Origin of the sequence: Paenisporosarcina macmurdoensis (assembly GCF_042658845.1) — a bacterium.
GTDB lineage: Bacteria > Bacillota > Bacilli > Bacillales_A > Planococcaceae > Paenisporosarcina > Paenisporosarcina macmurdoensis.
The window spans coordinates 1-199,188 of record NZ_JBHSRI010000003.1; the positions used below are offsets into that span (position 1 = coordinate 1).

Genomic DNA, 199,188 nt, shown 5'->3' on the forward strand with positions numbered 1-199,188 from the left:
AACATCTTGCCATGAAGCAAAATGGTTTATTCGGTATTAGCCCCGGTTTCCCGGAGTTATCCCAATCTACAAGGTAGGTTGCCCACGTGTTACTCACCCGTCCGCCGCTAAAATCAGAAGAAGCAAACTTCTTCATCATTCCGCTCGACTTGCATGTATTAGGCACGCCGCCAGCGTTCGTCCTGAGCCAGGATCAAACTCTCCATAATAGGTGAGTCGATTAGCTCGACTTTGTTGCTGGCGTCAAAAATTTGACGTTTATAATGAACGGTTAAGTTCAAGTTTGTTTTCAATACCAACAGGTGTCGGCGTAAGAAAACGTTTGTGCTTCCGGCACCGAAGTGCGTTCCGCTTGTTAGTTGACGTTTTGCTGTTCAGTTTTCAAGGTTCATTTTGTGTCGCGTGTTTTGGCGACTTATCTAATTTAGCATCGTGAAGTGTGAGAGTCAAGCACTTTTTAAATCTATTTTTTAATCTATTTTTAAAAACTCACTTGCTTAGCGACGTTTACTATTATAACCAGTGTTCCATCCTTTCGTCAAGAAAAAAATAAGACACTTTATAAAGTGTCTTATTCGCTACGTACCTCTTGATCAATTGGTTCAACTTTATAATATCGATGGAAGATATTATTACTTTTCGTTTCCACTCGTTCAATATGAATATATCCTTTATCAACAAGGAATTCGATAAAGACTTCTAAGTCAACAGAGTAGTTACGAAGCTCTTCTTGTTCATGTAATTCCTGAATCGTCCAGTGCTCTTTTTTACTCATCACTTCTAATATATGACGCGAACCATCCTTCGTTCTAGAATGAATCATAAATTCACTAGCTAAAAACAGGAGTTCTAATCTTTTATCAATGGCTTCATCACTCGATAGAAGTTCTTCATACAGTTTATAGATAGCAGGCTCCATAATTTTGACTTGCGACCAAACGGTTACTTCTGGATGTAGCCCATTTTCAAAAACAGCTAAGCGTGCAAGATGATGTAATGAATCCACTATGTGATTGTAAGCATCCATATAGTTTTTTTGTTCAAAGAAAACTTTTCCTTCTAAATAACGACGAATAAGTTTTGCAAACTCTATCCCCATTTTTATTTTACGACCGTAAAACGGAAAATCTTTGAGTTCTGTTTTTAATTCATGAACAAACTCGTTTCGATCGAACATGACCCGTCCGTAAAAAATCCAATCTACGATTTTTCGATTTGTTCCGAGAAGCAACCATTTTCGTAATTGTTTCTCCGTGACAATGTGCATCGCAGCTTTTTTATCATTAAACGTATAATGCTTTGTAAAAACAGGTTGCTCAGCGTCTTTTGCTAAAATTAATAAGATGGTATCGAATGTATCTGTGATTTGACTAACTTTTTCTCTCTTCTCGATTAAGATTACACCGAGCGTGTTTGGTTGGCTCGCTCTTTCCTGATAAATAGGACGCAGAATTTGTTCCAACGATAGTTCCCCCTCAAAAAATAATCAAAATGGTATATGTACTTTTTTCGACAAAGATTGTTAGATTCCTTCAAACGATTTACACTACCAATTATGGTATAGTAAACATGATTAAGGAGGAACACAATATGAAACCTTATAAAAATAAAATAAATCGAATTCGTTCGTTTGCATTATCACTAATATTTATCGGATTTGTCATTATGTATATCGGAATCTTTTTCCGAGAACATGAAATCATTATGACATTGTTTATGTTCTTAGGGCTACTTGCAATTTTAGGTAGTACAGGAGTTTATGCATGGATTGGGATGTTATCAACTAAAGCCGTTCAAGTTGTTTGTCCAAACTGTGGTAAGTATACGAAAGTATTAGGCCGCGTTGATATGTGTATGTATTGCCGAGAACCGCTTACGCTTGATCCTTCTTTAGAAGGTCAAGAATTTGACGAAACGTTAAATCGAAAAAAATCATAATTGATAAGGCCAACATTCATATTTTGGATGTTGGCTATTTTTTTGTGCAAAATAAAAAAGAGCAAGTTACTGCTCTTTTTTATTATTGAACTTTTGTAGCTTGTAAAACACATGTCGGGCAAGTACCGTAAATTTCCATCCGATGAGAACTCACTTGGAAACCAGTTACGTGAGAAGCTAAATGTTCAACTTCATCTAGTCCTGGATAATGAAAATCAACTATTTTGCCGCATGAATCGCACATAATATGGTAATGGTCATTGGTCACAAAATCAAAACGGCTAGAAGAATCACCATATGTTAATTCTTTAACTAATCCCGATTCTCTAAATACTCTAAGATTATTATAGACTGTTGCGACACTCATATTTGGAAATTTAGCTTCAAGTGCTTTATATATATCGTCTGCAGTTGGATGGATCATAGATTGAATGAGAAATTCTAAAATCGCATGACGCTGTGGTGTAATTCGAACTCCAGTAGATTTCAAAGTCTCCAATGCGTCGCGTAAATGCATTTCAGTCATCGCCATGCACCTCACTTCATAAAGATTCTTATTTTGTAATCGTTATAATTAGTATAAGGAAGATGTGAGGTGAAAGTCAACAATAACCCTTTATATCAAGGGATTACTCAGCGTGTAATCCTATTTCTTTTTGTCCTAGACGGAAATTAATAAAGCGTGCAGCAACAAACAAGAAATCTGATAGACGATTTAAATAGGCTAACACTAGTGGAGAAACATCTTCACCAATACTTACAGCTGAACGTTCGCCACGACGCACAATAGTCCGAGCAACATGAAGAGCTGCCCCTGCTGGGTGACCACTCGGTAATATAAAGTTAGTTAATTGAGGTAACTGTGCATCCCATTGGTCAATCCATGTTTCCAACTTCGTGACTTCACTCTCTTCTAACTTCCACTTCACTTCTTTGCCTGCTGGTGTTGCTAATTCTGCCCCGACATGGAAAAGTGTCGTTTGTATTTGATGGAAAGCTTGTTGAACTTCTTCTTTTTCTTCAAAAAATTCATTTTGTACATAACTCATGGCGAGTCCAATCATCGAGTTTGCTTCGTCACACGTACCATAAGCTTCTACAAGTGCATCATTTTTAGCTACTCGAGAGCCATAAATTAGTGAAGTTGTTCCTTTGTCGCCCGTCTTTGTGTATATCTTCATGTTAATACCCCTTTTCTACATCTATTACATTTTGAAAATCTGTTCCTTCATTAAGCCATTCCTGAAGGTTTTCCATAAAAATTTCTATAGCTCGTGGAACATACTCAGAAGAGTGACTTGAAACATGGGGGGAAATGATTACCCCATCCATGTCCCAAAAAGGATGATCTTCTCCTAATGGTTCATTTTCAAAAACATCCAATACGGAGAACGAAATTTGACGTTCTGACATCGCTTTTATTAATTGTTCTTCTATTATTAAATCCCCACGCCCAAAATTCATGAAAATGGCATCTTTCTTCATCAGGACAAAATGATTATATGTAAGCAATCCACGTGTTTCTAGCGTACTTGGCAAAACTGAAATGACAATATCTGCTGTAGGTAGTGTTTCATCTAATTGTTCAAAATTAATCATACCATCCATGTGTGGCGCTTGATCCCCCGAACGATTGCAACCAATTGTTTTGACGCCAAACGCTTGCAATAAACGTCCAATTTCACTGCCAATTGCACCTGGCCCTAAGATTAGAGCTGTACTTCCAAAGAGTTCACTCGAACCAGAGCGTTTGCTCCATTCACTCTTACGTTGTTGAGAATAAATCCACGGAAGTGACCGCTTGATTGATAATAAATGTGCCATAACAGATTCTGACATGGGTGTTTTGTGAATGCCTTTTACATTTGTAATTAAAATGTTCCGCTCACCAATTTCACGTAATGGCATTTTTTCTAACCCTGCTGAAGCCACCATTAACCATTTCAAGGCTAGGGCTTGGTCTAGTGTTTCTTTAGTTATGTCTTCGCCATATGTCATGATAATCTCCGCTTTTTGTAGTTCAGTTTTATCTTTACTTGTTGAAAAAGTGAAATTCACTTGAGGAAATTCACTCCGCAATCTTTCCATTAATTCTTCTTTAACAGTGAAAGTAAATAAAACATTTGTCATTGGACAGTCCCTAGTTCACGTAATAATCCTAGAGCCTCTTCTACATGTCCTTTAACTTTTACTTTTCGCCACTCTTTTACCACGGTTCCAGTCGGATCAATTAAAAATGTGGAACGTTCGATTCCCATATATTCTTTCCCATACATTTTTTTGAGTAACCAAACGCCATATGCTTCTGAAACAGCATGGTCTTCATCTATTAATAATGAAAATGGCAGTCCATGTTTTTCAATGAACTTCGTATGCGCTTTTTCTCCGTCTGGACTGATGCCTAAAATGACCGCATTCAAATCACTGAAGGATTCATGTGCATCTCTAAAGTCACAAGCTTCCGTTGTACAACCCGGTGTTGCATCTTTCGGATAAAAATAAAGCAATACATATTGTTTTCCTGCGTAATTACGAAGTGAGACATCCTCACCTTTTTCATTTTTTAGTGTAAAATCAGGTGCTTGCAAACCTTCGAGTGTTGTCATGTATAATCCCTCCACTTTACTATTTGTTTAATCGTACCGAATAATGGACAGAGTTTCAATTTTCTTGGCGTTCTCATTCCTTTTTGTCTATTATTAAGAATGGTAGATAAGGAACGGAGGATTTTTTTATGAAGAGAACAAATTCCGAGGCATTACACGAAGAAGCATTAAAACATATCGTTGGTGGGGTAAATAGCCCATCACGTTCATACAAAGCTGTAGGCGGTGGTTCACCAACAGTCATGGAAAGAGCACAAGGCGCATATTTTTGGGATGTAGATGGTAACAAGTATATTGACTTCCTCGCCGCTTATGGTCCTATCATTACAGGGCACGCACATCCACATATCACAAAGGCTATAACGAAGGCTGCTGAAAACGGCTTGTTATATGGTACACCAACCCCCCACGAAGTAAAATTCGCCAAAATGTTAAAAGAAGCAATGCCAGGAATGGATAAAGTACGTTTTGTAAATTCAGGAACTGAAGCTGTCATGACGACGATTCGTGTGTCACGTGCTTTTACAGGTCGTAGTAAAATTATGAAATTCGCAGGATGTTATCATGGACACTCTGATTTAGTTCTCGTTGCTGCTGGATCCGGGCCGGCTACACTTGGTATTCCTGACTCTGCAGGTGTTCCTAAATCGATAGCCAATGAAGTAATTACAATTCCTTTTAACGACCCAAAGGCATTCCAAGAAGCAATGGATCAATGGGGAGAAGAAATTGCCTGTATTTTAGTGGAACCGATAGTAGGAAACTTTGGAATTGTTGAGCCAAAAGAAGGCTTCTTGCCTCTCGTTCATAATATTGCGAAGGAAAAAGGTGCTCTTATTGTCTACGACGAAGTCATTACAGCATTCCGTTTCCATTATGGTGGTGCTCAAGATATGCTTGGGTTAACTCCTGATTTAACAGCACTAGGAAAAATCATTGGTGGCGGTTTACCAATCGGTGCATATGGTGGACGTAAAGAGATAATGGAGCAAGTAGCTCCACTTGGACCTGCCTATCAAGCGGGAACTATGGCAGGCAACCCTGCGTCTATATTATCTGGAATTGCTTGTTTAGAAATATTAAAGCAACCGGGTATCTATGAAGAGTTGGACCGCTTAGGTGCAATTTTAGAAAAAGGGATCTTAGAAGCTGCTACTAAACATAACGTGACGATTACAATCAATCGTTTAATTGGCGCCTTAACCATTTACTTCACCGATGTGACAGTTGAAAATTACGATCAAGCTGAAGCAACAGATGGTGAGATTTTTGGTCGATTCTTTAAACTAATGTTAGAACAAGGCATCAATTTAGCTCCATCTAAGTATGAGGCTTGGTTCTTAACAACTGCCCATACCGAAGAAGATGTTATGCAATCGTTAGTCGCAGTAGACCACGCATTTTCACAACTTGCGTAAGTTCCGGTTGACCCACAAGCATTGCTACTGTAAGTTAGGTAAAAGCTTGGAAATAAGAAAGGAAATACTACATTTATGAAACTTGGTGCACGAATCGTTAAAACGGGTGTCGCAATCGTTTTTGCGCTGTTCTTGGCTGATTTATTGCATTTACCGTCTCCTATCTTTGCAGGAATCGCGGCTATATTTGCCCTTCAACCGTCTATTTATCGCTCATATTTATCCGTTATTGAACAAATCCAATCAAACTTAATAGGTGCTGGAATTGCCGTTCTTTTCGCCCTCATATTTGGTCATCATTATGTTGCAGTTGGCTTAGCTGCCGTTATTACAATCGCAATTATGTTGAAATTAAAGTTAGAGAAATCCGTTTCCTTGGCACTTGTAACTATCATTGCCATTATGGAAGTACAGAGTGATGATTTTATACTATTCGCCCTCATTCGTTTTACTACGATTGTGGTTGGTGTACTCGCGGCATTTGTTGTTAATCTAGTGTTCATGCCACCTAAATATGAAACGAAGTTATTTCATTCGATTCATCTGACAACTGATGATTTAATTCGCTGGACGAGATTAGCGAAGCATCAAGCGTCTGAACACACGGCAACCAAACAAGCACTTGAAAAATTGCGAGAACGTCTAATAAAAATCGATCAGTTTTACTTGTTCTATAAAGAAGATCGTAGCTACTTCCGTAACGAAAAACGTGCGAAAGCCCGTAAATTAGTAGTCTATCGCCAAATGATTTCTGTAGCTAATAAGAGCTGGGAAGTTTTAAAACGACTTCATTTATATGAAAATGAATTAGCCAATCTACCTGAGCATTTCCGTTTAATGATTCAGGAACGACTCGACTTTTTATTAACGTATCATGAACAACTTCATTTGAAATATACCGGGAAGCTAAAACCTGAGCATTCTATATGGATGGGAAATGAAGCTTTACTTAAACGTCATGAAGTAATGGAGATTTTCGCACGAGAAATCGCGCTATCTAAGGAAGAAGAAATATTTTCCTCCTATCATTTACTACATGTATTGTCCGCAGTATTAGATTATGAAGAACAGTTAGAGCATTTGGATACGCTTATCATTTCTCATCAAAGTTATCATGGTGAAGAAATCAAAGTCGAACTCGAAGACGGCTTCTAAACTAAAAGCAGTCATCTCTTTATTGGGATGACTGCTTTTTTGTGGATTAACATATTTTCTGGCGCGGAGAGGACATTTTCGAAACTACTGTCTTACTCAGGAGGAATGGTGTCCATCTGCAAGCGAATCGGCGGAAATTTATGTTGAATGGGCGGAAGGCTTCCTGTGAGTGACATACATATACTTGTTTACCTAAAAAGAAGCTATCCAGGAAAATGGATAGCTTCTTCTATTTAACTCTTCATTCGTGGATCTAATGCATCACGCATACCGTCACCCATTAAGTTAAACCCTAATACAGTTAACATAATAGCTAGGCCTGGGAAAAACATCGTCCATGGTGCATTGATGAAATTCACACGAGCATCTGCTAACATTTTGCCCCATTCTGGAGTTGGTGCTTGTGCGCCAAGACCTAGGAACCCTAGTGCAGCCGCTTCAATAATAGCAGTAGCAATAGCTAGTGTTCCTTGCACAATTACTGGAGCCATTGAGTTTGGCAAAATATGTGAGAACAAGATACGGATATCTTGCATACCGATTGCTTTTGCTGATGTAATATATTCTTCTTCTTTTATACTCAAAACCTTGGAACGTATTAAACGACCAAAGTTAGGCACGTTAATAATCGCAATGGCAATTAAAGCATTTTGTAGAGATGGTCCTAATACTGAAACAACTGCGATAGCTAGTAAAATACTTGGGAAAGCGAGCATAATATCAAAAACACGAGAGATGATTGTGTCTATCCATTTGCCATAATACCCTGCTACAATTCCTAAAATACTACCAACTACTACCGAACCGATTACAGAAAAGAATCCAACCCATAATGAAATTCGTGCTCCATGAATGATACGAGATAAAATATCTCTACCAAAGTCATCTGTGCCCAACCAAAATTGACCAGAGGGTTTCAGCAGTCGATTGCCTAACGCTTGCTCATTAATGCCTTGAGGTGCTATCAAAGGGCCAATCAAAGCCACGATGATAAAGAATAGGACAATCCCAGCGCCTACGACGGCAACTTTACTTTTCTTAAAGCTTCGCCACGCTTCATACCAAGGGCCAGCTACTTTATCTGATTGTGGTGCTACATTAGTTGATTTAGGCTCCATTTTGGCCATGTTGAGATTCCTCCTTCTTAATCATATTTAATTCGTGGATCAATTAAGCTGTATAGCACATCAATGACTAAGTTAATCATAACGAAAATAAATGCTACTACTAGAATGCCAGATTGAATGACAGGATAGTCACGGAAGTTAATTGCTTCATAAATATAACGACCGACTCCAGGCCATCCAAAGATTGTCTCCGTTAATATCGCGCCTCCAAGAAGCATCCCCATTTGAAGACCAATAATGGTTAACACAGGAATAATCGCATTTTTTAATGCATGTTTGTAAACAACCCAGAACATTTTTTGACCTTTCGCACGAGCAGTTCGAACGTAATCAGAACGCATTACTTCAAGCATGCTAGAACGTGTCATACGTGCGATAATCGCCATCGGAATAGTCGCAAGTGCGATACCAGGCAACACTAAGTGTTTTAAAACTGTGCCTAATTGATCAAACCTACCTTGCATAATGGTGTCTAGCACGTATATGTTGGTCATTGATTCTACAGGATTTCGAACTTCTTCACGACCCGTAGTTGGCAGGATACCTAGTTCAATACCGAAAATGTATTGAAGCATTAACCCTAACCAGAAGATCGGCATTGATACACCTACTAATGCTAAAATCATAGCCGTATAATCAAACCATGAATTTTGGAACCACGCAGAAATAATACCTGCATTCACTCCGACAATAACAGCTACTACGATAGCGAATAGAGACAATTCAAAAGTAGCTGCTAAGTATGTCCAAATTTCATCTGTAACAGGATTCATCGTACGCATAGATTCTCCAAGATCACCTGTTAAAAGGCCCTTTAAGTAATCAAAGTACTGAATATACCAAGGATTATCTAATCCCAGTTTTGCGCGAAGTGCAAGAATTGCTGATTCTGATGCTTGTTGCCCCAATATTACTTGGGCTGGATCACCCGGTATTGCTCGAATAATCATAAAAACAACGAATGTCATGCCTAATAGTACGGGGATTAATTGTAAGAGTCTTCGTCCGATATAGTGAAGCATTGTCTTCACCTCTCCATCTAATGCAGTATGTATTGCAATGAAAAGCGGAGCGGGACACCTTATGGTGACACCCACATAGCTAGTCACAAAAAATTGAAATAGATTTATCTTTGTGTAGTCATAAAAAAATGGGAAGAAATCACGAAGACTTCTCCCCATCAATCTGTCTTTTACTTGAAGTCTACTTTATTTAATCTATCAGATCCTGTTGGATGTGGTGTAAAGTTTACCAAATCTGCGTTACCCGCAAGAAGTGGTGTTGAGTGTGCAAGTGGTACCCAAGGTGCTTCTTCGAAAATGATTTCTTGCGCTTGAGCGTAAAGTTCATTTCGCTTGTCTTCATCAACTTCTGATTGTGCATTAATTAAGATATCGTGAACTTCGTCATTGCTGTAGTAAGCATAGTTATTGCTTCCGATATTGTCTTTATCAAGCAAAGTGTATAGGAAGTTATCGGCATCACCATTATCGCCAGTCCAACCTAACATGAAGGCATCTGCTTCACCATTTTTAGTTTTCTCTAAATATGTTGCCCATTCATAAGAAACGATTTTTGCTTTAATGCCAATGTCAGCTAGGTTTTTTTGAATAACTTCTGCCACTTTAGTGCCATCAGGCATATATGGTCTTGGAACAGGCATTGCCCATAGTTCCATTTCAAAGCCATCTTCTAGACCCGCTTCTTTAAGAAGTGCTTTTGCTTTTTCAGGATCATATTCATATCCTGCAATATCATCGTTATAACCACTGATTGATGGTGGCATTGGGTTTTTTGCAACTTCTGCTCCACCATTAAAGAATGCATCAATGATAGATTGTTTATCGATTGCATGATTCATTGCTTGACGTACTTTTACATCATCAAATGGAGGTCGAGTATTAGTTAAACCTAAGTACCCTACATTCATTGATGGACGTTCAAATAATTGTAATTTAGCATTATCTGTTACTGTTTTAGTATCTGTTGGGTTAATCCCGTCAGCTAAGTCAATTTCGTTTGTAGATAAAGCATTCAAACGAGCTGAGTTATCAGGAATTGCACGGAAAATAACTTTATCTAATTTTGGTAAGTCTTTATCCCAATAATCAGCGTTTTTATCAATAGTTATTGAATCATTTTTCTTCCATTCAGCAAATGTAAATGGACCTGTACCAACTGGATTATCTCCAAATTTGTCGCCAGATGCTTCAAATGCTGTTGGGCTTGCAATTGCGAACGGGCTCATTGCAATATTTTTCAAGAAAGGAGATTGTGGACGTTTCAATGTGAAAACGACTGTAGTATCCCCTTCTGCAGTTACAGATTCGATTACATGACCTTCGTCACCTTTAAAACCACCAAACATTGAAGCGTAGTAAGGGAATTGATCTTCAGTTCCATTTGCCCAACGCTCAAAGTTTTTCACTACTGCTTCTGCATTAAAATCTGTACCATCGTGGAATTTCACACCTTCACGAAGTGTAAATGTATAAGTAAGTCCGTCTTCAGAAGGCTCCCATTTAGTTGCAAGACCTTCGTTAATTGTTGTATCTTGTTCACCAAAGTTTAATAGTGTTTCAAAAATGTTTTGTGTTACTTTAAATGATTCTCCATCAGTTGCTCTTGCAGGGTCTAGAGATACAGAATCTCCACCACGACCAAATACTAAGATCTTAGGCTCTGAACTTTCTCCGTCATCCCCTTTATCACCATCTGATGAATCAGACGTACATGCTGCTAAAACCGTCGAGAGGATTAGCATTACTAACAAAGCAAGTGACCACAGTTTCTTTTTATTCAAATTGACCCCTCCAAATTTTCTATTTATCATTGTTGCGCGTGTTCACCATATAGGTGACAGGCAACAGAATGACCTGTTTCAAGTTCTTCTAGCTTTGGTACGATTTTTGTACACACATCCATTTTAAACGGACAGCGCGTGTGGAATGTACATCCGGACGGCGGATTTGATGGACTAGGAATATCTCCTTTAATAAGGATTTGCTCCCGCACAAAATTCGGATCCGGAACCGGTACAGCAGACAATAAAGCCTGTGTATAGGGGTGTAGAGGCTTATCATAAAGCTTCTCACTTACTGCGACCTCAACCATTTTGCCAAGGTACATAACCCCTACTCGGTCACTTATATGCCGCACAACACCTAAGTCATGCGCAATAAATATGTAAGTTAGGTTTAATTCTTTTTGCAAATCTTGCATTAAGTTCAAAACTTGCGCTTGGATCGATACGTCAAGTGCAGACACCGGTTCGTCTGCAATGATGAGTTTAGGATTCGTCATTAAAGCTCTGGCAATCCCAATACGTTGGCGTTGCCCTCCACTAAATTGGTGAGGATAGCGTTTTGCATGGTAACTACTTAACCCAACAATTTCAAGGAAATCGCGGACTTTCTTTTTGCGCTCTTTTGAATCACCAATTCCGTGAACGATTAAAGGTTCTTCTAAAATCTTCTCAATTGTATGTCTTGGATTGAGTGATGCGTATGGATCTTGAAAAACCATTTGAATTTCACGACGTGCTTTTCGCATATCGTCATTTGAAATACTCGTCAATTCTTTACCATCAAAAAACACTTTACCTTCAGTTGGTTCTAGCAATCTCATAAGCATGCGACCAGTAGTAGATTTCCCACATCCGGATTCTCCTACAATTCCTAAAGTTTCACCTTTATTAACATAGAAGGAAACATCATCAACAGCCTTTACATGTCCAGAAACTCGACTAAGTAAGCCTTTGCGAATAGGGAAATATTTTTTTAGTCCTTCAACTCTCAATAAGGGTTCTGTCATGAGTCAATACCTCCTGATCTTGGTACAAGAAGCATCTTGTCTTATGCACAGACGAAGTTTGATACAAGTCTGGATTCTCAGTTAAACACTTATCAAATGCAAATTCGCAACGTGCTGCAAATCGACATCCTGTGCTAATGGAACCTGGTTTTGGAACGTTACCAGGAATCGAATACAATCTTTGTTTTTTAAATCGCATATCTGGTACAGATTGCAACAATCCTTTTGTATACGGATGTTGAGGATCCTTAAATATGATAGGAACTGGTCCTTCTTCAACAATTTGACCAGCATACATAACAACGACTCGTTCACATGTTTCAGCAACTACACCGAGATCATGTGTAATCAGCAGCACAGCCGTATTTAAACGTTCATTTAAATCCTTCATTAATGCTAAAATTTGAGCTTGAATCGTTACATCTAGTGCTGTGGTTGGCTCGTCCGCAATTAATACTTTCGGATCACACACCAAAGCCATCGCAATCATGACACGTTGTCTCATACCACCCGATAATTGATGAGGATAATCTTTCATCAATTCTTCAGTACGTGGCAGACCTACTAAATCCAACATTTCAATCGCACGATTTTTAGCTTGTTTTTTCGACCAATCTTTTTTATGAATAAGAATCGCTTCCATTAACTGGTTGCCGATTGTGAATAAAGGATTTAAGGACGTCATTGGCTCTTGGAAAATCATCGCCACATCGTTCCCTCTTACTTTACGCATCTCTTTATCACTTAACTTCGTTAAATCTCTATCTCCAAAAAGAATTTCTCCACCTGTAATTTTCCCTGGAGGACTTGGTACTAGACCCATTATGGATAAGGATGTAACACTTTTCCCACAACCGGATTCACCTACGATACCAAGCACTTCTCCTTCGTGAACAGAAAAATCAATATTGTCTACTGCTGGAATTACACCGTCATCTGTAAAGAAGGACGTTTGAAGACCTTTTACTTGAAGAATGGCTTTACGTTCACTCATGATGTCCCTCCTTTTACGAAACTAAACATTATTTCAGAACATTCGATATGTTCCTTATTATACAAAGATTAATTATAATTGCAATAGTTTTTTTATAAGTAGTACTTATTTTATCCGATAAAAAAAGGGCCTCCATTTAAGGAGAACCCATATTAATCCATATCTAATTGTTGAACCTGAAATAAATTGTAATATATACCCTTCGATTCCATCAGTTCGCTATGCGTTCCTTGTTCTTTTAATTCACCATGATCGATAACGAAAATTTGATCCGCATGTGTAATTGTCGATAGACGATGTGCCACAATAATCGTTGTTCGGTTGTGTGCTAATCGTTCTAAAGAGTCTTGTATCAAGGATTCGCTTTCTAAATCTAGAGCAGACGTTGCTTCGTCTAGAACTAAAATAGGAGGGTTTTTCAAGAACACTCGGGCAATGGCTACTCGTTGTTTTTGTCCACCTGAAAGCTTGACTCCCCGCTCTCCTACTTTGGTGTCATAACCTTCAGGAAGCGAAATAATAAAGTCATGCGCATTGGCAGCTTTTGCCGCTTCAATTACTTCGTCATCCGTAGCATCTGGTCTTCCCATTAAGATGTTTTCTTTTACAGAATCACTAAAGAGTATATTATCTTGCAATACTATTCCGATGTTCTCACGTAAAGAATTGATTTTCACATCTCTAATGTCTAAATCATCAATTTTAACTGAGCCACTTGTTGCATCATAAAAACGAGGAATCAAACTTATAATAGTAGATTTCCCTCCACCACTCATCCCTACAAATGCAGCAGTCTGGCCTGGCTCGACGGTAAAATTCATATTATTCAAGACTAAATTGTTTTCTTCTTCGTATCTGAAAGAAACCCCGTCGAACTGAAGTTTACCTTTAACAGATGATAAGGCTTTCGCATTTGGTCCATCTTCGACATCATACTTCTCATCCATTAATTCAAACACTCGATCCATAGACGCATATGCTTGCGTTAATGTAGTAGAAGAATTCACTAATCTTCTTAATGGATTATAAAGTCGTTCGATGTATGCAATAAATGCAACCATTGTTCCGACAGTTAAGTTTCCATTTATGACTTGGTAACCTGCATAAGCAATTACTAATAGCGGTGCGACATCTGTAATTGTGTTTACAACTGCAAAGGCTTTAGCATTCCATTTTGTATGATCCACTGCCTTTTCTAAAAACTCACCATTAGCTTTATCAAAAATTTGTTGTTCATGTTTTTCTAAAGTGAAACTTTTAATGATACTCATCCCTTGAACACGTTCATGTAAATAACTTTGAACACCAGCAAGGGCTTGTGATCTCTCTCGCGTTAAATCTCTTAATCGTCCAAAGAAGAATTTCACACTAACTGCATAGAACGGGAATGCCAGTAGTGTTACTAATGTAAGAGGTATATCCATCGTTAGCATGATTGCTACAGCAATAATAATTGTTGCTAAATCTAGCCATAAATTCATTAAGCCGATCATCACGAAGTTCTTCGTTTGTTCCACGTCATTGATCACTCGTGAGATGACTTCGCCCACTCGTGTATTCGAGTAAAAACGTAAACTCAAGCGTTGCAGATGACCGTATAGTTCTTGACGGATATCGTATAATATTTTGTTACTGACTAATTGAGCATAGTATTGTCTGTAATATTCAATCGGCGGTCTCACAATGAAGAAAATGAGCGCTGTTCCACCTAACCAGTAAAATAACTGCGTTGTTTTTTCAGCATCCGTCAATGTATCAACGCTTATGATATCGTCTATGACGATTTTAATGAGTAACGGAATAAATAAAGGAATGGCAAATTTCACGATTCCGATGACAACTGTAAAAACAATTTGCCATGTATAGGGTTTAACAAACTTCATATATCTTTTCGTACTGCTCATACATTAACCTTCCTTTTCAAAAAATGAAAAACCTGTTGGATTTCAACAGGTATCATTTACTCGCTTATTTTAAGTTGCTTGTGAAATAGATAACGATTTGTCCACACCTCAATAAAGTCTGGTGCAAATGGTCCTTTACGCTGTTTAATCCAACTAATAAGTTTTTCCACATTGCGATGCAAAATTAAATCAATTGCTTCAGGATAATCCATTTGTTTTTTATGATCTTCAAATTCATCTTCGTCTAGAATCGTATAAGTCATATCTGGAAAGACTTTTACATCCAAATCATAATCAATGTATTTTAAAGATTGGTTATCGTAAATAAATGGTGAACTTATATTGCAGTAATAGTACACACCATCTTCACGCAACATACAAATGATATTGAACCAATGTTCCGCATGGAAATAACAAATCGATGGTTCGCGTGTTAACCAAGTGCGACCGTCAGACTCGGTAACGACTGTTCGTTCATTCGCGCCGATAACAATATTCCTTGTTCCTTTGAGAACCATTGTTTCTTGCCAGACGCGGTGGATTTTGCCGTTATGTTTGTAGCTGTGGATCTGAATCGTTTCTCCTTCTGCTGGTATTGACATGGATAAGCCCACCTTTTCGTCAAAGCACAAAATATTTATATATTGTATTGTGTACCCATTATAACAACCTCTATGTAAAAACTGTAGCAAAAAAATCAGCGAAGGCATAAAGCCCTCGCTGATTGGAAGTGAAAAACTCATTATTTTGTTGAATTGTTGTTGCGGTTTGAAGCTTTTTGTGCAGATTGTTGATTTTGTTTTTTTACTTCAGTTGGATTTGTTTGAGAAGCAAATTCTGCTCCAAACTCACTACGATTGTTCATACCGCCTTGTGGTTGTGTAGCTTTTTGTGCTGATTGTTGATTTTGATTTCTTACTTCAGTTGGATTTGTTTTAGGAGCAAATTCTGCCCCAAACTCAGTATTATAATTGTTAGTTCCTTGAGGAGTTGTAGCTTTTTGAGCAGATTGCGCATTTTTTTGCTTAACGTAATTTGCGTTTGTTGGTTGGTTGCTGTCATTTTTATTTGCCATGTGTATTTCACCTCCATGCTCATTAATGTGTGCAGAAAGTGAAATTTTATTCTTAAATTTTTTTACATGACGATTGAACGTCCACCATCAACAATAATTGTTTGACCACGAATCATATCTGAGCCGTCAGAAATCAAGAACATCGCCGTTTTCACCATATCGTCTATTTCAACCATGCGACCAGCTGGCGTGTTTTTTCTCGCGTCATCTAATAACTCTTCACGATTTGGAAAATGTTTTAACGCATCTGTATCAAGTGCTCCACCTGAGACAGTATTGACCGCAATGCCTTTAGCAGCGAGTTCAACAGCTAAATAACGTGTTATTGATTCAATTGCAGCTTTTGAAACCCCAACTGTTGTGTAGTTTTCCAAATAACGGATTGACCCTAATGAACTAACGCCCACAATTTTACCGCCGCGATCCATTAATTTAGCTGCTTCTTGCGCTCCAAATAACATCGCTTTGGCATTAATGTTCATCGTCCAATCCCAGTGAGATTCTTCAAGTTCCATCACTGGACGAAGAACGCCCGATGCAGCATTGCTTACAAAAACGTCTAAACGGCCAAATTCTTCGCGAATAGTTTCAAACATTGCTTTTAATTTTTCCATGTCTCCTACATTCGCACGAATAAGAAGTGCTTTTTGACCAAGTGCTTCTATTTCTTTTACGGTTTCAAGTGCCGCTGTTTTGCTACGTGCATAGTTAACAACAACATCATATCCATTTTTCGCAAGTTCAATCGCTATTGCTTTTCCTAGTCCTCGGCTACTACCTGTGACAAGAGCCACTTTGTTTGCTGTCATATTAATTTCCCCTTTCAATGTATGCCTTCCATATTTTTAACATCGGAACAGGCATTGGTACTTCTTTTATTTCTTCTATAGTTAACCATTTGCATGTGTCTAATTGGCTTTCTCCAACTGCATGTCCAACAAAACAGTTCATTTCCCATGTTAAATGAGAAAAGACATGTTTAAAAGTACCTAAATCAATTTCTTTTGAAAAATGTATAGCATAACGTTCTTGTAATAATAGAATGGTATCCATTTCTTTTAATGCGTGTTCAATCATAGGGAACTGATACATATTCGCTAAAAGACCTGTTTCGGGTCTTTTTTCCATTAGAAATTGTTTGTGCTCATTTTGGGCAACATAGATATCATAGTGTAACGCTTTTGTTTTTTTATTTTTTGTTTTAATAGGTAAATCATTTTGTTCCCCTGCGAAGAAAGCAGAACAATTTTCACGCACTGGGCATAATAAACATTTCGGAGAAGTCGGAGTACATATAACTGCACCTAACTCCATTAACCCTTGGTTGAATGAAGATGGGTCTTGCACATCGATGATTTCTGAGACAGCTTGTTCAAAAATTTTTCTAGTTTTTGGTTTTGCAATATCTTCTTTAATAAGAAGTACTCGTGACAAGACACGCATTACATTGCCATCCACTGCATGTTCAGGTCTGCCGTAAGCAATACTCAAAATTGCCCCAGCTGTATAAGGTCCTACACCTTTTAATGTTGATATTTCTTCTCTTGTCTGTGGTACAACACTGTTGTAGTTTTCAACTACTTCCCTTACACCTGCTTGTAAATTTCTAGCACGTGAGTAGTAACCTAGTCCTTCCCACTGCTTCAAGAGTTTTTCTTCATCAGCACTTGCTAACTCTTCCATGCTAGGAAAAGCATCAATAAAGCGATTATAATATGGAATAACTGTGTCTACCCTCGTTTGTTGCAGCATGATTTCAGATACCCAAATTTTATAGGGGTCTGAAGTCTCTCGCCAAGGTAGATTACGCTTTTCTTCAAGATACCATTCAATTAAAGACTTTCGAAATGTGATTTTATTGAATTCACTCATTTTTTCACCTAAATTCTGTTGATTACTCCCTATACATTTCGGGTATACCAAACTGAAGAGAGTAATCATACTATAAAGTCTAACCCGTTGTTATTTTAACAAAAATATCTTATGATGAACAAAATTATTCGGACAATCTCCGTTCGAAGGAGTTGAGACAGTTGGATACAGGTACTCATATAGTAATGGGAATTGCTTTAGGCGGACTTGCTATGATTGATCCAGTCGTTGCTAACCATTCAATGACAGCAACAGCAGTTATAGCCGGAACCATCATTGGTTCACAAGCCCCTGACGTTGATACAGTATTAAAATTACGAAATAACGCCGTATACATTCGCCACCATCGCGGCATTACCCATTCCATTCCGGCTGTATTATTATGGCCACTTGGGATTGCAGGGGTGCTCCATTTAATCATACCAGGTGCAGATTTACTGCATTTATGGTTATGGACGTTTTTAGCCGTATTCTTGCATGTATTCGTCGACATTTTCAATTCATACGGCACACAAGCTCTTAGACCGTTTTCTTCTAAGTGGGTAGCGCTTGGGGTAATAAACACATTTGACCCGATTATTTTTGGATTACACATTGTCGCCCTGCTATTTTGGGCATTCGGAGCTGATCCAGTCTTCACCATACTGTTAATGTATGGAATCATATTCGTCTATTATCTACTCAGATTTGCTGTCCAACACGCCGTTAGACATGCTGTTAGGAATACAATTCCGAGTGCTGAAGAAATCATCATTGCACCAACGATTAGATTTTTCCAGTGGCGGATTGCCGCAATTTCACCAACGCATCATTATGTAGGACGAGCATATGGTCGTTCAATCAATATTTATGATCGCTTTGAGCGCAAGGAAATTCCAGATTCACCACTTGTAAAAGCTGCTTTAAAAGATAAAAATTTGCAAGCATTTATTTCATTCTCACCGATTTATCGTTGGGAAATCACGGAACATGAACATGTTTACGAAGTGCGCTTAATCGATTTACGCTACCGTAGTAACGATTATTATCCATTTGTTGCTGTTGCTCATTTAAATGAAGAGTTGGAAATTCTTAATTCCTATACAGGTTGGATTTTCAGTGAAGACAAGCTTCATAAAAAATTAGACTTTATGCCAAATTAAAAGAGAACTGTCCTAAAAGTCATAAAATATGACTAAGGGCAGTTCCTTTTTTATTTTTAGTGAAAGCTGATTTCCATTTCAGACGGACGCTTTCCGCGGGCATGGCCTCAGCCTCCTCGACGAGCAAGCTCGTCTGCGGGGTCTTCAGCTCATGCTATTCCCGCTGGAAAGATATTGGACGAACTGTCAATTCGTCCAATATCTTTGCGACGAGTAAGCGCAGGAGCACATGTTTTTCTCGCCGTCTTCCACTGCAATCAACCTTAAGTTCATCATGTGCAAAACAGACAATAATAAATGGTTACATTTTCAAATGTAGGTACAGAAAAAAGAGAGCATTTTTGACTATCACAAATGGGATGCTAAACAACATCTATCTTACACATAAAAGCGGGTATTGGCTTCCTTACCACGGGCGAACAGGCAAGGCTTCTCACTCGTTCCTCAGCATGGGTGTCAATAAACCCCGTTTTACGCAGAGTCGCATATTCCCTAGCTTTTAGTACTCTTGATACTATCGAAAGAGCATTTGTGCCTTGTTTGCCGCAAAAAGCCTCTATATTACATTTATATTTACAGGGATTTTTGTTGATTGGAATGGAGGCGGCGACTCCAGCGGAATCAGCACGAACTGAAGACCCTGGACTGAGCATCGCGAAGGAAGCGGCTGAAGTCGTGCCCGCGGAAAGCGTCCGCCGCAATGGAAATCAACATTTTTTCTACACGGTCGTGTACTTTTTATTGCTTATGTTAAATAACAGTTTATTAATTGTAGTAAAGGCGGCGACTTCAGCGGATTCAGCACGAACTGAAGTCCCTGGACTGAGCATCACGAGGGAAGCGGCTGAAGTCGTGCCCGCGGAAAGCATCCACCGCAACAGAAATCAACATATTTCACACTCTAAAAAGGACTACAAATACACTGCTATTGAATTAAATCATCATCATCATTTTTTAGTAAATGAGCATATTTCGGATTATTTCCAGCAAACTCATGTATGCGATCGCCGTAGCTATTAATCCATTGACGAATTACCTTTTCTGCAACCTCGGCACCTTTATAATCATATCCCGCTTTTGCATATGATGATTCAAAGTCAGACCATAATAATTCAACCCATACGCGTGCTTTAGAAGCAGACAGTGCTTCATTTTTTGCAGCAAGTTCTTCTATTAATTGCTCAATTCGTTCTTCAATTTTTTCGGTCATATTATTTACCCTCCTTTAATGATTTCAACATGGAGATTGGTAATGCCTCAGCAAATTTCTCTCCACCCATACGATATCCCCAAGCAAAACGACCTTTTAAATAATCTACTTGGAAAAACACGCCTGGATCTCCTTCTATTCGATATACTTCACCAGGAACAAACTGTGCGGGATCGACTAAATAAGCTTGTGCCATAATCGCTTTCCGCTCCAACACGGCATATTCATTTACATAGCCAAGTTGACTAGCTTTTCTTGCTTTTTCAAGCAAATTAGCAATTTCTTGTCTCAACTCTGATTCAATCATTTGGCTGTACTTTTTTTCAATCGCCATCTTCTTCTAACTCCTTTTTCTCAATAAACATTTCGATTTGTTCAGATGGAAACCCTTTTAAATACAGGGCTTGTTTAACTCTATTCTTACGATCATAACCTGTGAATTTCACAGAAACTTTCCGCCAAATCTTGTCTCCTTGATCAGCGATCATTTCTTCCCACTCATCTTGCTCTGTTTCAAATTCAATTCCCTCAATTACTTTGCTTATAATCGCATACGAGTATCCTTTGCGCAATAAGGTATCCTGAATTTTTTGTTTTACTTGTCTTGGTGTTTTAGATGATTGTTGGTTGGCAATTTTCTCAGCCAATCCTTGTGCTACTTCAGTTTGATCATCTTCAGTATACGTTTTGAGCACTTCCTCTTGTAGCGATTTTTCGATCCCTTTATTCCTTAATTCCTGTTGAATGGCACGAGGTCCCTTTTTGCTTGTCTTCTTTTGAGTCTCAAGCAAAGCCTTTGAAAACGATTCGTCATTTAAAAACCCTAAATGGTATAATTTTTGAATAGCTTCCAAAACAACAGCTTCACCGTATTCTGCATCAAGCAATTTCTTTTTCACTTCATATTCGCTACGCATGCGAAAGCTTAAATAATCAAGGGCTTTATTAAATGCTTTTCGGACTTCATCGTCAAAAACAATTTCATCGCGCTCAAAGTCTTCCAGATCTTTGCCTTTTGATAATTGGTATTTCACTAACAGTGATTCATCTACTGCAAACGCATATTTTTCCTCTATATAAATGTTATAACGTTCGGGATTATTTTTTTGACGTGCTATTTTTGTGATTATTACCACTATCTCACCTCATATTCTCTACTTAATAAGTATACACATTATTGATGGCACATTCATTTGAGTACACTTACTAAAGAACGGGTACTATACAAATACAATCTACTATTAGAGGAGGAACAAACATGAAAGTTGCGATAACGGGTGGAAGCGGTTTTGTTGGACAGGAGATTACAAAACAATTAACCGATAATGGACACGAAGTATACATTTTGACACGTTCTCCTAAAGCGTCAAATGATTCCGTACATATGGTGAAATGGCTTGTAGACGGAGCTAAACCTGAGGATCAGCTGAATGGCGTTGATGCTTGGATTAATTTAGCCGGTGCGTCAATTAATGAAGGTCGATGGACTGAAGAACAAAAACAGAAAATTTATGATAGTCGAATGAAAGCAACAGATGAAGTTCTGCGTATTTTTGGGACCGTTTCAAAAAAACCAACTGTTCTTGTAAATGCAAGTGCCATTGGTATTTATCCCCCTTCTGAACAGGCGACGTATACAGAAGAATCTTTCTCTCGCGGTTCAGACTTCCTTGCAAAAACGGTTGAAGATTGGGAGAAAAAAGCCTCAGAAGCAGAAAAATTTGGAACTCGAGTAGCTTATGGGCGCTTTGGAATTATTCTTGGCAAGGATCAAGGCGCTCTTCCTCTAATGGCTATGCCATATAAAATGGGTGTTGGCGGAAAAGTCGGTTCAGGAAATCAATGGGTATCCTGGGTTCACGTATCAGACGTTGCCAAAGCCTTGCTTTATGCAATAGAGAATGATGATTTTAAAGGTCCCTTTAATGTTACGTCACCAGATCCAAAACAAATGACTGAGTTCGGTAAAATCTTAGGAGAAGTATTGCACCGTCCACATTGGTTACCTGTTCCCTCCTTTGCATTAAAGCTCGCACTCGGAGACAAAAGTCAATTAGTACTAGAAGGCCAACGTGTTATGCCTGATAAGTTATTAACACATGGCTTTAAATTTACTTATCCAGATTTACAAAAAGCACTCAAAAACATTTATGCATAAGATCTTCTAGAAAACGCAACCTATCGTAAAAAGAAAGGTTGCGTTTTTATGTGGATAAAACATACTTTAGGCATCGTAGTTTCATGTGTAATTTTAACCTTGGGTATTTTATTAAATCCATTTCAAGTGGAAGCTGAATCACTGAACTGGGGATTTAAGAAAGGCTCTGAAGAAAAACAAGCACAAGCTGGTAGCGCCTTTGATGTACTCTTAAAAAAATATGGTGCTTTTTATAAAGGTTCTCCGGATGAAAAAATCTTATACTTGACGTTCGATAATGGCTACGAAAATGGCTATACCGCTCCCATTTTAGATACCTTAAAAAAAGAAAAAGTGAAAGGCACTTTTTTTCTCACAGGTCATTACGTTGAAAGTGCTACGGATTTAGTTAATCGAATGATTAAGGAAGGTCATGAAATCGGAAATCATTCTTACGGACACCCGAACATGGCCAATTTATCAGAAGCTCGAATGAAAGAAGAGTGGGATAAATTTGATCAGTTATTAGCTGAAAAAACAGACGTTAGTAAAACGCGTTTTGTGCGTCCTCCTGAAGGTGTTTTTAGCGAAAATTTACTTGCCTATGGAAATGAACTTGGTTATCGTCATATGTTTTGGTCGGTAGCATTTGTTGATTGGCATGCAAACCGCCCTCTAGGAAAAGCCTACGCTTACAACCACTTGATGAATCAAATTCATCCCGGTGCCATCATATTGATGCACACGGTCTCCCCTGATAATGCAGCTGCTTTGCCTGACTTTATTCGAGATGCCAAAGCCAAAGGATATACATTCTCATCCTTAGACGCATTAGTTAATGAGACAAGTGAACTCCCGTTGTCTTTCCATTAAGACGTCTGTCCTATATACTATAGTCAACAGTAGTAAAGGACGTGGATACATTTTGTCACAACAATCAATGATAGAAGTAGGTCAAAAATTCCCATTAACAATTAAACGCCTAGGAATTAACGGAGAAGGCATTGGGTACTTTAAACGCAATGTGGTCTTCGTTAAAGGCGCATTACCAGGCGAAGAAGTAACTGCACAAGTACAAGTCGTTAAAAGTAATTTTGCTGAAGCAAGCATCCTACAGATTCGCAAAGCATCGCCTCACCGTCAAGTAGCACCTTGCGTTGTATATGAAGCATGTGGTGGATGTCAATTGCAACATATGACTTACCAACAGCAGTTAATCGAAAAACGCGATATGATTATGCAATCTCTTGAACGCTATGTAAAAGATATTGCACCAAACATTGATGTTCGCGCAACAATAGGCATGGAGAACCCATGGGAATATCGTAATAAAAGCCAATTCCAAGTACGTAAAGCTGGAGACAGAGTTCATGCTGGTCTTTATGCAGAAGGTACACATGAGTTGTTAAATATTAATGAATGTATCGTCCAACACCCGAACACAACACGTATTACGAATGCCGTGAAACGCATTCTTGAAAAGCTAAAAATCCCGATTTATGATGAAGAAACAAACAATGGTTTAGTAAAAACAATTGTTGTCCGAACTGGTATTCAAACTGGAGAAATCCAGCTTGTACTCGTCACAACTCTTGCCGAAATGCCGAAACGTCAGCAACTCATTGATAAACTAATTGCCATTGATCCAGCAGTAGTATCGATTGTTCAAAATGTTAATTCAAAGCAAACTTCTTTAATTTTCGGAGAGCGTACAATTGTGCTTCATGGCAAAAAAACGTTGCACGAAGAATTAGGTGAATTTTCTTTTGATTTATCAGCACGTGCCTTTTTCCAACTAAACCCTACACAAACTGTTCGTTTATATAACGAAATTAAGTCTGCTGCTGCATTAACTGGACAAGAAACAGTTGTCGATGCATATTGTGGTGTTGGTACAATTGGTCTTTGGTTAGCTAAGGACGCGAAGGAAATTCGCGGTATGGACATCGTTGGGGATAGTATTTTTGATGCTAAGAAAAATGCGGAAAATCACGGTTTTACACATACTACTTACGAAACAGGAACAGCTGAAGAATGGCTTGCAACATGGAGCCGTGAAGGTTTTGTGCCGGATGTATTAACAGTAGATCCTCCACGAACTGGTTTAGCAGATAGTTTGTTAAAAACAATATTAAATGTACGACCAAAACGCTTTGTCTACACATCATGTAATCCATCGACATTAGCAAAAGATTTGAGTCAGTTGCGTAAAGTATACGACATTCAATACATTCAACCAGTTGATATGTTCCCTCAAACTGCACAAATTGAAAGTGTCACACTTTTAGTGAGAAAAACGCTTTAAATATCGTCACGAATTCTCTGAGCATGTTCATTCGAGCATGCTTTTTCTTTTTGTTTCAAATAGAGGATTATTATTTTTAATTGTAGGGAATAACGACAATAAGTAATTATTATTTTAAAAAGGATATTTTGATAGATGGAGGAATTGTCATGAAGTGGAAGGGTCGAGGGCAAAGTACTAACGTAGAAGATCGTCGAGGTAAAGGAATTGGCGCTGGGGGTATTGGGATTGCTGGTGGTGGTATTGGGTTAGTCATCGTCATCATCATGACCTTATTAGGCGGTGGAAATACTGGCGATATACTGAACAATATTCAAGGTACCGATACCAATAATTCTGCTCCCTATGAAGAATCAAAAGATGAAAAAGAGCTGTCTCAATTCGTCTCCGTCGTTCTTGCGGATACAGAAGAAGTATGGACTGAGTTATTCAAAGAAAAAGGATCTGAATATCAAGAACCGACTATGGTGTTATACACAGATCAAGTTCAATCAGCTTGCGGAACAGCTGGTTCTGCAGTAGGTCCATTCTACTGTCCTGGCGATTATAAGCTTTACATTGACCTAAGCTTCTATGATGAGCTCAATAAAAAATTCGAAGCACCTGGTGACTTCGCAATGGCTTATGTAATTGCACACGAAGTAGGACATCATGTTCAGACATTACTTGGTACCAACAAAGAAGTAATGGCACTACGCAATCAAATGAGTGAGGAAGAATTCAATAAATACTTAGTCCGACTTGAACTACAGGCTGATTACTATGCTGGTGTCTTTGCTCATTATGCAGAGGGGCAAGGTTATCTAGAAGTAGGCGACGTTGAAGAAGCCATTACTGCTGCAAGTGCTGTTGGCGATGACAATATTCAGAAGAAAACGCAAGGCCATGTCGTTCCAGACAGCTTTACTCACGGTACTTCTGAACAACGTATGCGTTGGTTTAAAAAAGGCTATGAGTCCGGAACCATTGAAGGTGGAGATACCTTTAAAACTAAAGATTTATAATTTGGTTGCAACAATCCCTAAAAATAAAACAGCAAGCACAGTCGATTGTCACGTCGATTGTACTTGCTGTTTTTTTGGCTTTATTAAACTCAATAAACTTAACGACAACAAAAATAACGACACCAGCCACAAAAAGCTTAAGCCCTCAAAAAATTGTAAAAAGACTCCACCCATAAACGGTCCAGTTAAACTGCCAATACTAAAGAAAATTCCACATAATAAATTTCCTGTTGGCAATAATGCTTTTGGGGTCAAATCGGTCATATACGAAATACCAAGAGAGAACGTTGAACCCACAAACAAACCCGCTAAAAGAAATGCAAAAACAAGTGTCCAAAAATCATGTTCAAGAAGTGCTGCGATACTAAACGAAAAAGCTCCACCAAACAACGCAAACAGTACTACTTTTCTTCGTCCGATTCGATCACTTAAAGCACCCAAAGGTAACTGCGACAGGATCCCACCTGTTGAAAATGCCGCTAATACAATAGATACCATCGACAAATCGAAATCATTTCGAAGGGCATAGACTGGGAAAATGGCATGTAAACTAGACTCCAAAAAACCGTAACTAAACGGTGGAATAAATGCAACCCACGCAAATCCAATGGTTGCACCAAAACGTGCCCACGTCCCTCGCATCGTCGATGTTTCATGCATATGTCCAGGAAAATCATTATCAATAAAAAACACAAGTGACCATGCAGCTAGACATAAAATACCGGATACAATAAAGGGTAACCCTTCATAAATAGATACGAGCGGCAAAAACAACGGTCCAGCAGCAAATCCAATACCAAAAGATAATCCGTACAACGCAATATTTCGCCCTAATCGTTCATGTGGTGAAAAACTTGTAATCCAAGTTTGTGTCGAAAAATGAAGTGCGTGGTCACCTATTCCGATAAACAACCTTAAAATAAACCAGAATACAACGCTTTTCCATAATGGAAATAATAACAATGAAACAAAAACTAACAACCCTCCGACAATGATGATTGGTTTATAACCAAACCTTCGAAGAGGCTGCTCCATAAATGGCGATATGAGAAGCGTACCTATGTATAACCCAGTTGCATTCAATCCGTTCAAAGATGAAGAAAGTCCATCTTGTTCGAAAATAACAGAGATAAGTGGTAACAACATCCCTTGTGAAAAACCAGAGATGGACACGATTGCAACTAAAATCCAAAATCTTCTTTTCTCTAAGGCTGTAAATTGATTCATGGTGGCCCTCCTAAATACAAGTTGAAATCATGTTCATTTCAACAAAGTTTCGGTACAATTCTACCATAAAGGAGGGATTCAAGTTGAAATATGTAATGACTGAAAATGGTTTTGAAACAGCTTTAGATTTTGGAACCCTAACGATTTCTGGTGACGAAACAAAAGGATTTAGACCTTATCAACTATTGGTTTCGTCTTTAGTGGGTTGTAGTGGTGGTGTCCTTCGAAAAGTTTGCGAGAAAATGCGTATGCCAATTGAGGAAATGGAGATCAATGTATTAGAAGTGATACGAAATCCTGAAGAAGCGAGTAAACTCGAAAAAGTGCATATGCATTTTAAACTTAAGGGCACGAATCTCGATGCAGCTAAAATGGAACGTGCGATGATTGTGACGATGAAAAATTGTTCAATGGTTCGTTCTGTTGATCAATCTATGGAAGTCATTGAAACATTTGAACTTGTTTAGACAATGTCAAAGGCTCAGTCTATGATCTGCGAACAGATAATTGGCTGAGCCTTCTAAATATTACTTATATCCAATTGAGTATCCATATATCGATTCACGGCTGTTGTGCCGGTGAAATATTCGAACCCCCTCCTTCTAAATGGTTAAATGGTTTCGACTATTCACTACGGCCTCCCCTCTCTTGTTGAAGTAAGTTTACTTTATCACGTTAACTGACTTTTGTAAATATTCAAAATACAATTAATTATAAAATATTTCTAAAGTCCTACTTAAAGTTGAAATATGTCGAAAAATGGGCTACGATGGAAAGGTAAAGCGAGGTGTCTCAAATGGGCAAGTCTATATCGGACAATGACCAACAAGTTACATACTTAAAAGAACGTCTACACATTTTCTTAGAAGTATTAGATTCAATTGAACCAGAAACGACTAAACTTGAAGATATTGATCGTTTAATTGCAATGATGGATGATTTAGAACTTAAAATGGAACAATTTAAAAAATCTAAATAAGTGATTGAATTAGAGGGCGCCTCCATGGTGCTCTCTTTTTCTATGGTGGAAAGTTTCCGACCATTTTAATGTGGTTTTCGACCAACTTTAGACTGTTCCCGACCAACTAAATTTGTTTTCGACCAACTTTAGACGGTTTCCGACCAACTACGAACTGTTTCCGCCCATTCACCTCAAGGTGGAACTAACTCACAATAATTCCACTCAATTAAAATGCTTACTTGGCCTGTTCCAAATTAATTCGTCCACTTGTAAGTGACTGTCGTCCACTCGCAGACACTTGTTGTCCACTCGCATGTGATTATCGTCCATTCGTAGACACTTGTTGTCCACTCGCATGTGATTGTTGTCCACTCGCAGACCTTTTCCGTCCATTCAACTCAATTTCCGTCCATTCGCTTCCACATGTACATGATCCCGTTTGAGACGTACACAAGTCGTATCCTCTTCCCGCTTTGCACGATGATAACCATTTCTTTTTTTCACATCATGAAAAGAGTATAATGGTGAGTGGATAGATTAAAGTATTGTATGAAAAGGGGTTTAACTCACATGTATTTAGAAACATTAGAAAAAAGCATATATGATTTAATTACTGAAACATCTACGAATTTGCCGAAAGATGTACGTCGTGCAGTTAGCAAAGCCAAAGCGGCTGAGAACGCTGGAACTCGTTCAGCGATGAGTTTAGATACCATCACAACGAATATTCAAATGGCTGACGATAATGTCTCCCCTATTTGTCAGGATACAGGGATGCCAACATTTAAAATCAAAACACCAATTGGCGTTAACCAATTAGAAATTAAAGCGGCTATCAAACGTGCCATTGTGACAGCTACGAAAAACGCTAAATTGCGACCAAATGCTGTTGATTCGTTAACAGGCGAAAACAGTGGTGACAACTTAGGTGAAGGCGTTCCAGTTGTAAAGTTTGAACAATGGGAAAAGGATTACATAGAAATGAAGCTCATTCTTAAAGGCGGCGGTTGTGAAAACAAAAACATTCAATACAGCCTTCCTGCTGAACTTGAAGGAATTGGTCGTGCAGGCCGTGACTTAGATGGCATTCGTAAATGTATTCTTCACTCCGTCTATCAAGCACAAGGACAAGGTTGTTCAGCTGGATTTATTGGTGTAGGAATTGGTGGCGATCGTGCCTCTGGATATGATTTAGCAAAAGAACAATTATTCCGTTCAGTAGACGATGTGAATTCACATGCACAACTTGCTGAACTTGAAGAATATATTGTTGAAAAGGCAAACACACTTGGCATTGGCACAATGGGCTTTGGTGGAGAAGCTACTTTACTTGGTTGTAAGATTGGTGTCATGCACCGAATCCCAGCGAGCTTCTTTGTTTCAGTTGCTTATAACTGTTGGGCTTACCGTCGTTTAGCAATTAACATTAACCCGACAACCGGCGAAATCAACGAATGGCAATACCAAGAAGGTGAAAAAGTGGAATTCAAAGATGATGCAGACAAATCAGCTGAAGAAGCTTCTACACGAATCGTTGAACTTCGTGCGCCAATTAGTGAAGAAGAAATCCGCAAATTACAAGTTGGCGATGTCGTCAAAATTAGTGGAATGATGTACACAGGTCGCGACGCAATTCATAAATACTTGTCAGAACATGATGCACCACTTGATTTAAACGGACAAATCATTTATCACTGTGGTCCAGTTGTAGTAAAAGACGAAGATGGTACTTACCATATTAAAGCTGCTGGCCCTACTACGTCGATTCGTGAAGAGCCCTATCAAGGCGACATCATGAAAAAATTCGGTATTCGTGCGGTAATGGGTAAAGGCGGCATGGGACCAAAAACACTTGCTGCGCTTAATGAACACGGCGGTGTCTACTTAAACGCAATCGGTGGAGCAGCTCAGTACTATGCAGATTGTATTAAAGCCGTAGAAGGCGTTGACTTGATGCAATTTGGTATTCCTGAAGCAATGTGGCATTTACGTGTAGAAGACTTCACAGCGGTCGTTACAATGGATTCTCACGGCAACAGTTTACATGCAGACGTCGATAAATCTTCTCTTGAAAAATTAGCGAAATACAGTGATCGTGTTTATAAATAATTTAATCAATTGTATTCTATAAATCTCCTATGTTATAATGATTCTAAATTAATAACAATTATTGAAATGCTGGTATTCCCCTTGGGAGTGCCAGCTTTTCGTATATTAACAGGCTTATGATATTGAATATCATTATCAGGAGGAAAGAAAATGGAAGCAACTAAACAACAGGATTCTTTAACGATTTTCAATCGAATTAAGCCACATATGGAATTGGTGGCTGCCCTCTTCTCTGGTGTGTTAATTCTTTCTGCTTGGTTTATTGGCAGAGATGGAGAAAGTGCTCTATCCATTGCTTTATATTTAGCCGCCTTCCTAATAGGTGGCTTTGCGCAAGCCAAAGAAGGCATTTTAAATACCATTCATCGACGAGAGCTAAATGTTGAGTTACTCATGATTTTTGCTGCAGTAGGGTCATCCATAATTGGCTACTGGGCTGAAGGTGCCATCCTTATTTTCATTTTTTCTTTAAGTGGTGCACTTGAAACTTACACGATGAACAAAAGTAAAAAAGAATTATCCAGTTTGATGAATTTGCAACCGGAAGAAGCATGGCTACTTGATGCAAATGGACAATCAAACCGCGTCCTAGTTAATACTTTAGAAGTAGGCAGTCGTTTACTTGTCAAACCCGGGGAGCGTATACCAGTTGATGGCGTAATCATTACGGGGAGTACTTCTATTGATGAAGCGGCTATAAGTGGTGAATCTATTCCCGTTTCAAAACACGCAGGTGACGGCTTATTTGCGGGAACTGTGAATTTAAACGGCGTTTTAACAATTGAAATGACAAAATCAAGTAGTGAATCGTTAGTTCAAAAAATTATTGAACTTGTTCAATCAGCTCAAAGCGAAAAATCACCTACACAACAATTTATTGAACGGTTCGAAGGGAAATATGTAAAAATTGTTCTTATTTCTGTTGGATTAATGATGTTCCTCCCCCACTTTATATTTGATTGGGATTGGACTACTACATTCTATCGTGCAATGGTTTTACTAGTTGTGGCATCCCCTTGTGCACTAGTCGCTTCCATTATGCCCGCTACGCTTGCTGCCATTTCCAACGGCGCAAAGAATGGTTTGTTATTTAAAGGTGGAGTCCACTTAGAAAATATCGGTAATATGAAAGCGATCGCCCTTGATAAGACTGGGACACTTACAAAAGGAAAGCCACTCGTAACAGATTTCATCGTTCGGGCTGGGTTAGATGAACAGACTGTATTAGCGAGTTTAGCGAGTATTGAATCCCAATCCACACATCCACTGGCTCAAGCTATAACTTCATTTGGCATGACGAAGGGTGTCACTACCTTCCCTATTTCACAAATGGAAGATGTACCAGGCTGGGGAATTAAAGCGGATATTAATTCGACAGAATGGAAAGTTGGGAAACCTAGTTTTGTAGGATATGATGAGGCAATGTCATTTCACAATGAAGTAGCTCTTCGTTTAGAAAACGAAGGAAAAACAGTCATTTTCGCTGCTGATCAAGACGGAATTATTGCAGTCCTTGCACTTAAAGACACAGTTCGACTTGAATCTAAAGAAGCCATTTCTTTATTACGAAAAGCAGGTATTTATACAATTATGTTGACTGGCGATAATGAACGAACGGCTAAAGTAATTGCGGAAGAAGCAGGTGTAGATGACTATATTGCTGAATGTTTACCAGAAACAAAAGTCACACATATGAAAGAGCTTCTAGCGAAATATGGAAATGTTGGAATGGTCGGAGATGGTATTAATGATGCACCAGCTTTAGCCACTGCTACTCTTGGTATAGCTATGGGTCAAGGCACAGACGTAGCACTGGAGACTGCAGATGTGGTACTTATGAAAGATGATTTATCACGTATTACGTATGCGATTCAATTGTCTCGAAAGATGAATCGAGTGGTAAAACAAAATGTCATTTTCTCCATATCGGTCATTGTCCTTTTAATCTTTAGTAATTTCTTTCAAATTATTAATTTACCACTTGGCGTGATTGGGCACGAAGGCAGTACGATTCTCGTTATTTTAAATGGCTTACGGTTACTTAAAATCAAATAAAAAGCAGGAGCGTCTATATGACGGCTCCTGCTTTTTTCATCGCTAATTTTTCTTTTCGTTCTTGCATGACGGCATTAATTTGCCCGCCAACCATTAAAATAGTTCCTGAGAAATATAACCACATCATTAGCACAATAATTCCACCAATACTTCCATAAGTTGCAGAGTAATTAGCAAAACTACTAACATACATCGAAAACCCTAGTGAAACTAGAATCCATCCTAATGTAGCAAATATAGCTCCTGGAATGACACTCTTCAAGTATAATTTACGGTTTGGTGCTATCCAATATAGAAGCATGAAAACCACAAAAATCATAACTGGTGGTATTGTCCATCTAATACTATTCCAGACCGTCAAAAAGCCTTGTTCATATCCTAAATACGAGAATAAGAATATACCAATTTGTTCACCAAATACAGGCAATACTAAAGCAATGACGAATAATGTAATGAGCAATAGAGTGAAAATTACCGAAATGCCTCTTGCAATAAAGAAAGGTCTAGTTTCTTCGAGGCTGTAAGAACGATTGAGTGACTTGATCAGTGCGTTCATCCCGTTAGATGCTGACCAAATAGTAGCTAGAATCCCCACCGATAATAATCCACCATTTCGATCGTTCAATACTTCGGCCAATGTACCATCAATAAGTGTATATACTTCTTCAGGTGCATATGTACGTAAAATACTAAATAGCATATCCTGTTGTAAATTTAAATAAGGTAACAAAGTCACCATAAAAATCAACAGTGGAAACAGTGCTAATAAGAAAAAGAAAGCAAGTTGTGCACCCAATGCCGTCACATCGACATATTGAATACGTGCTAATAATTCTTGAAAGAATCCTTTTGACGATGTTACATCAAAAGGATAGTCAGGACCTTTGCTTTTCTTTTTTTTAAATTGCATCAATTTCAATTTACTTAAGAATCCAGATGAGGAACTGGGTTTTTGGCTGCCTCTAGGTTGAATAGGTTTTTCATCGTTAGCCATTTAATCAGTCCTTTTCTTAAGAGAATTTTTTCTCATCATACACATGCTCAGGAAGAACTGGCATCTCAAAATCATCTTCTTCATTTTTTACAATGGTTTTATATTCTTCTTTTGACTGAACAAATGCATCTTTCGTATCTGTAACAAGCGTTTTAACTTGTGGAGATAACGTTTTTATTTCTTCAACTTTTCCAGTAATATATTGTGCATCTTGCGTAAACTGATTATATACAGTTTGAAACTTATCTGCTGTTTCTTGTATTTTCAGTTTCAAGTCCTCACGATTTTTCGAATAATATTTAACATCATATGATACATTTTTCAATTTATACTTAACATCTTCACGCGTTGCACGATCTAATAAACTTAATCCTGCACCTGTAATTGCTCCAACAATCATACCTTTTACAAATTTACTTTCACTCATCAATAAAACCTCCTAAGATTAAAATTCAATGTGCTTTAATATACCCTTCTCTTCACATATTAAAACAAATCCTTACTTTGATTTGACAATTTTTCTGTACCATGAAATGATTAACTATAATTGTTCGAAAGGTAGGAATCGGAAATGAACTTAACTCAACCATCTCAAGAAAATGTTGAATACATGATTGATCAAATAAAGGAAAAACTTCGTATGGTCAATGTAGATGCTATGAAATCGGAGCATTTTGATGATTCCCAGTATGAAGAATTACTTGATTTGTACTCCATGGTAAAGAAACGTTCTACTTTTAGCCCAAGTGAAATGCAAGCCATCGCTTCGGAACTAGGATCATTACGTAAATAAATAGGTAAAATAAAGTCCTCTAGTTCATACTAGAGGACTTTTTATATTGCACTACGTACCAACTTCCTTCACGAATGACTGTTTGAATACCTAAGAATTCTAGATTTGCGCCTTCTCCCCATTGTTCCAATTGCTCTTTTTGAGGTAGCGGATGCAGATTTTCAAATGAATGAAAAAAGCTATTAAATGCCGCGACAAACGGTGGACTATCTTGGCCACCGGATATCGGTGTAACAACCGATAGTATTCCATCATCACTCAACCACTGACCCAGTTTTTCAAATAATTCTTGTCTTTTTTCGGGTGGGATGTAGTGAATAATGTTATTCATTAAAATTAAGTCGTATGCCTGTTGCGGTTCATAGTCCCACAAATCACTATGTTCGATAGATACATTTTCAAGCGAGTCTGTTAATTTCTCAGCTGTTTTCGCAACTGATTCACTAACCTCTATACCTTCGAACTGGGATTCAGGAAAGCGTTCAGCAAGACGTTTAATATATCCGCCTTCTCCACAACCAATGTCTAGCACTAGTTGCTTGTCATTTCCTTTTAATAATTTCGCGATTTTTGGTAAAGCTATGACTTCTAGCAATCGACTTGTTTGAGCCACTGTATCTGCATGTTTGTCTGAATCAAAATGATTGCGTGTCTTGTTTCGCATCATGTCAGGATACGCTAGTAAACTCGGTATATGTAATTCCATCATTTCTTTTAATATAACACCAGAAGACGATTGGTCTTTTGGTCGTGGTAGCTTCCACATGGCTCCTGTTTTATATCGCTCGCGGCTCATTGGTTTTAAATGACCGATCGATACTCCAACATTCGTCCATTGATTAAGCAGTACTTCATCTATTTGATATGCATCAGCCACGTCGGCTACTGTTACACCACGTTCAAACGCTTTAAATAAATCGAGTTCATATCCTACATATGCATGCCAGGAATATAAAAAAGGGACATTTCGTTTCATCCACATACGCGCTGTAAACATTTTCATCACATCAATCATTGCCTATCCCTCCCGTTTTATATTCTCTTATTTACATACACGTTAGATTTGAGTTGTAAACCTTTCGATGTGCTACAAAAGCCCTTTCCATTTCCAAGGGTAGTCGTCTTCTGAAGAAAACAACTTCATTTCCTTCTTTTCAATAGGCAAATCTTTCTTTCTCGTTGGCATCATCCCGCCTTGAATGAATCGATCTCGCACTGATTCTTTCCACATACCAAGTCCCGATACATTTAGCATTTGCTTGAAATGCAGGACGGGATCTTCCTCCATTCTTTCAAATGTTTTGCTGCGAATCCAACTGACCGGCTGGAATGGAAATGAATAAGCAAGTGCTGATAAATGACTTAAATGAATTAAGTAATCAGCACGGACTTTTCTAACGTTTTCGTACTGCTTTAAGTTTTCCACATTGAGGGCAGACAACTTGTACATATCTACCAATAATTCACCTAATATATCAGCGTCTTGAATCGCCATATTCATTCCTTCTCCCGCCATCGGATGTACGGCATGTGCAGCGTCTCCTATTATGGCTTTATTGCCTTTTACATACGTATCTGCATGATACATGATGGGAATCATTAATTGGATTTTGGACCAGTCCTCTAGCTTTTGTACATAGCCATCGATAGCCGGAGCTAAGTCTGTGTATAATTTATGAAAATGGTCTATAGGCTTTTCTTTTATTCTTTTATACTCCCCAGCAGGAATTAAATAGACCGAACGCACCTGGTTATCAGGTAATGGAAATAACCCTAGAAATCGATTGTAACTAGAGAAAATTTGCCCCCCCACAAAGTTTGATGGGCGTGGAAACGTAACAGTAATGAAGTGGTGGTTATATTTGATTGGTTCCACTTTTATGCCCATTGCTTGTCGAGTGACAGAAGCCCTTCCTTCTGCACCAATGAAAAATGTGGCTTCAACTTCAAACTGGTCTTTCCCTTTTTGAACGAGTGCTTTATCATGTTCGATTCCTTTACACGATGCACTATTTATATAATGAAAGTTTGGGTAGATTTCTGCTCTTTTGCGAATAATATTTTTCAACACTTCATGGTGAATCATATAGGCTGCATTGTATTTCCCAGGAATGACGGTGTAATCCATAAATGACTGGTCTTTTACATGTAACGTTTTTGACAGTTCAATCAAATCAAGAATCTCAATAATTTGGGCATTCGATGTAACTTCATCGTAAACTAATAGCCCATCAAAGATTTGCATACTTTTGGGTTGTAATAGCTCGCCTTTATAGACGGGTTGCTTTCCTGGTAACTTTTCAACCATAACAACATCGATACCAGCACGGACTAGTTTCAATGCAAGTGTTAATCCCCCAATTCCGCCTCCGGTGATGAATACATCAGTCTTCATACGAATCCCTCCTTCTTTATAAGTTCCTCTTAAAGTCATTTATAAAACGTTTGAATGTATAAAAGAAGAACACCGTTGTGAATTCCCAACGGTGTTCTTCTTTTATATCTAGTGTTGAATTTGAGGAAATTGCTGGATAATTGCTTTTGAAATGTCGTCTGCCATATGCAGAGCCTGCATTTCAACTTCGTCAAATTTATTAATTGCTGATTCATAATCTTTTTGAAGGATGAAAACTGCTTCTTCTTTAAATAAGTCTAAATGTTCATGCATCATTTCTGTCATGACTTGTTGTGAGATATATGGATTAATAGAACTTAAAAAAGCAGCAATTTCATCTGCATTGGCGTACCACCTTTTATCGATCGCCTCAAAACTTTGAGTATCTCCTTCTTTTGCAGCGGTTACAAGTTCAGCAGCAATTGTTAAATGATCTTTGATTAAAGCGCTGTATTGTTCCCCTACTTGCTCACCATAAAATGGTTTAAGTGAGTCCCCCATATCAGGAGCATTCCTTAAAAGTCGAACTAACACGGCATCTAAATCTGGTGAATCAGTTAAGATTCCATTAATAGCTGCTCTAGTCCAGTGGACATGCTGTTCCCAAAGTAAACGCATCGTATTTCTTAATTCATGCTCAGCGCGACTAACACAGGGCGTATAATAAACCCCTGTTGGATAAACGTAAATGCACATTAAATATCCTCCAATTCGTATCCATATATACTATTCTTTCTAAGTAATCGTGTTACCAAATTTATTTCATAAGAGTTTGTTCAGAACAGAAATTCCTTTTCCAACCATCGGATGAAACATGAATAACGCTCTATTTGTGGCAAAATTTCCGATTAACTTCTCTGCAAAAATATGTACACCACATTAAAATAATGCTCCTTATACTATTCATTAATAAAAAAATCCTTCGCAACACGAACTTTTCAATTGATTTACTCCTTGGAATATTGCTACTATAGAGGTAGCTTGTATAAAAAAGGAGATAAACTAATGACATCTTTTAATGAAAACTTAAATAAATATGCTGAGTTAGCTGTTAAGGTAGGCGTAAATATTCAAGAAGGACAAAGTTTATACATAACGGCATCAATTGATAATCCTGAGTTCGTTCGTTTATTAACAAAGACGGCGTATGAAGTTGGCGCAAAACAAGTATTTGTCGACTGGACAGATGATGTGATTACACGTACACGCTTTGAGTTAGCTCCAAGTGAATCTTTCACAGAATATCCAGCTTGGAAAATACAAGAGCGTGAACAACTAGCTGAGCAAGGTGCAGCATTTATGAGCGTTGTTTCTTCAAGCCCTGATTTATTAAAAGGTATTGAGTCATCTCGCATTGCGGCATTCCAAAAAGCTGCTGGAACTGCCTTATCAAAATATCGTCAATATGTTCAATCTGACAAAATTAGCTGGACTGTTATTGCGGCGCCATCTAAATCATGGGCAGCTAAAGTATTCCCCGAGCTAGAAGAAGATCAACAAGTATCTGCGTTATGGAATGCGATCTTTAAAGCTGTTCGTGCAGATGTTAAGTCACCGATTGAGGCTTGGTCGAACCACAATGAAACACTTCATGAAAAAGTAGATTACTTAAACAATAAGAACTACCTTAAATTGCATTACACTGCTCCAGGAACAGACCTTACAATTGAACTTCCAAAGGGTCACTTATGGTGTGGGGCTGGCAGTGTCAATGAAAAAGGCGAAACATTTATGGCCAACATGCCTACAGAAGAAGTATTTACAGTTCCTTTGAAAACTGGCGTTGATGGTGTGGTCTCTAGTACAAAACCATTAAGCTATGGCGGCAACATCATAGACAATTTCAAAATCACTTTTGAACAAGGACGTATTGTTAAAGTAGAAGCGGACGAAGGACAAGAAGTGTTACAACAACTAGTTGATACAGATGAAGGTTCGAAGTATTTAGGAGAGGTTGCATTAGTGCCTCATCAATCCCCTATTTCTGAATCAGGATTACTCTTCTATAACACTTTATTTGATGAAAATGCCTCAAATCATTTAGCAATCGGTAGTGCCTATGCATTCTGTCTTGAAGGCGGCAAAAAAATGTCTCAAGAAGAATTACAACAAAACGGCTTAAACCAAAGTATTACACATGTCGACTTCATGATTGGTTCAGAGCAAATGGACATCGATGGGATTTTAGAAGACGGATCGAAAGAACCAATCTTCCGAGCTGGAAACTGGGCGTTTTAAATACTAGACAATCTACGAATAGTACAAAAAGCAGTCGTCCTTGGACGATTGCTTTTTGTTATGACTTAACAATTTGTTTACATTTTAACGACAACCATATAACAACCGAATGACAGCATCCTACATATTCCTTATATTTCAACGGTTTTATGCACCTAATGTCTTATAATTCGTTGCAACAATTGATAACTGTCATTAAGTACCATATGGATTATGTGCTGAAATCCTCTATACTTATGTAGCAAACCGTTTTAAGGAGGAATCTGCATGTTTTCAGGTATTGAATTAGGGATTGATTTAGGAACAGCTAACATCCTTGTATATACAAAAAATAAAGGCATTATATTAAATGAACCATCGGTAGTAGCGGTGGATACAAAAACAAGACAAGTCATCGCATTTGGTGAAGAAGCTAAGAGTATGATTGGTAAAACTCCAGGCTCTATTACTGTTATTCGACCATTGAAAGATGGTGTCATTGCTGATTTTGATGTAACAACCGATATGTTACGCATGGTCATGAAAAAAGTTGGTAAAAAATTAGGAAGCTCCATTCGTAAACCTAACGTCATGGTATGTACACCATCTGGTGCAACATCAGTAGAGCGTCGTGCCATTCATGATGCGGTTAAGAATAGTGGAGCTAAAGAAGTTCATTTGATTGAAGAAACTGTAGCAGCAGCTATAGGTGCTGATCTTCCAGTCAGCGAACCGATTGCAAGTGTGATTGTCGATATAGGTGGCGGAACGACTGAAGTGGGTATTATCTCATTCGGTGGTGTTGTCTCTTCAAACACAGTAAAAGTTGCAGGAGATCGCATGGATGAAGACATTATTCATTTTGTTCGTAAACAATTTAATGTCTTAATTGGTGAACGTACAGCGGAAAGAATCAAAATAGAAGTGGGTTATGCCTTAATACCTCATACAGTAGAAACTATGGAAATACGTGGACGTGACGTTTTAACAGGTCTTCCTAAAACCATAACCATTAGCTCTGTTGAAGTACAAGAAACATTAAAAGAATCGTTATTATCAATATTAGAAGCGATTCGCTCAACACTTGAAAGCTGTCCTCCAGAACTATCAGGAGACATTGTTGATCAAGGTGTTGTTTTAACGGGTGGCGGTGCACTATTGAAAGGGATGCAAGAATGGTTATCTAACGAAATCTCTGTCCCTGTTCACATAGCTCCTCAACCTCTTGAGTCTGTAGCAATTGGTACTGGACGTTCACTTGTAATGATGGATAAAATACAAAAAATTGCCCGTTAATCACGAATGAAACGGACAACCTGTTGGGCGAGATGATTCTGTCATCTCGCTTATTTTTTTGAAAAGTTTTGGACGTTTTTGCTTAACGAAATTGGGCGACAATTCCTCATTAACAATACCTTGGTGGAAAATAGGTGTCAAAGAAGGCGAAACTGGCGGAATAAGCCAAGTCCAATCCCCTTTGACTTCCCTGTGTTGTTTTTCTTCTTTTTCACGAAATGTCTGAAATTGTTGAGCAGCTGTATAATGGTCAACCATTTGAACACCAGCTTGTTTAAACGACGTATACACCGCATACTGCAGTTCAACTAACGCTCGGTCTCTCCAAAACGTTGTCGTACTTGAAGTATCAAGCTTTAATTGATTCGCCACATCTCTTAATCGATTATAGCGATACGCATCCACAAAATTCCTCGCTGCAATCTCAGTCTCCATATACCACCCGTTAAAAGGTGCTGGATAGTACAAACCACCAATTTCAAGATAACGATCTGAAATGATTGGTACGGCATACCATTTTAAATTCAGAGATTTCCAGTCTAAATTAATTGGATGATCGATTTGTACTTCAAGAACTTCAGCCTTTTCAATTGCCACCATACTTGGAGGCTCTTCGTTCCATTGAAAAATAACCGGTAAAATATCGTAAGGAGTCCCTTCACCTTGCCAACCTAAACTTTGCGCAACTATTGTTAATTCTAGACAAGCCGGATCTCCTAGAATCTCACTAGACTGCTCCTGGTAACCTGCGTAGCGAATTAATTGATGACTCCACAATTGTACTGTTTGAGGCGAACTAATGGCTGGAAAAACAGTAATGGTCGACCGAATTTTCCCGTCATTCGTAGCATGCTGGATATGATGATGGATATGTCGTGCTACCTCTTCTTTTGACTTAACATCCCTCGCATCAAAGACGTCGAGTGTTTCCCAAAATAAACGGCCAATACATTTTGCACTATTACGCCAAGCAAGCTTTGCTCCATACGTGATTTCTTCAAGGGTGTGCGTATAGGTGCCCATCGACTCGATTTCGTCTTTAATGAAGCATTGACGTTCATGTATAGTTTCTTCAGACAGTCCACTTTCTTTTCCATATTGAGAAAGAAACGCATGTGCTTGATCTTGAAGTAATGAGTTATTCATATCATTTCATCCTTTGTGTTTCTACATAATTTGAGTTTAATCAACAATTCCTTCCCTCTCAATAGATAAGAGGTCTTGACGTAAATGTTTCTAATGGAATGTGACATAAAAGTGGCTAAACTACATAAAAATCATCTACAATAAGAATGTAATATACATAGGAGGAACTGACACATGACTTTATTAAACGAAATTCTTTCTTTTAATCAAAAATTTGTATCCGAGAAACAATACGAAGAATTTACTACAACAAAATTCCCAGACAAAAAAGTCGTAATTTTAACATGCATGGATGCACGGTTATTTGAACTATTACCAAAGGCTATGAATTTTAAAAATGGAGATGTAAAAATCGTTAAAAGTGCAGGCGCAATTATTAACCATCCTTTTGGAGGGATTATGCGCAGTTTACTTGTAGCTGTTTATGAATTACGTGCTGAAGAAATATATATTATCGGTCATTATGACTGCGGCATGAGTGCCATTAAACCGGATGAGATGCTACAAAAAATGATTGATCGCGGTATCTCTCAAGACACCATTAATATGTTGAACTATTCTGGTGTTGAGTTAGACGAGTGGTTACGAGGATTTGAAGATGTTCATGAAAGCGTAAGACATAGTGTAGACATGGTTAAAAATCACCCACTCATGGTGAAAGGTTTCCCAGTCCACGGTTTAGTCATTGACCCTGCTACAGGCAGATTAGATATGGTAAAAGATAAGTAAAAAAAGGGAGCTGCCTTAGTCATAAAATATGACTAAGGGCAGCTCTCTTTTTATGTTTTGCTGAGGTTATTGTGCAACTGATTTCTTTCGACGATGCATCCACTGTTGGTATTGGAAGCGAATGAAACAACCCACACAAAATCCTAGTATGGCTACGAGTGCAGCAATACCAACCATTATCGTTGCAATGTTAAACAAAACAGTCCATTTCATGAAATAACTTATACAAGCAATAACTAAAAATCCTACAGCTAACCACTGGTTAAATTGTAGTTGCTCATAATCTTCTTGGACATATTGATTAGAAGGCTTAGTTAAAAATTTCTTTACAACAACTAAAATCGGATTGTACCCTGCTAATAAACCTAAAAGACATGAGATTAAAGGTAACAGCAAGATCCATGCTGTTTGAGTTATAAGTGAAAGGACTACTGACACAACAATCGTCCATTGATTAGCTAATACGAGAGGCTTCGGAATTGTTTTCATATTAATACCCACTATTCTTATAGGATTTATAATAATAGTATATGATGATTTTTTGAATTTGTAAATATATACGCCTATCTCTCGATATATTTCCCGGGAAATCGACAAAAAAGGTTGGCTTCTCAATTGAGAAGCCAACCTTTCATCGTTATTCGCCATTTCCGCCAAGCGGCCTTACCTTTTCAATAGTCATTTTCTAGAATTGCATAGATGAAGTGATCTTCCCACTCTCCATTAATGAAAAGTAGTTGTCGAAGTAAGCCCTCCTGTAGCAAATTCGCTTTTTCTAAAACACGAATCGACCCAATATTACGTGGAGATACATAGGCTTCTATTCGATGCAAACCAACAACTTCCATTCCATATTTAACAACAAGTTTGACCGCTTCTGTACCAATCCCTTTACCAATGTTCATTTCATCTATGGAATAGCCTATAAATGAACTAGAAAAAGGAAGTCTTTTAATACCATACATGGAAATGTGACCCACTAAGTAATTTGTTTTTATATCATATATACCAAAGCTAAATTCACGTTGATTTTTCATATGATGTAATGATTCCAATATTTTTTCTCGTTGAACAGCTGCTGTAAAATAAGAATCTTGGTGTCTCGGTTCAAAAACAGACCAGTAAAATCGATTTTTCGTCACAAGATGAGCCAATTCAGCAGCATCATGTTCACGTAAGGTTCGTAAAAAACAAGTTTGACCTTCAAGTAAAATCATAAAGTCACCCTTTAGATGAAGTTAATTCAAGAAACTCTTCCACATCTTTAATACATAGTGCAATTCCTTTTTCCCAGAAAGCGTGTTGTGTGATGTCTTCACCCAAATGTTTCATAGCTAAATCTTCAACAGACATGATAGCCGTATCTTGAAGTAATGCAATATACTTCTCTTCAAAGCTACTTCCTTCTTCAATTGCTTTTGCATAAATACTTAAGCTGAATAAATAACCAAACGTGTACGGGAAGTTATAAAATGGTACTCGTGAAATATAGAAATGAAGTTTAGATGCCCAAAAGTGAGGATGCACTTCACCTAGTCCATCGCCGAATGCTTCACGTTGTGCTTCCTCCATTAGTGTATTTAAACGGCTAGCTGCAACGATTCCTTTTTTACGTTCTTCATAGAAACGGGTTTCAAATAAGAAACGAGCATGGATATTCATAAAGAATGCTACACTGCGTTGAATTTTATCTTCTAGTAACGCTAATTTCTCATCAGCTGATGTCGCTTCTTTTACAGCGGCATCCGCAACAATCATTTCTGCAAAAGTTGAAGCTGTTTCAGCAACTCCCATTGCATATTGACGATTCATCCAGTGTACAGGTCGAAGTACATGCGAATGGAAAGCATGGCCAAGTTCATGAGCAAGTGTTGCAACATTAGACATTGTTCCACTATACGTCATGAATATTCGAGATTGCTCTGACAATGGCATGCCCGTACAGAATCCACCAGGACGTTTATTCGGACGATCTTCAGCTTCAATCCACTCATCTTCAAATGCTTTGCGCGAGAATTTCTCAAGTTCTGGACCGAATTTGCCAAACTGTTTCAAAATAAATTCCGCGCCTTCTTGATACGAAACTTTTTCTGTAGATTCAGTAACAGGTGCATCTAAATCGTACCAATGCATCGCGTCTGCACCAACTAACTCCGACTTACGCTTTAAATATTTTACAAAAGGTGCTTTATGAGCACTAATTGCTCCCCACATAGCGTCTAATGTTTCTTGCTTCATACGATTCATATCCAGTGGTTCTTTTAATACTGAATCCCAGCCGCGTTTTTTATACACCGCTAATCGGAAACCAGCCATATGATTTAGTGTTTTTGCAAAGAACTCTTCTTTGTCTGTCCAAGCTTGTTCAAGTGTTTCAAACGATTCTTTACGAACTGATGGATCTGAATGAGAACTTAAGTTACTCGCTTGCCCAACAGAAAACTCTTTTTCTTCTCCATCAACTGTGACACGAACTTTCACGTCACCAACTAATAAATCATATAGTTGACTCCATCCATGATAACCATCCACGCCAAGTGCCGTGATCATGTCTTCTTCTTTTTCTGACAGCAATTCTTTTGCTTCATCTCGCCATTCATTTAACACGAAAGCAAATTCTTTTAATCGATTATCTTGCATCAACGTAGCCCACACACTGTCTTCTGTTCTAGACAGTTGTTGTTGTACAACTAACATGGACGAAGAAAATCGAGCTCCTAATGAACCGATTTCACCTTGTAGTAAGGTTGCTTGTTTGTCTGTTGTATCTTGAGCTAAATAGCATCCAACGACAGCTCCAGCTTGTGATAAGTTTTCTGCTACTTGTTTCGTTTCTTCTATAATTAATACGATTTTATCTGCGTCTGATTCATTTTTTGGTACCTCAAAAGTTGATAATGTTTGTTCAAATAAATCTAATTTAACGTTTAAAGCATTTAAATGTTCGCGAAGCTCAGGAGATGAACTTCCCCCTTTAAAAAATACATCTAAATCCCATACTTCTGCATATGTTTTGGTAGTCAATCTCATTTCCCCCATGTCTTTCTAAATTTTCCGAAAATACTACATAATTATATCATGCTTCTTCGCCTTGCGAAACATCGGGTTGTGGATTAATAACAGGAATGCCTTTTTCTTTGCACACTTGCATAATATGTTCTAGAATGCTTTTTAAAACAATGACACGTGCATTTTTCTTATCATTTGCTTCAATTACTATCCAAGGTGCATGTTCAGTATGTGTCTTTTTGAACATGTCTTCTGCAGCACTAACATAGTTTGCCCATTTATCACGGTTTCTCCAATCATCATCGGTTAATTTCCATTGTTTGTAGGGGTCTTCTCGGCGCTCTTCAAAACGTTTCAATTGCTCTTCTTTTGTAATGTGTAACCAGCATTTCACCACAATGTATGATTCATCCGTCAATGATTTTTCAAAGTCATTAATTTCTTTGAAAGCACGCTTCCATTGTGGCTTTGTAGCAAATCCCTCGATCCGTTCTACTAATACTCGTCCATACCAAGAACGATCAAAGATACCAATTTGACCGTGCTGAGGAAGCTTTCGCCAAAAACGTTGTAAGTAATGGTGCCTTAATTCATGTGGGTGTGGGGCTGAAATTGGGTGAACGACAAGACCTCGCGGGTCCAATCTCTCTGTTACTCTTTTAATTGCTCCCCCTTTCCCTGCTGCATCCATGCCTTCGAAAACAAGCACTAATCCCACTTTTTGGTTGAATAAATGTTGCTGAACGTTTAACATGTCGTATTGGAGCTGTTTTAATTCTTTTTTGTATTTTTTGTTATCTTCGTATGGTTTTTCCATGCGTAATTCACTTAATTGAACATTCATCTTAAACCCTCCATTCGTTTATATGTTATTTTACAGAAATTTTTGGTAAATAGGTATTTGTTGTTACTGTGGCATGACGTTATACTAAAGTATGGGAGGTGAACGCTATGGGTCGTTTCGCACTTATGGTCATTGCTTTGACTAGTGTGATTGTTATTAATGCATTAGCTAATATTTTGCCTTTAAATAATCAAACTACAGGTGAAATTTCCAATCGTCTTCCAGTTTTATTTACACCAGCTGGATATGTATTCTCGATTTGGTCTGTCATATACGTATTGTTAATCGTTTGGCTAGTTGGCATGTGGAAAAAAAGTAAACAAGATGATGCTGCCTATTTAAAGCGCTCAACTCTGTTTATCATTAGTTGTATTTTGAATATAACATGGATTTACTTGTGGCATTATGAAGAATTTTTATTAACAGTCGTAGTTATGATTGGATTTCTTATTACACTTATCCTTTTATACAAAACATATTCAGTATCAGATAACCACATCACGAGTCGTCTGCCCATTTCCATCTATTTAGGATGGATCAGTGTCGCAACAATTGCTAATATTAGTTATGTTCTAACCTATTATGAATGGGATGGCTGGGGATTAAGTGATCCCTTATGGGCAGTCATAATGATGACAATCGGTGCAGCACTTGCACTACACATTCGTTACCATCATTTTGATATCGCCTATGTGCTCGTCTTTATTTGGGCTTTTGTTGGTATAGCCGTTCGCAATGGCTTTGATGAACTACTTGTCTCAACAGCTGCTCTTTTTTTAAGTGCCGTTATGCTTGCAGGCATTATATTTATGAAGAAATCAATGCGCAATTCTAGCTCATCACCAAAAAGCGTACAAGGTTAATCATTCACTACTATTTAATTAAGAAAAACCGTGCAAAGTGCGACAGGTACTTTTAAGAAGTGTAACCATAGTAGCCTGTTAATTTTCGCTACGGTGGACGCTTTTCGCGGGCATGGCTTCAGTCTCCTCGTCACTGCAAAAACATGTGCTCCTGCGGTTACTCGTCGCAAAGATATCGGACGAATCACAGTTCGTCCAATATCTTTCCAGCGGGATCAGCGGGTCAGGTGAGACCCCGCAGATCGCGAAGTGACCGAGGAGGCTCACCGACCGCCCCGCGGAAAGCGTCCGCCTGTTTCTGCATCGCTACGCTAGCTTCGAAACATGAAAGGGCGTTGAAACGGAAATCAACAATAGTAATGAATCATCTTTTTGACCAAAGGACCTGAAACACTGGGTTTATGGAATTAAAATTATATACTTTCTTATCTTCTAAGAAAAAGCGGAAAGCGCCTTCTAGCTCGACACTGGCGCTAGAAAGATGAAAAGTGAAATCGTCTTTCTGACCCCATTAAGGTGCCCCGCGAGCTGGCGCTTGGGGCTAGACATAGCTACGCCAAGTTAAAAGGTGTAGCTTGAAAAATCTTATACTTTCTAATATTTTTAAAAAACACCAACTGCGCAATCGCTCAGTTGGTGTTTTCGTGTTAATTGATTTTTGTAATTAAAATGGGTTCGCCTTTTGTGACGATGACTGTATGCTCAATTTGTGCGACCAGAGATTTGTCTGGCGTTAAAAATGTCCAGCCGTCTCCAGATTCCACGATATGTTCCGCTTTTTCAGAAATAAACGGCTCTACTGCTAAAACCATTCCTTCTTTCAAAATAGTTGGTTCCCAAGCATCATAATAATTCAGAATATGTTGGGGCGCTTCATGAAGAGATTTACCAATCCCATGACCTGTTAAGTTCATGATGACTGTATAGCCATTAAGTTTAGCTTCGCGTTCAACAGCTTTACCGATTTGGTTTAAGCGTGCACCTGCTTTTACTTTTAACATCGCTCGATCAAAAGAGCTTTCTGCGACTTCACAAAGTTTTTCTATTTTCTTATGGCCTTCACCAACAGCGAATGAAATGCCTGTATCTGCAAAATAGCCATTAAGAGATCCAGAAACATCAATGTTGACGAGGTCACCATCTTTTATTATGCGTGAACCTGGTATTCCGTGCGCAACTTCTTCGTTTACACTAATGCAAGTGAAACCAGGAAAATCATACTCCCCTTTAGGACCTGAGATTGCTCCTGTTTCTTCAAACATACGTCCGCCAAGTTCATCAATTTCTTTTGTTGTCACACCGGGTTTCGTTGCTGCACGCATTGCGTCGCGAATCTCAGCAACGATTCTGCCTATTGTTTTTAACGACTCAAAGTCTTCAGTTGTTTTTGCAATCATATTCTTAAAATCCTTCTTTCTCAAAATATATATCCCATACTATACCATAAGAAAAGATGCTTTCCCATATGCCAGGACCATTCTGAACATTCAGGAAATCAATCTACTAGGTTGATTTATTTTATATACATTTTAACTCTTGTCTTTTAAGAGTATTAGATGATTTTCAAACGCCAGAAGACGCTTTCCGACCATTCAAGTCAGTTTATGTCCACTTGTTATCAAATGTACATGATAGCCAGTGAGCAACGCGTTACACCGTTTTATTTGGTTCAAGTAATCGTGGGGCAGCTAAGAAAAGTAATGAGCACACGAAAGCACTCAATAGAAATACTGGGATCATGTAAGTTGCATTATAAATAGTCGAGTACATAAATACATTAGCATCTTCAGCATACATGCCAAAGAAGAAAATACCGGTTATAACATGAATAACATAACGCAAGAACGAACCAATAAATACAGCAGAAACAATCGTGACTATCAATTTTCCACGTTTATTCTGTTGTGCATATTTAAAGTATTGTGATCGCACCAATCCTGCGAATCCAACTACACCATAAGCAATTAAATAATCTAGAATGACTTGCATAACTACAAAATTAAATGACAACGGGGTCACTGATATTAATCCTGAAACAATTTGCAACAGGCCAACTAGCAACCCAGTTATAACGCCGGCTAATGCCCCTCTGCGGAACGCCATTAAAACAATTGGAATCATCACTAAACTGACAGATCCCCCTTGCGGCATTTTAAAAGCAACAAAATCCAATACAAACCCCAACGCAGCAAAAATCGCAATCTCTACTAGCAGTAAAACTTTTTGATTTCTCATCTTTCTTCCTCCTTTTGCGATGTACTGCAAATCGCATGTCAGGGTGAAAAAAACCACAAAAAAACGACCTCAAGGACAGAGCCTGACGTCGTTGGAGTCGGTTTCTATCCACATCCCTGCGCAAGCATTAACTTACAGGTTCTAAGGGTTAGAACTTTTCTCGTTCACTCTCAGCCATTACAGGCTCCCCTTGTGGTACTTAACATCTAATTTTCATATTACGGGTTAATTGTACAGAAAGTGGGGAAAAGAAGCAAGAGGGTTCAGTAGTACTGTGACTTCTAGAGTCTCTATCAGTATACTGAGTATATAAAATTCAATAAGGATGTGAAGGTACATGATCGAATTGTTGAAAAATTTAGTAGCAATTAAAAGTGATACTGAGGATGGTGCAAATGAGGCACTTCGCTTTTGTTCTACATGGTTGGATCGTCATGAAATCACACATGAAATTATAGAGAATGAAGGACGATTAATGATTCACGCAGAAATAGGACAAGGTCCAACTACCATCGTTTGGAATGGCCATGTAGATGTAGTTCCTGGAAAAATCGAGCAATTTAATCCAGTTATTGATGGCGATCGCCTTTATGGTCGTGGATCAGCGGATATGAAAGCTGGCGTTGCAGCAATGATGGAAGCTTTTCGTCGCATTTCTTCAGCTAAAGAACAATTAAAACAGCGGATTGTTTTGCATATTGTAACGGATGAAGAAACAGGTGGAAGAAAAACATCAGGTCATCTCGTTGAGATTGGACGCTCGGGTGATTTTGTCATATGTGGAGAGCCCACACGTTTAAAACTAAGTGTGCAATCTAAAGGAATTTTACATGCTACTGTAACACTTTTCGGAAAGGCAGCACATGGATCCCGTCCTTGGGAAGGTACGAATGCTATTGAAGCTTCTTATGTGTTCCATGAGAAGTTAAAAACATTGCCATTCACTAAAGCAAGCAATGAATATTATGAATATCCTTCAATCAATTTGGCTAAAATTCAAGCAGGTGACCGTTATAATGTTGTACCAGATCAATGTGAAGTCAATTACGATATCCGTTTTGTACCAGGTCAAAATTGGGAAGATATTATCGAAGAAATGACGGAGCTTGCCCAATCAATTAATCCTAAAAATATCGTGAAACCTGGAGGTAAAACACCAGCAATTACGACAACTGAAGATAATCCTTTTGTTCAATCACTTGCAGTTGTAACAGCTGAAGTAACACAAAAAGATGCCGTGTTATTTGGACAGCATGGAGCCGCAGATACTCGCTATTATGCGAAGACGGGTGCTGGTGCTATTGAATTCGGCCCAAGTGGTGACGATTGGCACGGTCCTGGCGAATACGTGTTACTATCCTCTGTGGAACAATATGCAGATATTCTAACAAAACATGCATTAAGATGAAACCATTTGCATGGTGCACCGTATTAGTAGGTACTATCGTTTAGAGGAGGAGTAATTTTGGATAATCGCCGTGTATTATCCGCTTTATGTTATTTCAGTGTTTTATTTGCTCCATTTTTATTACCACTAATTGTGTACTTTATTTCACCTGATACTTTAGTAAAGCACCATGCAAAACGGTCTTTTTTATCACATTTGATTCCCGTCGCTTTAGGCGTTATAGGGTTTATTGTTTTAATGGTTAGTTCAGTAACCATGTATAGTACTATGGATTATTCGATTGCACCAACTGCGACTTCCTCTTTTGATTTCATGTCTGCAGGCATTCCTATATTGTTTATGTTGTTATATGGGATTTTGTCGATTGCTGTATTGATTTGGAACATTGTTCAAGGAATTAAAGTAATACAAGAGGTTTAGTAATTCTTACTTTCGGGAAATACACCACTATACAATAGTGATAGGAGCGATATATATGAAAATAGGTAACTTAGTTAAAACAGCTATAAAATTTGCACCAATCATTATTCCAATCGTGAAAAAAGTAATGGATAAGAAGAAAAATACGACAACTACTACTACTACAAACACCACATATCAAAACAAATAAAAAGTTGGAACTCATTCATTTGAGTTCCAACTTTTTATATGAGTGGTTTTAGTTCAGAAAAAGCTAAAAATTCTTCTTCTAATAAAGAAGATGGTAATATAGCTGAATCATCACTAGCTTTTGTAGTACCTTGTTTTTGTTGTTGCAAAATTTGCTCAAACGTTAGCGGATTTGCAACCGGTATTTCACTTGGTATTACTTGCATTGTACCTTTTGCATAGACATTGAAAAAACTGTTTGCCATTGCTCGGTAACCTTCTACATTTGGATGTACATCTGCCGGATTTGGTATTTTTCCAGTCGCACTATCTCCAAAAGCAGCGTCAACTGATACAAATTGCACCCCTGCCTCTTTTGCCACTTTTGCTAAGATTTCATTAAGTCGATTTAATTGTTTCGCTGTACCGGCCTTCTGGGAATCTCGTGCATGTGGATATGCAAAATAATAACCCATCACATACACTTGTGCTTTCGGTGCTATTTTTTTCAACTCACTAAGAATTTTCACCATGTTTTTTCGAACGCTGTTTAATGAGTAATCGGCTGGAATTTGTTGAAAGGTTAATGAACCTGACTTCACATCTGCTCTAATCAAACGTAGCAGATCATTTGCTCCCGCAGAAATCGTTATGACATTTGCATTTTGAAGCAAAGGCTTCGCTTCTTTAGACTGTACTCGCTCCAGCACATCAGTAGTTGTAAACCCTGGAAATGCTAAGTCTTTTGAATAAAAAGCCAGTGGTTGATTACGGCCAATTTCTTGAGCAATTAAATCACTATATCCAGTGTCAATTTCACGTGTTGGAGTTTGACCAGCGGCAAGAGAATCGCCAAGAGCTACATACGAAATAGGCCCAAAAACTTGAGCACTTGTTTGAAGTGGCACGAGAAATAAACCCATGACGACAAAAAGAATAGTTAATTGTTTTTTTATCATAACATCACCTCTTAAAATGCCCAGTTACCATGACGGAAAATAGCTTCAAGCGTTCCATCATGACGTTCACCATCAATATCCATCTCTCCGCTACCAATCATAAAATCTTCATGAGTCATGGAAGTGTTTAACCCCAGTGCTTGAAGTTGTGATTCTTCTAAATCACGCGCGCCTTCAACACAAGTAGGATACGCTTCACCAATTGCTAAATGGTTTGATGCATTTTCATCAAACAATGTATTGTAGAACAAAATTCCAGAAGAAGAAATAGGTGATTCATGAGGAACTAAAGCCAACTCACCGAGATAAGCTGAACCTTCGTCATTTTGAATCAATTGTTGCAGTAAATCATTTCCTTTTTCTGCTTGTGCCTTAATTATTTTACCGTTTTCAAATGTTAAGGTAAAACCATCAATAATATTTCCTTGATAAACAAATGGTTTTGTATTGCGAACATGCCCATTTACACCTAATTTCAAAGGTGCTGTATACACTTCTTCAGTTGGCATATTGGCAATAAATGCAGTTCTATTAGGAGTTCTGCTAGCACCAGTCATCCATAAATGTTTTTCTGGTAATTCAATTGTTAACTCAGTACCAGGTGCTTTATAAATAAGTTTTTTAAATCTCTTGTCATTTAATGCAGTAGCCCGTTTTTCTAATTCCCGAATATGTGACTTCCACTGTTCGACAGCATTGCCTTCACCGATGCGCACCGTTTTAAAAATGGCATCCCATAAAGCAGATACTTGCTTGTCCTTTGGTAGGTCCGGAAACACTTTTTGTGCCCACATTTTAGAGGGAATGGCGACAATTGACCATGAAATTTTATCTGACATGACGGAAGCTCGGTATTTTTCTAAAGCCCGTCCTGCTACTTTTTGTTGATCAGATATACGTTTTGCAGGAACACCTGCTAATAAATCAGGATCTTCAGCATCTATCCATAATAGCGATCCCTGTTGATCAATTAATTCTTCTCTTTGTGTAACCATCCATGCAGGAAATTCATGCATTTCAGAATCTGGTGCAAGGTCATAAAAAGCACGATTGGTCGGTCCATCCGAAAAATTAACATGAACACGTTTCGCACCTGCTTCGTAAGCCTTTTTAACAACTAACCGCGTAAAATCAAGAGTGTCTGTAGTCGTGTTAATCAACACGTACTGTCCAGGTTGGACGTTTATCCCAACACGTACAGCCAAATCAGCATATTCTGCTAATTTTTCTTCAAACGTCATTTCTTTTTCCCCCTTTGTAGCAAGGTTTTAGATGAACCCTCAATTAGTTGGCCTTGGTCCCATACTTTTTGAACAGGTTTTGAAGGTAATTCTTTCGTCCATTTTTTATAATTTTTTTCATCTGTGTACGTTAATAATGATAAAACTTCGCCATCAGCACCGGCACGACCTGTTCGGCCTGAACGATGCAAATATGGTTCAATCAAGTGTGGCACATCGACATGAATAACATGCGTTAAGCCTTCGATATCTAACCCACGCGCTGCGATGTCAGTAGCTATTAAGATACTCACTTCACCTTTACGGAAAGATGCCAATGCTTGCTTACGTTCTTCTTTTTTCATATCAGAGTGTAAAGCTACAATTTTAGCATCACGGAATTTCAACTTCGATTCTTTCATCAACAACTGATCTAGGTTGTTTACAAATGCTAAGCCTCGCATTCCTTTTACATGTGCTAGACGTCGCAGTAAATCAGTTTTGTCGCGTTCTTCTACTTTTACAAAGGAATGGACTACTTTCCCTTGCGCAGGCAACTCTTCATGAGTTACGTGAATACGAATAGGATCTTTCATCATGCGACTTGCAACTAACTCGATTTCTTCTGTAATGGTTGCAGATACGACTACGATTTGTCGGTCATGATTAGAACCATCAATAATCGCTTTTGCTATATTGCGGTGTTCTCTTGCTAATAACTGATCGCCTTCATCCAAAACAATATGTCGTAAATCATGAAGTTTCAGTTTTCTAGCTTTTACTAATTCATGTAATCGACCAGGCGTACCAACCACAATTGTCGGTTTTTTCTTTAGTTTCTCTAATTGACGAGCCATATTAGCTCCCCCAATTAATTGAGCAACTGTAATATCGGTTCCTTCCGTCCACTCACGCAGAACTTCGACAATTTGCATGGATAGTTCTTGTGAAGGAGCCACGATAATTGCTTGTGTTTTTTGAATCGTACCGTCTACTTGATTTAGGATAGGTAAAACATACGCTAATGTTTTTCCCGATCCAGTAGGTGATTGTGCGACAACGTCTTTCCCATCAAGCATGTGCGGGATTAGTTGTGTTTGAACAGGCATTTCATAGCTGAATTTCCATTTATTTTGAAGTTCGGGTTTTAAGTTTTCGATAAATGACATTGTTATTCCACCTTTATATATACATGCTCTTAGTGTACCATAAAACGCTATATTAAGCCTTTTTCTGCAGGGAAATGTCGTTTTTTCAAAAGAAAAACCGGGCCGTTCCTTTTAAGAAGAATAACCATAGTAGCCTGTTGATTTCCGCTACGGTGGACGCTTTTCACGGGCATGGCTTCAATCTCCTAATATAGATGGCAATTACGATTATAGGTTGGTTTAACTTAGAATCATTTATTCGTGTCTTAGCAAAAAGCAATTGATAGATTTTCTTGTTGGTTACTACTCACTTCATGGATTGTAGTGGAAAGCGTCCGACTGAAACGGAAATCAACACTTTTAATGAATCAATTTTTTTATCGAAAACACCTGAAACATTGGATTTATGGAACTAAAATTATATACGTTCTAGAAAGAAAAACTCTGTCCCAAAAAAGGGACAGAGCGTGGTTAATCATTTAATTCATAGCCACAAGCAAGAATTGCACTTTCAGCTAATACCATTAATGAATCAATATAAGTATCATCAAGATTCAACTCTTTTTTAACGATTGATAGTTCAGTGCATCCTAAAATAATTCGGTCGCAACCAAGTCCTTCAAGCTTATTAATAATTTGTTGCCATTTTAAAAAGTCTACAGACCGCCCTGCTTTTACATCATCATAAATGATAGACATGACCATTTCTTGTGTTTCCTCATCTGGCACAATTGGTTGGACACCAGCGTTTTGGCAGGCTAGCTGATAAACAGAAGTAGTCAAAGTACCCGTTGTTGCTAAAATACCGACTTTTTTCGCACCTATTTGCGCAGCTCGTTTTGCTGTCTCATTAATCATATGCAATACCTGCATATCCGCTCCCTGTTGAATCTCAGGATAAAAAGAGTGAGCGGTATTACACGGAACAGCTAATACTTCAGCACCAATAGATTTTAACTTAGCTGCATCTGCAATCATGACAGGAACAGGGTTAGCTTTCGAGCGATCCAAAATATATGTGGTGCGGTCAGGAATGCTTGTATTATTGGTAATTACCATATTGACATGTTGTTGATCGGTAAGGGCTTTTGTCCGTTTAACGATCATTTCACCAAGCAACATCGTTGCAAGCGGGCCAACCCCACCGATGATGCCTAACACTTTCTTTTTCATAACTTATGACAAACCTTTATTATTGAAGTATTTTTTATATTTGCGGTAATAATTTAAATTATTTAACATTAATTTTGCCCAGCGCTTCGGATTAAAATCTTCTTTATAAAATAAGTGATTCGTCACTTTCCCTTCAGAAATTAACTCTTTCGCTTGTTGTTTAAGCTGTTCGTTTTGTGCATATTTGAATAACACACCTTTTGGAATGATCATCCAAAGGTGCTTGTCTTTTGCATACGTTAACGTTTGAGGAATATTAAGCATGTGATCATCTGCTACATACTTCATCAAGTTATGACCACTCGCTGTAACATAGTAACTACTACGTCCATTTCTCAAGTTAATCTCAAATAACTTGTATTCACCATCACGCAAATCCAACTTCATATCAAAATTGGCAAAGCCGGTGTAGCCAATATCTTCTAAGAAGGAACGAACTCGGTCAAGCAAAGCTTCATCAAACGTATTAATAATAGCCGCATAGCTACCAATACCTTCTGGGGAATGCTCTTCTAAAATCGGATTCCCTAATGACATAAGTTTAACTTTTCCATCTTTCCCTACATACGCATTTAACACTCGCATATAAGAATCGTCTCCTGGAATAAATTCTTGAATCGTAAGATTATCTTTGTAAGATGATTTATAAATGGCATCGATAATCGCATTTTTTTCTGCTTCATCATGTGCAACAAATACTTTTTTCTTTCCAGGGAATGAGCAATTCCAATATTCTACTGAATTTGATGCTTTTATGATGATTGGATACATAAAATCTATTGTAAAAGAATCTTTGTTTCCAAAAGTACAGAGTGATGTTTTAGGATAAGCAAAGCCATATTGCTCACAAATATCATAGAAATTCTCTTTTAATACGATACGATCCATTAATTTCTCATCAATGTAAGGTACTGCAAAATGCTTTGATAATTGTTCTTTATTTTTAATAATTAATTTTGCATAATCGTCTCCACAAGCTAGGAGTAATAACTTTTTATCTGCATGTTGACTCGCCACTTTTTTAAGTGCCGGAACGAACACATCTTGTTCGTTTAAATGAGGAATAACTTGAAAATCCAAAATTTTGCTATCTTGGGTTGCTGATAAATTCATACGCCCTAAAACAAGGGGCTTCAGTCCGTAAGCTTCGTGAAAAGCGCGTGCCATTCCGTATGCATTCATATCAGAACCAAGCAATATAGGTAAAAACGAATGATTTACTGTCATCGTGATATCAACTCTCTTTTCCAAAAACATAGTATTTTTATTGTAACGATAATATATTTCTACGTATATTTCATCTTTTGTCTATTAGGTATGTGTTTCACAAGGTTGCCTATGTCCATATAAACTTGTATGTATATGGACCAACTAACCGTGTGGTGATTATTATTTTGAGTTCAAGTGTCTCAATGTGAAATTATATCATTTTTAGAGCGAAAGTTTAAGCAGGACTTTCAATCTGTTTTGCAGCTATCTCAAAAGAAAAGCGCAATTCGCCTTGTAGCTCGACACTGGTGCTGGAAGAACCGATGCGAAATATTTCTTTCGCCTGAGGGTCTAAAGCTTATGTGCGAGCTGGCGCATGGAGCTAGACATAGCTCCTCTATAATCAAAAGTGTAGCTCGAAAAAAACTTGTACTGTATATCTTAAAAAAAGAGCCAGAATAACAGGATCGCTCCCGTCACTCTGACGCATTTTTACTCTGTTTGTTCCATATGTTCTTTGATTAATTCATATAGTGATAGTTCATATAATTGTTTTCCTTCGACTTTAAAAACACCTTGTTGAACTAAATCGTCAATTACGTTCATTTTCTTTCCGTCCATTTTTGTTTCTATAAGTGGGATCATGATGATTAACTCCTTAACATTTTTACTCAAACGATGTTTACCCAGCTTGTTTAATGTTAAAACTTTTTTTGAAGTTAATTGGCAAAAACTTATAAAGAACATAGCCAATACAGGCACCTAATGTGTTAAGCCACAAATCATCCACATCACTACTGCGCATTTGAGGCAGTTGCAAGATTTCAATAATTAAGGATAGAAGAAATCCAATTCCAACCGTTCGCCACGCTCGATCAAACTTTTTCCATAACAACGGAAGAAGAAAACCAATGGGTATAAACATCACAATATTACCAACGAAATTAATTAAAAAAGGTTGCCACAAATTTAAATACCTGATGGCATTATAGGTCTCGGTTAATACACGAAAGGGTTCAAGATTTATGGCTTGATGATCCCCGTTAATTAGCTGTATTCCCCCACCTTGAACACTCACTGTTGGTAAAATAGTTTGTGATAACAATCCTGTAAGGAACATAAAAAATAATGTAATACCTAGTTCACGAGAAATTCTCGTTTTCTTTTTAGAATTAATTATTTGAAAGATACGGATGACTATTATAACAGGTAAAATTAATACCATATAAAAACCCATATCTTGTATATATCTCAGAATAGAATCCATATAGCACCTTTTTCTTTCATGTAGTCCCCTTATTCTAATCTTTATCCAATAATATTCATAACTAATTTTTGAGCTTTGAACCCAACTTTCACGTATTCACGAGTGCAAAGTTGGATATTCTGTTACTAGGCGAGTGTTAATCATATGGAAATAGGTGTTACCTATTCTATAATAAAATTGCTAGCATGATAATTAATCTATTATAGTTGCTAACCACTGATGAAAAGAAGCGTCTTGTATTGTAAGCCAGAGCTTCAAGTACACAAGCTAATCTAGGAAGTGAGTGCATGAACGCCGGAGCGTACTCAAGTACGTGAGGATGTGAGTGAATGCAGTTGACGAAGAGATGAGCCGTGTATTGGAAGGCGAATACGAGGGTTTCAAGACACAAGCAGGTCGAGGAAGCAATTGAGCGAACACCGGAGCGTACTCAAGTACGTGAGGATGTGAGTGAATGCAGTTGACGAAGAGATGCGCCGTGTATTGGAAGCCGGAAGGAGTGGCAAAGAATGCGTTACCTATCCTCTATAGTAACACTACTTATTGTAGCCTATTTAACAAGTCCACTCTGGGAAAAGCCAGCCAGTGACTATGTTGACGTATCTTTTTTAGATGCGATTGACGCTCAAGTAAACAAAGGCTATGAATTATTAAAAGATCAACCTTTCATAGAAAACACAATAGATGATCTTTCAAATACATTAACAACGATTCCAGCAAAGCTGACCTTGAGGCCAACCGAAACCAGTTATGCACCTGTTACTCAAGTTGAAAAACCTACATTAGCTACACCTACTGATAGATTATTTTCGGTGCACAACATCCAAATTGGAGACAAAATGGATAGCGTCACTCAAGAACTTGGGAAAGCAAAAAGGATTACTACTAATGAATATGGCTCAGAGTGGCATACATTTCATACAGATTTTCAAAACTTTCTAATGGTTTCCTTTGATGACGCTTCTCGAGTAAATGCTTTATTTACAAATAACGATTTAATTGCTTCTTCATTTGACGTTAAGTTAAATAGCCAAAAATCAGTTGTTCAAGAAGCATTAGGAAAACCCGTAAAACAAATTCAAAAAGGCAATATCAATTACATTTTGAACGATGACGGTGAAATGGATACATTCTTAATTGAGAATGTATATGTGACTGTATTTTATGACGTTCATGAAAACGATACAGTAACTGCCATTCAAATCATATCGGACAGTTTGGAAAAACAAAAACCTGCTTTATATGGCGACACTAGTGAGGATTTACGAAGTGGTTTCGAGTTTCAGTTATTCGATTTAACGAATGCCGCTCGTGTGCACCATAAGGTTCCACCAGTGAGATGGGAATCCGCTATTCGTGACACCGCCTACAAACATAGTCTAGATATGGCGGATCAAAATTACTTTAGTCACACCAATTTAGATGGACAATCCCCATTTGATCGAATGACTATGGATAATATTAATTATTCAGTTGCCGGAGAAAATTTAGCTTACGGTCAGTCAAGTAGTATATTTGCACATGAAGGATTAATGAACTCTATTGGCCATCGTAAAAATTTGTTAAAACGAGACTTTACTTTACTCGGTGTTGGTGTCGCCTTTAACGAGGAAAACCAACCATACTATACCGAGAACTTTTACAAACCATAATGTTGAGTCCATCCAGTTGGTTGAGCATGAGAATTTCTTACCATACAGAGAAAAGGCAGTCCCCACAATAACTGGGAACTGCCTTTTTTCTATTAACTACCTACCGACCGTAGCATAATGCGAATCTTGATTTGAAAAAATCTTGTCATTTTTGTTTGACAGTTGAAAAGTAAATGTAAAAATTGAACCTACCCCGACTTTACTTTTCACGTGAACTGTACCTTTCATTGCCTTGACGATACTATTTGCCACCATTACCCCGAGACCCGTGCCTTTGTCTCCTTTCGTTGAATAGTATGGTTCGCCTAATCGTTCAATTTGTTCTTTCGTCATTCCAACACCTGTATCTTGGATCATAATGGTCACATGAGAAGCATTTGAATGCGTTGTTACGGATAAATCTCCACCATTCGGCATCGATTCAATCGCATTTTTAACAACATTAACAAAACATTGATGGAATTTTTGACGATCCCCTTCTATTAAACTAAGTGACGTATATTCGCTTTCAACTTTTACCGAGTTCTTATTCGCTGAAGGTTGGAGCAATTTCAGTATTTTGCCAAGCTCCTCTTGAACTTCAAAAACTTCTATTGAATCCATAGTAGGTTTGGAAAATGTTAAATAATCTTGTATAACTTTTTCAGCTGTTGCTAATTCTTCTTTCATTATGGAGAGGTACTGTTTCTGCTTTTTGACATCCAGTAAATCATCTTCTAAAAGTTGAAGAAACCCCATGGCAGATGTTAGTGGATTTCGAATCTCATGAGATATGGCTGCGCCCATTTGTTCAACGGCGTCCAATTTTTCTGCTTTAACTAATCGTTGTCGCAAAAGAACATTCTTTTCGATAACCTCCATGATATAAGAAATCATTGCAACTCCTAATGGCGGAACAAAAAGATAGGCAAACCATACATCTAGCGGATGATTTGGTGGTGCCATAATTTCGAGCCCGACTAATAAGAGGATACTTATCAGTAACGTGACACCAACCGAAAATAGTATTTTGAATTTAGCAGTACGTTTCATAAACCAAGGAGAAATGGCCCATATTAAATAGCTAAATAGTCCATAAAATCCGACTGCAATATAAAAACCAAAATCGATTCCATGAAACCCACGTATGACAATGATTAGTAGACCCAAAATCGGACTCAGCCCCATATAAAGGCCACCTATCATAAACGGAACAATCCGTAGATCCAACACTATTTCTTCATTTAATTCATATGAAAATACATAGCAAAGCACCAATGAACTGATAAAATATAATGTCGCCGTTCCTTTGTTTAATCGCTTAATACCAGATTTCTCTGCCCACATTAAAATAAAAAAGAGCAACACAATTAATAATGCTAGATTAAATAGGAAATGCATAGTTAGTAATTCCACTGTTTATCTTCTCCAATTCGTACTTATAGGTAAATATTAACTCTTGAATAAAGTTTATACAATCTTTCTTAAGAATTTTATTAATTGTTTTCTATATTCAGTCTATTCGTCATTACATTCGTACATTGGTATGTAAAAAAAACTACCTAAAGAGATTTACTTCTCTTTAGGCAGTTCATATATTAGCGCATAAATTGTCTTCAGTTAGATCTAGCAACCATCCCATGAATACTATCATCATGGCTTGCCACTGCAACTTGGTTTCTACCATTTGCTTTTGCAACATAAAGTGCTTCGTCAGCTTTTTGGAGTAACTGTTTAACATGAATATTCGGCGAAGTAGCAACTCCTGCTGATAATGTGATGGATATATTTAAATGATCTACGACAATTGGATGTGTTTCCGTTGTATAACGAATTCTTTCTATTACTCGCTGCACATCTTCTTTGGTGCATAAAGGAAGAATCACAACAAACTCTTCGCCACCATAACGTGAAATAATATCAACACTTCTAAGGTTATTTGAAATAATTTGACTCACTTTTTGCAACACAACATCTCCAACAATATGTCCATATTGATCATTCACTTTTTTGAAGTGATCAATGTCAATAAAAGCAATTGATAAAGGGGAATAATTCTTTTTCTTAGATGTATACATATCATAAAAATGCATGAAAGCACGTCTATTATATAGTTGAGTTAAGGGGTCTTTTCTCGATGAATTTAATAAATCAATTTTATACACATACTCATCACTTAAATCCTTAACCATCCACAAAAGAAAAATACTTAAAATAATATTAATAGGTAATGATGAAGGCACCATGATACTTAAATATTCGTCAATTGGCATCACACCAAGAAAGCCAATGGAAAAAGTATTGACGATATTCATGACAAATACAACCACAATCATTTTTGTGTACACCGGCCATGCCTTCGAAATCCAGTAGATCATCATTCCTACTACTGAAAGTATGATCAAAGTTATAAAACCAGCTATAGCTGCATCGCTAATGCCAAATGAAAAGCGAGTAAAGCCAATACCAATCCCAATCAATAATATATAAAGGGGGTTTCGAGTATACATGGTTGCAATGATAATAGGAATAAATCGCAAATCAAATATGACAGAATCATTCAGGTGAATCCCGAAGAACATCGAGCACCACCCACCTAAAATCGCAATCACAATAAGAGATAGCTCAATAAATTTTTTACCGGAATTCACTAAAATTTGTTTGTATAGAAACCCAGATAAATAAATAATTGTAATTAACACAGAAAAGTTAACTAAGTATTCCTTAATAAATAGCATGTCTCCCCCCCTTACTTTTTACTTTTAGAAAATCTAAAAAAATATCGTGTAAAGTTTAATAAGACTAATTTATCATAAAATAAAATCTTGTAAACAAATAATAAGTAAATTAATTCTAGCCAATACTCCTATACCCGATCAAATACATAGCAACACGAACTTATATATATTTTTTTGTACATGGTCAAGATTTTTTCTCAATAAATACTACTTTCAAATAATCTCCTTCTTTATATTCATCAATTGTTTTAAAGTCGTTTGGTAAATTAAACTCTTCAAGAATTGCATAACTTCCACCTGTTTGTTTAAATGCCTTCTCAATAAACCCTTTAAATTTCGTCATCCCAAACGTACTGCAGTTTGATGAAGCGACGATGACACCGTTTTTCTCAGTAATTGAAATAGCTTGCACTAACAAGTCAGGATAGTCTTTTCCTGCGCTAAATGTATGTTTTTTTGAACGTGCAAAACTTGGTGGATCTAAAATGACCAAATCAAATGTTAAATTTTTACGAACAGCGTATTTAAAGTAGTGAAAAACGTCTTCCACAATAATATCTTGTGCTTCAAAATCAATAGCATTTACACTAAATTGCTCAATTGTTTTACTTTTACTACGATTGGCTAAATCCACACTCGTCGTTTTGACAGCACCACCCAGTGCAGCTGCTACTGAAAAAGCACCCGTATAAGAAAACGTATTTAAAACATTTTTCCCATTTGAATACGAGTCACGGATCTTCTTACGTACATCTCGTTGATCTAAGAAAATACCTACCATAGCACCATCATTTAAATACACGGCAAAATTCATGTCGTTTTCTTTTACGAGTAAAGGCTCAGGTGCCTTCTCTCCTAAAATAAAATCATCATCTTCCATGTAAGTTCCTTGAGATGCAAATCGTTTCTTTTCATATAGACCTTTTACATTGACTATGTTTGTTAGTGCTGAAATTACCTCATTCTTAAACTGATAAATCCCTTCACTATACCAACTAATCACATAATAGCCCTCATAATAATCAAGCGTTAATCCTCCAACGCCATCCCCTTCTCCATTAAACACACGGAAAGCTGTTGTTTTTGAATCTTGATACAATGAAGAACGATGTTCAATAGCAAGCTTCAACTTCTTCTCAAAAAAGTGTATATCGAATGTTTCCTGTTGGTTTTGACTTAGTACCCATCCACGCCCTTTGTTTTGCTTGCCGTAGTACCCTTTGCCAAGAAAGTGATGGTTGTCATCGAATAACTCAATAATTGTGCCCTCAATGTTTACATCCTTTAAATTGATCACCGCTTCTTCCATAATTAGTGGATAGCCGGCTTTGATATTTTTCGCATAATTAGACTTCACTTTAAGTTGTATACTTTTTTTCATAAAATCACCCATTCATTTGTTTTTCTCTATTCTACCTCTGTTTTGACTGAAAATCATATGGATGCCAATTTTCATGCATATTTCATTTAGTGCTCCGTACTTTCTCCACTGTTAAAGCCATACAATGTAAGAATGTCTGTTTTTTATGAAAGGAGTTTATTGCCATGGCTATAAAGCCTCCACAACTGAAAGCTGGCGACACTATAGGAATTGTTGCGCTAGGTAGCCCGTTAAGTACTACCGTAATTAATCAAAGTATTACTACTTTAGAAAACATGGGATTCAGTGTGGTCGTTGGAGATCATGTATATGATTCTGTAGGATTTCTTGCGGGTACCCCTCAGCAACGCGCAGCCGATTTGATGAAAATGTTTGAAAATAAAGCAGTGTCTTGCATTTTACCAACTAGAGGCGGAGTTGGAGTGGCAGGGATTCTCCCATTCCTTGATTTCTCAGTGATCACTCAAAACCCCAAAATTGTTTCTGGCTACAGTGACATTACCGTCTTACTGAATGCGCTATATGAGTATTCAAATTTAATTACTTTCCAAAGCCTTTTATTACTAGATTTCAACCCTCAAACACCCGCTTACAATTTCAATCAATTTTTCGCTGCTACTTCTGCATTAACCGCACCTTTAGAAATTTATAATCCTCCTGAAATACCACTTGTGAACAAAGTAGCTGGAGATGTAACAGGTCCAGTTGTCGGCGGCAATCTAACTTCTTTTGTAGGGTCGCTAGGAACGCCATTTGAAATTAATACAGATGGCAAAATCTTATGTCTTGAAGAAACACATGAGCCAATAAACACCGTGTATCGCTATTTAAATCATTTGAAAATAGCTGGGAAATTTGACGATTGCATCGGAATATTGATGGGCGAATGCACCAATTGCGAGCCTGCCTATGGAGTCACTTATAATGAACTGATAGATGAATTTCTAGTTCCTTTAGGAAAACCGTTAATGAGTAATTTAGCCACAGCGCATGGCCGCTTTAAAGCTGCCATACCCATTGGAGCAAGCGTGAGGATGAATGTAACTGAACGTAAGTTAACAGTTACAGAATCATTGGTAAGTCCCTAAGTTAAACATTAAAAAACCGATTGCATACTGCCGCAATCGGTTTTTTGGATTTACGTGCTTATTTTTTCAATAAAGAAGCCCATTCAGTTTCAAGCCACTTTTCAAAATCTGCGCCTTTTTCGCCTTCATACGCATCATAAACATCAAGTCTCATTTTCTTGAACTTCTCTTTAAACTCTTCAAAGGTATGATCTGCAGGCAAACTTTTTTTAATGCGCAACAAGATCTTAGAAGTCCCTTTTATAATATCGAATTTCGTTTGCTTAGGTGCCGTTACATCTTCACCAAAAGCTTTTAGCTGTCTGTATGCTGCTTCTTGGATTTTAAACACAGGGTCTTTTGTCATTCTTGTCGTAAGAACATCAATTACTTTACTATGCTTGTGCTGACCCAATTCTTCAACTGCATCAAAACGTACTCTCCAACTTGACGTACGATTTGCAGCCTTTTTTAGTTCTTCGTAATTTTCTGGTAACTCATTTTGTACATTGTTAGTCAATTGATTCAATCTCCTTTTATATAAAAATCCATTTGTGGACAAGAAAACATTCATGCATGGAACAGAATAATCCTTTAACAAGTATTGTACCATTTTCTGACCATTCACATACCCTGTTTCATAAAATGAGATTATTCAAACCAATTGATGAGCTACTAATGCGGGATTCAAGCAGATTTTAATTGTTAATGATTTCTTTCAGCTCTGACCAATTAGTAATTCTTGGGATCGTCAAATGTTGATTATACGACTGATTCATAACATAGACTTTCAACGAATCATCCGAAAGTGTGTTTAAAACATCCGGCTTGTCATCAAAATAATAATCCAACTTTAACTCTTGAATGATTTGTACTTTGTCCTGATCTTTCATGCCACAGAAAAACCTGTCATCTTGAATAGGGAAACCTTGTTCGATCATCCACTGTTTAGTACGTTCTCCATGCTCACTAGGTCTAGCAGTTATATAGTAAATCTCATGACCTTGCTTATTCAGTTCGACCAATGTTTCAACTGCATTTGGATAAGTAGGACACGATGTATAATAAATCTCTTCGAGAGTGCTTTTCCACATGTTAGAGCCTTGCTCTGCTGTCAGACCAAATGCTTCATGAATTTCAACTTTCTCTATTTCATGAAAAACATCAATAGAGACGGATTGATTCAAGTTTTTATTGTAAATGTGAAAGGCATGTTCTCTTAAACTGATCAGTGTATCGTCAATATCAAAACCGAATTTCATAGTAGTATCCCTCAATTGCTTCATTAATTTTTGTAACGTGGATAGCCAACAAACTTAAAATCCTTGCCAATCTTGATGATATCCGTGTCTTCTAATTCAACAGCGTCAGCCATTTTATCGATTCCTGAGCCTTCTAGGAATGTTGGTGCGTATTGTCCACCGATTAACTTTGGTGCAATATAAATAATCGCTTTATCGATTAGTTTATTTTCTAAAAAAGCGGCATTAATTGTGCCTCCACCTTCAATCAACAACGAAGAAATGCCTTTTTCACCTAGAGTTTTTAGGACTTCTATTGGATTAACATGCTTTTGACCACTAGTAGGAAATACCGAGATCCCCATACTTTCTACTAGCGATTTCTTTTCTGTGTCAAAATTCTCGCTTGTGAAAATCCATGTATCAGCCGATTTATCAGTAATGACCTTACGATCTAGTGGTATTTTTAGTGTAGAATCCAAAATAATACGAATTGGGTTACGCCCGTTTGGAATTCTTGTTGTTAACTCTGGATTGTCAGCTATCACAGTGTTTACACCAGCCAAAATTGCCATATGCTCATTTCTTAGCTGATGAACATCATGTCTAGCTTCTTCAGATGTAATCCACTTACTATCAGAAGAATGCGTGGCAATTTTACCGTCTAAAGTAATTCCTGCTTTTAATGTAACGAAAGGAGTATTTTTTACAATATACTTGTTGAAAACTTCATTCATTTTTCGAGAAGCTTCTTCACAGATGCCTACAACAACTTCGATTCCTGCTTCTTCAAGAATTTTAACCCCTCTACCTGAAACAATTGGGTTGGGATCAAGCGTGGCAATGATCACTTTTTTTATCCCAGCTTCCACAATAGCAAGTGCACAGGGACCCGTTCTTCCGTGATGAGAGCAAGGTTCAAGTGTTACATAAATCGTGCCACCTTGTGCTTTATCACCAGCCATGCGAATCGCATGAATTTCTGCATGCGGTTCTCCAGCTTTTAAATGAGCGCCAACTCCCACAATTCGGTTGTCGTTGACAATTACAGATCCAACTAAAGGGTTAGGATCTGTTTGCCCTTTCATCGCTTGGGCATTTTTTAAAGCCAATTCCATATAAAATTCGTGGTTAGTCATTTGGACAAGTCCCCTCAGCCTCTACCTCTAGATGCCCCGAGCGCTTAATTTTCGTTTGCAAATATGCCTCGTTAAATTCCGAAACATCTCCCCACAAGGGTGTGCGTCCTGAAACTGGAAGCCCAGCGTCAATAAGTGCAGCTAGTTTTTTAGGATTGTTCGTCAACAATGTTACCGGCTTCGAACGTAATGCTTTTAAAACTTGAATAGCATCGTCATAGTTACGAGAATCATCAACAAATCCTAGACTTTCATTTGCTTCAACTGTGTCGTAGCCATTCTCTTGAAGAATATAAGCCATAGCTTTACTAAATAAACCGATGCCTCTTCCTTCATGGTTCGCTAAGTAAAATAATGCTCCTGCTCCATGATCTACAATCATTTGCATGGATTCTTTAAGTTGATAGCCACAATCACATCTTTTACTCCCGAAAATATCTCCGGTGTGACAGATTGAATGCATTCTTATTAGAGCGTCTTCTTCATGTTTGAAATCACCATAAACAAGGACACTTGATTGTTGAAATTCAGCTAAGTTTGAAGAAGAAAGCTTTTCGATGATTTGTTGGATATCTTCTTTTTCTTCTTTCGTTTGCAACCAACAATACCATTGAAATACAACAGTTTCCCCGTACAAATTAATGGGTAAATTTATTGGACCAACTAAATATATAGAGCCTTGACTTGAATGAATTAATTGAATTTTATCCTCTAATACTGCAAGAGCTTGTTTAGATACCGTTTGTACTTCACTCATTTTAATATCCCCTTTTTGGAATCCCAATAAAAAACTAAAATTTACAAAGTTTCTTTTTCTTAAGGTTACTTTATGTAAGTAATTATATTTTTGTAACTTGAAATTGTCAAGTAAGCAAACTGTCTAGATGGCAGAATACTCTGCTTAAAATCCAGTTTTTACTTACGTTCAGTTTATCAAACTTATGAAATTTCTTATTAATCGAATGGGTTTTGCAACACATTCACACGATTTCGCTGAAAATTATTTTCAGTCTGCTGCGGATTCTTTGCCTAGCGCTATGTTTTAGGGAATAAAGAGGATGATGTGGCAAAATAAACGACGTCAGATTTAGAACATACGGTTTTTCATACCTCCGGAAAATCTTAGTCTGACTTTTCGAGGTTGACGTCTGAAAAATTGGCGTTGACGTCTGAAAAAACTGCCTCCACGTCTGAAAAATAGTCGTTGACGTCTGAAAAACACTAATAGCACAAAAACACAGATTCATCTAGGTTTACAGGTCGCTTTGCCATATTTCAAAATGGTCTAGAGTACAAAGACGATGTGCTGGTGACTGTGTCACTTCAAACCATCCTCTTCGTTTAGATCACAGATGTGATTGCCTGAAATAGTAATAGGGGATGTGACGATGTCACATCCCCTCGTTGGTAAAGGCACAGCTTGATACTTTTAAAACCTTACAGGAAACCTGAGTGATTAATTGCCTCCGTCTTATTTCAGAAGCTCTGTTATATTCTAATTTATGTTTTTATTGCGCACATTAACTAGCTATCACTACCCAAAAAGCTTCATGTAAAAAGGAGTTGATCCATTTCTGGAACAACTCCTTTTTACGAACATATGAAGTTTAAGCTTTTAATTTATTAGCAGCGCGTTCTTCAGTTTCTGCAACCATAACTGCACAAGCTGCATCCCCTGTAATATTAACTGCTGTTCTAGCCATATCAAGTAAACGGTCAATACCGATAATTAAAGCGATACCTTCAACCGGTAAGTTAACAGAGCTTAATACCATAGCTAACATGATCAAGCCAACACCTGGTACTCCTGCTGTACCTATACTAGCAAGCACTGCAGTTAGGACGACGATTAATAGAGCTGTTAATGACAAATCAACGTCATATACTTGAGCGATGAATACCGTTGCCACACCTTGCATAATGGCTGTACCGTCCATATTAATGGTTGCTCCTAAGGGTTGTACAAAGCCAGAAATCGACTTCGGAACACCCAGGTTTTTTTGAGCAACACTCATCGAAACTGGTAACGTCGCATTACTACTAGATGTACTAAAAGCAACACCCATTGCAGGTGCAAAACCTTTAAAGAAATCAATTGGATTTCGTTTAGCTATAAGTAGGATTGTGGAACCGTACGTCACGATAGCATGAACTACCAGTGCTAGTAGCACAACAATCATATACAAACTCATAGCTTTAATGGCATCTAACCCTTGCTGACCAATTGCTGAAGCAAGTAGAGCGAATGTACCGTATGGTGCAAATTTCATAACAAGATTAACTAGATACATCATGATTTCATTACCTTGTTCAAGTAAATCTTTCACTTTGTCTACTTTTGAGCCAAGCATAGTTAAAGCAAATCCAATAAAAATGGCAAAGACAATTATTTGCAACATATTACCATCAGCAAACGATTGAATTGGATTAGTTGGTATAATGTTTAGCAATGTTTCTGAAATTGGAGGCGCTTTCTCACTACTGTATTCTAAGCCTTCAGTATTGAATGTACCTGCATTACCTGGTTCAAATAAGTAGGCTAATCCTAATCCAATTACAATAGCAACTGAAGTCGTAGCTAAAAAGAACGATATTGTTTTTAATCCGATGCGACCTAATTTTTTAGGGTCACCCAGTCCAGCAGTACCTAAAGCGATCGAGATGAAAACAATCGGCACAACGAGCATGGTAATTAAATTAATGAATATTTTACCAATAGGAGTAAAAACGTAGGTATCTAAAGGTGGAAATAAATCTGGTGCAAATATATTTAACATTATTCCCGTTACTGCACCTAAAACAAGTGCAATAATAATTTTCACTGATAAGTTCATGGACATATCCCTCTTTCTTGCGACAAACAAAAAACGGAAACTCACTATCTAGGATTCATAAGTTGCTGTTAATCTCATTGAAGTTCGTCTTTATAAAATAGATTTATAAGAATGTATTCACTCTATTCGATAATTATAAACCTGTAAAGAGAGCACATTTAACTAGTCCCTATGTCAAAATCCTAATATTATCCACAAAAAAGAGTCAGTTCACTGTGGGAACCGACCCTTTCCGATTAGGCATTTTCTTTTATTATCGAGGTGATTTCCACCGTTCAAATTCATTAATAGTAAGTGTAAAAGACCAGTGGGAATTTTCGGTATTCCGAATTCATGCAATTTGCCTTTCACCTTTTCTTTCATTGCATTCATAGTCAGATTAGGTGAAGCAAACTAGGGCTTTATCTAAAGCCAATCTTCTTCTGTTATATCGAAATTCTTTTCAGCCCATGCTAATGCTTCTTCGATAGATTCTAGCTTATGGTCGTCATGAACGTTCCATTCTTGATCACACATAAATACATAGTACTCATTCTCTTCTTCATACTGCGCTATAGCTAAAGCCGTTATTGGGACTTCAATTGTTACGCCTTTTTTTTCTTCAAAGAACATAATACTTAATTTTTGGTTAGCATCATTTTTCGTTTGTTTGATTATCTTGGCACCATCAAGTTCATTTACTTGGGTCATGATTCATTTCCTCTTTTCATTTTAAAGTGGCCTTTCATTTATCTTAACATTTTCATCTTGTTGACATCATTATTTGAGAATATATTTGTTGTGTTATACATTTTTTACTCATTCACACGGAATCTAAAGATTAAAAATCGCTCATTCTCATTACGTTCATATAAGCCTGAAACTTTCACTTCTTTGACGAATTCAAAGGTAGTTCTTGTTTCAAGAAATTGGATATATGCTGTAGTCGGATAGTATAGAATCAAATCGATTGTGCGCGGATGCTGATCAGCCGATTGTAGTATATTTTCAACAACCTTCATGAAAATTTGAACAGAGAATGGGTTAAAGAAATAAAATACATTATCTCTCGCTTTGATTTCATATTCTTGTGCCAGGCACTTTTCAAAGGTAATTGAATGAATCTTGTACTTCGCTTTTCGCATGTAATCATCCAAGTTTTCGAGTGCTTCTCGATGAAGCTTATTACTCATTTCAATTCCAATAACTGGTGTGTGACAGTGATAATTGATGTAAAAAGGCAAGCGACCTTTACCGCTTCCAAAGTCTACTACACGATCCGTATTTTTTAGTTCATAATCGAGAAAAAATTCATCTAATGCCTGGTAAGGTGTTGCTTCATACCGATTATAATGAACCGACTGATTAAGAACTTCTAGCGTACCGACGGTTTTTATATGCAGTAATCGATCAATATCTGTTTCATTCATAGAAATACCTCTTTGTTGTAAATTTCATGCCCTCATTTCCCCCATTCTTCGAGGTTATAAACAATGCATTTCTGCTTCTGCTACATCCCAAGAAACAGCATAACCCTTTCCTTTTGCACAAAAAATAGATGATGAGCTATAGTCTGGATCTGCATTTTTATTGTAAGAGATTCTGTCTATCACTTCAGCTTCGTTATGACATCTTTCGTAGCCACCAAACACTAGATTTATCACACCTTTTCCTTGTGTAAAGGATGCAAGCTCCGAAGCATAATTCATGAAAGTTGAAACTGGTACTTTACCTGTTAGAATCGCTTTATTTCCTTCTGTTTTCGGTGAATCAAAGCTGCCATATGCGCTTTGTATATCTGATAGCACTTTTCCCATTTGATCCAAATCTATTTTTATTTTGAAATGGTAAAATGGTTCCAACACATGATTTTGGGCTTTTTCTAATCCTTGCCTCAGCGCACGATGTGTTGCCTCTCGAAAGTCTCCACCCGATGTATGCTTGTTATCTGCTCGTCCTGTCAGTAATGTGATTTTCACATCTGTTAAGGGTGACCCCGTCAACAAGCCATTATGTGCTTTTTCAAGGAGATGATGTCGCACTAAGTTTTGATTGCCAATAGACAAATCATTCGCATGACACGCATTGTCAAAAGATATTCCACTATTTCTTGCTGCGGGTTCTATTTTCAAGTGCACTTCAGCATAATGTTTTAACGGTTCAAAATGTCCATAACCAATTATAGTTGTTGTTATTGTTTCTTTATATAGAATTCTCGGTTCTTCAAAACTAACCTCTAAATGAAACCTCTCTTTTACAATCTGTTGCAAAATTTCTAATTGAATCGTTCCCATCACATGAATATGAATTTCCTGCAAACGTTCTTCCCATGTGATATTTAAAGAAGGATCCTCTATATCCAACAGCTGAAAAAATCGTAAAGCCTCTTTTATATGAACGGCTGAGTCAAAGACTACCTTAGACTTTAATGTTGGCACCATTTCATAAACTGCTTGTTCATTTAAAGTTCCTACTCCATCACCCGTAGAAGCATTTGATAGGCCAACGACTGCGAATAACTCTCCTGCATTAACATGCTCCACCGTTTTGAATTTATTTCCGTTGTACACTCGGATTTGCGTGACTTTATCCGAATTTCTATGTTCATCATTACCGTATGACACTTCATCTCGAACGCTCAATGTGCCGCTTAATAATTTTATATACGTAATTCTCGTTCCTTTTTCATCATGACGGATTTTATAAACACGTCCAGAAAACTCTTCTTCATCAGAATAATGTGTCGTGGTTAATAGATGAAATTTATCCAAGAAATCGATGACACCGATATCTTGTAATGCCGATCCATTCGAACAGGTGAAAATCTTTCCTTCCTTAATCAATTCTTTCATAGTGTTTAGCCATAATTCTTTATCATAGCCAGTATCCATATAGTGCTCTAGGAGATTTTCATTACGTTCTGCTATAAATTCAATAAGGTCTTCTGTCATCTCTCCTTGATGAAAAGCTTCAGTCATATCAAAAACGTCCATTGAAAAGTCTTGACGAATTTCTTGGATGACGTTTTCTACACTGGCACCTACACGATCTGTCTTGTTAATAAAGAAAAACGTAGGGATATTATGTTTTCTAAGCAACTGCCATATCGTTGTCGTATGTCCCTCAACACCTTCGACGGCACTCAGAATGACAATAGCATAGTCCATTACTTGTACGGAGCGTTCCATTTCTGGAGAGAAATCCACATGACCTGGATTATCAATTAAATAATATGTTGAACCCTTATATGAAAAAGTTGCTTGGTCAGCGAATACAGTTATGCCTCTTTGCCTCTCAATTTCATGACTGTCGAGGAACGCATCTTTGTGATCCACTCTTCCTCTATTCTTGATACTCTTCGTATGGAAAAGAATTTGTTCTGCAAAAGTTGTTTTCCCCGCGTCTACATGCGCAAATACACCAATTGTTTTATTCATACAGTCACCCCACTTACCTCAATACTATCTTAGTTTTAATCAAATATAAAAGCGGATACCGTAAATATGGTATCCGCTCCTGGTTAATTATTTTTTTGCACATTCTTTATATCCGTTTGACTATAACTACCAGCATCCGGGTTGCCTGTTTTTTGTGCAAGAACTTTTTTCACTTCATTATAAGTTAGACCTGAGTTTTCATTATTTCTTTTAACGTCTGCAATATTTGTTCCGGACTCAGTAAATTCTTGGGTGTTTTGATTATTTTCCATTTAGGTTGCCTCTACTTTATTTTTCATTATCTTCTCTTAAAAAGGAGATTTTACTCATCAGTTCTTATATCCTGAAATTAACTTAAAATGATTATTTCTGAACATACTTCCCTTGTTTCGGTATAGCTATTTTGTCAAAGTCTCTAGAAAGCATGGATAAATTCCCAGATAACCATTCGCCCGAAACAGGATGTCCATGACCTGTAACAGCTAATGTAGGATTGAGCTTTTCTAATAACTTAACTGATTCCCATGATGAATCCCAGTCTGGAGTTAAGTATTTAGGAGGTCCATGAATTTCTAGTTCTTGGGTTAACACGCTATATAATGATTCCTGTTTCACTGTGACAAATGCATCTCCCGCAATTAAAGCACGATCATTTTTTCTGAATAACGAAATATGACCTTCCGTATGACCAGGTGTATGGATCCATTTCCAACCTTCCATATTAGGAACAGTCCCACTACTTGGGAGTGCCTTTACCTTGTTTCCTAAATCAATTGCTTCAGTTGGAAACATCGGAGACAATTTGGCGATTAGGCCCGCATCTACTGTTGTATCCGGTATTGGATAGTTTTTTTTACCAGTCAAATATGGCAGTTCCAATATATGTGCATAAACCGGAACATCCCACTCTTCGAGAAGTTCGAAGATCGAACCTATATGGTCAAAATGTGCATGCGTTAATATTATTGCCTTAGGCTTTGCGTCTTCACCAAATCGATTTTTCGCCTCATTTATGATCTTTTGTGCTGATTTAGGAGTACCTGCATCAATTAATACCCATCCATTTTTAGAAGAACCAACAAAACAAATATTAACAAATTGAATGGTAAAACAATAAATGTCAGAACCAATTTCAAGCCCATGACCACTTGATACAGTCGGCATGGGAATATACATTTCAGTTGAAGAACTTCTATCCATTTGCACACGTCCCTTTTCATTAAAAATTGCCTCAACTCAAATGAGAAGAGGCATTTTTTATTAATCTTTTCGGTCGTCTCTTCTCTTTAATCCCATAAGACCAGCAAGGCCTAATAACCCAATCCAGCCCCATTCCATATCATCATCTTCATCATCCGCAACATCGGCAGTTGCATTCTCGTTGTTGTTATTATTATCACCAGTGGTGTCTGCAGCATAGGCAGCATTTGCATTTCCGATAACTGTAAACGTGAAAGCCAAAGCAAAAATTAGGGCAAATACTTTTTTTAACATGTTTTTATTCCTCCTCATTTAGTCTGCCTTATTATGTTCAGTAAAATCAATATCATACGTTGTATGTCGAATACATAGTGCAGTGATATTCACACATAATATAAATTGTGTTTCGTCATTTAGGCGAAATTCTAAAAAACCTTGTGGAGGAGAGATAATTTGGGTATTTTAAGTGGAAATCCGAAAGACGAGCCTTTACATGACGGTGAAGTATTTGGAGTTTGGTCGTTCATTACTGCCAATAATGGACTATTAAGTGTTTATCAAGCTTTTATCAATCATGCGGGAGACAAAGACTTGAGAGAGATGCTTGAAGACGCCGTAAGAATGATGAAAGATGAAAATAAACAAGCTTCAGAATTACTAAAGGCAAATGGTGTTGCCCTTCCACCAGCTCTACCTGATCGTCCTGTGGCTTCTGCTGAGGATATTCCTGTAGGTGCAAGATTTATGGATCCTGAAATAAGTGCCATTTTAGCTGTCAATGGAGCTTCAGCATTAGTAGGTTGTAGTCAAATTATTGGTCAATCCATTCGAGAAGATATTGGCATGATGTTCGGTCAATTCCACGCGAGTAAAGCTCAGTTTGGAGCAAGATTACTTAAACTCAACAAAGAAAAGGGTTGGTTAATTCCACCTCCATTACATGTATCTCCTCCAATTAAAAAATAATTTATTCTCTGACAAAATGGAAAACCCTTGGCTACTTTAGTATCTAGCCAAGGGTTTTCCATTTACTTTTATGTTTTTTAGTTTTCAATATTTTCAACTTTAATATGTTTAATTACAATCAACAATAAGATTAATCCAATTCCACTTGCTGTAATAAAACTCAAATTCAAATAATCGTTCATCACGAGTGACATAATTGGAGGTCCTGCCGCAACTCCAATAAATCTTGCTGAGCTGTAAAAAGAAGAAATGGTACCTCTTTCTTCTTTCTTAGTGTTTTCTGTAATAATGGCATCAAGCACCGGTAGTAATATTCCAATGGATATCCCCACAAAACTAGTGACCACTAACAAAAGGATAAGCATATCACTAGTAATCCCAACAAATCCCGTACTGATTGACAGAATGATTATACTAACAATCATTATTTTTTTCATCGTTGCTAAATTACCCTTAATATTGCGACCGGATATAAAGGAAGCAATACAAAGTAGTAAAAGTGGAATAGCAAGAACAAACCCTTTTTTTATGCCTTTTATATCATGCGCTTTTTCAAGATTTTCTGATAAGAAAAATAATATACTAAATAGCACTAACATGACAAAAATCCCATTGAGGAATATGGTAAATAACCATGGACCTTCTTCTTTAAAAGTACTTTTCGTATTTCTCAAAAATTCTTTCATTTTTAATGGATCATCTTTTTCTTTCGGTACTTTAACAAAGAAAAAGATGAGAACAATTGACACTAAACTAAATATGGCTATCGAGAAGAATGGGAGAAACCATATAAAAGCTGCAAATACTGATCCTAAAATGGGACTTAATACTTTGCCAAATGTATTGGACGTTTCAATAATTCCCAAACAAGAACTTGTTTTTTCATCATCATCTTTATATAAGTCGCCGACTAATGGTAATATGATTGGCATGGCACCTGCCGCGCCTATTCCTTGTAGAATTCTACCAATAATTATCCAAGTATAAGGGTCACTCAACTTCCATGAAGCAAATCCCGCAATTAAACCACCAATTAAGGCGAGAATCAAGCTCGGTAAAATCACCATTTTTCTTCCAAAACGATCAGACAAATAACCTGCTACCGGTATAAGAAAAACAGCAGCAACCGAATAACTCGTTATAATCATACTGGATTGAAATGAAGTGATTCCAACCTTTCTTTCCAATATAGGTAACACCGGGATAAGCATAGAATTCCCGAGTGTCATGACAAGAGGAATTGAGGCCATACTTACAATACACCATCTACTAACAGTGTCTTTCGCCTGTTCATAATTCTCCATAGATTCACCTCGAGTGACAATAACTAAATGTATATTCTCCTTATGCATTCTTTTTATACATTCAATTATGTCCTGTGACAGTACTCTATGTATCTATTATAACAATGACTTATATGCTTGGACGCCAAAGAATATACCGAAGCCAATCATAGCAAGCGAAGATACAATGGAGATATTTCTCAATAGCTTAGTATTTAATAATTTTCGAGCTACACTCGATATAAAGGCCATCATAAGGTCAACTAAAGATATACCAAATAAAATGGCGACACTATAAACAATGATTTGGTGCCATGATAATGTTTCAGTTGTACCAGCAAGAATTGAGCCGTATATACCAAGCCAAAAAAGGATAGTTAGGGGATTTAACATAGCCATAACGAAGCCAGATAATAATGATTGTCTGAAACGGATCGTTTTACCTATTTTTGTATCTACTTTTATTTTTTTTAGCGTAAGTAAATTTTCTACACCCGTATATAAAAGAACAAAACAACCAAATGACCAAAGAATAGTTTTCAGAACAGGTGAGTCAATAAACTGACCAATTCCAAAGAAAACCATGAGCATATACATGATGTCAGTAACTAAAGCACCAATACCAAAAATCCAAGCATGAAAAAAACCATTTTTAATTCCTGTATTTAATAGAGTTGCTTTAACCGGGCCAATTGGTGCAGCTAGGGATACACCTAAAAAGAAATATGTAAATATTGAATTGATGAATAGCCCTCCAATAATATGATGTTCTTCATCATATTCATTACTAACAACTTGTACTACAACAAACATTAAAAATTATAATGCAAAAAGAAATACAATTAAGAATCGTGCTTATGTATTGACCTTTATCAAGAATTTAATTAATTTCTGAATTAGACAGAAAAAAAGACCTCCCTTTGAAGGTCAATTATCATTCGTCTCATTCTATGCTTCTGTACGCGGTTTAGCGGGATTGCACTGAGGTTTATCTACAATAGTTGTTTCCGACAATTTCTTTAAATAGTAGCACTCTTCTCTTGCCATATGATCAGCCATTAAGGGCGAAAGAGTTCCTAGTATTTCTTTCTTCAATTCCATCTCCTCTAACTCATTTAAAAAACTTTTAAATATAGCCATTTCTAACCCTACATCTCGATGAAACTTCGTTAGAGCGGGAAACTCCAAAATATTCGTACGTAAATACCCTGCAAGCTCAACTGCTTTCAAATAAAATCCTTCCCACTCTTTAGAAAACTTTTGTCCTTTATACTTTAACTGTTTTTCAACTTGGTCTAAATTGCTGTTGATGGCCCCTGCATGTCCAGCCGCATCCATTAACCATAAAAGATCATGATGAAGTGGATGAACAACTGGAGGTATTTCCCCTTTTGATAAATAATCAAAATTGCGAATAGCTTCTTCTACTTCATTGACCATATGGTTAATAAACGTTGGAGGTAAAGTAATTTTTATTTTTCCTACTAAATGTTCTTTTATCAGTATCAATTTAAATGAGCGAATCTTTTCACTTGCACCTTTCGCTTCCAATAACAGATCTAAGAGTGATGATTCATCTCCTAGTGCTTTTGAAGTCGCAAGCAACTGATCAAACTTCTCCTTAAACGAATTTGCAACTTCTATATATTTCTTCTCACTCGGGGCTAATGAATCATGAATAAACCTGCTATGATCACCTAGTATTTGTAGCCAAAAGTATAACTCAGCTAATGACTCGGATTGGAAGGTTTTCGACAATAAAACATCTCCTTTTACATTATAAATAACTCTATGCGTAGGAGATGTTAGGCATTCAAGTTGGCACAAATCATAACAAAGAAACCAGACTTTGAAGGCTGATTTCTTCGTTACTACATATCGATACCTTAAGATTTGATGCTATAAGTAACCATTTATTCGTGATTTATCTTCTTCGATAATTTCATTTCGCAAGCCTTCAATACTTTCTTTTCGGCGTTCATTTGCCTTTTTGATTAACTCTCGCTCCTTGCCATCAGCTAAGTTGAATGCTTCTTCTGCAGCTTCCATATTATCTATGGTATTTTCCAGTCTTTCCTCATTATTAGCTGAATCATTTGGTTGTGGTGTGATTCTAGACATTGTAATTCCTCCTTCAGTTTTAAAAAGTACGTTCAAGTGATAGCATTCCCAATTCCCTAAAAACTATTTGAAGATTTAATTTCTACCCATTAATCACCATATGAAAAGCGCAATTCTCCTTCTAGCTCGACAGCTAATCGCCTTTCTGACCCTATAAAGTTGCCCGCGAATTGGCACTTGAGCTAGACATAGCTGCTCTAAGTTCAAAGGTGCAGCTTGAAAAACCACTACTTTCCGGTCTATCTAAAAAAGAATCCAGCAACTAGAAAGCTGCTGAATCCTTTTATTACATTCATTTAATTTTTATGAGTAGCCATTTTTTCGATCTGTAGCTTCATCTATTATTTCTTTTCTCAAACCATCGACGCTTTCTTTACGACGTTCGTTTTTCTCCTTGAGTGCCGCAAGTTCTCTTCCATCGGTAAAAGCCATTGTTTCTTCTGCTGCTTCCATATTTGCTATTGTATTTTTCACTGTATCCTGAATCTTTTCAACGTTATCAGAACGATCATCTGGTTTAGGGTTATTTCGAGTCATTCAATTTCCTCCTTTGTTTTTTAAAAATCGTACAAGAAATAGCTTTCCCCATTTCAACAAAACTATTAATAACCGACAACAAAAAATCCAACACTGACATAGCTGTTGGACTTTTCCTTATATTGAACTTAACGAATTAGATAAGATTTTTCCCTTTATTATAAAACCCTTCCATATCGTCTTTTGGTACAAGGGCTCCACCTGTCGCCCATACGATATGTGTTGCGTGTGTTGTATCCAAATTATGTTGTTGTGCATAGGTAGACGCTAAAATTCTTGCTGGACCATCTAAACCTGATGTCGCAGAAGGCTCCAAAAAGATACCTTCATGATCCGCAAGTATGGCTAAATACTTAAATAGCTCATCATCTTCAAGTGTATAAATACCGCTGACTAATTTGTCACTAATGGACGACGCAAAACTTGAAGGTCTTCCGACTGCCAATCCATCACCTTCAGTTAGATTGTCTATGCCAAAATCTTGCACACATACTTTTTCCTTTTCACCTGTTAACAACCCAATTAACACTGCTGGTGAATGAGTTGGCTCTACGAAGAAACAATGTACATAGTCGCCGAAAACTTGCTTTAATCCGAATGCAATCCCACCAGGTGAACCCCCGACGCCACAAGGTAAATAAACAAATAAAGGATGTTCTGCATCAACAAGAACTTTTTCATTTTCTAGCTGTTTTTGCAGTCGAATAGCTGCCACGCTATATCCTAGAAATAAGTGCTTTGACTTTTCATCATCTACAAAATAGCCATTTGAACTATCAATGGTAAGTTTTCGGCCAGTATAAATGGCTTCGCCAAAATCACCTTTAAACTCATGCACTATAGCTCCTTTTGATCTCAATAAGTCTTTCTTCCATTTTTTAGCATCAGCTGACATATAAACGGACACTTGGAAACCTAGTTTTGCACCAATTATGCCGATGCTTAATCCTAAATTGCCTGTTGAGCCAACACCAATTGTAAACTGCTTGAAAAACTCTTTAAATTGATCACTTGAAAATACGATATAGTCATCAGCTTGGCTAACCAATCCTGCTTCAAGAGCCAATTGTTCTGCATAATGAAGGACCTCATACACACCACCACGCGCTTTAATTGATCCGGCAATCGGTAGTTCATTGTCGCATTTCAAAAATAGTTCACCTTGTATCTTGGCATCATACTTATCATTAAGTTCATTTTTTGTATTCGTTATTTTTCTTAAAGGCGATTCAATGATTCCTTTTGTTTTTTTCGTTTCTGGAAATTCATTGGCTAAAAATGGCGCAAACCGTTGCCATAACCGAGCTGCATCTTCCATATCTTCTTTATTAACTGCTAATGGCGGTAGTTGATTCATTTTTTTTAGCTGAGGGTTCAACCACACAACTGGTTCCAAATTAATAATAGGCTGTAAAAGCGGATATGTTTGTAGCCATTTATCTAATTCCTGTTGTTCAAATACCATGTTTTTCATCCCTTCTCTCTGTCAAAGGCTTATTGAATACTTATAGAAATTTTAACAAATGATCTTTATGACTATTCGCTAATTCAAGTAAATTAAAATTCCCATGCTTAATTAACTCCATTACTTCATTTGTTTCATCCCAAGCCATGTTATATAAACTCTCGTCAATAATTCCTTTTGATAGGGCTTCTTCTAGTTCATCAATATCCTTTTGAATGATTTTACCCGATGGTAAAACAATAATATCCAAATATAAATCGTCCAGCCAAGGCACATTATTTTTGATGCCATTCTTATAACAAATATCAATGTACCACTGAACAATTTCACCTCGATTATTGAACATGGTGGTTAGCGAATGATGTTTATTTGTAGGAAAATGTTGAAGCCAAATATATCCGTCATCCACAATACAAATTTTTTCTTCACCATATTTAGCAGATAATGGAGCAGCCACTTTATTCACTTTTATTAAGGTTACGTAGCCTTTAAATTCTTCTGTATCAAAAAATGACTGCGTATAATCTCTATCAATAATACGTTTCCATTGTGAGCGATCACCGTATTTCCTTTTCAATTACATACCCTCCAACTAAAACTACTTATCCTAATTATACCAATTATCATCTCGACTTATAACAGCGTTTAAAGCACGCATCAAATAAAGGAAGAACATCAGTTAATGAATAGATATTCCTTCATTTGAATCAAGGTTATTTCTGCCATTATTGACCAAGATGTGTTACGTTAACCATAAACATTATGATAGATGTACGAGTATATACATCTCATCAATTCTAATTACTATTGGAGGCAAAAATTATGCAACGTGTTGAACTTACAGAAGATCTATCCTTTTCAAGAATCATTCACGGATTATGGCGTTTAACTGAATGGAATATGTCCAATGAAGAAGTGCTTACGCTCATTGAAGATTGTTTAAAAGCTGGCATTACCACATTTGATCATGCAGACATTTATGGAAACTATACATGTGAGAAAAAATTTGGAGATGCCCTTGCATTAAAACCTGAGCTTCGAAAAGAAATGGAAATTGTCACGAAATGTGGAATTAAGCTTGTATCGAGCAATCGTCCCCAACACAGTATTAAATCATATGATACGAGTAAAGAGCATATTATCGCATCAGTCAATCAGTCACTTCAAAACCTTCAAACGGACTACATAGATGTTCTACTTATCCATCGACCAGATCCTTTTATGGATCCGGCAAAAGTAGCAGAAGCATTCACTCAGCTGAAAATTGAAGGGAAAGTTCGTCATTTTGGCGTCTCTAATTTTAAACGTTCACAGTTTAAAATGCTTCAATCTTACTTAGATTTCCCACTCATTACAAATCAAATCGAGCTATCTGCTTATCAACTTGAGAACTTTGAAGATGGCACTGTTGATCTTTGCCAAGAAGAAAGAATTGCTCCAATGGCTTGGTCGCCTCTTGCAGGTGGAAGTATCTTCTCTTCTAATGAAGAAAGAGCAAAGAATTTGCGGATTACACTAGAGAAAATTGCCGGTGAAATCGGTGCCACGGCGATAGATGAAGTTCTTTATGCATGGTTACTTAGCCATCCTGCAAATATCATGCCAATTGTTGGTTCGGGTAAAATGAATCGTATTGAGTCCGCAATCAGAGCACTAGATTTATCTTTATCGAGAGATCAGTGGTTTGAAATATTGCAAGTTGCGATGGAACGCGAAATAGCGTAATTCCATCCTTTATATCAAAAGCTAAAGCGAAAGGAATTAGCCATTTGAAACCTATTATCGGTATTTCTTCAAGTTTAAATGAACATATTCTTTCAGTCCCTATAGACTATATTCAAGCCATTACCCAATTTGGTGGTGTCCCTATTGTCATACCAAATATACAAGGGGATGCGATTGACTCCATTGTCCATTTACTTGATGGCTTGCTTTTAACTGGAGGTGGAGACATTGACCCCACCTTATTTAATGAAGAACCTCTTCAAAACCTTGGAACTATTACGCCTGAAAGAGATGATTTTGAAATAGCCATCATCCAAAAAATGATGAAGCTGAATAAACCGATTTTAGGTATATGCAGAGGTTTGCAAATTTTAAATATTGCTATTGGTGGCGATATGTACCAAGATATTTACTCCCAATCGCAAAATAAACTGTTACAACATACTCAACTTGCCCCACGGAACCATGCATCTCATTTTGTGCAGGTTTTAAAAGGTTCCATGCTAAGTGATATTGTCCAAGTAGAAAAATTTAAGGTGAATAGTTTTCATCATCAAGCAATTCGAAAAATCCCAAATGACTTTAAAGCATCTGCAATTGCCAGTGATGGTATCATAGAAGCTTTTGAAAGTAATATCCACACATTTGTAATCGGCTTGCAGTGGCATCCAGAAAATTTGTTATCCAAAAACGACGAAGCTTCAATAGCCATTTTCAAAGCATTTATTTTATCTTGTGAGAAGTGACGATAAATAACCTATAGAATCATTCTAAAAAGCGGTCATTTTTAAATGTCCGCTTTTTTGTTACTTATTTTTCTGGTGAATATGTTTACATCATTTTCTACTCATGAATACATGATGATTGGGAAAACTATAAAACGTATTGAAAAAAAGGAGGTATTTGGTTTGAGTCGATGTTTTCAATTAACTTTTATGATGAGCTCATTTTTCTTTCTTAGTTCCTCCCTTGTTTCAGCTGCCGACCTACAAACAAGAGAACAAATCTTGGAAGAACGGATGGAAACCTATACAAAGTATTCCAGCTTAACATTACCTTGGTATTACTTAGCAGCAGTAGACCAATTTGAAAGGAACATCCAACAAGTCCGCAATGATATTCCTAAAAGAGAAGGAACTGTCGCAATTCAGTTCACAGATGATTATTGGGTTGGTGTTCATAATCCGATAAAAAATGATACTCTCTCTGCATCCATCGCCTTTTTTGATGGAAACGGTATGGATGGAAATAATGACGGATTCGCTGATCAAAAAAACGATGATGATGTGATGCTTACAATGGCCCACTTCTTAAGTAAATACTCACATAGTGAAAAAGAGCTCAAACTTGCTTTAAAAACATATTATAAGCACGAACAATCTGTAAACCAAATCATGACCATTGCAAAAATTTACGAACATTTTGAGACATTAAAACTAGATCAAAACGCCTTTCCACTTCCAGTTACTCAAGATTATAGCTACCGAAGTACTTGGGGCGACAGAAGAGGATGGGGTGGTCGCAGAATACATGAAGGTACTGATTTATTTGCCTCTTATGGTGTCCCTGTAAGAGCAACCACATACGGATTAATCGAAACTAAGGGTTGGAATGAATATGGAGGGTGGCGAGTAGGGATTCGTGATGTTCTAAATACGTATCATTACTTTGCTCACTTATCTAGTTTTAGTAAAGAAATTAAAGAAGGCGATATTATTAAGCCAGGAACCATTATTGGATATGTGGGTAGTACCGGATACGGTAAGAAATGGACAAGTGGCCGTTTTCCTCCCCATCTTCACTATGGCATGTATAAGTATAACGGACGGACTGAATGGGCTTATGATCCTTATCCTTCACTCAAACGATGGGAACAACAAGAACGTAAGGGTCCCAATTAAATACCTAAAGAAATTGACTAAGGTCCAGATGCGATAATAGCTGCTGGACCTTTTTACTTTCACAATTCTTTCTCCAAGTTTAGAATTCTTTGTATAATTACCCATAATTGAGGCATAAAACATGCATCTTTACTTGATAAAGTGAAAAGTATAGCTATATAGATATATCCTAGATATCTATTTGCAGTATATAATATAGCTAACATACATAATCAATTTGCATTCGACTAATCATGTTTGAACATATATCTAGCTCTATGTTTATCGACAAATGACTTATGATGTAAGATTCCCCAATAACTAAATGAATTAGAAATACTGAAGTAAAACTACCTGAGTTACCCATAATTCAGAATGTAGTGCGGTAGAGGAGGAGAATATGTGAAACACATATTTGAAGGAACCATTAAGAAAAACAATAAAGTTGAACATTCATATAATGTCCAGACATTAACGCTAGATCATTTGTCAGATATTTTATTCGTACAAGAACAAATTATTCTTTCATTAAAAAATAAAGAGATATTACAGCCTCTCTCAAAACAAGAATTCCAATTTATTTTAAATGGCAACGGTTTAATGATCGGTGCATTCGTCGATGAAACACTAATTGGATTTCGAGCTTTGCTCATTCCCCAGATTGATGAGGAACATTTAGGACTAGATATTGGTTTGAAAGAAGAAGAATTACAACAGGTGATTTATCAAGAAATATCCAATGTGTTACCTGATTACCGTGGGAATCAATTGCAAAAAACGCTAGCGATTCTTATTATGCAAGAGTTATCGCAGCAACATCATGACTATCGTTACGTGTGTTGTACTGTTGCAACCTTTAATATTCCAAGTTTAAAGGATAAGTTTTCACAAGGGATGGAAATTTTAGCTCTGAAAGAAAAGTATGGTGGCCTTTTACGTTATATTTTTGTGAAAGATTTGCAAGAAGTCAATTCTCCAATTTGGAACCAAGTTACGTTCATTCAAATGGATGATATCGAAGCTCAACAAGAAAAACTTGCTGAAGGCTGGCGTGGATTTCAAATAGAAGACCGTGATGGAGTTCAGTGGATAAATTTTGGACATAGAAAATGAATATGAAAACAAAAACACCTTCAACATCAACACATTGTTTCACGTGTTGAATACCTGAAGGTGTTTTTCTGTCTTAAGTTATATTACCTTGTTAGCTCATGCACAACGTGCGGTTAGCCAAATGTATTATAAACAACAATAGTTTAACAAAGCCTTTTTTTAATGATCAAGTTTGGCTTACTAAAACTCACACTCACCTTGCCGCTTCTACGGTTTCCGGTAGATATTGCTTTGGCGTTCTAGTATCTTGTAACCAACATGCCACAGTATGCTGCGTCTCGATCACCGTATCTTGAGGTGTGAAGTGATGGCATACTTTCATCGTGTGTGGGCATCTTGCAGCAAATGCACACCCTTCACCAAGTGTTGATAACTCAGGAGGCGAACCTGGTATAGGTAGTAAAGGAATGGAACGATCTTCATTTAACTTAGGCATCGACTGTAATAGCCCTAGCGTATATGGATGTTGTGGATTATAGAAAATTTCATCAAGCGTTCCTTGTTCCACAATCTTTCCTGCATACATAACCGCTACACGATCTGCCATATTTGCAACTACCCCTAAATCGTGGGTGATTAATATAATGGCCGTATCCATTTTCTTTTGCAAGTTTTTCATTAAATCTAAAATTTGGGCTTGAATGGTTACATCAAGTGCTGTTGTTGGTTCATCTGCGATTAAAACCTTTGGATTACACGCAAGTGCCATGGCAATGACCACACGTTGTCGCATGCCTCCTGAAAAATGGTGTGGGTAATCTTCTAATCTAGCTTCAGCACTTGGGATTCCAACAAGTTTCAACATTTCCAGAGCCCGTGCACGTGCTTGCGCTTTGGATAAGTTTTGATGCTTTTGCAACCCTTCCATGATTTGCTTACCGACTTTCATCGTTGGGTTCAACGAAGTCATCGGATCTTGGAAGACCATCGAAATCTCAGATCCGCGTATTTCCGTCATGTCTTTAAGTGAAATGTTTAATAAACTTCTATCTTCATACAGAATATCGCCTTTTGTAATTTCGGTATTATTTTTTGGCAATAACCGCATAATCGATTTTGCAGTAACGGATTTCCCCGATCCTGATTCACCTACAATTGCCAATGTTTCACCTTTACTCAACTCAAAATTAACGCCTCGTACAGCAGTAATTTTTCCGGTTTGGGTCTTGAATGACACATATAAGTTATCAACCTTCAGTATATTTCTCTTCATCTTGGACCCTCCCCTATTTTCTCATTTTTGGATCAAGTGCATCTCGTAAACCGTCTCCCAGTAAATTAAAGCAAATCATAATTGTACTAATAATGATTGCTGGGTAAATCAACTTGTATGAAAAATAACGCATCGACTTATAGCCATCTTCGATTAACACCCCAAGTGAAGCAAGAGGTGCTTGTAAACCTAGTCCTATAAAGCTTAAAAAGGCTTCAAAGAAGATTGCTGTCGGAATTGTAAACATAACGGTAACGATGATTGGACCCATTACATTTGGCAATATATGCTTCCAAATTAGTCGTGGATTTGATGCTCCAAGCGTCCTTGAAGCCAACACAAACTCTAGACCTTTCAATTGTAGAACTTGTCCTCGAACAACCCGGGCCATCCCAACCCATCCCGTAATAATCATCGCTAAAATAATTGACTTAACGCCGGGTTCTAATATTAGGATAAAGAGGATAATGACAATTAAATTCGGGATCCCCACAAGTATTTCAATAATTCGTTGCATAATATTATCGACTCGTCCACCATAAAACGAGGAAATCCCGCCGTAAATGACCCCAATAATTAAATCGAGCACTGCAGCTACTAATGCGATGAAAAGAGAAATTTGTGTACCTTTCCAAACTCGCGTCCATAAATCTCGACCAAACTCATCTGTTCCAAACCAATAGTTTGTTTTAACTGCCTTCTCTGCATACTGATCAATTCCTCTAGCGTCTTTGCCGTCAAAACCTAACCATTCTAACCCTTGCATTTTAGGGGGCATATTGGAGTGTTCAATATTTTGACCTCGATATGTAAACTCGTTCAAACTCGGACCTACAATGGCCAAAATGATTAATAATACTAGCAACACTAATGAAATCATCGACCCTTTATTTTTGGCAAGCCGTTGAAATGCTTCTTTCCAGAAAGATACGGATGGAGTTCCAATTTCCTCACTCTTTTTTGGATCAAGTGGCGCCTTTACAAACATATCTGCTGTAATTTCTTCGGGGATATAGGCATTCTGTGTTTGAATATCTTTTGATACTATATCTTTATTGTTTAAGTTTTTCATGCTGATTCCCCCTCGTTATAGGTAATACGGGGATCTAAGAATCCGTAAATAATATCGACTAAGAAGACCACAAATATAAATAATGCACTGTAGAAAATCGTAATACCCATAATGACGCTATAGTCGAGAACTAGTATGGAAAGCGTAAACTGTTCTCCAAGACCTGGAACAGAAAAGATTTTTTCAATAACTAACGTCCCTGTCATAATCGATACTGCCAGAGGTCCTAACATAGTTACTACTGGAATAAGCGCATTTCGAATGACGTGTTTTACAATGACTTGGTTTTCAGTCATTCCTTTTGCTCTCGCCGTTATGACATAATCTTGCCCGAGTACTTCAAGCATCTCACTGCGAATAAATCTAGCAACAGTGGCTGTCACAGTTACGGATAAGGCAAAAGAAGGTAAAATCGTGCTAGAATACCCTTCCCACAGAGCTACGGGCAACCACTCTAGTTTCACCCCAACATAATATTGAAGCAATGCCGCAAATACGAAAGAAGGAATTGACATACCGATAACGGCTATCGCAACAGAACCATAGTCAAAAATCGAATTGTGTCGTAGGGCTGATATAATTCCAAGAATTAATCCAATGATTGCACCAAATACTAATGCCTGGAGTCCAATAAACGCAGACGGGCCAATGCGATCGCTTATCATACTTGAAACAGTTCTGCCTTCATGTTGGAAGGAGTACCCCAAGTCCCCTTGTACTAAATTCCCAAGGTAACGTATGTATTGAATTCCAACAGGTTGATCGAGTCCGTATTTTGCATTGAGAACCGTCATTTGTTGTTCTGTTAATTTTTCTGGATTTGTAAAGGGGGTACCTGGTAGAAATTGCATAAGGAAAAAAGTGATGGAGACGATGACAAAAAGAGTAACTAACATATATCCGATTCGCTTTATTAGGTATCGCTTCATACGAACACCCCTATTCTTTAAGATACGTAAAATTCAAAACGAGGGTGTGCCGAAACTCGGCTACACCCTCGTACTTTTAGCTGTATAACCACTACTTTATTCTTCGATTGAAGCCCACTTGTAACTAAACTCTGCGCCCGTTGGATGCACGAGAACTCCTTTGATTTTTTCTCTAATCAGGATGGACTCACCCTCTTGATAAAGTGGTGCAATTGCTGCATCTTCTTCTAATAACATTTTTTCAAGAGATAATAACATTTCATAACGCTTAGCAAGATCAGATTCTATTCTTGCTTGTGCTACTAATTTATCTAACTCTGGATTGTAGTAATCCATACGGTTAGCTGATCCATCTTTTAACCACATATCAAGATAAGTCATCGGGTCACTGTAATCTGGTCCCCATGAAGATAGTGATAAATCATATTCGATGGCTTTTTCAATTTCTAGACGTTGTGCGAAAGGAACTGCTTTGATTTCCAATTTCATTCCTGGAAGATTGTCTTCAAGTTGTGCTTGAATGTATTCAGCTACTTTCTTTTGATCATCTGAATCGGCAATGTTAATAGATACCGTTACATCTTTTTGACCCGTTTCTTTTAAGCCTTTTGTCCAAGCTTCTTGAGCTTCTTCAACTGTACCTGTATTGAAGTCACCATTTAGTTCACGGTAATCTTTATTATCTGGAGAGTTATAGAAACCTGCAGGAACAACTCCATTTAAAGGAGAAGAACCGTCTTTTAAAATAACATCCGTAAGGCCTTTTTTATCAATTGCCATATTAATTGCTCTACGAATATCTTTGTTCCCTAATACCGGATGGTTATGATTGAAACGTAGGAACACAAGTCCTGATTCTTGCATAGTTTGGAAGTTGGCATCATCTTTATATTGATCCACTAAGGCAGAACTTAATTCTACGCGATCTACTTTCTCAGTTTCATATAAGTTAGTCCCAGTTGAAGGGTCTTTTACAACATAGACGTTGATGTTATCCAACTGAACTTCTTTTGCATCCCAATAATCTTCGTTCTTTTCATATTTCCATCCTTGCTCATGTGTCCATTCAACAAGTTTGAAAGGTCCGTTGAATAAAACACCGTCAGCTTCAAGTGCATATTGATCGCCTTTTTCTTCAACGAATTTTTGATTTTGTGGCAAGAATGTAGGGAATGTTAACAACGTTTGGAATAATGGATTTGCTGCTTCTAATGTTACTTCCAACGTTTTTTCATCAATTGCTTTTATGCCAAGTTCATCAGCATCTTTTTCTGCATTTAAAATGGCTTCAGCATTTTTAATGCCAGCAGTTACGAACATGAAAGCGTAAGGGCTGTTATCTTTCATTACACGTTTCCATGCATATTCGAAATCTTGTGCAGTAACTGGCTCACCGTTACTCCATTTAGCATCTCGTAATGTGAATGTGTGTACAACTTTGTCTTCACTTTCTTCATGTTCAGTTGCTAATGCTTTTATTGGTAAGTTATTTTCATCTTGACGATATAATCCTTCATTAATATTATTTAGAACTGTAAACGCAATACCGTCATGTGCTTTTGTAGAATCTAGTGTAGGTATATCGGCTGGCTCCGTGACATTTAGCGTTTGATTTACTTTATTATCTTCGTCTACTTTTTCAGTTGAATTACTAAAGTTACATCCAGATAATAAAAGTGCTGTTGCCATACCCAGTGTTAATGCTGAATTTTTTATCTTTCTCCTCATATTCCTGCCCCCTATATTTCTCTCAATTTTTAACAATCATAATAGTTATTTTCATATAAAGCAATTTAAAATTCAAATTTTCTGAAAATTTTTACCCTATGGTAATGTATAAGAATATCAAGAAAGGAAAGTTTACCTATGAAATTTAGAAATATACTAATTACCACTTCTTTAGTAGTCTCTTTGTCCCTCCCTTTTTTGCTACATCAAAGCTGGAGTTTTAGTAAATGGATGGATTCTCTTTTTTTAGTCGGGCTTTTACTATTAATCATTTACGCAATCATGGTTCTCATTGAAGCTGAATTCTTCACCGCATTTATCAAAAGTTTCAAACATTTTTATGGGCGAATTAATAAAAAAGAACAACTTATAAGAGAAAGTGAAAAACGCTCAGATCACTCAGTTATGTATCGAAAAAGTTTTCCATCCAGGAAAAGTTTCTTCGAGATTGGCCTCCTGTTGTGCACAGTTAGTTTACTCGCTTCAAGTGCCATTTATTACTTCGGAAGATGACGCATAAAGTTTTCATTTGCAAAACCTTTCACGAGATCTTCCGAGTAATTGTTTTTTAATAGTTCGTTTAATAAGTTTTGCTGCATCGATGCATCTTCCAAATCAATAATCTTTGTTGTGATTCCGTCAAAATCAGAACCGAGTCCGATGTTTTTTTCCCCACCTAAGGCACAGAAATGATCAATATGTTCAATTAAATTACTCATTGTGACATTGTCCTTATCCTTCACAAACTGAGGACAGTAAACCATATGTACCATTGCATCTTTTTCAAACATCGCTTTCGCTTGGTCGTCAGTTAAGTTTCTGACGTGATTCATGATCGCCTTAGAGTTTGAATGACTAGCAATCGGATATGTTGCTATGTTCATTACATCCCAAAACGCTTTCTCACTTAAATGGGAAACGTCTGTTAACAACTTGTGTTTATTGTTAAATGCTACGATTCCTTCTCCAAACTCAGTTAAACCAGCACCACGCTTTTCCTTTGCTCCATCTGCTGCTAAATTCGCATTATTCCATGTTAACCCCACTGAACGTACACCTAATTGATATAAAATCGAGAGCTTTTTCAAATCATTGCCGATAGCATCGACTCCTTCAAGAGTTAGTAGTGCACCAATTTCCTCATCTTGTAAGTTTTCAATATCTGACCACTCTTTTATTAATTTCATCTCTGGATTATTTCCGAGAACATCCGTGTAGAAATAATGTATTTGATCAAGGGCTACTTGAAATTTTTGCTCAGCTCTCACATCTGGGAAAACAAAAAGCGCAAATGCTTGGACTTTAACCTTTCCTTTTATCAATCGTTCCTTATTCGTTTCCAGTTCTTTTGCATCTTTAAATTTGATCTTCCCTTGGGTTTGATAGAGTCTCAATAAAGCGTCACAGTGCAAATCAATAATTTTCAACATACCCATTCCTTTCTTACCTTTTGTATTTTCATAGTCTATGGACGTTTTTTCTACTACTAATTAATATTCCTTCTATATAAAGTGTCTTGACACCTCGACCCGGTATAATCCTCTGTTATTACAACTTTTTGATATACATACATTTCGATGCTTTTTCGTTATCCCCTTTTTTATACTATAATTTACTCAAAATTCGACTTTAACTTTTTTTACCAATTACTTTTTTAATATAATTAAAATTCTAATAATTCTGCAAAATACCTTTACTTTGACGAAGTAATATCCTTTAATAGAGATTAGTTACAAAATTCTAATAATATTTGGGGGTAGAAGAATGAGAAAGATTGCTAAAAAGTCATATCTATTAATCTCTGTTTTCATGCTAATTTTATTAGCTGCATGTAGTGGAGCAGATACTACGGGTGATGGAGATTCAAAAAATGCTGATGGAACTGTAACAGCAAAAATTGGGGTCATTTCGTATTTATCTGGACCTGGTGCAGCATATGGTGAAGCAATCACGAATGGTTTTAACTTAGCTTTAGATGAAATTAATGAAAAAGGTGACGTTAAAATTGAACTAGTTATTGAAGATTCAGCTGGTAAGCAAGAGCAAGCATTAACAGTTGCTCAGAAGTTAATGAGTGACGATGATATTGTTGCTTTATTAGGACCAACATTAAGTACAGAAATGAATGTTGTTGCTCCGGAAGCTGACTTAAACGGTATTCCAATTATGGGAACTTCTACGACAGCAGCTGGAATTCCTCAAATCGGAGAATATGTATTCCGAAATTCTTTACCTGAATCATTAGCAATCCCCGCTGCTTTGGAAAAAGCAGTTGCCGCAGAAGATGCTAAGACAGTTGCTATCCTTTATGGAAATGACGATTTATTCACAAAGTCTGGCTTCGACACAATGAAAGAAGAAGCTGAAAACATGGGACTTGATATTTTAACAATTGAAACTTTCCAAAAAGGTCAGTCGGACTATAATGCACAACTGACAAAAATTAAGGATCTTAATCCAGACTTAATTTTAGCTTCAGCTCTTTACAATGAAGGTGCGGTTATCATGGACCAAGCTAGAAAAATGGGAATTGACGTACCATTCGTAGGCGGTAATGGCTTTAACTCGCCTCAAGTTATTGAAATTGCTGGTGACGCTGCAGAAGGTCTAATTGTTGCAACACCTTGGTTTGGTGACAAAGACGAACCTAAAGTACAAGAATTTGTTAAGAAATACGAAGAAGAATACGGTGCTAAACCAGACCAATTCGCAGCACAAGCTTATGATGCACTTTATATCATGGCAGAAGGCTTAAAAAATGCTGGTGAAGCTGATCGCGATGCTCTTCGTGATGCACTTGCAGAAATTAAAGATTTAGATGGAGTACTTGGTAAATTCTCCTTTGATAAAGACGGAGATGTAGTGATGGAGCCAACGGTACTTGTAATTAAAGAAGGCAAGTTCCAATTATTCGAGTAAAACTAGTAGGTTCTGAGTCTTACTTTGGTGTCGAGAAGTCTAGTTAGATTAAATGGCAAAAGCACAATGCTTTTGCCATTTAACCTATACATTTCACTTTTATTTAAACTTCTTCGAGTTCCCTCTTTCACTAAGACTCTTATCACCACGCAAAGTTTAAAAATTTAAAAGGTAAAGGGTGATATATCTTGTTATTAGAGCAACTAATTAATGGAATAACACTAGGAAGCATTTATGCAATTGTTGCCCTTGGATTCACTCTTGTTTTCGGGGTACTTGGTATCATTAATATGGCGCACGGTGAAATCTTCATGATTGGTGCTTTTATCGGTGTATTGGTTACCAGTGTTTTGGGTTTGCCATTGTGGGTTGCGTTTATCGCAGCAATTGCCGTAACAGCTATTTTGGGATACATGCTTGAACGAATTGCGCTACGCCCTCTTCGTGGAAAGCAAGGCGTTTCCCATCTCGCGCCATTAATAAGCACCATTGGCGTATCTATTTTACTAGAAAATCTGTCCCATCATATATTTGGTGCAGGGAACCATCCTTTCCAAAATTCCTTTGCAGAAATCCAAATACAGATTGGGTCAATTACCATATACATTGTACAAATTTTAATATTCGTCATTTCGATTGCGCTGATGTTGATTCTTTCTTACTGGCTTTCAAAAACAAAAGCAGGTAAGGCCCTTCGCGCAACTGCTGAAAATTTAGAAACGGCCAGTCTCCTTGGTGTCAATACGAAAAGAACCATAACGACAACGGTTATTATTGCTTCTGCACTCGGTGGAATAGCGGGTATTTTAGTAGGAATGGCATTTAACTCTGTTAACCCGCAAATGGGATTATCCATGGGACTTAAGGGATTAGCCATTATCATTTTAGGTGGTATGGGGAATGTCAAAGGTGCGATGGCAGGAGGATTACTTCTTGGGTTAGCTGAAACTATGATTGTTGCTTACGGAGATTCCGGATACCGTGACGCTGTAGCCTTTATTACAATCATCGTTATTCTTCTAGTAAGACCACAGGGGCTCTTCGGTAAAAATACCTCTGAGGCAGGAAGGTGATGTCATGTTAGCAGAATTACTAAATCCATATCATTTACAAATTGCTTCCTTTATCATGATTAACATCATTTTAGGAATAAGCATTTACATAACTCTTTCTTCTGGTCAGTTATCATTGGGAAATGCAGGTTTTATGGGCATCGGGGCTTACACCTCCGCCTTGTTAACCATTCATTTTGAAGTACCGATTATCATTGGTGTGATTCTAGGTGCATTAGTTGCAGGTATATTTGGAATATTAATTGGTATTCCTGCTCTCAGATTATCTGGAGTTTACTTAGCCATTGCCACTCTAGGTTTCGGTGAAGTCATTCGCGTAATATTTGTTAACTGGGAATCTGTTACGCAAGGAGCTGTAGGGCTATCAGGCGTGCCACATCTCGGTAGAGAACTTTTTAAGACTGTAACAGCTATGGGATTTGAGCCAGAGATGCTTGGCTTAAGGAATAATCAAGTCGTCTATCTAATGGTCCTTACCCTTCTAGTTGTAATTAATATTTTTCTTGTATGGTTCTTTATTAGACAAAATAAATCACGTGTTGGACGTGCGTTCGCAGCGATTAAAATGGATGAGAAAGCTGCAGAATCCATGGGGATTAACATTACCTATTATAAAGTTTTGTCATTTACTCAAGGAGCGCTTTTAGCAGGCTTTGCAGGGGCTTTATATGCACATGTTATGGCGTATATCAGTCCAGCCGATTTCGCTTATCACCGCGCAATAGAAATTCTAATCTTCTCCGTGTTTGGTGGTAGTGAAGTAATTTGGGGTGCCATATTCGGAGCCGCATTTATGACGATTTTGCCAGAAGCATTACGCGTGATTAGTGAATATCGCTATATGATTTATGGTGTTATTCTTATTTTAATGATGGCATTCCGCCCTCAAGGTATTATCGATGTATCGTTCTTGAAATGGCTTAAAAAAATGATCAAGTTTAGAAGGGGGACCGACCATGGTACTGGAACTAAAAAACATAACTAAAAACTTTGGTGGAATCTCCGCTTTAACCGATGTATCTTTTAAAATTAATAAAGGTGAAATATTTGGTCTTATTGGTCCAAATGGAGCCGGAAAAACAACGATGTTTAATGTGATTACGAACATGTTTCTTCCGACTTCTGGGGAAATTAATTTTCTTGGTGAAACGATATCAGGAATAAAACCACATAAAATTACCGATAAAGGGATTTGTCGTACCTTCCAAAATATTCGACTCTTCTCTCAAATGACGGTTTTAGAAAATGTCTTAGTTGGAGGTCATTGCCGTAGTACCTCAGGCGTTTTAAGCAGTGTTTTTCGCACCAAATCTCAACGAACTGAAGAAGAAAACACACGAAAAGTAGCAACGGAGCTATTGGAATTAGTCGGTTTATCTAGCTATGAAGATGTTATTGCAGAAAATTTAGCTTACGGGCAACAAAGAAGACTTGAAATTGCAAGAGCTTTAGCTAGTAACCCAAGCCTTCTCTTACTAGATGAACCTGCCGCTGGAATGAATGAAACCGAAACTGACAACTTGTTTGAATTAATAAAAAAAGTGCAGCAACGAGGTGTAACCGTGTTATTAATCGAGCATGATATGCCCTTTGTAATGAAACTTTGCGACCGAATTACAGTATTAAATTTCGGGAAAAAACTTGCCGAAGGAACGCCTGAAGAAATTCAGAACAACCCAGATGTTATTGAAGCATACCTCGGTTCAGAGGAGGACGATCAAATTGCTTAAAGTAACGGGCATTGAAACTTTTTACGGAAAGATACAAGCGCTAAAAGGCGTGAGCCTTGAAGTAGAACAAGGAAAAGTTGTCACGCTTCTTGGTGCAAACGGAGCTGGCAAAACAACGACAATGAAAACGATTGCTGGTTTATTAAAACCTAAAACAGGCACTGTTGAGTTTTTAGGAGAAAATATCACAGGGATGAGACCTGATCAACTACTAAGAAAAGGAATTGCCCTTGTCCCTGAAGGTCGAGCAATTTTATCAACGATGACCGTTTTAGAAAACCTAGAAATGGGTGCCTACCATCGGAATGATCATGATATTAAAAAAGACATTGAACAAGTAATGGAACAGTTCCCGATTTTAAAAGAACGTAGTGAACAGCTAGGTGGAACCCTTTCAGGGGGGCAACAACAGATGTTAGCCATTGCTAGGGCCTTACTTTCAAAACCAAAACTATTATTGCTAGATGAGCCTTCAATGGGACTGGCACCTTTAATCGTCGCTGATGTTTTTAGAATGATTAGAGAAATTAAATCTTCAGGAACAACCGTCCTTCTGGTTGAACAAAATGCAAAACAAGCTTTAAAAGTGGCCGATTATGGCTACGTAATGGAAACAGGAAAGATCATAATAAATGGCGAGGCAAAAGACCTTCTAGAAGACCCACGAATTGTTGAAGCTTATCTTGGGAAAAAATCTAGTTAATAAGAAAAACCGGGCAAAGTGCGCCCGGTCCTTTTAGGAAGAGTAACCATAGTAACCTGTTGATTTCCGCTACGGTGGACGCTTTTCGCGGGCAGAAAACATCTGCTATTTCCGCAGAAGTCGCCACCTGCGCTTCAATCAACTAATATAGATGGCAACTACGATTATAGGTTGGTTTAACTTAGAATCATTTATTCGTGACTAATCAATAAGCAATTGATTGATTTTCTTGTTGCTTACTACTCACTTCATGGATTGTAGTGGAAGGCGGTGTGAAAACATCTGCTCCTGCGGTTACTCGTCGCAAAGATATTGGACGAATTACAGTTCGTCCAATATCTTTCCAGCGGGATCAGCGGGACAGGTGAGACCCCGCAGATCGCGAAGCGACCGAGGAGGCTCACCGCCCGCCCCGCGGAAAGCGTCCGCTTGAAACGGAAATCAACAATATTAATGAATCGCTGGCGCTTGAAGCTAGACATAGTTACTCTAAGTTATATTCAAGAGAAAAACTCCGGGAACAATCGGAGTTTTTCTTTCTATTCTCATTTAAATGAAAATTCGGTAAATGTCGTTGATAGAACGTATGTAGTCACCTATACTAAGTAAAAGCTTTTCGAAAGGAATAATCCAATGACAAATTCTATTTTAAAAATCGACTATCCACATTCCATTCAACTATTAGAACAAATGGCTTCTGAATCGATTGAAAAAGGACCTTTTACATATGTAAACAGTGGTTCTGGTGCAGAGAGCACGTTAAGAGCAAATGTCAGTGCCTTTGAAGACTGGCACATTGTTCCCCGTGTTCTGAATGACGTTAGCAAACGGGATGCGTCAACACAAATATTAGGAACAACCTTCCCTTCTTCTTTTGCCATTGCTCCTGTAGGTGTACAAAGCATATTTCATCCAGATGGGGAACTTGCTTCAGCAAGAGCAGCCGCACATCATGATGTACCATTTATAGCTAGTACATTATCGTCTTATTCTTTAGAAGAAGTTGCAGCAAATCTTGGCAATACTCCGCGTTGGTTTCAGCTGTATTGGTCTAAGGATGTAGAACTAGCATTAAGTATGGTCAAGCGAGCAGAGGAAGCTGGTTATTCGGCAATTGTTATTACGGTGGATACTGCCCTTTTAGGAAATCGAGAACGGGACTTAACTAATGGATATTCTCCTCTGAAACTAGGAAAAGGATCAGCAAATTATTTACATGACCCAGTTTTCCTAAGTCGATTAGGAAGTAATCCTTCTAGTGATGATCCAGATGTAATTGGAAAAATAGTAGACGTGATATTTAATCCCTCATTAACGTGGGATGATCTGCGAACAATTAAAAATCATACCAACCTTCCTGTTTTATTAAAAGGAGTTCTCCATGAAGAAGATGCCCGTAAAGCTTTACATTATGGAGTAGATGGCGTAATTGTTTCTAATCATGGGGGTAGACAGTTAGATGGCTGTATTTCTTCACTCGAAGCCTTACCCTCTATTGCAGAGGTGATTCAAGGAAAAGTTCCTATCTTACTAGATAGTGGGATTAGAAGAGGTTCTGATGTCATTAAAGCGAAAGCGTTAGGTGCAAACGCAGTGTTATTAGGCAGACCTTTTGTTTACGGATTAGCAGTCGGTGGTGAACAAGGAGTCCGACATGTGTTAAAAGACTTCATACATGATATTGACGTTTCATTAGCGTTAACAGGTTTCTCATCCATGATACAAGTCGATCAATCCATCATTCGCAAGAAGAACTAAACATTTTCGGGTGTTCTTCTCCATGCAGAATTAAAGAAATTTAGCGTTTAATTCCCCTTATATATTATAGGATAAATTACCTAATTTCCCAATTGAAATATAAGACTACTATCTGTCTATTCAGGAAATAAAGGAATATAATATAAGTAATATGAAGGGGGTGTAGACGTGGAACTCGAACGTAAATTGGTAGTTTGGAAGAATGAAGGTTTTATCGATCAATCAGCGGTTGAACAGATCTTAACTTTTGAAAAACAACAACCTAAACCCACTAAACTTCCATTGCTATTAATTATTGGACTCATTTTCTTTTCACTGGCAGTTTTTAGTTTCATTGCAGCAAATTGGCAGGTAATGCCAGCTTTGCTCAAGATAGGATTATTCGTATTATTTATGTGGATGTTCTATGGTTTCGGCTATTTTTCAGAACGTAAAAACGTAGGCCGTCCGATTATTTTCCGTCTCCTAGGACTCGCCATGTTTGGAGCCAGTATTCTGGTAACCGTTCAGTCCTTCCATTTTTCTGTATCAAATTCATTACTACCATGGGCCATATTCATTGCTGCTCTCGCTCACTATTTTTACTGGCGTCAGTTCCCATACGCGGTGATTGCTTTTATAGCTGGCGTATTCGTTTTAATGACTTCTATCCCATCTATGGGTTGGTTAGAATGGGGCTGTTACATTGCCGTTACTCTTGTTTGGTTCTATTTTAGTCATTCCAATAACTCCATGATATTCAGTTGGTTGTTGCTTTTTGGATCAGGATTAATGCTATGGACACTCGTAGATTACGAAAGTATTTTATGGCCAATTTGGACACTGTTTACGCTCGTTCTTCTACTTCTAGTTGTACCACAAAAAGAACGTTTATTAGGTCCTTTGTATTTAGTAATTGGAGGCATTCAATTAGTCGTTTACTTGGCAGTTCGAGGAGAAATGCAAGATTCATTTGTTGAACTTCATCTGACAGAGTCTATCGTATTATTGGTTGTTGCTGTAGCTATTTTAGTACTAACTTATCTACGTTTCCGGTCAATTAGTTGGATTGCTGTTCTAGGTGCGGTTGGTTTGTTGTTCTTCGATGATACAGCGATTGGGCTCGCAATATTAGCTGAAGTCGTAGCCCTAGCATATTTAGTCCTATCTAACCGACAAGAAAAACCACTCACTTTCGGTTTTATCTATTTCATCGCAGTTCAATTTGTTCTTTATTTCGTCTATGCATGGGAAAGACTCGACATGTCTCTCTTCTTCCTACTTGGTGCGATTCTACTTTTCGTCCTATCAGGAATCGCTTGGTATGTTAACCGTAAGAAAGCAGGTGTAGCGTCATGAAATCGTTCCTATTCCCTGTTTTACAAAGTTTGTTTGTTGCGCTGATTATCATGAGTTTTTACGCTACTTCTTGGTTCGGTGAACAATTTACCTTACGAGCAGAACCCTTCGATCCATTTGATCCGTTTTATGGAGAATATGTAATGTTGCAGTATCCTGACCTAAAGCCTACTGACTCCTTGCAAAATGGGGATGTCTATTTCACATTAAAAGAAGGAAATGATGGCTATGCTTTAATCGACCGTGTTGATTCTTCTCCCTTCTTTGGATCAATTCATGGAACGTATTACGATAACCGCATCACGGCTCCACAACTTGAGCAATATTATGTGGAACAAGGCACTGGACCAAGCCTTGAAAAAGCACGTGATTTAGTCGTTACAGTCGATGTTGCTCCTTGGGGTACCATTCGCCCGGTGAATTTAGACGTGCAACAAGATTAATAGAAAAAAGAGGCTGTCTAATACGTCCCTAAAGAAGCAGGTAGAGAAAACGATTCGGTTTTCTCCACCTGGTTTTTTTATTTCTCTCGATAGTAACTGATGATGCTTACTACTTGCGAGCTGGCGCTTGGAGCTAGACATAGCCCTCTAAGTCCAAAGGTGTAGGTTGAAAAAACTTATACTATCTTATATCTTGAAAAGAGGACTGCTCTAAAAAGTCAATATGACTTTGGGGTAGCCTCTTTTTTGTCCTCTGAATATACCATTCTTGTAATCGCTTACAAATACTGACTATACAATGTATCATTTAAATTTTCTCCATAAAAAAACAAATTGACGCAAAGAACTAGAAAGTTTATTATTACGCTATTAGCGTCTATTAAGCGACAATTAAAAATAGTCTAAATAAAAATCGGACTTAAGAATGATACCTTGTCAGTGAGCTAAGCAATAACATCAATGTTTTGGGGGAGTTCAAATTGAAAAAAGAAATTTCTTTTAAATGGGCAATTATTCCACTCGTCGTAATGATTGTAGTAATGGCCTTTACGATTGTAGTGCTCGAGCAAGGACCACATATTCCACTGATTATTGGTACGATTACAGCTGCACTTGTTGCATGGCGTAGTGGATATAAGTGGAAAGAAATCGAAGAAGCCATGTATAAAGGAATTCGACTTGCTTTACCAGCTGTCATAATCATTATTTTAGTTGGTTTAACTATTGGGGCATGGATTGGTGGAGGAATTGTTGCCACTATGGTTTATTATGGATTAAATATCATTACTCCTTCCTTATTTCTAGTTTCCATTACTTTGATTTGTGCAATTGTATCTTTAGCAATTGGTAGTTCATGGTCAACTATGGGTACTATCGGGGTCGCAGGAATGGGTATTGGATTAAGTATGGGTATCCCTGCTCCAATGATTGCCGGAGCAATTATCTCAGGCTCTTATTTTGGAGATAAAATGTCACCGCTTTCAGACACTACAAACCTAGCAGCAGGACTTACAAATACAGATTTATTTGTACATATTAAACATATGTTATTCACGACCATACCTGGACTTATCATCGCATTAGTCGTCTATTTTGTATTGGGAAGAAACTTTGGAAAAGGCGATATAGATTCTGCTAATATTGATCAAACAATTAGTGTATTAAAGGATAGCTTTGTAATCTCACCTTTTTTATTGATTGTTCCTTTACTCGTTATTATCCTAGTTGCCAAAAAAGTTCCCGCAATTCCAGCATTAGTTGTTGGCATCGTGCTTGGTTTCTTATCTCAAATTCTTATCCAAGGTGGCGCAACTGCTGATGCAGTAGCAGCTCTACAAAGTGGATTTGTTATTGATACAGGCAATGAAATGGTCGATAATCTATTTAACCGTGGTGGTTTGGATTCAATGATGTATACAGTATCAATGACCATTGTAGCGATGACATTCGGTGGGATACTTGAGTACACCGGAATGCTACAGGCCATCGTAAAACAAATATTAAAACTAGCAAAAACATCAAAAAGTTTAGTTGCATCAACAGTTGTATCGTGTTTTGCGACAAATGCAACGTGTTCAGAACAATACATTTCAATTGTTATACCAGCTCGAATGTATTCAAAAGCATATCGTGACCAAGGACTCCACTCTAAAAATCTGTCTAGAGCTTTAGAAGATGGTGGCACACTAACTTCTGTTTTTATACCTTGGAATACATGTGGTGTGTTTATCTTCGGTACACTAGGAGTTCATGCATTTGATTACGCCCCCTATGCCGTATTAAACTTTGTTGTTCCTGTACTTTCAATTATTTATGCCTTTACTGGATTTACGATTACAAAATTAACTGAAGCCGAAATATTAACTTTGAAAAAAGAAGAAGACATGACTTTAAATACTTAAAGATAAAAGGAAAGTTCTTATGAAACAGAACTTTCCTTCTTAATTATAAATTAATATATTTAGTTTATAGATTGCCCTGGGTCTTCCTTGTTGATAGGTCATTTCTTCACCCACAACAAGAACAAATCCTTGGTCTGCTAATTTCTTAAGAATTCGCTCAGTGGAACGTCTTGTCACTTGTAAGTAATTGGCTAGGTCCACAGCTGTAAAATGGCGTGCGTTTTTAGTTTTACCAAATTGAATGATTTTCGAAAGATTCGCTGGACTTAATGTTGTTTGTTTTGCCATTTTCAGAAACTCGGGTTGGTCAATTGCCAATCGTTGTTGTTTATATTCTTGCGGATAAGGGCCGTTTAATTCTTTGCCTTCAGTAAGGATATAAGCACAACTCGCTTCTCCCTCTTTTTTTGCAAAGCGCAAAGCAATTTCAGCATTTTGACCAGCCTCAAAAATCGTTTCTCCATAACCAAGACCAAGTTTCACATGTTTCTGGTCTTTATTAAAAAAGTCACGTAACATATTATTATTTATTAAATTTTCAATATTTCCCTGTGTGCTATAGAGAGCGTATAAATTTGGTTTCATTTGTTGAACCGTTGCATCAATATGATGCGCAATTGCAGCAATCTTTTCCTTTTTCAATTCATGTGTGCCATTTATATAGATATAGCCAACTGCTACTTTAGCGGACTGACGTTGAACTAATTGAGCTTTAGTTTTAGAATCATGCAATCCTCTAATTAACGTATCACTAGGATTAATCATACGCATTACTGGTACCCCAAGTTGTTGTAATTGATCATAGACTGCATGCACGCTAGTTATAGCTAAATCGATTATTCCTTGATTCCAAAGAGTTTGATGATAGGTAATAATTCGATTTAAGTCAAAGTGACTTTCTACCATGTCTTGATAGTCCATAACATGTACTACTTGATCTTCACAATCTATATCTGCTAGTACATTCGTTACAAACGTAGCATCCATTAAATCAATTGATATCCGTGTTAACAAAACTTTTTTATGATAACTAACAGCAAGTAAAGTTGATGTTACGGACATTTCATCTTGAGCTAAATAATGTGTAGGAATGGTCAACTGCTCTCTCCACTCTCTAGAAAAATAGTAAGGTAATGCTCCTGAGAAAAAAATAATATCACACGGATTGATTGTTTTGACAAGTTGAGTAGCGTCTTGGGGTTCTTGATATACATATTCATCTATTTGAATATCCGAAATTTGCGTTGAAAGCGACTGTATCCGTTTTAAAAAATCAGCTGAACCAATTACAGCTATTTTAATGACCATTCCTGTATCCCCCGACTATTTATTAACGTCTATTTAACGACAAATATATCAAACTTTCAGACTATTTGTAAATCGAAAGGATGTTTATCATATGAAAATTACAGCTATTCACTTATACGCCATTCATTTACCTCTTCACGAGCCTTTTGTTATTAGTTATCATACATATACCTTTATGCCTTCCATCATTGTGAAAATTGAAACTGATGAAGGTATTACTGGCTATGGTGAAGCAGTTGCAGACGAACACGTGACAGGCGAAACATGGGAAGGCACCTATCAAACTATAAAAAACACATTGGCTCCTGCCGTTTTGGGACACAATCCATTGGAAATCGAAAGACTCCATGAGCTAATGAAAAAGACCATTTATACGGCTCCTACTGCAAAAGCAGCTATTGATATCGCATGTTTTGACATAATCGGAAAAAAAATTCAGCAACCCGTCTATCAACTCCTAGGTGGTCGTTACCATGAGCAGTTCCCTATCACTCATGTGCTGAGTATTGCCGACCCTGAAGTAATGGCCAATGAAGCTGCTGCCCATGTAGCTAAGGGTTACCAATCCTTTAAAATGAAAGTTGGCACGAATGCCAAGCAAGATGTCAAGCGAATTCAAGCTGTTCGAGCACGAGTGGGCGAAGATATTGCCATTCGTGTTGATGTAAATCAAGGGTGGAAAAACAGTGCCACAACCCTCGTAGCATTAAACCAATTGCAAAATTGCAATTTAGATTGGATCGAACAGCCAGTCATGGCAGATGACATTGATGGTATGGTAGAAATAAAATCAAAATCTTTGATTCCTTTAATGATTGACGAAGGCTTAAAAGGAACTCGTGAAATGATCGAAATCATCCAAAAACGAGCTGCCGACAAAGTGAATATTAAATTGATGAAGTGCGGTGGCATATATCCTGCCCTAAAACTGGCTCATCAAGCCGAACTTGCTGGATTAGATTGTCAAATTGGCTCAATGGTCGAATCGTCTATTGGCTCAGCAGCCGGATATCATGTTGCTTTTTCAAAAAAGAATATAACGACGGTTGAACTAACAGGTCCATTAAAGTTCTCAAAGGATATTGGCAATTTAGCATTTGAAGTCCCCTATATTCGTTTATCTGACAATCCAGGATTAGGTGTAGAAATAAATGAAGAAACATTACGTGAATTAACCATTTATCAGGATATTGTCCGCTAGTTAGGAAAGTCCATTTAATAAGTCCAAAATCTAAAAAAACACCTATGATAAAAGCGCCTTTAGTTAAGGGCTATTATCATAGGTGTTTGTTATTTCTTGCACGATCTTTCTAAGCTATATTATATTGTCATAGTTTTTTCGCAATAGGATAAGACTATATAACCATTTCCCGAAAAAATGTTTCGACAAATTTTTCATTTTTTCGCCTCTGTGGATAAGTTTATTAACATTATACCTACCTGTCCACATACAATCGCTCATTGTATCCACAAGTTAATCACAATTAGTCCACAGGAAGCTGTGGATAACCGAACGGTTGTTCTCGAAGAAACAATCTGATAGATTTAGATTACAGCAAGAGTACCTACCAATATATTCCTAGTTGGTAGGGATTAGAACTGAAACTTCACGAAATCGGAGGTGAATTACGTATGAGTAAACTATCAACTCAATTGTTGATGGAGTCTTATGTTAAAGCAAAAGACTTGAAACTTTGTCCGGATTTTATATGTCTGTTAGAAAATGAAATTCGCCGACGTTCTCTTTCCGTTTAACAATAGATTTTACTTAGCGCAATTGCCCAGGAGCTTTTCATATATGATTTATCATCAAGAGATCCAGCAGCTAGTATAGCTACAGGATCTCTTTTTTTATGCCTCGTTATGATTCTCATATAATAATCTAAACCCATTTCATAAAATTTGGGATAAGAAGAGTTTTGTTCGTTCATGTTGTGGATTATCAAATAATTCACTTGGCGTTCCAATTTCTATGATTTCTCCAAAATCAAAGAGAACAATTCGATCGGCTACTTCACGTGCAAAGTTCATTTCGTGCGTAACAACTAGCATGGTTATGCCAGATCCAGCTAACGTTTTAATCACATCTAACACTTCTTTAATCATTTCAGGATCTAATGCTGAAGTTGGTTCATCGAATAACATGATTTTAGGTTGCATGGCTAGAGCTCTAGCAATGGCTACTCGCTGCTGTTGTCCTCCAGAAAGCTGCCCCGGATATTTATGAGCTTGTTCTGGAATTCCGACACGTTCTAACAGTTCTAAAGCGATTTTCTCTGCTTTGGCTTTGGGCCATTTACGAACCCAAATAGGGGCTAGTGTAATATTTTTCAGAATGGTCATATGAGGGAATAAATTGAATGATTGAAAGACCATTCCTGTTTCTTTACGGATGGCTTCGATATCAGAAATATCATTGGATAAAGGAATACCATCAACGGTGATTTCCCCTTTTTGAATTTCTTCTAATCCGTTAACGGTTCGAATGAATGTAGATTTCCCTGATCCAGAAGGACCTAATATAACCACGACTTCTCCCTGCTTCACCTGTAACGAAACATCTTTTAATACATGCAAATTGCCAAACCATTTATTCACATTATTACAAACGACTATATCTTTTCTTCGTTCCAGTGCGATATCAGCATTAAAGTTTTCAAACATAATATGGTCCTCCTTAAAATTAAACTACATCTTTTATCGCTTGCCGACACCAAGCGCTACCTCTAATCTTCGGCTCGCATAGGACATCATATTGCAAAAGATAAGAAAGACGAGAGCAACGAATATAAATACTTCCATTTGTGTTCCTAAAAATTCAGGATTGGATATAATGTTCTTCCCAATACCAAGAATATCGGTTAAGCCCACGACCGCAACAAGAGAAGTATCTTTAAATATTCCGATAAACAGTCCCACGATTGCAGGGATGACTGCTCGTAAAGCTTGAGGTAAGATAATAAACGTCATTTTGAATGCTGTATTTAGTCCAAGTGACTCTGCCGCTTCAAATTGACCACGAGGAATCGACTGCAATCCTCCACGTATGTTCTCTGCTAGATAAGCTGCTGTAAATAGAGTAAATCCAACCATAGCTCTGACGACATTATTAATATCTATTCCATTACCCATAAACAAAGGCAACATCAATTGAGCTACAAATAATATAGTGATCAATGGAACTCCACGAATCAATTCAATATAGCCAATACTAAACCAGCGAACAATAGGTAACTTACTCCTTCTACCAAGCGCAAGTAATACCCCTAGAGGGAAGGAAAAAACAATCGCTACTATAGCTATTATTAATGTTAATAAAAATCCACCCCACAAATTCGTGCCCACATGATTGAATACGCCAAATCCACTTAATAAAAAAATAATCACTGGAAACATCAGAAACCATACGAAGAGTGTGGGCTTCTTTAAATTAAGACGTTTCTTCCCTATTACATATGCAGTAATAATCACAACAATATTAACGAACAACCATAAGCGAGTTTCTATTAGGACAAAGGGTAAACAACCCAAGGTGGTGTATATTCCACACATCGCTATTGTTAAATGACCGACAGTCCCTTTCCATAATCCCCAGGACAGTCCCATGAGTAAAGAAACAAGAGTTAAACAAATCCACAGCCTCCACAATTCTGCTACTGGGTATTGACCGACTACTAGCAATCTGAAATTAGCTGAAATAACATGCCAATCAGCACTGAAGAAAACCCATACAATCGAACTTTTCAAAATCAAATAACTGATGGACCCAAATATAATCGTTAGGAGTGTGTTTTTCCAACTACTAAATAAGTTCTTCTTGAACCAACTAGATATATCTTTTATTGGTTTAGGTGGAACCATCTGGTGCGCTTGAGACTGCGTTGTTTTTAATTCATCATTATTCACTTTTCTCACCTCTCTACTAGTTGCGTATATTTGTTAAATATATTCATTAAGAGTGACGTGAATAAGCTCATTGATAAGTAGACGAGAATCACGATTGAAATGACTTCCACACTTTTTCCTGTTTGACTTAGGACTGTAATTCCCACACCTACTAGTTCCTGATAGGCAACCGCTGCTGCTAAGCTGGAATTCTTTATTAGATTTAAATATTGACTAGTTAAAGGAGGAATAATAATTCGAATAGCTTGAGGTAATATAACAAGTCTTAAAATAGTTGGACTTTTTAAGCCTAATGCTTTTGCAGCTTCAACTTGTCCTTTTGATACGGCCAAAATACCTCCTCGCACAATTTCGGCAATATATGAAGCCGTATACATAACGAGTGCTACTAAAAGCGCACCAAATCCTGGACCTATTGTGTAGCCACCCTCAAAACCTCTTCCCGCGATCACCGGAACACTAAGCTGCAGTGGTAACTGTGATGTGAAGAACCACGGGATGATTAACCAAGTAACGATTGAACCAAAAGCCCATAATGACGGATATTTTCGCTGACCTGTTTCCACTTGTTGTTTGATTCTAACCTTCCAAATGATGAATGACAGAAAAAGTCCAATTAGTAGAAAAATCAACCATATGACTGAAGAGGTCGTCAAATCAAACCAAGGGATAACAGTCCCTCTATTACTAAAATAAAATAAGCCAAGTGTATTTATGCTTTTTTCAATAGTAGGAAAGCTTAAAAATACAGCATAAAACCAAATGAAGATTTGAACTAAAAGAGGAGTATTACGGAAAATTTCAACATAAAAAGTAGCCACTGTTCTTGCTAACCAGTTACTCGATAACCGAGAAATACCTACTATGAACCCAAGAATCGTAGCCAGTATGATCCCAATAAATGCTACTTTGATGGTATTTAAAATACCTACAAGGAATGCTCTCCCATAAGTATCTGTTGACGAAAACTCAATTAACTTATCTCCAATATCGAATGAAGCCATTTTGCCTAAAAAGTCATAGCCAAAACTCATTCCCATTTGCCTTAAGCTGCCTAGTGCATTGAAAAAAAAGAAAGCAGCTAAAAGTACCACCAGTACAGCAAATAGAACTTGCAGGAGAATGGGAATGACTCGTTTATCTCTCCAAAAAGGTGGTGACGTCGTAGATGAAAGTTTTTTCACTTATAATTCACCTCACAGTAAGTTTTACAACATTTATTTACATTCCTGTTTAGTTCCCTTTTAAAAAATATGGGCCTGCCCCCTAGTTTGAAAAGGTATGCAGGCCCAAATCTATAATCTGACATTCAATACTAAAAATTTATATATTAGCGGAAAGGTGGAGAATACATTAAGCCACCATTTGTCCAAAGTTCATTTGGACCTCGTTCTAAATCAAACACTGTATCTGGACCAAGATGGCGATCATAAAGTTCACCGTAGTTTCCAACAGCTTTAATGATTTGAACAACAAAGTCCTTAGGTAATCCAAGTTGTTCCCCTAGATCTCCTTCAACACCTAAGAAACGGCGGATTTCAGGGTCTTCACTATCCATGAAAGTATCCAGATTGCCTTGCGTAATTCCATACTCTTCAGCTTGTATCAATGCATATACAGTCCATGACACAACACCAACCCATTTCGAATCACCATCTTTAACTGATGGAGCAAGTGGTTCTTTAGATAAAACATCCGATAAGATAAAATGCTCCTCTGGATTAGCTAATGTAGATCGACGAGAAACAAGTCCAGAGCGGTCTGTTGTAAACGCATCTACACTCCCTTGCTCATAAGCAGAAATAGCGGCATCTTGATTATCAAATACAACAGGCTCATAAGTGACTCCCAGTTTACGCATCTGGTCAGCTAAGTTAAGCTCAGTTGTCGTGCCGGATTCAACAGCAATTCGTGTTCCTTGTAAATCTTTTAAAGTCTTGATTCCACTATCTTCACGTACCATCATCCCTTGCCCGTCATAAAATGTTACCGGTGCGAAAGCAAGACCAACCGACGCGTCTCGTGATGTGGTATGCGTCGTATTTCTCGCTAATACATCAACCTCACCCGTTTGAACAGCAATAAATCGTTCTTCTGCTGATAAGGGTCTGAATTCAACAGCTTCGGGATCTCCAAATATAGCTGCTGCAATGGCTCTTGTAATGTCGATATCCATTCCTGTATAACTTCCGTCCGAAGCTACATAACCAAAACCAGGTATATCCGCGTTAACACCACCAACTAATTTCCCTCTTTTTTTGATAGCATCTAATTGGGATTTGGCTTTGGATTCCTCAGTCTTTTCCTCTGAACAACCAGCTAAGACCACTGAAAATACGAGCAGAATGCTTAATAATGCGAATAGACTTTTTCTCATGTTTAACCCCGACCCCCTATTTTTCATTTCTAAATATCGTACAAAGTATCATATCAACTTGCCACCTACACCTCCTTATTTGAAAATTCAGAGAATAGTACAAGTTAAAGCTATAATATGATTCATATTCTTTGAAAATACCAAATGATTCTTAGAATGTATTTCTACTCTCTAAATATCTCTATACAAAAGACACCTTTATTCAAACCATTGGCAGACTGGAGGGTCTTCATTTCTATTCAATAGTTGAGAATGTTCTTGTAAATCTTCATGTGTGTTGCTTAAACAAATATAGTGGTAAAGTATTCAATGAGCCGCAAGCTATTTATGATTGTGGAATAAGATTCGACTAAAACGAGGTGCACAGATGAATATATTTTTACAACATAACCCGACGAAACTATATTTTGGTCAAGGACAAATTAGTCAATTATCAACAGAAATCGGAACGAAGAAAGTGCTTGTTGTTTATGGTGGTGGAAGTATTAAGCAAAATGGGGTCTATGAAGACGTCATGGAAGAGCTTAAAAAAGCACAAGCTACGATATTTGAATTACCTGGCGTTGAACAAAATCCACGTTTAACAACAGTCCATAGAGGCGTTGATATTTGTAAATCACAAGAAATCGACATCCTTTTAGCAGTTGGTGGCGGAAGTGTCATTGATTGCACAAAAGCGATTGCTATCGGCGCAAAATACGATGGTGATGTGTGGGATCTAATTACGAGGAAAGTTCCAATTGAATCAGCCCTACCTATCGGGACCGTTCTTACCTTAGCTGCAACTGGTTCTGAGATGAATCCTATATCGGTAATTTCAAACTGGGAAACAAAAGATAAACTTGGATGGGGATCCCCTCTTGTTTTCCCTCGTTTTTCAATTTCAGATCCAACTTATACGTTCTCTGTTTCTCGTAAACAAACCGTGTATGGTATTGTCGATAGCATGTCTCATGCTCTTGAGCACTATTTCCATCGCACGAAAAATACACCGATGATAGATGGATTTATTGAATCACTCCTCCGAACAGCGATTGAGACAGGTCCGAAATTACTAAAAGATTTAACTTCATACGATCATCGCGAAACGATGATGTACATCAGTACTACAGCATTTAATGAAACATTGTCGAATGGAACAGATGGTGGCGACTGGGCAACTCATCGAATCGAGCATGCCATTTCAGCTGTTTATGATATTCCACACGGTGGAGGCTTGTCCATTTTGTTCCCCAATTGGTTAGAGCATGTGCTTGAAGATGATCCATCACGTGCGAAAATGCTAGCCATGAATGTCTTTGGCATTTCAAGTGAAGGAAAAAGTGACCTGGAAGTAGCGAGAGATGGTGCCAAAGCTCTTCGTTCATTCTGGGACTCTCTTGAAGCTCCAAATCGTTTAAGCCACTATGACATCGACGATACAGATATCGAATTGATAATCGATAAAACATTTATCAAACCAGGTGTTGGTGTTTATAAAGAACTTGACCGAGAAAGTGTTAAAGATATCTTAATTCGTTCTTTGTAAAGTAACTGTCCTAATGCTTACGTTGAAGTAAAATGATTCTCAGGTATCTTCGGACAAACCTTTGTTTCACTATGGTCTAGAGAAAAAAGAGGTGGGCTTGTGACTTCGTCACTTGCCCACCTCTTTTTCCAAATCATCCTGCGGCGGTCTGCGTCCTTCGCTCCCTTGTAAACCTGAACGCTCACAGTTTAGATCTTTAGGTTTACTAAAGAAACGTTGCACTTTTTTATGTAAATATTCGGCCGAAGATATTATTTCGGCCTCTTCCTGCTTTTGTTATTTTCAAACCCACTTAGTACCTTGTTTGTTCCAATAAGTTAACTTGGATTTGAGATGTGTTTGAGCGATAAATCTTCAGATTGAGCGATAAATTTTTCACAATCGAAAGTACACTCCATAAACGTCTCATTAACCAAGTTGACTAGATGCGAAACAAGCTTGATCGAATTTATTATATTGTCCTTTCGATTGAAAGCAAAAGCATTAACAATAAGGTTTTCAGGAAGCTTTGTCTACTGCACCCTGGTACCTAGAAAAAGCTTATTCTTTAGATCACAATAAAAATAAAAAGGAGTAATCTCATCAACTGAGATTACTCCTTTTTGCATGCCCATATTAGACAACATCAATATGGTGATCCTTAAATTCAATTTCTGGTTTTGCAGCATCAAGCATAAGAAAGATTGCAGTAAGAATATGCATAACCATTCCAACAAACGGAATCCATGCGATACAAGAAGTGACTATTCCTAATATACTACCTGTTGAAGATCCACCACTATTTTTCGTCAAGACTAAAGTAACAATATGCAATGCTAACATGACACCTAGAGGTATCCATAAAAAACTAACGACAATTATGCCGCCTAATATAGGAATCCCTAAGAGGGCTTCTAGACCACCACTCACCCATTTTAAAATCTTAGGTGTAGACATTTCAACCACATCCTTTCTGAAGAATTTCTATTTAATATATCATTCATTCCAGTTACTTTATACGTAAATATGTAAATAATAACAATTTTCCCGATAAAAAATACCCATTATTTTATTAAGAGAATTTTTTAGACGCCATATGAGTAGTCTTTTTTGTACTAAACTTTCAACATCCTCACATACATTCTTAATAACGAATGCATAGGGGGTGGATAAAATGAATACTAACTACGATCCTAACTTGGATGCCATATTAAATGAACGTTATTATTTGAAATCCATTGAGGCTAGAGGTGCTCGAATTAAATACATCCCATCGAATCTGGGACAGGAATTTTCGAATTATAAAAAATGTATTAAGGACACCCTTGCTACAAACGTCCTTACCATAAATGGAGAAGTATTTAACCAAGAATTTTTTATTGATGAATATAACTACTACTTTATTAATTGGTGTATTCCTACAGCTAAGAGATTGATACTAGAAAACCAGCTTATACCTGAAGATATCGATTTAACAGGCATTATTGATCAAGTTAGAAGGAATGAAATAGATCAAAATTATTTACCATTTGCATTAAAAAATGAGCAACCAATTATTATGGCTTATTATCCTCTATGTCCTCAAGCAAAAGTGGTAATTGACGGGAATCATCGTGTTTTGGCTAAGTTCGACGCTGGTGAAGAAACAATAAAAGCGTTCGATTTGTTTCCTCATATTCACCTTCAGGCAATGACATCCAATTTAGATCGGTTATTGTACAAAATACATCACAACCTTACATGGATAGGTGAATCGATTGCAGGCCATTTATCTGCAGAAGATTTACAGAGAAAATTGTTTACCATTAATTAGAACTTACATTAACCACCTTCAATTCCTCTACCTTCATCAACCAATTTACTTCATAAATAGCATAAAAAATCGTAAAGCGTCTTCTAGCTCGACACCTGTGCTGGAAGAATGGATGGTTAATCACCTTTCTTTTTCCTATAAAGGGTCCCGCGAGCTGGCGTTTGGAGCTAGACATAGCTACTCCAAGTTCGAAGGTGTAGCATGAAGAAACTAATTCATATTTTATCTAGAAAAAGCGACGGCCTTTTAACCTAAAAGGGCTTGTCGCTTTTTGGGCATTTTACTGAGAAAAATAGGCTATGTTATACTTTATAGTGGTAAAGCATTAAAGTACTCAGTTTTATAGAGCTTTTCAACTACTTATTGTGGGTATATTTCATCTAGAATGGTTCGTTTTTACCAGACTTTTCTCACTCTAGAAAGGGAGGTATAACATTGGAAAAATGGTTACGATTTCTCGAGGTAAATGCACCTCGTATTTTAGAATTAACGATTGATCATGCAGTACTGGTTACTTTAGCAATTATCGTTGCGCTTTTAATCGGTGTCCCGCTTGGGATTTATTTAACTACGAACGAATACTTAGCAGGGTCAGTTCTTCAAGTTGCTTCTATTACATTAACGATTCCGAGTATAGCGCTCTTTGGTGTAATGATTCCTATTTTCTCTCTCATTAATCAAGGCATTGGTTTTTTACCGGCTTTCGTAGCACTTGTACTATATTCTCAGCTACCGATTATACGCAATACGTATACGGCCATTAAAAACGTTAACCCAGAAATGCGTGATGCAGCGATTGGCATGGGAATGAAAACTCATCAACGCTTATTGCGGGTTGAGATTCCGAATGCTTTACCTGTCATTATGGCTGGTGTACGCACCGCAGTTGTTCTTAATATAGGAATTGGCGTCATTGCTGCCTATATTGGTGCTGGTGGACTTGGTGTGTTGATTACGCAAGGAATTAGCAGAGGTGACAACTACTTAATCATTAGTGGTTCCATAGCTGTTGCGTTGTTGGCAATTATTGCAGATGCGATTTTATTAATGATTCAAAAACGATTCACGACAAAAGGTTTAGTCGAATAACTGTAAAGAGGTGAGCAAATGATAGCATTTAATCATGTAACAAAATCATATAGTGAAGATAAAATTGCGGTTAAAGATGTTAACTTCACTGTTGAAGAAGGAAAAATCGTGGTTTTGCTTGGACCATCTGGTTGTGGGAAAACTACATTATTAAGAATGGTTAACCGATTAGAATCCATTTCGGATGGAGAAATCATTATTGGCAACGAAAATTCAATGGATTTAGATGCGATTGAATTAAGAAGAAAAATTGGATATGTCATCCAAAGTAATGGTCTCTTCCCGAATATGACAATTGAAGAGAACGTCATGCTTGTCCCAGATCTTCTGGGTTGGAGTAAAAAACAGAAGAAAGAACGATTTACTTATTTAATGAAACTTATCGGTCTTGACGCTGCAGATTACCGAAAACGCTTCCCACATGAACTGTCAGGTGGTCAACAACAACGTATCGGAGTAGTGCGCGCACTTGCGGCAGATCCTCCAGTTATGTTAATGGATGAACCCTTCGGAGCACTTGATCCAATCATTCGTGAAAGAATTCAAGATGAGTTCTTGCAAATTCAACGAGAAGTGAAAAAGACGATTCTTTTTGTTAGTCATGATATTGATGAAGCAATTAAAATGGCTGATAAAATCGTGCTTTTACGAGACGGGGAAATTATGCAATATGATACCCCTTCAGAAATGCTTGCTCATCCGAAAAACGAGTTTGTTTCTCAATTCTTTGGTAAAGATCGTGCCATAAAGAGCTTAAGCTTACACACCGTTCAAAATTTACAAGAAATTATTGGGCTTGCTCCAATCGATGAAACAATTCAGGATACAAAAACAATTAATGTCAATCAAGATTTGCGTAATACTTTGTCTATGCTGATGAATCAAGAAGCTGATCAAGTTGTCGTAACAAATGACCAAGGTGAAAATATTGGGTCGATTACGATTGATCTTGTACAAAAGTATCTGCATTTTGAAATAAAAGGGAAACTATCCGTATCCCAGGAAGGGTGATTCGGTGAATAGTAAAAAATTAATAGCCAATATATTTAAATTTTCTATTTTAGCATTGGTAATTGTCTTCTTTGTCTGGGCGATTAAGAATCAATATTTCAATTATATCTTTAGTGACTCAAGCACCTTTTTAGTGTTATTAAGACAACATATCTCACTCGTTGTTGTATCCTCCCTACTCGCTCTTATTATCGCGTTGCCAGCAGGAATTCTTATTACCAGACCAAGGTTTAGAAAAGCTGAATGGCTTGTTTCAAACATTGCGAACCTGGCTCAAACTATACCAAGTTTGGCTGTCCTTGCACTGATGATAAGTGTTTTAGGTATTGGGTTTAAGACAGCCGTTTTTGCGTTATTTATTTATTCGATTCTGCCAATCTTCAGAAATACGGTGGCTGGACTTGATTCGATTGATAAAAACCTAATCGATGCTGCAAAAGGTATGGGTATGAAACCGCATCAAATTTTATTTCGCATTGAACTTCCAAATTCAGCTTACTCGATTCTTGCAGGAATTCGAACGGCGGTCGTATTGAATATAGGTACAGCAGCTCTTGCTTATGTAATTGGCGGCGGTGGCTTAGGCGTTTGGATTTTTACTGGGATTCAATTATTTGATAATGGTTTCTTAATTTCTGGAGCTATTCCAGTAACCTTATTAGCGATATTCGCTGATTACTTACTTCGCAAGTTAGAAAATGTGATTGTACCAAAAGGCTCTAGACGTGTTGCGAAACTGGAATGATAGGAGGTATTAATTTTGTGAATAAATTACTCAAACTAATCCCCCTAATAATGATAACGGTTATACTTTCGGCCTGTTCTAATTTTGGAGTTGCTGGAAAAGAAGTTACCGTAGGGGGTAAAAATTTTACTGAGCAATATTTATTATCCGAAATGACTGGCTTCTTATTAAAAGAAGAAGGCTTTAAAGTAAATCAAATGAATAACCTAGGTAGTAGTGTCGTTCGTTCTGCGTTAGAAAATGGACAAGTAGACTTGATGTGGGAATATACCGGAACAGCACTCATCACGTACATGGGCCAAGAACCTGTAACCGACCCTGACAAAGCGTATGAAATTGTTAAAGACATTGATAGCAAGGAAGGCATTCATTGGATGAACATGTCCAAAGTCAATAACACGTATGCCTTGGCATTAAGAAGTGAAACTTCCAAAGAACTTGGCATAGTGTCTATAAGTGACTTAGCAGACTACATCAATAAAAACCCTGGCAAGTTAACAATTGCATCGGATGCGGAATTTGCTAATCGACCAGACGGTTTAAAAGGTGTAGAAAAAATGTATGGATTTGAAATGGGTTCTAGCCAAATTAAACAAATGGATATCGGCTTAACCCAAAGAGCTCTAAACAATGAGCAAGTCGAAGTTTCCGTTGCCTTTGAAACAGATGCAACCATTAAAAACTATGATTTAGTGACATTGGAAGATGACCAACAATTCTTTCCACCTTATCGAGCAGCTGTTGCCATTAGCCAGGAAATGCACGAAAAATATCCTGAAATTGAAGAAATCACAGCTCAACTATCTGACAAGCTCACTAGTGACATCATGAGAGATTTAAATTATCGCGTTGATATTAAAGGCGAGAGCGTCTCTGTTGTAGCCTATGAGTGGCTAGTCGAAAACGGCTTATTGGAAGAAGAATAAGAATTATAGATAAATAAGAAAAACCGGGCAAAACGCGCCCGGTCCTTTTAAGAAGAGTAACCATAGCAGCCTGTTGATTTTCGCTACGGTGGACGCTTTTCGCGGGGCACGGCTTCAGTCTCCTCGTCACTGCGTTCCTGCGGGGTCTTCAGCTCATGCTATTCCCGCAGAAGTCGCCACCTGCGCTTCAATCAACTAATATAGATGGCAACTACGATTATAGGGTGGTTCTATCTCTAGCTTAACTTAGAATCATTTATTCGTGTCTTAGCAATAAGCAAGTGATTTTCTTTTTGGTTACCTACTCACTTCATGGATTGTAGTGGAAGGCGGCGACTCCAGCGGGATCAGCGGGTCAGGTGAGACCCCGCAGATCGCGAAGCGACCGAGGAGGCTCACCGCCCGCCCCGCGGAAAGCGTCCGTCTGAAGCGAAAATCAACCTCTACTAATTATAAAAGGGAACTGCCTTTAGTCATATTTTATGACTTTTAGGACAGCCCCTTTTTTCTATGGTAATATATATTCCCTCTTTTTATAGAGAACGTCGTTGAATTTTTTTACCATCAAACGAAAATATAATGGGTCTATTTTCAACGTACGTTTCTACATGCACAGAGCGTCCCCACAATTGATAAATATATGGCAGCACATTTTCTAAGTAGCGAGGATCTAGTTCAGTTCCCTCATAGCCATGTTTTAAATAAAGTTCTCCGTTTCGTGAATAGTCTCCATTTTCAACGACGATGTATGGAAAACTTCCATTTACCCGCATAGAGATGAGTTGGTCTCTTACATGTTCATAATCCTTATCGGTAACTTGATAATTCCCGCCCTTTTTCTCAAACAAATACAGATCTTCTTGCTTAACTAATTCCTTCGTTAAATAATTTCGAATGAAAGAAATGTCTGATTCAATTTCTCTTACTTCAAACATTTTATCTCGACCGGAATTCAACTTAACCCCATGTTTCATCATTTCTTTAGTTGGATGATTGTATCGCTTTTCAATGTCTTCAAAAATTTTCAATCCTAAATAATAAGGATTAATGGTAGTTTTCGAAGGTTGAACAACGTTCGCATTTAATGTAGCAAACTCAATCGTTTCATCAGTTGTTAAATCCATCTCTCTTAATATCCGTTGATGCCAGAATGTTGCCCAACCTTCATTCATAATTTTCGTTTCTAGCTGTGGCCAAAAATAGAGCATTTCTTCTCGCATCATGGTTAAGATGTCACGCTGCCAGTCTTCTAGTTCTCGACTGTACTCTTCGATAAATAGTAAGAGGTCTTTTTCTGGCTTCGGTGGGAATTTTTTTCGCTTTTGGATTACGGTCTTCTTATCGATTGGTGGTTGACCCACATTCCATAAATCATCGTACGGTGTCTTCCGTACAACTTCTTCTTCATCTTCTTCATCTAAACTGTAGTCTGGTAATTTAGGTCTAATAATGGATGGATCAATATGTTCTTGAATCGCTAAAACAGCATCTAAAAAACTTTCAACTTCATCTTTTCCATGGAGCATTTCATAGCTGGCAATTCGCTCAGCAGTTGCCGTCATGCTTTCCACCATATCACGTCTCGTATTGGAAAAACGGACATTGTTCTTGAAGAAATCACAGTGCGCTAGCACATGCGCAATGATGAGCTTATTTTGCATAAGACTGTTGGTATCAAGCAAAAATGCATAACAAGGATTTGAATTGATAACAAGTTCGTAAATTTGGCTTAACCCAAAATCGTATTGCAGCTTCATCTTATGAAATTGCTTTCCAAAACTCCAATGTGTAAAACGGGTTGGCATTCCGTATGCACCAAACGTATAAATAATATCAGCAGGACAAATTTCGTAACGCATCGGATAATAATCAAGGCCAAATCCAGATGCAATTTCCGTAATTTCAGCAATAGCATGATGAATATTTTTTTCCATGAACTCAATCCCTCCGAGTGTTTTTTCGTTGACTAGTGCATCACAACACCCGGATTATACTGGGGCTTTGTCTGGTTGAAAGAAGCTTTTCAGTGCATCATAAACATGGCTTTTATCTTTTAAAACATAATGACGAAATTTAGGATTGGCAATATTTTTATAGGTAGACATTAAGGTTGAATATCGGCTATGTGTATTCACTTCGCCATAACCAAACATGCTCGATACTTCCATGAGTTCATTTACAAGCTTTATACATTTCTCATTATCGCTTGGCATATTTTCACCATCCGAAAAGTGAACAGGGTAAATATTATATCGTGCAGGACTGTATTTTTGTTTAATCAGTTCTAATGCTTTCAGATAGGCGGACGAACAAGTTGTTCCACCGCTCTCTCCTTTTGTGAAAAACGCTTCTTCTGTCACCACTTTTGCTTGTGTATGATGGGCAATAAATTCAATTTCGACTGTTTCGTATCGAGACCGTAAAAATTTAGTCATCCAGAAAAAGAAACTTCTAGCCATATATTTTTCAAAAGCACCCATAGAAGCACTGGTATCCATCATCGCTAAAACAACCGCTTTGGATTCAGGTTTTACTACATCATTCCACGTTTTGAAACGCAGATCTTCATTATGAATGGGTGAAATTTGAGCTTTACCTTTCATTGCATTTCGTTTAATTGCCGTTAATATCGTACTCTTTTTATCAATATTGCCCATAAGCCCTTTTTTCCGAATATCATTAAAATCAATTTTATCTGTTGTAATCTCTGCTTGCTCTTTTTGTTTTAAATTCGGTAATTCTAACTCTTTGAAAAGAACCTCTTCTAATTCTGCCATAGTGACTTCCGCTTCATAAAAATCGTCTCCAGCTTGGTCCCCTGCTTTCTTTCCTTTTCCAGCACCATTTTCCCCATCATCTGAACCCCGAGCGACTACATCGCCTACTTGACTATCGCCATTACCTTGACCAACATGTTTTGATTTATCGTAATTGTATCGAATTTTGTATTCGTCCAATGAACGAATTGGGATTTTTATTACATCTCGTCCATTCGACATAATAATACTTTCCTCACTAATTAAGTCAGGCAAATTATTCTTAATGGCTTCTTTTACTTTGTCTATATGACGTTGCTGATCTTGATGCCCTTTACGATGGAGAGACCAGTTTTCCTGTGAAATGACATAATGATTCTCTTGTTTGTCGTTCATTTCTATCCACACCCATCTATTATTAGAAAGTTTTTAATTTCCTTATACTATGCTATGGCAAACAAGTTATTGCCATCACCTAATAAATAAAAAAACAAGACTAATGACAATTAGTCTTGTCTCAAGAATTTATCGATTAAGCAGGCTACCCACGTAGCGTAATAATTCATTGGCTGAAATAGAATTATAGCCATGTTCATCAATCAGTCTTGCCACTACTTCGTTAACCTTTTTAAGATGTGATTCATCCGGCGTTTTGGATGAAGTGGTAATTTTGACAACATCTTTTAAATCCGCAAACAGTTTCTTTTGAATCGCTTCACGTAACCGTTCATGGGAATTGTATTCAAAACGTTTTCCTTTTCTCGCATAAGCAGACAGGCGAATGAGGATTTCTTCTCTAAATGCTTTTTTCGCATTTTCAGAAATACCAATTTGTTCTTCGATAGAACGCATTAATTTTTCGTCTGGATTCAGTTCTTCTCCAGTTAGTGGGTCTCTGAGTTTGTTTTTATTGCAGAACGCTTCTACATTATCAAGATAGTTATCCATTAATGTGATGGCAGACTCTTCATACGAATAAACGAAGGCTTTTTGAATTTCTTTTTTAGCAATTTCATCATATTCTTTTCTCGCAATGGCAATATAATTTAAATATTTGTCGCGATCTTCTTGAGAAATGGACGCGTGTTGATCAAGTCCATCCTTCAGTGCGCGTAAAACATCGAGTGCATTAATCGATGGAACATCTTTCCGAATCATGGCCGACGAAATCCGGTTGATGACATAACGCGGATCTATTCCGTTCATGCCTTCGTTCGGAAACTCTTTATTTAATTCCTCAACGTCAATTTGGTTAAACCCCTCTACGGCTTCACCATCGTACAGACGCATTTTCTTCACAATATCAATCCCTTGTTTTTTAGGGACTTCAAGTCTTGTTAAGATTGAAAAAATCGCAGCAGCTCTAAGTGCATGTGGGGCAATATGAACATGCGTCATGTCACTATCACGAATCATTTTTTCATAAATACGTTCTTCCTGACTCACTTTCAGATTATAAGGAATGGGCATAACGATAATTCTAGAGTGAAGTGCCTCATTCTTTTTATTGGAAATGAATGAACGATACTCTGTTTCATTGGTATGAGCTACAATCATCTCGTCTGCACTAATTAAAGCAAACCTGCCAGCTTTAAAATTCCCCTCTTGTGTCAACGATAATAAATGCCAAAGAAACTTCTCATCTAGTTTCAAAATTTCTTGAAATTCCATGATGCCACGGTTTGCTTTATTCAATTCACCATCAAAGCGATATGCTCGTGGATCTGATTCTGATCCAAACTCAGCTATCGTAGAAAAATCGATGCTTCCTGTTAAATCAGCGATATCCTGTGATTTCGGATCAGACGGCGTAAAAGTTCCAATCCCAACGCGTTTATCCTCAGAGAATAAAATACGTTCCACCAGCACATCTTCAATACATCCTTCATATTCCTTATCAAGCCTCATCGTATTCAATGGAGATAAACTACCCTCAATACGAATTCCAAATTCTTTAGTAAATTCATCCCGTAAATGCTGAGGAATTAAGTGTAGAGGATCTTCATGCATCGGACAGCCCTTTATAGCGTATACCGCTCCGTCATCTGTCTTAGAGTATCTTTCAAGTCCTCTTTTCAGCAATGTCACAATGGACGATTTACCTCCACTTACAGGTCCCATTAATAAGAGAATGCGTTTCCGAACATCCAATCTTTTGGCTGCAGGATGAAAATATTCTTCGACAAGTCTTTCGATTGATGTTTCGAGTCCAAATATTTCTTCCCCGAAGAAATGATACAATTTTTGCCCGTCTCTTTCTGTTAAACCAGAGCTATTGATCATATTATATACGCGAGAATGAGCCATCTGGGCAACAACTGGTCTTTCCTTCACAATGGCTAAGTAATCAGCAAACGTGCCTTCCCACTTAAGGTTGTTTTCTTCTTCACGGTAGCTCTTCACCTTACTTAAAATATCCAATCTATTCCCTCCAGTCAGGGTTTGGTTTCTTCATAGTATGAAAATAGACAACTTATGATACCGATACTTAGAGATATTACAGGTAGTTAAATATAAATTTTTCCATTAGATTTAGGTATTATGTACATACGTAAAAAAGGAAACTAGCAACGAGTTAGTTGCTGGCTTCCTTTTTTAATACTGATTTGAGTCAATTCATCATTCATAAAACCGAATGAAAACACAAACATTTTATAATACAGAATCTGTCGATTTTCGTTACGGGGTGGTACTACCCTTAAATTTAAATGAAATTCTTAATAAATTCAAAGTCATACCACTTCAAATATTCATTAAGATCAATACATATTTTTTATTTTTTTATTTGAATAACAATTTTTCCACGAGCATGATGTGTCTCGCTTAATGCATGTGCTTCTTTAAGACTTTTTTCATTAAAGTCAAATGATTTACCAATCACAACTTTAAGTTCTCCAGTTTCATACATATGAGCTAAGTGCTGCAATTGTTCACCTTTTGGTTCTAGCCAAACAAATCCAGCATCCACTTGGTGTCTTTGTGCCTCTTCTTCTGAAGGTGGTTGAGCAATCGAAACTAATTTGCCGTTTGGTTTTAACACCTTGTAACTATTTGATTGAATATCTCCACCCATTGAATCTAAAACAATATCAAAGTCAGTAAGAATTTCACTGAATTCTTCTTCTTTATAATTAATGACCATATCTGCACCCAATGACTTAAGAAATTCCATATTTTTCTCACTAGCCGTCGTTGCCACGTAAGCACCGAATGACTTGGCAATTTGTATAGCAAAGGTTCCAACGCCACCTGCTCCTGCATGAATCAAGACTTTATCATCTTTTTTAATTCCACTAAAATCCACTAAACACTGCCAAGCAGTTAGTCCGGCTAGTGGAATAGCTGCCGCGTCTTCAAAGCTCATGGCAGATGGCATATGAGCAAGTAAGTTTTCTTCTACCGCAACATATTCAGCATACGTTCCTTGTCTTGTCGTCGCCGGTCTACTGAATACTCTGTCGCCGACTTCAAAATTTGAAACGTTCTTTCCTTTTTCAGCAATAATTCCCGCAGCATCCCAACCAAGAATAATTGGAAACTCAAAAGGAAGCATCTCTTTTAAATAACCAGCACGTAATTTCCAATCGATTGGATTAATCGATGTTGCATGAATTTCAAGAAGGACTTGGTCATCTTGAATAATCGGTAGCGCGATTTCTCTTTCTTGTAGTACTTCTTTTTCACCGTATTGATCAATAACAATTGCTTTCATTTAAAAACCTCCATTTTTTGTATTTCGAATAAAGAGTAAGTCTAACAAACATAAAGAATCAAGTCATTTTATATGATTGGCAAAAAATTTCTTTGTATACCTGCACAAGTTTCACAGTGAAACCAAAAAAAAAATTAATTTTTTTTCATAATTTCTTGTACATTATTGCTTCATTTTGAAGCATGTTAAGAAGGTACGAAAAAGTTGAGAGGAGTTTTTTCATGGACAAAGATAAACTAAATGGTGCTTTTAAAAACTCAGGTTCTATGCAACAAACGTCACAAAAGCCACAGTCTAATCTAGGGAGAGAAGAGATCTCTCTAGAATTAGCTGAAATGGGTAATTTAAAACCTAAGCATGAACCCATGACTCCGAATCAGCGCAAAAAGAGTGAAACAGAAAAGACGTATTTATAAAATTGATAATACGTAAAAAACACTCTCAGTCATCTTTACAGATGATTGGGAGTGCTTTTTCGAATAACAATTGGTTTTAGAAAAAAATTAGCATATCTTATTTTCGATCAATTAAAGTTTGAAGCATACTTTTTAGTTCTCCAACTTCTGTTTTAAGTTGTTGGATCTCACTAGTATCTTCTTTAATTTCATTCGTTTCCGACTCAATTTCATCAGTAATCTTTTGCGCATTATTGACAATTTCTCCGACAATCAAGTTAATCATGATAAACGTTGCGATTACAATAAAGGATACAAAATAGAGCCATGACCATGGTACTACCTCAAAAATGGGACGAAAAATCCCACTCGCCCAAGATTCCAATGTGAACACTTGGAACAATGTAATGAATGACAAACCCAAATCGCCAAAGTATTCTGGCTCAACTTCCGCATAAAAGAATGTCCCGATTACAGCGTACACATAAAAAATAATTGACATCAGTACCATTACACTAGTAATGGTAGGTATCGCCATAAAGAGAGCAGTTACAATTCTGCGTAGTGAAGGAACTGTCGTTATCGTTCGTAAAACTCTTAGAACTCTAAAGATCCGAAGAACACTAATAAATGATGATCCGTATAAAATCAAACTTCCCACAACTATGATAAAATCGAAATTATTCCATCCATTTTTAAAAAAGCTCGTTCTGTATACCATAAGTTTTAATAATAATTCAACTGAAAATAAGCTTAAAATAATAATATCGAGAGTCACGAGCCATGACCCGTATTGATTTTCAATGCTTGGATATGTTTCTAGTCCCACTAATAATGCATTGACTAAAATTAACACTGTAATAAAGTGATTAAACTTGGCACCCTCAATAAGGCGTTTGATCTGCTCCATGATAAAATAGTCGACTCCTTATTGTTCATTAAAATTATTCATATCATTTAATATAGATTATTGATTGTTAGTGTATTCTACCATGAGATTGAACTTGCCTATTAAATTTTAACAACTTGAATTATTCTTTAAAGTAACATTGAATCAATGTCCTTCATAAATTTATTCTATATATGTCAAAAGGACACCCCAATAATCTGTGGATTATTGGGGTGTCCTTTTGACATATAGTTGTTTACATTTAGGCTAAAAACCTCTTCTGCTAATTTTTATACGACTAGTTGTTCATTCAAGTGAGTAATGATTTTCTGACGATTATTAACAACAAATTTGTACTCTTCTCCACTTTTCACTACAACCGATATTCCATTAGGTACGATAAAGAATGTATTTCGTTTGTCTACTTCCTTAATATCGCTAATATTGATCGTTAATGGATTGCTTTGTACATTGATTTTATGAGGAGTAAAGATAATTTCTGTATCAGTAATTTTCATTTTCCCACCTACTGATTCCAGTCCTCTAAATAAGTTTGCAGCAACATTAAACTGTTCTTGGTTGGTCTCATGTATAGTCATACGTGTTTCCTCCATTCATCTGTTTATTGTTAATTGTTAATTGTTAAATTATCTCATATTTTTCACTAAAAAGGAAACTTACAACTGATTCCCCATTTTCTCATCAAGCAGTTTAAATACTCTTTTCACTTTTTCTATTGGCAGAGCCGCATACTGATCGCCAATACTTACTTCGTAGGAACAGTCCACATCACTTGATTCTCTTAAATAACTAGTTAATCCAATAGATGTCTCCTCATATATTTCAATTAATATGGGTTCAATTTTCTCTCTAGATGCATGGAAATGAACGTGGAACATATTCGACACTGGCTGAAGTGGCTTAGTCGATACGCCTTCGCATGAGTTGAAAAGCTCAGCAAGTTCTTTCGCATTTTCGTAATACTGTCCCATTTTATGTGAGTGCTGATCAAAATAGTAATTCGCACTGATTATGTAAGGATACAGGCTGATTAAGTCACCACCGTGGCGTCTTTTCCAAACTTTCGATTGCTCGGTAAAATCACGATCACCTGCAAGAATTGCTCCTGCGATTCCACCAATTCCTTTGTAAACCGACACGTAAACGCTATCAAATAGGCTGCAAATTTCAGCTGCTGTTTTTTGGTAATAGGGTACAATTTCGAGTAGACGAGCACCATCTAAATGCAGCTTAATGCCCTTTTCACGACAATAACTTGAAATCTGTTCAAGTGTTTCGTATTCAGGTAATTGACCACCAATTTCACGTTGAGGCAATTCGAGCAGTAAGCAAGCAATTTCTTCTTCCATACTTATCACGTCTTGCAATTCAATAACGCGACTCTCATCGGCTAGCAACACTGGCTCAATGTGATGTAATTCCTTTAGCCCATCTTCTTCATGAATCTCTAAATGACATAATGGATGATACGCAACTTTTTTAATACCCTTTTTATCACACCAGATGCGTAACGCGATTTGTTGAGCCATTGTTCCACTTGGGAAAAATACGGCCGACTCTTTTCCTAAATACGCAGCCATTTTGTCTTGGAAATCTTCGATAACTTTCCCTCTACCGTATATATCACTTCCGAGTTCTCCATCTACTTCTTGAAATGCGTCTTTTAGTAATTGAATTTGTCTTTTCCCATGACCTGCCACCTGATACTTCGTTTGTATAAACGCTTCTAATAAAGGATCCTTTTTATTCATCTGAATTATGACCTCCATCTTTCAATTAGGTTACAACAATAGTATTCAAAAGACTAAATAAAATAACACAAAGAAAAAGAAAGCAACACTTCCTGCGACTACAAACAAATGCCATACTGCGTGATGATATTTAAAACCTCTCCACACATAGAATACTGATCCTAATGTATATAATAGTCCACTACATACCAATAAAATCAGCGCTTCTTTTGATAGATTTTCAATTAGTGGATTCCATGCAAATATAATAATCCAACCCATTACTACATATAGTACGGTCGATAGGACAATAAATCTTTTTACAAAAAAGGCTTTAAACACTGTGCCAGCTATAGCTAAAAACCATATGATTCCAAACAAAACCCAACCTAAAGCACCTTGAATGACTAACAACAAAATAGGCGTATAGCTCCCAGCAATATAAAAATAGATGGCTGAGTGATCTAAAAATTCAAAGAAATCTTTTGCTCTGCCATTTGGAAAACTATGTAGAAGTGTTGATGACATATACAAGAACGTCATGGTAACACCATAAATAATGAATATGACAATATCCCAACCATCGCCTTTCATAGAGGCGAAAACAATGAGAAGGACTAATGCTGCTATGCTTAATATGACGCCAAGTCCATGGGTGATGGAGTTGGCAAGTTCTTCTCCTCTTGAAAAATCTTTATCTATTTTTTTAATGGTTACTACCTCCATTACATTCATAATTGATGAATGTATATACTAGTTAAACGCTCATTATTCGGTTCTTTGTTATGAATTTCTATACGTATATTATTTTATCACAGTGGCCATCGTGCTATATCCTGAAACCCCCAGTACCGAAGTCCTTTTGTTGTTAAACATGAGTTATGGGTTTAAATACGAGTAGACTATTGTTTATGAACCCATTCAAAAAGCACCTCCCTCTATGGAAGGTGCTATTATCATATTTACATTTAACATCCGCTTAGTCCGTCACTTAAGGAGGTGTGTAGTAGTATGTCTTCACTTTACACAATGATGCATTTTATTCTATTTCCACATCATTCTCTTCAGCTAAGGTAGAAAGTTTCTTTTGATAATCTCTAATCATTTTCCTAGCATCCGTTAGTTTGCCATTAGCTTCGTTGATTTTCTCTGAATCTTGCTCTTCTAGTGCAGTAATTATTGTTAGAAAAGCGCTGTTTTGGAGGTTTGCCGCTTCAATATAAAGTTCATGTATTTCATTTAATTCATCGGTTTTTACTTCAATCTTCTCTAAATCATCGATAAAATCTCCATATTTCGGTATTACTTCATCAAATATTGTGTAATACATCGTTTCGTCATCAATATAGTTGGGTCCTGAAACACTTTCGTACAATTCGATTGCCTCAAGTTCTTGCTCAGCAAGTGCCGGCAAGCTGTCATTAATATACGTAATCAAATCATCCTGTACAGGGTTACTTCCACAACCCACTAACGTAGACATCAATAACAAAAACACGACTAATACCTTATATTTCATCAACATCCCCCTTCTACAATTTCATATTATTCTTCAGGTAATCAATGTGGAACTGTCGGCATGAGATTTCCCCTAATAATCAATGGACATGCTGAACATTTTTTAAAATTAACCACAAGAAAAACCGTGCAAAGTGCGCCCGGTCCTTTTAAGAAGAGTAACCTTAGTAGCCTGTTGATTTCCGCTACGGTGGACGCTTTTCGCGGGCATGGCTTCAGTCTCCTCGTCACTGCAAAAACATATGCTCCTGCGGTTACTCGTCGCAAAGATACTGGCTTTGGCTAGTATCTTTCCTGCGGGGTCTTCAGCTCATGCACCTGCGCTTCAATCAACTAATATAGATGGCAACTACGATTATAGGTTGGTTCTATCTCTAGCTTATCTTAGAATGATTTATTCGTGTCTTCGCAATAAGCAATTGATAGATTTTTTTGATGGTTACTACTCACTTCATGGATTGTAGTGGAAGGCGGCGGGAAAAGCATATGCTCCTGCGGTTACTCGTCGCAAAGATATTGGACGAATGACAGTTCGTCCAATATCTTTCCAGTGGGATCAGCGGGACAGGTGAGACCCCGCAGATCGCGAAGCGACCGAGGAGGCTCACCGCCCGCCCCGCGGAAAGCGTCCGCCTAAAACGGAAATCAACAATATTAATGAATCAATCTTTTTGTCCAAAACGCCTGAAATACTGGATTTATGGAACTAAAATTATATACTTTGTCTTTTAAAAAACGCCAAGTTGAACTACATCTTCCTGGCATTTTATAAAACCAACGTATATAAATAACAGATTGTATGCTACTGTCGTTATAAACAAAAAATTTAGATTTTTTATTTTGGAGGTAGACAAAGTGGAGAGAGAATTTATTAAAATCTGTAAACAATCATTCAATTCCGATCAAATAACGTCCAGCGAAAATGAATTATATCGCCATAGCCATGATGAATCACATCATCCCAGTGTAGAACCTGATCTTGTCTTTTTCCCTGAGAGTGCTGATGACGTTGTAAATATTGTGGGGATTTCTCGTCAATTTCAAATTCCCATAACTCCATTTGGTACTGGGTCTGGCCTTGAAGGTCAAGTGATTCCAGTAAAAAAGGGGATTTCTGTTAATTTCGAGCGAATGAATCAAGTGATTAAATTTTCACCAGAAGATATGCTTGTTACGGTTCAACCAGGTATTACTAGAATGGGATTGAATAGTATCATTAATAAGCATGGGCTATATTTCCCCATCGATCCGGGTGCGGACGCATCAATTGGCGGCATGGTTGCAACAAACGCTAGCGGTACTACTGCAGTTCGATATGGCTCTATGCGGGATCAGTTGCTTGATCTCGAAGTCGTATTAGCAAATGGAACTGTTATACATACAGGTACAAAGGCAAAAAAATCTTCTTCTGGCCTACATTTAACTGGCTTATTTGCTGGGTCTGAAGGCACGCTTGGGCTGATAACGGAAATCACACTTAAACTACATGGTATTCCGGAGCATACCATTGCGGCCACATGCACTTTTGACACTCCTCGGGCTTGCACTGAAGCTGCTCATGCGATTTTATTGAGTGGTATCCCTATTTTGCGCATGGAATTTGTTGATGCTTTAAGCATTAGTTTTGTGAATGCATATGGAAGTTACGGTTTACCAGAAAAACACTCTCTGTTCTTTGAATTTGCTGGAATGCAGAAAGCAGTAGAGGAAGAAAGTCTACTTGCCGAAGGTCTATTAAAGGATATGGGCTGTGAAAACTGGGCAATTGCATCCGACTCCGGAGAACGTGCACGGTTATGGAAAGCCCGCCATGAAATGTCTTACGCATTTCGTCATATCAAAGGAATGACGTCAACTGGAGGAGACGTTTGTGCACCTATTTCTAAACTTCCTCATCTAGTTGATTATGCAAGGGAACTTATAGCCGAAAGCGGCTTAACGGGCGGCATATTTGGGCATGTTGGTGACGGTAATTTCCATACCATCATTATGTATGATACTTCTAGTACAGATGAACTCGCTAAAGCTGAACAGATTAATGGGAGACTCGCTGAAAGAGCCATTGAACTAGGGGGTACATGTACTGGAGAACATGGAGTCGGAATAGGAAAAAGGAAATATCAATTTGCTGAACACGGTGCGGCACTTGAAGTTATGAAAAGCATGAAGCAATTGTTCGATCCAGAAAATTTACTAAACCCAGGTAAAATTTTTTTATAAGTAAAACCCTCTAAAACATTTAATAATTAATATATTTTTTATTGTTAAAAATCCAACATCATCTTACATGTTGGATTTTTTCCTTATGCTATTGTCAGTTTAATCTTTCGACATTTATTATTTTTCGAAACATTTTTACTTTTGTCGATTCTGAAGTATTCGGATAGTTGGGTCACCCGAACATTTCGTGTATTTAGCTCGTGATAAATTCTTCTGCTATTCCGAAAAGAAACATATTGGTCTCTCTCGTTTTGAATCAGCTCTTCATCGAAGAAGTACGTTGTTTTAAATTCTTTCATGACACTAATCCCCTCACGTTTTGTTTAATTGATTACTCCCCGAAAAGCCAGGAAATTTCGTCTTTTCAAAACCTTGGTATTATTCTTACGCATATTTCTTGTTTAAATGCCCAACATAAGTGGTATGTAGAGTAATAAGAAACAATTAATGGAGGGATTACTTTGACAGTAAAACTAACAGTAGAAAATGCAGTACAAGCGAAAACAGAAATTGAAAAATTAGAGGCACAAGGATTTACACATGATGATATTTATATATTTGCACACGACAAAGATCGCTCGAAACATATAACAGATGCTTTGGATACGGAAAATGTCGGTATGAAAGAGCAAGGCTTTCTCGTCAGCATGAAAAATATTACAAGTTCTCGTGGTGACGAATTGCGCACTAAAATGGCTTCGGTCGGTTTAACCGTTCAAGAAGCGGAACAGTATGAAAAAGAACTCGATAAAGGGAAACTTGTTCTTATCGCACACAAAAAATAATAAATGAAATCGAAAAGGACATCTCGCGGCAAAAGCCTGAGATGTCCTTTTTCGTTATGAATGCGATTTCGAATCACAATAGTACCCTCCTTTTGAAGAATTGAGTAAATATTTCATCACATATAAAAATGGAATCCCGTAGCTATCTAAGCTGCTGGTTTCCATTTCACATTTATACAAACGTCATTATGAATTATCTTTACAAAGATTGCTGTTTTTAAGCATAGGGGAACGATGCTATGGTTATTCATCACGGTCATCATCATAATCATCTCTCTGTGCAATCTTAAGAAGGGAAAGAAGTAAAATGTGCTCATTCCTTATGCAATTTCAGAAAATGATTTAAATCACCTTCACTACATCATAGTGAAAATTAGTCGAAATAAAACACCTCCCGTTATGGAAGGTGCTCTATGATTTGTAATCTATTTCATTAAATCTTTAATTCAATCTTCGCATCTGCTTTAAGCTTTTCAACGTGAGCAGCGAAAATTTCTTGTTGTTGTTCTTGTTCAAGAATTCCTTTGATTTCCACTTTTGCTTCTTCCAAAGGAGGTATTTCTTGTTTAGCTTCTTTTGCTTGAGCTACAGCTTGATCATAATATTCTTGAATTTGTTTATCTGTAACTTCTTTCGCAGGAGCTACTTTGTCTTGATATTTACCAAAGACAATAGAGTCAGCAATTTGTTCTTTCAAAGTCTCTATATCCATTTTTTGTGCTTCAAGAGCTTTAGCCATTCCTTCTTCTCCACCAAATTGTTCTTCATATGTTGCATACTCTTTATTCACTTCTTCTTCTGTAGCAGTCAATTTAGCTTCAGCTGCTTTTTGGCGAACCAATGTTTGATTAACTAGAGAATCAAGCGTTTGTGTTTTTATTTGTTCAGCCGCTTCTTTGCTTGTTGGATCTTGACCCATTTGTTGCATTTGACCTTGTATTGACATCAACGCTTGATTATATTGATCCCCTGTAAGTTCTTCTTCATTTACAACGGCAACAGTTTCACTCTTATCTACTTGTTGCTCATCTAGTTTAGCCTGCATTTTCTTAGCATCTGCTGCAGCTTCTTTTTCAGTTGGTGCTTTAGCACTTTCTTCTTTAGTATCTTTTGCTGCTGTTTCTTGTTTTGGTGCTTCCTCTTTTGCTGCTTTATCCTCATCACCACAAGCTGCCAAACTTAATGTTAATGCTCCTGCTGCTAATGGTAGTAATATTTTTTTGAATTTCATATCAATGTTAACCCCTTTCAAATCTTAACTTCTCTTTTTTAATTAAAGCCTAGTGTGCATCTTAACGAATATTGTCGAAAAGTGAAACCAATAGCCCTCCAAGTCATCAAATTGACATCTGTTTGTCATGTTGGGAAATTGAATTCATTACAGAAATTCGGTTTCGAACTAGCTTCCAATTAGATAACCTTCAGTTATGCCTAAATCCTTTTATCCACTGTTGAAATGGTTTAAATCAAAAAATCCAGCAAGTAGTAATTGCTGGATTTTGACGATTTTTATCAAGATATTATGAACTCAAGTACTATTTTAGCTGTTAATTTCTTTACCTTCATAAAGCTTAACTTCTATTCTAGCTGCTAAATATTGTGGGGCTTTACTCGCAAATGCAGTAAAGTGATCGCTCTTATTATGATTTTCTACAGCCACCATATCTTCCCAAACTTCAACCATCGTATAGACGCTTTCTTTTTCTGTATCTCTCATTAAGTCATATGCCACATTGCCGTTTTCAGCTCTAGAAGCTGCAATCAATGGGTAAATTACTTCTAAAAATTCAAGTTCTTTGTCTGCTTGCAAATGAAAACCAGCGTGAATAATAATCATCGTATGTTCCTCTTTTCATTAAATCTTGAATAAGTTACATTCTCTTTATTTCCATTGTGTGATGGACTCTACAGGAAGACGGACTGATTGGTAACCCATATCTTTGGCTTTACCAATTGAAATAAGCATCACAGGATAGTAACGCTCTTTATCCATGTCAAAAGCTTCTGCAATTTGATCCTTTTCATAGCCACCGATTGGATTCGTGTCATATCCATGTGCTCGTGCAGCTAGCATCAATTGCATGGAGACTAAACCAGCATCGATTAAATTCATATCCTTCATTTGTTCAGGCGTCAAAGTGCTGACTAACCCTTTAATAGCCGGTAACTGAATATCTCTTACTTCAGCAGGCATATACCCTGCATCCACTGCTAGTCCGTAAATTTCATCTGCAAAATCAAGACTATTCATATCAGCAAATACAGCAATCATTGCTGCAGATGTCGATACTTGAGTTTGGTTGAATTTTGCTAAAGGTGCTAATGTAGCTTTACCTTCTGGACTGTCAATGACAACAAAACGCCACGGTTGTAAATTTACAGACGAAGGAGCAAGCGTTGCTTTTGTTAGTATTTCAGTCATTTCTTGTCGACTGATTTTTACGGTTGGGTCATAATTTCGGATAGAGCGGCGTCCTGTTACGATTTCATTAAAGTCATTTACTAGTGTTTGATTCATTTGTTATTCTCCTCTATATCTAATGTCATTTGTTATTCTTAATCGTTTGGATCAATATTTTTAACATTGTCTTGAATTCGAGTAAGCATTTCCAAAAGCGATGAACGTTCCATTTCATTAAAGCCTGCTAAGACCTTAGAAATGAATCGCTGTTTCTCGTCTTGGTAAGCAACTATTCTTTCACGACCTTCAGCTGTAAGTCGAACAAACGTAAATCGATTATCCGCGGGATTCTTACGTCGTGTAATCATTCCCTTTTCTTCAAGCTGCTTTAAGTGTCTAGTTACAGCTGCATGATCTATGTTTACTTCTTTTTGTAAATCCGTTTGACTAATTTCATCCACTTTAAATAGCTTGTTCAAAAGATCTAAGCGTGACTGACTGATTCCCGTACAGCGCTCAAACTTCGGACTTGTTTGCTTACTTATCTCGTATAGTCGATACACAATTTTTCCTTCTTCAGAACATGAGTTGGACAAAAAATTCACCTTCTCTCAGGTAATTGATGGGTCAATCATTGACCCGTCAACTAATATATAACACTGGATACAATAAATCAACTAATTGAATCGTGGTCGGATTTAAATTAATATTTCATAGAGAAAGACTTTGCTATTTATATTAATATCCTAAAAGAACCAACAACTATAAAGGACGTTGTTGGTTCTTTTAAGGTATGCAATTGTAGAATATATCCAAATTGTAAGCGAGTACAATTCATTTAACGATGCACCGTTTGATAGCTTTTTCTATCAATGGGTGGTGACCACGTTTTCAAGAACTGAATGGTGCTTTTGCGTCCACTCTCCATCAGGGCAGCTTTCGTTTCCTGACTTAAATCAAACTGGGTTGTACTCGTATCATCCACTGGAATGAAAATAATATCTTTTTCATGTTTTCGAGAAATGTACTTTTCATCATGAGCATTTTGCATAGTTGAAAAGAGTGCTTCGAACAAATTCAATCCGTTGTTGATTAAATGTGCTGGCGAATCCTTATGCCCACGGCTAATCTTCATGCCTAGAACTGGTCGTTGTCTCTTCCCATTTGGTTCGTCAAACAACCACATTGGAAAGTTGCTCAATACCCCTCCATCTACTACAATTGTCTCCCCATAACCCACTTTCAATTTAACTGGTTCAAAGAAGAATGGAATTCCACAACTCATACGTAAAGCACGTGCAAGAGGAAAGGTGTTTGCAGATATCCCAAACTGGGCTAAATCATCAGGAAGAACTAACATCTTGCCGTTCGTTAAATCAGAAGCAATTAGCTTCAACTTGCCGTCTGGTAAGTCTCCAAACGTATAGACTCCTTTTGATGTCAGCTTTTCCATGAACCACTTCTCCAATGCATTGCCTTGATATAAACCCATTCGCCAATAAAGTAAAAACCATTTCAACACCGGTAATGGAAGGATGGTTTTACGCGGGTCAAGAAGCGTTTGAAAATCTTGGTCATTCAACATTTCTTCAATTTCTTTACCTGTATAACCAGCAGCTATGAAACAGGCAAGAATGGCACCTGCACTTGTTCCCGCTACACGATGAAAGCGAAAACCCTTCTCCTCTAACTCCTGATAAGCCCCAACCAATGCAAAATCTTTCAATCCACCACCTGAAAACACCCCATCAATTAACATGCATAACGCTCTCCCTTTTCTTAACGTTATTACACTGTAGGAGGTTAGAAAGAAAATTAGAACTCCCTACTTAACAAAAGGTCACTTAACTTATTCAAAAAATCAATTTGCTGTTGCAGTTGAGTAGTTCTTTTAGTCGCCATAAAACATTTTAGCGACTAGTTTCATAGTAAAATGGAGAGCTAGTTACGTTGATTAAAAATTACCAGTTCTTTTAAAATCTCAAAAACGGCCGAGGTACACTCGGCCGCTTTTGAGATTTCTATAAAGTTTTCACAACCCTCCTGACAAGTAGTTAAGGAGAGAACACAAATAAGGTAATCTTTTTGAAATAATTTAAACTTCCAACTTGGGTAATAATACTTCTACAGAAGTCCCAACATTCACTTGGCTTTTGATATGGATAGAACCTTTGTGTGATTCTATGATCCTAAAGCATACTGTCATTCCTAATCCAATCCCTTTTTCTTTTACGCTATAAAATGGCTCCCCAATATGTTTTAATCGGGATTCTTCAATTCCGCAACCATTATCCTCAAATTTAATGGCGAAATGATCCTCATTTTTATCATATATTGTAATAGTTACTTCACCTTCAGTAGAGATTGCTTCCAGAGCATTTTTAATAATATTCATAAACACTTGTTTTAGTTTACTATCATTACAATATGTATGGAATTGATCTTGTTCAATCACATTTAATTGAGTACTTTGTAAGGCTGCTTCTATCGATAACAATTGAACGACTTCGCTCACAATTGTATTAATGTTCTTCTTAGAAAAAATAACATCTGTTGGCTTTGCAATAACTAAAAGTTCATTGACAATCGTATTAATTCGATCAATTTCATCAACTAACACATCAATATGTTGATCAAGTTTAATTGTTTTCTCTTGACCCATTTGCATAAACCCTTTAATAGTAGTGAGTGGATTTCGTATTTCGTGAGCAATACCCGCAGCAAGTTCACCTAAAACAGACATTTTCTCTGATTGTCGTAACATACTCTCTGTTTCTTTTAACGCGGTAATATCTCTCCCGATAACGACCAAACCTTTTCTAGACCCATCATCATTAAAAATAGGCACTTTAAATGCATCAAAAGTTTTGCTTGATCCATCCCTTAGAGGAATTATCTCTTCACAACGACTTACCTTTCCTGCCTTCCACGCTTCTTCGTCTGTATCTATACAATAAATCAAAGCATCATGGTAAAATTCAGTGTATTGAGCCATCTCTCTGTCTGTTTTACCTTTGTAATCGACACCTTCAAGTTCGAATAACTGAGCGCCAAATTTATTTATTTGGAGCCACCTTCCCTCTCCATCTTTAAATGAAATAGCGTCGGGCATTGTATCGATTAATAAACTTAGCTTCTCTTTCTCTTCCTCGATTTGTTTTGAATTTCTTAAATTCCTTATTAAAAAAAATAAAAGAATAGCTGTGAAAAATACGAATAATAGACTTTTGGATATATGTAAGAAAAGGACTTTTTCAGCAGAAAACTTAGAAACACTTAATAAATAATCTGCTCCAATAAACCAAATTGGTCCTATTATTAAATATAAGAATGGTATTATCCGAAAGAAATTGGTGCGAATTTTCATTGTTCTACCCCTTAAAATGATTGTATGCTTGTTTGCAATTAGTTATATTGTCACATATTATCCAATATTGAGCAATACAATCAGTATAGTAGAAAAATACTTATAGCCCTATTGTAATATTCTTTGTAAATATAACCATAAAAATATCATTAGAGGCTACGCAGACGATCAGACATTCCATGCATATACAAAGAGCGGCAGAAGATAAAACTTCGGCCACTCCTTGATTCATCATTCAATTGTTACAAGATTATTTAGTAGTAGGACTGAGAATTTCTTCCCAGTTAATCGTGCCATCTTTAATTTGTTGACGCAGTTCTTTCGTCATCGAATCTTTTGGTGCGCCACCACCTGGCCAATCTCCAGCATGATCTCCCCATTCAGGTCGATCTTGAGAGAGAACGAAGGCAGCAAGATTACTTGCTTCCTGATCAGTCAAGGTTTTCTCCTGACCTTTAGGCATATTGTTTTGAATATATCCTGCCATTCTTGAGAAACGAGCTATACCAGCACCATCATTAAATGAACCTTCACCCCATAAAGCAGGACCCGTATTAGCTCCAGTACCTGCACCATCCTGGGCATGGCAAGCAATACACGATTGTTGGAACATCGTTTCTCCAGCAGCTACATCTGGAATTGGCACTTCTTTCATATCATTCTGCCCCAGCCATGGAAGCTCAGCTCCAACGGGGATTCCTTCTGAAATGTATTTAAAATAAGCCACCATTGCGTCCAAATCTTCGTCATCTTCAGCAAAAGGTTGACCATTCATACTTCTTACCATGCACCCATTAATGCGTTCTTCAAGCGACACGATTTCGTCATTACGTGAAATATAATTCGGGTATTTCGCAGCTACTCCCACTAAAGGAGAAGAGTCTTGTTCTAATCCGGCACCAGCATGACAGCTAGAACATGATAATTCGTTCACACGCTGTTGGCCATCTTCTGCAGAAGCAGCATCAGCTCGCAACTGGTTTGATGTATCGTCCACTAGCTCATGTCCTCTTAAAATTGCTTCACCTTGAGGTCCATCAGGAACATCTTCAAGTGAAGGTGGATTAAAAGTAGCTTCTGAGGCTAATTCACCAGAAACAGGTTGCTGCACATTAGTGGAGCTTTTATCTGCTCTCTCTTTTTCATCCCCGAGCTTATTACCTAAAGCACCAATAAAAATGAGTGATAAAATAAATAAAAACCCAATTGTCAAAGTTATACCTCTACTCATACTTTGCACATCCCTCTCATTACAATCCATTCACAATAACAATAGGATTGATTATTATATCCATTACGATCCCCTAATTATATACCCCTAACCCTATTTAATAAAGCTTCTATTTACCCTAAATCTCAAAGAATTTCAAATTATTTGAAGTTTTCCGTATAGCATTTTGCCTAAGTAGTTTCTTTCTATAATGATCAAACTTCGGTCTGCATAGATTTTGCATAATTATTGGGTATACTCTTGTCATTAGCTGAAGGAGTGACTTATTGATGAAAAATACTTATAGAAAAATACTACTGGTTCCAACTCTAGTGCTAGCGCTAACGGCTTGCTCAGATTCATCTTCTGAAAAAGATGAAATGGATGATATGAATCATGAAAACACGGATATGGAATCTGGTTCCGAAGAAAATATGGATATGAATCACAACGGATCAGGTGAAGTTCCAGAAGATTTGAAAGTTGAAGAAAATCCAACTTTTGAAGTCGGAAGCAAAGCGATTATTAAGAATGGTCACATGGAGGGTATGAAGGGTGCTGAAGCAACTATTGTGCTCGCTTTTGACACGATAGCCTACGCTGTTTCGTATACTCCGACAACAGGTGGAGAAAAAGTGAGCAATCACAAATGGGTTGTCCATGAAGAAATCGAAGATGCTGGTGATGAACCATTAGAAGCTGGAGCCGAAGTAATCCTTGAGGCAGATCACATGGAAGGAATGGATGGTGCAAAAGCTGAGATTGATTCGGCCGAACAAACGACTGTATATATGATTAATTTCACTCCAACTACTGGTGGAGAAGAAGTGACTAATCATAAATGGGTAACAGAAAGTGAACTATCCGCAAAATAAAGGAAATATCGGAGCTGTCCTAGATGTCATGAAATATGACGAAGGGCAGTTCCCTTTTTATTTAGTAGGTACAGTTGAATTTTCAGTTCCCTTATCTATAGGACACATGCAATAGAAAGGGTAAAACTACAAAAGCACGATCACTAGACAACTATGTCAGTGATCGTGCTTTTGTATTACCATTTACATAGAAACTTGGCGTGCACATTTAACTTGCGCTCCCTGTTCAAATGGTTCGTCGCCAGCTCCTTTTACTATACCTTAATAATCCATTTATGTTTTTCAATTCTTTCTCCATCCACCAGTAATCAGGGGATACGAAATAGTTATGTAAAGTATAAGGAGTATTTTCCAATACAAAAAAAGGAATTAACTTTTTTAAATTTACTTTACTACAAACTGACCGATCATACCGTTCTCTTTATGACCAGGAACTGTACAATAAAATTCATATACTCCAACTTCATTTATCGTAAATGAAATATTACTTGTTGTTTGAGGTTCTGCATGCAAATGTATCACGTTCTCCTTAACATCATGCTGATGTGTAGATGTACTCATCACATTAAATGACACGCCTTTAATTTCAATGTCATGCTCTATTTGATCCGAATTTTTTAATACCAATGTAATGGACTTATTTCTCTCCACAACCACTTCCTCTGGTGAGTAATTCATACCTGATGTTTCAATAACAATATCTTTTTGTGTTTCAAAATCATTATTTCTATCTTGTTCGTGGTCATGAATTAACGATTTTGATTCTGCCTTCTCCATACTCAATGAAATGCCGAAAAATATAACCAAACCACTCAACAACAAAGTTGAAACGGGTTTTAAGAACCAGCTCCTATTCTTAATAGTTGCCTTGTTCGGCGTGGTAAGAATAATCAATAGAAAAATCGTACTCATTAAGATGAGCAAAAAAATCTTGATGAACACATTTGCTTGTTCAACCGCAACCATCTCTCCTAACATCGCCCCCATCATACCGCCCATCAAACCAGACATTAACCCTTCGAGAGATGAGAGTAAGCCAAAGCAACTTCCGCAAAAGGAACCCGACAGTATACCGAAAGCCATTCCTAAAATCGTTGAAAGAAATAAATCTCCTTGGTATACAACACCGAACGTAACTCCAGCAGTTAATCCAACATTCATACCTAAGAACATTGAAACGATCATTCCCGACATATATGTGAAATGACTCTTCCTCTTTAGAGCTAATATTATGGAAATAATAGTGATACCACTTATTAAACAAAGAACATATAGATGAAAGTCACTCAATATCAGTTCCCCCTATGGGTAAATACTATGTACATGTAAATCAAAAGATGCATACATACTATGTACTTTTATACTTTGTTTAATTACCACTTTTTCAATAACCAAAAGAGGCTGTTGAATAAAGGGATTAAAAAGAATGACATCAAAGTAGGCTTTTTTTCATACAATATTTATGGGGTGAATAAATGCCAAGAGTAAAATACCGAAGTTCAGATGTTGATTTAATGGCAAGGATGATGAGAGCAGAAGCCGAGGGTGAAGGAAAGCAGGGAATGTTATATGTCGGAAATGTAATTGTTAACCGTGCTATAGCAGACTGTTTAGACTTTAAGGATGTAAGAAACATTAATGATGTCATTTTCCAGGTACAAGGAAATAATTATTCTTTTGAAGCTGTTCAAAAAGGTAATCTATTTTATCAGAGAGCGAGAGAAATTGAAAAGAGATTAGCCAAACAGAATTTGGATTCTTGGAGACAACACCCAGGGAAATATGCTCTTTGGTACTTTAATCCATATGGTCCTTGCCCTCCAACATGGTACAATCAGCCTTTTTCAGGTCAATATAAAAATCATTGTTATTATGAACCAATAGCTGGAACATGTGAAAGTGTTTATATCGGTTAGATTGTCTAGGTGCTATTACAAATTCTAGACTTTTCAAACTCCCATTTTGTCGTAGGTACTGGTAGCAAATCATATTCATTCAATGCAACTCCAATATGGTTGTCGAAACCTTAACCGCATCCTATTTTTCCAAACGTTTTTGGTGTATTAAAAAAGGGAACTCCTGGTTAGCAGGCGTTCCCTTTTTTATATCAATCATTTAGTAATGTGCTTTTAGTTATTAGTCTTACATTCCCAAAGAAACAGAACCAGGTAGGCTGAATGCAAACTTCACTTCTCATCTACTTCTATAGTATTTCATGGTACCCTTGTCCTTCAAAAGCAATGAATTATTTTACGAATACCGTATGTTTTACGATGTGTTCTAGTTCTTCATAATTACTGATTTCAAATGTTGGATTAATACTTGTAAGATTCTCTTTTTTAGTAGGATTAAACCAACAAGTATCGATTCCAAAATTATTGCCGCCTTGGATATCTGATGTTAGAGAGTCCCCAATCATTAATACATTTTGCTTCTCAGTATGACGCAGCTTTTCAAATACATATTCAAAAATTTCTGATTGTGGCTTTTGATATCCGATTTCCTCCGAAGTAACAATCACTTCAAATGTTTGATGCAGTGGCGAAAGAGCAATTCTTGCATGTTGAACATCTTTAAAGCCATTTGTTAACAGGACAAGTCTACAACTAGAAAGATTAATCAACATGTCCTGTACCCCATCAATCATATGTACTTCTCTACCTAAGTTTTCCATATATGTTTGTCCAAATTCTTCTGGACTAAGCAGCAGTTCATGTTGAAGGAACAAGCGCTTGAATCGTTCCACTTTTAGGTCTGAAAGCGAGATACGTCCTTGCTCCAAGTCAAGCCACAGTCCTTTACTTATCTCTTTATAACTAGCTCTGTAATCCGTTAAACCATTAGGGAAACTAAATGCACGAAATGAATGATCGAGCGCATGCTTTTCTGTTTCACCGAAATCAAATAAAGTGTCATCTAAATCAAATATTAATACATCATACTTCAAGTCTACTCACCCTTTTTGTGGTTCTTTTAAAACTTTGGTACAGCCAAATCGTTTAACAATCATCCGGGAGAGAATTGTAGATGGACACCCAATTTCCACCATCTTATTATCTCTCCACTTGAACTCTCATACTTGTTAATCGTCAATCTAATAATATTAGCAGTGATTTTACATACTTATTAACTAAAACTTCTTTATCTTCATCATTTAGCTTGTAATAAGGTAGCTCGTTAGGAACGACAATGTGGCTTAGAAAAATCCCTACTAATTGCCTTGCACAAAGTTCACTGTCACAATTTTGATTCTTTTGAGCAAAATGGTGGTCTAATGCCTTTTTCAGATGAGCATGAATGATGACAGGAAAATCAATGTCGGGACTCAAATTGCCTTTCAAACTTTCCGAGATCAGCATCTTTACTAAAGATGCATTTTTGGAAAGTGTCTTTAAGCGATTATCAATCGTTCCCTTAAGAAATTCTTCTGTATTTTCTTGATCAGCTAGTTGCATCACCTTAGAATTGAATTGTCTTTCAAGCACATTTTTAATAACCGTTTTAAATAAGTTTTGCTTAGTAGAAAACTTACGATATAAAGTAACTTCGGCAACATCCGCTTCTTTGGCAATTTCCTGAGTGGTTGCCTGAAGCCCTTTATTAATAAATATTTTTACAGCTGCTTGCAAAATTTGTTCAGTTTTATCTTTTATTGACTCCATCTCCCTAATTTACTACTATATCCTTTTCTCTTCTAGGTTTTGTTTTTACAAAACGATCTAAAATAATCAAGACAGCTGGCATCACGATAATCGTACTGAATAAAGCTAGTGAGATATTGATTAGGGTCATCATACCAAAATTACTCAAGATGACAAAATCTGATACAAGCAAAGCACTAAAGCCACCAATAGTTGTAATGGCAGATGCAAAAATGGATTTTCCCGTTTTTTGGTTTGCTATTCTGATGGCATCGATGCTTGAACTCCCATTTTCACGTTCTTCATAAAATCTTTCCATGATTAAAATGGTGAATTCTGTGCCAATCCCTATAATCAATGCACCTAACGTCGCCGTTAGAGGAGTATAGCTTATTTCAGCAAAATACATCACGGCTCCGGACCAACCAATGATTAAAGTAATCGGTAACAAAGGGATCAAAGCCTTAATCGGGTGTCGGTAAACGGCGAGTAAACCTAAAAATACAAGGGCCATTCCAAGCAAGGTCATTTTATATCGCCCGGTTGTCAAACCAGAAACCATTTCGACATCCAACACAGATTTCCCAGTTACCATTGTTTCCATATTAGCTGGCTGGTTGTCGTTAAGGTATTGATTCAAATCATCAATAAAGTTTTTCAACGGCTCAGCTTCCAGATGTTTGATGCCGACGGTGATTACCCCTTTTGTACCAGACTCGTTAATAAGGAGCTTCTGTTGTTGATCCGGAATATCTTCCATTAACTCTTTTAACCCTGAGCCTGTTGGAATTTCCCCGTCATTCAATTTTTTGAACACTTCTGTAATTGAATTTGACTTAACCACCACTTGTGAAAACTCTTTTCCAATATCGGTTGTTGTTGCATCTACCCAGTTAAGAGAACTTGGAGACAAGATATCATTCCCCTCATACACGATGGAAACTTGATCAGTTGTACCAACAATACCTCGTAATTTTTGAATATCTTTAAGTACTTGGGTATCCTGCGGCATAAATGTCTCAACATCAGTCTCTGCCTTAGCGTCTAAATCGACCCAGATACCAAAACCAGCTGTAATCGTGGCTATGACTATAATCCAGCATCTGAGAGCAACCACCTTTTTGGTAATACCATCTAGTAAATTTTCAAATCGTGAAGACTTACCTGTCTTTTTCGAGCGTTTAATAGAAGCTTCATATGAGAAAAAGGAATCCCTTGTAAAAAGGAGTGGTATCAATATAAAAACACCGACTATGAAACTAATAATCATTCCAATAGTTAACATTTTTCCAAAGTCTTGAATCATAGGGACGGGAGAAGTATATAGAGAAATAAAACCTAGTGAAGTTGCTATTAGAGCCGTCAAGACCGCTGGCACCATTTTCGTAACGGTACGGTATAAACTTTTATGTGCGTGACTAGTAAACTTTTTATTCTGCTTCATACTGATCCTCCCCTTCTTCCATTTCTTCGGTATATCGACTTTGAAATTGGATGGCATAGTCAATACCTAAACCGATCAGGATAGGAAATACTGCCATCGACACCATGGTAATCGGGATGCTAACCCAGCCCATAATTCCAATCGTTCCAACTATTGCTATCAGCACTATCCCTAAAGGTAAAACGCGCCATCTTGTTTTGAATGAAATCATTAAAACAATAATCATGACGATGAGAGCAAGCATCATCATTTTTTTCATACTATCCTTCATAGAAGATTCTATTTCCCCGTCCAGTACCGGCTTTCCAGATACAAACGTTTGTGTCGTTGTTAATGAATGCTGATCAAGATAGGAGTTAATCGATTCTACTACCTCACTTTTGTCGACATCACTTACTTCTCCTTTGAATTTAATCGACATCATCATGTATCTGTCATCCATAACCAGCTCATTGAACATATCTAGTAACTGGCCATCGTCATCGTAAATCATATAATCAAGGGTCTTTTGATTTTTAGGAAGTCCGGGAGATAGCGTATCAGAGTATTTTTGCATATTGTTCATGTTCAAACTGATAGATTCCAACTGATTTCCCATTTCCTTTAACCCTGTGCTCAGTTCCTTTAATTCAACTTGCTGTTGTTCTTGTGTTCCTTGCTCCGTATTTGTCGTCTGAAGTGCAGATGTTTTAGACTCATTTTGTTTCACTTGTTCAGATAGTTGAATGAGCTCTTGACTGTAATCCTTTAATTGAGTGATTTGTTGTTGTAATTGAGGTTGATCAGTCGTCATGTCGGATGTCGTTTTATTAATTGCTATCCCGAACTGTCTGATTTTCTCTCCATATAAGTTCTCTGTCCCATCTTGTGGCGACTGACTACTTGACTCGGTTTTACTGATGAGGTTGTCTCCGATTTCATGTAACTTTCCACTCATTTCATCAAGACCAGTGATTATTTCAGACAGTCCTTCTTGATACTTACCTGCCTGTTTCTCGGACATCTGATTTATGAGCATCACGGGGCTGATCATACTGTAGATATTTTCATTTAATGCAAGTTGTTGTTCTAAGCCTTCCATGTGCTCTAGATTGTTTATTGCAAGTAAGGACTTTTGATCATCACTTTCGTACATAACGATGATTGATTCACCGCCGAACTCTTTTTCTAAGGCCAGATTGTCTTGATAGACATCCGATTCACTGCTAACTAAAGTATCATTGCCAGTTGCCATTTCTACATTTTGTGCACCAACTGCTAAAACTACGATAAGCAAAACAGTAAATAAGATTGTTTTTACTGGTTTTTTCTTTAATAACGAGGCCAACCGCTTAAGAATGAACATAATTATTAACTCCTTTTCATGAATAATTTTATGTTAGTGAGTACTAACATACATATTACACTTATTTTAGTTTTATTCAACTGAATAGTTTGGAGAATAAAATCTTTTTATGTCGTAACCTTCACTTTTAATGCAATAAAAAAAGCCACCCTTTATAGGCAGCAGATTCTTCAACTTGAGCATCAGATAGGTAACAAGATGTGGTTAAGTTCGGTATTTAACTTTTTAGTGCTAAATTAATAGTTATGTACGAACTGGTACGATCAGTTGTAAAACAGCGTCATCATGAACAGAATTTATGATGAATGGTCGCATGGCTCCTATAAATTGAACTTTCACATCTTGCCCACCAACTGCTTTTAAAGCATCCATCATGTATTTCGCACTGAATGAAATATTCAACTCTTCGCCTTCGACTAATGTGCTTTGTATTTCTTCTTCTACTTGACCGATTTCAGCTGAGCTAGAAGATATTTCTATAACATTATCTTTTAATGATGTAAATCGAACGATATTATTGCGTTCTTCACGTGCTAATAAAGAAGCTCGGTCTATTGCTTGAAATAATGCTTTTCCGTCAATGGTGACCTTCGTAGTAAATTCATTCGGGATTAATCGAGATGTATCAGGATAGGTACCTTCAAGTAGACGCGAGTAGAAATATACAGCTGATGTTTTAAAAAGCACTTGTTGGTCCGTCATCACGATATGAACTGGTTCTGACGAATCTCCAATGATTTTGCTTAATTCATTTAAGCTCTTCCCAGGAATGACTACGCTGTATTCTCCTTCAGGCATTTGCTCCAATATCGTTTTTCGACGAGCAAGACGATGACTGTCAGTGGCAACACATACGAGTTCTCCATTTTTCACGCGCCAGTGAACACCCGTTAATATAGGACGACTTTCAGAAGTAGATATCGCAAACACGGTTTCACGCACAATTGATTTTAACAAATCAGCAGGTATGACAAATTGACGGTCATCCTGAATTTCTGGTACCAGTGGATATTCAGAAGCATCCAGTCCAATTAAATGGAATTCTGATTTTCCTGATCGTATATGCGTTTGAAAATGCTCGGTTACTTCTAATTCCACATCGTTCGTTGGTAATTTACGTATAATTTCATTGAACATACGTGCTTGTAAGACAATCGACCCTTCTTCAATAACCCGAATGACTTGTTCTCCATTTTCTTCGGTTTTAATAAATGTTTGAATGGTGATATCAGAATCACTACCTGTTAATCGAAGTCCTTCTTCTGTAACTTCTATTTTTATTCCCGTCAAAATCGGAATGGTTGTTTTGGAACTCACTGCTTTCATTACATCATTTAATCCCTCTATTAATCGGTGACGCATAATTTCAAACTTCATCTTTTTCCCTCACTTAAAAATTAGTATTTGAACTCCACTTGATATATGGAGTAAACCAAATTAAATCATTTTTTCGAATACTTATATAATTTCAACATTGATTAATATAACACGATGAAAATCGAATTGCACTAGCTTCTTTTTACAACAAAATACCCTCGAGGAGAGAAATCTACATTTCTAGAAAATAATTTTTATTGCCTTATGTCTCTATTAACGATCACAGAAACGACGAGTCGTATTTATTTTAATAATGGTATAATTACATATAATTGGAATATTAATAATGTTGGAGGTTTGACATGAAAGAAACACTTACGATACTTCATACGAATGATTTGCACGGTCACTATGATTTAGCTATTAGACAAGCAGCCTTAATTAAAAAAAGAAAAAGAGATCTACTGAGTCAAGGTGAACATGTAATTGTCTTAGATGGTGGTGACCATATGGATATGAGCATGAATGAATGCTTGGCCACTTCGGGTACTATTCATCTAGACATGCTTAATGCTACTGGGTATGATGCGATGTCTGTTGGAAACAACGAACTGTTGCGTTTACCTAAAGACAACATTAGGCAGCTAAGCCACGATTCAAAAGTTCCTTGGCTCCTCTTAAACCTGGAAGAGTCCGATGGTTCACAAATAGGTGGAACAAAAGAGACCCTTTTGCTTAAGGTTGGTGACAGGTTAAACGTCGGGCTTTTTGGAGCAACTGATCAATTTGAAGATATATATGAAAACAAACATGGGTTTCGAAATCGAGATACCCTTAATTCAATAAAACAAGCCGTCGAGAAATTAAGAAAAGATGGTGCTAACCTGATTATTTTCCTTTCGCATATGGGATATGGGGCTGATATAGAACTTTCTAAACAATTATCAGGGCTCGTTGATGTCATTGTTGGTGCCCATAGCCATACCGTGATAAGTCAGCCCGAGGTTGTGGAAAATGTAATCATCGTCCAAGCAGGATCATACGGAAAATACGTGGGCGAACTAAGAATTACTGTGGATATCGAGGAAATGAAAGTCGTTGAACATACAGGTCACTTAACAGAAATATCAATGGATGATAAGTGTGATACTGAACTAAGTGCAGTCGTTGAAAAAGGACGAGTAGAAACCGAGAAATATTTATCTGAAGTTGTCTATTATTCGGACAGGGCTATTACGCATGAGGAGTTAGTAGAGTTAATGGCTTGTAGCGTCAAAGATTTTTGGAAGTCTGATGTAGGAATTATGTACGGTGGAGCTGCAACAAATGGGTTGGAAAGTGGTGAAATCACAAAAGCTAGTGTATTAAACACTTGTAAAAGTATGCAGGCTGCTTCCTTAATTGAGCTAACTGGACAACAAATAGCTGGTCTTATTCATGAAACATTCGACAAAGAAATTACGAATCGAAAAGTATATGGCAGTGGATTTCGTCCTCAGGGGATAGCTATTGGGAAATTACAATTCTCTGGTGTGCGCTGGACAGAGCACGAGGGAAAAGTATCTGACATCCTAGTAAATGATGAAACGATTGATTTCACTAAGAAGTATACTGTAGCCACTGGCTCTTCACTTATATACGAAGAAGTGTGCGGGTACCCTAGTGTCAAAGGAAACACACTAATTGATTATTCGAAGGAATTTATGGTTAAAGATGTTTTTATGGATTACTTGAAACAACAATATACTAAGATGAAGAGCAAGATACTTTAATACTAACTAAACCAGAATAACCAATCCTCTTGAGTTCGAATACAAGAGGATTGGTTATTTTTATGATTAAAAGTATTATTTTTTATTGAACTGCAAACTTTTAGTGCAGTATCAGTTGCTAAAGTAATATAATCTTTGATTTCAGCCTAGAAGAACCTTGTTGATTAGGTATTTCAAGCTTTTCAAAGACTTGATTAGCCATTATCAAATGCATCATTCGTGACCCCATTTTGAATTCCCTTTGAAATAATGTTTATGAATGAGTCAATTTCATAATTCATGAAACCGGATGTAAACACGAAGATTCTAAAACAGAGATTCTGTTGATTTCCGTTACGGGCGGACGCTTTCCGCGGGTGGTCCGTGTGCCTCCTCGTTCGCTTTGCTCTCTGCGGGGTCACACCTGGACACACTTTTCCCGCTGGAGACGCCGCCCTTCACTCCAATCAAATGACCGAAATTATTAAACAACTCCAAGGAATAAACTTCAAATATTCGTGTATCATTAATCAAACGTCATTTATAAAATTGACTCGAATACTAACTTTATTTTGACTTTCATCCTAAACCAGAATGGCTTTCCATGTAGAGAAAAACCTTTGCTCTCCTCCAACTTTCTTACTTTTTACATGCAAACATTAAAAAAAGAGGGATTCTCATTCGACGTTTATATTCACTTTCACTAGTAAATTCTTCCACTCTTGGAGTACCTTCTCTAATATCTTCAATCATGAATCCCGCTTGTTTTAATAGTTGAAAATATTCTTCAATCGTACGATGATATTTAACAATCTTTTTATCAATCCAAGGTTCTACTCTTTCCCCACTATTAAAATAATCATCTACGATCCAATCTGCTTTTGAGGAAGAAGCAGCTGCACTTTTTATTGACGAAGTTAATACAGGATGCTGAACACTAAATATAAATTTTCCATTACTTCCTAGTGATTTATGTGTTTCTTGAAATATATCCCTTAATTCGGATAAATAATGAAGAGCTAATCGTGAAACAACTAAATCATAGCTTCCTGTTTGAAAATCCCACGTTTCCATTGGAGAAAGATGGACGTTTCCCACTGTTCCAGTTAAGCTTTTCGTAGCTTCTTTTGCCATATTTACTGAACCTTCTACTCCGTCGTACGAAGCGCATCCTTTTTGTAGAAGTTCAACACCAAATTTTGCATCTCCACACCCCAGATCTAAAACCTTTTTCCCTTTTACATCACCTATCATTTCAAGGAATATGGGCTTTTCAATCATATTGTTTGGACTTTCCTCACGATTTCTTCTGGTCATGTAATTCTTGAAAAATTGATCATCATTATAAGCTGATGCCCCTCTATACTCCATCAATTTCCCTCTCTTCTTGCTAAGTAATACACCAAATGTGGTACCTCATGCTTAATGAAACCAAAAACAGACTTCATTGTAAAATCCTTTTTCACTCGCTATATTTCAATCAAGAAATTTCCATATACCCAGAATAAGCGTGTTCAGAATTCTCCAGGCGACTCGATTGAATACCCTCTTGTTTCAAGCAAATCGACAATACTATTTTCACCAGCTAAGTGTAGAGCACCTACTACGACAAAATACGTTTCTCCGTCATCCGCATTGAGAAATCCTTCTATTTTATCGGCCATTAATAAGTCTCTTTCGTCCATGGCTAACTGCTCAGACCCTTCACTCAAATCACGCAGCTGAGCGATTACATCAATGTTGCCAGAACGCCAAACACGAATCAATTGCGTTAATTCTTCCTCATATATATCCATTGAGTCTAGTGTGATTTCGAGACTTTCGATTTGCTCCTCAACAGGAGCTGAACTAATTGACGCAATCTGACTTTCGACAGATTCCAGACTTATGATGGGTAATTTCTTTTCAGTTGCACGAGTAATAAAGTGTTTGTCTACCCCATTCTCACTAGTTAAATTAGACTTCCCTAAAGCGACTTCAGAGAGCATCATCGTAACAAACCAAGGTTGAAATTGATTAATCATTTCTTCATTCAAACCCAAATCTGATAAATAGCCAACCGTATCCTTGAAAACTTCATCTTCCACAACGGTTGAGAGGGTTGTGCCGTCTTGATACAGTCCTTGTTGCATCATAGTCTGCGAGGCTTCTGTTTCATTAATATCCTCTATATTGATTTCAACAGCTAGATGATCGGCTTCCTCAAACGCGACATCAATCTTCTGGTTTAAGGGATATATGGTTTGATCGCCTATATGAATGGATCCTAATAAGTACACAGTTTGATTATCTTTTTGAACTCGGTGAAAAATACCTTCCGACGGACCATCATATTCTTCAAATGACAGTCTTGAACGAACATGAACCTTTACTCCTTTTTTCTCAAGGTTTTCTATTACACTCCCTACGGTTTCATCCGAATCACCAGTGAAATAAATGTCCCCCAACTGAACTTCTGATAATTTTTCCAACGATAATAAAGGGGATAGATCATCAATATTATTACCTGTAACATCCAAGTAATTTAGAGAGGTTAATTTTTCAATTCCTTCAAGATTAGTGATTCCAGCTTCAGGTGCTTTTAATGATTGAATAGTTGCAAATTCTTTTTCCGATACCTTTGGATTTTCACTTTTAAGTTCTTTTCGTACAACGATTTCCAAAGAACTATCTTGAAAATATTCTTCAAGTTTTACCGTTTCTGATGTCAGTGAGCAGGCTGTAGTGGAAATTATGAAAATTCCTAATAAAAATATGTATTTTGTTGTTTTAAGCAATGGAAATCCCCCTTTCAATAATCAATTCTTTCATCAGTAGATATTTACGAATCGGACTAGAAAAAGTTCCACCATTTGGAATAAAAGATAACATATTTTTCAGTTTTCTGATAATGAATGGCAACCTCAATTAATCACTTCCTTATTGTCTTCTTAATTTTATTGGTATAATTTACAATAAAGGGGAGTATAAAATGAAAAAGTTCGTGATTGTTAATCATAACAAATTAGAGGTTTTACAAAGGGGTTCCTATGGTACGCCAATAGTTTTCCTTACTGGAATGGGTTGCTCATTCGAAGAATGGTTTGAGATTATAGAGACATTAAGTAAAACAAATCAGGTTATTATGTATCACAGACCTGGTCTTGGTGAAAGTGCTATAGATAATAGTAATCGAAATACACAGACTGCAGCTGAAGATCTTCACTCCTTGTTAGGTCTATTGAAAATATCAGAGCCTGTGATCGTAGTAGGTCACTCATATGGTGGTCTAATTGCACAGCATTTCACAAAGCTTCATCCAAGCAGTGTACGAGCATTAGTTTTAGTGGACTCTACTTCAGTGGATCTGAACATTTTGGACAAGTTGGATTTGCCTATATTAAATAAAGATTCTACAGATGATTTTTGGATTGAAAAATCTGCAACATACTCTCTTATGAGTCAGGAACAATTAAGTGAAATAATAAAACCTGTTCTAACAGAAAAACAAAAGCAATTGCCTGATTCAATTAAACAAAGACTAATCGAGTTTCATCAAAAACCTCTATTATATAAAGCAATGAAGTCTGAAATAGAGAATTGGAATAAAGATGCTGAGACCATTAAAAGACTAGGAGGAATTGAGGATATTTATTTAGTAGTGATTGGTAGGGATAAAGAATTTACGATTAGAAACGGCATTGAAGAAGGTTTGCCAGAACGTGAAATGAAATTATTGGAAGAAACTTGGCAAAATCTAATAAAAGAACAAATCCATCTTTCTCGAAATAGTGAACTAGTGTTTGCCAATCATTCAAGTCATTCGGTTCACATGGATCAACCTGATGTTGTGATTAATGGAATACTTAAAGCCATCGATCTGACTTCTTCATGAACTAGTAGGAAGATTTTATACATAAACGTAACCACTCATCCAAAAGGGGCAACATTGAAATGGATATGAAAAGATACTTTATTCATGATGGTGATATGAATGTATATATTACAGAATGGGGTTGTACGACAAATTCCGTGATTTTTTGTCTTCATGGATTAGGCAGCACGGGTCTTAGTTTTATTGAGATTGCTGAAGAATTAAAAGAAGAATATCGAATTGTTTCAATAGATGCCCCCGGACATGGCCAGACCCCACCCTTTTTAGATGCAGAAAAATATGAGTATCCACAACTAGCTGTATGGATTAATAAGATATTAGATATTCTTGAAATTGAAACGTTTTATTTCTTATCCCATTCATGGGGAAGTTTTGTAGCCCTCTACTATTTGATTCAATTCCCAGGGAGAACGCTTGGAACAATCCTTATAGATGGTGGATACCAGACTAAAAGGCGTGGGGAAAAGTCTATGGAGGAAGAAATAGCCTATTACGAAAAAGATTTCGAAGACTACGTTTTTAATAACTGGAGAGATTTCTTTCGCTCTGAAAAAGCAGCTTACTCTAGATGGTCTCCACTATTGGAATTGGCTGTAAAAGACCTTGGTATCGAGTTAAACAATAAAGTCATTTGGCATGCAAGAGGAACAACAGCACATCATATTATTCGAGCCATGCACAAACACGAAACTGAAGACATTTACGACCAATTGCCATCATATATTAAATTATTGAGGGCGACATTACCAAGTACAATGGATGATCAACGAACCATTACTTCAGAGATATTTAATCAGAAAGCCAGTGGCCAGATCCAGGTGGTTCCGAATACCACTCACATGTTACATTGGGATAAACCCGATGTTGTAATTAATGAGATAAGAAAGAACTGGATCAACTAAACATACTTCCAAATATTAAGCTCAAGTAAGAAGGGACTTTTGTGTACAAGTCCCCTTAAAACCTGTTCATTCAGCCTCTTTCAAAAAATGAATAATAAATAGTTAAATTGATAACAATATTACTATTAAGTTTAAGGAGTTACGAGATGTTATTATTTAAATATTTTAAGGACGAGGCTGGAGAGTATTTAGGGATTAGAGATGAATATGTATACTATGTGTTCATTCCTGCTTCTACCAAAAAAGAACAAATCATCACGTTATTTGGCTTTGCAATGGATAAAATCAAAGCACATTATCTAGAAAACAAAAAAGAAATACATCAAATGAAAATGTATTTGATGGCAGATCCTCTGATTGTAGAAAGAATCAATGCGGTTTCTACCTATCAAAAAGTATTTATGGTAAGTCATGAAGAATTTTTAGAGTCTTACCTTGGTTGAATAAAAAAAGGGACTTCCGCTTAGGAAGTCCCTTTTTTTATTTACATTAGTGACTATTTCAACATAATGGCTTTGCTTTTCATAAATAGTTAATCGTATTTCCGATGAGCCTGCCAGTTTATGCACTGTCGATATTTTCGTAAATTAAGTTAAACCAGAGTGCCATTTTTAGCCTATAGGGAAACAGGTTTGATTTGATCCCTAGTGATCAAAGTCAGCAATAAGGATGTATCGGTCTGGTGCACTTCCTATGAAATCAAATGGATAACAAGTGGTTACGGTTAATACTGAACTATCTGTTGGCGTAATAATGGTTTTATCGTCGCTATCAACAATTTTAATTTCTCTGATTACATAAGTGAATGTACCTGCTGTTGTTTCTACAATTAATTGATCTTTGATTTGTAGCTGACCCAATTCCCTAAATACAGTGTCCCGATGTCCTGATAAAACAGAATTGTCATTTTCCCCTGGAAGAACGCTGCCAGAAAAGTGACCAATACCTTTCTTTAATTCATCCTCATCAGTGCCATGAAAGATTGGTATCACTTGATTTATTGCTGGAATCGTTAGGTTTCCTATATTTTCACCATCCGTTGGTCTTATCGGATACAGGATTTCATCTGTTACTTCATCTGTTTTTACATCTTTAGTTTCAGGGGTGAGGGTAACCGTATCGAATTGTTCTTTTTTTAGTGTTATCGGGGCAGATGTTGGGACAGAATAACTATAAATTTGAAATGATGCCCAAATAATAAAACTAATCCCCAGGATCAATAATCCCGGGGAAAGCATATGAGCAATTTTAAACTTACTTATAAATGAACGTTTTCTATGCATAAAATTTTCTTCTTATCAAGACCGCTAAGCCTATCATAGAAAGAACAGTTCCAACAAGAAGGAGGTTATACCAAGGTGTAGATGTATCTGGAAGCTGTCCCCCTGAAACAGTTGGTACAGACACGGTAAACGAACCAAGATCGATTACTTCACCATTGTCATCCGCTATAAATTGTACACTTACTTTGTAAGTTCCAACAGGCACATTATCTGCAGTATAGGTAATATCTTCACTACCTTTTGCTTTGTAAGTTTTTCCACCAATATTGAAAATCCAAGTACCTGTTTCTTTAACGTCATTAGGTAACACGGCACGAATAATCATGCTTCCCTCAGAGTTAATTTTCACATTCACTGAAGGAGAATCATCTTTAGTCCCTGGAACAGTTGGTTGTTCTGGTGTTGGTTCCGGTTCTGTACCAGGCGTTGGTGTTGGTGTTGGCGTTGGTTCTATTGGTGTTGGTGTTGGTTCTGGTGTTGGTGTTGGTGTTGGTGTTGGCGTTGGCGTTGGTTCTGTTGGTGTTGGTGTTGGTGTTGGTGTTGGTTCTGGTTCTGGTTCTGGTACTGGTTCTGGTTCTGGTACTGGTACTGGTACTGGTTCTGTTGGTGTTGGTTCTGTTGGTGTAGCACATGCTTGTGGCACATTGATTCTAGTATTGGCTGCATTAGCTGTAACTGCGGTCTGTGCCAACATTCTGCCGTTAGTCAAAGAGCCCGCACCCAGTGTTATAGCTGATTTACTCATTAAAGTTCCCTCAAAAACGCTGTTTGCTCCAATGGTTGCTACATCGACTACCCAGTAAATGTTACATGCTTGTGCTCCACCTAATAATCGAATCTGTGTATTGGCAGCAGTAGTAAGTGCTCCACCAATTTGGAATATGTAAATCCCATTGCCGTTAAGTGTCATACTTGATCCGATTGACACAGCATTAGTAAATTTATATACTCCTGGTGTTAATGTTTGACCTCCAAGGTCTGATGCTGATGGAGTAAATTCAGCTAGTTGTGAATCAGCGTTGGACATAGCTGACTTGAAATCTGTAAAGGCTGAATTATAAGCTGCATTTGCAACATCTGTAGAACCGGTAACAGTAGCAGTTCCTGTAGCCCCTCCACTTCCTATACTACCCAATATTTGAGTTGATTCAGTTACAGTCGTAGTTGCACCTAAAATTCCATATGGACTTGCAGATCCAAGACCTGGCGCTACAGCTACTGCACTAACAGGCAATGTGAAAACGATAAACGAAAGAAACAGAATAAGGAAGAAAGATGTCGATTTATAATTATTCAATTTTATAAGTCACCTCTGTATTTTTATTAGATATCTCCATCTAATATACTATTTGAAGAAATTTCTGTCAATTCAAGATGGAGTTAAACATGCTAAAAACTAGGAGATTCACATAAAGTATGTTTGAAAAATCAACAAAGTAATAGCTTCAACTATTAGAAGCGGTAGGTTTTTTTCCATCAGTAATCTTCTCAAAACTCCTTGATTAGTTATAGAAAAGGGTCTCTTTCAGTAAAACATCCGGAATTGAATATTTTGTCAATTAAGCGGTAGTGAGTTTGGATTTCCTACAGTAAAACCCTAAGACTTTAATGGCTGGTTGGTAAATAGGAATAACCCATCTGAGCCTAAACTCAAGATGGGTTATTTTTTATGATTAAATGAAATACTTATTAGCAAAATGATTATTCAGACCATTTCAGAACAAATCAGACGCCTTGTTTTTTTGTTGCGTTTTTGGTTGAAGAATTGTTGCTCTTCCCTGCTAATGACTGTGTCATTGCTGTTGCTAATGGCTGCGTCATTGCTGTCGCTAATGGCTGCGTCATTCCTGCTGCTAATGGTTGCATCATTTGTTGTAAGTTCGTTGCTTTTATGTTTTTCGGGAAATTCTTAATTAATTGTTGAATATTCCCACTCTTCATTCCTTTTACAACACCAAAAATAGCAGCTCCGACAGCACTCCATGCAAAAAATCTCATTTAATCATCCTCCTACATTCATTTACTGAAAATTTCACAGCTTCGTTAGTATTCGGAGTCGGTAGTTTATTATGCGTATTATTACTTTGTAACTTCCCGTAAATAATGTACTCCATATTAAATGGATTTAAATGGCATGTAATAAAATAGACAAATTTGGAAAAGATAAATGATTGAAGGAAGAATAAAATTAAAGGGGCGGCTACAGCATGTCGATGGAATGGTTTAACAGAGTAACTAGTGAGCTTCAAGATCATCTGAATTCGATTTGTGAAGAATATGATCAAATCGGTCAGATGACGATTGATCAAAGTGCAAAACATCCACGAGTCGAATTTTTTGTCGAGACGGAAGGTAACGAAAGGGATTACTTCTGTACCCTCCTCTTTGACCCACATAATGAAGAGTTTTATGTAGAAACTTTTGATTATGAATTCGAACAACCTGCTAGAATTATTCTCGCAGATATTGAGGATGTCATTGACGCTGTTCATGACAGCTTCCATGATTTCATAAACGGTGACAGCGATATGTTTGTAGCTGTTGATGAGGTTGAAGATGATGATGATGAAATTGATAACGAAGCTGACTACCTTTTAGAAGCTGACGATGGCGAAGAATATTACGTCGGTGAGATTCTAGAAGACGATGATGAAACCATTTTTAAAGAGGTTGAGATTGAATGGGAAACACCTGAAGTTACTGCATTCCAAATCGAGGACGAAGTTGAAGTAACCTATCAATTTGGTGTTGTCAGTGCTACTGGAAACGGCGTTCTCCAACGAGTCAATCGATACTGGTCAGAAGACAACGAGTTCTATAAAGAAGAAAGTACTTTATCGTTTACAAAAGAAGAGGCGAGCACAATCATTGCTATGATCGCGAGTAATATGGACAAAATGTCTTCATACGAAGATCTGTAAAATCTCAGCTTTCCGATTAATATACAAAACAGGTATTAGGGTCACCTATCCTAATGCCTGTTTTAGCATTTCCATTTACTTTTCACTAAAGTGTTTGAATCAAATAAATAATTAACGGCCCCAACATAACAATAAAGATGGCAGGGAATATGAATAGCATCATCGGAAAAATCATTTTTACTGGTGCTTTCATCGCTTGCTCTCTTGCCAATTGTGTTCTTTGCTCTCTTATTCTCACTGTTAATGAACGGATAACTTTTGCCATTCCCACACCTAAGATATCTGCCTGAATTAACGATGTGATAATACTTTGAAACTGATGAACAGGTACACGACTTCGTAAATCAGCATAGGCTTCTCTTCTGGACTTTCCAAGTTTCATATCATCTAACGTTTGCAGGAACTCTTCGGAAAGAGGGCCTTTTGTTTGATTACAAACTTTTAATATTGAAGCATCAAGACCCATTCCCGCTTCGATAGAAAGATTGACCATATCAAAAAAATCGGGCATCATTTTTTGAATCGCAAGTCGCCTCTTTTTAATGATTACACTTAAAAAAAATGACGGATAGTATATGCCAAGTGCCGCTATACTACCAGCAAGCAACAAGCTCGAGAGAATATTGGTATCTAATTTAATCAATAGTATGATGAGAATAACGAAAGGAACAAACCCAAGTAGCAGTTGGAGAAAAAGAAAATCAGTTGACGATAGATTGAGTGGATATCCCGCTTCACGCAACCGTTGATCTAAATTCTTCTTTTTTGATGGTGAGGTTTTTTGATCAATCAGCTTTTTTGCTTTATCATTAATTTTTTTCACTAATATAAGATTGTCTTTGGTATTTCTTCGTTTTTTATCTAGTTTCACATTTACTCCTGCAACGCCAAAGTAAGAGGTTGTTCTTCTGGATATGGCTATTTGCTTACTAAAAACATGCGTTAAAACTGCTCCGAAAACAAACATAAAAAATAGTACAGTAAATAGGAAAGTTAATAAAGTAATCATTTTCTACACCTCAATTTGAACAATTTTACTGATAAAAAACCATCCAAGCATGATGCTGATTGACCCCATAATAACCATTGCCCAACCTAGTGGGTGGGTAAATAATAACTGAAAGTACTCTGGATTGACGAACTTTAAATATAGTGCAAGTGCTAGTGGTAAGATCGTAATTATCATGGCCGACATTTTCCCTTGAGCTGTCAATGTTTTCACTTCATCTTTAACTCTGGATCGGTCAAATATTGTTTCTTGCATGGTCTCTAATAAAACAGCTAAATTCCCACCAGTAGCACGTTGGATGATTAGTGTATTTAAGACAATTTCGAGTTCTTTATCTGGTAATCTCTCTAGCAAATTATGAAAAGCTTCTTCTACCGTTATGCCATAATTAATTTCTTGTAATGCTTTTAAGAATTCAGGTCCTAGTGGTTCTTCAACCTCTTTTGCCACCATATTCAAAGTTTGCATGAAACTAAAACCTGCTCTAAGTGAATTTGCCATCGTGCCTAACGCTTCTCCCAGTTGGTTCGAAGCCATTTGCAGGCGCTTTTTTCGTTTTTTCTTAACATATATAATGGGTAGATGGAATCCGATTATCCCACCCATGATAGTAAATATAACGTGTACTTCTAGAAAATACCCTATTAATAAACATATAATGAAAAGCATAACTCTGCCAATAAATAATTCTATAAGTGATCGTCTTACTCCAGATTGTGTGAGCAGTTGTTCGTGCTTAGAAAGATTGACTACACTTTCAATCCCTTTACTTATTATCTTTAATGAAGAGTTTTCCAGGTATTGAGGTGCTTCCTTATCTTTTTTCGATCGCCTATAGTCATTGATATCAATATACTTTGTTAATCTTTTTTCATATTTAGTTTTTTCAAATAGCTGTGATAGTGCAAATTTGAAGATGACTGTGGTGGTGAAAAATGTAAGTAATAACAGATAAATAATGTGATTTGTCATACCCACTCATCCTTAAACATCGTTTGGATGTTATGTCCTGCTATCGTAAATTTTTCGATACAGTTTGGACGAATTCCGGTAGTAGTAAACTGATGTTCACTTCTACCTGTAGTTGGATTTTTACGCTCATTGTAAACAAATATATCCTGAAGAACAATGGTATCTCCTTCTAAGCCTAACACTTCAGTAATTTTTGTTATTTTCCTTGAGCCATCTTTCATTCGTGCTTGTTGAACGATAAGATCTAAGGCAGCAGAAATTTGTTGGCGAATGGCCTTCACAGGCAAGTCCAATCCCGACATTAAGACCATGGTTTCAAGTCTTGCTAACAAATCCCTGGGGGAGTTTGCATGTCCTGTTCCTAGACTTCCATCATGACCTGTGTTCATCGCTTGAAGCATGTCCAGTGTTTCTCCACCACGTACCTCCCCAATAATAATGCGATCAGGTCGCATTCTGAGAGCATTTCGGACAAGGTCTCGTATGGTGATTTCACCTTGCCCTTCAATGTTTGATGAGCGAGATTCTAAAGCTACAACATGTTCTTGCGATAGTCTTAATTCAGCAGCGTCTTCTATTGTCAAAATTCGTTCATCATTAGGAATAAATGATGAGATGACGTTTAATGTACTTGTTTTACCTGAACCAGTTCCACCACTTATAAAAATATTAAGTTTGGATTTGACAGCTACTTTTAAAAACAGTGCCATGTTTTCACTTAAAGATCCCATTCGTAATAAATCGTTTATCGTAAATGGAACTTCTGAAAATTTCCGAATGGTCATCGTAGGTCCGTTAAGTGCTAGAGGAGGGATAATGGCATTGACACGAGAGCCGTCCGGAAGCCTGGCATCAACCATCGGAACACTTTCATCGATTCGTCGACCTAATGGTGCTACAATTTTTTCGATGACACGTAACACATGTAAATTATCTCGAAAGTGGATAGAAGTTTTTTCGATTTTTCCGTTTACTTCAATATAAATATCGTTCGGTCCATTGACCATTATTTCTGTCACAGAAGGATTATCAAGAAGCGGTGAAATAGGTCCATATCCTGTAATCTCATGTGAAATGTCATGTTTTAGTTGCTTCTTTTCCTCGAAGGTAAGATGGTTTCCTTCTTTCCCCAAAAAATCATTCGTTAGCTTTTCTATTAATGGTTCCATTTCCTGTTTTTGATTCATCGGTTTTTTCAGTTCATCAACAAGGAAGCTATGAAGTACCACTTCTAATTCATTTGAGTTTTTACTCGTAGTTAAAGGTTTTATCGTGATTTCTTGTTTGTTCTCTAAACTTATCTGTTCACCACTTAAACGTGATAATAGGGACATTAAATAAGTCCTCCTACAGGATCCAGTTGTTCGTCATCGTGAATTTCATTTGTTGGTTGGCTTTGAGGGCTATATAATGTTTCAGCCATTTGAAGAATCCTTTTTGACACTTGTGATTTTGGGTGCGAATAGCTTAAAGGCTTTCCTTCATTCACTGCTAATAGCATAGCTTTTTCCATTACAGGAAGGGCTGCAAAAATTCTTTTGCCGATTACCTTTTCTATGGTGCTTGTTGTGATGCCCAAGACTTTGGTTTGTCGATTTAAGACAATCTTAACTCGTTCCTCTAGACGTAAAGAAACTAGCGTATCTAGGAGCAGCTTGCTGTTTTTTAATGTGGGCAAATCGAGGTATGTCAGCAACAAAATATCGTCCGAGTTCTCTAAAGCGACGAGTCCAATTTCATTCATATAACTGGATGCATCAATAATCACCACGTCAAATAGTTGCTTAAGATTAGTAAGTGCCTTCCTTACATCATCGCCTGTTATTACTTCAGCAAATTCAGGTCGTTGTGGTGCCGCTAAAACCGAAATGCCATCTCTAAAATCCGTCAAATAGTTCTCGATTTGTTTACCTTCTTTATCCTCTTTTACCCAATCATATATTGTTAGCTCTGGCTTTAAATCCAAAAACATAGCTATATCACCGAATTGAAGATTTAAATCCATGACTGCAACTGTGATTGATTTCTTTCCATAGGACGCTGCTAGATTTACAGCGATTGTCGTTTTTCCAATCCCACCCTTTGTACTACAAACTGAGATTACTCTTCCATTTTTTTTAGGTTTCAATAACTGTTGAAATAATTTGTTACCACTGTTTTCTATTGCTAGATTAATATCTTCTTTTATTTTATTTAACGAAGTAGAAAGGAAAATAACATCATCAGCTCCTGCTCTTAATGCCCTCTTCATATCGAATTCTACTTCTACATTAAATACCAACAGTATCGTTACTAGAGGAAATTCCTTTGAGATTTTTGAACATAAGCTATATATTTCATACGACTCTGAATTTGGTAATAGCACAATACATTGTTTAACCGATTGTAATTGCTTATATAGTCTAGACTCGTTTGCCACCCAATTTACCATGTTTTCAGGATTTACTATGACATCTATTTTTGAAATCCAATCATAATTTTCAGACACGGAGAATATTTTCACCACTATTTAAACACCCCTTCGTGTAATTCATCTTCGTGAATATGAGTATGAGCGGGTTCAATCTTGTCATCACCATCTTGTCTAAGCATTAAATACAGTTCATATCTTGTAGAAAACCCTAAAATAAGTCCCTCTTTTGGTGTCACTTCAACAGTAACCATCTGATACCGTTTCGTTGTCTCTTCATCATCCGCAGAGTGGCCAATCGCTAAAATTTTAACGTTTTGCAATAGAAGTGTAGCGGAGTCATGCTGGGCTTCCTCTTTTTCTTCCGGTCCTTCCATGACTGCAATTACATCTACATATGAACCTGGGATTACGAATCCCGCTACCCCTTGAACGTCTGTGGTCGCTATAGTTATCGCACGTTTTCCTTCTGAAACTGGAATCATTTTAGGCACGATTTCTACTTCAGCTTTAGCTTCTTCTTTTTTCTCCTTGTGCTCTATTACTAACGGCTTTTCTTGTTGGATAGACGGCTTTTGACTTTCTGTAACCTTTAAGAACAGCAGCACAGAAGCGAAGATTCCAAACACCATAGCAATTATCCAAATTTTCTTCGTATTGATAAATTCACCTGCTCCATTTTTTAGTCTCTAATTTACAAGTTTTATTCCATAGATTCCGAAATGTTCACCAGGTCCGAATGTTCCTCCACTAACGAATTCAATAAATCGACCAATTACTGCTTTATCATTACCATTGGGCTCTACTTTTTCAACCCAAAATGCTGCGAATCCAATAATCTTCACACCTGATCTACCATGTGCATCGTCCCATGATTCAATTATAGGAACAGTGACGATTCGTCTACAGGTTTTATCAGCTGTTTGGTATGACGAACAGTTTAGATTTCCTTTATCCTTGATTATTCTATCTTGAAATCCTTCTCTTACTTTGCCCCAATTCAAGCCGGGTTCGGTTTCTACACTATTGCCTACTTCAACAGGGGTATTAGCGCCGTTACTAATTCCATCATGAAGGATATTTGCACCTCTCCCATCGATTGCTAGAAATCCAAAATTCCCTCTGATGTTTTCACCTGGTTTAGAATGCATCATATATTGTTCTCCAAAACCCGCACTTTCTAGGACTTTACGTTCAAAAGCGACAGGAATAACCCCTTCTCCCTTGAGTAGTGTTTGGACTGTTTCTGCTCGAGCCGAGGCACTAATATCTGTTTGATTAAAGCCCAATATTCTAGCAAATGTTAAATCTTTTGTAACGGACTTTTGTATTTCAATAAAATCGGTTCCAGCAGTTACTTCATTCTCGCTAACTATAAATCCATTCTTTTCTGCTAGTTTAATTGCTTCGTTCGTAGCATTAACTTTCGAAATCTTTAACTCTTGAGCACCACCTAGGACAGCAGCATCTAATGCCTTTTGAAGAAGGCTTTTTTCAAGATAGAGTCCACCTACATCCACAACCAAAGCTGTAAAACCAATTATCATGAACATACAAAAGGCAACCAATAGCATAGCCACTCCACTTTGTTCTTTAAGGAGTGATAAATAGTTTTTCCTCACTATTCCACCCTCATTACTGTTGTGTCTTCCAAATTGAAAGTTCCAATAATTTGTCCAATAAATGGAGTTAAAAAATCAACTGTATAGGTCAATTCAATTGTCACTTCACTTCCGCTCACTCTGTTTACTTTACCTCCGGGTGTTATGGAAATTCCTAACTTATTTTTATCAAGACCACTTGTATCATCTATTATTTTCAATTTGATTTCAGAGTCTTCTGAACCAACTGAAGCTTCCCGAGCAGCTTCACGTCCAGCATGGTCGAGCGTTAGATATACATGAAAAACCCTACCAAAATCCGCAATACCAAATAGAAGCATCAAAATAATAGGTATAATTAACGCGGTTTCAACAAGCGATTGCCCTTTTTGTGATTTCATTGGAATGTCTCCATTAAAAATGTAAGTAGTGCGCCTAATGCTATTGGGATTGCGTATGGAATCGAAAAAGAACCATGCACATCATCTTTAATCACCAAATATCCTTTAGCACTTTTTATAAAAGCTACTGAGAACAACATACGTTTTAGTGTGAAAACAAGCTCTCTTCTTTTAAGAAGAATTAATAGCGCAATGAGACCACCAATGATTCCTGCATAAATACTTGTATAAAAAATGAAAAATGTCCCATTCCATGCTCCTATTGCCGCAAGTAACTTTACATCTCCCGCTCCGATTCCACCCATTAAAAACGGGATAATTAACATACCTAACCCGGCTAAAAAACCTTGCCCACTATATAAAAAGCCTTCTACACCAGACGTAAAGAAATGATAGATAAAGGCAGCGATTATCGATGGAAGCGTCACAATATTTAAGATTTTACGATCACGGAGATCGGTGATAATAGAAATAACGAGAATAAGAATAATTACTAAATTTTGCATAAGGTTTTTCTCCCTTACTTTATTAAAAAAGCCCCACGGTTACGTAGGGCTACTTTAATAAAGTTATTTATATTGCATCTCTAATTTTTGCGAATATCGTTACTAATTTTGGTCCTATAGCTGCTAAAACCGCGATAACTCCAATTGCAATTAATCCCACTAACAACCCATACTCCGTTAACGCTTGTCCGTCTTCTTCCTTGAAAAGCTTCTTTAATTGATTCATCTTTAATTACCTCCAAGTGTTTGATTGTTCGGTTTAACGAACTTACATGAATATATTAAATTTGAACAACATCTAGTACTTAAGAATTAAATTTTTTCGTATAGTGGATTATATGAAATTGAGGAGTGATTACTTTGATATACAAAAGTAAAACAATAAACCTTACAGTGAGGATTAAACATGCAACTACTTTTTGGTCGAGATTTAGAGGTCTTCTATTTTACAAGAGTCCTATAGTTGATGAAGGGCTCTTAATCACGTCATGCAACTCGATTCATATGTTTTTTATGAGATTCCCAATTGATGTGGTCTTTCTTAATCAAAATAATATAGTAGTGAAAGTAGTCCTAAACTTGAAACCATGGCGAATTGTTTCACCTGTCCACTCGGCTTATTCCACACTTGAGCTACCTAGCGGCACAATTAGTAAATGGAATATTTGTGAGGGGGACACGATTGATATATAAGTTCTGACTATGGTTACTCTTTACTCACTATCTACACAAAAGGTTCAACAAATGTGTAGTATGGTTCTTTTCGAACCTATGGCACAAAATAGTGCCGTCTTGTTAAAGTAAAAGGTACTACGTATAATAATTTTCATCTAGAAAATACAACATAGAAATTGGAGAGATTAGAAATGACATATCCAAGAGCGTTTTCACACATAGGATTATCAGTCACAAATTTAGAAGAGGCCATAAAATTCTATAACGAAGTAATGGGATGGTATATCGTAATGGAACCATCAGAAGTAGTTGAAGAAAGTGATACAGCAATTGGTCAAATGTGCATAGATGTATTTGGAGAAGGTTGGAAAACATTTAATATTGCTCACATGGTAACGTCAGATGGAATAGGAATAGAATTATTTGAGTTTAGAAATAGTCAAAAGCCAGAAAATAACTTTGAATATTGGAAGAGTGGCGTATTCCACTTCAGTATTCAAGACCCTGATATTGAAGGAATGGTCAAGAAGATAGTTGCAGCTGGTGGAAAACAACGAATGCCTATCAGAGAATATTATCCTGGGGAAAAGCCATATAGAATGTGTTATGTAGAAGATCCGTTTGGCATAATATTTGAGGTATATAGCCACAGCTATGAAGTAACTTATTCAAAGGGAGCATACTAAAGTAAAATCATTCTCCATTTACTAAAAAAAGAAGATGTAAGCTAAGTGATTATGTTACTTAGTTCACATCTTTTTCTTAAAACTTGATGTCTTTTCACTTTTTCACTTCGTAATGAAGTTCCACGAATTGATTGAAACGCCTCGTTCCTTTTAAAGAAAGTTCCAGTTGATAATCATCCTCTTTAAACAAGGAAATACCTGTTCCAATTAAGGTAGGTGCAACTGTAAGTATAAATTCGTCTACTAATTTCTCCTTTATAAAACCGTGTAATAATTCTCCCCCACCGACAATCCAGATATTTTCCCCTTCTTCGTTCTTTAGCTTATTCATAAAACTAACTATATCTTCATTAACAAATTCCACATTTTTGTTTTCACCATTAACTGATCTTGAAAAGACGAAACATTCTTTATTACTATATGGGAACGCCTCTGGTTCATGGTTCAGAATCCAATCGTATGTTTTTCTCCCCATTAAAATGGTATCCACAGTCTCATAAAACTCTGAATAGCCATTATCACCTTCACCTTCAACCTTAAACAGCCAATCTAATGATTCATTTTTTGTCGCAATATACCCATCTAAACTCGTAGCAATGAACAATACTAATTTCCGTTGACTACTCATGAAATCCCCATCCTTATATGTTTTTCCCCATTGAAATAGCAGCCGTCTTGTAGCCAAGTTTTTTATAAAGAGAATAAGCATGTTGATTTTGACCAAAAACACTTAAACCAAGGGATGTTATTCCTGAACTTTTCACCATACCTTCTAATTCTAGAAGAACAGAACTGGCATATCCCATCTTTCTGAACTCTTCATTAATATAGATATGATAGATATAGGCTCTATCAATATCCGGCTGAATACTATACCAAATCATCCCTACTTTTTCTTTCTGTTCAGTACAGTGAATATTGTATAAAAATTGACCATCTGAATTTTGCTTATTTGGAAGTAAATCATTCATCAAGTCTTTAGACTCTTCCATTGCTTTGTCTAAGGGAAGAACAAAATTCACAGAAAGATCTTGAGCATAGTCTGGTATAAAAAATTCTAGATAATTATCAAATTCCTCTTCATTCATTTTTTCAAATTTCAGCTTCAACAAAAACACTCCTTTATCATTGCAATTTATATACGGCCGTAAAGTTTGAATCAATAATAAAGCAACATATAATTCCTCCTATTTAAAAGCCATACTAAAATCAATGAGGATACTTTTATTTAGTATGGCTATTCTTAAAATATCCGTTTTAAAAATGATTTTATCATATTGATGTTTAGATTCAGTTCATAAATTAGGACACATTAAGCAGATTCCAATATAAAGCAAAGTAACCTACCATAACAATTAGTGAAAATACTGTTCCCCATAGTGCATTTTCTCCTATGCTTTTTCTTCTTATCGCTGAAAACAGAAAAACTATTAGGTTAGGAGACGCTCCAATTGCTGAAAAAACTAATAAAAATTTAATTATTTCGATTTTAGGGGGACGACCCGTTGCTGAACCAAAACCCATGACAGCACCGAAATACATCATAAAATGAAAGCCAACTAAAAGTATATTTATTAGCAAATACTTCTTAAACGTTTTCAAAAGTCCCCCTCCTTTTTCATTTCACTATGTTAGTAATTAGAGGGAAATACTTTTTACTATGTAAATTCTAACTACATAGGCTGTCCTGATTGTTTCAAAAACAATCACGACATCCTGAGCAGCTCCCAAAATACTGTGAAATAACCTACCATAACAATCAATGAAAACACTAATGCCCATAGCGCATTTTCTACAATATTCTTCTTTTTAAATAAGGAATATAGAAAGATAAAAAGGTTAGGAGAAGCTCCAGTAACAGACATCATAAGAATTGCTTGAAAAACCACAATTTGAGGCGGATTAGAGCTCACACTTCCAAAACCCATGGCTGCTGTGAAGTACATCAAAATATGAAAGCCAATTAAAAGGATATTACTTAGCAAATACTTCTTAAACGTTTCCAAAAATCCACCTCCTTTTTCATTTCACTTTGTTCTAGTATTGATAGGATAGATTTCTAGTTAAATAATGTCTTTTTCTCTATTTAGTCTTTCCACTTCGTTTTCCAAATAATTTAGACGTCTATTGATTCTATAAATAATCGGCAAATAGGCAATTACCACAAAGATTAACCATCCCATGTTCTAAGCTCCCTTTTGATATCGATAAGTTAATTAAACTTGATCTCCCTTACTTATAAATAGGTCTAGTACTTTTGAGTATATTTCTGGTTGATCAGAATGAATTAAGTGGCCTGCAAAGGGAATGATTGATACGTGCACATTCTCTTTCATTAACGGGTACACGATAGCTCCTTTTGTTTCGTCTTTATTTACTTCACCAACCATATATAGCACAGGGCACGCAATGCCATCCAAATCTTTTGTCTCTTCAAATGGATACCATTCTTCATTTCTCCCCATATAGAGGAACTGCTTCCAATCAGATTTATGTACACGATCAAAGTATTTTACCGATTCTTCATGATGTAATAATTGAGTCTGACCTTCTACGTTTTCATTGTGTAATTCCAGCCAGTTATCTGGTTTCTCCGGTAAAACACCAGAAATGCATAAACTTTTTGCGTTTTGCGGGAACATTTTAGCAAAGTATAAGCCCACTAATGCACCCAAAGAACACCCAACAATATGTGCTGATTCCACTTCTAAATGATTGAGAGTTTCAAGTAAATCTTTTGCAGAGTCCTCAAAGAAATTCGAAATATCATCTTCAATTGATTTACCATGTCCTCTTAAATCCGGAAGAATAACTTTAAAATTATTTTTAAAATATTCTCTCTGATATGTAAAATCAAGTAAACCAGTTTGTAATCCCGTATGAAGGAATACAAGTGGTTCCCCATCCCCAAAAACTTCCGTATGTAATAACAAAGTCATCCCACTTTTCTAAGTTGTTTTTTTATTAACTGTTAAATTAATTTAAGAGCGCCATATTCTTTGTCATAGTGGTTACCCATCTGAACTCATTACCATTGCCAATAGCATAAATAATGTCCACCCAATGACTATTATGAAGGTAGTCTTAATCAGTATCATTCTTAACCATCTTCACTTAGGTAAGAATGATAAGAAATGTGCTACGAAACTGAGGATTATACTTTATCTCCGTATCTTCAATAATTATTACATTCGCTAAAAATGCTCATATCCCTTTAAATCCCAATTTCGTTTTATTCTTTCACACCTTTGTTACTCTAAAGATTTCCTGATATTAAACAAAAGAAAAGCAGCCGAATATGTACTTTCGGCTGCTTTTGAATTTAGTATTAAACTGAGATGGGCTAATTCTGATTAAATTCATCTTTCAGAACGCCCATTAAAATGGAGTCATAATATTGTCCATTATAAAAGAGTTCATCTCTGACTATTCCTTCTTGTTTAAATCCAAGCTTTTCATATGACTTCTTTCCTCTAGTATTGTAAGAAAAGACATTCAATCCTATCCTATGTAAATTTAATATTTCAAATCCGAATTTTAGTAGCAATGACATCGCTTCAGTACCATAACCTTTGCCCCAAAATTCACGATTGAATATAGAGACTCGAACTACAGAGTTTCGATTTTTGTGATCAATATCCAACATGGCTATATCTCCAATAGGTTGATCATTTTCCTGCAAAAAATTATTATGTCTACCCTGCTACTATCTTCTGATATGTTTTCAAACCATTTTTGAACTCCTAATCGACTAAATACAACTTGTGTTCCTGTTAGTCTCCTAACCTCCTTGTCCCAAAGAGCTTTAGCATAGAACAAATCTAAGTCTTCATTTTCTATTGGTCTAAGATAAACTCTTTTACCCTCTAAGAATTTAATTGCTTCGTATTTTTCTGGAACTTTCATGTTGATCACCTTTTTACCATTTATTTTCCACGATGTTTAGGAATAATTACATACTCCCTTAAAATAGTTCTTCAACTGCAACGTTCTGAAGTCACTTCATTTATTCTCCCGACAACTTATATACATCCTGTCTAGAATGAAATCCATCGGCAATAATCGTATCATCGATATTTAACTGATCCACTGCAATTGGCGATAGTAGAAACGATGGCACTTCTATTTTTCCGTTATTCACTTTTTGGTATTCTCCTACGGTTTCGCCTTTTGCTAGTGCGACCGCAAGCCGTGCTGCCTCGTCAGTTAGCGCTTTTATCGGTTTATAGACGGTCATTGATTGAGTACCTTCAACAATGCGTTGTGCGGCTGCTAGTTCTGCGTCTTGTCCAGCTACTGGAACTTTCCCTGCAAGCCCTTGTTCCATCAATGCCTGAATGACACCGCCAGCTGTTGCGTCATTAGCAGCGATGACTGCGTCAATTTGATTCCCATTCGCTTTTAATGCTGATTGCATGTTTGCCAATGCATTAGCAGGTAGCCAATCCTTCGTCCATTGGTCATATACAATCTTAATGTCACCTTTTTCGATTAACGGCTGAAGCACGTTGAATACGCCTTTCTTCAATAAATGCGCATTATTATCCGTAATAGCCCCTCCGATAAACACATAGTTGCCTTTTGGAACCAACTTGGTCATTGCTTTCGCCTGCATTTCCCCTACTTTCTCATTATCAAAAGAAACATATAAATCAATATCCGCGTTTTTCACTAAACGATCATACGCGATGACTTTAATTCCTGCCAAGTGAGCTTTATGAACGATTGTTGCAGTCGATTCAGCGTTGTGAGGAACAAGAATGAGAAGATCAACACCTTGGCTAATAAGGGTTTCTGCTTGAGAAATTTGTAACGCATCATCGCCGTTTGCTGCCATAATCACAACTTCCGCTCCTAACGCTTCAACTGACTCTTTGAACAGATCCCTATCTCTAAGCCAGCGTTCCTCCTGTAAAGTATCCATAGAAAAACCAATTTTGATTTTTTCATTAGTAGACGCTTCACTTTGCGGAGGACTAATCCGCTCCTCTTTCGTGGGTTTGGCTACTTCTTTTGCACAAGCCGAAGCGATGAACATGAATACCAATGCGAGCAGGAGGAGTCTCCCTTTGATCAATATCTGTCTCATCGGCTTCTCTCCTTTTGCGGTTATGTTTTTCCTTGTCAGTCCTTTTTGCCCAAAAGACTATTTCGGTATTCTTTCGGGGAAACACTACACATTTTTTTAAATACCTTACTGAAATAATTGGGTTCGTGATAACCGACTTCAAAGGTGATTTCTTTTAAGCTTTTCTCGGGATCACTTAGTAATTTCTTGGCTTTTTCAATCCTACATTCAGTTAAGAAATCGATGTAATTGATGCCCAGCTTTTCCTTGAACATTTTACTAATGTAAATCGGACTCAAATCTACTTTTCTTCCTAACGCGTCTAAAGAAATATCTTCATGTGAATGGTCGAAAATATATTGTTTGATTTGATGAATCTTATCCACTTCTACTTGATCATAGTGTTCTACATATGATTGCTGCATTTGCCCAAGTAAATGTTCGGTCTCTGCTCGAAGTTGTCGATAATCTTGCGCTTGGAAGGAATAGAAAGGTGCATCCGTTTCAATGCCCATCTCGCTCATGACGCGCGTTGTGATCCAAAGTAGTTCCAGTACACGTTGTTGTGTTTGCAGTAAGATGGCACCCTCGTTTTCGTAACGATGAGTTAAATCCATCACTCTTACCCTTACTTGCTCCCATTGCCCGAGGCGGATTTGTTCAAAAAACTGTTTTTCCAATTGTTTGGCTTCTTGACCGTCGCTTATGGGATTCAATGCTGGCACATCTGAATAAAAGCGATATTTAACGGGACGTGTTGTATCCATTGTTGCTATTAATGATTCCTGATAGGATTGTCTAATTTGGTCCAGCGAATCACAGACGTTGCCAATTCCAATAAACCATCCTTCTACTAAATTAGATTTCTTCGCTATAGAGAGAATTTCATTAGCAAGGAAAATCACTTGAGAACGGAACGACTTGTCAGGCTGGCGAAAGACAATAATGGGGAGTTGACGACCGTATAAAGCCCCTACCCAGCCGCTTCCCGTCTGCCTAACCTTATCTTTTATGGCAGAATAGTATTTTTCTGAACCTGAAGGTAACAAGATGACCATAACAAATTTTTCATTCGTCGACCGAATGTCCAACATCTCAACGAGCATGTCTATATGGACTTCATGCACATGATCAAATAATAATTGAGTGACAACGTCGGTTTCAACGAGTGTCAATGCATTTTGCATGGCTTCTTGTTGAAACTTACTCGTTGCTAGTGAATTCTGTTCGATTTCACTTTGCTTTAGCACTTTTCCAACCGTGGCGACGATTTCGCTGGCTTTACTAGGTTTCAGTAAATAGTCTTTTACACCAAGCTTAATCGCTTGTCGCGCGTAATCAAACATATCAAAAGCTGTCACCATCACGAATTTGATGTCTGGATGATCCGCACTTATTTGCTCTACTGCTTCAAGACCGTTCATCCCGGGCATCATAATATCCATTAAGATTAATTCCGGTTTAAACTCACCGGCCATTTCGACAGCGACCTTGCCGTTTTTCGCTTGTTTAATCTCGAGCTCTGGGTAAGCTTTGTGCAAGATTGCTTGCATTCCTTCCCGCTCGATTGGTTCGTCATCTACGATCAGGAGCTTTCTCATTGTTCTCGATTCTCCTTACTTTCGGTAATTTCAATACAACTTTCGTACCGCGACCTTCTTTGCTTTCAATATGGATTACGTCCTCATAGCCATAGAACAGACGTAGTCTCTTGACGACGTTACTAAATCCAATTCCAGTTGAGTGTCCTTCCGATTCGACGAGACGTTCCTCTAGAATTTGCTTGATTTTATCCTCCGACATGCCCACGCCATCGTCTTCGATTTCAATCGTCACCCGTTCGTCTCCATCAAACACTCGGAACCAAATGCTACCCCCATCTTCCTCCGGCTCGATAGCATGGATGACTGCATTTTCTACAATCGGTTGTAAGGTTAGACCAGGAATTTGCATTTGCAGACAAGACTCGTCTATGTCCATATGAAACTCTAAACGGTCCGTAAACCTGGCTTTTTGAATCTCCATATATTGCTGTAAAACGATGACTTCTTCGTAGAGTGTAACGGATCGGTCTAAACGTTTTAAATTGTAGCGTAGCAAACCGGCAACACTGACGAGTAAATCACTCGTTTCTTCAGCACCTTCTAGATATGCCTTCTTGGAAAGTGTGTTTAGCGTGTTAAACAAAAAGTGTGGATTAATCTGGCTTTGCAGACTGCGAAGCTGACTCTCTTTCAACAGAAGCTTATTCTGCTGCAACTCATGCTCAAGCTGAGCCTTTTGTTGAATTTCTGAAATTAAGTTATTTATATTGATACGCATATGATCGAATGTCTTTGCGAGAAAAGCAATTTCGTCATTAGACTCTACCTTGATTTGCATATCGAATCGGCCTTTAGACAGCTCATTGGCAGCCTTCGTCAATTGATGCACGGGTCTTGTAATGGTTAACGAGAACCAATACGTCAGCAAAAGAAGCGACACGATTATTAATAGAAGCAACCAAACACCCAGCTTTTTAAATTCGACGGATTGCTCAATGATCCCTCGATAGAGGACGTCATATGTCTTCAATTCGGTGTCGATCACAGTGAGCGTCATTTCGGAAATATACTTAGAGATGCGCGTCGCTTCAGAAAATTCTTTTGCGGATGCCTCTACTTCTGCTTCTGACTGAAACATCAGTGATCGATTGGTCGTTTCAATGAAACTGTCAATCAAATTAATATAGTTGGTCAATGCAAACTCATTCTCTTCGTTGACCAAATTGTAGACTTCGTATTTTGCATATCGAATTTTCTCTTGACTCACATTAATCTGTTCGAGATTAGCAAGTGACGGATTAAGTAAATAGTTGTTAAGATCCGTAATAACTTTTTGGCTTGAGCTTGTTACTTCATTCATGATTAAATAGCGTTGTAAAATATCATTATATTGATTTTGCGTTTTCTGATTGTAATAAGTGAAAGCCAGCCAAATCGATACCATGATAAATAACACAACCGTCGCGAGCATCCATATTTTCTTCTGAATAGTATTCATTACATATCTGTCGCCTTTACTATACGAATGTCAGTAAGATAACCATCCATGTTTAGAGGAACGGTTACATCTGTTAGATATTTCATGATTAAGTTCACACTGAGTTCACCCATCTTCTCTGGGGATTGTTCAATCATCCCGTCGAGTTTTCCTTGATTTAACAACGACAACGATTCTGGTCCATCATCAAAGGTATAAATATGATACGGTTCGACTTGAGAACGCCTGCCAATTTCTTGTATCATGGCCCCTGCATTATTCGCATTAACTGCGATAAATGCATCCACATCAGGCAGCTGGTTTAGTAAATCCTGTGTAGCGGCGATTACCTGCTCCTTCGTATCCGTTGTTTCTGCATATAAGGTTTCGACATTCGGGTAGCCTTTTAACACGTCTTGGATTCCTTGAAGACGTTGCCGTTGATGATACTCCTGTTCACTCTCACCTAAAATGATGACTTTTCCTGATTGTCCCATGTCAGATATCAACTGCTTGGCTATCATCTTCCCGGCTAAAATCTGATCTGAACCGACATAGGTTTTTCTAAGACTTTCCTCAACAGGCACGTCATTCGCTACTGTAATAATCGGGATTCCAGAAGATGCAGATTTGACTTTCGTCAAACTTTTAAACTCTTCCGTATCTAGTCCCTGTACGATAATTCCGTCCATTTTAGAATGAATCGCAATTTCAATTTTTTTCAAAAAATCATCTTGGTTATTGCCATAACTTCCCCATACTTCCAGGCTAACCCCTTCTTTTTGAGCTTGCTTAATCGCCCCTTCGCCGACCTTGTCCCAAAATGGTGTTTCAAGTTCTTGGGTAATGAGAACAAGTCGATATTGTTCCTCATTAGGGGCTGAAGTTTGAGGTGGTTGGAAATCGGAGTTAAAGACCTTTTCTGCTGATACAAACGTAAAATAACTAAGAATAGCGAATACGCAACAGAGTATAATAATGCCTATTTTTCGCAATAGAAGTGTCTCCTTTTTCCTACGTGAAACTCTTTTTATCTTACCATCTACGGGAGAATCTTCAATACTTTCTGACAACTTATGAGAGGTATCAAGACCTTTCAATGTACAAGAGATCCATAACGGAATAATCTTTGCCAATTTCTTACGAGTTTAGTAGGAGTAAAAAGGATGAATGTTAAGATGAGGAGGTTAGAAAATTGGGGATTCATGCATCTTGTTAATGAACGAAGAGACACCTGAATATAATAGATGTCCCTTCACTACTTATTAAAGCCTATCCTCTTTGTTTACGTGTCATCACATCAAAGATAACTGCTCCGGCAAGTACACCGCCGCGAATCATGTACTGATAAGAAATTCCTACACCTAGTAAATTCATTCCGCTAGATAAAGAGGCCATAACTATTGCACCGATAATGGCGCCAGTTACTTTACCAACTCCACCTGCAGAAGATACACCACCAACATAAGCAGCTGCGATAGCGTCAAGCTCGAATAATGTACCGGCAGTCGTGGTTGCTGATTGAAGACGTGCCGTGAAGAGAATACCGGAAAGTGCTGCTAACATTCCCATTGATCCAAAGACGATATACGTAATTTTTTTCACGTTAATCCCGCTAAGATGGGCTGCCTCTGGATTACTCCCAACGGCATAAATATGTCGACCAAGCACGGTTTTTGTTGTAAGGAAATGATAGACAACAACGACCAATAGCATAATAACCACAGTCCATGAAAATCCATTATAGCCTGCTAGAATCCACGTAATATAAGCAATAATGCCAGAAACCATTATCAATTTCAGTGTGAAAATGCCTTTTGAAACAACTTCAAACTGATACTTGATCTTACTTCGGCGTGTTGAGATTTCACTGTAGATGTACAATAAAATACCGACTAAACCAACTAGTAAAGAGAGTAAATGCAAGCCGTTTATTTGTAGAATTGATGGAATAAAGCCGTTACCTATCGCATTAAAGTTGTCGTCCTTTATGATGATCGTCCCTGTTTTTTCAGTCACTTGTAGAAGTGCTCCACGGAAGATAAGCATCCCAGCTAAAGACGCTACAAACGAGGGAATTCCAATAGAGGCAACTAAAACACCATTAAATAACCCAACAACAACTCCGAGTACAAGAATAATCGGTATGGTCAAATAAATCGGCAGGCCGACTTGTGTGAGGAGGATTGCAGCGATTGCACCAAGGAATCCAGCTGCAAAACCTACAGATAAATCGATGTGTCGAATGACGATTACCAGTGTCATCCCGACAGCTAGTACGGCAATATAACCTGCAGAATCTAATAGATTACTAATATTTCGGGAAGACATAAACAACCCGTCCGTCATGATGGAAAAGGTTAGCATAATGACAATCAAGGCAATGTACATACCATAGTCACGAATATTCACTTTAAATAGAGATTTCGCTTCATTCAAAAAGTTCATCGGTTTTACCTCCTATTGCGTAGCAAGTTGCATAATATTTTCTTGAGTGGCATCGGCAATCGCCATCTCGCCTTTTACTTTACCTTCTGCCATGACGTACACACGATCGCTCATTCCTAATACTTCGCCAAGCTCTGACGAAATCATGATAATACTCATCCCTTCGCTAATCAGCTTATTCATGATTGTATAAATTTCAAACTTCGCTCCTACGTCAATGCCACGCGTCGGCTCATCCAATATCAATATTCTAGGACCAGCAAACAACCATTTACCTAACGATACTTTCTGTTGATTGCCACCGCTTAAATTGCCGACAACTTGTTCCAACGAGCTAGCTTTAATGTTTAACGATTTTTTATAATCCGTTGCAACTTTAACTTCTTCATTCATATTAATAATTCCATTCGCTGAGATGCCATGCAGATTAGCTACAGACACATTGTTCTTAATATCCTGTATCAAAAACAGTCCGTCACCTTTTCGATCTTCGGTCACATAAGCGATTCCCGCCTTGATTGCGTCCCTTGGGTGTTTGATTGGTTTAGATGCACCATTGACGACTAAATCACCCTGCAATTTATAAGCTTTTGGATTACCAAAAATGCTCAATGCGAGTTCTGTTCTACCCGATCCCATTAAACCTGCTATACCAATAATTTCACCTTTTTTCACGTGAAGATTGACATCCTTCACGACTTTTCGGCCTAATTGGACGTCAAATGCTGACCAGTTCGTTAATTCAAGAACATGTTCACCAAACGTTTTGTTCGCACGCTTCGGATAAATATCATTGATTTCTCGACCCACCATGTTTTTAATAATGACACTTTCAGAAATCTCGCCTTTTGACGCATCGAGCGTGCAAATGGTTCGACCGTCCCGAAGCACAGTTGCTTTATCCGCAATCGAAATCACTTCTTTTAACTTATGGGAAATCATAATACAGCTAATTCCTTGATTCTTAAGTTCAGTCAACACCTCTAATAAGTTCTCGCTATCATCCTCATTAAGTGCAGCAGTCGGTTCATCCAGAATGAGTAGCTTTACTTCTTTACTCAAGGCTTTGGCAATTTCGACTAATTGCTGTTTCCCTACACTTAAGTCTTTAATGAGCGTTTCCGGCGTCACATTCAACTTAACTTTTTTCAGCATTTTCTTAGACTCTACGATGGTTTGGTTCCAGTCGATGAATGGACCCCGCTTCACTTCGTTACCAGCGAATATATTTTCGTAGACGGTAAGATCCGGGAACAATGCAAGCTCCTGATAAATAATGCCAATGCCTACCTTCACACTGTCACTGATTTTATTAAACTGCTGAATATTCCCCTCAAAAACGATATCACCTTGATATGTACCATAAGGATAGACGCCGCTAAGTACTTTCATTAGCGTTGACTTCCCAGCGCCGTTCTCCCCGATTAAACAATGAATTTCACCTTTTTTTACTTTGAAATTCACATTGTCGAGTGCTTTGACCCCTGTAAATTCTTTAGATATTCCATTCATTTCTAAAATATATTCACTCATTTGATCGCCTCCTTAACAAAACAACTAGTACAATGGCGAAATAGTGATAGACGTATCTATCACTATCTCCCGTTCTACTTATACATGATTGTTATTCCAGACCTGTAAATTCGCTTGCTTCGTAATATTTAGATTCAATAAGCTCTTTCTCAACGTTCTCTTTATCCACTACAATTACGTCTGTTTGTTTTGCTTTTACTTCTACTTCTCCGTTGTCATATGAACCAGTCGTTTCAGGTGTTTTGTCATCCAAAACTTCTACTGCCATACCCATTGCATCTTTAACAAGTGTACGAACATCTTTGAATACAGTCATCGATTGTTTGCTGTCTAAAATGTATTGAATTGACGCTTTTTCAGCATCTTGACCAGTTACAAGGAAATTTGAAACCGCACTATCTGAACCGAATACATCGGCGATTGAACGAGCTGTTCCATCATTTGGTGCAAGAATTGCCACATCACCTTTTAACTCATCACTTACGGCAGTTAAATGTGTTTGTGCTTTGTTTTTCGCGTCGTTTGCATCCCAGTTCGTTGTAATTTGACCAATGATTTTACTTTGTTGATCACGTGAAAGGTCAGCTGTATCTTTTAACGCTTCAGCTTCGCTAGAGTTAGCAATTTTGAATGTACCATCAGCGATTTTTGGTTGAAGCACTTTCCAAGCTCCTTCAAAGAATAAAAATGCATTGTTATCAGTAGCTGCTCCAGCGTATAAGTACAATGGAACGTCTGAACCTTGTGCATTGTCTATTAAGTATTGTGCTTGAGCTGCCCCAACTGCCAAGCTATCGAAAGTAACATAGTAATCTACTGCATCAGTATTTGTAATTAGACGATCGTAAGAAATAACTGTAATACCTTCTTTTTTAGCTGCTTCTACTGCAGCTGCAGCAGCGTCACCGTCTTGTGGACAAATGATTAATACATCGATTCCTTTACTAATCAATGTTTCTACGTTTTCTTTTTCTTTAGCAGATGAACCTTGGCTGAACAAAATCTCACTTGTGTAATCTGTTTCAGCGATTGCATCTTTAAATCTTTGCTCATCTTGAACCCATCTTGGTTCATCTTTCGTTGGAAGTACGATACCTACGTTTACTTCACTACTTCCTCCTCCGTCAGTACATCCTGCTGCGATAAATGTGAACATCATTAGAAAGATTGATAACAATACTGCCTTCGACTTTTTAGTCATTTCCATGCCCCTTTTCCCTTTGTTTTCTTTGATTACAACTAAATTATAGCTGTGGAAATTGTTTATGAAAGCGCTATCAATAGCACTCTTTTGGTATCACCTATACTTTTTTATCTTTTCTGAATTATGTGAGTGTTTTTCGGGAAATTCCTACGTCAATGGCGATTTTCCCTACGTGAACCCCTTTTTTTACAACTGTGCTACCGCTCAGTGTCAAAAATTGACCTGAATAGATGTTAATTGCCTATGTTCTTTTGGGTATACATCCATATAAACCAAAAAGAACTTCGGAGGGTCATACATATGTCGATTTATCATTATAATTTTGAAACCAACTGGAAGTTTGAAGCAGACATCGAACAGATTTGGGACCTTATTAATGAATTTAACTACGGAGAATGGTGGAAGGGGTTGGACTCAACAAGAGTGAAGAAAGAGTCAACCAAACTTGCGGTTGGGGATCGATTTACGTTGTTTTTCAATACCAAGTTACCTTATAAGCTAGCGTTCGAATCTGAAGTAGTAAAACTGGTAAGCCCCACCTACCTTGAAATTAAGGCATTTGGCGAGTTAGAAGGACAAGGCATTTGGACATTGTCTCAGGAAGGGTCAATCACTCACGTACAATATATTTGGAAAGTTAATACCAATAAACAATGGATGAATAAGTTGGCTCCTCTATTGCGGCCAGCTTTCGTATGGAACCACAATCAGGTGATGAATGAAGGTGCGAAAGGGATATCAGATTCATTGGGGGTTAAGTTGATTTCACTGTAAAAATGTATTCGACAGGTGTCTAGTTACAATTTCGTAGAATCAAAAAGAATGAAGGAGTATCGGAACCCCTTCATTCTTAATTTTATACAGTTTCCAATTAGCTAAAGATGCATCTTTAACCCTTCGTGTGATGCTTTAAAGCCTAAACTTTCATAAAAACGTAAGGCATCTTCTCGTTTTTTATCCGTGGTGAGCTGAACCACGTGACAACCTCGCTCTTTAGCACGTTGAATGCCAAAGCGAATTAGTTCGGTTCCCAGTCCTTTGCCACGTTCGGAGGAAGATGTTCTCACGCCTTCAATCGTAGCCCTCCATCCACCTTGATGTGTGATATAGGGTGTAAATGTAATTTGTTGAACTCCAATAACTTCATCTCCCCGACAAGCTACTATCAACTCATTGTTCGGGTCAGTTGAAATAGCCTGATATGCTTTGATGTAACTGTCAGGTAGTGGTCGCTCGTTACGCTCTCGCTTGCTACCTAAAACATCATCAGCCAGCATTTCCACTATTCTTTCCAAGTCATGTTTTGTTGCAATTCTAAACCTTATATTTGGATCCAATAATACCCCTCCTGTGTAACTAATAGTCTTCTATAAAACAAGTAGATATGTAGTAGTAGCTTAATTTCTCTAATTCATTGTTCCTAACACATCTGTACTTGGAGGTTCATAACCTAGGTGACGTGCCATGGCTACGATCTGACCCTTGTGATGGAATTCGTGAGTGATTGTATGCATAAGTAATTTACCAGGCGTAATTGATAGTAGTTCTTCATCTGCTCTCCAAGGTATTCTTTTTTGAATTGGCTCATCCATGTGATTCGAGAATACTTCAAATACCTCTTTTACATACAAATCCACTTGATCAAAACGAACTTTTATTTCATCCAAACCCATTTCAGCCAAATCTTCCTTTGTTGTAATTGGTTTCTTCGTTTTCAATAAAACATATGAGCCTAGCCAAGCATGATAGCAGTCTGATATATGTACTAGAGAATCTCTCATACTTTGAAACCCGAATCCATCCACTTGGCGACTAAAATCTTGTGGATCTAGTTCACGACAAAAATCAAAAATGAGTTCTCGAGTCTGTTTGACCCATTCATATTCAGTTTGATTCACTCCATACACCCCTTTAAGTACTTTTCCATACGCCCCAAAAATATTTCAATTAATTATAATGACGTGTTATTAGTAGATTCTACAAAGTATATTTATTGTCCTGTAATAAAACTCCGATTCATCATTACTTCTTTTTACTTTTATCCACTCTGTGATACTCAGAAATTTGGATGACTCGAACATTTCGTGTATCCAGTTCATGATAAATTCCTCTGCTGTCCGTAAACGAAATGTATTGGTCCCGTTCACTTTGAATCAACTCTTGTGCTTTTTCTTGGGCCTCCATATAGATAAACCTTCTGATGTAATGCTCTTCATCGAAGAAATATGTAACTTTGAATTCTTTCATATTAATGAACTCCTCACCAAATGGGCATTATTGAGATGACAAATTGAATGCATCTTTCACTTCGTCAATAAACCATTACTTCCCTGCAACACGATCGAATTAACCCATCAAAATAAATTTTCTGATTTCTCCCGTTGGATGGCCATTAATTTTATGTTAAAATATGTAAACAAGTATTGCTGCATAGTTATATAAAAACGGTCATTAAAATATACTATTTTAAAAAGTGGGGTTTTCATTTGAAGTATTTATCAGCATTCCTTGTCCTTTCATTATTACTACTCACTGGTTGTACGAAGGAATCAAAAGGCGATGCAATAATTAAAAAGGTAGAGCTGACAAAGTTTGAAGAAGGTCTTGTTAATCTAACGACTGACCATTCCTTTATCTTTGATTTGGAAATAAATAATGATGAAATCACGGAAATGATTGGGACAGTTGATTATTATGAAAATGGGAAACTTGTGCGTCAGGTTTGCAAAATGAGTTCAGGGATACAACAAGAAAATATTGATGATACGATAAGAGTTGCCTTCATTCAACAACCAGTAAATGAAAATGAGGATAAATGGTTAATATCGACCATGACAGACGATGGTCAAACATCTGGATCTTTTAAGAATAATATCGATGGAAAAGAAAGAATGAAATTCGGTTCAACCTCTGAAGGTGTAATTGAAGGTCCCTTGATTATTGGAGAAAGTAAAGTAATTGGGGCAATTTCATACTTTGTTAATGGAAGTTCTACTTTTAGTATAAAAACAAAAGAAGATATAAAAAGAGCCACTGATTATGAACAAGTGTATCTACTATCTGTTGAATTAAAATAAACTCTAGGAAACCAAACCTATAGATAGAAAAAATGAGCGGTGACTATGTCATCGCTCATTTCCCATTTCTGCTATTTGATTATTTAAATATCATTCAAAACTTCCAAAGTTTCTAAAACATGTTCAAGGAAATCTTCAATGTCATCCATATGCTTCTCATTAATTTTATGAGTAAATGCCACTTCAATGGTGTTTAAGTATCTTGAGGCTTCTTGTCCGTATAAGTAGCTCAGTGTTTGAGTTAGCTGGACGTCAGATTCCCAAATCTCTGTTAGGGCTTGCTCAATCTTTTTACACTGATCAGTTACATTTTGAACACGTTTGTTAAAGCGTAATACCAGGGTACAACCAGGATTCTTCCCAGGTGTCTCCAATATCTCCGCTGACAAATCTTCTATAGAAGCTTCTAATACAATTTCCGCTGTCACGTCTTGTTGATCGATGAGTGTAAATTGAATGGCAAAATCTCTGGCCATAACGGAGAGGTCCATTCGATCAACCCGGTTCGTAATATTAATTTTGGGGATTACATTGTGTAGGTCATACACATGATTTTCAAAAGATACTTTTAAATTCTCAAAAATGGTTGGATCATACATATAGATTCCTCCAATTTATATCCCTTGATTTTTTCCCCTACTTACAGGAAGTATATCATTGAAGGTTGATTGATATGCGTACCTATTCTTTTTTTAAGGTATCGATAAAATGTTTTAACACCCGTGCCGTTAATCCCCAGATTGTATACTGCTCATAGTCATAAAACCATTCCTCTATAGATCGTGGTCTCCATTGGTAATGATTGCCGTTCGCAATTTTATCGTAAGGGAAATCGGTTAGGGGCATGGGTTGCATGGGAACCAAATGTTTATATGGCTGATGATTTAATAGCCAGTCGACTGGCACTGTGAATACTTTCTCTACTTCTACTTTGTTTAGTTGATAATTCAGATGGTCATCGATAATACCGACAAATGGATAAACAACAAATGACGACGTTGGTATAAATGCGCTCATCTGACCCAAAATGCGGATGCTCGAGGGATCAACACCTAACTCTTCATGCGTTTCACGGATGGCTGCGTCTACTGGAGATGCATCTGTTGGATCAATTCTCCCGCCTGGAAAACTGATATCACCTGGCTGTTTCCTCATTGTAAGTGAACGAACTTCAAAAAGGACATGCCACTCTTCATTCACTTGAACAAGCGGAATCAAAACCGCCGAACGCATCGCCGTTTCCTCTCCAATAAAAAGAGGTTGATTTTGAGTTAACCCATTCTTGATTTTTTCCAAGTCCATAAGATAACCCCCCATCGTCTAGTTTCATATACTCCTATGGTAGCATGAAAAAAATTCGAATGATAAAAGAAGATGCTAATTCAAATTTAAGTTAGTCGCACAACTTAAATTCCCAAAAATTTTCACTACAACCCAGTCGAAGAAAACAGGACAATCCTCCATCCATCAGGATCTTCGATTGTAATTCCGGCATTATCCCAATAAGGATTTTCCGCTTCAACTTCTGGATACCCCATCTCCTCTAACCTGCTTGTTACCTTATTCATTACATCCCAACTCGGTAAATAAAAAACGAGCAAATTGTCTTTGGTTGGAGCGGGGCAAGGTGAACCTACTTCATGAGCCGTAAACTCTAGATGAAAATTCGTGTCAGGTAGCCCATACATCACACCATCATAGCCATTATGTTGCCAGAACTCACCGACTCTTTGCAGTCCCAATCCTGTTTCATAAAATTCAATAATCTTGTCTAATTGATCTGTCGGTCTTGCGATTCTCATCTGAACCACAGGCATTTCCCTGGACCATGACTTTTTCAATTTCACGGTAAAGGGTAAACTTGAATGCTTCAAAACTTGGTAAGTATCTCCCTCTACTTCAACCACAATTGGATGAATCGTAGCTGGTCTATCTGTCGGGTACCAGTTACGACCTTCTTTCACCAAAACAAAAGTTCCAAGCTCATCCCCATAAAAGCGAAACGTATCAGATTCAGCAGGATTCACATTGTTGATAGGTGTTAGAAACTCACTCATGTCTTCAACACTTGCAGAAGGAACTCCGATTTCACAAACATCAACCCACCCGTGAGTTTCTTTCTCCTCAGGAATCTCCCGCTCTAAAATCTCGACAATATTGCCGTCAGGATCATGAAAATATACTTGTTTCCCTTTCCAATACCGACTCAAGTTCCCTTCGGAATCAGCTAAAAAATTCATGTTCTCATCTTTCATTTTCCTCAACATATACTCATAGAAAGAAAGAGTAGTTCTTAAAGCAAAGTGATATAAGTGAGCTTCATCAGTGCTAGATTGTTGAAACGTAATATGCGTATTCCCAGCTCTAGCCGTAAAAAAGCTTTCCTTTGCTCTTAAGAGTGGCATCTCCAAAATTTCAGTATAAAACTGTTTCATTTCCTCAACATTTCCTGTCTCCAACACTATTCTTAGAATTTTCATGTTCAACACCTCAAGTCAATTTTACAAAACTCTATGACCAAACCCTATGTACTATCGGATGAATGAAATCTACTCCTTTAGGATGAATGAATAAGTAGTCTCTGTGTGGCAAAACATTTTAGAAGATGTTACCCGAAACATCTAACATCTCTCTTGGATTGAATATTTATCACCTTTCATTCTTTCAAAGTGGTTGCTATACTATATTCATCTATTTATTTCGAGTCTAGAAGGATTGAGGGTGTAATAATGACAACAGCAAAAACAGCTTCATCTTCACTGGTCTCCAATCCTGTCTATCCCATCATATTTGCGATAAGTGGAGTCCATCTACTAAATGATTCGCTTCAATCCGTCATACCAGCGATGTTTCCAGTCCTTGAAAAAGATCTTGGACTGACGTTTACACAATTAGGGCTCATCGCCTTCGCCTTGAATATGGTTGCTTCCGTGCTACAACCGGTTGTCGGTTATTTTAGTGATTTAAAACCAAGGCCCTATTCACTTCCATTTGGAATGACACTTTCATTTTTCGGAATGGCAGGCTTAGCGTTTGCCCCGGAGTACTGGATGATTCTTGTATCCGTCATTTTCATAGGACTTGGTTCTGCCATTTTCCATCCAGAAGGCTCTCGTGTGTCATTTATGGCAGCAGGACCAAAAAGAGGTCTGTCACAATCCATTTATCAAGTGGGTGGAAATACTGGACAAGCTTTAGCCCCACTAATCAGTGCATTTATCTTAGTTCCACTTGGTCAAAAAGGAGCAGCTCTATTTTTATTAGTCGCGGCGCTCGGTATTTATATATTAATGAAGATCTCAGCTTGGTATAAAGAACAGTTAGAACAAGAAAAATTATTAAATCGTAAAAGAGTGCTATTGTCTTCAATGGCCAATTTAACGAAAAAGCAAATAGGTATTGCACTTGGTCTTTTACTAATGATTATTTTCTCCAGGTCCATTTATGTAACGAATATAACCAGCTTTTATGTCTTTCATTTAATAGAAGCATATGGCTTAACGATTCAAAAAGGCCAGCTCATCATCTTCCTATTTCTAGCAGTTGGAGCTGTAGGGACATTTTTCGGAGGTCCGTTGGCAGATAAAATGGGGCGGAAAAATGTCATCGTACTATCGCTTTTAGTCCCTATCCCATTAGCCCTTCTCTTGCCGTATGTACCACTACCTGCAGTGATTGTTTTGCTAATACTCATTGGGTTCTTTATTATGTTAAGTTTTTCGGTTACGGTAGTTTATGCACAAGAACTCGTTCCGAGTAAAATTGGGACAATGGCAGGGCTAACAGTAGGCTTATCTTTTGGTATGGGGGCAATTGGTGCAGTCGCAATCGGTATATTAATGGACCACATTGGGATCTATCAGACGATGATCATCATTTCATTGTTACCAATCCTTGGTCTTGTAGGACTTGCACTCCCTCGTGATCAGAAAATGACTTCAGAGCCTATACAAAAGTAATGAATGAGCAAGCAATATAGAAGACACCACCAATCGACAGTTGATTGGTGGTGTCTTTTGGTTTAATAAATTGTTAAAGTAGCAGTTTCCTTTTACAAGAGAATCTCTCTAAATCTAACTATCTAAATCGGTTCCTCCTAACTTCTAGTTCCTCCCACAATTTCTTTTAATTCAATTCGACGACTTTCTTTATGGGACAAAGCCGCGGCTTCATTTATTAGTGTCAAATTAATCACATCTTCTTTCGTAATTGTGGATACAGTTCCATCTTTAATTATCGCTACCCACTGTTCCAATGGCATTGGTAAAGATGGCTTTAGTTCTACAGGATTTATCCATACTCCTTCTTCTAGCTGACTACTTTTCAAACGAATATGTTCATCTTCAATTAGCAGTGTTCCTTCTGTCCCATAAAGTTCTAACTGAAACGGACTTCCATTTGATAAAAAACTAGTCTCAATAACACCGAGTGCACCAGATTCATACTCTAGTAACACAACAGCGCTATCATCCACTCCTAGATTATTTGTTTGCTGCAACCGCGCGTGTAGGGCTTGTGCTTTTCCAGCTAAACGATTAGTCAAATAAATCGGGTGTGCCCCAAGATCAATTAATGAACCTCCACCACATTGTTCCTTATCAAAAAATCGTTCAGGCAACCATCCTTGTGTTTCCCCCTCATTTGTTGGCACGGCTCCATTATGAGCAACTCGACAACGAACCATTGTCAATTTACCAAGCCATCCTTTGTCCACTACATTTTGAGCATATAAATAATAATCCATTGTTAACCTAGGTAAAGAAACCATTAGATTAACCCCTTGTGCTTTGACTGTATCAAAAATTTCCTCACAGTCTTTGACGGAAAATGCCAACACCTTTTCAGTGAAAATATGTTTTTTATTTTTTGCTGCAGCAAGAATGATTTCTTTATGGAGATTCGTAGGTGTAGTGACAACAATAGCATCTATGGAAGGGTTTGCTAGAACTGATTGTAAGTCTTGTTCAAACGGTACACCCAGCTCCTCTGCCCATTTTCTACCACGCTCTATATCTTCGTCCCATACAAGTTGGACGGAAAGGTGTTCGTTTTCCCTTATCTCTATTTCATAATCATCAGCATGTACATGCCATCTACTTAATAATGCAACATTTATCATTATAGTTCCTCCTTAATATAATCAGGATTAGACTCGTTAAGAAGCCTTTAAGTAATCATTCATTGTTGGTACCTGTGCATTTTTGACGGTAAAGTGCCACCCATAAATCTGTGTGCATCAAAGTTTTTCCTGAGTTTATTGATTCAGGATGCGCAGATAAGCCTTCCATGGTCCAACATCTTCTGTATACCGTTTTGCCATCACTCTGGCAATTTGCGATATATGATCGAGGTCATGTGCAACCCATGTTGATAGTTGTTCTCTAAGTTTCACACTTCCAAATTCAGGATGTAAACCCATTTTTCCTAAATCTATAGGAGAATTAATTAAACTTCCTAACCTTTCTAGGCTATTCATACGGAGTTCTGTAAACTCATTAAGTAATTGTTCAATTGTTTTCTCAGTATTTTGGTGAAGTTGACTAAAGCGATCAAATACCGGGAAGGTTTCCGTTTCTCCCTTAGAAATAATTATTTCTATTCGTGGAATCCAATTATATTTTTCCCCTTCGATAAGGTGACCAATTACATCAAATGCATTCCAAGTTGCTTCTCCTTCGTCACAAACAGTCCATGAATTCGATAATCCAAAAAGCAAATTACTAAGTACTGTTGGTGTACGTTCGAGTATTTCAATTGCCTCATCAATTTGAAACTTCATAATGATAGCCTCCCTTTTTAGATAGTGCATTTCTTATTTTTCTAAGACTATAATGCGTTTAGCAATTTCTCCTGTTTTCTCTGGTCCATTTCCAGACTTCCAAACAGCTATCTTGTTACCTTTTACCAATTCGCCCTCAAACTTTGTTCCATTTGAAGACAGCCAGTGGACATCAAGGCTTTGACTGTCTTTCCAGTCTATGGCTTCTTTTTTTGTTATGTTTTCCACAATAGCAATTACTTGTTTTTCTTCATTAATCTCTACAATATAACCGATAATTAAAGGTTCTTCAGTGATGATTTCTGTTAATGGTAAAGGTGATATTGCAATCAAATCGCTTAAAGTTTGGGCATTTACTTTATCTAGTCTTCCATAGGCATTTTCATCGCTGACAGTAATGGTTGCATTTCCTCCTGTTTCAAACCAAATGGAGTATTCAAAAATTCTCTCTGGCATATTTTTATCCCAGTTGAAAAATAAATTTGCTTTTACATCTTCATCTCTAGACATCGTTACTTTTTTATCTTGTTCCCATTCAATTTGCACAAATATTTTTCTAAGCAAATCAACAGAATCTTTATCTCCAATAGTTGTTACATCTTCGAAACTTCCATCTGAATTTATCTGTTGTACATCCACCCTTGAAAGTTGTTTCATATCAGTCTCAATAGTCTCATCAAACCCAATAACCTGATCTTGGTTACATCCTATTAACAACAACATTGAGATTAAACAGACAGAAAGAAAGCCAATCTTTTTCTTCAGAACCAACCACCCCTAACTCACTAAGTTTTTTAAACAGTAAGCACTTTATCTATTGTATTTTACCTCATTTTCACAAAACACCCTTTAATTATTAGAATATTTCGCAACATTTTTTATTCCGTTGAAAAACTCAATGAAAAAAGCATCAAAATTGAGGTGCAATTAGTTATACATTTTAAGTTGTTTTATAGTAACACGGGAAAACTGAACTTAAAACAGAACCCGTTATCACTATGGGTGGCACCTTTTCCTCTGTTGGTACCTGTGCATTTTCGACGATAAAGTGCCACCCATAGAAAGATTCCACACCTTAGAAAATAGTAGAAGCGACCGAAAATTAATTTTCGGTCGCTTCTGTGTATTATTTTTAAGTTTTATCATACCCTCAATATTTCGCGGATATCTTCTTCTGTCATAGCCTTTAGTGGTTCTTCGCCTGAGTGGATTACTTCGTCAATTAGGTTTTGCTTTTTCATTTGAAGTTGGGTGATTTTCTCTTCAATGGTTCCTTTCGCCACCAAGCGGATGACCTGGACTTCATTTTCCTGCCCCATGCGATGTGCCCGGTCTGCAGCTTGTTGCTCGACCGCTGGATTCCACCAAAGGTCATATAGGATCACCGTATCGGCTCCTGTCAGATTCAATCCAGTACCCCCTGCTTTTAAGGAAATTAGAAATAAATCCCCTTCGCCTTCATTGAACCGGTTGCATAATTCTACACGTTCTCTAGGGGGTGTTTTACCGTCTAAATAAAAATAAGGTTGGCCATTTTCACTCAATCGCTGTGCGATAATGCCAAGCATTTTCGTAAATTGGGAAAACACTAATACCCGTCTTCCTGAGATTCGGCATTCCTCCACAATTTCCATTAATTGATCAAATTTAGCTGACCCACCTTCATATCCTTCAACGAATAAAGCAGGATGGCAGCATAGTTGGCGTAATCGCGTCAATCCAGCTAAAATTTTAATGCGATTTTTTTGAAAGCTGTCTTTGTTCAAATGCTTTAAAGCATCTTGTTTCAATTCCGCCAAATAAGCGGCATACAACTTTTTCTGCTCTGTTTGCAGTTCGGACATCTGAATGATTTCGACTTTATCAGGCAGTTCTTTCAAGACCTCTTTTTTCAACCTCCGTAAAATGAACGGACGTACTCGTTTAGCTATAGCTTCCCGTCTCATCTCGCTATAGAGTCTTCGATTCGGCAACAGTTCTGGAAAGACGACAGAGAAAATCGACCATAATTCATCCAACGAATTTTCGATTGGTGTCCCAGTAAGGGCGAAACGGTATTTTGCCTGAATCACTTTGACTGCTTTTGCCGTCTGGGTCACAGGGTTTTTAAATGCCTGTGCTTCGTCTAAAAATAACGTATGAAAGTGTTTGTCACGGTATAGTGCCCTATCCATTCGTAACACTGGGTAAGATGTAATGATGACATCTAATCCCGTACTTTCTTTTAATAAAAACGTTCTTCTTTCTTTATTTCCATCTATAATTCCTGCCTGTATCTCTGGAGCAAATTTTTTCAGTTCATTCATCCAGTTATAGAGCAAAGAAGATGGGGCTACAATCAATACGGGCAACTTTCGGGCACGAATATCCGGAAGAACCGACATGATGAATGCAATGCTTTGCACCGTTTTGCCAAGCCCCATATCGTCAGCCAAAATGCCTCCAAATTTATACTTGGCCAGCAACTTGAACCAGCTGAACCCGACTTTCTGGTAATCTCGGAGCACGCTCTCTAAACTCTCCGGCACTTCACTAACCAAGTTCTCAGGAGTATGTAAATTTTTCATTAGCTTAGCGAACGTTTTCCCTGGATCTACTAGCTGTCCGTCTTCAAGAGTCTCAACTAGCTGCATTCCTTGAATCAAAGGGACACGGATTTTTTCTTCATCGAAGTTTTCTGATGTTATCCCTAAGTCGCGCAGGAAATCGTTCAATGCCAAGAATTCCTTTGTCTCCAGAGACATTAACGTACCGCTCGGAATCCTGTAATACTTGCTCTTTTCTTCGAGAGACTTCAATAATTTCTTGATTTCTGATTCTGGAATCCCTTGGAGGTCAAAACGGAACTCCAACCAATCTGTTCTTTCCTTATTCTCTACTTTAATTTTCGGACCGGCATACGCTTTTTGCACTCGTAATTTCACTGCGGTCGTAGCATAAATTTGAAGCAATTTTTCTAAATCTGGAACGACGTGAAACAGAAAATGATATTCCGCTTCTTCGTCGTGCATGTAAAAACCACCATCTGTCTGATTAAACGAGCTGCCTTGCATTAATTTCATGATTTCTTGTTCTTTATTGCGCTGTCGTCGGACGCCGGGATAATGTCGGAACTCATCTTCCGTTTCTTCGCATGGGTTAATAACCAAATGTCCATAATGGAACTCCACACCAGCTACTAAGCGATGTTTGAGGCGATCTAAAAACAATTTTGCGCGAAATGGTGTTTCTACCAAGCGTTCAGTGATTGAATTGGCAATATGTACTATCCCTAATCGCTTTAATCCTGGAATGACCGTTTCCATAAAATGATCCATTTGAGTAGAAGAAATGATGAGCTTCTTTCCTGACCCTTCCATCAATTCTTTTAAATCGCCCAGACGGTTGATGTCTTCTGTGGACATTTGGATGAATGCTCCTCGAGAAAATGCCATTTCGTAAGCTTTTAACACGAGAATCTCATCTAGTCCGTCAACATCTAGTTGATAACCACCTGAACGAGCTTGGTCAAATCGAAAAGACAAAGGCAACTGTTTCTCTAAGTGAAGACCTTCAACCGTCGTTCCAGCATGAATCACCTTCACTAAAGGAACTTTCAGTAATAAAGGCAGTAGCTGCTCCCAATCGGAGGCGGATATGACCAATGTATCTTTTGCAAACTCCAAACCTTCTGCAATACGCTGACTCTTCATTAAAAATACAATGACTTCCTCTGTTTCTTTGTCAAAACTATAGATTTCAGGGCTATAGAAAAAATCTGGAGCGCATTCATACGAATTTCCTTGCTCGACTTTTTTCAAGAATTCTTTCACGTTTACGATTCTATCTAATCTTTCGGTCCCGGCTTTTATGGTTATCCCCAATACATAGCCTGCCTTCCCGAGAAACACAGGGCTACAGCTAAATTCCACAAGGAGAACCTGTCTCTTATCGAAATGCAGCCTTTTGCCTCTTGGTCTCGGTGCTTGCTGAGTGAATAAATCCAGCATTTTAGCCGTCATGGGATTTTCCCGTTGTTGGTTTTCATCGATTGCCAAAAGAACCCCCGCAATATGATGGCAGTAAGTCGTTACGAATCCGACCGGTGGACAACTGCAAGAAGCTAGAATTTTTCCATCTTGCGTTTGTCTCACGCTTATCTGGAACTTGTCCCTACCACCTTCTACAACAGCCTTTATGGATAAATCGTCCTCTTCATCGGGCTCGAGTAAGATTTTCCCTGCTTGGTTAATGACTTTGCCTTTTTTATAAGCGGCCATTCCGCATAGTCTTTTTATTTTTGACTCATTTAATGAAAAATTCATGGGGTGATCCTTCCTGAAGCACATGGTTGGTTGGAGAAATCAAGTTACTGTCTAAGTGTTTTCCCTATTATCTCGAACTGAGGTTGTCGTTACAAGCATCCTGCCACAGGTTGTTGAATTCCTCTGCTCACTTTCATGTTTATAAGTCTTTAAGGCACTGTTTTTAGTACACACTTAGAAAATGCTAAATAGACGCTATCTAAGTGTTAGAAGGGTATAATAAATTGGAAGAAGTAAACATTAAATGAGATGCCTTTTTATATAGAAAGTAAATAACAAATAATAATCATATGTGAAAGATAAAAGACATTAAAAGAAAAGGTGATTCGATGACAGAGGAAAAAGCAATGTTAGAAACAGGATGGAACTTTGACAACAGTTATGCTCGACTACCGCAAGTATTTTTCACAAGCTTCACTCCAGATGCAGTACGCTCGCCGGGTTTGATTATTTTAAATACCCCATTAGCGACGGAATTAGGGTTAAATGCTGATGCGTTACAAAGCAAATACGGAGTAGCTGAACTTGCAGGAAACAAAATTCCAGAAGGAGCAGCACCTCTTGCTCAAGCTTACGCAGGGCATCAATTCGGGAATTTCAACATGTTAGGAGACGGTCGAGCTCTTTTACTAGGAGAGCAAATCACTCCTGATGGTGAACGGTTTGATATTCAGTTCAAAGGTTCAGGTAGAACGCCTTATTCCCGCGGCGGCGATGGTCGAGCGGGACTTGGACAAATGCTACGTGAATATATCATTAGCGAAGCCATGCATGCACTCGATATTCCTACTACCCGCAGTCTGGCAGTGGTGACTACCGGTGAATCCGTACTCCGCGAAACTGAACTGCAAGGTGCAATTCTGACCCGAGTTGCTGCTAGTCACATCCGTGTCGGTACGTTCCAATACGCTGCAAACTTTGGCTCAATCGAGGAAGTGCGGGAACTGGCTGATTATACAATAAAACGCCATTATCCTGAAGTAGATGCTGATGACAATCGATATTTATCGTTCCTTCGAGAAGTGATTAAACGTCAAGCTTCGCTCATTGCTAAATGGCAATTGGTTGGCTTTATACACGGTGTGATGAACACCGACAATATGACCATTAGCGGAGAAACGATTGACTACGGTCCTTGCGCCTTCATGGATAACTACGATCCAGCAACGGTATTCAGCTCCATTGACCGACAAGGCCGTTATGCTTACGGAAATCAACCATATATTGGTGGATGGAATCTCGCGCGATTTGCAGAAACACTATTGCCGCTTCTTCATGATGATCAGAATGAGGCGATTAAAATAGCCACAGAAGCAATCGGAGAATTTAATAAGTTCTATCACGAGAATTGGTATGCGGGAATGAGAGAAAAACTTGGCATTTTCAACGCAGAAGAAGCGAATGAAAAACTTATTGAGGATCTCCTAAATATGATGCAAAAGCATAGTGCGGACTATACCAATACCTTCCGTTCACTGACTTTAGATAAGTTGGAAGACACGGCTCTGTTTAACAGCGAAGAATTTAAGATGTGGAATGAGCTGTGGCAAGCAAGACTAAGCAGACAGCAGGAATCTAAAGAAGACTCTCAGCAGTTAATGCGAAACAGCAATCCTGCAATAATCCCTCGCAACCATCGGGTAGAAGAAGCACTAGAAGCTGCAGTGGAACGTGGAGATTATAGCGTGATGGAGAAACTGCTTGAAGTTCTTTCAAAACCTTTTGCACATACACAAGAGCAGACGGATTTCTGCACAGTGCCGACAGAACCTAATGAGTCTTATCGAACTTATTGTGGTACTTGATTAATAATCAAAATAAATGTTAGAGAAAATGCCTGTCATCGAATGAAGTATGAAACTACTTCTTTTGATGACAGGCATTTTTTATTTATTACTTGATTCTTGAACCACTTCGAACAAGACAGAGAATCCTCGGACATTAATCAACAACACTTGAGACAGATTTCAGGGACAGTAGTGCCACCCATATCAGATACCAAAAAGAGATAAAAGGTAAGTCCAAATGCAGATGAGCCCGAGTAGTGCCAGACTATATTTGATAGTCATTCTAAGTAAGGTTGATTCTTGTCCAGTTTCTTTTACGGCTGCTGTTGCAATGGCAATCGATTGTGGAGAAATCAGTTTGGCCATTACCCCACCACTTGTGTTGGCAGCAAGAAGAAGAGCAGAACTTGTGCCAATTTGTTGACCTGTCACGACTTGGAGATTTCCAAATAAGGCATTGTTACTAACAACAGAGCCTGTGATAAATACGCCGATCCATCCAAGAACTGGGGATACCAATGGAAAGATATCGCCTGTTTTTGCGAGTGAAAGGCCGATTGAAGAAGAAAGTCCTGCATAGTTTGAAAGATTGGCAAATCCCATAATAAAACAGATGGTTAAAACAGGGATCCAAAGTTCTTTCAGTGTATCGCCTAAGCTTTCCATACCTTCTTTTAAGTTAATTCTATTACTAAACATACCTGTTAACATAACGGCTAAGAAAATCGCCGTACCTGTTGCAGAAATCAAGTCCAGTTTAAAGATGGCAATTAATGGTGTTTCGATTGCAGCAATTGGTGGGACTTTCACGACTTGACCGTCTAATCCAGGAATCGGTAACAATAGTGTTGTCTTATAGAGTAGACCACCTTCTAAAAATAAAGCTTTGAAAACTGGAAGGCTCCAGATCAAAATCATTCCTGTCAAAATGTAAAACGGAGACCAAGCAAGAATAATCTCTTTAAGAGAGTAGTTTTGCTGGACGCCTACCTCTTCGTCAGGATTTTCACGATAGATATTTTTTGGCTGCCATTTATTTAAGAAAAGCGCAAGAACAGCCATACTCACAAGAGCAGAAATTATATTGGCTAACTCTGGTCCTAAAAATATGATAGTGAGTGTTTGAAGAGCTGTATATGTTCCACTCACGACAAGTAAAGCTGGTAACGTTTCTTTTATACCTTTCCATTTGTCGAGAATAAAGACGAGTAAGAATGGAATGATGAAAGAGATAAAAGGCAGTGTCCAAGCCAGTGTACGAGATAAATCGATTGGCTCCATATTGCCCATTTGCGCCCCGACGATAACAGGAATTCCAATTGCACCAAATGCTCCAGATGCAGCATTTGCAATTAAACAAAGCATTGCCGCTTTCAATGGACGGAACCCAAGTTCTGTTAATAAGGCTGCACAAATGGCTATTGGAACACCAAAACCGGCTGCACCTTCTAAAAATGCACTGAAGCTAAAGCCAATCAGTAATACTTGAAGTCGTTGGTCTCGTGAGATATTTGCGATACTTCCACGAATCACGTCAAATTTCCCTGTTTTAACCGAGATTTTATAGAGCCAAACTGCCATTATCACGATATAGCCGATTGGCCACAAACCGTTGGCAATCCCGTGGAAGACTGCAGCAATGGCCTTTAAAAATGTCATTTGGAATAAAAATGTCGATACAATTATGCTAATGATTAGGGTGAAAAGGGCTGCGATAATGCCCTTCATTTTGAATAGAGTTAGACCCAAAAGAAAGAATATGACAGGAAGGGCTGCAACCAAGGCAGATAAGTATGTGTTATTTAATGGATTATAATCTTGGATCCAGATGATGCATCCTTCTTTCTAGTTGAAATTATAATTTCACTTCTTCAAAGCGAGGCGCCAAAATGGCTTTTAAGACATCTGCGCTGTGTTGGAATTTTTGTTGTTCTTCTTCATTGAGTTCTAATTCGACAATTTCTCGGATCCCACTACGATTTATGATTGCTGGAACACCCATGTATACATTTTTTTCACTATATTGACCATCCAGATGAGCAGATACTGTTAACACGCTATTTTCATTGTTTAAAATGGCTTTTGTAATTCGCGCAAGTCCCATGGCGATGCCATAGTAAGTAGCACCTTTACCTTCAATGATTTTGTAGGCTGCATCCCGTACATTAATGAAAATTTCATCTAAATCTTCTTTTTTATACTGTTCTTGACGTTCAATCATTTTCAAAATGGGAATGCCTCCCACGTCTGCGGAACTATAAACAGGTAGCTCACTGTCACCGTGTTCTCCGATGATATACGCATGAACATTTTTGGGTGCAATTTTAAAATAATCACCTATTAAGTATCGGAAACGGGCTGTATCAAGAATGGTACCAGATCCTATGACTCGTCCTTTCGGTAACCCACTATAATGCCACGTAGCGTAAGTTAAGATGTCAACGGGATTGGTTGCGACAAGAAAGATACCATTAAATCCACTAGCCATGACATTCTCGACAATTGTTTTAAAAATAATCAAATTCTTATCCACAAGGTCAAGGCGTGTTTCTCCTGGTTTTTGGTTCGCTCCTGCACAAATAACAACTATATCTACATCTGCACAATCTTTATACTCTCCAAAAAGGATATTGGTTGAATCTGGGGAGAATACTTTCCCATGATTCAAATCCATTACCTCACCGATTGCTTTTTCTTTATTTACATCAATCAAGATCAACTCATCTACAATTCCTTGATTCATAAGAGCAAAGGCGTAGCTTGATCCTACATATCCTGTTCCAATTACTGCGACACTGCTTATTTTTTCTTTTTTCATAAGTTGATCTTCCTTTCATATCAATACTGTTGTAAAAAGGAAATATTTTTTTGAACAGATTCACCATTAGACTTTCTTGTTTCTATTAATTATCTAAACTATTTAAATCGATTATCATACCTGTATTCAAAGTAATGAAAACAAATAAAGTAATTAACATTAAGACTATCATTTTACTCAGCTCTTCCCATGTCCTAAACCCTTCTGAACCTGGAGGTGCGTAAAATGAGGCCAAATATGAGCCGAATTTTTGTGTATTTATGAAATGCATCCTAATCCAATCCTTTTATAGTCTATAAATATTAAGTAAACAATTAACCACAATGTTCCTTTTTATATCCGCGTCTGAAACATGTTTTTGTTTGCTCACTTTTTTCACTTCTTTCATTAAATTAGGTTATATTTAGCGTAATGCATCCTCATGCGAAACACTGTAACTTTTATCACACGTGGAGTGTTATACACCGCCCGTATACTCCACTTAACGGTGGTTTATTCGGTTTCACCTAATTTATTCCACAAAAAAGGCTACCCTATTATGGGCAACCAAACAATTTCGTAAAAGGCTATCGATCCGTCTTCGCATTTTATTTCACTTTTTAAATGAGCTAAATTATTGTGGTACTTGATTAAAAAAATGCCTGTCATCGAGTAAAGTGTGAAACTACTTCATTCGATGACAGGCATTAATAATTACTCGAATTTCTACTTAACTGTCTCAATCTCTAACTTATCCAGTAACCTAATATACTCTATGTGGTCATCCCCACCAGAAAAGCCGCTTCCATTCAACGCATTAACAGTAGGAAGCACTTTGCCCGAACGATCATAGGCCATCCAGCCAAAATACATATAGTGTTCTATAAAGAAATTGCTGAATATATCTGGCTGTCTAGCTGTCTCCAACTCCGTATATGAAGCCAAAATGGATGACCAACTATCCGGCAATGGCATAGCACCGTATGATGTGTCCGAGAGTTTAACTAGTTCCTCGAGTTGAACACCTGGATCATAGTACTCAATGCCTTCAGTGATGTGGAATGTCCGATCTTTTATCAGATAGAACTTCAGCTTTTCAATAGGTATTTCAGGAGAAATGTTCCACACCAAGTGGGTAGTGGAGATATCTCCATCCTCAATACGCCATGAATGTGGATTACCACCTGTATTGGCTGATGCTAGCTCCCAGTCGCTTTTTTTCCATACCCAATAACTGACTCCATAATTGTTCTCTTCAGATTTAAAGGGGACAAATACATGTTTTTCATCAACCTCGATGGTGTCCTGAATTTCTTTTACATTTGCTTCCGGGAAGATGTGATTGATTTCCTTAATCAATTCCCCCTTATCTGGAAAGGAGTTCGGATTGTTAGAAGTAATCCAATAAATCAAACTGATGACCAGTAATATGGCCAAGACACTTATTATGACTAGTCGTTTTTTCTTTGACATCTTAATTTACCCCCTCAATCAGAGAGTCTTTAAAGCGAAAATACCGCTGTTCTTTTGGGGTGGATATCAAAAGTCCTTTTCCATCCTCTTCGATATAAACCACCGAGATCAATCCACTGCCCCATTTAGGGATAGCTCCGATAAGTTGGTACGGAAACTTTTCTTGTGTGTTTGTTGAATCGTATTCCAAATTCGCTCCGTAATACCAGTCTGTGCTCTGTATCGGTTCTTCACTGAAATCAAGGATAGTTGCCAAAGCATTTTCTTTATCCATCTGCTGTTGCTTTACCCCAGGGTGAATAGGAATAATGGAAGCGTCGTCAATGTTCGAAAGATAAGTCAACGGTTCATTTCCCGGATAAATGGCCTGAAAAATCGGAATCGCAAGCAGCGTGAAGATGAGAAAGATAAAGTTGGCTGCAAAACCAAACCAGGCAAAGGTACGGTAAATCTTCCATTCCTCGTTCTTTTTTCTAAAGTATGCATATAAACCCCATACACCCAACGGCAAAATCGGTATTCTCATCAACGTACCGAACATCTCAGTATTAAATGAGAACGAAAACAACCCGACTAGTATGACCACTAGCACTTTCCAAATTTCCAATTCATCTGATTGTCTGCTATACAGACGATAGGCAATCCATGCAATGATACACCACGCTATTATTGTCATACTCACTTCCACCACATTGTTGGTCTCCAAGAAAATCATTCCCCTTATTGCTAATGATTGCACATGATTCATATCTTTATAAACCTAGTTAGCACCTTCTTAATTTCGACAAAGAAATTCGAATCCCCTTCCAATATTTCTCTTTTTCAAGAATCGGTTCATTTATAATGTTGGTGTTTTATAAAAAGGAGAGAATCGGCTTCCTTTCGATTAACAATATGAGAAGACTTTTTGAAATATTAAAAGGAGCTATGCCGCACTAAGTGGCGAATCTACTGATTATGGTCCCTGCGCCTTCATTCCTAAGAAGGAGATTACAGTGTGATGGGCGACTGCTTGAAGTTCTTTCTGATCCCTTACTCGCATTCACAAGAACATACGGGTTTCTGCACAGTACCGGCAGAAATAGATCAGTCTTATCGAATTTATTGTGGGACATGATTTACCAAAAATCATTCTCACTTATATAAAAAATCAAAAAGCCTGTCATCGATGAAGTAGGAAATTAGTGAGCGTCAAATAGTGCACACATTCTAATAGAAGAAGATTCATGAGATACTCCTCCCAGATTTGATTTTCTGGGGGGATTTTATTTGAAAAGAAAAGAAAAAGAACAAGTTTGGTTAGAAAAGA

General features: G+C 37.4%; 196 protein-coding genes, 1 rRNA gene, 1 pseudogene and 1 riboswitch. Of the genes and pseudogenes, 61 read left to right on the forward strand and 137 right to left on the reverse strand.

Translation table 11 applies throughout. From position 1 onward, the window contains the following. A 16S ribosomal RNA gene (locus ACFPYN_RS03920) occupies positions 1 to 209 on the reverse strand; the annotation flags it as partial. A gap of 362 nt (positions 210 to 571) precedes the next feature. Further along, positions 572 to 1,462, reverse strand: a complete 891-nt coding sequence (locus tag ACFPYN_RS03925) for a nucleotidyltransferase-like protein (RefSeq protein WP_377732644.1) — start codon at positions 1,460 to 1,462, stop codon at positions 572 to 574. 128 nt (positions 1,463 to 1,590) lie between these two features. Here ACFPYN_RS03925 and ACFPYN_RS03930 point away from each other — a divergent pair, with 128 nt between their 5' ends. Continuing rightward, positions 1,591 to 1,938 (forward strand): YgzB family protein, encoded by a 348-nt coding sequence (locus ACFPYN_RS03930; protein WP_377732645.1) that lies wholly within the window; start codon positions 1,591 to 1,593, stop codon positions 1,936 to 1,938. Between the two features lie 82 nt (positions 1,939 to 2,020). On the opposite strand, the gene perR is transcribed toward ACFPYN_RS03930, so the two are convergent. The 4 genes from perR to bcp form a co-directional block, all read right to left on the reverse strand. Then, positions 2,021 to 2,464 (reverse strand): peroxide-responsive transcriptional repressor PerR, encoded by a 444-nt coding sequence (gene perR, locus ACFPYN_RS03935; RefSeq protein ID WP_377732646.1) that lies wholly within the window; start codon positions 2,462 to 2,464, stop codon positions 2,021 to 2,023. A gap of 103 nt (positions 2,465 to 2,567) precedes the next feature. Then, positions 2,568 to 3,119 (reverse strand): cob(I)yrinic acid a,c-diamide adenosyltransferase, encoded by a 552-nt coding sequence (locus ACFPYN_RS03940; RefSeq protein WP_377732647.1) that lies wholly within the window; start codon positions 3,117 to 3,119, stop codon positions 2,568 to 2,570. Position 3,120: 1 nt separating this feature from the next. After that, complete coding sequence (locus tag ACFPYN_RS03945) at positions 3,121 to 4,068, reverse strand: D-2-hydroxyacid dehydrogenase (RefSeq protein WP_377732648.1); 948 nt, start codon at positions 4,066 to 4,068, stop codon at positions 3,121 to 3,123. Continuing rightward, positions 4,065 to 4,544, reverse strand: coding sequence for a thioredoxin-dependent thiol peroxidase (bcp, locus tag ACFPYN_RS03950; RefSeq protein WP_377732649.1), 480 nt, complete (start codon positions 4,542 to 4,544; stop codon positions 4,065 to 4,067). Before bcp ends, ACFPYN_RS03945 begins: the two co-directional genes overlap by 4 nt. A gap of 128 nt (positions 4,545 to 4,672) precedes the next feature. Between bcp and ACFPYN_RS03955 the strand changes: the two genes are divergently transcribed. Both ACFPYN_RS03955 and ACFPYN_RS03960 read left to right on the forward strand, forming a co-directional pair. Next, entirely contained in the window at positions 4,673 to 5,962 is a 1,290-nt protein-coding gene (locus ACFPYN_RS03955; protein ID WP_377732650.1) for a glutamate-1-semialdehyde 2,1-aminomutase, read from the forward strand. A gap of 75 nt (positions 5,963 to 6,037) precedes the next feature. Then, positions 6,038 to 7,117, forward strand: coding sequence for an FUSC family protein (locus ACFPYN_RS03960; protein ID WP_377732651.1), 1,080 nt, complete (start codon positions 6,038 to 6,040; stop codon positions 7,115 to 7,117). Between the two features lie 233 nt (positions 7,118 to 7,350). On the opposite strand, the gene ACFPYN_RS03965 is transcribed toward ACFPYN_RS03960, so the two are convergent. The 10 genes from ACFPYN_RS03965 to mutY form a co-directional block, all read right to left on the reverse strand. Continuing rightward, complete coding sequence (locus tag ACFPYN_RS03965; protein WP_377732652.1) at positions 7,351 to 8,244, reverse strand: ABC transporter permease; 894 nt, start codon at positions 8,242 to 8,244, stop codon at positions 7,351 to 7,353. 17 nt (positions 8,245 to 8,261) lie between these two features. After that, complete coding sequence (locus tag ACFPYN_RS03970; RefSeq protein WP_377732653.1) at positions 8,262 to 9,266, reverse strand: ABC transporter permease; 1,005 nt, start codon at positions 9,264 to 9,266, stop codon at positions 8,262 to 8,264. Between the two features lie 170 nt (positions 9,267 to 9,436). Next, complete coding sequence (locus tag ACFPYN_RS03975) at positions 9,437 to 11,047, reverse strand: ABC transporter substrate-binding protein (protein ID WP_377732654.1); 1,611 nt, start codon at positions 11,045 to 11,047, stop codon at positions 9,437 to 9,439. Between the two features lie 26 nt (positions 11,048 to 11,073). Beyond that, a complete protein-coding gene (locus ACFPYN_RS03980; protein WP_377732655.1) occupies positions 11,074 to 12,057 on the reverse strand; it encodes an ABC transporter ATP-binding protein in 984 nt (327 codons plus the stop codon). Continuing rightward, the gene (locus ACFPYN_RS03985; RefSeq protein ID WP_377732656.1) at positions 12,032 to 13,051 is read right to left on the reverse strand and encodes an ABC transporter ATP-binding protein; all 1,020 of its coding nucleotides are present in this window, start codon (positions 13,049 to 13,051) and stop codon (positions 12,032 to 12,034) included. The genes ACFPYN_RS03980 and ACFPYN_RS03985 overlap by 26 nt, the downstream gene beginning before the upstream one ends. Positions 13,052 to 13,203: 152 nt before the next feature. After that, a complete protein-coding gene (locus ACFPYN_RS03990; protein WP_377732657.1) occupies positions 13,204 to 14,955 on the reverse strand; it encodes an ABC transporter ATP-binding protein in 1,752 nt (583 codons plus the stop codon). Positions 14,956 to 15,011: 56 nt separating this feature from the next. Continuing rightward, positions 15,012 to 15,557 (reverse strand): nucleoside tri-diphosphate phosphatase, encoded by a 546-nt coding sequence (gene ntdP / locus ACFPYN_RS03995; protein WP_377732658.1) that lies wholly within the window; start codon positions 15,555 to 15,557, stop codon positions 15,012 to 15,014. A 140-nt stretch (positions 15,558 to 15,697) separates the two neighbouring features. Then, positions 15,698 to 16,030 carry a gamma-type small acid-soluble spore protein gene (locus tag ACFPYN_RS04000; RefSeq protein WP_377732659.1) on the reverse strand — a complete coding sequence of 111 codons (333 nt, stop codon included), beginning with the start codon at positions 16,028 to 16,030 and terminating at the stop codon, positions 15,698 to 15,700. A 62-nt stretch (positions 16,031 to 16,092) separates the two neighbouring features. After that, positions 16,093 to 16,839, reverse strand: a complete 747-nt coding sequence (gene fabL / locus ACFPYN_RS04005) for an enoyl-[acyl-carrier-protein] reductase FabL (protein WP_377732660.1) — start codon at positions 16,837 to 16,839, stop codon at positions 16,093 to 16,095. 1 nt (position 16,840) lies between these two features. Beyond that, positions 16,841 to 17,902, reverse strand: coding sequence for an A/G-specific adenine glycosylase (gene mutY, locus ACFPYN_RS04010; RefSeq protein WP_377732661.1), 1,062 nt, complete (start codon positions 17,900 to 17,902; stop codon positions 16,841 to 16,843). Positions 17,903 to 18,063: 161 nt separating this feature from the next. On the opposite strand from mutY, the gene ACFPYN_RS04015 reads away from it, so the two are divergent. Further along, the gene (locus ACFPYN_RS04015) at positions 18,064 to 19,044 is read left to right on the forward strand and encodes a metal-dependent hydrolase (RefSeq protein ID WP_377732662.1); all 981 of its coding nucleotides are present in this window, start codon (positions 18,064 to 18,066) and stop codon (positions 19,042 to 19,044) included. 925 nt (positions 19,045 to 19,969) lie between these two features. Here the strand turns inward: ACFPYN_RS04015 and ACFPYN_RS04020 are convergent. From ACFPYN_RS04020 to recX, 3 genes are read right to left on the reverse strand one after another with little or no spacing between them, the layout of a single operon-like run. Then, positions 19,970 to 20,242: a YfhJ family protein gene (locus ACFPYN_RS04020; protein ID WP_377732889.1), complete on the reverse strand. Its 273-nt coding sequence runs from the start codon at positions 20,240 to 20,242 to the stop codon at positions 19,970 to 19,972. Positions 20,243 to 20,255: 13 nt separating this feature from the next. Further along, the gene (locus ACFPYN_RS04025) at positions 20,256 to 20,588 is read right to left on the reverse strand and encodes a YfhH family protein (protein WP_377732663.1); all 333 of its coding nucleotides are present in this window, start codon (positions 20,586 to 20,588) and stop codon (positions 20,256 to 20,258) included. Further along, positions 20,578 to 21,390 (reverse strand): recombination regulator RecX, encoded by an 813-nt coding sequence (gene recX, locus ACFPYN_RS04030; protein WP_377732664.1) that lies wholly within the window; start codon positions 21,388 to 21,390, stop codon positions 20,578 to 20,580. Before recX ends, ACFPYN_RS04025 begins: the two co-directional genes overlap by 11 nt. 122 nt (positions 21,391 to 21,512) lie before the next feature. Here recX and ACFPYN_RS04035 point away from each other — a divergent pair, with 122 nt between their 5' ends. From ACFPYN_RS04035 to ypfJ, 4 genes are all read left to right on the forward strand, one after another. Beyond that, on the forward strand, positions 21,513 to 22,412 hold the full coding sequence (locus ACFPYN_RS04035; RefSeq protein WP_377732665.1) for a TIGR01777 family oxidoreductase: 900 nt from the start codon (positions 21,513 to 21,515) through the stop codon (positions 22,410 to 22,412). 48 nt (positions 22,413 to 22,460) lie between these two features. Continuing rightward, positions 22,461 to 23,264 (forward strand): polysaccharide deacetylase family protein, encoded by an 804-nt coding sequence (locus ACFPYN_RS04040; RefSeq protein WP_377732666.1) that lies wholly within the window; start codon positions 22,461 to 22,463, stop codon positions 23,262 to 23,264. A gap of 52 nt (positions 23,265 to 23,316) precedes the next feature. Further along, on the forward strand, positions 23,317 to 24,696 hold the full coding sequence (rlmD, locus tag ACFPYN_RS04045) for a 23S rRNA (uracil(1939)-C(5))-methyltransferase RlmD (protein WP_377732667.1): 1,380 nt from the start codon (positions 23,317 to 23,319) through the stop codon (positions 24,694 to 24,696). A 149-nt stretch (positions 24,697 to 24,845) separates the two neighbouring features. Beyond that, a complete protein-coding gene (ypfJ, locus tag ACFPYN_RS04050) occupies positions 24,846 to 25,700 on the forward strand; it encodes a KPN_02809 family neutral zinc metallopeptidase (RefSeq protein WP_377732668.1) in 855 nt (284 codons plus the stop codon). Between the two features lie 48 nt (positions 25,701 to 25,748). Here the strand turns inward: ypfJ and ACFPYN_RS04055 are convergent, their stop codons facing one another. Then, positions 25,749 to 26,927, reverse strand: coding sequence for an MFS transporter (locus ACFPYN_RS04055; protein WP_377732669.1), 1,179 nt, complete (start codon positions 26,925 to 26,927; stop codon positions 25,749 to 25,751). 83 nt (positions 26,928 to 27,010) lie between these two features. Here ACFPYN_RS04055 and ACFPYN_RS04060 point away from each other — a divergent pair, with 83 nt between their 5' ends. Further along, positions 27,011 to 27,394: an OsmC family protein gene (locus ACFPYN_RS04060; RefSeq protein WP_377732670.1), complete on the forward strand. Its 384-nt coding sequence runs from the start codon at positions 27,011 to 27,013 to the stop codon at positions 27,392 to 27,394. A 329-nt stretch (positions 27,395 to 27,723) separates the two neighbouring features. Beyond that, on the forward strand, positions 27,724 to 27,906 hold the full coding sequence (locus ACFPYN_RS04065; protein WP_108587800.1) for an SE1561 family protein: 183 nt from the start codon (positions 27,724 to 27,726) through the stop codon (positions 27,904 to 27,906). Positions 27,907 to 28,207: 301 nt separating this feature from the next. Here ACFPYN_RS04065 and ACFPYN_RS04070 read toward each other — a convergent pair whose 3' ends face one another. Next, on the reverse strand, positions 28,208 to 28,342 hold the full coding sequence (locus tag ACFPYN_RS04070) for a hypothetical protein (protein ID WP_377732671.1): 135 nt from the start codon (positions 28,340 to 28,342) through the stop codon (positions 28,208 to 28,210). A 116-nt stretch (positions 28,343 to 28,458) separates the two neighbouring features. Here ACFPYN_RS04070 and ACFPYN_RS04075 point away from each other — a divergent pair, with 116 nt between their 5' ends. Then, complete coding sequence (locus ACFPYN_RS04075; RefSeq protein ID WP_377732672.1) at positions 28,459 to 29,997, forward strand: fumarate hydratase; 1,539 nt, start codon at positions 28,459 to 28,461, stop codon at positions 29,995 to 29,997. A 150-nt stretch (positions 29,998 to 30,147) separates the two neighbouring features. Further along, positions 30,148 to 32,052 (forward strand): heavy metal translocating P-type ATPase, encoded by a 1,905-nt coding sequence (locus tag ACFPYN_RS04080; protein WP_377732673.1) that lies wholly within the window; start codon positions 30,148 to 30,150, stop codon positions 32,050 to 32,052. Positions 32,053 to 32,065: 13 nt separating this feature from the next. Here the strand turns inward: ACFPYN_RS04080 and ACFPYN_RS04085 are convergent, their stop codons facing one another. Further along, positions 32,066 to 33,046 (reverse strand): YihY/virulence factor BrkB family protein, encoded by a 981-nt coding sequence (locus tag ACFPYN_RS04085; protein ID WP_377732674.1) that lies wholly within the window; start codon positions 33,044 to 33,046, stop codon positions 32,066 to 32,068. A gap of 16 nt (positions 33,047 to 33,062) precedes the next feature. After that, a complete protein-coding gene (locus ACFPYN_RS04090; RefSeq protein ID WP_377732675.1) occupies positions 33,063 to 33,473 on the reverse strand; it encodes a YtxH domain-containing protein in 411 nt (136 codons plus the stop codon). Positions 33,474 to 33,617: 144 nt separating this feature from the next. Between ACFPYN_RS04090 and ACFPYN_RS04095 the strand changes: the two genes are divergently transcribed. Then, a complete protein-coding gene (locus tag ACFPYN_RS04095; RefSeq protein WP_377732676.1) occupies positions 33,618 to 33,839 on the forward strand; it encodes a DUF1128 domain-containing protein in 222 nt (73 codons plus the stop codon). Positions 33,840 to 33,858: 19 nt separating this feature from the next. Here the strand turns inward: ACFPYN_RS04095 and ACFPYN_RS04100 are convergent, their stop codons facing one another. The 3 genes from ACFPYN_RS04100 to ACFPYN_RS04110 form a co-directional block, all read right to left on the reverse strand. Beyond that, on the reverse strand, positions 33,859 to 34,854 hold the full coding sequence (locus ACFPYN_RS04100) for a class I SAM-dependent methyltransferase (RefSeq protein WP_377732677.1): 996 nt from the start codon (positions 34,852 to 34,854) through the stop codon (positions 33,859 to 33,861). Between the two features lie 72 nt (positions 34,855 to 34,926). Further along, positions 34,927 to 36,234 (reverse strand): FAD-dependent oxidoreductase, encoded by a 1,308-nt coding sequence (locus ACFPYN_RS04105; RefSeq protein WP_377732678.1) that lies wholly within the window; start codon positions 36,232 to 36,234, stop codon positions 34,927 to 34,929. Between the two features lie 108 nt (positions 36,235 to 36,342). Next, positions 36,343 to 36,930 carry an acetylglutamate kinase gene (locus tag ACFPYN_RS04110; RefSeq protein ID WP_377732679.1) on the reverse strand — a complete coding sequence of 196 codons (588 nt, stop codon included), beginning with the start codon at positions 36,928 to 36,930 and terminating at the stop codon, positions 36,343 to 36,345. A 309-nt stretch (positions 36,931 to 37,239) separates the two neighbouring features. On the opposite strand from ACFPYN_RS04110, the gene ACFPYN_RS04115 reads away from it, so the two are divergent. Both ACFPYN_RS04115 and mreBH read left to right on the forward strand, forming a co-directional pair. Beyond that, positions 37,240 to 38,472 carry an aminopeptidase gene (locus tag ACFPYN_RS04115; RefSeq protein ID WP_377732680.1) on the forward strand — a complete coding sequence of 411 codons (1,233 nt, stop codon included), beginning with the start codon at positions 37,240 to 37,242 and terminating at the stop codon, positions 38,470 to 38,472. Positions 38,473 to 38,739: 267 nt separating this feature from the next. Further along, positions 38,740 to 39,747, forward strand: coding sequence for a rod-share determining protein MreBH (mreBH, locus tag ACFPYN_RS04120; protein ID WP_377732681.1), 1,008 nt, complete (start codon positions 38,740 to 38,742; stop codon positions 39,745 to 39,747). Here mreBH and ACFPYN_RS04125 read toward each other — a convergent pair whose 3' ends face one another. Continuing rightward, complete coding sequence (locus ACFPYN_RS04125; RefSeq protein WP_377732682.1) at positions 39,748 to 40,893, reverse strand: nitric oxide synthase oxygenase; 1,146 nt, start codon at positions 40,891 to 40,893, stop codon at positions 39,748 to 39,750. Positions 40,894 to 41,067: 174 nt separating this feature from the next. Between ACFPYN_RS04125 and ACFPYN_RS04130 the strand changes: the two genes are divergently transcribed. Then, positions 41,068 to 41,622: a beta-class carbonic anhydrase gene (locus tag ACFPYN_RS04130; RefSeq protein WP_377732683.1), complete on the forward strand. Its 555-nt coding sequence runs from the start codon at positions 41,068 to 41,070 to the stop codon at positions 41,620 to 41,622. A 66-nt stretch (positions 41,623 to 41,688) separates the two neighbouring features. Here ACFPYN_RS04130 and ACFPYN_RS04135 read toward each other — a convergent pair whose 3' ends face one another. The 4 genes from ACFPYN_RS04135 to ACFPYN_RS04150 all read right to left on the reverse strand — a co-directional run bounded on the left by ACFPYN_RS04135 (position 41,689) and on the right by ACFPYN_RS04150 (position 45,475). Beyond that, complete coding sequence (locus ACFPYN_RS04135) at positions 41,689 to 42,111, reverse strand: DUF4395 domain-containing protein (RefSeq protein ID WP_377732685.1); 423 nt, start codon at positions 42,109 to 42,111, stop codon at positions 41,689 to 41,691. Positions 42,112 to 42,293: 182 nt separating this feature from the next. Then, the gene (locus ACFPYN_RS04140; RefSeq protein WP_377732686.1) at positions 42,294 to 42,839 is read right to left on the reverse strand and encodes a GNAT family N-acetyltransferase; all 546 of its coding nucleotides are present in this window, start codon (positions 42,837 to 42,839) and stop codon (positions 42,294 to 42,296) included. Positions 42,840 to 42,843: 4 nt separating this feature from the next. Continuing rightward, on the reverse strand, positions 42,844 to 44,646 hold the full coding sequence (locus ACFPYN_RS04145; RefSeq protein ID WP_377732687.1) for a M3 family oligoendopeptidase: 1,803 nt from the start codon (positions 44,644 to 44,646) through the stop codon (positions 42,844 to 42,846). Positions 44,647 to 44,698: 52 nt separating this feature from the next. Continuing rightward, the gene (locus ACFPYN_RS04150) at positions 44,699 to 45,475 is read right to left on the reverse strand and encodes a polyphosphate kinase 2 family protein (RefSeq protein ID WP_377732688.1); all 777 of its coding nucleotides are present in this window, start codon (positions 45,473 to 45,475) and stop codon (positions 44,699 to 44,701) included. A gap of 107 nt (positions 45,476 to 45,582) precedes the next feature. On the opposite strand from ACFPYN_RS04150, the gene ACFPYN_RS04155 reads away from it, so the two are divergent. After that, positions 45,583 to 46,338 (forward strand): TspO/MBR family protein, encoded by a 756-nt coding sequence (locus tag ACFPYN_RS04155; protein ID WP_377732690.1) that lies wholly within the window; start codon positions 45,583 to 45,585, stop codon positions 46,336 to 46,338. A 647-nt stretch (positions 46,339 to 46,985) separates the two neighbouring features. Here the strand turns inward: ACFPYN_RS04155 and map are convergent. Both map and thiT read right to left on the reverse strand, forming a co-directional pair. Continuing rightward, entirely contained in the window at positions 46,986 to 47,735 is a 750-nt protein-coding gene (gene map / locus ACFPYN_RS04160) for a type I methionyl aminopeptidase (RefSeq protein ID WP_377732691.1), read from the reverse strand. Between the two features lie 253 nt (positions 47,736 to 47,988). After that, positions 47,989 to 48,573 carry an energy-coupled thiamine transporter ThiT gene (thiT, locus tag ACFPYN_RS04165; protein WP_377732692.1) on the reverse strand — a complete coding sequence of 195 codons (585 nt, stop codon included), beginning with the start codon at positions 48,571 to 48,573 and terminating at the stop codon, positions 47,989 to 47,991. Between the two features lie 96 nt (positions 48,574 to 48,669). Next, positions 48,670 to 48,774: riboswitch (TPP riboswitch) on the reverse strand. A 136-nt stretch (positions 48,775 to 48,910) separates the two neighbouring features. On the opposite strand from thiT, the gene ACFPYN_RS04170 reads away from it, so the two are divergent. Genes ACFPYN_RS04170 through ACFPYN_RS04180 form a run of 3 tightly spaced genes read left to right on the forward strand, consistent with a single transcriptional unit; the run spans position 48,911 to position 50,591 of the window. Further along, positions 48,911 to 49,981, forward strand: a complete 1,071-nt coding sequence (locus ACFPYN_RS04170; RefSeq protein ID WP_377732693.1) for a M20 family metallopeptidase — start codon at positions 48,911 to 48,913, stop codon at positions 49,979 to 49,981. A gap of 57 nt (positions 49,982 to 50,038) precedes the next feature. Continuing rightward, positions 50,039 to 50,401, forward strand: a complete 363-nt coding sequence (locus tag ACFPYN_RS04175; RefSeq protein ID WP_377732694.1) for a DUF4870 domain-containing protein — start codon at positions 50,039 to 50,041, stop codon at positions 50,399 to 50,401. Between the two features lie 55 nt (positions 50,402 to 50,456). Continuing rightward, positions 50,457 to 50,591 (forward strand): hypothetical protein, encoded by a 135-nt coding sequence (locus tag ACFPYN_RS04180; RefSeq protein ID WP_377732695.1) that lies wholly within the window; start codon positions 50,457 to 50,459, stop codon positions 50,589 to 50,591. Between the two features lie 34 nt (positions 50,592 to 50,625). Here the strand turns inward: ACFPYN_RS04180 and ACFPYN_RS04185 are convergent, their stop codons facing one another. The 7 genes from ACFPYN_RS04185 to ACFPYN_RS04215 all read right to left on the reverse strand — a co-directional run bounded on the left by ACFPYN_RS04185 (position 50,626) and on the right by ACFPYN_RS04215 (position 57,503). After that, the gene (locus ACFPYN_RS04185; RefSeq protein ID WP_377732696.1) at positions 50,626 to 51,528 is read right to left on the reverse strand and encodes an SGNH/GDSL hydrolase family protein; all 903 of its coding nucleotides are present in this window, start codon (positions 51,526 to 51,528) and stop codon (positions 50,626 to 50,628) included. 11 nt (positions 51,529 to 51,539) lie between these two features. Beyond that, positions 51,540 to 52,769 (reverse strand): aminopeptidase, encoded by a 1,230-nt coding sequence (locus ACFPYN_RS04190; RefSeq protein ID WP_377732697.1) that lies wholly within the window; start codon positions 52,767 to 52,769, stop codon positions 51,540 to 51,542. Further along, positions 52,766 to 53,917: a DEAD/DEAH box helicase gene (locus ACFPYN_RS04195; RefSeq protein WP_377732698.1), complete on the reverse strand. Its 1,152-nt coding sequence runs from the start codon at positions 53,915 to 53,917 to the stop codon at positions 52,766 to 52,768. Before ACFPYN_RS04195 ends, ACFPYN_RS04190 begins: the two co-directional genes overlap by 4 nt. 450 nt (positions 53,918 to 54,367) lie before the next feature. Continuing rightward, the gene (locus ACFPYN_RS04200; protein ID WP_377732699.1) at positions 54,368 to 55,069 is read right to left on the reverse strand and encodes an aspartate/glutamate racemase family protein; all 702 of its coding nucleotides are present in this window, start codon (positions 55,067 to 55,069) and stop codon (positions 54,368 to 54,370) included. A gap of 3 nt (positions 55,070 to 55,072) precedes the next feature. Next, complete coding sequence (locus ACFPYN_RS04205) at positions 55,073 to 56,296, reverse strand: carboxylate--amine ligase (protein WP_377732700.1); 1,224 nt, start codon at positions 56,294 to 56,296, stop codon at positions 55,073 to 55,075. Positions 56,297 to 56,770: 474 nt separating this feature from the next. Then, positions 56,771 to 56,923 carry a Fur-regulated basic protein FbpA gene (locus tag ACFPYN_RS04210; protein WP_377732701.1) on the reverse strand — a complete coding sequence of 51 codons (153 nt, stop codon included), beginning with the start codon at positions 56,921 to 56,923 and terminating at the stop codon, positions 56,771 to 56,773. A 37-nt stretch (positions 56,924 to 56,960) separates the two neighbouring features. Continuing rightward, on the reverse strand, positions 56,961 to 57,503 hold the full coding sequence (locus ACFPYN_RS04215; protein ID WP_377732702.1) for a VanZ family protein: 543 nt from the start codon (positions 57,501 to 57,503) through the stop codon (positions 56,961 to 56,963). A gap of 551 nt (positions 57,504 to 58,054) precedes the next feature. Here ACFPYN_RS04215 and ACFPYN_RS04220 point away from each other — a divergent pair. Beyond that, positions 58,055 to 59,197, forward strand: coding sequence for a CAP domain-containing protein (locus ACFPYN_RS04220; protein ID WP_377732703.1), 1,143 nt, complete (start codon positions 58,055 to 58,057; stop codon positions 59,195 to 59,197). A gap of 96 nt (positions 59,198 to 59,293) precedes the next feature. Here ACFPYN_RS04220 and ACFPYN_RS04225 read toward each other — a convergent pair whose 3' ends face one another. The 3 genes from ACFPYN_RS04225 to ACFPYN_RS04235 form a co-directional block, all read right to left on the reverse strand. Then, on the reverse strand, positions 59,294 to 60,592 hold the full coding sequence (locus ACFPYN_RS04225; protein ID WP_377732704.1) for an ATP-binding protein: 1,299 nt from the start codon (positions 60,590 to 60,592) through the stop codon (positions 59,294 to 59,296). A 200-nt stretch (positions 60,593 to 60,792) separates the two neighbouring features. Continuing rightward, a complete protein-coding gene (locus ACFPYN_RS04230) occupies positions 60,793 to 61,914 on the reverse strand; it encodes a diguanylate cyclase (RefSeq protein ID WP_377732706.1) in 1,122 nt (373 codons plus the stop codon). 184 nt (positions 61,915 to 62,098) lie between these two features. Next, positions 62,099 to 63,295: a class I SAM-dependent rRNA methyltransferase gene (locus ACFPYN_RS04235; protein ID WP_377732707.1), complete on the reverse strand. Its 1,197-nt coding sequence runs from the start codon at positions 63,293 to 63,295 to the stop codon at positions 62,099 to 62,101. Between the two features lie 164 nt (positions 63,296 to 63,459). On the opposite strand from ACFPYN_RS04235, the gene ACFPYN_RS04240 reads away from it, so the two are divergent. Continuing rightward, positions 63,460 to 64,383, forward strand: a complete 924-nt coding sequence (locus ACFPYN_RS04240) for a S66 peptidase family protein (protein ID WP_377732708.1) — start codon at positions 63,460 to 63,462, stop codon at positions 64,381 to 64,383. 58 nt (positions 64,384 to 64,441) lie between these two features. Here the strand turns inward: ACFPYN_RS04240 and ACFPYN_RS04245 are convergent, their stop codons facing one another. The 11 genes from ACFPYN_RS04245 to ACFPYN_RS04295 form a co-directional block, all read right to left on the reverse strand. Further along, positions 64,442 to 64,882 (reverse strand): HEAT repeat domain-containing protein, encoded by a 441-nt coding sequence (locus tag ACFPYN_RS04245; RefSeq protein ID WP_377732709.1) that lies wholly within the window; start codon positions 64,880 to 64,882, stop codon positions 64,442 to 64,444. A gap of 178 nt (positions 64,883 to 65,060) precedes the next feature. Further along, entirely contained in the window at positions 65,061 to 65,648 is a 588-nt protein-coding gene (locus tag ACFPYN_RS04250) for a 5' nucleotidase, NT5C type (RefSeq protein ID WP_377732710.1), read from the reverse strand. Further along, complete coding sequence (gene ribD / locus ACFPYN_RS04255; RefSeq protein WP_377732711.1) at positions 65,648 to 66,742, reverse strand: bifunctional diaminohydroxyphosphoribosylaminopyrimidine deaminase/5-amino-6-(5-phosphoribosylamino)uracil reductase RibD; 1,095 nt, start codon at positions 66,740 to 66,742, stop codon at positions 65,648 to 65,650. Before ribD ends, ACFPYN_RS04250 begins: the two co-directional genes overlap by 1 nt. Further along, positions 66,735 to 67,499 carry a GTP cyclohydrolase II gene (locus ACFPYN_RS04260; RefSeq protein WP_377732712.1) on the reverse strand — a complete coding sequence of 255 codons (765 nt, stop codon included), beginning with the start codon at positions 67,497 to 67,499 and terminating at the stop codon, positions 66,735 to 66,737. Before ACFPYN_RS04260 ends, ribD begins: the two co-directional genes overlap by 8 nt. Before the next feature lie 850 nt (positions 67,500 to 68,349). Further along, positions 68,350 to 69,576: a dicarboxylate/amino acid:cation symporter gene (locus ACFPYN_RS04265; protein ID WP_377732714.1), complete on the reverse strand. Its 1,227-nt coding sequence runs from the start codon at positions 69,574 to 69,576 to the stop codon at positions 68,350 to 68,352. A 405-nt stretch (positions 69,577 to 69,981) separates the two neighbouring features. Then, complete coding sequence (locus tag ACFPYN_RS04270) at positions 69,982 to 70,266, reverse strand: hypothetical protein (protein ID WP_377732716.1); 285 nt, start codon at positions 70,264 to 70,266, stop codon at positions 69,982 to 69,984. A 104-nt stretch (positions 70,267 to 70,370) separates the two neighbouring features. Next, complete coding sequence (locus ACFPYN_RS04275; protein ID WP_377732717.1) at positions 70,371 to 70,985, reverse strand: SAM-dependent methyltransferase; 615 nt, start codon at positions 70,983 to 70,985, stop codon at positions 70,371 to 70,373. 54 nt (positions 70,986 to 71,039) lie between these two features. Next, entirely contained in the window at positions 71,040 to 72,992 is a 1,953-nt protein-coding gene (locus ACFPYN_RS04280; protein ID WP_377732719.1) for a GTP-binding protein, read from the reverse strand. Between the two features lie 83 nt (positions 72,993 to 73,075). Further along, positions 73,076 to 73,264: a hypothetical protein gene (locus ACFPYN_RS04285; RefSeq protein ID WP_377732720.1), complete on the reverse strand. Its 189-nt coding sequence runs from the start codon at positions 73,262 to 73,264 to the stop codon at positions 73,076 to 73,078. A gap of 91 nt (positions 73,265 to 73,355) precedes the next feature. Further along, the gene (locus ACFPYN_RS04290) at positions 73,356 to 74,192 is read right to left on the reverse strand and encodes an MBL fold metallo-hydrolase (RefSeq protein WP_377732721.1); all 837 of its coding nucleotides are present in this window, start codon (positions 74,190 to 74,192) and stop codon (positions 73,356 to 73,358) included. A 60-nt stretch (positions 74,193 to 74,252) separates the two neighbouring features. Then, positions 74,253 to 74,486, reverse strand: a complete 234-nt coding sequence (locus ACFPYN_RS04295) for a WGxxGxxG family protein (RefSeq protein WP_377732722.1) — start codon at positions 74,484 to 74,486, stop codon at positions 74,253 to 74,255. Between the two features lie 159 nt (positions 74,487 to 74,645). On the opposite strand from ACFPYN_RS04295, the gene ACFPYN_RS04300 reads away from it, so the two are divergent. Then, entirely contained in the window at positions 74,646 to 75,158 is a 513-nt protein-coding gene (locus ACFPYN_RS04300; protein WP_377732723.1) for a DUF3231 family protein, read from the forward strand. A 77-nt stretch (positions 75,159 to 75,235) separates the two neighbouring features. Here ACFPYN_RS04300 and ACFPYN_RS04305 read toward each other — a convergent pair whose 3' ends face one another. The 7 genes from ACFPYN_RS04305 to ACFPYN_RS04335 all read right to left on the reverse strand — a co-directional run bounded on the left by ACFPYN_RS04305 (position 75,236) and on the right by ACFPYN_RS04335 (position 81,141). Beyond that, complete coding sequence (locus tag ACFPYN_RS04305; RefSeq protein WP_377732724.1) at positions 75,236 to 76,462, reverse strand: MFS transporter; 1,227 nt, start codon at positions 76,460 to 76,462, stop codon at positions 75,236 to 75,238. A gap of 96 nt (positions 76,463 to 76,558) precedes the next feature. Further along, positions 76,559 to 77,254, reverse strand: a complete 696-nt coding sequence (locus tag ACFPYN_RS04310; protein WP_377732725.1) for a LysE family translocator — start codon at positions 77,252 to 77,254, stop codon at positions 76,559 to 76,561. Between the two features lie 135 nt (positions 77,255 to 77,389). Continuing rightward, positions 77,390 to 78,199, reverse strand: a complete 810-nt coding sequence (locus ACFPYN_RS04315) for a DUF2935 domain-containing protein (RefSeq protein ID WP_377732727.1) — start codon at positions 78,197 to 78,199, stop codon at positions 77,390 to 77,392. A 141-nt stretch (positions 78,200 to 78,340) separates the two neighbouring features. Continuing rightward, entirely contained in the window at positions 78,341 to 78,562 is a 222-nt protein-coding gene (locus ACFPYN_RS04320) for a small, acid-soluble spore protein tlp (RefSeq protein ID WP_377732729.1), read from the reverse strand. A gap of 303 nt (positions 78,563 to 78,865) precedes the next feature. After that, entirely contained in the window at positions 78,866 to 79,099 is a 234-nt protein-coding gene (tlp, locus tag ACFPYN_RS04325) for a small acid-soluble spore protein Tlp (protein ID WP_377732730.1), read from the reverse strand. 136 nt (positions 79,100 to 79,235) lie between these two features. Beyond that, positions 79,236 to 80,564 (reverse strand): D-serine ammonia-lyase, encoded by a 1,329-nt coding sequence (locus ACFPYN_RS04330; RefSeq protein ID WP_377732732.1) that lies wholly within the window; start codon positions 80,562 to 80,564, stop codon positions 79,236 to 79,238. Between the two features lie 40 nt (positions 80,565 to 80,604). After that, on the reverse strand, positions 80,605 to 81,141 hold the full coding sequence (locus ACFPYN_RS04335; protein ID WP_377732734.1) for a DUF402 domain-containing protein: 537 nt from the start codon (positions 81,139 to 81,141) through the stop codon (positions 80,605 to 80,607). Between the two features lie 245 nt (positions 81,142 to 81,386). On the opposite strand from ACFPYN_RS04335, the gene ACFPYN_RS04340 reads away from it, so the two are divergent. From ACFPYN_RS04340 to ACFPYN_RS04355, 4 genes are all read left to right on the forward strand, one after another. Next, entirely contained in the window at positions 81,387 to 82,289 is a 903-nt protein-coding gene (locus ACFPYN_RS04340) for an aldo/keto reductase (RefSeq protein WP_377732736.1), read from the forward strand. Positions 82,290 to 82,333: 44 nt separating this feature from the next. Next, entirely contained in the window at positions 82,334 to 83,035 is a 702-nt protein-coding gene (locus ACFPYN_RS04345; RefSeq protein WP_377732738.1) for a gamma-glutamyl-gamma-aminobutyrate hydrolase family protein, read from the forward strand. Positions 83,036 to 83,197: 162 nt separating this feature from the next. Further along, the gene (locus ACFPYN_RS04350; protein WP_377732739.1) at positions 83,198 to 84,190 is read left to right on the forward strand and encodes a M23 family metallopeptidase; all 993 of its coding nucleotides are present in this window, start codon (positions 83,198 to 83,200) and stop codon (positions 84,188 to 84,190) included. Positions 84,191 to 84,571: 381 nt separating this feature from the next. Then, complete coding sequence (locus ACFPYN_RS04355; protein ID WP_377732741.1) at positions 84,572 to 85,282, forward strand: GNAT family N-acetyltransferase; 711 nt, start codon at positions 84,572 to 84,574, stop codon at positions 85,280 to 85,282. Between the two features lie 193 nt (positions 85,283 to 85,475). On the opposite strand, the gene ACFPYN_RS04360 is transcribed toward ACFPYN_RS04355, so the two are convergent. From ACFPYN_RS04360 to ACFPYN_RS04375, 4 genes are all read right to left on the reverse strand, one after another. Then, positions 85,476 to 86,495: an ABC transporter ATP-binding protein gene (locus ACFPYN_RS04360; protein ID WP_377732743.1), complete on the reverse strand. Its 1,020-nt coding sequence runs from the start codon at positions 86,493 to 86,495 to the stop codon at positions 85,476 to 85,478. 13 nt (positions 86,496 to 86,508) lie between these two features. Beyond that, complete coding sequence (gene opp3C, locus ACFPYN_RS04365; protein ID WP_377732745.1) at positions 86,509 to 87,567, reverse strand: oligopeptide ABC transporter permease; 1,059 nt, start codon at positions 87,565 to 87,567, stop codon at positions 86,509 to 86,511. Further along, positions 87,564 to 88,496, reverse strand: a complete 933-nt coding sequence (locus tag ACFPYN_RS04370) for an ABC transporter permease (protein WP_377732747.1) — start codon at positions 88,494 to 88,496, stop codon at positions 87,564 to 87,566. Before ACFPYN_RS04370 ends, opp3C begins: the two co-directional genes overlap by 4 nt. 96 nt (positions 88,497 to 88,592) lie before the next feature. Next, a complete protein-coding gene (locus ACFPYN_RS04375) occupies positions 88,593 to 90,224 on the reverse strand; it encodes a peptide ABC transporter substrate-binding protein (protein ID WP_377732748.1) in 1,632 nt (543 codons plus the stop codon). A gap of 231 nt (positions 90,225 to 90,455) precedes the next feature. Between ACFPYN_RS04375 and ACFPYN_RS04380 the strand changes: the two genes are divergently transcribed. Beyond that, positions 90,456 to 90,737 carry a DUF3899 domain-containing protein gene (locus tag ACFPYN_RS04380; RefSeq protein ID WP_377732890.1) on the forward strand — a complete coding sequence of 94 codons (282 nt, stop codon included), beginning with the start codon at positions 90,456 to 90,458 and terminating at the stop codon, positions 90,735 to 90,737. Here the strand turns inward: ACFPYN_RS04380 and ACFPYN_RS04385 are convergent. Beyond that, a complete protein-coding gene (locus tag ACFPYN_RS04385; protein WP_377732891.1) occupies positions 90,722 to 91,651 on the reverse strand; it encodes a dipeptidase in 930 nt (309 codons plus the stop codon). The genes ACFPYN_RS04380 and ACFPYN_RS04385 overlap by 16 nt on opposite strands. Positions 91,652 to 91,988: 337 nt before the next feature. Between ACFPYN_RS04385 and ACFPYN_RS04390 the strand changes: the two genes are divergently transcribed. From ACFPYN_RS04390 to nhaC, 9 genes are all read left to right on the forward strand, one after another. Then, positions 91,989 to 93,143 carry an ABC transporter substrate-binding protein gene (locus ACFPYN_RS04390; RefSeq protein ID WP_377732750.1) on the forward strand — a complete coding sequence of 385 codons (1,155 nt, stop codon included), beginning with the start codon at positions 91,989 to 91,991 and terminating at the stop codon, positions 93,141 to 93,143. A gap of 188 nt (positions 93,144 to 93,331) precedes the next feature. Then, positions 93,332 to 94,216 carry a branched-chain amino acid ABC transporter permease gene (locus ACFPYN_RS04395; RefSeq protein ID WP_377732752.1) on the forward strand — a complete coding sequence of 295 codons (885 nt, stop codon included), beginning with the start codon at positions 93,332 to 93,334 and terminating at the stop codon, positions 94,214 to 94,216. Positions 94,217 to 94,220: 4 nt separating this feature from the next. Continuing rightward, on the forward strand, positions 94,221 to 95,201 hold the full coding sequence (locus tag ACFPYN_RS04400) for a branched-chain amino acid ABC transporter permease (protein ID WP_377732754.1): 981 nt from the start codon (positions 94,221 to 94,223) through the stop codon (positions 95,199 to 95,201). After that, positions 95,173 to 95,946, forward strand: coding sequence for an ABC transporter ATP-binding protein (locus ACFPYN_RS04405; RefSeq protein ID WP_377732756.1), 774 nt, complete (start codon positions 95,173 to 95,175; stop codon positions 95,944 to 95,946). Before ACFPYN_RS04400 ends, ACFPYN_RS04405 begins: the two co-directional genes overlap by 29 nt. After that, positions 95,939 to 96,649 (forward strand): ABC transporter ATP-binding protein, encoded by a 711-nt coding sequence (locus tag ACFPYN_RS04410; protein WP_377732758.1) that lies wholly within the window; start codon positions 95,939 to 95,941, stop codon positions 96,647 to 96,649. Before ACFPYN_RS04405 ends, ACFPYN_RS04410 begins: the two co-directional genes overlap by 8 nt. A gap of 633 nt (positions 96,650 to 97,282) precedes the next feature. Further along, positions 97,283 to 98,407 (forward strand): alpha-hydroxy-acid oxidizing protein, encoded by a 1,125-nt coding sequence (locus ACFPYN_RS04415; protein ID WP_377732759.1) that lies wholly within the window; start codon positions 97,283 to 97,285, stop codon positions 98,405 to 98,407. A 168-nt stretch (positions 98,408 to 98,575) separates the two neighbouring features. Beyond that, positions 98,576 to 99,745 (forward strand): DUF2157 domain-containing protein, encoded by a 1,170-nt coding sequence (locus ACFPYN_RS04420; RefSeq protein ID WP_377732761.1) that lies wholly within the window; start codon positions 98,576 to 98,578, stop codon positions 99,743 to 99,745. Next, positions 99,742 to 100,188, forward strand: coding sequence for a GDYXXLXY domain-containing protein (locus ACFPYN_RS04425; protein ID WP_377732763.1), 447 nt, complete (start codon positions 99,742 to 99,744; stop codon positions 100,186 to 100,188). The genes ACFPYN_RS04420 and ACFPYN_RS04425 overlap by 4 nt, the downstream gene beginning before the upstream one ends. Before the next feature lie 479 nt (positions 100,189 to 100,667). Continuing rightward, positions 100,668 to 102,089 carry a Na+/H+ antiporter NhaC gene (gene nhaC / locus ACFPYN_RS04430; protein ID WP_377732765.1) on the forward strand — a complete coding sequence of 474 codons (1,422 nt, stop codon included), beginning with the start codon at positions 100,668 to 100,670 and terminating at the stop codon, positions 102,087 to 102,089. Between the two features lie 39 nt (positions 102,090 to 102,128). Here nhaC and ACFPYN_RS04435 read toward each other — a convergent pair whose 3' ends face one another. Further along, a complete protein-coding gene (locus ACFPYN_RS04435; RefSeq protein ID WP_377732767.1) occupies positions 102,129 to 103,397 on the reverse strand; it encodes a transcriptional regulator in 1,269 nt (422 codons plus the stop codon). Positions 103,398 to 103,488: 91 nt separating this feature from the next. Between ACFPYN_RS04435 and ACFPYN_RS04440 the strand changes: the two genes are divergently transcribed. Then, a complete protein-coding gene (locus tag ACFPYN_RS04440; RefSeq protein ID WP_377732769.1) occupies positions 103,489 to 104,598 on the forward strand; it encodes a mandelate racemase/muconate lactonizing enzyme family protein in 1,110 nt (369 codons plus the stop codon). A 431-nt stretch (positions 104,599 to 105,029) separates the two neighbouring features. Then, the gene (gene sda / locus ACFPYN_RS04445; protein WP_377732771.1) at positions 105,030 to 105,152 is read left to right on the forward strand and encodes a sporulation histidine kinase inhibitor Sda; all 123 of its coding nucleotides are present in this window, start codon (positions 105,030 to 105,032) and stop codon (positions 105,150 to 105,152) included. Between the two features lie 138 nt (positions 105,153 to 105,290). Here the strand turns inward: sda and ACFPYN_RS04450 are convergent, their stop codons facing one another. The 4 genes from ACFPYN_RS04450 to ACFPYN_RS04465 all read right to left on the reverse strand — a co-directional run bounded on the left by ACFPYN_RS04450 (position 105,291) and on the right by ACFPYN_RS04465 (position 109,680). Continuing rightward, a complete protein-coding gene (locus ACFPYN_RS04450; protein ID WP_377732773.1) occupies positions 105,291 to 106,061 on the reverse strand; it encodes an amino acid ABC transporter ATP-binding protein in 771 nt (256 codons plus the stop codon). A 33-nt stretch (positions 106,062 to 106,094) separates the two neighbouring features. Continuing rightward, entirely contained in the window at positions 106,095 to 107,303 is a 1,209-nt protein-coding gene (locus ACFPYN_RS04455) for an amino acid ABC transporter permease (protein ID WP_377732775.1), read from the reverse strand. 5 nt (positions 107,304 to 107,308) lie between these two features. After that, a complete protein-coding gene (locus ACFPYN_RS04460; protein ID WP_377732777.1) occupies positions 107,309 to 108,487 on the reverse strand; it encodes an amino acid ABC transporter permease in 1,179 nt (392 codons plus the stop codon). Between the two features lie 146 nt (positions 108,488 to 108,633). Continuing rightward, positions 108,634 to 109,680: an amino acid ABC transporter substrate-binding protein gene (locus ACFPYN_RS04465; protein ID WP_377732779.1), complete on the reverse strand. Its 1,047-nt coding sequence runs from the start codon at positions 109,678 to 109,680 to the stop codon at positions 108,634 to 108,636. Between the two features lie 367 nt (positions 109,681 to 110,047). On the opposite strand from ACFPYN_RS04465, the gene ACFPYN_RS04470 reads away from it, so the two are divergent. After that, the gene (locus ACFPYN_RS04470; RefSeq protein ID WP_377732781.1) at positions 110,048 to 111,208 is read left to right on the forward strand and encodes an iron-containing alcohol dehydrogenase; all 1,161 of its coding nucleotides are present in this window, start codon (positions 110,048 to 110,050) and stop codon (positions 111,206 to 111,208) included. A gap of 615 nt (positions 111,209 to 111,823) precedes the next feature. On the opposite strand, the gene ACFPYN_RS04475 is transcribed toward ACFPYN_RS04470, so the two are convergent. Then, positions 111,824 to 112,144 carry a hypothetical protein gene (locus ACFPYN_RS04475; RefSeq protein ID WP_377732783.1) on the reverse strand — a complete coding sequence of 107 codons (321 nt, stop codon included), beginning with the start codon at positions 112,142 to 112,144 and terminating at the stop codon, positions 111,824 to 111,826. Positions 112,145 to 112,361: 217 nt separating this feature from the next. Here ACFPYN_RS04475 and ACFPYN_RS04480 point away from each other — a divergent pair, with 217 nt between their 5' ends. The 5 genes from ACFPYN_RS04480 to ACFPYN_RS04500 all read left to right on the forward strand — a co-directional run bounded on the left by ACFPYN_RS04480 (position 112,362) and on the right by ACFPYN_RS04500 (position 116,771). Further along, on the forward strand, positions 112,362 to 113,000 hold the full coding sequence (locus ACFPYN_RS04480; protein WP_377732785.1) for a hypothetical protein: 639 nt from the start codon (positions 112,362 to 112,364) through the stop codon (positions 112,998 to 113,000). A gap of 435 nt (positions 113,001 to 113,435) precedes the next feature. Then, positions 113,436 to 114,089 carry an ABC transporter permease gene (locus ACFPYN_RS04485; protein ID WP_377732787.1) on the forward strand — a complete coding sequence of 218 codons (654 nt, stop codon included), beginning with the start codon at positions 113,436 to 113,438 and terminating at the stop codon, positions 114,087 to 114,089. 18 nt (positions 114,090 to 114,107) lie between these two features. Further along, a complete protein-coding gene (locus ACFPYN_RS04490; RefSeq protein WP_377732788.1) occupies positions 114,108 to 115,100 on the forward strand; it encodes an ABC transporter ATP-binding protein in 993 nt (330 codons plus the stop codon). A gap of 4 nt (positions 115,101 to 115,104) precedes the next feature. Further along, complete coding sequence (locus ACFPYN_RS04495) at positions 115,105 to 115,845, forward strand: ABC transporter permease (RefSeq protein WP_377732790.1); 741 nt, start codon at positions 115,105 to 115,107, stop codon at positions 115,843 to 115,845. A 17-nt stretch (positions 115,846 to 115,862) separates the two neighbouring features. Beyond that, the gene (locus tag ACFPYN_RS04500) at positions 115,863 to 116,771 is read left to right on the forward strand and encodes a glycine betaine ABC transporter substrate-binding protein (RefSeq protein ID WP_377732791.1); all 909 of its coding nucleotides are present in this window, start codon (positions 115,863 to 115,865) and stop codon (positions 116,769 to 116,771) included. A gap of 533 nt (positions 116,772 to 117,304) precedes the next feature. Here the strand turns inward: ACFPYN_RS04500 and ACFPYN_RS04505 are convergent. The 4 genes from ACFPYN_RS04505 to ACFPYN_RS04520 all read right to left on the reverse strand — a co-directional run bounded on the left by ACFPYN_RS04505 (position 117,305) and on the right by ACFPYN_RS04520 (position 123,239). Next, the gene (locus ACFPYN_RS04505) at positions 117,305 to 118,705 is read right to left on the reverse strand and encodes a SpoVR family protein (RefSeq protein ID WP_377732793.1); all 1,401 of its coding nucleotides are present in this window, start codon (positions 118,703 to 118,705) and stop codon (positions 117,305 to 117,307) included. 54 nt (positions 118,706 to 118,759) lie between these two features. After that, on the reverse strand, positions 118,760 to 119,923 hold the full coding sequence (gene yhbH, locus ACFPYN_RS04510; protein WP_377732795.1) for a sporulation protein YhbH: 1,164 nt from the start codon (positions 119,921 to 119,923) through the stop codon (positions 118,760 to 118,762). Between the two features lie 129 nt (positions 119,924 to 120,052). Continuing rightward, the gene (locus tag ACFPYN_RS04515; protein WP_377732797.1) at positions 120,053 to 121,948 is read right to left on the reverse strand and encodes a PrkA family serine protein kinase; all 1,896 of its coding nucleotides are present in this window, start codon (positions 121,946 to 121,948) and stop codon (positions 120,053 to 120,055) included. Between the two features lie 352 nt (positions 121,949 to 122,300). Next, a complete protein-coding gene (locus ACFPYN_RS04520) occupies positions 122,301 to 123,239 on the reverse strand; it encodes an NADP-dependent oxidoreductase (RefSeq protein ID WP_377732799.1) in 939 nt (312 codons plus the stop codon). A 221-nt stretch (positions 123,240 to 123,460) separates the two neighbouring features. Here ACFPYN_RS04520 and ACFPYN_RS04525 point away from each other — a divergent pair, with 221 nt between their 5' ends. Further along, a complete protein-coding gene (locus ACFPYN_RS04525) occupies positions 123,461 to 123,655 on the forward strand; it encodes a hypothetical protein (RefSeq protein ID WP_377732801.1) in 195 nt (64 codons plus the stop codon). A gap of 97 nt (positions 123,656 to 123,752) precedes the next feature. Here ACFPYN_RS04525 and ACFPYN_RS04530 read toward each other — a convergent pair whose 3' ends face one another. The 5 genes from ACFPYN_RS04530 to ACFPYN_RS04550 form a co-directional block, all read right to left on the reverse strand. Continuing rightward, positions 123,753 to 124,544 carry an ion transporter gene (locus tag ACFPYN_RS04530; RefSeq protein ID WP_377732803.1) on the reverse strand — a complete coding sequence of 264 codons (792 nt, stop codon included), beginning with the start codon at positions 124,542 to 124,544 and terminating at the stop codon, positions 123,753 to 123,755. 269 nt (positions 124,545 to 124,813) lie between these two features. Continuing rightward, a complete protein-coding gene (locus tag ACFPYN_RS04535; protein WP_377732805.1) occupies positions 124,814 to 125,122 on the reverse strand; it encodes a GRAM domain-containing protein in 309 nt (102 codons plus the stop codon). 78 nt (positions 125,123 to 125,200) lie between these two features. Beyond that, positions 125,201 to 126,295, reverse strand: a complete 1,095-nt coding sequence (locus ACFPYN_RS04540; RefSeq protein WP_377732807.1) for a threonine aldolase family protein — start codon at positions 126,293 to 126,295, stop codon at positions 125,201 to 125,203. A 45-nt stretch (positions 126,296 to 126,340) separates the two neighbouring features. Continuing rightward, a complete protein-coding gene (gene trhA / locus ACFPYN_RS04545; protein ID WP_377732809.1) occupies positions 126,341 to 127,009 on the reverse strand; it encodes a PAQR family membrane homeostasis protein TrhA in 669 nt (222 codons plus the stop codon). Positions 127,010 to 127,313: 304 nt separating this feature from the next. Continuing rightward, the gene (locus tag ACFPYN_RS04550; protein ID WP_377732811.1) at positions 127,314 to 127,793 is read right to left on the reverse strand and encodes a hypothetical protein; all 480 of its coding nucleotides are present in this window, start codon (positions 127,791 to 127,793) and stop codon (positions 127,314 to 127,316) included. Positions 127,794 to 128,647: 854 nt separating this feature from the next. Here ACFPYN_RS04550 and ACFPYN_RS04555 point away from each other — a divergent pair. Then, positions 128,648 to 130,012, forward strand: a complete 1,365-nt coding sequence (locus ACFPYN_RS04555; RefSeq protein ID WP_377732813.1) for an FAD-binding oxidoreductase — start codon at positions 128,648 to 128,650, stop codon at positions 130,010 to 130,012. 461 nt (positions 130,013 to 130,473) lie between these two features. Next, entirely contained in the window at positions 130,474 to 130,797 is a 324-nt protein-coding gene (locus ACFPYN_RS04560; RefSeq protein ID WP_377732815.1) for a general stress protein, read from the forward strand. A 433-nt stretch (positions 130,798 to 131,230) separates the two neighbouring features. On the opposite strand, the gene ACFPYN_RS04565 is transcribed toward ACFPYN_RS04560, so the two are convergent. The 7 genes from ACFPYN_RS04565 to ACFPYN_RS04595 all read right to left on the reverse strand — a co-directional run bounded on the left by ACFPYN_RS04565 (position 131,231) and on the right by ACFPYN_RS04595 (position 137,796). Continuing rightward, the gene (locus tag ACFPYN_RS04565; protein ID WP_377732817.1) at positions 131,231 to 132,028 is read right to left on the reverse strand and encodes a SurA N-terminal domain-containing protein; all 798 of its coding nucleotides are present in this window, start codon (positions 132,026 to 132,028) and stop codon (positions 131,231 to 131,233) included. A gap of 309 nt (positions 132,029 to 132,337) precedes the next feature. Further along, entirely contained in the window at positions 132,338 to 132,634 is a 297-nt protein-coding gene (locus ACFPYN_RS04570; protein ID WP_377732819.1) for a putative quinol monooxygenase, read from the reverse strand. Positions 132,635 to 132,679: 45 nt separating this feature from the next. Next, entirely contained in the window at positions 132,680 to 133,315 is a 636-nt protein-coding gene (locus ACFPYN_RS04575; RefSeq protein WP_377732821.1) for a nitroreductase family protein, read from the reverse strand. Between the two features lie 38 nt (positions 133,316 to 133,353). Beyond that, entirely contained in the window at positions 133,354 to 133,794 is a 441-nt protein-coding gene (locus ACFPYN_RS04580) for a MarR family winged helix-turn-helix transcriptional regulator (RefSeq protein WP_377732823.1), read from the reverse strand. 242 nt (positions 133,795 to 134,036) lie between these two features. Continuing rightward, positions 134,037 to 134,957 carry a patatin-like phospholipase family protein gene (locus ACFPYN_RS04585; RefSeq protein WP_377732825.1) on the reverse strand — a complete coding sequence of 307 codons (921 nt, stop codon included), beginning with the start codon at positions 134,955 to 134,957 and terminating at the stop codon, positions 134,037 to 134,039. A gap of 336 nt (positions 134,958 to 135,293) precedes the next feature. After that, positions 135,294 to 136,565, reverse strand: a complete 1,272-nt coding sequence (locus ACFPYN_RS04590) for an ATP-binding protein (protein WP_377732827.1) — start codon at positions 136,563 to 136,565, stop codon at positions 135,294 to 135,296. 250 nt (positions 136,566 to 136,815) lie between these two features. Next, positions 136,816 to 137,796, reverse strand: a complete 981-nt coding sequence (locus ACFPYN_RS04595; RefSeq protein WP_377732829.1) for a c-type cytochrome — start codon at positions 137,794 to 137,796, stop codon at positions 136,816 to 136,818. Between the two features lie 269 nt (positions 137,797 to 138,065). On the opposite strand from ACFPYN_RS04595, the gene ACFPYN_RS04600 reads away from it, so the two are divergent. After that, complete coding sequence (locus ACFPYN_RS04600; RefSeq protein ID WP_377732831.1) at positions 138,066 to 138,650, forward strand: YdhK family protein; 585 nt, start codon at positions 138,066 to 138,068, stop codon at positions 138,648 to 138,650. A gap of 384 nt (positions 138,651 to 139,034) precedes the next feature. Here the strand turns inward: ACFPYN_RS04600 and ACFPYN_RS04605 are convergent, their stop codons facing one another. After that, complete coding sequence (locus ACFPYN_RS04605) at positions 139,035 to 139,940, reverse strand: multicopper oxidase domain-containing protein (protein WP_377732833.1); 906 nt, start codon at positions 139,938 to 139,940, stop codon at positions 139,035 to 139,037. Between the two features lie 185 nt (positions 139,941 to 140,125). Here ACFPYN_RS04605 and ACFPYN_RS04610 point away from each other — a divergent pair, with 185 nt between their 5' ends. Next, positions 140,126 to 140,566, forward strand: coding sequence for a cell wall hydrolase (locus ACFPYN_RS04610; protein WP_377732835.1), 441 nt, complete (start codon positions 140,126 to 140,128; stop codon positions 140,564 to 140,566). Positions 140,567 to 140,895: 329 nt separating this feature from the next. Here ACFPYN_RS04610 and ACFPYN_RS04615 read toward each other — a convergent pair whose 3' ends face one another. The 5 genes from ACFPYN_RS04615 to dnaN form a co-directional block, all read right to left on the reverse strand. Further along, the gene (locus tag ACFPYN_RS04615; RefSeq protein WP_377732836.1) at positions 140,896 to 141,597 is read right to left on the reverse strand and encodes a YjjG family noncanonical pyrimidine nucleotidase; all 702 of its coding nucleotides are present in this window, start codon (positions 141,595 to 141,597) and stop codon (positions 140,896 to 140,898) included. Positions 141,598 to 141,739: 142 nt separating this feature from the next. Further along, positions 141,740 to 142,312, reverse strand: a complete 573-nt coding sequence (locus ACFPYN_RS04620) for a TetR/AcrR family transcriptional regulator (RefSeq protein WP_377732837.1) — start codon at positions 142,310 to 142,312, stop codon at positions 141,740 to 141,742. A gap of 4 nt (positions 142,313 to 142,316) precedes the next feature. Then, positions 142,317 to 143,735 carry an efflux RND transporter permease subunit gene (locus tag ACFPYN_RS04625; protein WP_377732838.1) on the reverse strand — a complete coding sequence of 473 codons (1,419 nt, stop codon included), beginning with the start codon at positions 143,733 to 143,735 and terminating at the stop codon, positions 142,317 to 142,319. Then, complete coding sequence (locus ACFPYN_RS04630) at positions 143,722 to 145,080, reverse strand: MMPL family transporter (protein ID WP_377732839.1); 1,359 nt, start codon at positions 145,078 to 145,080, stop codon at positions 143,722 to 143,724. Before ACFPYN_RS04630 ends, ACFPYN_RS04625 begins: the two co-directional genes overlap by 14 nt. A 243-nt stretch (positions 145,081 to 145,323) precedes the next feature. Further along, on the reverse strand, positions 145,324 to 146,457 hold the full coding sequence (dnaN, locus tag ACFPYN_RS04635; protein ID WP_377732840.1) for a DNA polymerase III subunit beta: 1,134 nt from the start codon (positions 146,455 to 146,457) through the stop codon (positions 145,324 to 145,326). A gap of 302 nt (positions 146,458 to 146,759) precedes the next feature. On the opposite strand from dnaN, the gene ACFPYN_RS04640 reads away from it, so the two are divergent. Then, positions 146,760 to 148,169, forward strand: a complete 1,410-nt coding sequence (locus ACFPYN_RS04640; RefSeq protein WP_377732841.1) for a bifunctional metallophosphatase/5'-nucleotidase — start codon at positions 146,760 to 146,762, stop codon at positions 148,167 to 148,169. 618 nt (positions 148,170 to 148,787) lie between these two features. On the opposite strand, the gene ACFPYN_RS04645 is transcribed toward ACFPYN_RS04640, so the two are convergent. After that, entirely contained in the window at positions 148,788 to 149,519 is a 732-nt protein-coding gene (locus tag ACFPYN_RS04645) for a class I SAM-dependent DNA methyltransferase (RefSeq protein WP_377732842.1), read from the reverse strand. A 143-nt stretch (positions 149,520 to 149,662) separates the two neighbouring features. Next, positions 149,663 to 150,925: a TraB/GumN family protein gene (locus tag ACFPYN_RS04650; protein WP_377732843.1), complete on the reverse strand. Its 1,263-nt coding sequence runs from the start codon at positions 150,923 to 150,925 to the stop codon at positions 149,663 to 149,665. Positions 150,926 to 151,119: 194 nt separating this feature from the next. Between ACFPYN_RS04650 and ACFPYN_RS04655 the strand changes: the two genes are divergently transcribed. From ACFPYN_RS04655 to ACFPYN_RS04665, 3 genes are all read left to right on the forward strand, one after another. Then, positions 151,120 to 152,022: an alpha/beta fold hydrolase gene (locus tag ACFPYN_RS04655; protein ID WP_377732844.1), complete on the forward strand. Its 903-nt coding sequence runs from the start codon at positions 151,120 to 151,122 to the stop codon at positions 152,020 to 152,022. Between the two features lie 65 nt (positions 152,023 to 152,087). Then, a complete protein-coding gene (locus tag ACFPYN_RS04660) occupies positions 152,088 to 152,924 on the forward strand; it encodes an alpha/beta fold hydrolase (protein ID WP_377732892.1) in 837 nt (278 codons plus the stop codon). A 146-nt stretch (positions 152,925 to 153,070) separates the two neighbouring features. Beyond that, complete coding sequence (locus ACFPYN_RS04665; protein ID WP_377732845.1) at positions 153,071 to 153,367, forward strand: hypothetical protein; 297 nt, start codon at positions 153,071 to 153,073, stop codon at positions 153,365 to 153,367. A gap of 201 nt (positions 153,368 to 153,568) precedes the next feature. On the opposite strand, the gene ACFPYN_RS04670 is transcribed toward ACFPYN_RS04665, so the two are convergent. From ACFPYN_RS04670 to ACFPYN_RS04680, 3 genes are all read right to left on the reverse strand, one after another. Continuing rightward, on the reverse strand, positions 153,569 to 154,207 hold the full coding sequence (locus ACFPYN_RS04670; protein WP_377732846.1) for a class D sortase: 639 nt from the start codon (positions 154,205 to 154,207) through the stop codon (positions 153,569 to 153,571). Beyond that, positions 154,200 to 155,504, reverse strand: coding sequence for an ice-binding family protein (locus tag ACFPYN_RS04675; RefSeq protein WP_377732847.1), 1,305 nt, complete (start codon positions 155,502 to 155,504; stop codon positions 154,200 to 154,202). The genes ACFPYN_RS04670 and ACFPYN_RS04675 overlap by 8 nt, the downstream gene beginning before the upstream one ends. Positions 155,505 to 155,932: 428 nt before the next feature. After that, entirely contained in the window at positions 155,933 to 156,205 is a 273-nt protein-coding gene (locus tag ACFPYN_RS04680; RefSeq protein ID WP_377732848.1) for a hypothetical protein, read from the reverse strand. Between the two features lie 209 nt (positions 156,206 to 156,414). Between ACFPYN_RS04680 and ACFPYN_RS04685 the strand changes: the two genes are divergently transcribed. Next, entirely contained in the window at positions 156,415 to 157,128 is a 714-nt protein-coding gene (locus ACFPYN_RS04685) for a hypothetical protein (RefSeq protein WP_377732849.1), read from the forward strand. Between the two features lie 85 nt (positions 157,129 to 157,213). Here ACFPYN_RS04685 and ACFPYN_RS04690 read toward each other — a convergent pair whose 3' ends face one another. From ACFPYN_RS04690 to ACFPYN_RS04730, 9 genes are all read right to left on the reverse strand, one after another. Next, on the reverse strand, positions 157,214 to 158,137 hold the full coding sequence (locus tag ACFPYN_RS04690; RefSeq protein WP_377732850.1) for a type II secretion system F family protein: 924 nt from the start codon (positions 158,135 to 158,137) through the stop codon (positions 157,214 to 157,216). A gap of 3 nt (positions 158,138 to 158,140) precedes the next feature. After that, positions 158,141 to 159,109, reverse strand: coding sequence for a type II secretion system F family protein (locus tag ACFPYN_RS04695; protein ID WP_377732851.1), 969 nt, complete (start codon positions 159,107 to 159,109; stop codon positions 158,141 to 158,143). Beyond that, the gene (locus tag ACFPYN_RS04700; protein ID WP_377732852.1) at positions 159,106 to 160,443 is read right to left on the reverse strand and encodes a CpaF family protein; all 1,338 of its coding nucleotides are present in this window, start codon (positions 160,441 to 160,443) and stop codon (positions 159,106 to 159,108) included. The genes ACFPYN_RS04695 and ACFPYN_RS04700 overlap by 4 nt, the downstream gene beginning before the upstream one ends. Then, on the reverse strand, positions 160,443 to 161,615 hold the full coding sequence (locus tag ACFPYN_RS04705; RefSeq protein WP_377732853.1) for an AAA family ATPase: 1,173 nt from the start codon (positions 161,613 to 161,615) through the stop codon (positions 160,443 to 160,445). Before ACFPYN_RS04705 ends, ACFPYN_RS04700 begins: the two co-directional genes overlap by 1 nt. Beyond that, complete coding sequence (cpaB, locus tag ACFPYN_RS04710; RefSeq protein ID WP_377732854.1) at positions 161,615 to 162,151, reverse strand: Flp pilus assembly protein CpaB; 537 nt, start codon at positions 162,149 to 162,151, stop codon at positions 161,615 to 161,617. The genes ACFPYN_RS04705 and cpaB overlap by 1 nt, the downstream gene beginning before the upstream one ends. 57 nt (positions 162,152 to 162,208) lie before the next feature. Continuing rightward, positions 162,209 to 163,141, reverse strand: coding sequence for a pilus assembly protein TadG-related protein (locus tag ACFPYN_RS04715; protein ID WP_377732855.1), 933 nt, complete (start codon positions 163,139 to 163,141; stop codon positions 162,209 to 162,211). After that, positions 163,141 to 163,521, reverse strand: a complete 381-nt coding sequence (locus tag ACFPYN_RS04720; protein WP_377732856.1) for a TadE/TadG family type IV pilus assembly protein — start codon at positions 163,519 to 163,521, stop codon at positions 163,141 to 163,143. The genes ACFPYN_RS04715 and ACFPYN_RS04720 overlap by 1 nt, the downstream gene beginning before the upstream one ends. Beyond that, positions 163,518 to 164,027 carry an A24 family peptidase gene (locus ACFPYN_RS04725; RefSeq protein ID WP_377732857.1) on the reverse strand — a complete coding sequence of 170 codons (510 nt, stop codon included), beginning with the start codon at positions 164,025 to 164,027 and terminating at the stop codon, positions 163,518 to 163,520. Before ACFPYN_RS04725 ends, ACFPYN_RS04720 begins: the two co-directional genes overlap by 4 nt. A gap of 67 nt (positions 164,028 to 164,094) precedes the next feature. Next, complete coding sequence (locus tag ACFPYN_RS04730) at positions 164,095 to 164,253, reverse strand: Flp family type IVb pilin (RefSeq protein ID WP_377732858.1); 159 nt, start codon at positions 164,251 to 164,253, stop codon at positions 164,095 to 164,097. Between the two features lie 167 nt (positions 164,254 to 164,420). On the opposite strand from ACFPYN_RS04730, the gene ACFPYN_RS04735 reads away from it, so the two are divergent. Both ACFPYN_RS04735 and ACFPYN_RS04740 read left to right on the forward strand, forming a co-directional pair. Further along, the gene (locus ACFPYN_RS04735; RefSeq protein ID WP_377732893.1) at positions 164,421 to 164,720 is read left to right on the forward strand and encodes a DUF192 domain-containing protein; all 300 of its coding nucleotides are present in this window, start codon (positions 164,421 to 164,423) and stop codon (positions 164,718 to 164,720) included. 173 nt (positions 164,721 to 164,893) lie between these two features. Next, entirely contained in the window at positions 164,894 to 165,388 is a 495-nt protein-coding gene (locus tag ACFPYN_RS04740) for a lactoylglutathione lyase family protein (protein ID WP_377732859.1), read from the forward strand. A gap of 94 nt (positions 165,389 to 165,482) precedes the next feature. Here the strand turns inward: ACFPYN_RS04740 and ACFPYN_RS04745 are convergent, their stop codons facing one another. From ACFPYN_RS04745 to ACFPYN_RS04810, 14 genes are all read right to left on the reverse strand, one after another. After that, positions 165,483 to 166,016, reverse strand: a complete 534-nt coding sequence (locus ACFPYN_RS04745) for a dihydrofolate reductase family protein (protein WP_377732860.1) — start codon at positions 166,014 to 166,016, stop codon at positions 165,483 to 165,485. A 13-nt stretch (positions 166,017 to 166,029) separates the two neighbouring features. Beyond that, the gene (locus ACFPYN_RS04750; RefSeq protein WP_377732861.1) at positions 166,030 to 166,497 is read right to left on the reverse strand and encodes a GNAT family N-acetyltransferase; all 468 of its coding nucleotides are present in this window, start codon (positions 166,495 to 166,497) and stop codon (positions 166,030 to 166,032) included. Positions 166,498 to 166,690: 193 nt separating this feature from the next. Continuing rightward, a complete protein-coding gene (locus ACFPYN_RS04755) occupies positions 166,691 to 166,990 on the reverse strand; it encodes a hypothetical protein (RefSeq protein WP_377732862.1) in 300 nt (99 codons plus the stop codon). Between the two features lie 104 nt (positions 166,991 to 167,094). Beyond that, positions 167,095 to 167,394 carry a hypothetical protein gene (locus ACFPYN_RS04760; protein ID WP_377732863.1) on the reverse strand — a complete coding sequence of 100 codons (300 nt, stop codon included), beginning with the start codon at positions 167,392 to 167,394 and terminating at the stop codon, positions 167,095 to 167,097. A 210-nt stretch (positions 167,395 to 167,604) separates the two neighbouring features. Continuing rightward, entirely contained in the window at positions 167,605 to 168,321 is a 717-nt protein-coding gene (locus ACFPYN_RS04765; RefSeq protein ID WP_377732864.1) for an alpha/beta fold hydrolase, read from the reverse strand. 410 nt (positions 168,322 to 168,731) lie between these two features. Then, entirely contained in the window at positions 168,732 to 169,034 is a 303-nt protein-coding gene (locus ACFPYN_RS04770) for a GNAT family N-acetyltransferase (RefSeq protein ID WP_377732865.1), read from the reverse strand. 2 nt (positions 169,035 to 169,036) lie between these two features. After that, a complete protein-coding gene (locus ACFPYN_RS04775) occupies positions 169,037 to 169,294 on the reverse strand; it encodes a hypothetical protein (protein ID WP_377732866.1) in 258 nt (85 codons plus the stop codon). A gap of 100 nt (positions 169,295 to 169,394) precedes the next feature. Then, positions 169,395 to 170,477: a D-xylose ABC transporter substrate-binding protein gene (gene xylF / locus ACFPYN_RS04780; protein WP_377732867.1), complete on the reverse strand. Its 1,083-nt coding sequence runs from the start codon at positions 170,475 to 170,477 to the stop codon at positions 169,395 to 169,397. 35 nt (positions 170,478 to 170,512) lie between these two features. Continuing rightward, positions 170,513 to 172,057: a response regulator gene (locus ACFPYN_RS04785; RefSeq protein WP_377732868.1), complete on the reverse strand. Its 1,545-nt coding sequence runs from the start codon at positions 172,055 to 172,057 to the stop codon at positions 170,513 to 170,515. Then, on the reverse strand, positions 172,032 to 173,498 hold the full coding sequence (locus ACFPYN_RS04790) for a sensor histidine kinase (protein ID WP_377732869.1): 1,467 nt from the start codon (positions 173,496 to 173,498) through the stop codon (positions 172,032 to 172,034). Before ACFPYN_RS04790 ends, ACFPYN_RS04785 begins: the two co-directional genes overlap by 26 nt. Continuing rightward, positions 173,498 to 174,472 carry a substrate-binding domain-containing protein gene (locus ACFPYN_RS04795; protein WP_377732870.1) on the reverse strand — a complete coding sequence of 325 codons (975 nt, stop codon included), beginning with the start codon at positions 174,470 to 174,472 and terminating at the stop codon, positions 173,498 to 173,500. Before ACFPYN_RS04795 ends, ACFPYN_RS04790 begins: the two co-directional genes overlap by 1 nt. 277 nt (positions 174,473 to 174,749) lie before the next feature. Next, positions 174,750 to 175,925, reverse strand: a complete 1,176-nt coding sequence (locus tag ACFPYN_RS04800) for a sugar ABC transporter permease (RefSeq protein ID WP_377732871.1) — start codon at positions 175,923 to 175,925, stop codon at positions 174,750 to 174,752. A gap of 12 nt (positions 175,926 to 175,937) precedes the next feature. Further along, entirely contained in the window at positions 175,938 to 177,458 is a 1,521-nt protein-coding gene (locus ACFPYN_RS04805; protein ID WP_377732872.1) for an ATP-binding cassette domain-containing protein, read from the reverse strand. Between the two features lie 91 nt (positions 177,459 to 177,549). Next, positions 177,550 to 178,659, reverse strand: coding sequence for a sugar ABC transporter substrate-binding protein (locus ACFPYN_RS04810; RefSeq protein ID WP_377732873.1), 1,110 nt, complete (start codon positions 178,657 to 178,659; stop codon positions 177,550 to 177,552). A 303-nt stretch (positions 178,660 to 178,962) separates the two neighbouring features. On the opposite strand from ACFPYN_RS04810, the gene ACFPYN_RS04815 reads away from it, so the two are divergent. Beyond that, on the forward strand, positions 178,963 to 179,436 hold the full coding sequence (locus tag ACFPYN_RS04815) for a hypothetical protein (RefSeq protein ID WP_377732874.1): 474 nt from the start codon (positions 178,963 to 178,965) through the stop codon (positions 179,434 to 179,436). Positions 179,437 to 179,537: 101 nt separating this feature from the next. Here ACFPYN_RS04815 and ACFPYN_RS04820 read toward each other — a convergent pair whose 3' ends face one another. The 3 genes from ACFPYN_RS04820 to ACFPYN_RS04830 all read right to left on the reverse strand — a co-directional run bounded on the left by ACFPYN_RS04820 (position 179,538) and on the right by ACFPYN_RS04830 (position 180,909). Continuing rightward, a complete protein-coding gene (locus ACFPYN_RS04820) occupies positions 179,538 to 179,939 on the reverse strand; it encodes a GNAT family N-acetyltransferase (RefSeq protein ID WP_377732894.1) in 402 nt (133 codons plus the stop codon). A gap of 129 nt (positions 179,940 to 180,068) precedes the next feature. Beyond that, positions 180,069 to 180,560, reverse strand: coding sequence for a DinB family protein (locus tag ACFPYN_RS04825; RefSeq protein ID WP_377732875.1), 492 nt, complete (start codon positions 180,558 to 180,560; stop codon positions 180,069 to 180,071). A gap of 124 nt (positions 180,561 to 180,684) precedes the next feature. Continuing rightward, positions 180,685 to 180,909, reverse strand: coding sequence for a hypothetical protein (locus ACFPYN_RS04830; protein WP_377732876.1), 225 nt, complete (start codon positions 180,907 to 180,909; stop codon positions 180,685 to 180,687). Positions 180,910 to 181,148: 239 nt separating this feature from the next. Here ACFPYN_RS04830 and ACFPYN_RS04835 point away from each other — a divergent pair, with 239 nt between their 5' ends. Beyond that, the gene (locus tag ACFPYN_RS04835) at positions 181,149 to 181,739 is read left to right on the forward strand and encodes a hypothetical protein (protein WP_377732877.1); all 591 of its coding nucleotides are present in this window, start codon (positions 181,149 to 181,151) and stop codon (positions 181,737 to 181,739) included. Between the two features lie 83 nt (positions 181,740 to 181,822). On the opposite strand, the gene ACFPYN_RS04840 is transcribed toward ACFPYN_RS04835, so the two are convergent. The 4 genes and pseudogenes from ACFPYN_RS04840 to ACFPYN_RS04855 all read right to left on the reverse strand — a co-directional run. Next, complete coding sequence (locus tag ACFPYN_RS04840) at positions 181,823 to 182,338, reverse strand: hypothetical protein (RefSeq protein ID WP_377732878.1); 516 nt, start codon at positions 182,336 to 182,338, stop codon at positions 181,823 to 181,825. An 82-nt stretch (positions 182,339 to 182,420) separates the two neighbouring features. Further along, positions 182,421 to 183,041 (reverse strand): NUDIX hydrolase, encoded by a 621-nt coding sequence (locus ACFPYN_RS04845; protein ID WP_377732879.1) that lies wholly within the window; start codon positions 183,039 to 183,041, stop codon positions 182,421 to 182,423. Between the two features lie 125 nt (positions 183,042 to 183,166). Further along, positions 183,167 to 183,556 (reverse strand): VOC family protein, encoded by a 390-nt coding sequence (locus ACFPYN_RS04850; protein ID WP_377732895.1) that lies wholly within the window; start codon positions 183,554 to 183,556, stop codon positions 183,167 to 183,169. Between the two features lie 339 nt (positions 183,557 to 183,895). Then, positions 183,896 to 184,219: pseudogene (locus ACFPYN_RS04855) on the reverse strand (VOC family protein); the annotation flags it as partial. Between the two features lie 249 nt (positions 184,220 to 184,468). Between ACFPYN_RS04855 and ACFPYN_RS04860 the strand changes: the two are divergent. Beyond that, the gene (locus ACFPYN_RS04860) at positions 184,469 to 185,698 is read left to right on the forward strand and encodes an MFS transporter (protein WP_377732880.1); all 1,230 of its coding nucleotides are present in this window, start codon (positions 184,469 to 184,471) and stop codon (positions 185,696 to 185,698) included. 137 nt (positions 185,699 to 185,835) lie between these two features. Here the strand turns inward: ACFPYN_RS04860 and ACFPYN_RS04865 are convergent, their stop codons facing one another. The 4 genes from ACFPYN_RS04865 to ACFPYN_RS04880 all read right to left on the reverse strand — a co-directional run bounded on the left by ACFPYN_RS04865 (position 185,836) and on the right by ACFPYN_RS04880 (position 191,822). Further along, positions 185,836 to 186,858 carry a Gfo/Idh/MocA family protein gene (locus ACFPYN_RS04865; protein ID WP_377732881.1) on the reverse strand — a complete coding sequence of 341 codons (1,023 nt, stop codon included), beginning with the start codon at positions 186,856 to 186,858 and terminating at the stop codon, positions 185,836 to 185,838. Positions 186,859 to 186,993: 135 nt separating this feature from the next. Further along, positions 186,994 to 187,518, reverse strand: coding sequence for a DinB family protein (locus ACFPYN_RS04870; protein ID WP_377732882.1), 525 nt, complete (start codon positions 187,516 to 187,518; stop codon positions 186,994 to 186,996). 33 nt (positions 187,519 to 187,551) lie between these two features. Beyond that, positions 187,552 to 188,289 carry a hypothetical protein gene (locus ACFPYN_RS04875; RefSeq protein ID WP_377732883.1) on the reverse strand — a complete coding sequence of 246 codons (738 nt, stop codon included), beginning with the start codon at positions 188,287 to 188,289 and terminating at the stop codon, positions 187,552 to 187,554. A 371-nt stretch (positions 188,290 to 188,660) separates the two neighbouring features. After that, positions 188,661 to 191,822, reverse strand: a complete 3,162-nt coding sequence (locus ACFPYN_RS04880) for a DEAD/DEAH box helicase (RefSeq protein ID WP_377732884.1) — start codon at positions 191,820 to 191,822, stop codon at positions 188,661 to 188,663. Between the two features lie 329 nt (positions 191,823 to 192,151). Between ACFPYN_RS04880 and ACFPYN_RS04885 the strand changes: the two genes are divergently transcribed. Next, a complete protein-coding gene (locus ACFPYN_RS04885; protein ID WP_377732885.1) occupies positions 192,152 to 193,627 on the forward strand; it encodes a protein adenylyltransferase SelO in 1,476 nt (491 codons plus the stop codon). A 186-nt stretch (positions 193,628 to 193,813) separates the two neighbouring features. Here the strand turns inward: ACFPYN_RS04885 and ACFPYN_RS04890 are convergent, their stop codons facing one another. The 4 genes from ACFPYN_RS04890 to ACFPYN_RS04905 form a co-directional block, all read right to left on the reverse strand. Further along, entirely contained in the window at positions 193,814 to 195,439 is a 1,626-nt protein-coding gene (locus ACFPYN_RS04890; RefSeq protein WP_377732896.1) for an L-lactate permease, read from the reverse strand. A 25-nt stretch (positions 195,440 to 195,464) separates the two neighbouring features. After that, positions 195,465 to 196,427 carry an L-lactate dehydrogenase gene (locus tag ACFPYN_RS04895; protein WP_377732886.1) on the reverse strand — a complete coding sequence of 321 codons (963 nt, stop codon included), beginning with the start codon at positions 196,425 to 196,427 and terminating at the stop codon, positions 195,465 to 195,467. A gap of 705 nt (positions 196,428 to 197,132) precedes the next feature. Beyond that, positions 197,133 to 197,879 (reverse strand): hypothetical protein, encoded by a 747-nt coding sequence (locus tag ACFPYN_RS04900; RefSeq protein WP_377732887.1) that lies wholly within the window; start codon positions 197,877 to 197,879, stop codon positions 197,133 to 197,135. Position 197,880: 1 nt separating this feature from the next. Continuing rightward, entirely contained in the window at positions 197,881 to 198,585 is a 705-nt protein-coding gene (locus ACFPYN_RS04905; RefSeq protein ID WP_377732888.1) for a hypothetical protein, read from the reverse strand. Between the last annotated feature and the right edge of the window lie 603 nt (positions 198,586 to 199,188).

Coding starts and splice junctions, on each gene's coding strand:
- ACFPYN_RS04625 (WP_377732838.1), bottom strand. CDS start 143,735: ATGAAGCAGAATAAAAAGTTTACTAGTCACGCACATAAAAGTTTATAC.
- ACFPYN_RS04270 (WP_377732716.1), bottom strand. CDS start 70,266: ATGACCCAAGTAAATGAACTTGATGGTGCCAAGATAATCAAACAAACG.
- ACFPYN_RS04290 (WP_377732721.1), bottom strand. CDS start 74,192: ATGGATAGAAGTTCTTCAACTGAAATGTATATTCCCATGCCGACTGTA.
- ACFPYN_RS04235 (WP_377732707.1), bottom strand. CDS start 63,295: ATGAAAAAAAGTATACAACTTAAAGTGAAGTCTAATTATGCGAAAAAT.
- ACFPYN_RS04740 (WP_377732859.1), top strand. CDS start 164,894: ATGACATATCCAAGAGCGTTTTCACACATAGGATTATCAGTCACAAAT.
- ACFPYN_RS04150 (WP_377732688.1), bottom strand. CDS start 45,475: ATGAATGTTCAATTAAGTGAATTACGCATGGAAAAACCATACGAAGAT.
- ACFPYN_RS04280 (WP_377732719.1), bottom strand. CDS start 72,992: ATGAATAAAACAATTGGTGTATTTGCGCATGTAGACGCGGGGAAAACA.
- ACFPYN_RS04880 (WP_377732884.1), bottom strand. CDS start 191,822: ATGAATTTTTCATTAAATGAGTCAAAAATAAAAAGACTATGCGGAATG.
- ACFPYN_RS04080 (WP_377732673.1), top strand. CDS start 30,148: ATGGAAGCAACTAAACAACAGGATTCTTTAACGATTTTCAATCGAATT.
- ACFPYN_RS04190 (WP_377732697.1), bottom strand. CDS start 52,769: ATGACGTTTGAAGAAAAATTAGCAGAATATGCTGATTTGGCTGTACGT.
- ACFPYN_RS04535 (WP_377732805.1), bottom strand. CDS start 125,122: ATGACTATACATGAGACCAACCAAGAACAGTTTAATGTTGCTGCAAAC.
- ACFPYN_RS04570 (WP_377732819.1), bottom strand. CDS start 132,634: ATGATTATTATTCACGCTGGTTTTCATTTGCAAGCAGACAAAGAACTT.
- ACFPYN_RS04000 (WP_377732659.1), bottom strand. CDS start 16,030: ATGGCAAATAAAAATGACAGCAACCAACCAACAAACGCAAATTACGTT.
- ACFPYN_RS04850 (WP_377732895.1), bottom strand. CDS start 183,556: ATGCCTGTGGTTCAGATGAGAATCGCAAGACCGACAGATCAATTAGAC.
- ACFPYN_RS04685 (WP_377732849.1), top strand. CDS start 156,415: ATGTCGATGGAATGGTTTAACAGAGTAACTAGTGAGCTTCAAGATCAT.
- ACFPYN_RS04520 (WP_377732799.1), bottom strand. CDS start 123,239: ATGAAAGCAATTGTTATTGATCAATACGGTGAAAAAGAAGTACTACAA.
- mutY (WP_377732661.1), bottom strand. CDS start 17,902: ATGAGTGAATTCAATAAAATCACATTTCGAAAGTCTTTAATTGAATGG.
- ACFPYN_RS04095 (WP_377732676.1), top strand. CDS start 33,618: ATGAACTTAACTCAACCATCTCAAGAAAATGTTGAATACATGATTGAT.
- ACFPYN_RS04655 (WP_377732844.1), top strand. CDS start 151,120: ATGAAAAAGTTCGTGATTGTTAATCATAACAAATTAGAGGTTTTACAA.
- ACFPYN_RS04375 (WP_377732748.1), bottom strand. CDS start 90,224: ATGAGGAGAAAGATAAAAAATTCAGCATTAACACTGGGTATGGCAACA.
- ACFPYN_RS04340 (WP_377732736.1), top strand. CDS start 81,387: ATGCAACGTGTTGAACTTACAGAAGATCTATCCTTTTCAAGAATCATT.
- ACFPYN_RS04810 (WP_377732873.1), bottom strand. CDS start 178,659: ATGACTAAAAAGTCGAAGGCAGTATTGTTATCAATCTTTCTAATGATG.
- ACFPYN_RS04845 (WP_377732879.1), bottom strand. CDS start 183,041: ATGGACTTGGAAAAAATCAAGAATGGGTTAACTCAAAATCAACCTCTT.
- ACFPYN_RS04260 (WP_377732712.1), bottom strand. CDS start 67,499: ATGAGTGAAGTACAAACGGTATCTAAACAAGCTCTTGCAGTATTAGAG.
- ACFPYN_RS04400 (WP_377732754.1), top strand. CDS start 94,221: ATGTTAGCAGAATTACTAAATCCATATCATTTACAAATTGCTTCCTTT.
- sda (WP_377732771.1), top strand. CDS start 105,030: ATGAGTAAACTATCAACTCAATTGTTGATGGAGTCTTATGTTAAAGCA.
- ACFPYN_RS04565 (WP_377732817.1), bottom strand. CDS start 132,028: ATGAAATTCAAAAAAATATTACTACCATTAGCAGCAGGAGCATTAACA.
- perR (WP_377732646.1), bottom strand. CDS start 2,464: ATGACTGAAATGCATTTACGCGACGCATTGGAGACTTTGAAATCTACT.
- ACFPYN_RS04820 (WP_377732894.1), bottom strand. CDS start 179,939: ATGCTGGCTGATGATGTTTTAGGTAGCAAGCGAGAGCGTAACGAGCGA.
- ACFPYN_RS03960 (WP_377732651.1), top strand. CDS start 6,038: ATGAAACTTGGTGCACGAATCGTTAAAACGGGTGTCGCAATCGTTTTT.
- ACFPYN_RS04220 (WP_377732703.1), top strand. CDS start 58,055: ATGCGTTACCTATCCTCTATAGTAACACTACTTATTGTAGCCTATTTA.
- ACFPYN_RS04730 (WP_377732858.1), bottom strand. CDS start 164,253: ATGAATCAATTAAAGAAGCTTTTCAAGGAAGAAGACGGACAAGCGTTA.
- ACFPYN_RS04670 (WP_377732846.1), bottom strand. CDS start 154,207: ATGCATAGAAAACGTTCATTTATAAGTAAGTTTAAAATTGCTCATATG.
- ACFPYN_RS04320 (WP_377732729.1), bottom strand. CDS start 78,562: ATGTCTAGAATCACACCACAACCAAATGATTCAGCTAATAATGAGGAA.
- ACFPYN_RS04630 (WP_377732839.1), bottom strand. CDS start 145,080: ATGTTCATTCTTAAGCGGTTGGCCTCGTTATTAAAGAAAAAACCAGTA.
- yhbH (WP_377732795.1), bottom strand. CDS start 119,923: ATGAACGACAAACAAGAGAATCATTATGTCATTTCACAGGAAAACTGG.
- ACFPYN_RS04440 (WP_377732769.1), top strand. CDS start 103,489: ATGAAAATTACAGCTATTCACTTATACGCCATTCATTTACCTCTTCAC.
- opp3C (WP_377732745.1), bottom strand. CDS start 87,567: ATGAAAAACTTAAACAATAAAGATATAGTATCAAAAGATATTCAAACA.
- ACFPYN_RS04505 (WP_377732793.1), bottom strand. CDS start 118,705: ATGGAAAAAAATATTCATCATGCTATTGCTGAAATTACGGAAATTGCA.
- ACFPYN_RS04815 (WP_377732874.1), top strand. CDS start 178,963: ATGTCGATTTATCATTATAATTTTGAAACCAACTGGAAGTTTGAAGCA.
- ACFPYN_RS04860 (WP_377732880.1), top strand. CDS start 184,469: ATGACAACAGCAAAAACAGCTTCATCTTCACTGGTCTCCAATCCTGTC.
- ACFPYN_RS04040 (WP_377732666.1), top strand. CDS start 22,461: ATGTGGATAAAACATACTTTAGGCATCGTAGTTTCATGTGTAATTTTA.
- ACFPYN_RS04250 (WP_377732710.1), bottom strand. CDS start 65,648: ATGAAGCAATTGAGGGATACTACTATGAAATTCGGTTTTGATATTGAC.
- ACFPYN_RS04800 (WP_377732871.1), bottom strand. CDS start 175,925: ATGAACTTTTTGAATGAAGCGAAATCTCTATTTAAAGTGAATATTCGT.
- ACFPYN_RS04295 (WP_377732722.1), bottom strand. CDS start 74,486: ATGTTAAAAAAAGTATTTGCCCTAATTTTTGCTTTGGCTTTCACGTTT.
- tlp (WP_377732730.1), bottom strand. CDS start 79,099: ATGACTCGAAATAACCCTAAACCAGATGATCGTTCTGATAACGTTGAA.
- ACFPYN_RS04390 (WP_377732750.1), top strand. CDS start 91,989: ATGAGAAAGATTGCTAAAAAGTCATATCTATTAATCTCTGTTTTCATG.
- ACFPYN_RS04530 (WP_377732803.1), bottom strand. CDS start 124,544: ATGGAGCAGATCAAACGCCTTATTGAGGGTGCCAAGTTTAATCACTTT.
- ACFPYN_RS04450 (WP_377732773.1), bottom strand. CDS start 106,061: ATGTTTGAAAACTTTAATGCTGATATCGCACTGGAACGAAGAAAAGAT.
- ACFPYN_RS04790 (WP_377732869.1), bottom strand. CDS start 173,498: ATGAATACTATTCAGAAGAAAATATGGATGCTCGCGACGGTTGTGTTA.
- ACFPYN_RS03930 (WP_377732645.1), top strand. CDS start 1,591: ATGAAACCTTATAAAAATAAAATAAATCGAATTCGTTCGTTTGCATTA.
- ACFPYN_RS04230 (WP_377732706.1), bottom strand. CDS start 61,914: ATGCTATTTATTAAGGAATACTTAGTTAACTTTTCTGTGTTAATTACA.
- ACFPYN_RS03980 (WP_377732655.1), bottom strand. CDS start 12,057: ATGACAGAACCCTTATTGAGAGTTGAAGGACTAAAAAAATATTTCCCT.
- ACFPYN_RS04360 (WP_377732743.1), bottom strand. CDS start 86,495: ATGAAGAGAAATATACTGAAGGTTGATAACTTATATGTGTCATTCAAG.
- ACFPYN_RS04645 (WP_377732842.1), bottom strand. CDS start 149,519: ATGGAGTATAGAGGGGCATCAGCTTATAATGATGATCAATTTTTCAAG.
- ACFPYN_RS03955 (WP_377732650.1), top strand. CDS start 4,673: ATGAAGAGAACAAATTCCGAGGCATTACACGAAGAAGCATTAAAACAT.
- ACFPYN_RS04480 (WP_377732785.1), top strand. CDS start 112,362: ATGAATACTAACTACGATCCTAACTTGGATGCCATATTAAATGAACGT.
- cpaB (WP_377732854.1), bottom strand. CDS start 162,151: ATGGTGTTTGGAATCTTCGCTTCTGTGCTGCTGTTCTTAAAGGTTACA.
- ACFPYN_RS03990 (WP_377732657.1), bottom strand. CDS start 14,955: ATGAGCAGTACGAAAAGATATATGAAGTTTGTTAAACCCTATACATGG.
- ACFPYN_RS04370 (WP_377732747.1), bottom strand. CDS start 88,496: ATGAAGCGATACCTAATAAAGCGAATCGGATATATGTTAGTTACTCTT.
- ACFPYN_RS04170 (WP_377732693.1), top strand. CDS start 48,911: ATGATCGAATTGTTGAAAAATTTAGTAGCAATTAAAAGTGATACTGAG.
- ACFPYN_RS04310 (WP_377732725.1), bottom strand. CDS start 77,254: ATGTTTGTTGTAGTACAAGTTGTTAGTAATGAATATGATGAAGAACAT.
- ACFPYN_RS04700 (WP_377732852.1), bottom strand. CDS start 160,443: ATGTCCCTATTATCACGTTTAAGTGGTGAACAGATAAGTTTAGAGAAC.
- ACFPYN_RS04900 (WP_377732887.1), bottom strand. CDS start 197,879: ATGTCAAAGAAAAAACGACTAGTCATAATAAGTGTCTTGGCCATATTA.
- ACFPYN_RS04690 (WP_377732850.1), bottom strand. CDS start 158,137: ATGATTACTTTATTAACTTTCCTATTTACTGTACTATTTTTTATGTTT.
- ACFPYN_RS04805 (WP_377732872.1), bottom strand. CDS start 177,458: ATGAGTGAATATATTTTAGAAATGAATGGAATATCTAAAGAATTTACA.
- ACFPYN_RS04075 (WP_377732672.1), top strand. CDS start 28,459: ATGTATTTAGAAACATTAGAAAAAAGCATATATGATTTAATTACTGAA.
- ACFPYN_RS04525 (WP_377732801.1), top strand. CDS start 123,461: ATGGACAAAGATAAACTAAATGGTGCTTTTAAAAACTCAGGTTCTATG.
- ACFPYN_RS03985 (WP_377732656.1), bottom strand. CDS start 13,051: ATGAGTGAACGTAAAGCCATTCTTCAAGTAAAAGGTCTTCAAACGTCC.
- ACFPYN_RS04185 (WP_377732696.1), bottom strand. CDS start 51,528: ATGATAAAAAAACAATTAACTATTCTTTTTGTCGTCATGGGTTTATTT.
- ACFPYN_RS04720 (WP_377732856.1), bottom strand. CDS start 163,521: ATGAAATCACAAAAAGGGCAATCGCTTGTTGAAACCGCGTTAATTATA.
- bcp (WP_377732649.1), bottom strand. CDS start 4,544: ATGACAACACTCGAAGGTTTGCAAGCACCTGATTTTACACTAAAAAAT.
- ACFPYN_RS04140 (WP_377732686.1), bottom strand. CDS start 42,839: ATGATTTTACTTGAAGGTCAAACTTGTTTTTTACGAACCTTACGTGAA.
- ACFPYN_RS04775 (WP_377732866.1), bottom strand. CDS start 169,294: ATGAAAGTTCCAGAAAAATACGAAGCAATTAAATTCTTAGAGGGTAAA.
- ACFPYN_RS04885 (WP_377732885.1), top strand. CDS start 192,152: ATGACAGAGGAAAAAGCAATGTTAGAAACAGGATGGAACTTTGACAAC.
- ACFPYN_RS04330 (WP_377732732.1), bottom strand. CDS start 80,564: ATGGTATTTGAACAACAGGAATTAGATAAATGGCTACAAACATATCCG.
- ACFPYN_RS04840 (WP_377732878.1), bottom strand. CDS start 182,338: ATGTATGATCCAACCATTTTTGAGAATTTAAAAGTATCTTTTGAAAAT.
- ACFPYN_RS04240 (WP_377732708.1), top strand. CDS start 63,460: ATGGCTATAAAGCCTCCACAACTGAAAGCTGGCGACACTATAGGAATT.
- ACFPYN_RS04405 (WP_377732756.1), top strand. CDS start 95,173: ATGGTACTGGAACTAAAAAACATAACTAAAAACTTTGGTGGAATCTCC.
- ACFPYN_RS03945 (WP_377732648.1), bottom strand. CDS start 4,068: ATGACAAATGTTTTATTTACTTTCACTGTTAAAGAAGAATTAATGGAA.
- ribD (WP_377732711.1), bottom strand. CDS start 66,742: ATGACTAACCACGAATTTTATATGGAATTGGCTTTAAAAAATGCCCAA.
- ypfJ (WP_377732668.1), top strand. CDS start 24,846: ATGAAGTGGAAGGGTCGAGGGCAAAGTACTAACGTAGAAGATCGTCGA.
- ACFPYN_RS04895 (WP_377732886.1), bottom strand. CDS start 196,427: ATGAAAAAAGAAAAAATAAGCAGTGTCGCAGTAATTGGAACAGGATAT.
- ACFPYN_RS04725 (WP_377732857.1), bottom strand. CDS start 164,027: ATGCAAAATTTAGTAATTATTCTTATTCTCGTTATTTCTATTATCACC.
- fabL (WP_377732660.1), bottom strand. CDS start 16,839: ATGACAGCAAACAAAGTGGCTCTTGTCACAGGTAGTAGCCGAGGACTA.
- ACFPYN_RS04275 (WP_377732717.1), bottom strand. CDS start 70,985: ATGAATGAAACAGATATTGATCGATTACTGCATATAAAAACCGTCGGT.
- mreBH (WP_377732681.1), top strand. CDS start 38,740: ATGTTTTCAGGTATTGAATTAGGGATTGATTTAGGAACAGCTAACATC.
- ACFPYN_RS04210 (WP_377732701.1), bottom strand. CDS start 56,923: ATGATCCCACTTATAGAAACAAAAATGGACGGAAAGAAAATGAACGTA.
- ACFPYN_RS04600 (WP_377732831.1), top strand. CDS start 138,066: ATGAAAAATACTTATAGAAAAATACTACTGGTTCCAACTCTAGTGCTA.
- ACFPYN_RS04830 (WP_377732876.1), bottom strand. CDS start 180,909: ATGAAAGAATTCAAAGTTACATATTTCTTCGATGAAGAGCATTACATC.
- ACFPYN_RS04865 (WP_377732881.1), bottom strand. CDS start 186,858: ATGATAAATGTTGCATTATTAAGTAGATGGCATGTACATGCTGATGAT.
- ACFPYN_RS04590 (WP_377732827.1), bottom strand. CDS start 136,565: ATGAAAATTCGCACCAATTTCTTTCGGATAATACCATTCTTATATTTA.
- ACFPYN_RS04035 (WP_377732665.1), top strand. CDS start 21,513: ATGAAAGTTGCGATAACGGGTGGAAGCGGTTTTGTTGGACAGGAGATT.
- ACFPYN_RS04665 (WP_377732845.1), top strand. CDS start 153,071: ATGTTATTATTTAAATATTTTAAGGACGAGGCTGGAGAGTATTTAGGG.
- ACFPYN_RS04585 (WP_377732825.1), bottom strand. CDS start 134,957: ATGTTAATTGATGGGGTGTTTTCAGGTGGTGGATTGAAAGATTTTGCA.
- ACFPYN_RS04305 (WP_377732724.1), bottom strand. CDS start 76,462: ATGGAGAATTATGAACAGGCGAAAGACACTGTTAGTAGATGGTGTATT.
- ACFPYN_RS04660 (WP_377732892.1), top strand. CDS start 152,088: ATGAAAAGATACTTTATTCATGATGGTGATATGAATGTATATATTACA.
- ACFPYN_RS04745 (WP_377732860.1), bottom strand. CDS start 166,016: ATGAGTAGTCAACGGAAATTAGTATTGTTCATTGCTACGAGTTTAGAT.
- ACFPYN_RS04415 (WP_377732759.1), top strand. CDS start 97,283: ATGACAAATTCTATTTTAAAAATCGACTATCCACATTCCATTCAACTA.
- ACFPYN_RS04610 (WP_377732835.1), top strand. CDS start 140,126: ATGCCAAGAGTAAAATACCGAAGTTCAGATGTTGATTTAATGGCAAGG.
- ACFPYN_RS04465 (WP_377732779.1), bottom strand. CDS start 109,680: ATGAGAAAAAGTCTATTCGCATTATTAAGCATTCTGCTCGTATTTTCA.
- ntdP (WP_377732658.1), bottom strand. CDS start 15,557: ATGTCAATACCAGCAGAAGGAGAAACGATTCAGATCCACAGCTACAAA.
- ACFPYN_RS04215 (WP_377732702.1), bottom strand. CDS start 57,503: ATGGTATTAATTTTACCTGTTATAATAGTCATCCGTATCTTTCAAATA.
- ACFPYN_RS03965 (WP_377732652.1), bottom strand. CDS start 8,244: ATGGCCAAAATGGAGCCTAAATCAACTAATGTAGCACCACAATCAGAT.
- ACFPYN_RS04065 (WP_108587800.1), top strand. CDS start 27,724: ATGGGCAAGTCTATATCGGACAATGACCAACAAGTTACATACTTAAAA.
- ACFPYN_RS04490 (WP_377732788.1), top strand. CDS start 114,108: ATGATAGCATTTAATCATGTAACAAAATCATATAGTGAAGATAAAATT.
- ACFPYN_RS04620 (WP_377732837.1), bottom strand. CDS start 142,312: ATGGAGTCAATAAAAGATAAAACTGAACAAATTTTGCAAGCAGCTGTA.
- ACFPYN_RS03940 (WP_377732647.1), bottom strand. CDS start 3,119: ATGAAGATATACACAAAGACGGGCGACAAAGGAACAACTTCACTAATT.
- dnaN (WP_377732840.1), bottom strand. CDS start 146,457: ATGAAGTTTGAAATTATGCGTCACCGATTAATAGAGGGATTAAATGAT.
- ACFPYN_RS04100 (WP_377732677.1), bottom strand. CDS start 34,854: ATGATTGATGTGATGAAAATGTTTACAGCGCGTATGTGGATGAAACGA.
- ACFPYN_RS04125 (WP_377732682.1), bottom strand. CDS start 40,893: ATGAATAACTCATTACTTCAAGATCAAGCACATGCGTTTCTTTCTCAA.
- ACFPYN_RS04115 (WP_377732680.1), top strand. CDS start 37,240: ATGACATCTTTTAATGAAAACTTAAATAAATATGCTGAGTTAGCTGTT.
- ACFPYN_RS04130 (WP_377732683.1), top strand. CDS start 41,068: ATGACTTTATTAAACGAAATTCTTTCTTTTAATCAAAAATTTGTATCC.
- ACFPYN_RS04770 (WP_377732865.1), bottom strand. CDS start 169,034: ATGTTGGATATTGATCACAAAAATCGAAACTCTGTAGTTCGAGTCTCT.
- ACFPYN_RS04695 (WP_377732851.1), bottom strand. CDS start 159,109: ATGACAAATCACATTATTTATCTGTTATTACTTACATTTTTCACCACC.
- ACFPYN_RS04575 (WP_377732821.1), bottom strand. CDS start 133,315: ATGAATCAAACACTAGTAAATGACTTTAATGAAATCGTAACAGGACGC.
- ACFPYN_RS04105 (WP_377732678.1), bottom strand. CDS start 36,234: ATGAAGACTGATGTATTCATCACCGGAGGCGGAATTGGGGGATTAACA.
- ACFPYN_RS04155 (WP_377732690.1), top strand. CDS start 45,583: ATGGGTCGTTTCGCACTTATGGTCATTGCTTTGACTAGTGTGATTGTT.
- ACFPYN_RS04195 (WP_377732698.1), bottom strand. CDS start 53,917: ATGTCATTTATCGAAAACTTAAAACCCGAACTTCAAAATAAATGGAAA.
- ACFPYN_RS04055 (WP_377732669.1), bottom strand. CDS start 26,927: ATGAATCAATTTACAGCCTTAGAGAAAAGAAGATTTTGGATTTTAGTT.
- ACFPYN_RS04090 (WP_377732675.1), bottom strand. CDS start 33,473: ATGAGTGAAAGTAAATTTGTAAAAGGTATGATTGTTGGAGCAATTACA.
- ACFPYN_RS04025 (WP_377732663.1), bottom strand. CDS start 20,588: ATGGCGATTGAAAAAAAGTACAGCCAAATGATTGAATCAGAGTTGAGA.
- ACFPYN_RS04475 (WP_377732783.1), bottom strand. CDS start 112,144: ATGTCTACACCTAAGATTTTAAAATGGGTGAGTGGTGGTCTAGAAGCC.
- ACFPYN_RS04550 (WP_377732811.1), bottom strand. CDS start 127,793: ATGAAATATAAGGTATTAGTCGTGTTTTTGTTATTGATGTCTACGTTA.
- ACFPYN_RS04785 (WP_377732868.1), bottom strand. CDS start 172,057: ATGAGAAAGCTCCTGATCGTAGATGACGAACCAATCGAGCGGGAAGGA.
- ACFPYN_RS04595 (WP_377732829.1), bottom strand. CDS start 137,796: ATGAGTAGAGGTATAACTTTGACAATTGGGTTTTTATTTATTTTATCA.
- ACFPYN_RS04265 (WP_377732714.1), bottom strand. CDS start 69,576: ATGAACTTATCAGTGAAAATTATTATTGCACTTGTTTTAGGTGCAGTA.
- xylF (WP_377732867.1), bottom strand. CDS start 170,477: ATGAGACAGATATTGATCAAAGGGAGACTCCTCCTGCTCGCATTGGTA.
- ACFPYN_RS04135 (WP_377732685.1), bottom strand. CDS start 42,111: ATGAAAACAATTCCGAAGCCTCTCGTATTAGCTAATCAATGGACGATT.
- ACFPYN_RS04540 (WP_377732807.1), bottom strand. CDS start 126,295: ATGAATAAAAAGGATCCTTTATTAGAAGCGTTTATACAAACGAAGTAT.
- ACFPYN_RS04435 (WP_377732767.1), bottom strand. CDS start 103,397: ATGGTCATTAAAATAGCTGTAATTGGTTCAGCTGATTTTTTAAAACGG.
- ACFPYN_RS04180 (WP_377732695.1), top strand. CDS start 50,457: ATGAAAATAGGTAACTTAGTTAAAACAGCTATAAAATTTGCACCAATC.
- ACFPYN_RS04380 (WP_377732890.1), top strand. CDS start 90,456: ATGGATTCTCTTTTTTTAGTCGGGCTTTTACTATTAATCATTTACGCA.
- ACFPYN_RS04640 (WP_377732841.1), top strand. CDS start 146,760: ATGAAAGAAACACTTACGATACTTCATACGAATGATTTGCACGGTCAC.
- ACFPYN_RS04110 (WP_377732679.1), bottom strand. CDS start 36,930: ATGTGCATTTACGTTTATCCAACAGGGGTTTATTATACGCCCTGTGTT.
- ACFPYN_RS04285 (WP_377732720.1), bottom strand. CDS start 73,264: ATGGAAAATAATCAAAACACCCAAGAATTTACTGAGTCCGGAACAAAT.
- ACFPYN_RS04870 (WP_377732882.1), bottom strand. CDS start 187,518: ATGAAGTTTCAAATTGATGAGGCAATTGAAATACTCGAACGTACACCA.
- ACFPYN_RS03970 (WP_377732653.1), bottom strand. CDS start 9,266: ATGCTTCACTATATCGGACGAAGACTCTTACAATTAATCCCCGTACTA.
- ACFPYN_RS04200 (WP_377732699.1), bottom strand. CDS start 55,069: ATGAAAAAGAAAGTGTTAGGCATCATCGGTGGGGTTGGCCCGCTTGCA.
- map (WP_377732691.1), bottom strand. CDS start 47,735: ATGATTGCAAAAACAACTGAAGACTTTGAGTCGTTAAAAACAATAGGC.
- ACFPYN_RS04470 (WP_377732781.1), top strand. CDS start 110,048: ATGAATATATTTTTACAACATAACCCGACGAAACTATATTTTGGTCAA.
- ACFPYN_RS04425 (WP_377732763.1), top strand. CDS start 99,742: ATGAAATCGTTCCTATTCCCTGTTTTACAAAGTTTGTTTGTTGCGCTG.
- ACFPYN_RS04680 (WP_377732848.1), bottom strand. CDS start 156,205: ATGAGATTTTTTGCATGGAGTGCTGTCGGAGCTGCTATTTTTGGTGTT.
- trhA (WP_377732809.1), bottom strand. CDS start 127,009: ATGAATGTAATGGAGGTAGTAACCATTAAAAAAATAGATAAAGATTTT.
- ACFPYN_RS04205 (WP_377732700.1), bottom strand. CDS start 56,296: ATGACAGTAAATCATTCGTTTTTACCTATATTGCTTGGTTCTGATATG.
- ACFPYN_RS04085 (WP_377732674.1), bottom strand. CDS start 33,046: ATGGCTAACGATGAAAAACCTATTCAACCTAGAGGCAGCCAAAAACCC.
- thiT (WP_377732692.1), bottom strand. CDS start 48,573: ATGAGAAATCAAAAAGTTTTACTGCTAGTAGAGATTGCGATTTTTGCT.